This is a genomic window from Rhodococcus sp. PSBB066 (assembly GCF_017068255.1).
GTDB lineage: Bacteria > Actinomycetota > Actinomycetes > Mycobacteriales > Mycobacteriaceae > Rhodococcus > Rhodococcus aetherivorans.
This window is the reverse complement of the sequence record NZ_CP070859.1, coordinates 2,566,677-2,793,792: the sequence shown is the minus strand read 5'-3', so window position 1 is coordinate 2,793,792 and position 227,116 is coordinate 2,566,677. Positions and strand designations below refer to the sequence as shown.

The window sequence follows — 227,116 nt, the reverse complement described above, 5'->3', positions numbered from 1 at the left end:
CCACGGTGCGGGTGTCGCGCGGGTCGATGACCCCGTCGTCGTAGAGCCGGCCGGACAGGAACATCGGCAGCGACTCCGCCTCGATCTGGTTCTCGATCGCCGCACGCATCGCCTCGTCGGCGGCCTCGTCGAAGGCCTGGCCGCGCGCCTGGGCGGCGGCGCGTCCGACGATGGAGATGACACCGGCGAGCTGGGCGCCGCCCATCACCGCGGATTTGGCGCTGGGCCAGGCGAACAGGAACCGCGGGTCGAAGGCTCGGCCGCACATGCCGTAGTGGCCGGCCCCGTAGGAGGCGCCGAGCAGGATCGAGATGTGGGGCACCGTCGAGTTGGAGACGGCATTGATCATCATCGAGCCGTGCTTGATCATGCCGCGTTCCTCGTACTCGCGGCCGACCATGTAGCCGGTGGTGTTGTGCAGGAACAGCAGTGGCGTGTTCGCGCGGTTGGCGAGCTGGATGAACTGGGTGGCCTTCTGGGATTCCTCGCTGAACAGCACGCCGCGGGCGTTGGCGAGGATGCCCACCGGGTACCCGTGCAGACGGGCCCAGCCGGTGACGAGCGACGACCCGTAGAGCGGCTTGAACTCGTCGAAGTCGGAATCGTCGACGATGCGGGCGATCACCTCGCGGGGGTCGAACGGCACCTTGAGGTCGGCGGGCACGATTCCGAGCAGTTCCTCGGGGTCGTAACGCGGTTCGCGCACGTCGGGGTGGGGTTCGGGGCCCTGCTTGCGCCAGTTCAGGCGACGGACGATGCCCCGGCCGATCCGGATCGCGTCGGGCTCGTCGACCGCGTAGTAGTCGGCCAGCCCGGAGGTGCGGGCGTGCATCTCCGCGCCGCCGAGGGATTCGTCGTCGGATTCCTCGCCCGTGGCCATCTTCACCAGCGGCGGTCCGGCGAGGAACACCTTCGAGCGCTTCTCGATCATCACCACGTGATCCGACATGCCGGGAATGTAGGCGCCGCCCGCGGTGGAGTTGCCGAACACCAGCGCGATGGTGGGGATGCCGGCGGCGGACAGCTGCGTCAGGTCGCGGAACATGCGTCCGCCGGGGATGAACACCTCCTTCTGGGTGGGCAGGTCGGCGCCGCCCGACTCGACGAGGGAGATCACCGGCAGCCGGTTCTGCATCGCGATGTCGTTGGCGCGGAACCCCTTCCGCAGGGTCCACGGGTTGCTGGTGCCGCCGCGGACGGTGGGGTCGTTGGCGACGATCAGGCATTCGACGCCCTCGACGACGCCGATCCCGGTGACGGTGCTGCCGCCGACCGGGAACTCGGTGCCCCACGCCGCGAGCGGGGACAGCTCGAGGAACGGGGAATCCGGGTCGAGCAGCAGTTCGATGCGTTCGCGCGGGAGCAGCTTGCCGCGTTCGTGGTGGCGCCGGACGTACTTCTCCCCGCCGCCGGCGAGGGCCTTGGCGTGCTCGGTCTCGAGTGCGGCCAGTTCGGCGGTCATCGCCGAGGCCGCGGCGGCGTACTCTGCCGAGGCCGGGTCGAGGGTCGTCTGCAGGATGCTCACGCGGTGTACCCCAATCGTTTCGCCGCGAGCTCGGTGAGAATCTCGGTGGTGCCGCCGCCGATGCCGAGGATGCGCATGTCGCGGTACTGCCGTTCGACCTCGGACTCGGCCATGTAGCCGAGTCCGCCGAACAGCTGCACGGCCTGGTTCGCGACCCATTCGCCGGCCTCGACGGCGGTGTTCTTGGCGAAGCACACCTCGGCGACGAGGTCGCCGTCGCCGACGAGGGCTCGCTCGACGACCCGCCGGCCGTACACGCGCGCGACGTCGACGCGCCGGGCCATCTCGGCGAGGGTGCGCTGCACCGACTGCCGGGAGATCAGCGGCCGGCCGAACGTCTCGCGGTCGCGGCACCACGCCACGGTGAGGTCCAGACACCGCTGTGCGCTCGAATAGGCTTGGGCCGCAAGGGCAATCCGCTCCGAGACGAAGGCCTGGGCGATCTGCGCGAAGCCGCTGTTCTCGGTGCCGACGAGATTCTCGACGGGCACGCGCACGTCGACGAAGGACAGTTCGGCGGTGTCGGAGGCACGCCAGCCCATCTTGTCGAGCTTGCGCGAGACGGTGAATCCTTCGGCGCCCTTCTCGATCACCAGCAGCGAGATCCCGGCAGCGCCGGGACGTTCGCTGCCGCCGGTGCGCACGGCGGTCACCACGAAGTCCGCGCGGCAGCCGGAGGTGATGTAGGTCTTGGCGCCGTTGACGACGTAGTGGTCGCCGTCGCGGACGGCGGTGGTGGTCAGGTGCCCCACGTCGGAGCCGCCGCCGGGTTCGGTGATCGCGAGGGAGCCGATGAGCTCGCCCGCGAGGGTCGGCTCGACCCACTTCGCGATCTGCACCTCGTCGCCGGCGGCGACGAGGTGCGGCAGGGCGATGCCGCAGGTGAACAGGGAGGCGAAGGCGCCACCGGAGGCGCCGGCCTCGTGGAATGCCTCGCACACGGTGAGAGTGTCCGCCGCGTCGCCGCCGGACCCCCCGACGGCCTCGGGGAATCCGGCGCCGAGAAGCCCGAGGGCGGCGGCCTTCTTGTGCAGTTCGCGGGGCAGTTCGCCGTCGCGCTCCCACGCGGCGAGGTGCGGCAGGACCTCGCGCTGGACGAAGGAGTGGACGGTCGAGCGCAGGTCGCGGCGTTCGGGGGTGTCCCAGATGCTCACTCGGGGTTCTCCATCTCGGGGTTCTCCATCTCGGGGTCCTCCAGGAGGGTCTCGGGGATGTAGAGGTATCTGCTGCGCAGCCACTCGCCGAGGCCCTTGGCCTGCGGGTCGAAGCGGGCCTGTGAGGCGACGCCGCGGCCGAGGATGCCCTCGATCACAAAGTTCACCGCCCGCAGGTTCGGCAGCACATGGCGGGTCACGATGAGGTTCTTCGACTCGGGCAGAAGGGTTTTCAGCGCGTCGACGGTGAGGGTGTGCACCAGCCAGCGCCACTGGTCGTCGGTGCGCACCCACACCCCCACATTCGCGTCGCCGCCCTTGTCGCCGCTGCGGGCGCCGGCGACGAGCCCGAGCGGCGCGTGCCGGGTGGGCCCCGCGGGTAGCGGCGCGGGCAGCTCGGGCTCGGCGACGGGTTCGAGTGGGCGCGTCGGGGTGACGGGCGGGATCGGGACGCGGCTGCCGTCGGGCAGGACCGCCGTGTGCGGCACCTCGGCGGCGTCGACGTAGCCGGGCGTGAACACGGCGTACGGCTGGCCGTTGCCGGGCGGAGCGGTCAGCGAGAAGCCGGGGTAGCTGGCAAGCGCGTACTCGACGGCGACCGCGGAGAAGGCGCGGCCGACGACCTGCGGGTCGCGGTCGCGGACGGTGCAGCGCAGCAGGGCGCTGGCCGCCTCCTCCGTGTCGGCGTCCGGATGGTCGGTGCGGGCGAGGGTCCACTCGAGCTCGGCCGGACGCGCGGGCAGGCTCGCCTCCATCTGCCGGCGCACCAGCGCCGCCTTGGCCTCGATGTCGAGTCCGGTGAGGACGAACACCGCTTCGTTCCGGAATCCGGCGAGAGCGTTGAGGGAGACCTTCAGCGTCGGCGGGGGCGCCTCACCGCGGACCCCGGTGATGCGGACCCGGTCCGGTCCGTCCTGGGTGAGCCGGACGGAGTCGAGGCGCGTCGTCACGTCGGGTCCGGCGTAGCGGCCACCGGTCACCTCGTACAGCAGCTGGGCGGTCACGGTGCCGACGGTGACCGCGCCGCCGGTGCCGGGGTGCTTGGTGATGGTGGAGCTGCCGTCGGCATCGATCTCGGCGATCGGGAAGCCGGGCCGGTCGAGGTCGGCGATCTCGGTGAAGAACGCGTAGTTGCCGCCGGTGGCCTGGGTGCCGCACTCGATCACGTGTCCCGCCGCGACCGCACCGGCCAGGGCATCGAAATCGTCCCGGGCCCAGCCGAAGTGGGCGGCGGCCGGGCCGGCGATCACGGAGGCGTCGGTGACACGGCCGGTGACGACGATGTCGGCGCCGGCGGTGAGACACTCGGCGATGCCCCACGCCCCGAGGTAGGCGTTCGCGGTCAGCGGCGGCGGATCGGCGGCCAGGCCGAGTTCGGCGGCGCGGGCGATGAGGTCGTCGCCCTCGACGTACGCGACGGTGACGTCGAGTCCGAGCCGGCCGGCAAGCTCGCGCACGGCCGTCGCCAGCCCGGCGGGATTGAGTCCGCCGGCGTTGGCGACGATCCGCACGCCCTTGTCGACAGCGAGCCCGAGGCAGTCCTCGAGCTGGCGCAGGAACGTCTTGGCGTAGCCGAGCGCCGGGTCCTTCATCCGGTCCCGGCCGAGGATCAGCATGGTCAGCTCGGCGAGATAGTCACCGGTCAGGTAGTCGAGTTCCCCGCCCTCGAGCATCTCGCGCATGGCCGCGAGCCGGTCGCCGTAGAAGCCGGAGCAGTTCCCGATGCGCACCGCCCGTCCGGCCGTGGGGGCGCTCACGCGGTGGCTCCTTCCGGGGCGCGGCCGCCGCCGGGCGGTCCGGCGAACGCCTGCGCGAGGCCGAGCCACGCCTCGGCGTCGGGTCCGGTGGCGACGAGGTCGGTGTCGGCCCGGTGGATCCGCTGGGTCACCAGCCGGCAGAAGTCGAGGGCGGATCCGGTGACGGTCTGGGTGGCGGCGTCGGGCCCCCAGGTCCACTCCTGCCCGTCGGGGGCGGTGAGACGGACGCGGAACGGCTCGGCCGGCGGGGTGCGGCCGTGCACGGCGAAGGCGAAGTCGCGGGTGCGGACGCCGAGATGGGCGATGTGGCGCAGCCGGTGCGTGGGCGGGCGGGTGACGCCGAGCGCGTCGGCCACGTCGCCGCCGTGGGCCCAGGTCTCCATCAGCCGTGCCGTCGCCATGGAGGCCGCACTCATCGGCGGGCCGTACCAGACGATCTTGGTTCCGGCGGGGACGGCCGCGAGGGCGTCGGCGAGGGCGCGGCGGGCGGCACGCCAGTCGGCGAGCAACTCGGCCGGGGGGCGGCGGGCCTGTGCCCGCGCCCCGTCGTCGACGAACCCGTCCGGATCGGTGACCTCGCCGAGCCCGGCGACGAACGCCTCCGGGTCTTCGACGGCGGTGAGGGCGGCGCGATCGGTCCACAGCAGGTGTCCGATCTGGTGGGCGATGGTCCAGTCTTCGGCGGGGGTCGGGGTCGCCCACGCCTCGTCCGGGAGGTCCGCGACGAGGGCGTCGAGGGACTCGCCCTCGGCACGCAGGTCGTCGAGAAGCGGTTGTAGCTCCGTCATGCGACCAGAGTCACACCCGGGGCGCAAAAAATCAAGCACTCGTGATTGTTTTTCTGGTTGAGGTGGCGCGTGCTGCCGATCGTGCTCCCGTGCGGCAACATTCGTCGCACGCGGGACGGCGGATCCCCCAGGCCACGGAGGACGGATGAGCGGCACAGCACCGGCGCCACGGGGCGGCAGCCGGACCGTGCCCGTCGCGGCCGTGCTCGGCTCGGTGCTCTCCCTGCAGTTCGGCGCGGCCTTCGCCAGCACCCTGTTCGACGACGTCGGTGCCCTCGGCACGGTCACGCTGCGGCTGACGCTCGCCGCGGTGATCCTGTGGGCGGTGGTGCGGCCGTCGGTGCGGCACTGGCGCCCGGCGCAGTGGCGCGGCGTGGTCGCGCTCGGGGCGAGCCTGGCCGCGATGAACGGCTTCTTCTATGTGGCGATCGCCCGGCTGCCGCTCGCGGCGGCGGTCACGATCGAGTTCCTCGGACCGCTCGCCCTCGCCGCGGTCCTCTCCCGCCGCCCGCGGGACGCGCTGTGGGTGGCACTCGCCCTGGCCGGGGTGGTGCTCCTCGGGGCACGCGGCCTCGGCGGGGACGGCGGCGCCCTCGACCCGGCCGGGGTCGGTTTCGCGCTGCTCGCCGCCGCCGGCTGGGCCTGGTACATCGTCGCGGGCTCGCACGTGGCCACCACCGTCTCCGGCGCGGCGGGCCTGACCGTCGCCACCACCGTCGCCGCGGCGCTCGTGCTGCCCCTCGGCCTCGGGACCGCCGGCGCCGGCCTGGCCGATCCCGCGATCCTGGCCGCCGGAGCGGCGGTGGCCCTGCTGTCCTCCGTGGTCCCCTACAGCCTGGAGATGCGGGCGCTGCGGGAGCTGCCGAAGAACGTGTTCGCGATCCTCATCGCTCTCGAACCGGCGGCGGCGGCCCTGGCGGGCGCGCTGGTGCTCGGCCAGTGGGTCCAGCCCGTCGCGGCGGTAGGCATCGCGCTGGTGATCGTCGCCGGCGTCGGCGCCCTGCGCGGCAGCGGCGACCAACGCTAGCCGTCCGCGTCCCCGGGCGCGGCCCCCTGCCGCTCGTCCCCCGCCGGCTCGGCGCGTTCGTCCTGCGCACGGTACGACGCGAGGAGCCGTCTTTCGGCGTCGCGCTTCGGGAAGGCGAAGAACACCAGGACCGCACCGGCGGCGACGACGAGAATGGCGGCGGCATACGCCTTCGTGTCCCCGTCCAGGAACGCCGTGCGCGCGGCGGACATGATGGCGTCGGCGTACTGCGGGTACCGCTCGGCGAGGTCGGCGGCGCTCGCGAACGACTTGGTCAGCGCGGCCTGCGTCTGGTCGCTGATCTCGTCCGCCTCCGGCGACGAGGCGATCGCCGCCGAGATCGACGAAACGTATCCGGCGGTGAGCAACGCCCCGAGGATGGACTGCATCACGGCCCCGCCCAGATCGCGTTGCAGGTCGGCCGTTGCCGACGCCATCCCGGCCCGGGTCACCGGGACCGAGCCGGTCAGCGAGCGGGAGGCGGGCGTGCCGGCGAAACCGACCCCGATCCCCACGAGGCCGTACGCGAGCGCGATCTGCCAGTAACTGGAGGTCTCGTCCCACATCGTCAGCGCGACCGCGAGCCCGAGGAGGATGAACGCGTAGCCGAGCAGCAGGGTGGTGCGCGCACCCCGGCTCTCCACCATCCGGGCCGAGTACGGAGCCACCACGAGCATGCACGCGGCGGCCGGAAGGATCGTCGACCCGGCGGCGAGCGTGGAGTAGCCCAGCACGTTCTGCAGGAACTGCTGACCGACGAACATCGTCCCCATCAGGGTGCCGAACACGATGATGCCCGCCACCGCTGCCACCCAGAACGTCGGCCGCGCGGCCACCTTCAGGTCGAACAGCGGCTCGGGCACCCGCCGCTGCCGCCACACGAATACCGCGCCCGCCACGGCGGTGACGGCGGCGCAGACGAGCGCCGCCGTGCCTCGGCCGCTCTCGGGTGCGAGGTTGACCGTCAGGACGAGCGCCGCCACGAACAGCACCGACACGACACCGCCGACATGATCGACCGGCCCGGAGGTCTCGTTGACGTGCGCGGGAATCAGCACGGCCGCCGCCACGAGGGCGACGGCGGCGAGCGGCACGGTGATCAGAAAGGCCGAGCCCCAGTAGAAGTACTCCAGGAGCAGGCCGGACAGCAGCGGTCCGAGCGCAGCGACCGCACCGCCGGTCGCCGACCACAACGCGATCGCGCGGGTCCGCGAGGCTCCCGACCACAGCGCGGTGATCAGCGCCAGCGTGGTGGGATACGCCAGCCCCGCGGCGAGACCACCGGCCAGCCGGGCCGCGAACAGCACCTCGACGCTCGGTGCGAAGGCCGCCACCAGACACGCGGGTATCGACAGCGCGACGCCGAGCACGAGCAGCTGCTTGCGCCCGTAGCGGTCGCCGATCGCCCCCAGGTACAGCACCGACGCGGCCAGGCCCAGCGAATACCCGACGGCGACCAGGTTCAGTTCCGTCTGGCTCGCGTCGAAGGCCCGGCCGATCGCCGGCAGCGCGATGTTGGCAACCGAGAGATTGAGGTTCGCGACGGCGGCGACCAGGATCAACGTCGCGAGGACGGCCCCGGATCGCCGGGGGCTGCGATCGACCTCGACGGCCGTCACGGCCGCGACCCGTCGTACCGCGATGCGTCCATGTCCCACTCCCGGTGCCGGCTCGGCGCCACGCCGCGTTCGCTCGTACCCCCGGCGAGCAGCGTCCTCGACGATCATGATGACGCACCGGGCGCCGGATTCGGGCCGATTGCGACGATCGGTACGCGATCAGGCGCCGCGGACGATCATCCGCACCAGGTCCCCGGCCGGGCCGGCGAGCTTGCGGGGTGGGCGCCACACCGCGCGCAACGTGCGGGCCAGATCCAGGCCCTCGACCTCGACGGTCCGCAATTCGCCGGACGCGAGGTGATCGGCCACGGCGAGGGTGCTGAGCACGGCCGGGCCGACGCCGCCGAGGGCCGCGGTGCGCACCGCGGCGCCGCTGCCGAGCTCGAGCAGCGGCGACGGCCGCGCGAACTCCCGGAGGGCCAGATCCAGCGTGTGCCGCGTCCCGGAGCCCTCCTCGCGCACGACGAGCGGCGTCGCCGCCAGTTCGGCGACGGTGAGTGGACGCCGGCGCCGCGCCCACGGGTGCGCCGGCGTGACGACCACCACCAGCCGGTCCCGCGCCACCGGGGTGCTGTGCAGTCCCGGTGGGACGGTGGGAGCCTCGACGAACCCGACGTGGCACCGGCCCTCCGCGACCGCGTCGCAGACCTGCCGCGAGTTGTGGACCTGCAGCTGGATCTGCACGTCGTCCCGGAGCCCGCGGAAGCGGCCCAGCCAGCGCGGGATGAGGTGTTCGGCGACCGTCATGCTGGCTGCCACGGTCAGCTCGGCCTGCCGGTCGGCACTCAACGCCGCGGCGGCGTCGAGCAGGCGACGGGCGTCGGCGAGGGTCTGCCGCGCCCAGTGCGCGACCACGGTGCCCTCCGGGGTGAGCGCGGAACCGGCCCGCCCCCGGCGCACGAGCACGGTCCCCAGCTGCTTCTCGAGGCGGCGCACCGCCCGGCTGGCATTGGGCTGCGCGACGCCGGCGGCCCGGGCGGCCGCGCCGAGGCCGCCGTGGTCGTCGATGCCGACGAGCAGCTCCAGAGCGGCGAGGTCCGGCCAGCGAACCGTCGGCGAATGAGGTGACCGCGTCATGCACGAATGATATGTCCGCCCACGACCCGGCGGTGTGGGGCAGACTGCAGGCCGTGGAACTTCGAGGGGTGGACGACGCGGCGGCGGTGCTCGCGGCCCAACCGTTCAGCGTGCTGGTCGGCGCCCGGGTCGCCGCGTACGAGCCGGGCCGCGCGGTGCTCGAGATCCCGCTGCGTCCGGAGTTGCTGCAGCAGTTCGGGTTCGTGCACGGCGGCGTGCTGGCCTACGCCGCGGACAACTCCCTGACCTTCGCGGCGGGAACCGTGCTCGGATCGTCGATCGTGACCACCGGGTTCACGATCGACTACCTGCGCCCGGGCCGCGGCACGCTGCTGCGGGCCGCGGCGACGGTCGTCGACTCGAGCCGGCGACAGGCGCTGTGCCGGTGCGAGATCGTCGCCGTGACCGAGGACGGCACCGAGACACGGGTGGCCGCGGCGCAGGGCGGGGCCCGGGTGATCGACCTCGACCGCCGTTCCGGCCGTGAGCCCGGATCCGGTTCGTAGGCAACGGCGCCGGCCCGGACAGGTCGACTGACCGGGGACCGGAGAGAGGAAGACCGCGATGACGGATCACACCGCCGACGCCTGGGAGATCGCCGCGGCGTACGAGCGCTATGTAGGTCGCTGGAGCCGCCCGGTCGCCTCGAAGTTCCTGCAATGGCTGCCCCCTGCCGGGGCGGGCGCCGCGTGGTGCGATGTGGGGTGCGGGACCGGCGCTCTCGCACACGCCGTCCTTGTCGCCGAGGAACCGTCCCGGGTCGTCGGGGTCGAACCGTCCGAGGGCTTCGCCGCGGCGGCCCGCACCACGGTCGACGATCCCCGCTTCGAGGTCCGGCCGGGTACCGCTGCGGCGATACCGGCCGTGGACGGCGAGTTCGACCGCGTCGTATCCGGATTGGTCCTCAACTTTCTTCCCGATCCGATCGAGGGTCTTGTCGAGATGCGCCGCGTCACCCGAGCGGGCGGGACGATCGGCGGCTACGTGTGGGACTACGCCGAGGGCATGGGAATGATTCGCGCCTTCTGGGATGCGGCCGTCGAACTGGACGAGGCGGCGCGGGACCGGGACGAGGGTGTCCGCTTCCCGCTCTGCCGGCCCGATCCCCTCCACGACCTGCTCGCGTCTGCAGGTCTCACCGGGGTGCGGATCCAGCCGCTCGAGGTTCCCACCGTGTTCGCCGACTTCGACGATTTCTGGGCGCCGTTCCTCGGCGGTCAGGGACCCGCCCCCGGATATTGCATGTCGCTGCCGGCACGGCGCCGAGCCGAACTGCGGACGGTACTCGATGCCCGACTGCGCCGCGACCGAGCCGGTCGGATCGCGCTGACCGCCCGGGCGTGGGCCTTCCACGGCTCCGTGCCCGATTGACACGGGAGTAGATCGTCCAGCCCGGCTGGAACGGCGACGGTGCGGCGGTCACGCCTGCGACGTGACGATGAGCGTGGCGGCGGCGAGGGCCAGAACGACGACCGTGACGGTCAGGACGATGTTGCGCCACCAGTGATGCCTCGCGCGGCCCTCGATGAAGCGCCTCACGCGCGCCCGGTGCTCGCGCCCGCTCGTCACGAGCAGCACGAGCGCCGGCACCAGGCACAGCAGGCCGATCACCACCACCACGGGCGCCGGGCCGGGCGCCAGGCGCAGGAACAGCAGGACCACCGCTCCCAGCCCGGTCGCCGTGCGCAGCCACGCGAGCGTGGTGCGCTCGGGCTGCAGGCCCGGGTCGTCGTGTCTCATCGTGGGCCCGAACGCGACGGCGCGGTCATATCAGGAGGGCCGCGGCGAGGGCCACGGCCCCGACCGCCAGCATCGCCGCGAGCAGGAAGGCGATCCGCGGCGGCGGCAGGGGACGTTCGGTGCGCATCGCGGCCTCGATCTGCAGCCAGCGCCGCAGGGCGGCGATCACCAGGAGCGCGGAGAACACCAGCAGCGTGCACGACAGCGTGGTCCGCACCACCGGCCCCACGACGTCGCCGGCGAAGGTCTCGAGCGCGACGGCCGCCGCGATGACGCCGAGCGCGGTGCGGATCCACGCGAGGAACGTGCGTTCGTTCGCGAGGGTGAAGCGGGCGTCGGGTTCGGCGCCTTCACGCAACGCCCGCGGCCGCCAGTCGCGCAGAGGTCTGGTCACGCCGTCGACCCTATCCCGGTGCCGCCCGATGAGACCGTCGAGGTGGGACGGCGAACCCGGTCAGGCGAGGGTGATCTCGCCGTTCTCGACGGTGACGGCCCTGCTCTCGAGGGGACGCGCGGCGGGCCCGTTCGCGACGGTGCCGTCGAGGTTGAACCGGCTGCCGTGGCAGGGACAGTTGATCGTGCCGTCCTGCACGGCCGCGACGGTGCAGCCCTGATGGGTGCAGATCGCGCTGAACGCGAGCACCTCGCCCGCGGCCGGCTGGGTCACCACGACCTTCTGATCGGGGAAGATCCGTCCCCCGCCCACGGGAATGTCGGCGACGGCCGCGAGGGGCTGTCCCGCGGCCGCGTCGGTGCCGGCGTCCTCCGCCGCGGAGGTCTGCCCGGAGGCCGGCTCGTCGCCGTAGGTGCTGCAGGCCGCCGTGGCGGCGACGGCGGCCATCCCGGCACCCAGGAGCACCGAACGGCGGCTGACGGGAGACTGCTCGAGATCCATTTTCCGGCTCCGATCGTGGGAGGGACAGTAGGGGTGGGAAAGACAGTAGGGGTGGGCCGTCAGAACGTGAGGCCCGTCGTGCGGAAGAAGTACAGCGCCGAGGTCGACCACACGACCACGATCGCCGTGAACAGGGCGCCGCCGGCCACCGGAACCGCCCATCCCGGCAGGCCTCGCCGGCTCAGCAGCAGCATCTTGGCCACGAACGCCCCGTAGAGGAGGCATCCGGCCAGCGAGTGCCACAGCACCCGCGGCTCGCCGGTGCGAAAACCGAGCGCGTACAGGCAGTGCACCGCGACGGGGACGGTGGCCAGCACCGCGAGGCGGCCCGACCACACGTGCAGGGTCCCGATCCAGCTCGGCGCCCGCAGTCCCGGCATCCGTCCGTACATCACGGCCGCCGAGGCGAGCTGAACCAGTGCGAGCACGCCGGCGAGGGTCGCCAGCCAGGCCTTGACGGCGGTCGGACTGGAGAACCCGGCGACGTTGATCGAGAAGAAGGTCGGCTCGTGCACACTGCCGTACACACCGAGCCCGACCGCGACGAGGGCACCCACCAGGAACGCGACCACGACGGGGGCCGTTCGCGGCGGTGCGACGGGATGGACCTGCGGTGTGCTCATCCGTCCTCCTCCCGGTGTCACCGCGCGGTGGCACCGTCAGAATGTGTCACTGCCGGACACCGGGTCGGCGGTCACGACCACCCCGTCGACGACCGCCGTCCCGTCCGGCGCCAGGGCCGGGGCGGGCGCGGTGCCGCCGTCGCCGGCGCGGCGCACACCGGTGACCGTCCCGTCCTGCGTGACGATCCAGCTGGCCCGGACGTCGCCCACGTTCGCGAGGTAGAGGCCGGCCGGGGGTTCGGCCGGCGCGGCGTCGAAGGTCCAGCTCCGGTCACCGAGCCACAGGGTGCCGCGCACCGTCGTGCCGTCGAACTCGCCGTCGAGGCGGGCACCGTCTCGGCCCTCGAGCTCGAGCCTGCCGTCCTCGGCATCGCCGGACAGCCAGGACTCGACTGCACTGCCGTCGCACGCGTACGCGACGGCGTCCTCGCCCTCGACGGCGATCGCGAGCGTGAGGGTTCCGGTGGCGACGGGGATCTGCGCGACGTAGGTGGCCTGCGCGGGGAAGGCCACGGCGGTCGAGGGCGCAGCCGTCGTGGTGGGGGCCGGCGCGGACGTGGCGGCCGGGCCGGGGGCGGGCGTGGGGCCGCCGTCCTCCTTGGAGACGTTGACCGCGAGCAGGACCGCGGCGAGCACCACCACCGCCGCCAACGTGATCAACGGCCCCCTGCGCACCATCGGGTCCCCTCGCCGGTCCGCACTTCAATGATGATGTCGCGGTCGAATCTACTCCGCCGCCGCCCGCCCGCTCAGCGAATCGCCCGCATCAGTCGACGACGACGTCCGCACCGCGGGCCGCGGCCGGACGCGCCTTGAGCGGCTTGCGGGCGGGCCCCTTGCTCACGGTCCCGTCCAGACGGAACCGGCTGCCGTGACAGTCGCAGACGATCTCGTCGGCCTCGACGCCGGTGATGTTGCAGCCCGAGTGGGTGCACAGCGCGACGAACGCCCGGTAGTCCCCGGCGACGGGTTGCGTCACCACGAGACGCTTGTCGGCGAACAGGACGCCGCTGCCCACCGGGATGTCGGCCGCGGCAGCCACGACCGCGGCGTCCGGACCGGGCTCCGGCGGCGTGGTCGGTGCGGCGGAGGTGCCGTCGGCGCCACCCTGATCGGCCTCGGCACCGCACGCGGACAGGACGGCGGCGGCCGCGACCGCACCGGCACCGCCGAAGAGGGCGCGCCGGCACAGACGCGGCTGTCCGGGTGCCTCGTCCGTCGCGGCGGGGCCTCGGTGGGTGGGTTCGATGCTCATTGGGTCGTCCGTTCGGGTCGCCGTCGTGCTGCCGGAACGAGGTTAGCCGCAGACACGGAGAGGGGGCCGCGACGTACGTCACGGCCCCCTCCGGACGGCCGGCTAGTGGACGGCCACCGGCTGCAGTCCCTCCCCGGCCGGATGCTTGACGCGCGTGCGCGGCAGGAACAGCGCCGGGATCACCGCGAGGGCCATGAGGACGGTCGCGACGAGGAACGTGGTCGCGAACGCGTCCGCGAGCGAGGTGAGGATCGACTCCTGCACCGGTGCGGGCAGCTGTTCCAGAGCTGCCGGGTCCATCTGCCCGCCGCCCTCGGGCGCCCCCGCCGGGGTCGCCAGGCGGCTGCTCAGGATCACCGACATGGTCGCGGTGCCCACGGAGCCGGCGGCCTGCTGGACGATGTTCATCAGCGTCGACCCGCGGGCCACGCTCTGATGGGTCAGCGTCTGCAGCGCGGCCGTCATCGTCGGCATCATCGTGGCACCCATGCCCATGCCCATGACGAACAGCGCACCGAGCAGCAGCACGTACGACGTGTCCGTGCCCACCTGCGTGAAGACGGCCATGCCGAGCGTGACGAGGGTCAGGCCGACGAGCACGATCTTCCCGGGTCCGATCCGGTCGACGAGCCGGCCGGCGACCGGCATGGTGAGCATGGCGCCGAGGCCCTGCGGCGCGAGCAGGATGCCCGCCGCCAGGGTCGACTCGCCCCGCACCTGGAGGAAGTAGCTGGGGAACAGCAGTCCTGCGCCGAAGAACGCGATCGCGAACACCGACATGGTGAGCACCGCGAACGTCAGTTGGCGGTTGCGGAACAGGTACAGGTCGATGAGCGGGTTCCGGGCACGCAGGGCGTGGAACACGAACGCGACGATCAGCGCGGCGCCGATCGCGCCCGGCACGAGGACCCGCGTCGCGGCGACGGTGCCGACCTCCGGGATGGACGAGACGCCGAACAGGAACAGCGCCAGGCCCGGCGACAGGAGCGCCATGCCGACGAAGTCGAAGGACTCGGACCGGCTGGGGCGGTCCTTCGGCAGGATCAGCACGGAGGCGACGAGGGCCACGACGCCGATGGGCAGGTTGATCAGGAAGATCCAGTGCCAGCTGGCGGTGTCGATCAGCCAGCCGCCGAGGATCGGGCCCCCGATCGGGCCCAGCAGCATCGGGATGCCGAGCACCGCCATCACGCGGCCGACCCGGTGCGGTCCCGCGGCGTGGGTCATGATCGTCATGCCCAGCGGCATGAGCATGCCGCCGCCCAGGCCCTGCACCACGCGGAACCCGATGAGCGACGTGATGTCCCACGCCATGCTGCACAGCACGGACCCGGCGACGAACAGGACGAGGGCGGCGAGGTACAGCCGTTTGGTGCCGAACCGGTCCGCGGCCCAGCCCGTGAGCGGAATCACGCTGGCCAGCGCCAGCGTGTAGGCGGTCATCGTCCACGCGACGGTCGCGTAGCTGGAGTCGAAGTCCTCCATGAACGTCGGCACGGCGACGGAGACGACCGTCACGTCGAGGATCGACATGATGGCGCCGAGCACCACCACCGACGCGATCTTCAGAACTGCCGCGTCGAGCTTGTCGCTCGCCGGCGCGGCGGCCGGGCCCGCATGGGGGGCTGTCATGGGTCGGTCCTCTCGAGGCGCGATGGCAGGCAGACCTGCCAGGATGGGATCGAGGGGGCCGGGCACCACGTCGTACCGTGCGGCGACGACGATCTCGGCGCGAGCCGCGTGTCACCCTCGACGTGCCCGGCGACCAGCGCGCGCCCCGACAGCGCGGCGGATCGACATCCCGGCCTGCGCTCCCCCGGCGGACGTCGCCGCGGGCGGTGCCGGGCACCGCCGAAAGATACTAGTCCCGACGCAGGCGGAGCCCCAACCGATTATCGGCGCACCAGACGCAGCAGGCTTCGCCCCGGCCGCGGGCGCCCGGCCGCGGTGTCCGTGAGGCGGGCGCGGTCGGTCAGCTTGACGCGCGGCCGGCCGGCGGCGCGGCCGGCCGCCCGCTCGGCCCCGTCGATCTCGTGCCATCCGCTCAGGCCCACCCGGGTGGGCCGCCGCTGCCCGAGCAGGCGATCGAGTTCCCGCCGGCCACCGGCCGGACGCGCGAGCCGGCCGGCGTCGAAGTCGGCGAGCAGGGCCGCGACCGTCTCCTTGGCGCACGCCTTGTTGGTTCCGATCACGCCGCTCGGACCGCGCTTGATCCACCCGGTGACGTACACGCCGGGTCCGGCGGCGGTGACCCGCCCGCCCTCGTTGGGGACGATCCCCCGTCGCTCGTCGAACGGCACTCCCGGGAGGGGGACCCCGCGGTAGCCGATCGAGCGCAGCACCAGCTGCGCGTCGAGGTGCAGGGCCTGCCCGGCGGGCCGGGCGACGAGCGCACCGTCGTCGCCGGCGATCAGGTCGTTGCGTACCGCGCGCAGTCCGGTGACCCGTTCGGTGCCCTCGATCTCGGTGGGCGACACGAGATAGCGGAACACGATGCGCTTGTTCCCCGGCCGGGGCTCGCGGCGCGCGTACTCGCGCGCGAGCCGCATGCGCATCGCGACCGCCGGGTCGGCGGCGGCGAGCGCCGCGCTGGCGGGATCGAGCTCGAGCTCGGTCTCGTCGACGACGACGTCGACGCCGTTCAGATCGCCGAGGGCGAGGAACTCGGGGTTGCTGTAGGCCGCCTGGGCCGGACCCCGGCGGCCCAGCAGGACGACCTCGCGGATGTTGCTCCGGCGCAGCGCCTCGAGGGCGTGATCGGCGATGTCGGTGCGGGCCAGCTCGTCGACGTCCATGGTGAGGATGCGGGCGACGTCGAGGGCGACGTTGCCGTTGCCGACCACGACCGCGCGTTCGCCGGAGAGGTCGAAGACCCGGTCGGCGTAATCGGGGTGACCGTTGTACCAGGCGACGAACTCGGTGGCGGCGTGGCTGCCGGGAAGGTCCTCGCCGGCGATGCCGAGGTTGCGGTCGGCGGACGCCCCGGTCGCGTAGACGACGGCGTGGTGATGGGCGAGCAGCTCGGCGTGGTCGATGTCGCGGCCGACCTCGACGTCGAGGTGCAGGGCGAACGCGTCGCGGCGGAACGACCATTCGAACGACTCGGTGACGGCCTTGGTACCGGGGTGGTCGGGTGCGACACCGCTGCGGACGAGTCCCCAGGGGGTGGGGAGCCGGTCGAACATGTCCACCTCGACGTTCGAGCGCTCGAGCAGTTCCTGCGCGGCGTAACAGGCCGCCGGACCGGCACCGACGACCGCCACGCGCAGGGTGCCCTGCCCCCGCGGCGGGGCCGGGACGGGTGTCAGCGGGATCCAGTTCTCGGGCATCGGGTGCGCCGTGTAGTAGTCGGCGTTGATGTCCTTGAACCGGGCCTGAGCCTCGGTGAGCCGGTCCTCCGGGAAGATCGCCTCGACCGGGCAGGCGTCCGCGCACGCGCCGCAGTCGATGCAGGCCTGCGGGTCGATGTGCAGCATCTCGGTCTGCGCGAACTCCCGCTCCTCGGGCGTGGGATGGATGCAGTTCACCGGGCACACGGCGACGCAGCTCGCGTCGTTGCAGCACGTCTGGGTGATCACATAGGCCATGTCGTGTCCTCGAAGAGCCGGGACCGGATTTCATGTGACATCCGGTAACAGTTAACTCCACTGTAGCCTCGATGTCTCGCCCCTCGCAAGATTCGCTGCAGCCCTGCCCCGCAGCTGTCAGAATCGGCAGGGGCCGACGACGAGCAGGGGGACGAATGGGTTCGGACACGGCCGCGAAACCGGCACCGGAGAAGTCCGCGGCGGAGGACGCGCTGGCGCAGCCCCTCGGGGCCGCGCCCCCGCCCGACGACGCGTTCCGGTCCACGCGCACGGTGCGCACCGGCGACGTCGACAACCGGGAACGGCTCCGTCTCGACGGCGTGGCCCGCTACCTGCAGGACATCGGCACCGACAACCTCGACGCCGTCGACGCCACCGCCACCGACCCGCTGTGGATCGTGCGCCGCACCGTCGTCGACGTGCACCGGCCGGCCCGCTTCCGCGAACAACTCGAACTGCGCCGGTGGTGCGACGCCTTGTCCACGCGATGGGCCAACGTCCGCGTGCGGCTCGACGGCACCGGCGACGCCCTGATCGACACCTCGGCGTTCTGGATCAACATCGGGCCCACCAACGGGATGCCGGCCCGGATCAGCGACCGGCTCTGGGAGCACATGGCCCGCCATGCGGAGGACACCCGGCTGCGATGGCGCGCATGGCTGCCGCCCACGCCGTCCGACGACGCCGACGCCGGCACGGCCTTCCCGCTACGGGCCACCGACATCGACCCGTTCGACCACGTCAACAACGCCGCCTACTGGCACGGCATCGAGGAGCACCTGGCCGGCCGGCCGGAGCTGCAGACCGCGCCGTACCGTGCGGTGATCGAGCACCTTCGACCGGTCGTCGCCGGCGACGCGCTGGTCCTGCGCGCCCGTCACGAGACCGACGCGCTGACCCTGTGGTTCACGGTCGGCGACGAGGTGCGCGCGGTGGCACGCGTCGGCCGCCGGTGACCCTGACCACCTAGGGTGAACCCATGACCCGCACCCTGATCCTGTTGCGGCACGGGAAGTCCGCGTACCCGGACGGCGTCGCCGATCACGAGCGCCCCCTTGCCCCACGGGGACGACGCGAGGCCGGCCTCGCCGGACGCTGGCTGCGGGCCCACCAGCCCCCGATCGACGCCGTGCTGTGCTCGAGCGCGACGCGCGCCCGCAAGACCCTGGCGGAGGCCGCCGTCGAGGTCCCCACGGAGATCCTCGACGACCTCTACGAGGCCACGCCGGGGAAGATCGTCGACGCGATCCGCCAGGTCCCGGACGACGTGTCGACCCTGCTCGTGGTGGGCCACGAGCCCGTCCTGTCCGCGACGACGCTGCTGCTCTCGGACGACCACGACTCGGATGCCGCCCGTCAGATCATCGAGAAGTTCCCGACCTCCGCGGTGGCGGTGCTGGCGGTGCGGGGGCCGTGGCACGACCTGGGCCCGCGTGGTGCGGCCCTGGTCGACTTCCACATCCCGCGCTGACCGGGACGCCGACCGGGAATCGCCCTACTCGGCCGCGGCGGCGAGCGCCTCGAGATAGGCGTCGATGCCCCACGTCAGCGACAGCACGGTCGGCGGCGACACAGCGGCGATGAGCTCGGTGCCGTTGACCTTCGCGACCCGACCGTCGGTCACCTGCCCCATGGTCCGCGCCCACGGCTGGGCGAGCGTGCGCTCCTGGGCCGCGGCGTCGTCGGCGTAGGAGAGCAGGATGTCGCTGGTGAGCTTGCCGGCCTCCTCGAAGCTGAGGGTGAAGTAGAAGCTGGACTCGTCGGTGCTCAGCTCGGCCACGCTGGGTGCGCTCACCAGACCGAGGTCGGTGAGGAACTCCACGCGCGAGTCGGCCGGCTTGTAGACGTAGAAGGTGTCGCCGGTGCCCCAGACCGCGGCGACGGTCCTGCCCCGCAGCTGCGGATAGGCTGCCGCCTTCTCCGCGATGGTGGCCTCGGTGTCGGCGATCAGCCGGGCCGCCTCGCCGGATCTGCCGAGCGCCTGCCCGACGGTGGCGACGACGTCGCGCCACGGGGTGGCCCACGGCTCGTCCGGGTACGCGACGGTCGGCGCGATCCGGCTCAGCGTCTCGTACTGCTCCCGGGTGAGCCCGGAGTAGTTGGCGAGAATGACGTCCGGCCGCGCCGCCGCGATCTGCTCCACCGGCACGTCCGTGCCGTCGTTCGGCAGGACGGCCGGTGTCTCGGCGCCCAGCTCGGCGAGCCGGTCCCCGATCCACGGCAGCACCCCCTGCGCGTCGCCGCCGTAGGACTGGGCCGGGATGGCAACGGGCACGACGCCGAGCGCGAGCGCGGCATCGGTGCTGCCGAAGCCCCACGTGACCACCCGCTCGGGTTCGCCGTCGAGCGTCGTGCTGCCGAGGGCGTGTTCGATCGTGACCGGGAACGCGCCTCCGGCCGCGGACGACGACTCGCCGGCCTCGTCGCTCCCCGACGAGCACGCGGTCAGGACGAACGTGAGAGCGAGTCCGGCTGCGGCGAGCAGCCTCGGGATTCGGGTCGACGGCACAGGCGTTCCCTTCGGGTTGTTAGGAGTGCCTACCCAAACTAGCCGACGACCGGCGCGGCCGTGACGCCCACCCCGGAAACCAGGAAGGCCCCGCCCCCGAAGAGAAGAGGGCGGGACCTTCGTGGCCACGGCAGAGAGCCGGGCCGCAGCCGGTTTCCCGGCCGCGGCGACGGATCTACCGGTAGTCGCTGGAGTAACCGTAATCGTCGAGCGGAACCGCAGCGCCGGTGTTCTGGCCGAAGCCCTCCGGCGAGTAGTACTGATCCTCGTACGACGGGATCGCGTACGCGGCCGCGCGGGCCTCCTCGGTCGGCTGCACCTGGATGTTCCGGTACCGGTTGATGCCGGTGCCGGCCGGGATCAGCTTGCCGATGATCACGTTCTCCTTCAGACCGATCAGCTTGTCCGAGCGGCAGTTGATCGCCGCGTCGGTCAGCACGCGAGTGGTCTCCTGGAACGACGCCGCCGACAGCCACGAATCGGTGGCCAGCGACGCCTTGGTGATACCCATGAGCACGGGACGACCGGCAGCCGGCTCGCCGCCCTCGGCGACGACCCGCCGGTTGGAGGCCTCGAACTCGCTGCGCTCGACCAGCGAACCGGGCAGGAACTCCGTCGAACCCGAGTCGATGATCGTGACGCGACGCAGCATCTGGCGCACGATGACCTCGATGTGCTTGTCGTGGATCGACACACCCTGGCTGCGGTACACCTCCTGAACCTCGTTCACGAGGTGGACCTGCACCTGACGCGGACCCATGACACGCAGCACCTCGTGCGGATCGGCAGCACCCTCGAGGAGCTGCTGACCGACCTCCACGTGGTCGCCGTCGGCAAGGATGCCCTCGGTGCCGTTCGCCTTGCGGATCACGTGCAGACGCTGACGCTTCGACAGCTTGTCGTACACGACCTCCTCGCCGCCGTCGTCCGGGACGATGGTGATCTTGTAGAAGCGGTCGTCGTCCTCGAGGCGCACGCGGCCGGAGACGTCGGCGATGGGCGCCTTGCCCTTCGGGACGCGGGCCTCGAACAGCTCCTGCACTCGCGGCAGACCGCCGGTGATGTCCTCACCGACGCCACCCTGGTGGAACGTACGCATCGTCAGCTGCGTACCGGGCTCACCGATCGACTGCGCGGCGACGATACCGACGGCCTCGCCGATGTCGACGAGCTTGCCGGTCGCCATCGAGCGGCCGTAGCAGGTGGCGCACACGCCGGTGCCGGTGTCGCAGGTCAGCACGGAGCGGACCTTGACCTTCCGGATGCCGGCGGCCAGCAGGGCCTCGATCGCCGGGTCGCCGAGGTCGCTGCCCCGGGTGACGACGACGTTGCCGTCCGCGTCGACCGCATCGGTGGCCAGCGTACGGGCGTACGTGCTGGTCTCGATGTGGGCGTCGCGCACCAGGCGGCCGGTCTCGTTGCCCGCGCCGTCGCGCTCGGGCTCGGCGATGACCATCTCGATACCGCGCGGGGTGCCGCAGTCGGTCTCGCGGACGATGACGTCCTGCGACACGTCGACCAGACGACGGGTCAGGTAACCCGAGTCGGCGGTACGGAGCGCGGTGTCGGCCAGACCCTTACGGGCACCGTGGGTGTTGATGAAGTACTCGAGCACGGTCAGGCCCTCACGGAACGAGGACTTGATCGGGCGCGGGATGAACTCACCCTTCGGGTTCGTCACCAGACCCTTCATGCCCGCGAGCGAGCGGATCTGGGTCATGTTGCCCGCGGCGCCGGACTTCACGATCGTCGGGATCGGGTTGTCGTCCGGGTAGTGCGCCTCCATGGCCTGACCGACCTCTTCGGTCGCCTCCTGCCACAGCTTGACGAGCGAGTCGCGCCGCTCCTCCTTCGAGAGGGCACCACGAGCGAACTTGCGCTCGAGCTGATCCGCGGACGCCTCGTAGCGCTCGAGGATCTCCTTCTTCTCCGGCGGCACCAGCACGTCGGCCATCGACACGGTGACACCCGAGCGGGTGGCCCAGTAGAAGCCGGCGTCCTTGAGCTTGTCGACGGTCTGCGCGACGACGATCATCGGGTAGCGCTCGGCCAGATCGTTGATGATCGCGGCCTGACGCTTCTTCGGCATGACGTCGTTGACGAAGCCGTAGTTCACCGGCAGCAGCTCGTTGAACAGCACGCGACCGAGCGTGGTCTGCACGGTCCAGCCGTCACCGTAGTTCCAGCCGTCGGGGAACAGCTCGGCCTCGACGTCCTTCGGCGGGCGCTGCCGCGTCAGGCGCACCTTGATCGGGGCCTGCACCGAGAGCACGCCGCGGTCGACGGCCATGATGGCCTCGGCCGGGGACGAGTACACGCCCTGCTCCGGCTCGTCGTCGGTAGCCGGCCGGTACGCGCCCGGCGCGTCCTCGACCAGGCGGGTCAGGTGGAACAGACCGGTCACCATGTCCAGACGCGGCATGGCGAGCGGACGACCCGACGCCGGCGACAGGATGTTGTTCGACGACAGCATCAGGACGCGGGCCTCGGCCTGCGCCTCCGCGGACAGCGGCAGGTGCACGGCCATCTGGTCACCGTCGAAGTCGGCGTTGAACGCCTCACACACGAGCGGGTGCAGCTGGATGGCCTTGCCCTCGACGAGCTGCGGCTCGAACGCCTGGATACCGAGGCGGTGCAGCGTAGGAGCACGGTTGAGCAGCACGGGGTGCTCGTTGATGACCTCTTCGAGGACGTCCCACACCTGCGGGCGCTGCCGCTCGACCATGCGCTTCGCGGACTTGATGTTCTGCGCGTGGTTCAGGTCGACCAGGCGCTTCATCACGAACGGCTTGAACAGCTCGAGCGCCATCAGCTTCGGCAGACCGCACTGGTGCAGCTTGAGCTGCGGGCCGACAACGATGACCGAACGGCCGGAGTAGTCGACGCGCTTGCCGAGCAGGTTCTGACGGAACCGGCCCTGCTTGCCCTTGAGGAGGTCGGACAGCGACTTCAGCGGACGGTTGCCCGGGCCGGTGACCGGCCGGCCACGACGGCCGTTGTCGAACAACGCGTCCACGGACTCCTGCAGCATCCGCTTCTCGTTGTTGACGATGATCTCGGGGGCGCCGAGGTCGATCAGTCGCTTGAGGCGGTTGTTGCGGTTGATGACGCGGCGGTACAGGTCGTTCAGGTCGGAGGTCGCGAAGCGCCCACCGTCGAGCTGCACCATCGGACGCAGCTCCGGCGGGATCACCGGCACCGCATCGAGAACCATGCCCATGGGCGAGTTGCCGGACTGCTGGAACGCCGCGACGACCTTCAGTCGCTTCAGGGCGCGCAGCTTCTTCTGGCCCTTGCCGCTGCGGATGGTCTCGCGCAGCGACTCGGCCTCGGCGTCGATATCGAAGTTCTCGATGAGCTTCTGGATCGACTCGGCACCCATCGCGCCGGTGAAGTACTCGCCGTAGCGGTCCTGCAGCTCGCGGTAGAGCAGCTCGTCGACGATCAGGTCCTTCGGCTTGAGCTTGGTGAAGGTGTTCCAGATCTCCTCGAGCCGGTCCAGCTCACGCTGGGCGCGGTCGCGCAGCTGACGCATCTCGCGCTCGCCGCCGTCCTTGACCTTGCGGCGGACGTCGGACTTGGCACCCTCCGTCTCGAGCTCGGCCAGGTCGGCCTCGAGCTTCTGCGCGCGGGCCTCGAGGTCGGCGTCGCGCTGATCGGCGACGGACTTCTTCTCGACCTCCATCTCGGCCTCGAGGGTCGAGAGCTCGTTGTGGCGCAGCTCGTCGTCCACCGCCGTGATGACGTACGCGGCGAAGTAGATGATCTTCTCGAGATCCTTCGGCGCCAGGTCGAGCAGGTAGCCGAGGCGGCTCGGCACACCCTTGAAGTACCAGATGTGCGTGACCGGCGCGGCGAGCTCGATGTGGCCCATGCGCTCACGACGCACCTTGGCGCGAGTGACCTCGACGCCGCAGCGCTCACAGATGATGCCCTTGAAGCGGACACGCTTGTACTTGCCGCAGTAGCACTCCCAGTCCCGGGTGGGGCCGAAGATCTTCTCGCAGAAGAGGCCGTCCTTCTCGGGCTTGAGCGTGCGGTAGTTGATGGTCTCCGGCTTCTTGACCTCGCCGTACGACCAGTTGCGGATGTCCTCCGCAGTGGCCAGGCCGATGCGGAGTTCATCGAAGAAGTTGACGTCGAGCACGTAACTTCCTTTCCCCTTTACGGGTTTTGTTGCTGCTAGTTGTCGCTATCGCTGCCGGGGCCCGATGAGATACGCGCCGGCTGAGCGGGGCGTATCTCATCGGGTCGGCTCCTAGTTCGCGAGGTCGTCGACCGTGGCCGACTCGTTGCGGGAAAGGTTGATGCCCAGGTTGGCCGCCGCCCGCTCGAGGTCCTCGTCGTCGCCGTCGGCCATCGCGATGGCCGCGCCGTCGCTGGACAGCACCTCCACGTTCAGGCACAGCGACTGGAGCTCCTTGAGGAGCACCTTGAAGGACTCGGGGATGCCCGGCTCCGGGATGTTCTCGCCCTTCACGATGGCCTCGTAGACCTTCACGCGGCCCACCACGTCGTCCGACTTGATGGTGAGCAGCTCCTGCAGCGTGTACGCCGCACCGTAGGCCTGCATGGCCCAGCACTCCATCTCACCGAAGCGCTGGCCACCGAACTGCGCCTTACCACCGAGCGGCTGCTGGGTGATCATCGAGTACGGGCCGGTCGAACGCGCGTGGATCTTGTCGTCGACCAGGTGGTGCAGCTTGATGATGTACATGTAGCCGACCGACACCGGGTACGGGAACGGCTCGCCGGAGCGACCGTCGAACAGCGTCGCCTTGCCGTCGGGGCCGACCATGACCTCGCCGTCGCGGTTCGGCAGCGTGGAGCCCAGCAGGCCCGTCAGCTCGTCCTCGCGGGCACCGTCGAACACCGGGGTGGCGATGTTGGTGTTCGGCTCGGCGGCGAGCATGTCGTCGGACAGGTTCTTCGCCCACTCCGGACGCTCGCCGTCCCCGGCCACCTGGACGTTCCAGCCGGCCTTGCCGATCCAGCCGAGATGCGTCTCGAGGATCTGGCCGATGTTCATACGACGCGGAACACCGTGGGTGTTGAGGATGATGTCGACCGGGGTGCCGTCGGGCAGGAACGGCATGTCCTCCTGCGGGAGGATCTTGCCGATGACGCCCTTGTTGCCGTGCCGGCCGGCGAGCTTGTCGCCGTCCTGGATCTTGCGCTTCTGCGCCACGTACACGCGGACCAGCTCGTTGACACCCGGGGGCAGATCGTCGTCGTCCTCGCGCGAGAACACGCGGACGCCGATGACCTTGCCGGTCTCGCCGTGCGGCACCTTCAGCGACGTGTCGCGCACCTCGCGGGCCTTCTCGCCGAAGATCGCGCGCAGCAGCCGCTCCTCGGGGGTCAGCTCGGTCTCGCCCTTCGGGGTGACCTTGCCGACGAGGATGTCGCCGTCGCGCACCTCGGCACCGATGCGCACGATGCCGCGCTCGTCGAGGTCCGCGAGGACCTCGTCGGAGACGTTGGGGATGTCGCGGGTGATCTCCTCGGCACCGAGCTTGGTGTCGCGGGCGTCGATCTCGTGCTCCTCGATGTGGATCGAGGTGAGCACGTCCTCCTCCACGAGGCGCTGCGACAGGATGATCGCGTCCTCGTAGTTGTGGCCTTCCCACGGCATGATCGCCACGAGCAGGTTCTTGCCGAGCGCCATCTCACCGTTCTCGGTGCAGGGGCCGTCGGCGAGGACCTGGCCGGACTCGACGCGCTGGCCCTCGTCCACGATCGGCCGCTGGTTCGAGCAGGTGCCCTGGTTCGAGCGGTCGAACTTGCGCAGCCGGTAGGTGCGACGGGTGCCGTCGTCGGCCATCACGGTGATGAAGTCGGCCGAGACCTCCTCGATCACGCCCGACTTCTCGGTGACGACGACGTCGCCGGCATCGACGGCGGCACGCAGCTCCATGCCGGTACCGACGACCGGGGCCTCGTTGCGCACCAGCGGCACGGCCTGACGCTGCATGTTCGCACCCATGAGGGCACGGTTGGCGTCGTCGTGCTCGAGGAACGGGATCATGGCCGTGGCCACCGACACCATCTGCCGCGGCGAGACGTCCATGTAGTCGACCTCGGTCGCCGCGACGAACTCGACCTCGCCGCCCTTCTTGCGGACGAGGACGCGCTCCTCGGTGAAGCGGCCGTCGGCGTCGACCGGCGAGTTGGCCTGCGCCACGACGTGGCGGTCCTCCTCGTCGGCGGTCAGGTAGTCGACCTGGTCGGTGACGATGCCGCCCTCGACCTTGCGGTACGGGGTCTCGATGAAACCGAACGGGTTGACCCGCGCGTACACCGACAGGGAGCCGATCAGGCCGATGTTCGGGCCTTCCGGCGTCTCGATCGGGCACATGCGGCCGTAGTGCGAGTGGTGGACGTCGCGGACCTCGAGGCCGGCCCGCTCACGGGACAGACCACCGGGGCCGAGCGCCGAGAGGCGGCGCTTGTGGGTCAGGCCCGACAGCGGGTTGTTCTGGTCCATGAACTGCGACAGCTGGGAGGTTCCGAAGAACTCCTTGATCGCGGCCACGACGGGACGGATGTTGATCAGCGTCTGCGGCGTGATGGCCTCGACGTCCTGGGTGGTCATCCGCTCGCGGACGACGCGCTCCATGCGGGACAGGCCGACGCGGATCTGGTTCTGGATGAGCTCGCCGACGGTGCGCAGGCGACGGTTGCCGAAGTGGTCGATGTCGTCGACCTCGACGGGAACCTCGACGCCGCCGGGCGCCGTCATGGTGGTCTCGCTCGCGTGCAGGCGCACCAGGTACTCGATCGTGGCGACGATGTCTTCCTCGGTGAGGGTCGACGCCTCGATCGGCTGGCCGGCGTTCAGGCCCAGCTTCTTGTTGATCTTGTAACGTCCCACGCGCGCCAGGTCGTAGCGCTTGTCCTTGAAGAAGAGGTTCTCCAGCAGGGTCTGCGCGCTCTCCTTGGTGGGCGGCTCGCCCGGGCGCAGCTTGCGGTAGATGTCGAGCAGCGCCTCGTCGGTGCCGGCCGTGTTGTCCTTCTCGAGGGTGGACATCATGATCTCGGAGAAGCCGAAGCGCTCGACGATCTGCTCGTTGGTCCAGCCGAGGGCCTTGAGCAGCACGGTGACCGGCTGGCGGCGCTTGCGGTCGATCCGCACGCCGACGGTGTCGCGCTTGTCGACGTCGAACTCGAGCCACGCGCCGCGGCCCGGGATCACCTTGACGCTGTGCAGGTCCTTCTCGGTGCTCTTGTCGACCGCGCGGTCGAAGTACACGCCCGGGGAGCGCACCAGCTGCGAGACGACGACACGCTCGGTGCCGTTGATGATGAAGGTGCCCTTGTCGGTCATCATCGGGAAGTCACCCATGAAGACCGTCTGGCTCTTGATCTCGCCGGTGTTGTTGTTGATGAACTCGGCAGTGACGAACAGCGGCGCCGCGTACGTCATGTCCTTGTCCTTGCACTCCTCGACCGAGGCCTTGACCTCGTCGAAGCGCGGATCGGAGAAGGACAGGGACATCGACCCGGAGAAGTCCTCGATCGGAGAGAGCTCCGCCAGGATCTCCTCGAGGCCACCGACGACGGGGCCGTCACCGCGCTCGGCAGCGAGCGCGCGCCAGCGCTCCGAGCCGATCAGCCATTCGAAGGAATCTGTCTGTAGATCGAGGAGCCCAGGGACTTCGAGAGGTTCGCGAATCTTCGCGAACGACACCCTCTTCGGGGCTCCGGGGATTCCGGCAACTGCCTTGGTCTGGCTAGAGACTGCCAAGATGCGTCCTTCCAGCACCTCACGCGGGCCGCTCCAACCGGTGCGACCGCCGCTGTACCTGCTTCTTCATGTGGGGCGTTATCGCTGGTCGCAACCCGAACGACAACCCCACCACGAAGTCGGCGGAACGAGCCCCGAAGGGCAACGCTCCCGGCGATGCGGTCGAAGGATGGACAGGAGGCAGCCAGCGCAAAGTCCGAACTTACACCCAAAAGTCGCAGATGTCGAGCGACGGCACGAAAAGAAGCGCCCGACCCCGGGCGCCCAGGACGCGTATTCGTGCGTGCGTACCGATAGAGTGACCGCTCACGCCGCCCGCGTCAAGAGCAACCAGGCCGATTGTCCCGTCGGAACGTCCGTCACCGGTCCCGGATCTCGGAGACCAGCCACTTGCCGTCGATCCTCTCCATCCGCACCAGCAGCGGCGCCGACGCACTGCCCTGGGCGACCGCGTCGCCCGTCGCGCTGACGCTGATGAACGCCGCGACCTCGGCGCGGTCGTCGTCGAGCATCGACGCACCGATGTGGTCGATCCGCACCTCCGTCGCGGTGTGCGTCTGCACCGCGGCCTGCTTGGTGACCTCCGCGGTCAGGTCGAACTCCTCCCGCATCGGCGGGGTGAGGACCTCGCGGATCTCGGCGAAGTCCTGCTCGATCGTCTCGTGGTTGTAGCCGTGCATCGTCTCGATCGCATGGCCGGCGGCAGCGGTGACCTCCGCCGTCGCGGCGCTGTCGACCCACGCCTCGTTGCTCACCGTCGCGCCGGGACGGGCGGCAGCGACCGCGGCGAACGCACCGAGTGCGACCGCGGCACCGCCGAGGATCGCCACCGGGCGCCAGCTGCCGCGCGCGACGGTGCCGCCGGGCTGCTCCCCCGGCTCCCGCTCCGCTCCGGCGTCCTCGACCGGTGCCGGCGTGCGCAGGCCGGGAGCGCTCTTGCGGGCCGTCTCGGACCCGGAAGCCGTGGGGGCTTTCCCGGCCGGCTCCACCGGGGCCGGTGTGGGCGCCTGCGGCGCGGTGGTCGCGGACGGCTCGGACCCGGTCGTCGCGGGCCCGGTGGTCGCGGGCCCGGTCGTCGCGGACTCGGTCGTCGCGGGCTCGATCGTCGCGGGCTCGGTCGTCGCGGGCTCGGTCGTCGCGGGCTCGGGGGTCTCGGGGCGGGCGGCACCGCCCGGGGCCGGGGTCCGGCCCGTTCCCGCGATCTTGGGCCGCCGGCCCCTCGGGGGACCCATCGGATTGGGCTTGCGACGCTGCGGGGGCACTACACACTCTCCTTCATGGCTCACTCGCCTCCGGCGGATCCGGGATCGGCCGGTGCGGGCGCAGGATCGCCCGGCACGGGCGCGGGATCGGCCGGCGGCGCGGGTTGCTGCGCTCCTTCCACGGGCCCGCCGCCGAGCTGCACCGAGTCCAGCGGCTGGATCGTCTCCGCCTTCCAGATGTCGCCGTCCTTGCGCATCGCCACGTTCACGGTGACCTTGTTCTCGACGAAGTTGTCGGGCCAGGTGGTCTTCACCGCCAGGACGATCAGGGCGTTCGCCGTGTTCGCGTCCGTGTCCAGCGCCGTCAGGGAGCCGAACAGCACGTTCGCCGACATGCCCGTGCCCGTCTGTGCCACCTGCTGACGGATCTGCTGCTCCGTCGCGGCCAGGTCGCTGTTCAGGGCCTCACCGGTGATCGACGAACGCATGTTCTCGATCGACCGGTCGACGTCGGCGGCGTCGACGCTGTTGAGGTTGATCGCGGCCTGCATCGCCCCGGACAGGGCGGCGTCCCGCGCATCGGCCGTCGGGCGGTCGGCGAGCAGGGCCCGCCCCCATCCGAAGCCGAACCAGGCGGCCGCCACGAGGGCGATCACCGCCAGCACGCTCACCACTGCCAGGACGATCCTGCGTATCTTGTCGCCGCCCGCCCCCGCCGTCTGCGGGGGACGGGACGTCGTGTCTGCGGTCACTGCACCAACCTACTTACCTACTTCGGGGTGACTCCGAGCAACGGCGCGAGCTGCGTCGCGATCGGATTCAGATTGAGCTTGTCCGGATCCTGCTTCGGCGTGAAGTCCCACGGCTGGATCGTCGCCGGGTCGGCGAACACGATCCGGTTCGCGCTCCGCACGCCGGTGACGCTGCCCTGCGGGGCCTCACAGGACGCCTCCGTGTTGAACGGAAAGTCCTGTTGGGTGTCGTCGAAGTTGGGATCCCGGCGCTGCATCTCGTCGAGGATCGCCTGAGTGCCCTCGTACCCGAGGGTGCACGACGGCGGGTTGTTCGTCTCGAGCAGGATGCCCTGCCGGACCGTGCCGTCGCCGGGCGCCACCGTCCCGGCGCTGGCCGCCACGGCCGGCAGGAACGCGAGCAGCGGCTGCAACGCGACGGCCTGCGGGCCGAGCTTGTCGCCGAGCAGCGCCAGGTTCGTCAGGTTCGCCGTCAGGCCGGGGCCCGAATCCGCGACCAGCTGCGTGAGCTCCTCGCTCGCCGCCGTCCCGGTCTCGAGGAGGCGACGGACGTCCGGGTCGCTGTCGCGCAGCTGCGCGGTCACCAGGTCCAGATCCGCGCTGAACTGCCGGATCGCCGACGCCTGCACCGACTGGGTGTCGAGCACCGTTTGGCTGTCGCGGATCAGCGACACCGTCTGCGGCAGGTACTGCACTCCGGCGTCGCTGAGCTGGGCCAGGGAGTCCACGAGGGTCTGCAGCTGGCCACCGCGGCCGTCGAACGCCGCCCCCAGCTCGGTCACCACCGTGCGCAGCGAGTCCACCGGCACCGACCGGACGAGCGCGTTCGTGCTCACCAGCAGGTCCTGCACGGGCACGGGCACGTCGGTGGCTTCCTGGCCGATGACCGATCCCGCTTCGAGGTAGGGGCCCTCGTCGGTATCCGGTTGCAGATCGACGTACTGCTCGCCGATCGCCGACCGGTTCGCCACCACGGCACGGGTGGACGCGGGGATCTGCGGCCCGCCGTTGTCGAGGAGCAGCGTGACGTCGATGCCGTCCTCGGTCAGGCCGAGCTCGCCGACCCGCCCCACCGGCACGCCCCGGTAGGTGACCTCGGCGTTGGTGAAGATGCCGCCCGAATCGGCGAACCGTGCGTGGACGGTGTACTGCCCGAACCCGAGCAGGTTGTCGAGGCGGACGTACCGCGCGCCGACGAACACCACCCCGAGCAGCGCGATCACCACGAACGCGACCAGCTGTATCCGCAGCATTCGCGATCTCATCATCGCCCTCCCCCGACTCCGAGCTGGTTCAACAGGCCCTCCAGCGGATTGGCCGGCGCCGGGTCGTCGCCGGTGTCCGCCGCCGCGGCCGGCTGACCGGGCAGCGTCACCCCCGGCGGCAGTTCGAGTCCCACGGGCAGCTTCGGCGCCGGCAGCACCGGCAGCAGCGAGACCGTCGGCCAGCCCGGCCTCGGCCCGTTGCCGTTGTAGTACGGGTTCGACGGATCCACGACGGGCTTGGGCTCGCCGAACTTCGGCTGCCGGTAGACCGGCTCGCCCTGACCGACGCCGAGCGAGGCCAGCGCGTCCCCGATCTGCAGGTCCACGGCGAGGAACAGGTTGACCGAGCCACCGAGGGCGATCTTCTCGACCCCGTCGGGGAACGGCACCGTCGGGATGAACGGCAGCGCCTTCACCAGATCGTCGCCGGAAGCGGCGAGCTGCTGCAGGGTGGGGCGCAGGGCCAGCAGGTCGGCGATGAGGTCCTCCTTGGACTGGTCGAGCACGTCGGTGCCCACCGTCCCCAGGCGGTCGAGCTGACCGAGCAGTTCGGTCAGCTGGGGCCGCTGCTGTTCGAGCACCGCGGTGGCCACCGGCAGGTCGTCGAGGATCGCCGCGATGCGGTCGTTCTGTTCCGCGACCCGGACGGTGAGCACATCGAGGCCGTCGAGGGCGCGGGTGATGTCGTCGCGCTGCTGGTTGAGACCGTCGATGAGCCGATCCGCCTGTTGCAGAAGGCTCTTCGTGGTGCCTTCCCGGCCCTCGAACGCGGTGGACAGCTCCTCGACCACCGGCTGCAGCTGGCCGACGCCGCCGCCGTTGAGCAGCAGCGAGAGGGCGCCGAGCACGGGCTCGAGTTCCGTGGCGTGCCGGGTCCGGTCCAGCGGAATGACGTCGCCGTCGGCGAGCAGTTCGCGCGACGGGTCGCTCGGCGGCGGACTGAGCTGGACGAACTTCTCGCCCAGCAGACTGGTCTGTTCCACCGCGGCATACGCGTTGGCCGGCAGCTCCACTGCCGAGTCGACCACGATCCCGACGTCGGCGGTCCACCCGTCGGGACCGACGGAGACCGTCTCCACCCGGCCGACGGGCACGCCGTCCACCTTGACGGTGGACTGCGGCACGAGGTCGAGCACGTCGTCGAACTGCACGGTCACGTGGATCGGGTCGGACCCGACGTCCGCACCACCGGGCAGGGGGAGGCTCGCGGCCCCGCCGCACCCCGACACCGCCAGGGCCGTCACGCAGGCCCCGGCACCGAGAATCGCCGAGCGTCTCACTGTCCGCCCCTCTCCAGGTCCAGGCGCGGTGACTCGACACCGGGCACCGTGCCGGGAACCACCCGGCGCTGGATGTTCTCGCCGCTCAGGACGCCGAACGGCAGGATCAGATCCGGCGTCCGGACGTCGTTGGTGATCTGCTCGGCGAGGCCGGAACACTGATCGATCAGCGGCTGCATCTGCCGGCCGAGCTGCTCGAACCTCGGGTCACCCGGCACGAGCCGACCGAGGTCGATGAGCTTGCACATCACGCCCGCCGGATCCTGCAGATCGGTCACCACCAGGCGGGAGGCGAGCGACCCGGACTCCGCGTCGTAGGAGTTGACGAGGTTGCTCACCGCCAGGGGCAGCAGGGTCAGCGAGTTCACCAGTGAATCCCGGTTGGCGGCAAGGTTGTTCGTCACCGGGACCAGAGCGTCCACGTTGTCCTTCAACGCCGCCTGATTGTCGTTGACGAACTGCGCGACCACCCCGAGCGACTCCGACAGCTGGTTCAGCGCGAGCCCGAGATTCTCCCGCTCGCCGGCCAGATAGCCCGACAGGTCCGACAACTGCGCGTTGAACTCGCGCACCTGCTGATCGTTGGCCGCCAGCGCGGACACGAAGATCTGCAGGTTCTCGATGGTGCCGAACAGGTCGCCGCGCGACTCGTTGAGCGTGCGCGACGCGGCGGAGAGCTGCTCGATGGTCTGGCCGAGCGCGGCACCGTTGCCTTCGAGATTCTCGGCGCCGGTCTCCACGAAGCGCGTCAGGGCGCCGTCCTTGTTGGCACCCTCGGGACCGAGCGCCCGCGACAGCTCGTCGACGCTGGCGTACAGCTGGTCCACCTCCACCGGGGTGGCGGTCCGTTCCCGCGGGATGACGGCGCCGTCGGCCATCGTCTCGCCGCCGGTGTACACCGGGGCGAGCTGCACGTAGCGGTCCGCGACGACCGACGGGGTGATCTGCACGGCCTTGGCGTCGGCGGGGATGTCGACGCCGCGGTCGACCCGCATGTCCACCCGCACCTGGTCCCCTTCGGGGACGACCGCGGTGACCTTGCCGACCTCGACGCCGAGGACCCGGACACCGGACCCCTCGTACACCCCGACGGCCTTGTCGAAGTAGGCCGTGATCTCGGTGGTTCCCATGCGGTTGAAGACCCACCACAGCACACCGGCGATCAGTACCACGGCCGCGGTGATCGCGGCGATCAGCAGCACCATCGGGCCGCGCCGTGAGCCGCCACCGGACTCGGCATGCGACATCAGTTCTCTCCCAACGTGCGAACCGGATCGCGGTATCCGGGGATCTCCGGCAATCCGGGCGGAATGAGGTTCACGACGACCTGGTCGAACCAGCGGCCGTTGCCGACGACATTCGAGTACAGCCGGACGAACGGCTCGTACAGCTTCATCGCGCGGTCCAGATCGTCGTTGCGGTCCTGCAGGATCTGCACCACTCCCCGGAGCTGGTCGAGCGCCGGGCCGATCGTCGCCTCGTTGTCGCGGACCAGACCGGTCAGCTCGGCAGACAGCCGCTGCGTGCCCGTCAGCAGCTGCGAGATGGCCTGCTGCCGGTTGTTGAGTTCTGCGATCAGCAGGGCGCCGTCGCTGATCAGCCGGTTGAACTCCGCGTTGCGGTCGGCGAGGATCTGCGAGGTCCGGCCGGTCGCCTCGAGCAGCCGTTTGAGCTCCTGGTCCCGGCTCGCAACGGTCTGCGAGAGCCGGGTGACTCCGTCGAGCGAGGCCCGGATGTCGTCCGGTGTCTGCGAGAACGCCTCCGAGAGCGTGTCGAAGCTCGTGGCCAGCTGTTCCGAGTCGATCTCGCCCAGGGTGGTGGCCGCGGACGAGAACGCCTCGATCACGTCGTACGGGGCTACGGTGCGCGACAACGGGATCCGATCATCCGGGTCGAGCACCTCGGTGCCCCGCGGCTCGAGGGCGAGGTACTTCTGGCCGAGGATCGTCTTGATCTGGATCGAGGCCGAGGTGTCGTTGCCGAGCCAGGCGTCCTTGACCTTGAACGACACGAGCACCCGGTCCCCGTCGAGCTCGATGTCGGTGACCTGACCGACCTTGACTCCGGCGATGCGCACCTCGTTGGTGGGCTTGAGGCCGGCCGCCTCGGTGAACTCCGCGCGGTAGGTGGCGCCGGCCCCGATGATCGGCAGCGAATCCAGGAAGAACGCCGACAGGGTGGCCAGCAGGACCACGAGAATCCCGAGGGCGCCGGACACGGCCGGACTGCGACGTCTGCTCATCGTCCCTGCAACTCCTGCATCCCGTCCTGCGTGCACCGCTTGGCGGCGTTGGTGTAGATCGGCTGGTTCACCGTGGGCAGGCCGGTCGGCAGGTTCAGGTACGGAACCGAACCCGGGCCGGCGATCACGTCGATGCCGCACAGGTAGAACTGGAACCACGACCCGTAGCTCGCGACCCGGCCCAGCTTCTCGAGCTTGACCGGAAGGGTGGCGAGGACCTCGTCGACCGCGTCGCGGTTGCTGTTCAGGTTCGCCCCGAGCTGCTGCACCGCCGTGACGGAGCCGGCGATGGCCGGCCGGGTCGGCTCGAGCAGATCGGCCGTCGCGTCCGTCAGCCCGGCCAGCGACTGCACGGCCGCACCCACCGTGTCGCGGTCGGCGGCCAGCCCGCTGACCAGCGCCTGCGTGTTGACGAGCAACGAGTCGAGCTGATCGTCCCGCTCGTTGATGTTGGTGAGCACCGAGTTCAGGTTGTCGATGACCGCACCGATGACCCGGTCCTTGTCGGCGATCGTGTTGGTCAGGCTCGCCGTCGTGCGCACCAGGTCGTCGATGGTTCCGGCCTCGCCCTGGAACACCTGGACTATCTGCGACGACAGCGTGTTGACGTCCTCGGCGCTCAGGGTCTGGAACAGGGGCCGGAACCCGTTGAACAGGGTGGTCAGGTTCACGGCCGGCTTGGTGCGCTCCAGCGGGATGGTGTCGCCGCCGGTCAGCTTCATCCCCTGCATGCCCTCGCCCTGGTCGAGGGCGATGTAGCGCTGGCCGACGAGCGTCCGGTAGCGGATCGTCGCGGTCGTCGCGGCGGGCAGCCAGTCCCGGTCGGACATCGAGAACGTCACGCGCGCCTCGCGCCGGTCGACGATCTCGATCTTCTCGACCTGGCCGACGCGGACGCCGGCGATTCGGATGTCGTCGCCCTCGTTGAGCGACGTCACGTCCGTGAAGATCGCGTGGAATTTCGTGCCTCCGCCGCCGCCGAGGCTCGCGATGGTCGCCGCGAGCATTCCGGTGGCGAGGATCGTGACCACGGCGAAGACGATCAGCTTGATCAGCGGTGCTGCCAGGCCTCTCATCGGAAGCTCACCTCCGTTCCACGCAGTGCGGGCGCGCCCAGGCGCGTCGTCCAGGTCGGCACGTCCTCGGGCGCGATGCCCGTCGCCTCCGCGTACACGACGCCGAGGGCGTCCTGCTCGGCCCGCGACCCGGTGTACGAGACCTGCGTCGTCGCCGGGGTCGTCCCGATCAGCTCGCCGACGTCGTCCGGCACCCCGGACCCCTCGGGGGCCGGGAAGTACGACATGGTCTCCGGGCCCGGGTTGCGGGACGGCACCTGGTAGGAGCCGTCGTTGATCGAACCGCCGGGGTACTGCGGGAAGAACCGGCCCGGGGCCGTGACGTTGTCGTAGCAGGTGGGGCCGCGGACGTCGAGCAGGCGCGGCTCGTCCTGGTTCGGCAGGTACCGGCCCTTCGGATTGACGAACTGGACGCTCGCCCGCACGCCGGGGAACGGGTCGTCGGCCGCGAGCACCCCCGCAGCCGCGGGTGCCGCGTCGGCGAAGCCCTTCAGCATGCACGGGTACGACGGCGAGTACCGGGCCAGCAACTGCAGGGCCTGCTTGGAGTCGGCGGCGATGCTGATGATCGACCCGGCGTTCTGCTCGAGCAGCCCGGCGGTCGCCGACGACGCCCCCGTCGCCGTGACCAGCAGAGTCTCGAGCTGGTTCTCCTGTTCCACCACGGTGTTGCCGGTGGTGCGCAGGTTGTCGAGGGCGCTGATCAGATCGGGCGCGGCGTCGGAGTAGGTCTGGGAGAAGTCCGCGAGCCCGCGCAGGTCCTCCTGCACGGCCGGGAGCTCCACGTTCACCTCGCGGAACACCTGCTCGAGCCGGTCCACGGTCTGCCCGAGGGTCTCGCCGCGGCCGCTCAGGCCCTGGGCCAGGGCGCCGAGGGTGTTCGCGAGATCCTGCGGTGGGATGGCCTCGAGCAGGGGCAGCAGCCCGTCGAGCACCTCGCCGAGTTCGACGGTCTCGGCGCTCGTGTCCTGCATCAGGGTGTCCCCCGCCTGGATCGGGCGCGCCGGCCGGTCCGGGAGGATCAGCGAGACGTAACGCTCCCCGAACAACGTCTTCGGCAGCAGCTGTGCGGTCGCGTTCGCGGGGATCAGGCCGGCCTTGTCCGGTTCGAGCGCGAGATGTGCGGTCACCGTCCCGCTCTCGGCCGACGTGCCGCGGACCTCGCCGACGATCAGTCCGCGCACCTTCACGTCCGCGTTCATCGGCAGCGCGTTGCCGACCTCGTCGGTCACGAGGTCCACCTCGACGACCTTCTTGAACGTCTTGTTGTACATCGCGATGGTGACGAACAGGAACAGACCCAGCACGACGAAGAACAGCAGGCCGAGAACCCTCCGCTTGAGGGTCGAGGGAGTCGGGTTCATCCGGCCACCCTCACGGTCGTGGTGGTGCCCCAGATGGCGAGGCTGAGGAAGAAGTCGAGCACGGCGATCGTGACGATCGCGGTGCGCACTGCACGGCCGACGGCCACGCCGACGCCCGCGGGTCCCCCGCTGGCGTTGAAGCCGTAGTAGCAGTGGATGAGGATCAGGAAGAAGGCGAAGACGAGGACCTTCCCGAAGGAGTACAGCACGTCCTCGGGCGGCAGGAACAGATTGAAGTAGTGGTCGTACGAACCCGACGACTGCCCGTTGAACAGGGTGCTGATCACGCGTGTCGCGAGGTACGCGGCGAGCAGGCCGATGATGTACAGCGGGATGACGGCGACGAAACCGGCGATCATCCGGGAGGTGACGAGGAACGGCACCGACGGCACCGCCATCACCTCGAGCGCGTCGATCTCCTCGCTGATCCGCATCGCACCGAGCTGGGCGGTGAAGCCACAGCCCACCGTCGCCGACAGCGCCAGGGCCGCGACGATCGGGGCGAGTTCACGCGTGTTGACGTACGCCGACAGGAAGCCGGTGAGCACCGAGGAGCCGAGCTGCTCGAGGGCGGCGTAGCCCTGCAGACCCACGACGACGCCGGTGAAACCGGACATCATGGCGATGACACCGATGGTGCCGCCGATGACGGCGAGCGCGCCGCTGCCGAAGGTGACCTCGGCGAGCAGCCGCAGCACCTCCTTGCGGTAGTGGACGAGGGTGCGCGGGGTCCACGCGATGGCCCGCGCGTAGAACGACATCTGGTCGCCTGCCCGATCCAGCATGTCGAGAGGAGCGCGCACGATTCTGCGCCCGCGGAGCCAGATGACGTCTCCGCGGCCCTTTGCGATTGTCATCGAGTCAGGATCCCTTCGCCGGAACGATCTGCAGGTACACCATCGTCAGGATCAGGTTCGCGAAGAACAACAGAAGGAAGGTGATGACGACGGTCTGGTTGACGGCCTCGCCGACCCCCTTCGGTCCGGCACCGGGGTGCAGGCCCTTGTAGGCCGCGACGACGCCGGCGATGACACCGAAGATCGCCGCCTTGATCTCGGCCACGTAGAGGTCGGGCAACTGGGCGAGGGCCGAGAAGGACGCCAGGTAGGCGCCCGGGGTACCGCCCTGCAGGATCACGTTGAAGAAGTAGCCGCCGGCGATGCCGACGACGGAGACGAGTCCGTTGAGCAGCAGCGCGATGAGAACCATCGCGAGCACGCGCGGGACCACCAGGCGTTGCACGGGGTTGATGCCGAGCACCTCCATGGCATCGATCTCCTCGCGGATGGTGCGCGATCCGAGATCGGCGGTGACCGCGGAGCCGGCCGCGCCGGCGATCAGCAGCGCGGTCACGATGGGACTGCCCTGCTGGATCACGGCCAGCACGCTGGCGGCGCCGGTGAACGACTCCGCGCCGAGCTGCTTGATCAGCGACCCGGTCTGCAGCGAGACCACAGCGCCGAACGGGATTGCCACGAGGGCGGTGGGCAGGATCGTGACGCTCGCGATGAACCACGCCTGCTCGATGAACTCGCGGAACTGGAACGGCCGGCGGAAGGTGTTCCGCACGACGTCGACGAACAACTCGACGATGTTTCCGGCCTGGGTGAGTGCACCGTGTATCGGACGCACGAACGAGCTGGTGCCCGATCCGACCCCCATGTGTGCTCCTAGCTTCTGTGGCGGGCGGACTCGTCGTACCCGTGACCGGGGTACGCCGGGATGACCTGCGTGTCGTCGTCGCGGAAGGAATGCTCGGGGTAGGCCGGCGCGGCGTGCGTCCCGCCGGTCTCCTCGAAGGACTCGAGGATGGCCTGCTGGGCGGCCTCGGGCAGGGTGTGCAGGATGTGCCGCACGCGCTCCTGCCGGCGGGCGACGGCCTGCCGCTCGGGCATCCCCGGGGTGGCCTTCATCTGCGGCACGATGCCCTCGACGTCCTCCACCCCACCGGCGTGGTGCCCGGCGTCGACGAGGGCCTGCTCCTGCGCCATCGTCGCCTCGTCCTTCTCCTCCGACATCCCGATCGGCCCGATCATCGTGCCGTTGAGGAACTGCTTGACCACCGGCTCGTCACTGGTGAGCAGCACCTCGCGCGGACCGAACATCACCAGCTCCCGACGGAACAGCATCCCGATGTTGTCCGGCACCGTCCGCGCCAGGTTGATGTTGTGCGAGACGATCAGGATCGTCGCGTCGATCTCGGCGTTGATGTCGATCAGCGTCTGGCTGATGTAGGTGGTGCGCACCGGATCCAGCCCCGAGTCCGGCTCGTCGACCAGGATGATCTGCGGATCGAGCACCAGCGCCCGCGCCAGCCCGGCCCGCTTGCGCATGCCGCCGGAGATCTCGCCGGGCAGCTTGTCCTCGGCGCCGAGCAGACCGACGAGCTCGAGCTTCTCCATCACGATCTTGCGGATCTCGGACTCGGACTTCTTGGTGTGCTCGCGCAGCGGGAACGCCACGTTGTCGTAGAGGTTCATCGACCCGAACAGCGCACCGTCCTGGAACAGCACCCCGAACAGCTTGCGGATCTCGTAGAGCTCCTTCGAGGAGCACTGCAGGATGTCGGTGCCGTCGATGACGATCGAGCCCCGCTCCGGCCGCAGCAGACCGATCAGCGACTTGAGGAACACCGACTTGCCCGTACCCGACGGGCCCAGCAGCGCCGACACCTCACCCGCCGGCAGCGTCAACGTCACGTCCTGCCAGATCCGCTGAGACCCGAAGGACTTCGTCAACCCCTCGACAGCTACTTCGACTCCCACCATTACCTCCGCACGGCTCGATGCTGTTCCCCACTGTGGATTGCGTCACTGTAGCGCATCGAAGTGTTACCTGTGACACGGGATCCTACTAGCGAGTAAGAACACAGGTCAACTCGGGCATAACCCCCTTCGATCAGGGGTATGACCTGCGCTTATGCCGTCCCCGTGCGGCACCGACGTCAACTTAGCGCGGATGGTTTCCGCGCGCTCGGCAAACCGGTCACGAATGCGCGAAAAGGCCGCTGCCCACGGACGTGAGTCCGTGGGCAGCGGCCTTGCCGAAGCGCTCGACCGCGGTGCGGTCGGGCAGCCGGGTTCGTCTTACTTGACGGCGACCTTGGCGCCGGCCTCTTCGAGCTTCGCCTTGGCAGCCTCGGCGGCATCCTTGGCGACCTTCTCCAGGATCGGCTTCGGAGCACCCTCGACGAGGTCCTTGGCCTCCTTCAGGCCGAGACCCGAGACGATCTCACGGACGACCTTGATGACCTGGATCTTCTTGTCGCCGGCACCCTCGAGGATGACGTCGAACTCGTCCTGCTCGGACTCGGCCTCGGCGGCGGCGGCCGGGGCACCGGCAGCGGCGACGGCGACCGGAGCGGCAGCGGTGACCTCGAAGGTCTCCTCGAAGGCCTTCACGAACTCCGAGAGCTCGAGGAGGGTCAGTTCCTTGAACGCGTCGAGCAGCTCTTCGGTGGTGAGCTTCGCCATGGTGGCGGTCCTTCCTTGTGGATCCCATGTCGCTGATCCGCGACCGGATGGGATGCGCGCCGGGGCGCGCGGGGTGGGTGGGTCAGTGATTCGCGATGGTGCGGATCAGCTTGCGGCAGACTCCTGGTCCGCCATCTTCTCCTGCAGAGCGGCCGCGAGACGGGCCACCTGCGAGGCAGGAGCATTGAACAGGCCGGCGGCCTTTGCCAAGTTGCCCTTCATCGCGCCGGCGAGCTTGGCCAACAGCACCTCGCGGGACTCGAGGTCCGCGATCTGGTTGACCTGATCCACGGACAGCGCAGCGCCGTCCATGTAGCCGCCCTTGATGACGAGCGCCTTGTTGTCCTTCGCGAAGGTCTTCAGGGCCTTCGCAGCGTCGACCGGCTCGCCCTTGATGAACGCAATGGCGGTCGGTCCGACGAACAGGTCGTCAAGGCCCTCGACGCCCGCCTCTGCGGCGGCGCGCTTGACCAGGGTGTTCTTGGCGACGGAGTAGGTGGCACCCTCTCCGAGAGCGCGTCGCAGCTGCGTCAGACTGGTCACCGACAGACCACGGAACTCCGTGATCACGGCGGCCGTCGAGTCCTTGAACTGCTCGGTGATCTCCGCAACCGCAGAAACCTTCTCAGGCTTTGCCATACTTCGCCTCCTCTCAGTAACAGTCGTTTTCCCGCTCGGGAAGTTCCACTCGAAATCCGCAAAATGCAAAACGCCCCGGTGCAGGGCACACGGGGCGTACAGAGAGAAAGACGGCATCGCAACCGATGTCGTATCTCCCCTACCTCGTCCTCCTGCGTGGGCCGCCGGGCAATCCCGGACCTTCAACCGAGTCCGCGAGCGGATCCGGTGACCAACGGTCTTGGGTAGAACATGATCGGGGTGAAGATCGGCACGCGCCGAACTCCGCAGGCAAGCGTACCCGACCGGATGCGCGGACGCAAAACGGCCGGCACGGAGCAGTTCCGTGCCGGCCATTTCGTGCGCTGACCGCGAAGACTGGAGACCAGCCTCCTACTCGGCGTCCTCCAGGAGGTTGCGAGTGCGCGACGGGTCCACCGGGATGCCCGGTCCGGTGGTGGTCGCGATCGTCACCTTCTTGACGTAACGCCCCTTCGCGGTGGACGGCTTCGCGCGCAGGACCTCGTCCAGGGCGGCACCGTAGTTCTCCACCAGCTTCGCGTCGTCGAACGACGCCTTGCCGATCACGAAGTGCAGGTTCGAGTTCTTGTCGACGCGGAAGTTGATCTTGCCGCCCTTGATGTCGGCGACAGCCTTGGCGACAGCCGGGGTGACCGTACCCGTCTTCGGGTTCGGCATCAGGCCGCGCGGACCGAGGACACGCGCGATGCGGCCGACCTTGGCCATCTGGTCCGGGGTCGCGATCGCGGCGTCGAAGTCCAGCCAACCGCCCTGGATCCGCTCGATCAGGTCCTCCGCGCCGACGGCGTCCGCACCCGCGGCCTCGGCCTCGGCGGCCTTCTCGCCGACCGCGAACACGATGACGCGGGCGGTCTTACCGGTGCCGTGCGGCAGGTTGACCGTGCCGCGGACCATCTGGTCCGCCTTGCGGGGGTCCACACCGAGGCGCATGGCGACCTCGACGGTGGCGTCGTAGTTCTTCGACGAGGTCTCCTTCGCGAGCCGAGCGGCCGCGAGGGGGCTGTAGAGCGTCGAGGCGTCGATCTTCTCAGCGGCGGCGAGGTACGCCTTGCTGCGCTTTGCCATTGTTCTGTCCTAACTTGTCACCGGAAGGTGAATGGTTCGGTCGTGGTTGTCGAGCCTGGCCGGCCCTCCCACGGGTTCCTGCTCCGGGGCTTCGTCAGCCCTGCGGTGTCACAACGCGTCGCGGCGCTCAGCCCTCGACCGTGATGCCCATCGAACGCGCGGTGCCGGCGATGATCTTCGCGGCAGCCTCGACGTCGTTGGCGTTCAGGTCTTCCTGCTTGGTCTTGGCGATCTCGCGCACCTGGTCCATGGTGACCTTGGCGACCTTGGTCTTGTGCGGCTCGCCGGAGCCCTTCTGCACGCCCGCGGCCTTCAGCAGCAGCTTGGCGGCCGGCGGGGTCTTCAGCTTGAAGTCGAACGAGCGGTCCTCGTAGACCGTGATCTCGACCGGCACGACGTTGCCGCGCTGCGACTCGGTCGCGGCGTTGTACGCCTTGCAGAACTCCATGATGTTGACGCCGTGCTGACCCAGGGCGGGGCCGACCGGCGGAGCCGGGTTGGCCTGACCTGCCTGGATCTGGAGCTTGATGAGCCCGGCAATCTTCTTCTTCTTCGGGGGCATCTCTATTCCTAGTTTCTTGCTCGGTGTGGTTCTTGCGTACTGCTATCGCAAGCTTGAGTGGGTCGGACCCTCAGATCTTCGACACCTGGTTGAAGGACAGCTCCACCGGGGTCTCACGACCGAAGATCGACACCAGGACCTTGAGCTTCTGCTGCTCGGCGTTGACCTCGCTGATCGAAGCCGGCAGCGTCGCGAACGGTCCGTCCATCACGGTGACGGACTCGCCGACCTCGAAGTCCACCTCGATGGCGGGCTTGACGGCGGTCGCGGCGCCCTCGGCGGTCGTGGCGGCGGCTGCGGCGGGCTTCTTCTTCGCCTGCTGCGGCAGCAGGAACTTCACGACCTCTTTGATCGTCAGCGGCGACGGGCGCGAGGTGGCACCCACGAACCCGGTGACGCCGGGGGTGTTGCGCACCGCGCCCCACGACTCGTCGTTCAGCTCCATGCGCACCAGGATGTAGCCCGGCAGGACCTTGCGGTTGACCTGCTTGCGCTGGCCGTTCTTGATCTCGGTGACCTCTTCGGTGGGCACCTCGACCTGGAAGATGTACTCGCTCAGGTCCAGGTTCTGCACGCGGGTCTCGAGGTTGGCCTTGACCTTGTTCTCGTAGCCGGCGTAGGAGTGCACGACGTACCAGTCGCCGGGCTCGAGCCGCAGCTGCTTCTCGAGGGCCTCCGCCGGATCGACCTCCTCGGCCGGTGCCTCTTCGGCCGGTGCCTCTTCGGCCGGTGCCTCTTCGGCCTGTGCCTCCACGGGCGCTTCGGGCTCGTCGCCGGACGTCTCGTCGGTTTCGATGCCCGCCTCTGCCGACTCGTCGGCCGCGTCCGCGGTCACGGAGTCGTCAACAAAGACCTCGTCCGAAACGCGCTCTTCGGCCGAGGGCTCGTAGGAGTCGTTCTCGGGGGTGCTCACCGGGCACTTTCCTCTCGTCGATCACATTCGCCGGCACGCTGACGCGCTAACCGAACAACCAGCTGACGCCCTTCACGAACGCCAGATCCAATCCAAAGATGAGCGCGGTCATGACCGCCACGAAGACCACGACGACGGTCGTGTACGTGACCAGCTGCTTGCGATTCGGCCAGATCACCTTGCGGAGCTCGGCGAGGACCTCACGGAAGAAGCGCCGCAGGCGCTTGAAGATGTTCTCCGTGCCCTGGGCACCGGAGCGGGAGGCGGACTTGGCTGGCGCCTTCGAATCGGGCCGCCGGGTGGCAGCCACCGCGGTCGACGCGGGAGCGGCCGAACGCTGCTGGGACCTCTTGCCGGTGGGAGCAGCGGACGCGGAGGAAGCGTCGGGGGTCGCGTCGGTCGCCGATCCGGCGTCGACAGGGTTGGAAGTCCCTGCAGTACCGCCGTCGCGCTTACCGCGCTCCTCGCTCACATCGTTCCTCTCGGTCGCTGGCCGTCCGGGGGCAGGGGCGACAGGACTTGAACCTGCAACCTGCGGTTTTGGAGACCGCTGCTCTGCCAATTGAGCTACGCCCCTTTGGTCGATGCCTCCGCCGGGAACCGGCGTTTCGATCGACCCATCTGCGACCACATGACATGCGCGCCACCCCGCGGACCGTGGAGGTCCTCGAGAGCAGCGCGCTGCGCTATGCGATCCCAGAAGTCTTAGTGTACTTCATAGCCCCGGGACAAACCCAATCCGCCCGGCCGGTCAGGCCAGACGGACCGTTGCCGTGGCCCGCCCGAAGATCTTACGCCCTTCGGACTTTGCCACGATCGCGACCACTGCTGTCTTGCTGTCCGCGTCCACCGACTTGACCTTGCCGGAGAACTCCACCTCGGCGGCCCGATGGGCCTCGACGTAGACCGGACTGGTGAACCGAACGTTGTACTCGGTCACCGCTCCTGGGTCACCGAGCCAGTCGGTGACGAAGCCGGCCGCGATGCCCATGGAGAGCATGCCGTGGCCGACCACATCGCGCAAGCCGGCGAGCTTGGCGACCTCGTCGCTCCAGTGGATCGGGTTGGGATCACCCGATACACCCGCGTAGTTCACGAGGTTGCCGCGGGTGAGCGTGACCACCCGCGCGGGCAGCTCCTCCCCGACCGAGACGTCCTCGAACCTACGGAGCGACATGCATCATCACATCCTTGACTGCGTGGGCGATGTTCTCGTCCACCTCGCCACCGGTGCGGCCCACCAGGGTGGTCCACGTGGTCATCACGACGTTGTCGTGCTGATCCGTGATGATGTTCTTGGTGGTGATGATGTCGCTGCCGGCGGCCTGACGGAAGTCGTCGAGGTACACGTCGCAGAACAGTCGATCGCCCACCTGGATGGGCCGGTGGAACACCAGCCGCTGGTCCGTCTGCATGATCTGGCTGAGGTCGTATCCGGTGACGACCTCGTCGAACAGCTTGCGCTGGGCGATCATGCCGACGATGGAGACGAAGGTCAGCGGAGCGACGAGGCCGTCGTAGCCGAGGCCCTTGGCCGCTTCCTCGTCGTGGTGCGCCGGATTGTTGTCCAGCACGGCACGCGCGTACTCGCGGACCTTCTCGCGCCCGACCTCGTAGAAGTCCTCGACACGATAGTGATGGCCGACCATCGAGGCCGCATGTGCCGCTGCATCGAACTGGATCCCGGCCTGTTCGGTGCCGTCCACGACCGATTCTTCACTCACGGATATGCCCGTCATACGCAAAACTCCCGCAAATTCGCCCGGACGCCGGCCGGCGTGGGCGAGTTTGCGGAGAGCTCACGCGTCGACGTCGACCCTGTACGACTACTTCGACTCGCGGTGGGCGCGATGAGTGCCGCAGTTGGGGCAGAACTTCTTCAGCTCCAACCGGTCGGGGTCGTTGCGACGGTTCTTCTTCGTGATGTAGTTGCGGTGCTTGCACACCTCGCAGGCCAGGGTGATCTTCGGCCGAACGTCGGTTGAGGAGGCCACGGGATGCCTTCTTTCGCGTCAATCTGATCAACGACGATCAGGGTGGTTCATTCAACTTTGGTAGCGGTGACCGGACTTGAACCGGCGACGCAACGATTATGAGTCGTTTGCTCTACCAACTGAGCTACACCGCCTCGGTGTCGAGTGTCGCGAACAACGGCGGCACCACAATCCAGCGAGCCCCCTGACGGAATCGAACCGTCGACCTTTTCCTTACCATGGAAACGCTCTGCCGACTGAGCTAAGGGGGCGCGACCACCGTGAGCATCTCTGCTCGCTGCGGCCTCCAAAAGATTACACACACTCCTCTGCAGGAACAAAATCAGCAGCTCAGGGGCCATAAATCGGCTTTCCGGCGGCTTCCGCGCGCATCCGGGGAGGTGCTCCCCTGCCCCGCCCCGGCACGGGCCCTGCCCTCGAGCGCCGGCGGGACCCGGCACGGACGACGTCCCGGTACCCGAACGGCTGCAATGCAGAACGGCCCCGATCCGTTCGGATCGGGGCCGTTCTGGTGGCAGGTGTAGGATTCGAACCTACGTAGGCGTAAGCCGACGGATTTACAGTCCGCTCCCATTGGCCGCTCGGGCAACCTGCCGGGCGCGATCGGGACCGTGTCCCTGGCGCGTTTGAAACAATACAACGCACACCCCCCTGTTGTGCAAACCGGGTGGACAGCGGCACTGCGCCACCCGATAGCGTCGGGGCGGCAACCCGTACAGAACCGATCCGAAGTGGAGTGCTCGTGGCTGATTCGTCGTTCGATGTGGTGAGCAAGGTCGACCGGCAGGAGGTGGACAACGCGCTGAACCAGGCCGCCAAGGAACTCGGCACCCGCTTCGACTTCCGCAACACCGGGGCGAGCATCGAGTGGAGCGGCGAGGAGTCCGTCACCCTGACCGCCGACACGGAGGAGCGCGTCAATGCCGCCCTCGAGGTGTTCAAGGAGAAGCTGATCCGCCGCAATCTCTCCCTCAAGTCATTCGACGCCGGCGAGCCCACTCAGTCCGGCAAGGTCTACAAGATCAGCGGATCTCTGGTGCAGGGCATCAGCACCGAGAACGCCAAGAAGATCTCCAAGCTGATCCGCGACGAGGGCCCGAAGGGTGTCAAGGCGCAGATCCAGGGCGAGGAGCTGCGCGTGAGCAGCAAGAAGCGCGACGACCTGCAGGCCGTGATCGCACTGCTCAAGAACGCCGACCTCGACATCGCGCTGCAGTTCGTCAACTACCGGTAGGCCCCCGGGGCGCTACCCGCCGCGGGCCATGCGCTCGAGCCGGTCGATGCGCTCGGCCATGGGCGGGTGGGTCGAGAACAACCGGCTCACCCGCTCCCCCGCCCGGAACGGGTTGGCGATCATCATGTGCGACTGCGCGGCGATCCGGGGTTCGGGCGGCAGCGGCGCCGCCTGGGTGCCCCGCTCGAGCTTGCGCAGCGCCGACGCCAGCGCCAGCGGATCGCCGGTGAGTTCGGCGCCGGACTGATCCGCCTGATACTCGCGCGAGCGCGACACGGCGAGCCGGACGACCGTGGCCGCGATGGGCCCGAGCAGCGACACCAGCAGCAGAGCCAGCGGATTGGTGCCCTGGTCGCGGTTGCCGAACATGTTCGCGAACAGTGCGAGATTCGCCAGCCCCGAGATCACCGCCGCCATCGCCCCGGCCACCGACGAGATCAGGATGTCCCGGTTGTAGACGTGCGACAGCTCGTGCCCGAGCACGGCGCGCAGCTCCCGCTCGTTCAGGATCTGCAGGATTCCGGTGGTGCAGCACACCGCCGCGTGGCGGGGATCGCGGCCCGTCGCGAACGCGTTGGGCGCATTGGTCGGGCTGATGTACAGCCGGGGCATCGGCTGATGGGCCGTGGTCGCGAGCTCGCGCACGATCCGGTACACCACCGGCGCCTCCACCTCGGTGATCGGTTGGGCGTGCATCGCACGCAGCGCCAGCTTGTCGCTGTTGAAGTACGCGTAGGCGTTCATCCCGACGGCGAGAACGATCGAGCCGATCAGGATCGTCGGGTTCCGGAACAGGGCGCCGATGAACACGATGAGGGCGGACATCCCGATGAGGAGCCCCGCCGTCTTCAGCCGGTTCGCATACCCGTGCACGTCACGCCTCTTCCCGATTCGTCGATCTTGCTCGAATGTTCAACGAAACAGGGCGGGGAGCGGGTTCCCCACCGTCACTCCCCGCAACGGCCGTCCCGGCTTCCGGGTCTACCCCACGCGCGCAATCGTGTAGTCGACGAGCCGTCGCAGGGCCTCGTTCGCCGGTCCCGACGGCAGCGACGCCAGCTCCGCGCGGGCCTTGTCCGCGTACTCGCCCAGCGTCCGCTTCGCGGCGGCCATCCCCGGCGACCGTGCCAGCAGCATCAGGGCCTCGTCGACGGCGGCCTCGTCCTCCACCGGCCCGGCCAGCAGTTCCCGCAGCCGGTCGGCCTCGGGTCCGGACTCGCGGAAGGCGTAGAGCACCGGTAGGGTGTGGACCCCCTCACGCAGGTCCGTTCCCGGAGTCTTGCCGGACTCCACCGAGGCCGACGAGATGTCGATGATGTCGTCGGCGATCTGGAACGCGGTGCCGACGGCGTCGCCGAGCCGTTCCAGTTGTGCGATCTGTTTCGCATCCGCGCCGGAGAACGTCCCGCCGAACCGCCCGCTCGTCGCGATCAGCGAGCCGGTCTTCTCCCACACCACCTTGAGGTAGTGCTCGACCGGGTCGCGTTCCTTCCCGGTGCCGATGGTCTCTCGCATCTGCCCGGTCACGAGTTCGGCGAACGTCTCGGCGATGGTCCGCACGGCGTCGGGGCCGAGGGTCGACACCAGCCGCGACGCGTGGGCGAACAGGAAGTCCCCGGCGAGGATGGCGACGCTGTTGCTCCACCGCGCGTTGGCGCTGGGCGCCCCCCGGCGCATGGTGGCCTCGTCCATCACGTCGTCGTGGTACAGCGTGGCCAGGTGCACCAGTTCGACCGCGGTCGCCGCCGTGACGACCGCCGCATCGTCCGGCTCCGGCCCGAGCTGGGCGGTGAGGAGCGTGAACAGCGGACGGAACCGCTTGCCGCCGGCCTTGGCGAGATGCAGCGCGACCTCGGTCAGGAAGTCCTCGCCGTCGGACAGCTCCGAGATCAGCAGTTCCTCGACCCGGGCGAGGCCGTCCCGGACGGCGGCCGCCAGGACCGGATCGCCGAGGTCCACCCCGGCCACCACCGTGTCCGACGTCGCGCCGGACGGACCGGCGGACTGCGCCGCCCCTTCAGTGCTCACGATGAGATACCCATCCTGTTCTGTCGACCCGGCTGTTGCTGTCCGCTGTCGAATCGGCTCCACGGTAGTGAACCTAGCCGCTCCGCCGGGCGGCTACCTCCCCGAGGCACCGAAGCCGTGCCTGGAAAGATGGAGCCGTGGTGGCAGAACACGCTGCGTCCGAACCGCGGCACAACCTTTCCGAGATCCCCGACCGTACCGACGTGCTCGTCGTCGGCGCAGGTCCCGCAGGGTCGGCAGCCGCCGCCTGGGCGGCCCGCGCCGGGCGCGACGTGCTGCTCGTCGACGCCGCGACCTTCCCCCGGGACAAGACGTGCGGCGACGGCCTGACGCCGCGGGCGGTGGCCGAGCTCGACCGGCTCGGCCTCGGCGACTGGGTGCGCACGCGCACCGTCAACCGCGGCCTGCGGCTCGAGGGTTTCGGCCGCAGCCTCGAGCTGCCGTGGCCGTCGGGTTCCTTCCCGGCGCAGGGCAGCGCCGTGCCGCGCACCGAACTCGACGACCGGATCCGCCGGGCCGCCGTCGAGTCGGGCGCCGGTACGGCCGAGGGCGCCAAGGCCGTCGCCGTCGAGCGCGACGAGTCGCGGGTGACCGGTGTGACCTTCGCGACCGCGGGCGGTCGGCGCACCGTCGCGTGCGAGCGGCTCGTCGTGGCGGACGGGGTCCGGTCCCCGCTGGGCAAGCTGCTCGGCCGGCAGTGGCACCGCGACACGGCGTACGGGGTCGCGGCCCGCGCCTACGCCACCTCCCCCCGCAGCGACGACCCGTGGATCACGTCGCACCTGGAGTTACGCGACGACGCAGGCGCGCTGCACCCGGGCTACGGCTGGGTGTTCCCACTGGGTACCGGCGAGGTCAACATCGGCGTGGGCACCCTCGCGACCGCGAAGCGACCGGCCGCCGGATCGCTGCGGCCGCTGATCGAGCTGTACGCGTCGCGGCGCCGCGGCGAGTGGGGCCTCGGCGAGACCACCCGCGTGGCGTCGGCGCTGCTGCCGATGGGCGGTGCGGTGTCCGGGGTGGCGGGCCGGAACTGGGCCCTGATCGGTGATGCCGCGGCGTGCGTGAACCCGCTCAACGGCGAGGGCATCGATTACGGCCTCGAGGGTGGGCGGCTCGTCGCCGGCGTCCTCGGCGCGGACGACCTCACGCAGCTGTGGCCGGCTCTGCTGCGCGAACGCTACGGCCGGGCGTTCTCCGCGGCCCGGCGGCTGGCCGGCCTGCTGACGCTGCCGCGGTTCCTGCCGGCCACCGGGCCCGTCGGGATGGGCTCGACGGCGCTGATGACGGTGGCCGTCCGGGTCATGGGCAACCTGGTCACCGAGCGCGACGAGGATCTCGTCGCGCGCGCGTGGCGGGCCGGGGGCGGCGCGTCGCTGCGGTGGGACCGCCGGCCGCTCTTCGCCTGACCCCGCCGGCCGACCGGTGCGGTCAGCGCACCGCCCGGTGCAGGGCCACGATCCCGCCGGTGAGGTTGCGCCATTGCACCGACCGCCAGCCGGCGGCCTGGATGCGCTCGGCGAGCTCGGGCTGCGTGGGCCACGCGCGGATCGACTCGGCGAGGTAGACGTAGGCGTCGGGGTTGCTGCTGACGGTCCGCGCGACCCGGGGTAGTGCCCGCATCAGGTACTCGAGATAGAGCACGCGCAGCGGGGCCGAGACGGGCGTGGCGAACTCGCACACCACGAGGCGGCCTCCGGGCTTGGTCACCCGCGCGATCTCCCGCAGTCCGGCGTCGAAGTCGGAGACGTTGCGCAGGCCGAACGAGATCGTGGCGGCGTCGAACACCGCGTCGGCGAAGGGCAGGCGCATCGCGTCGCCCGCGACCATCGGCACCTGCCGGAACGCGCCCGCCTGCAGCATGCCCTTGGAGAAGTCGGTGGCCACCACCCAGGCGCCGGACCGGCCGAGCTCCACCGTCGACACCCCGGTGCCGGCGGCGAGGTCGAGGACCCGCTCCCCCGGCTGCAGGTCCAGTGCCGCCCGGGTGGCGCGCCGCCAGCTGCGGTCCTGCCCGAAGGACAGCACGGTGTTGGTGATGTCGTATCGCTGGGCGACGCCGTCGAACATCGACGCGACCTCGCGCGGATCCTTCGCGAGCGAGGCCCGCGACCCGTGAGTAGTTGCCACGGTCGAAACGTTACCGCTACGCGCTGCGCCGCAGCGTGCCCGGCCGGACCGAGCAGACCTGTTCGTAGTGCCCGAGCAGTTCGTGGCACACCGCGGGCCAGGTGCGGCCGAGGACGCTGCGCCGCGCGGCCGCGCCGAACCGGTCCCGCAGCATCGGATCGGCGAGCGCGCCCACCGCGCCCGGCAGCAGCTCGGCGAACCCGTCGACCGGCAGCCGGTACCCGTTGCGGCAGTGGGCGACGAGATCGCGCGGGCCGCCCGCGTCGGGTGCGATCACCGGGACGCCGCTGGCGAGCGCCTCCTGCACGGCCTGGCAGAACGTCTCGTGCTCGCCCGGGTGGACGAACACGTCGAGGCTCGCGTAGGCGTCGGCCAGCGCGTCGCCGCCGAGGTGACCGGTGAACACCGCCCGGGGCAGGAGCGGTTCGAGACGGGCGCGCTCGGGGCCGTCGCCGACGACGACGAGCCGGTAGCGGGGGTCGGCTGCCAGGCCCGCGAGTCGTTCGACGTGCTTCTCCGGGGCGAGCCGCCCCACGAAGCCCACCACGAGCCGGCCGTCGGGCGACCATGTCCGGCGCAGGGCGGCGCTGCGCCGGGCCGGGGTGAAACGCGCGGTGTCGACGCCCCGCGCCCAGCGGTGTACCCGCGGGACGCCGTGTGCGGCGAGGTCCGCGGCGGCCGCCGTCGAGGGTGCGAGGGTGCGGTCGCACGCGCGGTGGATTCGGCGCGTCCACTGCCAGGCGGCGCGGGCCGCGAGCCCGAGCCCGTAGCTGGACGCGAATCCGGCGACGTCGGTCTGGTAGACCGCGACGGTGGGCAGGTCGAGCCGGCGAGCGGCGCCGAGGCCGCCGGCGCCGAGCAGGAACGGCGACGCCAGGTGCACGACGTCGGGGGCGAAGCCCCGCAGGAGGCCGGTGAGCGCCGGCTGCGGCAGGCCCACGGGCAGGGAGCTGACCCTCGGGACGTGCACCGCCGGCACGCGGTGCACCGGGATCCCGTCGTGCTGGGTGGGGGCCGGGGGCTGTCCGGCGACGGTGTCGGGAGCGACGACCAGGGCCTCGTGGCCGTGGCGGTCGAGGTGCTCGAGCACGCGCAACACCGAGTTGGTGACGCCGTTGACGTTCGGGAGGAAGGATTCCGCGACGATGGCTACTCGCACCGGTCCAGCATCGCGGCGCGGCCGGTCGGTGGGAAGTGGCCGAGGTGTCCGCCGGGCGAAGTTCCGGCGAATCTTCTAGGCCGCGGCGGCGCTGCGCCGGCGGAGGTAGGTCAGCACGGGGGTCGCGATCAGCCAGGTCACCACGATCACCGAGGCCGCGGGTACGAGTGCGACGCGCACGTCACGGCCGGTGACCCGCACGAGGTCCGGGTCGGCGCGGGAGTATTCGACGGCGATCCGCTGGCCCGCGGTCAGACCCGTGGGGTACAGCACGCCGAGTTCGGGGTTGTGGGTGACGCCGTCGGGGGTGACGAAGCTGATCGCCGAGCGCAGCGAGCCCGCGGAGAGCACCTCGGCAGTGGCGGTGCCCATGTCGGAGCCGATGAGGTGATCATTGCGCCACGCGCCGAGCACCAGGATCGCGGTGAGCACCGAGATGCCGACGGCGACGGCGAGTACCGCACGACGTGCCTTGTCGATCCCGCTCATGCGTCCGTCACAGCTGGGCACGCACGGCCGCGTGCAGTTCCCGCAGGCCGGAGCGGTCGGTGATCACCTCGAGCACCCGGATGCCGCCGGTGGGCGCGGTCCGGTCGGCCAGCGCGGCCGTCAGCGCGGACAGGTCCACCCGCTCGTGCGGCACCCGGTAGGCGGCGCACAGCGCGGCGAGATCCATGCCGTGCGGAGTGCCGAACACGCGCTCGAACACGCCGGCGTACTGCGGGTCGCCCTGCTCGAGCAGCTCGAAGATGCCGCCGCCGTCGTCGTTGGCGACGACGACGGTCAGGTTCTGCGGGCGCGGTTCGGCGGTGCCGATCAGCAGGCCGGACGCGTCGTGCAGGAACGTCAGGTCGCCCATCAGGGCGACGGTGCGGCCCTGCTGGTAGGCCAGGGCGGCGCCGACGGCGGTCGACACGGTGCCGTCGATGCCGGCGACGCCGCGGTTGGAGAGCACCTTCACCCCGTCGCGGGGGTAGCTCACCAGCGCCGCGTCGCGCACCGGGTTGGAGGCGCCGAGCAGCAGCTGGTCCCCGTCGCGCAGCGCGTCGGTGACCGCCGCCGCGACGTGCAGTCCGGTCGGCTTCGGGTGGGCGTCGAGCTGGGCGCGCACCGCCTTGTCGGTGTGGGCGGACAGGTTCCGGCAGCGGTCCAGCCAGGCCGGGTCGGGACTGCCGGTGACGACGGCGCGCGTGCCGGTGGCGAGGACGTTGCCGGACACGTCGGGCCAGCGGGGGCCGGTGGTGAGCGCATACACGGCCACCGACGGGTCGGCGAGCAGCTTGGACACCGGCCGGTGCAGGGTGGGCCGGCCGGTGATGATCGCCTGCCGCGGCTTCAGCTGCGGCAGCGCCATCGGGTGCAGGGGGACACCGTGGAGCGGCGCGGTGGGTTCGGCCACGGTGGGCAGTTCCGACAGCTCGGGCCGGTAGGCGGAGCCGTGGCCGGAGATCACCACGGTGTCGGCGGTGATGTCGAGCTCCATCGGCACGTCGAGGGTGGCGTGCACGGTGGTGGTCCAGGCGCTGCCGTCGGGGCGGCCCTCGGGGACCGGGCCCTGGGGGTGGACGTCCGGGACGAGCGGCTCGCGTAGCGGGATGTCGAAGTGGACGGGCCCGGCGTTGCCGGAGCGGGTGCCGCGGGCGGCGGCGAGGACGCGGCTGACCGCGGAGCGCCACTCGCTGTTCTGCTCGATCCCTTCGGCCAGGCCGAGGCTGATGGTGGCGCGGACCTGGGTGCCGAACATGCCGAGCTGTTCGACGGTCTGGTTGGCGCCGGTGCCGAGGAGCTCGTAGGGGCGGTTGGCGCTGAGCACCACGAGCGGCACCCGAGCGTAGTTGGCTTCGAGCACGGCCGGCGCGAGGTTGGCGACGGCGGTGCCGGAGGTCATCACGACGGGCACCGGCCGGCCGGAGGCGACGGACAGCCCGATCGCGAGGAAGCCGGCGGTGCGTTCGTCGATGCGCATGTGCAGCCGCAGCCGGCCCGCATTGTCGGCGGCCTGCAGCGCGAAGGCCAGCGGCGCGTTGCGCGAGCCGGGGCACAGCACGACGTCGCGGACGCCGCCTCGGGCGAGTTCGTCGACGACGGCGGTCGCCTGGGCGGTGGACGGGTTCACGGCACCCAGAGTAGTGCCCCGGGCGGTACGCCCCCGATGCCCCGGGCGGTACGCCCCCGATGCCCCGGGCGGTACGCCCCCGATGCCCCGGGCGGTACGCCCCCGATGCCCCGGGCGGTACGCCCCCGATGCCCCGGGCGGTGCGGGACGAGGGTCACAGCAAGAATGGGGCGATGCGCACCGTCTTCGATCCCACCGAGCTGGGCACCGGCCGCTTCTACCGACTGATGACCGCCACGATCGTGCCGCGGCCGATCGCATGGGTGTCCACCGTGTCGGCGGACGGAGTGCCCAACGTCGCGCCGTACAGCTTCTTCACCGTCGCCGCGGTCACGCCGCCGGTGGTGCAGTTCACCTCGGTCGGGCGCAAGGACAGCCTCCGCAACATCGAGGAGACCGGCGAGTTCGTGATCAACGTCGCAACCGTGCCGCTGATGGAACGGGTCAACGCGACGTCGGCGGGCTTCGCGCACGACGTGGACGAGTTCGCGGCGGTGGGCTTGCGGCCCGAGCGCAGCGAACGGGTCCATCCGCCCCGGGTCGCGGAAGCGCCGGCGGCGATCGAGTGCACCCTGCACCGGGTGATCGAAGTCGGGGACTGCTTCGTGGTGATGGGCGACGTGGTGGCCGTGTCGGTTCGGACCGACGTGCTGGCCGAGGACGGGATGCCGGACTTCGCTGCTCTGGCGCCGGCGAGCCGGCTGGGTCGCAACGAATGGGGCCTCACCCCCGCGGTGCGCCACCTCGACCGCCCCGAATGATAGGTTAGCCTCCGCTAATTTCAACGGAGGTTCGTATGGCCGTGCGCACCAAGACCACCCGCATTGCCCCGGCGAGCCGCGAGATCGTCACCGGCCGGGTGCTCGCCACCGAACGAATCGGGCCGAGCTTCGTGCGGGTGACCGTGGGCGGCGCGAACGTCGGGCGGATCGCACCCATGGGGTTCGACCAGTGGTTCCGGCTGTTCTTCCCGGCCCCCGGCCAACGGTCGCTGACACTGCCGGCCACGGCGGGCCCGCAGTGGTGGCCCGAGATGCGAGCCATGCCCGAGGCCGTCCAGCCGATCCTGCGCAACTACACGATCCGTCGCTACCGGGAGGCGGGCGCGGGCCGGTACGGCGACACGGCCGAACTGGACATCGACTTCGCCACCCACGGCGACACGGGACCGGCATCGCAGTGGGCGCGCACCGCGCAGCCGGGCGCCGAACTGGCGCTGCTGGACGAGGGCATCATGTACCACCGCCCCACCGAGGCGCGCTGGCAGATCCTCGTCGCCGACGAGAGCGCGCTGCCCGCGATCGCGGGGATCCTCGCGTCGTCCGCCGGGCGGCACCACGCGGTGCCCACCGAGGTGTTCGTGGAGGTGGACGATGCCGGCGACGTCGCCGCCCAGGAGATCGTCCCCGGCCCGGGCGTCCGGCTGCACACGGTGGTGCGGCCCGGGCGGCACGCGCCGCCCGGGCCGCACGTGCTCGAGGCCGTGCGGGCCGGCGCGCTGCCCGACGGGCCGGGATACGCGTTCCTGGCGGGCGAATCGGGACTCGTGACGTCGCTGCGCCGGCACCTGGTGCGGGAGCGGGGCCTCGCGAAGTCCGCCGTGACCTTCACCGGCTACTGGAAGTTCGGCGCCGCCAGTTATTGAGGGTGCGCCGCCAGTTATCGAGGGTGGTGTCTTTCCGGACCGCGACCGGTCCGGAAAGACACCGGGTGTCTCAGCCGGCGTGCTTCTGCACCAGCGCGCCCACGCGCGGCAGGGCCTCGACGACGTGCTTCTGCGCCGACGGGCGCAGCTTCTCGTAGACCTTCTTGATCGCCGTGCGCGACGAGGCCTCGATGCGCGCGTCCGTCACACCGAGCAGCGCGTCCGCCACCGTCTCACCGCGGGCGGTGAGGTAGTCGGCGAACGCACCGTTGCCCGCGTAGTCCTGCCAGAACGGCTGGATCTTGGCGACGAACTCCGGCAGCAGCCCCTCGACGGCGCTGGGCACGATCGACGGGCCGAGCTTCGTCACCGCCGCGTAGCCGGCCTTGAGCGCGAGACCCGACGCGCCCTTCTTGTCCGACACCTCGGCGTCGATCAGCGCCTCGACATCGGCGACAACCGCCGGGACCTTGTCGGCGCCGAGCAGGGCATCATCCAGAGCTGCAACCACTTCCACTGCCTCCGTAATGTGACTCGTGAATACGAACGCCCGGAACGATATACGACGACCCGAGCCGCACCTAGTCGAGCGCGGCGCGGCAGCGCCGGACCCGGTCGAACCACCAGCGCACCCGTTCCGGGTCGGCCCGCACGGCCTCGAGGAGCGCCGGATCCGGCGTCACCTCCCCCACCGGGAGCGCCCCGCCGGCCATCGTCCGCGGCGCCGCCACGTCGACGGTGAAGAACCCGCCCGTGCCCAGTCCGCACGCGTACGGCAGCTCGGGCAGCGCGGCCGCCGCGGCCAGTCCGGCACCCATGCCCACGGCCGAGTCGAGCGCGCTCGACACCACCACCGGCACGCCGTGGCCGGCCAACTCGTCGGCCAGCGCCAGCAGCCGTCGCACCCCGCCGAGCGGGGCCACCTTGACCACCGCCACGTCGGCGCCGCCGGCCCGCACCACCCGCAGGGGATCCTCGGCGCGCCGGATGCTCTCGTCCGCCGCCACCGGCACGTCGGGCATCCGGCGGCGCACCTCGACCAGTTCCGGCACCGTCGCGCAGGGCTGCTCGGCGTACTCGAGCGGGCCGTCGGCGACGAGCGCCGTCAGCGCAGCGACGGCCTCGTCCGCGCTCCACCCGCCGTTCGCGTCGATCCGCACGTGCGGGACGAGTTCGCGCACCGCCCGCACCCGCGCGACGTCCTGCGACAGGTCCTGCCCGGGTTCGGCGACCTTGACCTTGGCGGTGCGGGCCCCCGGGAACCGGGCGACGACGGCCGGCACGTCGCCGGGGCCGACGGCCGGGACGGTGGCGTTGACGGGCACGGTGTCCCGGCGCGGCGCCGGGTGCCCGAGCCACGCGGATTCGAGGGCCGAACGCAGCCAGTGCGCCGCCTCGTCGTCGGCGTACTCGGGGAACGGCCCGAATTCTCCCCACCCGGCGGGACCGCGCACGAGCACGAGTTCACGTTCGGTGATGCCGCGGAACCGCACCCGCATGGGCAGCGACACCACGACGGCCGCGGCGAGGATCTCGTCGACGGCGGGCAGGGCCGCGGCGGTCACGGCTGGCCGGGCAGCAGCTGGATCATCAGGGCCTCGCAGTCGGCGAGCAGCGTGCCGTCGAGGTCGTGCAGCTCGGCCGAGCAGAAGAGCTTGCGCCCCTCGACCCGGTCGACCCGCCCCTCCACGACGAGCTCGGTCTCGAGCGGGGTGATCTTGCGGTAGTTCACATGCAGGTAGCCGGTGCGGGCGATGGGATGGCCGGCCGCGTGGACCACCATGCCGAACAGGTCGTCGAACAGCAGTGGCAGGGTGCCACCGTGCGCCGCGCTGTTGCCGCCGCGGTGGTAGAGCCGGAACGTGCCGCGCGAGCGGACCGACTCCGCGTCGAACTTCTCGATCATCCACGGCGGCATCAGCAGGCTGCCGCGACCGGGCAGGTCGATGTTGAAGCCGGCCGGCGACCTGCCCTCGGGCACGACGTGCGGCTCGAGCAGGTCCCCGAGGGCCTCGGCCTGCTCGATGGCCCGGTCGACGACGTCGTCGGGGATGTGGGTGGAGACGGCGAGATCCTGCAGCCGCCGCAGCGCCTCGACGAAGCGACCGTAGTTCGGTCCCGCCTTCACCGGCGTGTACACCGGAAACCCGCCGTGGTGCTCGTAGTCCGCGTCGACCGTACGGTCTGTCTGCTCGCTCATAGCTGCACGGTATCGCCCGGCGACCGTCGCGTCGGCGCAGAGGGCCGCGACCGGAGTTCTATGGTCGACGGGTGACTTTCAATCCTGAGCTGTGGCGGCCCGTACCCGGGTTCGAGAACCTCACCGACATCACCTACGACCGGCACGTCACGCAGGGCACCGTCCGCGTGGCGTTCGACCGGCCGGAGGTGCGCAACGCGTTCCGGCCGCACACCGTCGACGAGTTGTACCGCGCGCTGGACCACGCCCGCATGACGTCCGACGTCGGCGCGGTGCTCCTCACCGGCAACGGCCCCAGTCCGAAGGACGGCGGCTGGGCCTTCTGCTCGGGCGGCGACCAGCGGATCCGTGGGCGCAGCGGCTACCAGTACGCGAGCGGCGAAACCGCCGACACGGTGGACAGGGCCCGCGCGGGCCGGCTGCACATCCTCGAGGTGCAGCGGCTGATCCGGTTCATGCCGAAGGTCGTGATCGCCCTCGTCAACGGCTGGGCCGCCGGCGGCGGGCACAGCCTGCACGTCACGTGCGATCTGACCCTCGCCTCCCGCGAGCACGCCCGGTTCAAGCAGACCGACGCCGACGTGGGCAGCTTCGACGGCGGCTACGGCAGCGCCTACCTGGCGAAGATGGTGGGCCAGAAGTTCGCCCGCGAGATCTTCTTCCTCGGCGACACCTACACCGCCGAGGAGATGCACCACATGGGTGCGGTCAACCGCGTCGTCGACCACGCCGAGCTCGAGAACGTCGCGCTGGAGTGGGCCGCGAAGATCAACGGCAAGTCGCCGCAGGCCCAGCGGATGCTCAAGTACGCCTTCAACCTCGCCGACGACGGGCTCGTCGGCCAGCAGCTGTTCGCGGGCGAGGCGACGCGGCTCGCGTACATGACCGACGAGGCGGTCGAGGGCCGCGACGCGTTCCTGCAGAAGCGGAACCCGGACTGGTCGCCCTACCCCTGGTACTACTAGGGCCTTCTCGCGCCGAGGGGGAGGTTGTCGCGACATCGCGCGAGTAGCTCCCGCGACAACCTCCCCCTCGGCGCCACAACCTCCCGATTGAAACGGCCCGAATCGGGCACACTCCTGATCATGACGGATCGCGAGCAACCACTTCCCGACCACATCCGGCCCGACGGCGTGTCCGACGAGACGGTGGCGGCGGCCGGCAAACTCTCCGAAGCGCTCGAAACGGTGGAGCAGGCCCGCGGGAACCTGTACGCCTTCCACCAGCTGATGGGCCGCGCCGACCTGCTGCTCGGCGACGCTGTGGACAAGCTCGCCGAGGCCGGTCACCGCGAACTCGCCGACCGGGTGCAGACGGAGATCGTCGGACGCAACGTCCTCGAGGGACGGTGGACGTTCCAGATCGTGGAGGACTTCGACGACGGGTACTGGACGGAGTTCCGTGAGCTCGAGCGACAGGTGCGCGACGAACTGGTCCGCGGCCGCCGGCATCTGTTCGAGGCCGAGATGAAGGAGCAGCGCCGCACCCACGGGCGACGGGGGCACGAGGCGCGCCCGGCCGAGGAGGGCTGAGATGGAGATCCTCGGCAGCCGGACGATCCTGCGGCCGGGCGACTACGACGCCGCCCTGCGGTTCTACGGTGACGTCCTGGGCCTGGCGATCTACCGCGAATATCCCGGCGGGACGGTGTTCTTCGCCGGGCAGTCACTGATCGAGGTGGCCGCGCACGGCAACACCGGGCGGCCCCAGCACTTCGAGGGTGCGCTGTGGCTGCAGGTGCGCGACGTCTACGACGTCGAGGCCGAGCTGGTGACGAGGGGGGTCCCGATCGTGCGGGGCGCCCGGCAGGAGCCGTGGGGCCTGCACGAGCTGTGGATCGCCGATCCCGACGGCATCCCCATCGTGCTGGTGCAGATCCCGCCGGACCATCCGCTGCGCCGCGACACCCGCTGACCGGTGCGTCCTTCGGGCTGCTGGGACAGCCCAAAGGACGCACCGGCCGCGTCAGCGGCCCGTCAGCGCGGCCGCGATCTGCTCGGTGTGTGCCTGCGACTCGTAGAGCTGGCGCAGCAGCCACAGCCGCAGCACCCGCGCGATCGCGCCCGCCAGAAACAGCGCGGCGCCGAGGATCGCGACGATCAGCAGCGCCGTGGCGAGGATCTGGTACGACGCGATGTTGCGCAGGTCCGCCTGGGTGAGCGAGGCGAAGTAGACGACGAACGCCGCGACGGCACCGCCGATCATCAGCACGAGCCCGCCGATGCGCGCGGGACCGTCGCCCTTCGCCGCTCCGGTGTCGAGCTTCAGGTCTGCCGCGTCCTGCCGGAACTTGGCGCGCCGCTCCTCGGTGAGTGCGGTCATGGTCATCCTCCTAGGTAGCTGGTCGAAAGTTCGTGTTCGATGTCTGCGGGATCCCCGACCCGCACGACGCGGCCCTGCAGCATCAGCGCGGCCGACGTCGCGATGGGCAGCACCGCCCGCGCGAACTGCTCGGCGACGAGGATCGACAGCCCGTCGTCGACGAGCCGGCCGACGATGTCGTACATCTCGGTGACGATCCGGGGGGCGAGCCCCATGGACAGTTCGTCGAGCAAAAGCACCGTGGGGTCGGTGCCGAGGGCCCGGGACAGGGCGAGCATCTGCTGCTCGCCGCCCGACATCGAGCCCGCGAGCTGGCCCCGTCGCTTCCCGAGGATCGGGAAGCGCTCGTAGGCGACGGCCTCGAGATCCTTCAGCGACACGCCGGTTCCGGTGGCGACCCACAGGTTCTCCCGGACGGTGAGGTTGGGGAAGATGCCCCGCCCCTCCGGAATGGTGCAGACGCCGAGCCGGGCGAGCGCCGCGGCGTCGACACCGTTGACGACGCGGCCGGCAACGCGCAGCTCGCCGTGCTCGACGGGCAGCACGCCCGAGCACACCCGCAGCGTCGTGGTCTTGCCGCCGCCGTTGGGCCCGAGCAGGGCGACCACCGAGCCCGGCTGCAGCGCCAGGTTCACCCCGTGCAGCACCTCGATGGGTCCGTAGCTCGCCCGCACGTCGACCAGTTCGAGCAGCGGGGCCGGTTCGTCGCCGGGGACGTCGACGAGATCGGTGACCGGTGCGTTCATGCGACCTCCTCGGTTCCGATGTACGCGGCGATCACCGCTGGGTCGTTGCGGATCTGCTCGGGGCTGCCCGAGGCGATGAGGGCGCCGTAGTCGAGGACGTGGATGCGCGAGCACACCCGCATCACGAGCGGCAGGTCGTGCTCGACGAGGCAGATCCCGAGACCGTCGCCCGCGAGCCGGCACAGCAGGTCCGCGAAATCGTCGGTCTCCCGCTCCGTCTGCCCGGACGCGGGTTCGTCGAGCAACAGCACGCGCGGCCGGGTCATCAGCGCCCGCGCGACCTCGACGACGCGGGCGCGGCCGGTGGGGATGTCGGAGACGTCCCGGTCGGCGACGTCCGTGAGCCCGGTCAGCTCGAGCAGCCGGTCGGTCTCGGCGTCGATGTCGTGGCGGGCGCGGGTCGCGGTGCGGTGCATGTCGCCCGCGACCCGCAGGTTGTCGCGCACCGACAGCGACAGGAACAGCTCGAGCCGCTGGAAGGTGCGGGCCAGCCCGCGCCGGGCACGCTTGTAGGGCGCCGCGCGGGTGACGTCGACACCGTCGAGGAACACCTGCCCGGAGGTCGGTTTCTGCAGCCCGGTGACGGTGTTGAACAGGGTGGTCTTGCCGGCGCCGTTGGGCCCGATCAGGCCGGTCACGGCGCCTGCGGTGACGGCGATGCTCACGTCGTCGACGGCGGTGTGACCACCGAACCGGACGGTGACGCCCCGGGTCTCGAGCAGGGTGTCAGACATGCGCGCTCAGCTCCTTCGCGACGGTCGCGGGCGGTTCGGCCGCCGGATGGGTGGGCCGTGCCGCGGGCAGCCCCAGTTCGCGGTCGAGGCGGTAGCGGCCCTCGGCGGTGTACGGCTCGTCGAGGCCGACGAGTTCCGGCGGGGTGGTTCGCCGGCGGGCCAGCTCCTCGGGGTCCAGGACCGCGCCGGGCATCAGCCATTCGCCGATCACCGGGAGCAGGAACACGATCGTGATGGTCAGCGCCGCGAACCACCAGTTGCCCAGGACGCCCGTCAGCGCCAGGACGTAGAGCACCGCGATCACGGCGCCGCCGCCGTAGAGGACCGGCCGGGCGGACAGCAGACGGCGGTAGCCCTCCACCATCTGGTGCACGCTGCCCGACGGGTTGTGACCCACCCCGATGCCGATGAGCGCGGGGCTGACCGCGGCGATGTTGCCGAGCAGCAGGTACAGGCCCTCGAGCTCGGGCTGCGTCTTCGCGAGGTTGTTGAACGAGACCATGATGACCGCGAACCCGACGCCGGCCATGAGGCCGCCGAACAAGGCCCCGCTGACGTAGCCGATGCCGGCCACCACGGTGAGCATGAGCAGGGTGAGGCCCACGATGATGCTGAAGTTCTCGCCCGCGACCGCGCCGGTGGCACTGGACATGAGGACGCCGCCGAGACCGGCGATGGCGGCCGAGAGCATGAAGACGCTCAGCTTCAGGGTCACCAGGTTCTGCCCGAGCATGGCCGACGCGGCGGGGCTGTCCTTCATCGCCGCCAGGCGACGTCCGTAGCCGCCGTTGCGCAGGGCGACGACGCCGACACCGAGCAGCGCGAACAGGACCGTCGCGGTCATGAGGAACGTCGTCTCGTCCTGCAGGTCCAGCGGCCCGATCCGCAGCGGCGGGATCACGAGTGAGCCCCCGGTGAAGATCGAGAACTTCACGCCGAACAGTTCGTGCTCGGTGGTGTCGCGCAGCACCATGTTGGAAACGAAGACGCCGAACGCCATGGTGGCGAGCGCGAGGTAGAGACCGCGCAGCCGCAGGGCCGGAAGCGCGACGAGCCCGCCGACGAGCGCGGTGACGGCCACGGCCAGCAGCACCCCCCACACGGTCAGACGCTGGTCGAGACCGGTGCCGGTGATCCCGAAGTGGAACACGACGATCGTGGCGATGGCCCCGAACGACAGGGGTGCGAGGTTCATCTCGCCCGCGTATCCGGTGAGCAGGGTCAGCGACAGCGCGACGATCGCGAAGGTCATGCCCAGCGTGAACGTGGTGATCGCGGATTCCACCATGAGCAGGCGGACGAGAGAGACGACGGCGACGAGCGCAACCGCCCACACGACGGCCTTGCGCACGCTCGGCACGTGGTAGCGCTCGCGGGTACGCATCGCCGCGCCGCGCAGCCGGTCCTGGGGCAGGACGATCAGCACCACGAACAGCGCCACCATCGGCAGCGAGACCCGCAGGTTCGACGTCCAGGCCCAGGACGAGGGTGCGTAGCCGATCAGGTAGGCGCCGGCGAGGCCGAGCACGAGGGCGCCGACGAACGTGCGCGGGATCGAGCTGAGCCGGCCGAACATCGCGGCCGCGAACGCGTCGATGACGAGCAGGGTGAGCATGTTCGCCTCGAGGCTGCCGCCACTGATCGGGGTGATCAGCACCCCGGCGAGGACGGCGAGGGTGGAGCCGAGCGCCCACGAGAACGCGGCGATCCGTTCGGGGTTGTGGCCGTTGAGCCGCAGCAGGTCGGGGTCGTCGACGACGCCGCGCATGGTGGCGCCCATCCGGGTGCGCTGGAAGAGCATGCGCAGGCCGACCGCGATCCCGATGGCCGCGACCACGCACAGGATCTCGTGGACGCGGACGAACGCGCCGAGCACGCTGATCCCGGCGTCGTCGCCGAAGAACATGCCGAGCGAGCGGGGCTTCTCGGGATGCCAGAACCACTGGGACAGGAACAGCATCCCCAGCATGACCGAGACGGTCACGACGATCTTGGTGACCTCGGCGGTGTCCCGCAGGCCCCGCATGATCACGACGTACAGCGCCAGGCCCATGAGCGGCCCCGCGAGGAACAGCACCACGAGCAGGGCCAACGGGACGGGCAGTCCCCAGCCGGCCGTGAGCTGCCAGTAGAGGAACGCACCGAGCATGGCCTGGGCGCCGTGCGCGAAGTTGAAGATTCCGGAGGTGTTGTAGGTCAGAACGAGCCCGGAGGCCGCGATCGCGTACACGGACCCGAGCACGAGGCCCAGGATCGTGAACGTCACGAATGTGTCCATGGTGAAGCCCTGTCGGTAGAGAACCGGTCGTGGGGAGGCGGGGCAGTGCCGTGCGGGCACCGCCCCGCCGGTCGGTGCAGGCCGGTCAGTCCTGCGGCTTGATCACGTTCGGGTTCATGAACTTGGTGGCGATCCGGTCGGGTCCGAGTTCGGTGCCCCACGTCTCCGGGGCGGTCTTGACGAGGTACGCGTCGTTGCACTCGAACTCGGCGGCGGTCTGCGGGAACGCCTGCGTGTAGGTCTCGCCCGTCAGCGTGACCGTCAGACCGCAGCTGGCCGGCATGTTGGCACCCGGGTCGGTCACGGCGTGCAGTCCGCCGCCGTCCCACTCGTGGATCTGCGACAGCTCGTCGATCATGCACTGCCGGGTCAGGTCGGAGCCGCACTCCTTCGCCGCGGTCGCCCACAGCAGGAACGACGAGGTGGCCTGCATGCCGAGCAGCGCGGTCTTGCCGCCCTTCTCCCCGACGAGGTCGAGGTACTGCTGCACCGCCGGCACCTTGTCCGCGTTCTCGAGCATCTGGAAGGTCATGCCCGCGTGCAGGTTGTCGAGCAGACCGCCGGCGTTCGCCTCCTCGACGGTCTGGCCGTACCAGGTCGCCTCACCCATCAGGACGGGATCGATGCCCACCTGGTCGAGCGCCTTGAAGAAGTTCAGCTCGTTCGGCACGGGCGACCGGGAGGTCCACAGGCCCTCGACGCCGCACTCCTTGAACTTCTCGGCGAACGGGACGTAGCTGGCCTCGCCGTCGTAGTTGATGGTGACGCCGCAGTTCTTCAGCTCGAACCCGGCGGCCTCGGCGATCGAGCGCACCTTGGTCAGCGACGTGATGATGGTCGGCATCGTGCTGCCGACCAGGTCGAACTTGTCCTTCAGGTCCGGCCGCAGCTGCGCCATCTGGAACCATGCCGAGCCGTTGGCGTAGTCCACCGGGAACGGCACCCCCTGATAGGTCATGGGGCCGTTGGCCGCCTCCGGCGACACCGTGAAGCCGGGCACCGCGGCGAGGTTGCAGGCCACGCGGGTCTGCTCGGCGGTCTGGTCCATCGCGAAGCCGTGACCGACCATCATGAACTCGGAGCGGCACGCGTCCTGCATGACGGAGTTGGCCTGGGTCATCGCTGCGTCGTAGTCGGTGCCGACGATCGTGCGCCCATTGATGCCGCCCTGGGCGTTGCACCAGTCGATCATCGCGGAGACGGCGTCCGACATCTCCTTGTTCAGGCCCGGGCTCTTGGCGTAGCCGCGGTCGTCGCCGTAGCCGATGCGGATCTCGGTGTCGGTCACGCCCTGGTCGGTGGCGCCCGCGGCGTCCCCCTCCCCGCACGGTGAGTCCAGGGTGCCGAATTTGTCCACCGCGACGGTATCGGCCGCGGCGGCCCCGGTCCCGGTCGCGCCGGCCCCGCCCGACGGGTCGGCGCCGCGTTCGCCGGCACAGGCCGAGAGCAGCGCCGCGGACGCCGTCAGCGCCAGCACGGTCCTGGCGAGTGTGTGCTTGTTCAAGGTCGGGTGTCTCCTTCGTCGCGGGGCTCCGTCCGGCGGAAGCTCCGGGGCGGTGTACTGCGGCGAAAGCTAGCCAGGGCCGGGAAGGGCGGGACGAGAGATTCCCGTTCAGTGAGACCTGCCGTGAAGCCGGTCACACGCTCCGCGCCGAGTGAAACTCCACACAGCGGGGAACCGGCGCACGCGGGCTGCCACCACCGGAAGGAGCCGGGGTGTCCGCGTTCACCTCGCCGTCGCTGTACTTTTACCCACCGGCTACCTCACAATCGGCAGATGTGACCGCAGAGCTTGTCGTCCTCCTGGTGGTGGTAGTCACTGCCCTCGCATTCGACTTCACCAACGGCTTCCACGACACCGGGAACGCGATGGCGACATCGATCGCCACCGGTGCCCTGAAACCGAAGGTGGCGGTCGCCCTCTCCGCCTCGCTCAACCTCGTCGGCGCGTTCCTGTCCGTCGAGGTCGCCGCGACGGTCGCCAAGGGGGTGGTCAACCTGGGCAGCACCGGCGGCGAGGCACTGCTGCTCATCGTGTTCGCCGGTCTCGTCGGCGGCATCCTGTGGAACCTGGCGACGTGGCTGTTCGGCCTGCCGTCGAGCTCGTCGCACGCACTGTTCGGCGGCCTCATCGGCGCCGCCCTCGCCTCCCTCGGGATCGACGGCGTGGTGTGGGACGGAGTGATCGGCAAGGTGATCATCCCGGCGCTGCTGGCGCCGGTGGTGGCGGCACTCGTCGCCACGGTCGGCACCTGGTCGGTGCACCGCATCACCCGCACGGTGCCCGACGAGACCCGCGGTCACGGCTTCCGCATCGGCCAGATCGGTTCCGCCTCCCTGGTGTCGCTGGCGCACGGCACCAACGACGCGCAGAAGACGATGGGCGTGATCTTCCTGGCGCTCGTCGCGCACGGCAGCCTCACCGCCGACGCGGAGATGCCGTTCTGGGTGAAGCTCTCCTGCGCCGTCGCGATCGCCCTGGGCACCTACCTCGGTGGCTGGCGCATCATCCGCACCCTCGGCAAGGGACTGGTCGAGATCGCACCGCCGCAGGGCATGGCGGCGGAGTCGTCGTCGGCCGCGATCATCCTCACCTCGAGCCACTTCGGTCTGCCCCTGTCGACCACCCACGTGGCGACCGGTTCGATCCTGGGGTCCGGACTCGGCACCCGCTCCGCGAACGTGCGCTGGGGCGTCGCCGGCCGCATGGCCGTCGCCTGGCTGATCACGCTGCCGTCCGCGGCGCTCGTCGGCGCGGTGTGCTGGGGTCTGGCCCACCTGATCGGCGGCCTGCCGGGCGTGATCGTGGTGTTCGCGGTGCTGTGCGCGCTGTCGCTGCTGATGTACCTGCGGTCACGCCGGCAGCCGATCGACGCCTCCAACGTCACCGCGGAATGGGACGGCAAGCTGGCTCCGGCCCCGGCCCCGGCCCCGGCCCCGACCCCGGCGCCGGCCCCCGAGGACGTGCCGGCCGCACCGACCACTCCCACGGAGGGACGCCCGTGAACCTGTTGACGAACACCCTGAGCTCGCTGTGGCAGGTCGTCCTCGTCGGCCTCTTCTTCGGAGCGGGCCTGCCGGCCGTCTTCGCGCTCGGCATGCGATCGCTCGTCGCGGGGCGCGCCGGAGAGCAGGCCCGGCCGAACCCGCTCGGCATCGCCGGCGCCGTCGTCTGCTTCGCCGTCGTGCTGATCGCAATCGTCGCGGGGATACTGTTGCTGGCTTCGGACTTCCTGTCGAGCACCTTCGGCATCGACGTCTTCTGAGCCACCGCTGTCCCGCCGTCCGACCCACGAAAGAACCGCATTGCCCAAGTACTCGCTCCGTTCGGTCCTCGACTGGCTGCGCGCCGGTTATCCGGAAGGCATCCCGGCCAAGGATCACTTCGCGCTGCTTGCCGTGCTGCGGCGGCGCCTGACGGACGAGGAGATCGCCGAGGTGTGCGAGATGTCGATCGCCACGGCGCACGAGCACCCGGAGCGCTGTGTCGACTACGACACGCTCGAGCAGATCATCGCCGGGGTGCTGAACGAGGAACCGGCGGAGGAGGACCTCGAACGGGTCGCCGGGCGCCTCGCCGCGGGAGGCTGGCCGGTGGTCGCCGAGGACGGGACCGTGGTGACCGGCGACGACGGGACGGACTGAGGAGGTGCCCCCGTGACGCTTCCGCCGTTCCTCACCTCGATCATCGAGTGGCTGCGGGCCGGCTACCCGGAGGGCGTGCCGGAACAGGACTACGTGCCCCTGTTCGCGCTGCTCAGCCGGCGGTTGTCGGAGGACGAGGTCGACCAGGTGGCGCACACCCTCGTCGACGACGGGGACCTGCCCATCTCGAAGACGGACATCGCCGTGCTGATCACGAAGATCACCAACGAGATGCCGCTCGAACAGGACATCGATCGGGTGCGCCGGCACCTCGAGACCGGAGGGTGGCCGCTCACCGGCCCCGCCACATGAATCTCGAGGTGCTGCCCGTCCCCCCCGGCGACGCCGTGCGGGAGGTGCTGCCCGCACTACGGCGCATGCTCGACGGCGACGGACCGGCCCTGCTCCCCGTGCCGGTCGCCGACGACCGGGAAATCCGGAGACTGACCGAAGCGCTGCGCCCGGGCGAACCCGTCGACGACGGCATCGGCCTGGTCGTCGCCACCTCGGGCACCACGGGCACCCCGAAGGGCGCCCAGCTGACCGCCGGGGCGCTGCGGGCCAGCGGTGACGCCACCCACGAGCGCCTCGGCGGACCCGGCTCGTGGCTGCTGGCGCTGCCGGCCCACCACATCGCCGGGATGCAGGTGCTGCTGCGGGGCCTGCTCGCGGGAGCCGGGCCCGTCGTGATCGACGTCGCCGGCGGCTTCGATCCGGATCGGCTGCCGGTGGCGGTCGCCGCCATGCCCGGTGGGCGGCGCTACACGTCGCTGGTGCCCACGCAGCTGATCAAGGCCCTGGACCACCCGGGTGCCGTCGCGGCCCTCGCCGACCTGGACGCGGTCCTGCTGGGCGGGGCCGCCACGCCCGCCCCGATCCTGCGCCGTGCGCAGGACGCCGGGATCACCGTCGTCCGCACCTACGGGATGAGCGAGACGTGCGGCGGGTGCGTGTACGACGGGGTCCCACTGGCCGGGACCACGGTCCGGGTCGACGCGCAGTCGCGGGTGTGGCTCGGCGGGGCCACACTCGCGCGCGGCTATCGCGGTCTGCCCGATCATCCGGCGTTCGCCGAACCCGGCTGGTTCCGCACCGACGACGCGGGCGAACTCGCCGACGGCGTCCTCCGCATCCTGGGGCGCCTGGACGAGGCCATCTCCACGGGCGGCCTCACCGTCGTGCCGCAGATCGTCGAGGCCGTCCTGCTCGAGCACCCCGCGGTACGCGAATGCGCCGTGATCGGGCTGCCCGACCCCCGGCTCGGTCAACGGGTGGCGGCCGTCGTCGTCCCGGAGGGCGGCGCTTCCCCCACCCTCGACGACCTGCGAGCCTGGACCAGCGCGACGCTGGACGTCACGGCGGCGCCGCGGGCGCTGCACGTCGTGCCGGCCCTGCCGTTACGCGGCCCCGGCAAGGTGGACCGGCGGGCACTGGTCGCTCGGTTCTCGTAGGCCGACCGGGTTCGGGCGAGCGAATGTATCGCTCATCTCCTCGGGCCGACGGCATGGCACATTCGCTCGATGGCAGGATCGACGCATGGCAACCGCTGGTCAATGGCTCGAAGGCGCCCGTCCGCGCACCCTTCCCAACGCGATCGCGCCCGTCGTCGCCGGCACGGGGGCGGCGGCCGCGCTCGACGGCGTGGTGTGGGGGAAGGCTCTCCTGGCGTTGGTGGTCGCCCTGGCGCTGATCATCGGGGTCAACCTCGCCAACGACTACTCCGACGGCATCCGCGGGACCGACGACGACCGCGTCGGGCCGCTGCGGCTGGTGGGATCCGGGGCGGCGTCGCCGGCGTCGGTCAAGCGGGCCGCGTTCGCGTGTTTCGGAGTGGGCGCGGTGGCCGGGATCGCCCTGGCGATCACGAGCGCGTGGTGGCTGCTCCTGGTGGGCGCGGTGTGCATCGCCGGCGCCTGGTACTACACGGGTGGCCGCAACCCCTACGGCTACAGCGGGTTCGGCGAGATCGCCGTGTTCGTGTTCTTCGGGCTCGTCGCCGTGCTGGGCACGCAGTTCGTGCAGGCCGGCCGGGCCGACTGGGTCGGGCTGGCGTGTGCGGTGGCGGTGGGCTCGTTCTCGAGCGCGGTGCTGGTGGCGAACAACCTGCGCGACATCCCCACCGACACCGTCTCGGGCAAGCGCACGCTCGCGGTGCGGCTGGGCGACCCGCGGACCCGGACGCTGCATCTGATGCTGCTGGCCGTGCCGTTCGCGGCGTCGCTGGCACTGGTGGCGCGCACGCCGTGGGCGCTGGCGGGCCTGCTGGCGCTGCCGTTCGCGGTGCGCGCCCACGCACCCGTGCGGTCCGGCAGCCTGGGGTTGAGCCTGATCCCCGCGCTGCGGGATTCGGGCCTGGCGATGCTGGTGTGGGCCGTTGCGACCGCAGCCGCCCTGTTCCTGGCCTGAGGCGTCCCGCGCCCGGAACTTCAGTCCCGGTCGGGCACCAGCACGCCGAGCACCCAGTTGACGATCGAGATGATCAGCGCGCCCCAGAACGCGGTCCAGAAGCCCTCGACGGTCAGGCCGTAGTCGGTGAACTCGCTCAGCCACGCGGTGAGCAGGAGCATCAGGGCGTTCACGACGAGGGTGAACAGCCCCAGCGTCAGGATCAGCAGCGGCAGCGACAGCAGCTGCACGAGCGGCTTGACGAAGGCGTTGACGACGGTGAAGACGAGGGCGATCACCAGCAGGGAGATGATCTCGTTGGCGGCGCCGGTGCCGGAGCCGGTGAAGTCGATGCCGGAGACCCACTGGGCCGCCAGCCAGATGGCGACGGCGTTGAGGACCAGCCGGACCAGGAAGTTGATCATGCCGCCACTGTCGCACATTCCGGCCCCGGCGCGCGGTCGGGAACCGGTCGGTCAGGCGGCGCGACCCGGGTAGTCGCGCAGGCGGTCGCGGAGCGCCCTGCGGGACACGTGGGACTCGACGAGCGTGCAGGCGCGGTCGTCGTCGGAGCGCAGTATCCCGAGCAGGAGGTGCTCGCAGCCGATGACGCGGTCGCGGCGCGCGAGGGCTTCCCGCAGGGCGAGCTGCAGGGACTTCTTCGCGGCAGGATCGAACGGAAGGTGGCCGGCGAACGGCCCCCGCCGGTTCCGGCCGAGTCCGCGGTCGAGGACGCCCTCCCCGAAGGTCTCCTCGAGCCGGGCCCGGACGGAATCGAGGTCGATGCCGATGGCCCCGAGCGCGGCGGCGTCCTCGTCGCCGAGCACCCCGGTGTCCCGGGCGAGTTCGCTGCGCACGGTCTCGGCCGTGAGGCCGACGTCGGCGAGCAGGTGCCGCAGCGTCACGTCCGCGGTGACGAGGAGGCCGAGCAGCAGGTGGGCCGGCTCGATGCGGGGAGCGTTCAACTCCCGGGCCTCCGCCTGCGCGGTGACGACGGCGGCTCGTGCGCCGGCGGTGAATCGTTCGAACACGGCGGATCACCCACGCTTCCGGTTGTACTTCTGGTGGACGGCCTGCCTGCTCACCTCGAGCGCATCGGCGATCGCCTGCCACGACCAGCCCTGCCGGCGGGCGTTGTCGACCTGGATCGCCTCGAGTCGTTCGAGCAACCGTCGCAGGGCCCGCACGGCCCGCAACCCCTCTGCGGGGTCGGGGCTTCCGGCGGCGGCGGCGAGTGTGGTGGCCTCGGTCATACCGTCAATTTACGTTGACAAGCGGGCGGACGTCAAGAAAAGTTGACGCGTCGGGGCGGGGCGCGACCGGTTCAGTACCGCGCGACGGCGCCGTCCACCGCACGCTGCAGCTCGTCCTGCACCAGGCGCGTGACGTCGCGGACCTTGCCGTCGAGGTCGGTGACCGGCTCGGTGAGGAACACGCTCGCCGGGCGTGACGGGTCCTTGCCGGGCCCGTAGCCGATGCCGACGCACACCAGCGCGGGCCGCGCCCCCAGATCGCGCGAGCGGCGGACGATGTGCCCGATGCCGGTCCCGAGCGGCTGCAACCGGGTCGGGTCCCCCTCGTTGCAGGTGCCCTCGGGGAAGATCGCGACGCTGTCGCCGTGATGCAGCCGCGCGGCGGAGACGTCCATCATCCGGCGCCCGGCATCGGAGACCGCCCGCAGGCCGTGGTTCTTGGCCCGGAAGACCGGGATCCCGCCCATCATGTCGATCTTGCGGCGCTGCGACTCGTCGGCGAACAGCTCGTCCTTCGCCAGCACCCGCGTGCTGCCGATCACCGGGCGCAGCGGGGAACGCCACGCCGTCGCCGCGAGGACGTACTGATCGCTGTGGGTGAGGTGGTTGGCGACGACCAGGAGGGGCGTGCGAGCCCGGATGAGTTCGCGGAGGCGATCGCGGACCCCGTCGTCGCAGCACACCCGGGGGCGGTACCGGGCGGCGAGCAGGGCGTAGGCCGCCCGGGCGACGGGCCGGCTCTGCCGGTGCTCGAGGTAGAAGTCGTAGACGGCTTCGTAGTTGTCCAGGGCCACGACGGGGCGTTCCATGCCCCCACGATACTCAACCTACGACACCGTAGGCTACGGCCTCGTAGGGTCGGGTGCGGCCGAGGTGCGACGGCTCAGGCCTCCCACCTGCCGGTGTCCGCGAACTTCTCGAGCGTCGCGGTCGGGCCGGCCAGATCCATGCCCTCACCGGCCACCCAGCCGTCGTCGAAGTAGGTGCCCGCGTAGCGTTCCCCGCCGTCGCACAGGAGGGTGACGACGCTGCCGCGCCGGCCGTCGGCGATCATCTCGGCGATCAGGCCGAACGCACCCCACAGGTTGGTCCCGGTCGAGCCCCCGACGCGGCGGCCCAGGCTCTCGCTCGCGTGCCGCATGGCGGCGATCGACGCGGCATCGGGCACCCGGATCATCCGGTCCACCACCTGGCCGACGAACGACGGCTCCACCCGGGGCCTGCCGATGCCCTCGATCCGCGACGGCATGCCGGTGGTGTAGTCCACCGAGCCCGTCTCGTACCCGCCGTAGAACGCGGAGTTCTCGGGGTCGACGACGGCCAGCCGGGTGCGGTGGCGGCGGTACCGGATGTACCGCCCGACGGTCGCGCTGGTGCCGCCGGTGCCCGCGCCGACGACGATCCACTCCGGGATCGGATGCTCCTCGAGCTGCAACTGGGTGAAGATCGATTCGGCGATGTTGTTGTTGCCGCGCCAGTCGGTGGCCCGCTCGGCGTGGGTGAACTGGTCCATGAAGTGACCGCCCAGCTCGACGGCGAGCCGGCGTGCCTCGGCGTAGATCTCCGGCGGCCGGTCGATGTAGTGGCACCGCCCGCCCTGCGCCTCGATGAGCGCAACCTTGGCGGGGCTGGTGTTGCGCGGCATCACCGCGACGAAGTCGAGGCCGAGCAGCTTCGCGAAGTATGCCTCGCTGACGGCGGTCGAACCGGACGACGCCTCCACAATTGGGGTGTCCTCGCGCACCCAGCCGTTGCAAATGGCATAGAGGAACAGCGACCGCGCGAGCCGGTGCTTCAGGCTGCCGGTGATGTGCGTGGACTCGTCCTTCAGGTACAGCTGGACACCCCACCCGGGAGGCAGCGGATAGCGCAGCAGGTGCGTGTCGGCGCTGCGCTGGGCGTCGGCCTCGATCAGCTGGACGGCACGATCCACCCAGTCCCGCGACGCGCTGCGATCGACGACGCCGTCGCTCACCTACGATCCTCGCCGCGCAGGCGGGCCTGCAGGTCGGCCCGGTCGGCGCGGCGGCGCGCGTCGACGGACGCGATACTCTCGTTCACCCGGCGGCGCAGCGGCGCGAACACGACGAGCGAGAGCGGCAGCGCGATCAGCACCGCGAAGAGCGCGGCGACCAGCAGGGGGATCTCCACTCCGAACAGGCGGGGCACGTAGAGGATCACCACAGCGAGCACGAGGACGAGAGCCAGCCGGGCCAGCGAGTAGAGGGCGACGTCCCGGGCCAGGGTGCCCTTGCCGGTGCCGGTGTTGCCGGGCTGGTCAGGACGGTTCTGCGATGCTTCACTCACCCGTCCAGGGTAACCGCCGCGCGCGGGCACCCTGCTGGTCGACCGTCCGTTTTGTCTATTACTTCCGCTTTACCAACCGTAGACCGTTCGAGCAACCGGGGTATTCGGTGTCAACATGGCCACGTCGATCCGAACGAGACGAAACACCCGGAAGGACCATCGATGAGCGCACCCGCATTCAACGGCGCGAAGGAATCGCTGCTGACCCCCGGCCAGGTCGCGGCCCTGTTCCACGTGGACCCGAAGACGGTCACCCGCTGGGCCCACGCCGGCCGGCTCGGCTCGCTGCGCACCCCCGGCGGTCACCGCCGCTTCCGGGAGTCCGAGGTACTCGCGCTGCTGCGCTCCCTCACCACCGAAGCCACCCGCTGATCCGAGGAGACGGAGGCATCGTCGGGGACCCAGGCCACATCTGCACTCCCGCCACTACGAATAGACTGAAGGAGCAGGCCCGGCCGGCTGCGGAAACGCCGGCGGACTGCTCGCGGCGAGGAGGTGCGTGGTGCTCTACCTGTTGGCCATAGTCGGTGCCCTCACGATTGCGGTGCTGCTGTGGAAGGCGTTCGGTCCCGACCTTCGCTCCCGGCCGACCCGCGTGATCGGACCCGACGACGACCCGGACTTCCTGTGGAAGGTCGACCGGGAGTTCCGGCGCAGGTCCGCCGACGGCACCCCCGGACCCGATCAGGACCCCGGAGACTGATCTCCGGCCGAGTGACCTGTCCCGCCGCTGCGCTCGCCCCGGTGGCCTGTCCCGTCGCTGCGCTCGCCCCGGTGACCTGTCCCGTCGCTGCGCTCGCCCCGGTGGCCTGTCCCGTCGCTGCGCTCGCCCCGGTGGCCTTTCCCGTCGCTGCGCTCGCCCCGGTGACCGCGACGCGGGAAGTCCGCGGCGACCCCCGCCGCGAGTTCCAGCAGGGCTCGCCGGGTGCGTGGCTGCAGCCGGGCCAGGTCTACCTCCGCACCCTCCTCGAGGTGCGGATCGAACGGCAGCACGTGGACGGCGCGGCAGCGCCGCGCGAAGTGCTCGACCAGCCGCTCCACGTCCACCTTGCCGGACCGGGGCCGCACGGCGTTGACCACCGCCACCGAGCGGGCCACCAGGTTCCGGTAGCCGTGGGCGTCGAGCCAGTCCAGCGTCGCCGAGGCGCTCCGCGCGCCGTCCACCGATCCAGAGCTGACGACCACCAGCGTGTCCGCGTTCGCGAGAATCGCGCGCATCGCCGAGTGCATCAGTCCCGTGCCGCAGTCGGTGAGCACGATGTTGTGGAACCGTTCGAGGAGTGCCAGTGCCCGCTCGTAGTCCCGCGCGCTGAACGCCTCCGAGACGGCCGGGTCGCTGTCCGAGGCCAGCACCTCGAGACGATGCCGGTTCTGTGAGGTGTGGGCCCGGACGTCGCCGTAACGGTGGATGTGCGCCTCGTCGCGCAGCAGCGTGCGCACCGTGCCGGACGCTCGGTCGGCGACCTTCTGGCTCAGTGTCCCCCGGTCGGGGTTGGCGTCCACCGCAACCACCCGGTCGCCCCGCAACAACGCGAACGTCGACCCGAGCGTGACCGTGGTGGTGGTCTTGCCGACCCCGCCCTTCAGGCTCAGCAGCGCGATCCGGTAGCAGCCGTGCAGCGGTCCGCGCACCTGCTCGACCAGTTCGCGGCGCTGCCGGCCCCGCCGGCTGTCGCCGGGATCGATGCGCCCGCCGGTGCCGCGGTACACGGCCCGGCGCCACCCCCGCGCGGGCGCCGGCTGCACCCGGCTCACGAGAAGCGATGCGTCCAGATCCCGCGCCGACGGCTGCGCCGTCCCCGTCCGCTCGCCGTCCTCCGGCACCACGTCGTCCCCCGTCCCCGGTCCCCCACGGCCCGGCCGACGCGGACGATAACAGATCAGGTCAGGCCGGCGTACGAGTGCAGACCGGAGACGACCATGTTGATGATGAAGAGGTTGAACAGCATGGCGACGAAGCCGGCGACGTTGATCCAGGCCGCGCGCGTGTTGCGCCAGCCCGACGTCGCGCGGGCGTGCAGGTACGCCGCGTACATCACCCAGGTGATGAACGAGACGGTCTCCTTGGGATCCCAGCCCCAGAACCGGCCCCAGGCGGCCTCGGCCCAGATCGCGCCGAGGATGATGCCGGCACCGAACAGCGGGAACCCGATGATGGTGGTGCGGTAGGCGAGACGGTCCAGGGTCTGCGCGTCCGGCAGGCGCTCGGCGATCCGGCCGAACACGCCGCGACCCTCCTCGCCCTTCGGGAACCGGATGCGCAGCAGGAACAGCAGGCTGGCGACGCCGGAGACCAGGAAGATGCCGCTGCCGACGCTGATGATGGTCACATGGATGGGCAGCCAGAACGACTGCAGGGCGGGCACGACGGGCGCGGCGTCGGCGTACAGCACGGTCGCCGCGAGGAACATCAGGATCAGCACCGGCACGAGAAGGTAGACCCACATGATCCGGTAGGCCGGCCGGCGCAGCACCACCAGGCCGAACAGCACCGCCGCGGCGCACGCCATCGACACGAACTCGTACATGTTGCCGAGCGGGAAACGCTCGGTGGACAGCCCGCGCAGCACGATCGACGTGACCTGCAGGGCGGCCACCACGACGACGAGCGCGCGCCCCATGTTGCCGAGACGCTCGGACAGCGTCCGGCCCCGCGGCTCCTCTACCCGGCCCGGACCGTCCGGCGCCGAGGGCGGCTCGCCGGCCGCGCCGACGGCGACGAGCGTGCGCTCACGCTCGGCGACGAGATCGGCCCGGTGCGAGGCGTACTCGGCGATCAGCAACACCAGCGCGAGCACCAGCACCGCGAACGCCGATTCGAATGCCCAGTCGCTGTACTGCGCGAGGGTCTCGTTGAGGGTCATGCCTTCTTCTCCTGTGCTGCCTTCGCACGTGCGGTCGTGTCGTCGCCGAGCAATCGGCCGGTCAGACGCTCGAACTCGTCACCCCATCCGGCCTGGTCGGTCCGGGCGAGACCACCGAGTTCTACTACGGTACGTCGTTCCCCGTCGGCCACTGTACCGGCCGGGTAGGCCCGCACCCAGATCCGGCGGCGCTTGATCAGCAACGACACCAGTAGCCCCACCATCATCGTGATCGCCGAAACCAGCACCCAGGTCTGCGCCGGGTCGTGCGAGACCTGCAGGTTCACGAAATCGGTCGCGCCGTCGAAGCGGATCTGTGTCCCGTCGGGGAGCGTCACGCTCTCCCCCGCGAACAGGTTCACCCGGTCCTGCTTGACCAGCCGGCCCTGGTTGATCAGCTCACCGTTGAGGGAGAACAGCGACTGCGGGGTGCCGGTGTCGAGACCCGTGTCGCCCTTGTAGATGTCGATCGCGACGGCGGGATCGGTCAGCGCCGGGTAACCGGAGGACAACAGGTTGCCGTGGAACACCGCGGTGGGCGCGAACAGGCCCTCTATCGCGATCTGGTTGCGCCGCCGCTCGTCGGGATCCGGGTACATCCCGCCCGGCGGGTCGAACCGCATCGCGCCGCTGCTGAGGAAGGTGGTCGCGTCGTCGGGCCGCCACTGCAGCGTCTCGGTGCGGGTCTCGCCGTCGGGCCACGTCACCGTGAAGGACGGCGCGAAGCCGTGGCCCTGCAGGTAGACGCGGTCGCTACCGACCCGCAGCGGGTGGTTGACCCGCAACTGCGCGTCGCGCCAGGTGTTCGTCGCCAGGTCGGCCCCCGCCTGGTAGTCGATGTTCGAGGTGAACATCTCGGCCTGCCCGTTGTCGAGGTAGTCCGCGGAGAAGTCCTTCACGCGGATGCACATCGGAGTCAGGCCCGTGCCGTCGAGGGTGTTGCCCGCGCGGAACGAGTCGAACGCCGCCGGCGAGCTCGTGCAGAACTCCTCACCGTTGGCGACCAGGATGCGCTGGCCCTCGTAGCCGAACAGCTTGCCCACCGCGACCGCGGCGAGCAGACCCACCAGCGCGAGGTGGAACAGCAGGTTGCCGGCCTCGCGCAGGTACCCCTTCTCCGCGGCGAGCGTGAGCTCGCCGTCGCGCGCGCCGCGCCCCGCGGTCGTCTCCACGCCGCGCTCGGCGATGCGCCAGCCCCGCAACTGACCGCGCACCCGGGCGAGCACCTCCTCGGGTGAGGCGTCGACCGTGGTCTCGAGGTGGTGCGGCAGCCGCGACAGGTTGCGCGGCGCCGGCACGGGCCGGGTGCGCAGCGCGCGGTAGTACTCCGTGCAGCGCGGCAGGATGCAGCCGATCAGGGAGACGAACAGCAGCACGTAGATCGCGGTGAACCAGAAGCTGCCGAACACGTCGAACAACTCGAGCCGGTCCAGGAGCGGCCCGAGGGTCGGGCGCGCGGCGATGTACTCGTCGACCTTGCCGGAGTTGAGGCTGCGCTGCGGCAGCAGCGCGCCGGGGATCGCCGCCAGCGCGAGCAGGAACAGCAGCACCAGCGCGGTGCGCATCGACGTCAGGCCGCGCCAGGTGTTGCGGACGAACGCCGCGGTGCGACCGGCCGGGCCCTGCCGCGGCGGCGGGGTCGGCGACGTTGGGGCGGTGGGGGTGTCGGTGGCCGTCATATTGGCATCGTGACCTCGGAAATAAAGGCGTCCCGGATCCAGGAGACGAACACGTCCCAGGCGCCGGTGACGAGGGCGATTCCGACGGCCACGAGCATGAAGCCGCCGACGAGTTGGACGGTGCGGGCGTGGGCGCGCAGCCAGCCCACCCCGCGCAGGGCCCGCGCCGAGCCCAGCGCGAGAACGACGAAGGGCAGCCCGAGGCCGAGGCAGTACGCCACGATCAACGCGACGCCCCGCGCGGCGGTGGTGCCCTCGGTCCCCGCGGCCAGGGAGATCACCCCGGCGAGCGTGGGACCGAGGCACGGCGTCCACCCGAGGGCGAAGACGCCGCCGAGCAGCGGCGCGCCTGCCAGTCCGGAGATGCGCCGGGGTTCGGGGCGGGTGTCGCGCTGCAACGCCGGGATCAGCCCGACGAACACCAGGCCCATCACGATGGTGACCACCCCGCCGATCCGCATCAGCACCTCGCGGTTGACGGAGAGCACGGAGATCGCGCCGAACACCGACGCGGTGGCGAGGACGAACACGACCGTGAATCCGGCGACGAACAGCGCGGCGGCCCCGGCGACGCGCAGGCGCCCGTCGTCGCGGACGGTGGTGGTGCGCCCGCGCGCCTCGGCGGCGGTCACCGCGGGGGCCTCGGCACCCACGACACCGGCCAGATAGGACAGGTAACCGGGCACGAGCGGCACCACGCAGGGCGATGCGAAGGACACGAGTCCGGCCAGCAGGCACGCCCCGAGGGCCAGCAGCAGCGGGCCGGACGAGGCGACCGACTGGAAGGTGTCCCCGATGCCCGCGGCGAGGACGGCCTCGCTCACCAGCGGATCACTGCTCACCACTGCACCACCCATGTCACTGCACCACCCATGTCACTGCTCGGACGGACTTTCCGCGGCCACGCGCTCGACGACCGGCTGCAGATCGCTCGCGAGCAGTTCGGTCAGGAACACGGCGGCGACGCGGTGGTCACGGTCGAGGACGACCGTGGTCGGTACGACCGAGGTCGGGTAGTTCGCCCCCAGGGCGAGCAGCGAGCGCATCGACGGGTCGTAGATCGACGGGTAGCCCACCCGGTTGTCGACGACGAAATCCTGGGCCTTGTCGCGCTGGTTGTCGCGGACGTTGATGCCGAGGAACTGCACGCCCTGATCCTTGGTGGCCTCGTAGACCTGCTCGAGGTCGTCGGCCTCGCTGCGGCACGGGGCGCACCACTGGCCCCACACGTTGAGCACCACCACCTGGCCGGCGTAGTCGTCGAGCGAGAGGGTCTGCCCCTCGTTCATCAGGTCCTCACCCGACAGTGCACCGAGGGTGCCGCGGTCCGTGGGCGGGTCGTAGAAGATCCGGGTCTGGCCCCCGGGCGAGACGAAGTCGAAGGTGCCGCCGGTGGCGACGGCGTCGTCACCGGTGGCGCACGACGTGAGAGTGAGGCCACAGGCCAGCGCCGCCGCCGCCAGCGCCGCCCGTCGCGTGGCCCGGCGCCTCATGCGCCGTGGACGGTCGGGTCCGAAGCCCCGGCCGGTTCGGAGTAGACGATGTCGACGAGGGTGTCGCCCTGGTACACCAGCGAGGTCAGCGATGCGAGGCTGCACTGACGGTGCTGCGGGTTGTGCCACAGCCGCTCGCCCTCGAGGAAGCGGCGCAGCGTCCACACCGGCAGCTGGTGGCTGACGCACACCGCCTCCCGGCCGACCGCGGCGATGCGGGCGGCGTTGACGGCGGCGAGCATGCGGTGCGCGATCTGCAGGTAGGGCTCTCCCCACGACGGGGTGAAGGGGTCGCGCAGCTTCCACCAGTGCCGCGGCCGGCTCAACGCCCCGTCGCCGACGGCGACCCGCAGGCCCTCGAACTGGTTGCCCGCCTCGATGAGGTTGTCGTCCGTCGCCACCGGCAGGCCGTGCTTGTTCGCGATCGGCTGGGCGGTCTGCTGGGCCCGCTCGAGCGGGGAGGCGACGATGTGCGCGACGTCGTGGTCGGCGAGCGCCGAGGCCACCGACCGGGCCTGTGCCTCCCCGGTCACGGACAGCCGGAAGCCGGGCAGACGGCCGTAGAGGATGCCGCTGGGGTTGTGCACCTCGCCGTGCCGGAGCACGTGCACGATGGTGCGGGACTCGGACGGGGCAGGTTCGGTCACGTGGGAATTCCTCGGGTGTGCGTCGGGTGTGGTGGCGTGGGAGGGCCCGCTCAGACGGTGGCGGCCGCCGCGGCCTTCGCTGCGTGCGGCAGTGCGTCGGCGATGCGGGAGAACGCGTCGTCGTCGAGCACGGAGGAGACGAACCACGTCTCGAACGCGCTCGGCGGGGCGTAGACGCCGTGGTCGAGCAGGGCGTGGAAGAACGCCGGGAACCGCCACGTCTGCGCGGCCTTGGCCTGCGCGTAGTCGGTCACCGGATCCTCGGTGAAGAAGACGCTGAGCATCGTGCCGGCGAACTGGACCCGGTGCGCGACGCCCTCGGCCGTGAGTGCCTCGCCGATCATCCGTCCGAGGGTGGTGGCGTTCCGGTCGAGCGCGGCGTAGGCGGCGCTGTCGGCGGCGCGCAGGCTGGCCAGCCCGGCGGCGACGGCGACCGGATTACCCGACAGGGTGCCGGCCTGGTAGACGGGCCCCGCCGGCGCGAGGTGGGCCATGACGTCGGCGCGGCCGCCGAACGCGGCCGCGGGCAGGCCGCCGCTCATCACCTTGCCGAACGTCATGAGGTCGCCGGCGACACCGTCGATGCCGTACCAGCCGGCCGGTCCCGCCCGGAACCCGGTCATCACCTCGTCCATGATCAGCAGCGCGCCGTGCTCGCGGGTCAGCTCGCGCAGGCCGGCGTTGAAGCCCGGCAGCGGCGGGACGGTGCCCATGTTGCCGGCGGCGGCCTCGGTGATCACCGCGGCGATCTTCCCCGGGTTGGCGACGAACGCCGCGCGCACCGCCTCGAGGTCGTTGTACGGCACGACTATGGTGTCCTCGGCCTGCGCACCGGTCACACCCGGCGACGTCGGCAGCCCGAAGGTGGCGACGCCGGAGCCGGCGTCGGCGAGCAGGGCGTCGACGTGACCGTGATAACAGCCCGCAAACTTGACGATCTTGGTTCGGCCGGTGAATCCGCGTGCCAGCCGCACCGCGCTCATCGTCGCCTCGGTGCCCGAGTTGACGAGCCGGACCTGCTCGACGGGCTCGATGCGCCCCACGATCTCCTCGGCGAGTTCCACCTCACCGGCCGTCGGCGCGCCGAACGACAGGCCCGTCGTGGCGGCGCTGCACACCGCGTCGACGACCGCCGGGTGCGCGTGGCCGAGGATCATCGGCCCCCACGAACACACCAGGTCGACATAGGAATTGCCGTCCACGTCGGTCAGCGTGTAGCCCGAGGCGGACGCGACGAAGCGCGGGGTACCGCCGACCGATCCGAATGCGCGGACCGGAGAGTTCACACCCCCGGGAATCACCTTCGACGCCCGGTCGAACAGTGCGGTGGAAACGGAGTCGCGGGCGCGAGATGCATCGGGGGTCGCAGTCACGACCTCCAGTGTCCCAGTTTCGCGGGATTTGCCAAAAGGCGTGGACCCTGCAACGGCGGTCGTTCCGGTAGGAATGTGACCATGGTCTCGTTCGACGACGTCCGGATCGCCCTCGCGGACCGCTTCCGGGTGGTCACCGCCGCGTTGTCCGCCGACGGCCGTGAGGTACTTCTCACCGGACCGGTGGACGTCGGTGTCGACGTCGGCGGGTTCGCGGTCGTCGAACTCGACGACGGGCGCCGCCTCGCCGTGCAGGTCCGCAGCGTGCGCATCGTCGAACGCGAGGGCGCCGACGTCGACGTCACCGTCGACGAACCGGGTCTGCCGGTGCGGTCGGTGCGGGGCCGGGCGATGGTGCGGACGCTGGCGGGTTCCGCGACCGTCCTGGGGGTGTTCGGCGACGGCCGGTTCGTCGCCACGCCGGAGACGGAGCCGTTTCCCGAGCGGCATGTGCGTCCGGCCACCGAGGCCGAGACCGCGACGATCGCCGCCGCGCTCGCCGGCACCCTCGACGTGGGCACCATGCTGCACGCCCCGGCGGTGCCGGCGCGGCTGCACCCGGCGGGCTTCGCCCGGCACACCTTCATGTGCGGCCAGTCCGGCTCCGGCAAGACGTACACGACCGGCGCGGTCCTCGAACGGCTGCTCGTCGCGACGACCCTGCCGATCGTGGTGCTCGACCCCAACTCCGACCACGTGCAGCTCGGCCGGCTGCGGGATCCGGGGGACGACTCCCCCGCCGCGCGCCGGCATCGCGAGGCCGCGACCGGAGTGCGGGTGGTACGGGCCCGCGGCGCCGACTCCGACCACCTGCTGTGCCTGGATCTCAGCGACCTTCCCCTCGTCGCGCAGGCGCTGCTGCTGCGCCTGGACCCGGTGCACGACCTCGACGAGTACTCGGCGTTGCGCCGCGTCACCGCCTCCCTCGCCGTCCCCTACTCGGTCGCGGACGTGCGGTCCGCGGCGGCGGCCGACCCCGCGACCGCGCGTCTCGCGACCCGCATCGACAACCTGGGGATCGCGGCGTGGGAGCTGTGGCGCCGGGGGGACGAACGCTCGGCCGCCGAACTCGACATGACGGCGGGCCGGTGCTTCGTGATCGATCTCGGCAGCCTGAACTCCCCCGGCGAGCGGGCCGCGGTGGCGCTCGGCCTGCTGGGCCGGCTGTGGATGCTGCGGCGGCGCCGCCTGCCGATGCTCCTGGTGGTGGACGAGGCGCACAACATCCTGCCGTCGGCCACGGCGGACCCGTTGTCGTCGAGCACCGCGGATCTGGGGGTGCTCATCGCCGGCGAGGGCCGCAAGTTCGGGCTGCACCTGTTCGTCGCCACGCAGCGCCCCGGGAAGGTGCATCCGAACGTCGTGTCCCAGTGCGACAACCTGTTGCTGATGCGCATGAACGGCAGCACCGACATCGAGGAGCTCGCACACCTGTTCTCGCACGTCCCGCCGGCGATGCTGCACCGCGCCACGACGTTCGGGCTGGGCCAGGCCCTCTTCGCGGGACCGATCGCTCCGACCCCCCTGCTGGCCCGCGTCGGGACACGGGTCAGTCCGGAAGGCGGCGCGGACGTCCCGACGGACTGGGCGCATCCTGCAGCCGATACCGGCGTTCTCACATACCCACACGAGGGGCCCGAATCGTCCTAGTGTCGAGTCCATGACGACCACAGCTGAGCACATCCGCATCACCCTGGACGGCGCGTGGCGGCAGGCGCGCGAGCGGGCCCGCGCGGATCTGGACCGGCCCGAGTTCGCCCCGCACTACACGCCGGACCTGGACGTGGCCCGGGCGATCACGCTGAAGCAGATGCGGATGCTCGCCGAATCCGGCTATGCCCGGGCGGGCTTCTCCAAGGCGGTGGGCGGGGGCGGCGACGCCGGTGGTGCGGTGGCGTCGATCGAGATGCTCGCCATGTCGGACCTGTCGCTGATGGTCAAGGCCGGGGTGCAGTGGGGCCTGTTCGGCGGCGCGATCGAGAATCTCGGCACGACCCGTCACCACGAGCGCTACCTCGGCCCGCTCATCGACCTCGATCTGTTCGGCTGCTTCGCGATGACCGAGACCGGTCACGGCTCCGACGTCCAGTCGCTCGAGACGACGGCGTCGTACGACCCGGGCACCGAGGAGTTCGTGATCCACTCCCCCACCCCGTCCTCACGCAAGGACTACATCGGCGGCGCGGCGCAGCACGCGACGGTCGCCGCGGTGTTCGCGCAACTGATCACCGGGGGCAAGTCCCAGGGCGTGCACTGCTTCGTCGTGCCGATCCGCGACGAGAACGGCGACGACCTGCCCGGCGTCACCACCTCCGACTGCGGCCACAAGGGCGGCCTGCCGGGCGTGGACAACGGGCGGATCATGTTCGACCACGTGCGGATCCCGCGGGAGAACCTGCTCAACCGGTACGCCGACGTCGAGCCCGACGGGACCTACGTCTCGGCGATCGAGAACCCGAACCGCCGCTTCTTCACCATGGTGGGCACGCTCGTGCGGGGCCGGGTCACCGTCGGCGGCTCGGCGGGTGCCGCGGCCCGCGTCGCGCTGTCGATCGCGACGCGGTACGCGTTGCAGCGCCGCCAATTCAGCGCCCCGGGCGACGAGAACGAGGTGCTGCTGATGGACTACCTGGTGCATCAGCGCCGCCTGCTGCCGCTCATCGCGAGGTCGTACGCGCTGACCTTCGCGCAGAACGAGCTGGTCTCGACCATGGACCGGATCCAGACCACGCCCGTCGACGACGTCGACCCCCAGGAGCAGCGTGAGCTCGAGAGCCGCGCCGCCGGACTGAAGGTCGCCAACACCGCCCACGCGACGCGCGCCATCCAGGAGTGCCGCGAGGCCTGCGGCGGCGCCGGATACATGGCCGAGAACCGGCTGACGGCGTTGAAGGCGGACACCGACGTGTTCACCACCTTCGAGGGCGACAACCACGTGCTGACCCAGCTCGTCGCCAAGGAACTGCTCACCGCCTACGCGGACGAGGTCCGCGGGATGAGCCCGGTGGAGTGGATGAAGTTCGCCGCCGTCACGGTGTCGGACATCGTCAAGAAGCGCACCGCCGCGCAGCAGATCCTCCAGACCCTCGTCGACACCCGGAAGGACAACGAGGAGGACGGCAGCCTCTTCGACCGGGGCACGCAGATGGCGATGTTCGAGTCCCGGGAGCAGTACCTGCTCTCGACGGCGGCGCGGCGGCTGCAGGCCGCGTCGAAGCGCGAGGAGAACATGTTCGACGCGTTCAACTTCGTGCAGGACCACGTGCTGCACGCCGCGCAGGCCCACATCGACCGGGTCGTGCTCGAGGCGTTCGTCGCGGGCATCGACTCGTGTCCCGACGAGGCGGGCCGCGAGCTGCTGTCGGACCTGTGCGACCTGTACGCGCTGAGTGTCATCGACGAGGACAAGGCCTGGTACATGGAGCACCGGCAGCTGTCGGTGGAGCGGGCGAAGGCCGTGTCACGCGGCATCAACGAACGCTGCCGGACCCTGCGCCCGCACGTGACGACGCTCGTCGAGGGTCTCGGCGTGCCGGAGCACCTGCTGGGGTCGGCGATGCTCGACGGTCCGGGCACGGACGCCGGTCGCCTCGGCTGACCCGCCGGGCCGGGTGCGCGGATCAGACCAGTGCCAGCACCCGGCACGGTCCGCCGGTGCCGCCGACGTGCTTGGGCGCGCCGACGACGACGGTCGCGCCGCGCGGCGGCACGGCCGCGAGGTTCGCCATCGCCTCGATGCCGTAGCGGCCCGCGCCGAGCAGCTCCACGTGGGCGCCGAAGTCGCTGCTGCTCGCCCGGTCGAGGCTGAGGGTGTCGACGCCGAGCCCCACGACGTTCCGTTCGTGCACGAGCATCCGCACGGCGTCGCGGTCGAATCCCGGCGCGTGCGGGATGCGCAGCGCGTCGGCGTTGACGAAGCGGGCGGGGTCGGCGAGGCGGGCCTCCCAGCCCGAGTGCATCGCGACGAACGCGCCCGGCGGGATCGGGCCGTGCTGCTGTTCCCAGGCCGCCACGTCGGCGACGGTGACCACGGAGTCGTCGTCCTGCGCGGCCTTGCCGGCGATGTCGACGACGGCGAGCGGGGCCACGAAGTCGCGCACCGGCAGCGCCTCGACGGTGGCGCCGCCGCGCACGATGTGGGCCGGGGCATCGAGATGGGTGCCGGTGTGCTCCCACAGCGACATCTCGTTGACGGCGAACCGCCCGGTGTCGAGCGTTGCGACGGGACGCATCGTGAACTGCTCGTTGCCGGGCCAGACCGGGAACTGCGGGGTCAGCGTGTGGGTCAGGTCGATCACCGCGTCGGCCCGCACGGGGGTGGTGTTCCCGCCGGCCCGTGCGGCGGGCGTCGCGGCGAGGCCCGCGGCGGTCACGCCCACTGCGGCGAGGAAGGACCGGCGGCCGAATCGGCTTCGGCTGTCCTGGATCTCGCGATACACCCGGTCGAGCACCGTCGGTGAGCACATCGTCTCGCCCTCTCAGTCGGCGGCAGGTTCCACCAGCAGGACGCGGTCGCCGCTTCCGTTGTCCGTCGTGACGAGCAGTGCCCCGTCGGGCCGCGCGGTCACCGACCGCAGCCGGCCGAATCGGCCCTCGAGCGCGGTCGCGGTCTCGTCCACCGCGCGGCCGTCGGCGGTGAGTTCGAGGAACAGCAGCTTCTCCTGCTGTTGGCTCGTGATCACCAGTGCGCCGTCCCACCCGTTCCAGCCGGCACCGGCGACGAACGTGCCGCCGGGAGTCGCGAGGGTGGGGGCGCCGGAACTCCACACGGCCCCGATCGCCCCCGGAACGCGGGCCGGGTCGGTCATGGGCACCGACTCGTCGTAGACGAACGGGAAGCGGTCGGGCCGGTAGCCGTAGTTGCCACCCGGCAGCAGCAGATTCACCTCGTCGTCGCGGCCGGTGCCCTGCTCGACCGCATAGAGTTCGCCGGTGCCGGGACGCTGCGCCAGTCCCTGCACGTTGCGGTGGCCGAGAGTGAACACCGGGCTGTTCGGATCGGGGGTGCCCGCCGCGGGAGTGCCGTCGGGATCGATGTGGAGCACCTTGCCGCCCAGGCTGTTCCGGTCCTGAGGAACCTGGGGGTCGGCGGTGTCGCCCGTGCCGACGTACAGCGATCCGTCGGGGTGGGCGAGCAGCCGGCAGCCGCCGTGACGGCCGCCCTGCCCGGCCGGAATGCCGGCGAGCACGGTGGCACCACGGGTCAATTCCGTCCATCCGGCATCGACCGTCCACGACTGCACGCGGATGTCGGTGCCGTCCGGGCCGCGATGACCCTGGCAGCTGTAGAGGGTCCGGCTCGTCCCGAAATCGGGCGCCAGCGCCAGTCCCATCAGACCGGTCTCGCCCTCGGCGTACAGGTCGGACAGGTCGGCGCGCACGTCGCGGACGTCACCGTCCGGGCCACGGGCCACGAAGCGGCCCCTGCGTTCTCCGGTGAGGATCGTCCCGTCCGGCGCGGCGACGACGTCCCAGGGCTTGCTCAGCCCCTCCATCAGTGGCGTCACGGTCAGCGCCGGCAGCGCGCCCGCCTCGGGTGGCGCCGCGTGGGCGCTCGGCGCCCCTGCCGCGAGCACGCCCGCTGCGATCGCCGCCGCGCACCTCCCCGGGATTCGCACGCGCATCTCCTCCTCGCCGGATCCCGGCGATGTTACGGAAGGCGATGCGCCGGACGGCGACGACACGCGCGGCGGCGTCAGATTCGTTCGGGTTCCGCTGCGGAGGAGTCCGCCGGGACCGACCGGAGCCGGTGCGCGCGGGCCGGAACCGCGCGGCGCGCGGCGAGCACGCCGAGCACCGCCACGGCCGCGAACCCGAACAGCAGGAGCCGCGCCGAGCGCACGTCGGACGGTTGTCCCGCGTTGACGAGGACCCCGGCCAGTGCTGCGCCGAACGCGTTCGCGATCAACTGGACGGTGTTGATCGCGGCGGACGCCCTGCCGCTTTCGCGCGGGTCGGCGACGGCGTTCATCGCGCCGACCGCGAGGTGCGGCCACGCGATGCCGATGCCCGCGCCCGCGACGACCAGTCCCGTGACCCACGCCGCGACCGCAGCCGGTCCGGCCTCGTCACGCACGACGGTCGCCATGAGCGCGAGACCGAGGCCGACGAGCACCGGAGCGCTCACCACGATGCGGTGCACGGTCCGTGGCGCGGACGCCGAGGCGCTCGGGATCTCGCCGAGCGTCCACCCCACCGCGAGCGCGGCGCCGAGGAAGCCGGCGGCCAGCGGTGCGAGGCCGGCGAGGCGCTGCCCGAACAACGGGACGAACGTCTCGGCGGTCGAGGCGACCGCCAGCACTGCGATCGTCAGGTACACCCAGCGCAGCCGGGCGGTGGTGAACGTCGCCGCGGGCAGGATGCCGTGCGGGCTGCGGCGGTCGACGGCGACGAACGCGACCACGGCAGCGGACGCGACCGCGATGAGGGCGATCGTGGGCGCACTGCCGGTCACGACGGCGGCCACGCTGACCGTCAGGGCCGCGGCGGTGAGCAGGGCGAGCGAACCGAGCGGAATCCTGCCGGCATCCCGCGATCCGCGGGCGTGCGCCGGCAGGGTGAAGGGCACCGCGGCGGCGACCGCGAGCGTGCAGACCACTAGCGCGCCGAACGCCCATCGCCAGGCGTGGAACTGGGCGAACACGCCGCCGACGGCGGGTCCCGCAAAGGTCCCCACGCCCCACATCGCCGATACGAGCGCCGCGCCGCGGCTCCAGAGGCGTTCGGGCAGTGCACTGTTCAGAACGGCGTAGCCGAGCCCGGCGAGCAGGCCGCCGCCGAGTCCCTGGACCGCCCGGCCCGCCAGCAGCGTCTCCATGGACGGGGCGAGCGCACACACGAGGGTGCCGGCCGCGAAGGTCCCGAGCGCCACGAGGTAGGCGCCCCGGGGTCCGCGGGCGGCGAGGAGGCGGGCCACGGCCGTCGAGGAGATCACCGACGCGATGAGGAACACCGTCGCCGTCCACGCGTAGTAGGCGTGGCCGCCGATCTCCTCGACCGCGGTCGGCAGCAGGCTCGTGGTGAGGTACACGTTGGTGGCGTAGAGGGCAACTCCGCCGGCGAGAACCGATGCTGTACCGAGGTATTCGCGCCCGAGAAGTTCCGGCCAGGAGCCGGCGCGAGTCGTGGATCCGTGCATGCCGGTGACTGTAGAGTCTCGAGTGCACTTGAGATCAAGCGCGGGGAACGGAGTCGTGATGAGCCGCACGAGCGAAGAACTGCTGGCGATCGGTGAAGTCTCCCGGCGCACGGGCGCCGCCGTGTCTGCGATTCGCTACTACGAGTCGCTGGGACTTGTGACGGCACACCGCACCGCAGGCGGCACGCGCCGCTTCCCCCGGCACACGATCCGGCGCATCTCGATCATCCAGTTGGCGACCCGGTTCGGCATTCCGCTCGCCGAGGTGGCCGAGGTGTTCTCGGCGCTGCCGGCCGACAGGCCCCCGACCCGACGGGACTGGATGCGCATCTCGCGGGCATGGCACGAGCGCCTCGCGGAACGCAAGCAGGCGATCGACCGGATGCAGCGCGAACTGGCGGGGTGCATCGGCTGCGGCTGCCTGTCGCTGCAGGCGTGCACACTGTTCAATCCGGGCGATCGGCTGGGCGAGGACGGCGCGGGCGCGCGGCGCGTCGACCCAGGGGCACGCTAGACGGGGGCGACCTGCAGAATCTTGTCGCCGGAGCCGTTGTCGGTGGTGACGAGGAGCGAGCCGTCGGGCAGCGAGGTGAGCGACCGCAGGCGGCCGTACTCCCCCTCGAGCAGCGTCGCCGACTCGGTGACGCTGCGGCCGTCACCGGACAGGCGCAGCAGCAGGAGCTTCTCGTCCTGCTGGCTGCTGACGACGAGCGCACCGGACCACGGGCCCCACGCCGGCCCGGCCGCGAACGCCAGCCCCGGGGTGGCGATGGTGGGCGAGCCGGAACTCCACACCGCCGGGATCGCGCCGGGCACGCGCTCGGGATCGGTCATCGGCACCGATTCGTCGTACGTGCCGGGTTCGCGGTCGGGACGCCAGCCGTAGTTGCCGCCCGGCACGAGCAGGTTGACCTCGTCGTCGCGGCTGCTGCCCTGCTCCACCGAGTAGAGCCGGCCGGTGCCGGGCTGCAGCGCCAGCCCCTGCACGTTGCGGTGGCCGAGGGTGAACACGACGCTGCCCGGATCCGGGTTGCCGGGCGCCGGCGACCCGTCGGGGTTCAGGTGCAGCACCTTGCCGCCGAGGCCGGCCGGATCCTGCGGCGCCGTCGGGCGGGTGGCGTCGCCCGTGCCGATGTACAGGGTGCCGTCGGGGTGCGCGAGGATCCGGCAGCCGCCGTGGCGCCCGCCGCGGGCGACGGGCAGGCCCTCGACGACGGTGCGCTGCCGCGTCATCGTGGTCCAGCCGGGATCGACGGTCCAGGCGTAGACGCGGACGTCGTCGGGGTCGCGGTGCCCCTGGCACGCGTAGACGGTGCGGCTGGACTCGAAGTCGTGGCCGAGCGCCACGCCCATGAGCCCGGTCTCCCCCACCGCGTACAGGTCCGGCAGGTCGGCGCGCAGTTCCTCGACGCGCCCGTCGGGCCGCCGGACGACGAACCGGCCCGACCGTTCCCCGGTCAGCAGCGTCCCGTCGGGGGCCTGCACCACGTCCCACGGATGGTCGAGACCGTCGACGAGGGTGGTGACGGTGACCCGCGGCGCGGCCGGCGACTCGGGGACCGCGCTCGGCGTACCCGAGAGCACCGTCCGCGCGGGCTCCTCCGGCGCACACGCCGTCAGGACGCACGCCAGTCCCGCAGCGCACAGTCCGTGGGCGATCCGCATGCCGATCGGGCTCCTCGGGCGATCAGGGTTTGAGAACGAGGCGGGCGATCGCGTCCGAGGCCTCCTGGATCTTCGCGTCGGCCTCCGGTCCGCCCTGCCGGGCGGCGTCGACGACGCAGCCGGCCAGGTGCGCGTCCAGCAGCTTGAGCGAGACCGTCTGCAGGGCCTTGGTGACGGCGGAAACCTGGGTCAGGACGTCAATGCAGTAGCGGTCGTCCTCGATCATCCGGGCAATGCCCGCAACCTGTCCCTCGATCCGGCGCAGGCGCTTGAGCAGGTCCTCCTGGTGCGGGGTGTATCCGGCCATACCCGCATCGTACCCCTAGGGGGTATTAAAGCAAGGGTGGATCGGCGCGCTCGGCCAGCACCGTCCCGAGTTCGGACCGCAGCCGCTCGTGGTCCCTGGCCCAGGCCCGCACCAGGGCGCCGCCGCGCAACCGCAGGCCGACGGCCGTGCGACCCCGCGGCACGTTCGACAGCTCCCCCAGCGGCCGGGCCGTCTCCCAGCGCTCGGGTTCGCGGGCCCGGGGATCGGCCGGCGGCAGCACCGCGTCGATCTCCTCGAGCGGCAGCTCCTCGGTGCCGAGGCGCAGCGTCGCCGCGGTCAGCTCCACGCTCACGTGCCGCCGGGCCGCGACGACCGTCACGTACGCGAAACCGCTGAGGACGAGAGCGATCACCGGCAGGGAGACCCAGTGGACCACCGGCCCGGTCAGCAGCTCCACCGCGAGCACGACGACGCAGAGCACCGGGCCGAGCGCCACGGTGCGCCAATGCGCACCGGGCTCGTGGAATCGGGGCTCGGCCGGCTCGCTCACGTCGCGATCAGGCGCTGAGCATGCCCGGAACGACGACCAGCACCAGGGTCACCACACCCAGGACGGCGATGAGGCCGATCAGAACCAGCTCACGACGACGACCGTAGGGCCGGGGCTCCACCTGCATGAAAGTCCTCTTCGCTCGTCGGGAACGACCGCGCGGGCCGTGGGTCGTCAGACACCGTACTCCGCGCGCCCGGGGGGTCAGCTCGGGGGCAACCGAAGGAAGTACAGGTTCGGCTCGCGGCGGTGCATGAGCACGATCGCCCCGACCGAGCACACACCCTGCAGGATGCTCACGAGGCCGATCACGAGTCCGGCCCCACCGCCCAGCGCACCGACGCCGAACACCGTGGGGAGCGCCGTGAAGGTCAGGAAGACGCCGATCATCGTGAGCAGCATGCGCGCCCAGTTCCGGCCGCGGCGCATCGCGAAGACCACCAGCAGGAACAGGCCGGTGAAGGCCAGGCCCAGGACGGCGGTGATCCCGAAACCCAACGGCAGCAACGACTCCACCGATTCCCGGGGCATCTCCACCGGGGGCGTCTGCCGGGCCAGCTCGGCCGTCATCTGGTCGACGAACTCGTCCCTGCGCTCCCACATCAGCGCCACGCTCGCACCGAGGTACACCAGGCCCAGGACCGCGACCGCACACCACAGCTGGAACGCGGTCTCCACGTCCACGGGGGTGGGGCGCCGCTCCCCCGGCGCCGTCCCGGGCGGCGTGGCCGGCGGCCCGGGCCACTGCGACGGTTCGGGCGTGCTCACGTGAGCCGGCCCGCGACCTCGGCCGCCCAGTAGGTGAGCACGATGTCGGCGCCGGCGCGGCGGATACTCGTCAGCGACTCCAGAATTGCCGCGTCCCGGTCGATCCAGCCGTTCTGCGCGGCGGCGGTGATCATCGCGTACTCGCCGGAGATCTGATACGCCGCGACGGGCACGTCCGAGCGGTCCGCGACCTCGCGCAGCACGTCGAGGTACGACATCGCGGGCTTGACCATCACCAGGTCGGCGCCCTCGGCGAGATCGAGATCGACTTCGCGCAGCGCCTCCCGACGGTTCGCCGGATCCTGCTGGTAGGTGCGCCGATCGCCCTCGAGCGAGGAACCCACCGCGTCGCGGAACGGCCCGTAGAACGCCGACGCGTACTTCGCGGAGTACGCGATCTGCCCCACGTCCTGATGCCCCGCGGCGTCGAGCGCCGCCCGGATCGACGCGACCTGGCCGTCCATCATCCCGCTCGGCCCGAGCAGGTGCGCGCCCGCCTCGGCCTGCGCGACGGCCATCTCCGCGTACCGCTCGAGCGTCGCGTCGTTGTCCACCTCACCCGAAGCGCCCAGGACGCCACAGTGACCGTGGTCGGTGAACTCGTCGAGGCACGTGTCGGCCATCAGGACCGTCGCGTCGCCGAGTTCGGCGCGCAGGTCGCGCAGCGCGCGGTTGAGCACGCCCTCCGGGTCGGTGCCGCCGGATCCGCGGGCGTCCTTGTCCTCGGCCCGCGGCACGCCGAAGAGCATCAGCCCGCCGACACCGGCCTCGACCGCGGCGGTCGCCGCGGCCGGCAGCGAGTCGGGGGTGTGCTGGTACACGCCGGGCATCGAGGGAATCTCGCGCGGCGCGTCGAGCCCGTCGGCGACGAACATCGGCAGCACCAGATGCCGCGGCTCGAGGGAGGTTTCGGCGACCAGCCGGCGCATGGCCGGGGTGGTGCGCAGCCTGCGGGGACGGACATCGGGATACATCGGCGGACTCACCTTCCATGCAAGCCGTGCGCGGTTTCGGTAGCGGCAGCCACCGGAACCGCGCACGGTGGGTCAGCGGCGGGCGCGGGACTTCTTGCGGGGCGGCGGCAGCGCGCCCTCGGCCCGCAGCCGGGCGGCGTGCTCGGCGAGCGCCTCCACCAGGGGACCGATCTGGGCGGTCTCCGGCTGCACATCCACCCGCAGGCCGAACTCGATCGCGGTCTCCGCGGTCTTCGGCCCGATGCACGCGACGATGGTGCGTGCGTGCGGCTTACCGGCGATACCCACGAGGTTGCGGACCGTCGAGGACGAGGTGAAGCACACCGCGTCGAACCCACCGGTCTTGATCATCTCGCGGGTCTCGGCCGGCGGCGGCGCTGCCCGCACCGTGCGGTAGGCCGTCACGTCGTCGATCTCCCAGCCCCGCTCGCGCAGGCCCTCGGCGAGGGTCTCGGTGGCGATGTCGGCGCGCGGCAGCAGCACCCGGTTGACCGGGTCGAAAACGTCGTCGTACGGGGCGAACTCGGCCAGCAGGCCCTCGCTGGACTGCTCACCGGAGGGCACCAGCTCGGGGGTGATCCCGAACGAGCGCACCTTGTCCGCCGTCGCCTGCCCGACACACGCGATCTTCACGCCCGAGAAGGCGCGGGCGTCGAGGCCGAACGCCTCGAACTTCTCCCACACCGCGCGCACCGCGTTGGTCGAGGTGAACACCACCCACTGGTAGCGGCCGTCCACGAGACCCTTGACGGCCCTCTCCATCTGGGCCGGGCTGCGGGGCGGCTCGACGGCGATGGTCGGCACCTCGATCGGGATGGCGCCGTGCGCGACGAGCCGCTCGCTCATCTCCCCGGCCTGCTCCTTGGTGCGCGGCACCAGCACCGTCCAGCCGTACAGCGCGCGGGACTCCCACCACGAGAGCTTGCCGCGCTGCGAGACGATCTTGCCGACGGTGACGATGAGCGGCCCCACCAACTCGGAGCCGGCATCGTTGAGCGTGGCGAGGGTGGCCTCGACGGTGCGCTGTTGACGGGTCGTGCCCCGGACGGTGATCGCCGCGGGGGTCTGCGGCGCCAGCCCGTGCTCGACGAGGGCGCTGGCGGTCTCCGCGAGGTGACCGGACGTGGCGTGCAGCACCAGCGGGCCGGGCGCGGCGGCGAGCGCCGCCCAGTCCACCTCGCCGCGCACGTCGACCTCGGTGTGGCACGAGCCCAGGGCCATGCCCGCGTAGCTCGGCACGGCCGAGCCGGGGGTCAGGCCCGGCAGGACCTCGAACACCACCTGGGTGCGGGCGACGGCGTTGACCTCGGCGATCACCGAGTCGGTGGTCAGCGGATCACCGGCGACGAGGCGCACGACGTCGTGGCCGTTCTTCGCCTCCGCGACGAGGGTCTTGGCGACCTCGGTGGGCTCGCCCAGCGCGGGACGCACCTCGGCGACGGGCTCCCCGGTCTCCGGATCCCGGCCGGCGGTGGTACCGACGAGCGCGACCACCCCCTTGTCGACGTCGGGGTCGGTGAAGGCGATCGTCGCGCCCGCGAGCACGTCGCGGGCTCGCACGGTCAGCAGAGCCGGGTCGCCCGGCCCAGCTCCCACGAACAGGATCCGTCCGGGATTGTGCTTACGGACTCGGCTCATCGGTCATTCTCCAGTGCGGTCAAATCTGCGGTAAGGGGAAACCTGGGGTGCGGACGGAGGGCGTCAAACATCTGCGGTGCCCTGTTCCGGCGCGTCGTCCGCACGGCTGGTCATCAGCTCGCGCGCACCGAGATCGAGCAACTCGCGGGCCACCGCCCGGCCCAGCTCCTCCGCGCGGTCGGGATCGCCGACGGCGCTCGCGCGCAGCACGTCCGAGCCGTCCAGGGCGGCGGCGCAGCCGCGCACGGACAGTTCCTCGATCACGCGGCCGTCGTCGTCGAGGGATTCGACGACCTCGGCAACGGCCCCGACCGGGGCGGTGCAGCCGGCCTCGAGCTCGGCGAGCAGGGCCCGTTCGGCGACGACCGCGACGCGGCTGGCGCGGTCGTCGAGGCCGGCGAGGATCTCGATCAGTGCGGTGTCCCCGGCGCGGCATTCGACCGCGAGGGCCCCCTGGGAGGGCGCCGGCAGCATCTGCACCGGCTCGAGCGACTCGGTGATCCGGTCGAGGCGGCCGATGCGCGAGAGCCCCGCCCGGGCGATGACGATGGCGTCCAGTTCGCCGGACGCGACCTTCCCGAGCCGGGTGTCGATGTTCCCGCGCAGCGGCTGGATGTCGAGGCCCAGGCCCATGGCGGCGAGCTGGGCACGCCGCCGCGGCGCGGAGGTGCCCACGCGGGAGCCGGGCGGCAGTTCGCCGAGCACCAGGCCGTCGCGGGCGACGAGCGCGTCCCGCGGATCCTCACGCGGCGGCACGGCCGCGATCACCAGACGCGGATCCTGCGCGGTCGGCAGATCCTTGTACGAGTGCACGGCCAGGTCGACGTCGCCGGCGAGCAGCGCCTCGCGCAGCTCGGCGGTGAAGACGCCGACGCCGATCCGCTCGACCGGACCGGCGGTCACGTCGCCCTTGGTGGTGATGACGACCAGCTCGGCGGGATGGCCGGCGGCGATCAGCGCGTCCCGGACGGTGCCCGCCTGCGTGGTCGCCAGCAGGCTGCCGCGCGTTCCGATCCGCAGCGTGCGGCTGCCGGTCCCGGCTTCGATCCGGGTGTCCGATGCGACCTCGGCTCTCATGCCTGCCTTTCCTCTCGGGGAGCCCCCAGCGGGCCGGGAAACTGCTTCCGGGGAGCCTGCAGCTCCGTGGTGACGGCCGGATCCAGCGCGGCCGAGAGATCGGTCGCGCCGGTCACGTCGGGCAGCGCGCCGAGCTCCTTCGCCACCGGGGTGGCGACGGCCTCGGCGGCACCCGGACGCAGTTCGAACAGCTCGCGCAGCGCCTCGGCGTACTGGTCGCCGCCGGGGGTGGACGCCAGTTGCTTGACGCGCACCGTCGGCGCGTGCAGCAGCTTGTCCACGACGCGGCGCACCGTGCGGGCGACCTCCCCGCGCTGACCGTCGTCGAGCCCCGGCAACCGGGACTCGAGCCGCAGCAGCTCGCCCTCGACGACCTCGGCGGCACGCTGGCGCAGGGCGGTGACGGTGGGGGTGACCTCGGCGAGGCGCTGGGACGCGAGGTAGTCGGCGAGTTCGCCGGCGACGATCGAGCGGGCGGCCTCGGTGTCGGAGGCGGCGGCCCCGGCCGCGGGATCGCGTTGCAGCGACTCCATGTCGAAGACGGTGACGCCGGGCAGACCCGAAACGGCAGGCTCCACGTCGCGCGGCAGGCCGAGATCGCAGATCACCAGCGGGCGGGTGCTGCGCTCGGGCTGGGCGAGGGCCCGGTGCGCGTCGGCGAGGGTGACGACCGTACCGACGGCCCCCGTGCAGGTGACGGCCACATCGGCCTGCGACAACGCGGCGGCGAGCCGCTCGAACGGCATGACGTCGGCCTCGACGCCGTTGCCGCGTGCGGTCTCGGCGAGCCGCTCGGCGCGCTCGCGGGTCCGGTTGACCACCACGATGCGCCCGATTCCGGCGCGGGTGAGATGCGCGACGGCGAGCCCGCCCATCGCGCCCGCGCCGATCACGGCGGCGGTGCGGCCGGCGAGACCGTCGAGCGATGTCGCGGCCTTGTCCAGCGCCACCGACACGACGGAGGCACCCGCCGCGTCGATGCCGGTCTCGGTGTGCACCCGCTTGCCCACGCGCAGCGCCTGCTGGGCCAGCTCGTGCAGGGCCCGGCCGGCGGCCTGCTGGGCGTCGGCGCTCGCGTAGGCGGTACGGATCTGGCCGAGGATCTGCTGCTCGCCGACCACCATGGAGTCCAGCCCGCTGGCCACGGCGAACAGATGCTCGGCGGCCGCCTCGCTGTAGCGCACGTACGCGTGCTTGTGCAGATCGACGAGGGTCAGGCCCGAGTGCTCGGCCATGAGCTCGCTGACGTCGGCCAGCGCACCGTGGAACGCGTCGACCACCGCGTAGATCTCCACCCGGTTGCAGGTGGAGACGATCATCGCCTCCGAGATGTGGTCGGAGGCCATCATCTTGTCGGTCAGCTTGGGTCGATCGGTGTCGGTGACGGCGACCTTCTCGAGGACCGAGACGGGCGCGGTCCTGTGCGAGACCCCGACGAGGAGAACACTCACGGCGCAATCACCGATCCGTTTCTTGTCGCTGCCGAGGCCACTGGGCTCGGCGTTCCTGATGCGGTGTGCCCGTTCGCGCTCGGCGCGGTGAGCCCCGACGCGGCGCGCCGGGTGTCGGTCAGGCCCGCGTGACTGCCGCCCGCCACCTGGGCGAGTGCGTCGTTGCGGGCGCTGTGGAACGAGAGGACCTGCATTTCCACGGACAGGTCGACCCGCCGGACCTCGACATGGTCGGGCACCGCGAGGGGCGCCGAGGCGAAGCTCAGCACGGACCGGACACCGGAGCGCACCAGCAGGTCGCACACACCCTGGGCGGCGGCGTCCGGGGTGGCGATGACGCCGATCGTGGCACCGAGTTCGCGGGCGGCCGCTTCGAGCCCGTCGACGTGGCGGATGGTCAGGTTCCCCACCCGCGTCCCCACCCGCGCCGGGTCGGCGTCGAACAGTCCGGCCATCGTGAACCCTCGGCGGTCGAAGCCGGCGTACCCGGCCAGGGCACGGCCGAGATTGCCGACGCCGACGAGCACCACGCGGTGCCCCCGGTCGAGGCCGAGTGCGTTCTCGATGCGGGCCTGCAGGCGCAGCACGTCGTAGCCGACGCCGCGCACCCCGTTGGGCCCGAGAAAGGACAGATCCTTGCGAAGCTTCGCGGAACCGACCCCGGACGCGGTGGCGAGTTCCTCGCTCGAGACGATGAGCGTGCCCTCGTCGGCGAGCATTCCGAGGACCCGCAGATACGTCGCGAGACGCGTCACAGTAGCCTGGGGGATGTCCCGCACAGGGACACCGGGAGACGCACCCCCGCCGACTTCGGCGACGCCGCCGCGGGCAGCGTCGCCCTGCGGGGGGTGCAGCTCTGTCACGTTCGTGGCTCCTCGTCCGGCCGACGGGTACACGTCGGTCCTCACGGTGATCCGGGGGATTCGTTCACACCACGGTAACCGCTTGTGAAGCCCTGCACAAAGTTGCTCGAACGGCCCCGAATGTGCTTCTCACCTGCACGACGGTTCCGCCCAGGGGCGCTCAACCGGCGAGATCGGCCCGCAACCGCGGCTCGTCGACCTCCCAGTAGCTGTGTTCACGGCCGTCGAGCAGCACCACCGGCAGACGATCGCCGAATTCGGCGCGCAGGTCGGGATCCGTTGAGGCAGCCCGATCGACGTCGATGCACGTCAGCCCGGCTCCGAACTCGTCGCACAGTTGCTCGAGCAGAGTCAGTGCCGGCGCGCAGGCACCGCAGCCGGCTCGGACGAGGAGGGTGATCTCGTGGCGGGTGCCGGATGTGGCGGCGGGTCCGGGCAGATGTTCGCTCATGGGGTCAACTGTGCGTCATACCCCACCGAGACGAACGTCACACCCACCGGCCACATGCGGCAACGCGCGGAGGGGGCCGTGTCGCGGGCTAGGCTGGGGCGGTCTGCCACACACGACGGCCGGCCGCCGACGAACCGGCCGGCAGCACTCGACGGCGCGGCCGTCGCGCAACAGGGAGGTGCAGGTGCCGGAACGTCCAGTGCCACACGGCTGGGGATTCGGCGAGAACCTGGCCGGCCGCGTCAGCGAGACCCTGGCGGGTCTGATCCGGCCCGGCCGGCGCCGGCTGCTGAGCAAGTTCGGCCCCAGCGAGGCCGAGGTCCGCGCGAACCTCGCCGGCCAGGCGAGCGCCGACGCCGCTCTCGCGCTGCAGGAGGCCCGCACCGAGGCCGAGCCCGCCGACACCTCGACCACCGCCGTTCCGCAGGACCTGACCGCGGCCGCGTTCTTCGACGTCGACAACACGATGGTGCAGGGCGCGTCGATCATCCATTTCGCGCGCGGACTCGCCGCCCGCGACTACTTCACCAAGTCCGACCTGGCCGAATTCGCCTGGCAGCAGGTCAAGTTCCGGGTCACCGGCAAGGAGAACTCGGACGACGTCGCCAGCGGCCGCGAGAAGGCGCTGTCGTTCGTCGCCGGCCGGTCCACGGCGGAGCTGGCCCGCCTCGGCGAGGAGATCTACGACGAGATCATCGCGGACAAGATCTGGCCCGGCACCCGGGCGCTGGCGCAGATGCACCTCGACGCGGGGCAGCAGGTGTGGCTGGTGACGGCCACCCCGGTCGAACTGGCGAACGTCATCGCCGAGCGGCTCGGTCTGACCGGCGCCCTCGGCACCGTCGCCGAATCGGAGGACGGCGTGTTCACCGGCCGCCTCGTCGGGGACATCCTGCACGGCCTGGGCAAGGCCCACGCGGTGCGGGCCCTGGCGATCCGCGAGGGCCTGAACCTCAAGCGCTGCACGGCGTACTCCGACAGCCACAACGACGTGCCCATGCTCTCGCTCGTCGGCACGCCGGTCGCCGTCAACCCGGACGCCGACCTGCGGGAGCTGGCGAAGACCCGGGGCTGGGAGATCCGGGATTTCCGCACGGCCCGCAAGGCGGCGCGCATCGGGGTGCCGACGGCGTTGGCGCTCGGCGCGGCCGGCGGAGCGCTCGCCGCCGCCCTCGGCCGGCGCCGCGACCCCGCCGCGTGACGCGGGGCCGGTGCCCTAGCCGAGAAAGACGTTGCGCCGCTTGGTGAGCAACCGGTACAGCGTCTGCTGGATGGTCTCCCGCACGTGGTCGGTGACCTCGAACAGCACCATCGGATCCTCCACCGCGGCGTCGTCGTAGACGTCGGTGGCGATCGGTGTGCCGAACTCGATGTACCACTTCGAGGGCAGCGGAACGATGCCCAGCGGACCGAGAGCCGGGAAGAGCGGGGTGATCGGGAAGTACGGAAGGCCGAGGAGCCGGGCGATGGACGTGAGGTCGGCGATCTTCGGGTAGATCTCCTCCGAGCCCACGATCGAACAGGGCACGATCGGTGCCTTGGTCTGGAGCGCGGCCGAGACGAAGCCCCCGCGCCCGAACCGCTGTAGCTTGTAGCGTTCGCTGAACGGCTTGCCGAGCCCCTTGTACCCCTCGGGGAACACCGCGACGACCTGATCCTCGCGGAGGAGCCGCTCGGCGTCGGGATGGCACGCGAGGGTGTGCCCGGCCTTGCGGGTGACGCTGCCGACGACCGGCATCCCGAAGGCGAGGTCGGCCGCGAGCATCCGCAGCGGACGGTGGGCGAGGTCGTGCACCGCGACGGAGGTCATCAGCGCGTCCACCGGCAACGTGCCGGCATGGTTGGCAACGATCAGCGCGCGGCCGTCGGCCGGAATGTTCTCGATGCCCCGCACCTCGACGCGGAACCACTTCTCGAACAGCGGCCGCAGCGCGGGCAGCAGGACGTTGTCGGTGAAATGCGGATCGAACCCGAAGTCGTCCACCTCGTAGTCGCCCGTGATGCGGCGCCGGAGGAACTCGGCGGTACCGGTGATCTGCCCGACCAGCTTGTGCCGCAGATCGTCGAGGAACCCGTCGGCCGCCGTCTCCTGCACGGGCAGCTCGGGGCGCTCGGGTGGTGTCGGCGAGCCGAGGCCGTACGTCGACGGATGACCGGAACCGGCCCCCGGGCGTGCGGCCGCCCGCCGCGCCGACCCCGTCCCACCGTGGAGCGGAATCACCTTGGCAACTTCTGTCATCGCGCCTCCATCCGCTCTCCGAGCGCCGAGAGCAGGACCGACTCGGTTCGATCGACCCATTCCGTCCGGACGACCCGCCGCAGTCCGACGTTGCGGGCGAAGTCGTCGAGTGCCTGCTTGGTGGTCCACCTCGGCTCGAAGCCGAGTTCGGTGCGCATCCGCGTGGTGTCCAGGCCGCGCCCGAAGTGGAAGTAGTCGAGTTCTTCCTTGTTGAACGATTTCATCACCGGCCCCATCAGTGCCTGCCCGACGGTGCGGAACAACCCGTAGGGCATCGGCACGGTCAGTCCGCCGGCCCGCCGCACGGCCTGCGACATCATCACGATGCCGTCGCCGGCGACGTTGTAGGTCCCGGGCGGCCCCGCGACGGTGGCCCGTTCGAGCGCCGAGAGGGCGTCCTCCTCGTGCAGCAACTGCAACCGGGCGTCGCGACCGAGGATGGTGGGCACGATCGGCGAGGTGAGGTACCGCGAGACCGAGCCGGGCATATGGTTGCCCACCGTCGGGGCGAGACGCAGGATCGTCGCGGCGATGTCGGGCCGCCGGCGCGCCATTCCGCGCAGGTAGCCCTCGACCTCGATCATGTCGCGGGCGAAGGCGCCGGTCGGCCGCCGGCGCGCGCTCATCTCCTCGGTGAACTTCGCGGGGTCCTTCGCGCTCGAGCCGTACACCACCGACGACGAGCGCAGCACGACGCGCCGCACGGACGGGGTCTTCTGGCACACGGCGAACAACTGCATCGCGCCGAGGACGTTCATGTCCTTCATCGCGGCGCGGCTACCGGACTTGGGAGCTTTGGTGAGGGTCGACGCGTGGACGACGGTGTCGACGTCCATGTTCCGGATGACCTTGCCGATGAGGGGGTTGCGGATGTCGGCGAGCACGAACTCGGCGCGGCCCATGCGCCGCAGCATGTCCTTGGTGGGCGACTGGGTGTCGACCGCGATGACGCGCTCGACCGCCGGATGCTGCGCCAGCCGGGTGACCAGGTAGCCACCGAGGAATCGGCTCGCTCCGGTCACCAGGGCCACCCTCGGCGGGTCGATACCGTCGATCTCCGAACTCACCCACATACCCCCTGCCGTCACTCCGGTCTCTCACGATACGGTGACTTTCGCAACAAAGCATTACACCGGAGTAACCGATCACCGGAATGGCCCCTGTGCGGGACCTTCGGCCCCTCGGGCGCACACTCCGCATTCCGGCCGAACCGGACATTCCGCTCGCCGGCCGTCGACGAGCCGGCGGAAACGCTCGATGCCCGCCACCGCGGGGTGACGGGCATCGGGAGATCGATCTACTTGCCGAGTTTACGACGCTGCACTCGGGTGCGGCGGAGCAGCTTGCGGTGCTTCTTCTTCGACATGCGCTTGCGGCGCTTCTTGATCACAGAACCCATCTGGGTTTTCCCTCACGTTCTCTCTAGCGTTCCTGCGCGCACGCCGGTGACGTACGCCTGTTGTCGACGCTGGGCCTCGTGGTGACGAGCTCAGCGCCTCACGACACCGGGTGGCCGGTACGACGACAAGCAATCCTACCGGGGCGGGTTTCGATCGGTGAAACCGAGGTCCGCTCCGGGTTCGATTGCGGTCGTCGACCGCTCAGCCGACGTCGAAGTAGGACGTTTCCAGGTAGTCGTGCACAGCCTTGGCGTGCACCCGGAACGAACGCCCCACTCGCACGGCGGGCAGTTCCCCGCTGTGCACCAGCCTGTACACGGTCATCTTCGACACCCGCATCAGCGCCGCCACCTCGGCGACGGTGAGGAACTGGGTGCCGGAGAGAACCGACTGACCGTCCTCGGGTTGACCCTTCGACGGTTTGCTTCCAGATACCATTACACACCTCCGGCACGTCCCGCGCCGCCGGCTTCCCCTCCGGCGGAACAGACACGCACGTGCTCGATCGAGCTTAGCGTGACCAATGGTTCCCGTGCGACGATGCGCGCGACGAATTTCCTCAATCCCCGGACGAACCGAGGGCCGCGGAGCGGTCCCGGGCCGCCGCGAGCGCCTCGTAGAACGCCGTCCGGACGCCGCCGCGCTCGAGTTCCCGGATCGCCGCCGCGGTGGTTCCGCCCGGCGATGTCACCGCTGCACGCAGGTCGGCGGCGTTCTCCCCCGACCGGGCGAGCATGGCCGCCGAACCGGTCATCGTCTGCACCACCAGCTCGGTGGTGGTCGCCCGCGTCAGGCCCAGAGCGACGCCCGCATCGATCATCGCCTCGGCGACGAGGAAGAAGTACGCCGGGCCGGAACCGGACACGGCGGTGACCGCGTCGATCTGGGACTCGGGAACCACCGTCACGGTACCCACGGACTCCAGGATCTCGCGCGCCAGCGCCAGATGGTCGGGCTTGACGTGCCGGCCGGCGGCGATCACGCTCGCACCCTCCCCCACCAGCATCGGGGTGTTGGGCATGACGCGCACGACCGGCGATCCGGCGGGCAGCTTGTTCTCGTACCGCGACGTGGGCACGCCGGCCACCAGCGACATCAGCAGCTTCTCGCGGTCGCTGTCCAGGTCGGCCTTGCCCAGGTCCGCGAGCACCACGTCCACGTCGCCCGGCTTGACCGCGATCACCAGCACGTCGGCGCCTTCGGCCGCGTCGGCGATCGAGTCGGTGACGCGGATCGAGTACTCGGTGGCCAGCTCCTCGGTCCGGGCCGGGAACTTCTCGACGACCACCAGATCCTTGGTCGCGAATCCACTCTGCAGCAGCCCCGAGACCAGCGCCTCGCCGATCCTGCCGCCACCGATCACCGCAATTCTCGTCATGGGCAACAGCCTGCCACGACCGTTGTCGTGCCCCGCATCGCCCCGACGATCAGCGCGGGATCATCGCGAGCTGGCGGCTCTGCACGACGACGGCGCCGGTGGCGTCGACGACGGTGTGGTCCTCCTCGAACCAGGCGTTGCCCAGGACCGTGCTGTCGGCCATGATCCGCAGCCAGCCGGGCGCCGGCAGTCGCCGCAGGTAGGCGGTGAGCTGCACGGTCGGAGCCCAGCCGAACAGGCCGCGGTTCATCGTGACCGGGGCCGAGATGTCCCCGGCCATCAGCGCGAACAGCACGGCGGTGTCGACGTCGGCCTCGTCCCCCGGCCACGGCCGCGCCCACATCCGCACCACCGGTTCACCCTGCTCTCCCGCGAGGAAGCGGGCACTGGTCTCGTCCACGACGAGGTCGGCCCCGCCGCACAGGTTCACCACCTGCGCCATGGGATGGCCGGGACCGATGAGGGGCGCGCCGGCGGGCGGCTGCACCGGCAGCCCGGTGACCGGGTGCGGCGCGGTGTATCGCGGCTCGCCCGCGTCGGGCTGCCCGAGCGTCACCGAGGCACGGACCGCGATGCGGTCGCCCTGAGCCAGCTCCACGTCGACCAGACCGACCTGCTTGCCCAGCTTGCGGACGGTGGTGGTCAGCTGCACGTCGCCGGGGTCGGGGGCGGCGACGAACCCGACACTCACCGCGAGGGGCTGCACGGCCGGATCGGACCCGGCGGCCTGCAGCGCCGACCGGGCCGCCGCGGCGCACACGGCGAGCATGCAACCGCCGTGCACCTTGGGGCCGATCGTCCAGACGGGGGCGATGTGGGCGAGCCAGCGATCGTCGCCGGCGGCGTCGAGTGTCGTCAGGTCGCGGAACGGGTGGTTCTCGGGATCGGGCACGGCGTCGGTCACTGCTGCTCCTGGGAATCGGCGACGGGGCTGTCGGGGGAACCGGGTGGGAAGAACTCGGTGAAGCGGCGGGCGGCAAGGTGCTGGTGCGCGAGGCGGCGCATCGCGGTGAGGACGGATTCGTACAGGGCCGTGCCGAGGACCGCCGCCTCGACCGTCGCATCCCGGGACCGGGTGGGCAGCAGGTCGAGGTCGAGCTCGGCGATGCCGAGCACGTGCCGTCCGTAGACGTCGATGCGCTCGTCGCTCATCGCCAGGCCGGCGGATTCGAGGGCGGCCAGGGCTCGCTCGAGCTGCGCGACGGCCGCGAACCGCGGGTCGTAGAGCTGGCCGAGCCGCTCGAGGACGCGCCGGGCACGCGGATAGTCGCGGGGTTCGGGCGCGTCGTCGTCGGGCGGGTAGGGCGGCAGCGCGGCAATGGCCCGGCCGAGGGCGACGAACAGCGACTCGTCGGTGCCGTCGAGGAGACGGACGATCTCGCGGATGCGCGGCAGCGGCAGCCCCTGGGCGGCGAGCGCACGGATCAGGGCGAGGCGGCGGACGTGCCGCTCGTCGTACCGGGCCTGGGTGGCGCTGGTCGCCTCGCCCGGCATCAGCAGGCCCTCGCGCAGGTAGTACTTCACGGTCGCCAACGGGACGCCGGTGCGGGCCACCAGTTCCGAGATCCGCATTGCCACCTCCTCTTGACATCGGATAGTACAACTATCCAGTATTGGATATTGCAACTATCCAATTGTCTGCGAGGAGGACCTCGTGCATCCCGTACTCGTCATCGCCCTCGGCGCCACCCTGCTCACCGTCGCCGGGATCGCCTTCGGCGGCACGTTCCTGCTGCGCGTCACCGGCGGGCGGGTGCCGGCCAACGAGTTGCAGAAGGCCTTCTTCCGGGCCGGTCACGCCCACGCCGGCGTCCTCGTCACCCTGGGATTGCTCGTGGCGGTGCTCACCGACGCGGTCGGCGCCTCACCCGGATGGGCCGCGGCCGGCGCGCTCGCCGTGCTCGGCTCGGCGATCCTGATCCCGGCCGGATTCTTCCTGTCCGTGCTCGGCCCCGACCCCCGGCGGCCGGGCGCGATGATCGCCTCGGTGTGGCTCGGCGCCGCCGCCCTCGTCGCCGGGGTGACGATCTCAGGCGTCGTGGTTCTCGGCGCCGGGATCGGCGCCCTGGCCTGACGCGCGAACCTGCTCGATCGCCGTCGAACGCGGATGCTCGGGCCCGGTGGTGATCGCCAGTCGGGGGGCGCGGTGCAGATGCTCGCGCGCGAAGGCCAGCGCCTGGGCCAGCGCCCGTGCCCGCGCGGACCGGGTACGCGCCCCCTGGGTGCTGACCTCCAGGACGACGTGCCCGGAGAAGTCGCTCTCGGCGAGGAGCCGGCACACCTGCTCACACGGCTGGCCCCCCTCGCCCGGGAGCAGATGTTCGTCCGTCGAAGCACCGTGGCCGTCCGCAAGGTGCAGATGGGCCAGACCACCGCCCATGCGCTCGGCGAGCGCCACCGCGTCCATCCCCGCCGTGGCGGTGTGCGAGAGGTCCAGCGTGTAGTGCGCGAAGCCGGTGTCGGTGGGATCGATCGACGGGCTGTAGGCCGACACCGCCCGGCCCGGCCCGCCCCGCTTGCGCATGCGCTGGGCGGTCCGGTCGCGGCCGCCGAAGAACACGTCGGCGCGCATCGGGTACATGTTCTCCACCGCGACGACCACGTGACTGCGGTCCTCGAGGTCCGCCACCTGATCCGCGAAGCCGTCCGCGTAGCGGCGCTGCCACCGGAACGGCGGATGCACCACCACCGACGTGGCACCGAACGATTCCGCCGCCCGCACCGACCGCTCGAGCTTCGCGGCCGGGTCCGAGCCCCACACGCGTTGCGAGATCAGCAGGCACGGCACGTGCACCGCCAGCACCGGTACGCCGTACTTGCGCACCAGCGCCTGCACCGCCCGCACGTCCTGGCTCACCGACTCGGCCCAGATCATCAGCTCCACGCCGTCGTAGCCGAGTTCGGCCGCATAGCGGAAGGCCGCCTCGGTGTTCTCCGGATACACCGAGGCGGTCGACAACCCGACCAGGATCTCTCGCGAAAGGACGCTCATGACGACGTGCGGATCAGCCGGTGGGCAGCAGGAACAACAGCGGACCGAACGTCACGAAGGCGCCCACGGCGAGAGCGATGAGCTGGCTCGTGATGTCGTCGGTGCGGCGGAGGATGCGCACCATCGCCACCAGGCCGACAATGACCAGAAGTGCGAGCGCGAACGCCACCCACGGCAACGCGTCCCACAACTGTTCGAAGCCCTTGAACAGCAGCGCGCCCGCGATGATCGCGACGACGCCCTCGCCGATCAGCCGCACCCACTGACCGATCGCGCCGCGCGGCTCACCGGTGTCGGACGGGGCCTCGTCCGGCTCCGCCGCGGCCGGGGTCTCCGCCGGGGCGGCAGTGCCGCGGCGACGGCGTGACCGCGCGGACCGCTCCTCCGGCTTCTCCTCGTCCGGCTCGTCCGCGGCGACGGGCTCGCCGATCGTCTCGGTGTCGCCGTCGGCGGTGTCGTCACCGTTGCCCCGCAGGTCGCTCGCGGGCCCGGACAGCAGCCTCGGCTCGGGGGCGTCGGCGGGCCGCGCCGGCGCGCTCGCGGTCACCTCGGCGTGGGCCCGCGCCCGCCGCGGCAGGACGGCCGGGCGGATGATCTCGGTCGGCGACTCGACCTTCACCGGCTGCACCCGCTCGGCGGCTGCCGGCTCCTCGCGCGTCCGGGGCGGCGACGGCGGGACCTGGGTCTCCGGCTCGACCTTCGGCGCCTCGAGTGCGAGGGGCTCGACCTTCGGCGTCGCCGGCACCACGGGCCCCGCCTTCGCCGGCACGACGGGCTGCGCCTGTGCCGGCACCACGGGCCCCACCTTCGGCTTCGCCGGCACCACGGGCTCCGCCTTCGCCGGCACCACGGGCTCCGCCTTCGCCGGCACGAGGGACTCCGCCTTCGGCGCCGCAGGCGGGGCGGACACGGCCGGCTCGGCCACCGGAGCCTCGGCCTCCGGGGCCTCCGGGGCCTTCGTCTCCGGAGGCTCGGTCGGCTCGGGCTCCGGAATACTGACGGGAATCTCTCCGGTCAGTTCCGCGACCGAGATTCCCCCACTGACGCCGCGGCGGCGACGTCCGCCGGCGCGGGAATTCACCTTCTGGCCGTTCCGGGCCAGCAGCTCCGCGACGGAGATCTGCCCGGTGTCGGTGCTGTGACCGTCCGTCATTGCGAAACCACCATCAATTCGCCCCCCATCTCGGTGTCGAGTTTGCGGAGGATGAGCCCCTCTCGCAGGGCCCAGGGACAGATGTCGAGCGTCTCCACTCCCAGCGCGCGCATGGCGGCCTCCGCGACCAGCGCACCGGCGACGATCTGCTGCGACCGGTCGGAGCTCACGCCCTCAAGCTCGGCACGGTCCGCGGTCGTCATGCGGGAGATGAACGCGATGAGCTGACGCAGCCCGGCGGCGGTCAGGGTGCGCCGCACGCGCGGGCCCGCCGACGACGGGGCGGCACCGGTCAGCCGCGCCAGGGTGCGGAAGGTCTTCGAGCTTCCGACGCACAGGTCGGGAACGCCGGCCGCACGAAGCTCCTGGGCGGGCCGGACGAGCTCGGCGTCGAGCCAGTCCCGCAGCACCGCGACGCGCCGCTTGCCGGGCGGGTCCTCGCTCAGCCAGTCCCGGGTGAGGCGACCGGCGCCGAGCTGCAGCGAGAACGCGCAGTCCGGGTCCTCGTCGCCGCCGAAGGTCAGCTCGAGGGAGCCTCCGCCGATGTCGAGGCACAGGATGCGTCCCGCGCTCCAGCCGTACCAGCGCCGGACCGCCAGGAACGTCAGCCGGGCCTCGTCCACGCCGGAGAGCACCTCGAGTGCGACGCCGGTCTCGGCGCGGACGCGACGGAGAACCGCTTCGGAGTTGTTGGCGTCGCGCACCGCGGAGGTCGCGAAGGCCATCAGCTCCTCGCACCCGGAGGTGCGGGCGATGCCCGCGAAGTCGGCGACCGTCTCGACCAGCCGGTCGGCGCCCTGCGGGGTGATGTCGCCGCGGTCGTCCGTGTTCTCGGACAGGCGCAGGGTGGCCTTCGTCGAACTCATGGGGGTGGGATGGCCACCGCGATGAGCGTCCACCACGAGCAGATGGACGGTGTTGCTTCCGACGTCGAGTACCCCTAGGCGCACATACATACGGTACTGGGTCTACCGTCGGGTCCTGTGACAGCAGGTATGCCCGGCGCCGCACACAAGCAGGTCCCGGCCCCCGAAGTTCCCCTCGACTTCCCGCGCGAATGGGTCGAGTTCACCGACCCGGACAACAGCGAGCACGTCGTCGCCGCCGACCTGACGTGGCTGCTCTCCCGCTGGACCTGCGTGTTCGGCACGCCCGCGTGCCAGGGCATCATCGCCGACCGCCCGGACGACGGGTGCTGCTCCCACGGGGCGTTCCTGTCGGACGACGACGATCGCGCCAAGCTGGACGCCGCCGTGAGACATCTCACTCCCGAGGACTGGCAGTTCATGGAGAAGGGACTCGGCAAGAAGGGCTACCTCGAGGAGGACGACCTCGAGGACGAGCCGGCCCTGCGCACCCGCCGCTACAAGGGTGCCTGCATCTTCCTCAACCGGCCCGGTTTCGCCGGTGGTATCGGCTGCTCGCTGCACAAGATGGCGCTGCGGCGCGGCATCGAACCCCTCGAGGTGAAGCCGGACGTGTGCTGGCAGCTGCCGATCCGCCGGACCCAGGACTGGGTCGAGCGCCCCGACGGCACCGAGGTGCTGCGCACCGTCGTCACCGAATACGACCGGCGCGGCTGGGGCGAGGGCGGCCACGACCTGGACTGGTACTGCTCCGGATCGCCGGACGCCCACGTGGGCGCCTCGCCGGTGTGGCAGTCGTACGCGCCGGAACTGCGCGAGCTGATCGGCGATGCCGCCTACGAGGAGCTCGCGCGGCTGTGCCGCCGCCGCGAGGGGCTGGGCCTGATCGCCGTGCACCCCGCGACGACGGCCGCCGCCGAGCGGACGCCGGAGCCCGCCCCCTACCCCTCGAGCTTGTAGCCGAGGCCGCGGACGGTGACCAGGTGCTGCGGCTTGGCGGGATCGGCCTCGATCTTCGAACGCAGCCGCTTGACGTGCACGTCGAGGGTCTTGGTGTCGCCGACGTAGTCGGCACCCCAGACCCGGTCGATGAGCTGGCCGCGCGTGAGCACCCGGCCGGAGTTGCGCAGGAGGTACTCGAGCAGGTCGAACTCCTTGAGCGGCAGGGTGACCGGTTTCCCGCCCACGTGCACGACGTGCCGGTCCACGTCCATCCGCACCGGCCCGGCCTCGAGGATCCCGTCGTCCTGTGCGGACTCGGCGTCGCTCTCCCCGCCGCGGCGCAGCACCGCGCGGATCCGGGCGATGAGTTCACGCGCCGAGTACGGCTTGGTGACGTAGTCGTCCGCTCCCAGCTCGAGGCCGACGACCTTGTCGATCTCGCTGTCGCGAGCGGTCACCATGATCACCGGCACGCCGGACCGGCTGCGCAGCTGCTTGCACACGTCGGTGCCGCTCATGCCGGGCAGCATCAGGTCGAGCAGGACGATGTCCGCGCCGGCCCGGTCGAACTCCGCGAGCGCCGACGGTCCGTCGCCGACGACGGTGGTGTCGAAGCCCTCCTTGCGCAGCAGGAACGCGAGCGGATCCGCCAGCGATTCCTCGTCCTCCACGATCAGCACACGCGTCACTGCTGGTCCTCCGTACCTTCCGTTACCTGGTGCATCCGGCTCGCTTCCGTTTCTCGTCGTGGATGTCGGCGTGGTCGTCACCGCTCCGCCGTCAGCGCCGCCCCGCCCTCGCGGCGAGGGGAGGCGACCTGCGACTCGCGGGGGTCGGCCGAGTGGGCGGGGATGAGGAGCGTGAACGTCGATCCGGTTCCCGGCTGGCTCCACAACCGGATCTCCCCGTTGTGGTTGGCGGCGACGTGCTTGACGATCGCCAGGCCGAGACCGGTGCCGCCGGTGGCGCGGGAACGGGCCTTGTCGACCCGGAAGAACCGTTCGAAGACGCGCTCCTGGTCCTCCTTCTCGATCCCGATGCCGCGGTCGGTCACCGCGATCGCCACCTTGCCCGCGCGCAGGGACCGGCTGACCGAGACCGGCGAGCCCGGGGACGAGTAGGCGACCGCGTTCTCGATGAGATTGGCCAGGGCGGTGACGAGCAGCGTCTGATCGCCGAGGACCTCGTAGCCGCTGGGGGCGTCGGTGGTGACGGTGATCTGCGCGTTCTCGGCGGTCAGGCGGGTGCGGCGCAGCGCCTCCTCGACGACGTCGTCGACCTCGACCACCTCGAGGTTCGGGAGCTTCTCGGCCCCCTGCAGACGCGAGAGCGCGATCAGTTCGGTCACCATGTTGCCGAGCCGGTTGGCCTCGCTCTGCAGCCGGGTTCCGAAGTGCCGCACGGATTCCGGGTCGTCGGCGGATTCGAGCAGGGCCTCGGCGAGCAAGGCCATCGCGCCCACCGGCGTCTTGAGTTCGTGGCTGACGTTGGCGACGAAGTCCCGGCGCGTGGCCTCCATCCGGACCTGCTCGGAGTCGTCGTAGGCGTAGAGCGCGACGAAGCGTGCGTCGTCGTCGAGCAGGCGCCGCGCGACGCAGCGCACCGCGACGCGCTCGCGACCGCGCGGGCTCTTCGCGGTGAGGTCGAGCTCGGCGGGCTCACCGGTCTCGAGGACCCGGGTGGCGGCCGCCCAGGCCGAGTCCTCGACGAGCCGGTTGCGGACGAGGCCGAGTTCCTCGGCGCGCGGGTTGAACAGGATGACGTCGTGGAACCGGTCGACGACGGCGATGCCCGTGTCCGCGCCGTAGACGACGCGGTCGAGCACCTGGGCCATGGTCAGGTCGGCGTCCGTGCGGTCGGTGGCCCGCCCCCGGAGGAGCCGCATCAGCACGATCGCGAACACGGCACCGAGGACGGCGGCCCCGGCGAGCAGCACGGCCTGCACAACAGTCACGTCTCGAATCGTACGTAGGCACGGCGGGACGGTGACAGCGGGTCGGGGCATTCCGCCGCACGTCACGCCGCATGTTCGCGGCATTTGCCGCGTGTTCACCGGCCGTTTCCCGGGGGCCGCGGGACGGCTGCCCGCGGCCCCCGGAGGGACTACCGTCCGCCCTGGCCGGCGACGGCGGCGGCACCGGCCGCGGCCGCCTCGGGATCGAGGTACGTGCCGCCCGGGTTCAGCGGGCGCAGGTTCTCGTCGAGGTCGTAGCGCAGCGGGATGCCGGTGGGGATGTTCAGCCCGGCGATCTCCTCGTCGGAGATCCCGTCGAGGTGCTTGACGAGGGCGCGCAACGAGTTGCCGTGGGCCGTGATCAGAACGGTCCGGCCGGCCCGCAGGTCCTGGGAGATGGTCTCCTCCCAGTACGGGATCAGGCGCTCGACGACGTCCTTCAGGCACTCGGTGAGCGGCACCTCGTCGACGTCCGCGTACCGGACGTCGCTGTCCTGGCTGTACTTGCTGCCGGGCTCGATCGGGGGCGGCGGGGTGTCGTAGCTGCGGCGCCACAGCATGAACTGCTCCTCGCCGAACTCCGCCTTGATCTCCGCCTTGTTCTTGCCCTGCAGCGCACCGTAGTGCCGCTCGTTCAGGCGCCAGTCACGCACGACCGGGATCCAGTGCCGATCCGCGGCGTCGAGCGCGTAGTTGGCGGTGCTGATCGCGCGGCGCAGCAGCGACGTGTACAGCACGTCCGGCAGGAGACCGTGCTCCGCGAGCAGCTCGCCGGCACGCTTGCCCTCGGCGATCCCCTTGTCGGTCAGGTGCACGTCCACCCACCCCGTGAAGAGGTTCATCGCGTTCCATTCGCTCTCGCCGTGGCGGAGCAACACAAGTGTTCCGTTGGTCATGGGCCAATCCTGGCACGCCCGGGCGGCGGTGCCACGTCCGCACCGTTCGGCGAATCCGCCCCGCGGGCCGCACACATCGGATATATGTGACAACGGTTGTTTTCAGAACGACGTCCGGATCGGGGGATTCTCGTGTTCGACACCCGGCTTTCCCGCCGCACCTTCCTCACCGCCCTGGGCGCGGTCGCGGTCGCGCCCACGACCGCTCACGCCGCACCGCGCTCGCCCGCGCTGCGCTCGGGGGGCCGGCGCGTCGCCGTGCTCGGCGGCGGGATAGCGGGCCTGACGGCCGCCCACGAACTGATCGAACGCGGCTTCGAGGTCACCGTCTTCGAACCGACCGCCCTCGGCGGCAAGGCCCGCAGCATCCCGTCGCCGGGCACCGGGTCCGGTGGACGCGCCGACCTGCCCGGCGAGCACGGCTTCCGCTTCTTCCCGGGCTTCTACCGGCACATCCCCGACACGATGCGGCGGATCCCCTTCCCGGGCAACCCGAACGGCGTGTTCGACAACCTCGTCGCCGGATCCGCCTTCCGGATGGCGATCCCCGGCGGGCCCGACCTGACCGCCCCCGCGTCGATCGCGCCGCTGCGCCCCGACGTCCTCGACCCCGCCTCGCTGCAGGAGTCCCTGGCCGCCGCCTTCTCCCTCGGCGGCGCGATCCCCCCGCACGAGCTGGCCGTCTTCACCCGCAAGCTGGTGATGTTCCTGACCAGCAGCCTCGAACGCCGCCACGGCCAGTGGGAGCACCAGACGTGGTCGCAGACGCTCGAGGCCGACGGCAAGTCGCCGGCCTACCGCAACATCCTCGTCTCGGCGCTGACCCGGCAACTGGTGGCCGCCCGGCCCACCGTCGCGTCCACCCGCACCATCGGCATCATGGGCCAGGCGTTCGTGTGGAACGCGATGGGCACCGTCCCCGAGTACGGTCACCTGGACCGGCTCCTCGCCGCCCCCACGAACGAGGCCTGGATCGACCCGTGGTCCGCGCACCTGCGCGCCCTCGGCGTTCGATTCGAAATGGGCTGGGCGGCCGAGGCTCTCGACATCTCCTCGGGCTCGATCACCGGAGTACGGCTGGTGGACGGCGGCGGCACCCGCGCCGTCGCCGAGGCCGACTGGTACGTCGCGGCGATGCCCGTGGAGCGGGCCGTGCCGCTGTGGTCACCGCGGATCGTCGCCGCCGATCCGCGGCTCGGAGCCATGCGGAACCTGCAGACGGACTGGATGGTGGGCATCCAGTACTTCCTGCGCCGGCCCACCCCGATCGCCGACGGGCACGTCGCCTACCTCGGCTCGCCGTGGGCCCTGACCTCCATCAGCCAGGGCCAGTTCTGGCCCGGGGACTTCGCCGCCCGCTACGGCGACGGCAGTGCCCACGACTGCCTGTCGGTGGACATCTCCGACTGGGACACCCCCGGCATCCTCCACGGGAAGACCGCGAAGGAGTGCACCGCCGAGGAGATCGCCCGGGAGACGTGGGCGCAGATGTCGGCGTGCCTCGACGACACCGGCACCGGCGTCCTCGACGAGAACGACGTCGTCTCGTGGTTCCTCGATCCCGGCGTCCGGTGGGACGCCGCGCAGGCCCGCAACACGAACGACACTCCCCTGCTCGTCAACACCGCCGGCTCGTGGGCCGACCGTCCGGACGCGCGCACCGCGATCCCGAACCTCTTCCTCGCCGGCGACTACGTCCGCACCGACATCGATCTCGCGACCATGGAATCGGCCGGCGAATCGGCGCGGGCGGCCGTCGCCGCGCTGCTCGAGGCCGCCGACTCGCCCGCCGCACCGCCGGCGCGGTACCGCCTGCACGAGCCGCCCGAGCTCGAGCCGATGCGGCGGATCGACGCCGACCGCTACCGCGCCGGGCTGCCGCACATCCTCGACGTGTGACGTCGGGCGCGCGCTGCCCGGCGGCGAGAGGGTCCGGAGCGTGGTCCCGTCGGCACGGAAGCAGGATGCGGCGAACGGGCACGCGCCGGAGGCGGATTCGGACATACTTCCCTCGAACGCGACGAAAGGGTATGCCCGATGAGCGAGACCTCGGTCCTGGTGGTCGGCGCCGGCCCGGTCGGACTGACCGCCGCGCTGGAACTGCGCCGGCGCGGCGTCGACGTCGTGATCGTCGATCGGCTCCCGGAGCCGCCGCAGTACGCCAAGGCGGTCGGTATCCAGCCGCGCACGCTCGAGGTGTGGGACGCGATGGGCGTGCTCCGGCCGTCGCTCGACGTGTCCGCGCCGATGCACGGGCAGCTCGTGTACGTCGACGGGCAGGAGGTGATGCGCCTCGAACTCGCACTGCCCGAGGACGTGCCGTACCGATTCGTCTGCATGCCCCAGTACGCCACCGAACGGGTGCTGACGCAGGCCCTGGCCGAGCACGGTACCGTCGTGCGCCGCGGCGTCGAACTGACCGGCTTCGACCGGACCGCGGACGGCGTGGTCGCCGCCCTGCGCGACGGCGAGGACACGACGCGGCTGGCCGCCCGCTATCTGGTCGGCTGCGACGGCGCGCACAGCGCCGTGCGCAAGGGCCTCGGGGTGTCCTTCGACGGCGACGCTTTCCCCGAGGAGTACATGCTCGCCGACGTCGAACTGGACTGGTCGATGCCGGCCGGTTACGGCATCCGCGCGTCGACGCGGACCGACGGCACGACGACGGACATGATGGTGTGCATCCCGCTGCCCGGCGACGGCCGCTACCGCCTGTCGACGTTCGTCGCGCCGGACCTGGCGACGTCCGCGCCCGGCGTCGGAACCGTCGCGCACGGACTCGAGGGCGGGCGCCGGCCCACCCTCGGTCACATCCAGGCGGTGCTCGACCGGCTGGCGCCGGAACCGACGCGGGCGAGTGCCCTGCGCTGGTCGTCGGTGTTCCGGATCAGCCACCGCCTCGCCGGGAACTACGGTGGGGGCCGGGTGTTCCTGGCCGGGGACGCCGCGCACATCCATCCGCCCACCGGGGCGCAGGGCATGAATACCGGCATCCAGGACGCCTACAACCTCGGCTGGAAGCTCGCGCTGGCGGTGCAGGGCCGCGCCGCCGACGGCCTGCTCGACAGCTACGACGCCGAGCGCCGCCCCATCGGGGAGGAGGTGGTGGGCCGCACCGTGCGGCACGCCCGGCAGGGCATCGGGGCCGGCGAGACGGACGCGGCGACCGCGATCGCGCGCGAGGCCCAGTTGCTGCTCGGCTACCCCGGCAGCCCGCTCGTGGGCGGCGACGTGCCGGACGGCGGCGGTCCGGCCCCGGGTGATCGCGCCCCGGACGCGACGGGACTGCGACAGGACGCCGTCGCGTCGCCGCTCCGGCTGCACGAGCTGCTGCGCCACCCCGGTCACACGGTGCTGCTGTGGGCGCCGACGGTGCAGGCGCTGGCGTCCCAGCGGGAGCTGGCCGAGCGGGCGGCGGACCGTTTCGGCGACGCGCTGCGGGCGTACGTGCTCGTGGCGGGACCCGCCGGGACGCCGGCCGACGGCAGGGTGCTGCGCGACGACGCGGGCCGCGCCGCGCAGGCGTACGGGTTCGGCGGTGCCGCCGCGGCCGTGGTGGTGCGGCCGGACGGCTACGTCGGGTTCCGGGCGCAGGATCCGACGATCGAGGCGCTCGCGGCGCATCTCGGCCGGATCCTGCGGCCCGGACGTTAACCGGCTACGCCGTCGGCGTGCGCAGATCCTTGCGCAGGATCTTGCCCGCGGCGGACTTCGGAACGATGTCGATGAACTGCACCCGGCGCACCTTCTTGTGCGGCGAGACGCGCTCGGCGACGAACTCGATGACCTCGTCCTCGGTCAGCTCCGCGTTCGGCTGGCGCACGACGAACGCCTTCGGCACCTCCTCGCCCTCGTCGTCGAGCACGCCCACGACCGCGGCGTCGGCGATCTGCGGGTGGGTCAGCAGCAGCGCCTCGAGCTCGGCCGGCGGCACCTGGTAGCCCTTGTACTTGATCAGTTCCTTGAGCCGGTCGACGATCGTGACGTTGCCGGCCGCGTCCACCGTGGCGATGTCGCCGGTGTGCAGGAACCCGTCGGCGTCGAGGGTCTCCGCGGTGGCCTGCGGGTTGCCGAGGTAGCCGACCATCACGTTCGGGCCCTTGCACCACAGCTCACCCGGCTCGGAGACACCCTCGCCGGTCGGGTACGCGACCTCCTCGAGCGTGCCCGGGTCGACCAGCTTGCACTCCATGTTGGCGATCGTCGGGCCGACCGAGTCGAGCGGCACGTCGTCGCCGTCGAACGGGATGGCGTGGCTGACCGGGCTCATCTCCGACATGCCGTAGCCCTGGCGGATCTTGCAGCCGAGCCGCGCGGACACCGCACCGCCGAGTTCCTTGTCCAGGGGCGCGGCACCCGAGAACACGGTGTGCACGCTGGACAGGTCGAACTGGTCGACGAGGGGGTGCTTGGCGAGGGCCACCGCGACGGGCGGCGCGATGAACACGTACGTGCACTTCTGCTCGGCGACGATCCGCAGGAACTCCGGCAGGTCGAACTTCGGCATCGTCACCAGCGACGCCCGGTTGTACAGGGCCGCGTTGAGCAGCACGGTCATGCCGTAGATGTGGAAGAACGGCAGCACGGCGAGGACCTTGTCGGCGGCGCCGATGCCCATGCGCGGGTTGATCTGGCACACGTTGGCGACCAGGTTGGCGTGCGTGAGCATCACACCCTTCGGGCGGCCCGTGGTGCCCGACGAGTACGGCAGCACCGCCAGATGGGTGGCCGGATCGAACGACACCTCGGGGGCGGGCGCGTTCTCGGCGAGCAGGTCGCGCAGGGACGGGTGCCCCTCGGCGCCGTCGAGCACGACGAGGCGGTCGTCGGCGATGCCCACCTTGGCCGCGGCCTCCTTCGCGTGCGGCAGCAGCGGGGAGACGGTGAACAGGAACGTCGCCTTGGAATCCTCAAGCTGCTTGGCGATGTCCTCGGCGGTGTAGAGGGCATTGATCGTGGTGGCGGTCGCGCCCGCCCGCAGGATGCCGTGGAAGACGGACGCGAAGGCGGGCACGTTCGGCGAGAGCAGGCCGACGACGTCGCCGACCCCCACGCCGCGCGCCGCGAGGGCCCCGGCGATCGCGTCGATCTGCCCGATCAGGGCGCGGTAGTCGGTGACGGCCCCCGACGCGCCCTCGATCAGCGCCGGGCGACCGAGGTCCGCCTCCGCGATCGAACCGAACAGGAAGTCGTAGACACTCAGTGCCGGGATTTCGACGTCGGGAAACGGGCTGCGAAAGCTCATGGGTTCTCCTCGGGAGCAGGACTCTGTGGCACGCCGTGCCAGACGTGCCGGGAGTACGGTACCTGACCGCTGTGAAGGCAGTCACACGCACGCCGGACATTACCGCGTCGGGGGCCGTCGCGTGCCCGGTCGCGCGCGCCCGGACCCAGCCGATCGGGCAGTGTCGGCGCCCGCCCCGGCGCTCTAGGCTCGGCCGGATGACGGACGTCGTGCATTCGCTGGACCCGTTCTCCGGCTGCGCCCCCTCGCCGGCGACGGTCTCGACGGACTGGGACGAGATCCGGGCGTGGTCGGACCAGGTGTACATGCCCTATCGCGTGCGGCCGAGCGGGCGCCTGCTGCGCCCGCGATCGAGCATGTTCTCCGCCGCGATCGGCGACATCGTGCTCACCCGGTTCCGGTACGGGATCCCGGTGACCGTCGACCAGCTCTCGGCCGAGGCCGGCAACATCCTGGTGCTGACGACGATCCGCGGTCACGCCCGGCACCGGGTCGCAGCGGGCGAGGTGGAGATCGACTCCGGCGCCACCTTCGTGGCCGACTGCAGCCGGATCGAGCACCGCGTCGACTTCGACGACGAGCATCTCCAGCTCAACCTGACGGTGCCGCACCGGCTCGTCGCCGACCTCGCCGACCGCTGGTTCGGCGTCGTTCCCGACGACCGTCTGTGGCAGCACAAGTGCGTCGTCGGGGCCGGATCGTCGGGCTGGAACGCGCTGCTCGCGTATGCGGTCCGCGCGATCCGCGCCGATCCGGTGCGCATCGCGCAGGGCCCGCCGGGCGCTCACCTGCAGGAGCTGCTCCTCGGTCACCTCGTCACCGAATGGGCCGCCGCAGCGGGCGTCGCGCTCGACGCCGACCGGCAGCCGGCCGCGCCGGCGTACGTCCGCCGCGCGGAACAGTACATCCGCGAGCACGCCGCGGATCTGCCCACGGTCTCCGAGATCGCCGCCGCCGTGGGCGTCAGCGTGCGCGCACTGTCGGGCGGGTTCCGCCGCCACCTGGACACGACGCCGAACCGGTACCTGAGCGACGTGCGATTGCAGCACATCCGCGACGAACTCGCCGCGGCGTCGGCCGAGTGCACCGTCTCCGCGGTGGCGGCCCGCTGGGGCTACGTCAACATGGGCGTCTTCGCCGCCGCCTACCGTCGCCGATTCGGCGAGAACCCGTCGCGGACCCTCGCCCGGGCCCGCGGACGGTGAATGCCGAAATCCGACAGCGCGTGCCGATCGGAGGTGGCCCACGTCACACCCCTGTCCGTAGCGTCCGCATCCGACGCCGGTGAGCCCACCGGCGGCGGACCCGCGCACAGGAGGAACCGTGACAGACGACTTCGCGAGCACCATGGATGCAGCCCTACGGGAACTCACCCACAGCCCGGGGGGCCTGCCGGGCGTGGTGGCCATGCTCACCGACCGGGACGACGTGGTGTATTCGGGGGTGGCCGGGGAACGGGCGGCCGGGTCCGGCACGGCCATGACCGCCGATACCGTGTTCGCCGCCTTCTCCACGACGAAGGCGATCACCGGCACCGCAGCACTCCAGTGCGTCGAGGAGGGCCTGCTCGACCTCGACGTCCCCGCCGCCCGGTATGTGCCGGAGATCGGGGACCTCCAGGTTCTCGAGGGCTTCGGAACGGACGGCGAGCCCCTGCTGCGCGCGCCGAAACGGGACATCACCACCCGCATGCTGCTGCTCCACACAGCCGGCCTCGGGTACGACTTCTTCGACGAGAACTACCGGCGTCTCGCCGAGGAGCACGGTCAGCCCAGCGTCATCACGGCGTCGAAGGCCGCGCTGCGGACCCCGCTGCTGTTCGATCCGGGCGAGCGGTGGATGTACGGCTCGAACATCGACTGGTGCGGGCTGGTGGTCGAGGCCGTGCGGGGCCGGCGCCTCGGGGAGGTGATGCGCGAACGGATCTTCGAGCCCCTCGGGATGGCGGACACGGCGTTCACCCTCACCGCCGACATGCGCGACCGGCTCGCCGTCGTCCACCAGCGCGGCGAGGACGGGACCGTCGTACCGATGCCCGAGATGGTGCTCCCCCAGGATCCGGAGGTCCACATGGGGGGCCACGGTCTGTACACGACCGTCCCGGACTACCTGAGGTTCCTCCGGATGTGGCTGCGCGACGGGGACGCGCCCGGCGGCCGGGTGCTGGCCGCCGGAACGGTCGCCGACGCGGTGCGCGGCGGTTTGGACGGGCAGCAGATCACCGCCCTGCCGGGCGTGATCCCCGCGCTGTCGAACGATGCGGAGTTCTTCCCCGGGCTACCCAAGAACTGGGCATACACGTTCATGGTCAACGAGGAGCCGGCGCCGACGGGTCGGCCCGCCGGGGCGCTCGGCTGGGCCGGCCTGGCGAACCTGTACTACTGGATCGACCGCCAGAACGGCATCGCCGGTTTCTGGGCTACCCAGATCCTGCCCTTCGCCGACGCCGTCTCGTTCGGGGGATACCTCGACTTCGAGGCCGCCGCCTACCGCCGGTCGGCCGCGTCGCGGATCCGGTGAGAACCCGACGAACCCCGCGTGCGGTGCACGCGGGGTTCGTTCGGCTGCTACGGGCGTGAGCCCGGGCGGTGGGGTCAGAGGTACTGACCGCACACCGGCCACGCACCGACGCCCTGGCCGGCGAGGACGTTCTCGGCGATGGCGATCTGCTGCTCCCGGGTCGCCTGGTCGGCGGTGGGGGCGTACTGCTGGCCGCCGTAGGCGTTCCAGGTGCTCGGCGAGAACTGCAGGCCACCGTGGTAGCCGTTGCCGTTGTTGATGGCCCAGTTCCCACTGCTCTCGCACTGCGCGACGGCGTCCCAGTTGCCGGAGGCGGCGTTGGCGGTGCCGGTGCCGAGTGCGAACGGGGTGACGGCCAGGGCCGCGGTGGCGGCGACGGTGCCGAGGGCGCGCTTGAAGGTGAAGTTTGCCATGATGCGGTTGAATTCCTCTCGCGTCTGCTGGCGAGGCACTGCGGCGGCCGACGATGTCGATCCCGCTGCCCGGATTCGGAGCTGTGCCTCGTCCCTGCCCCTCGATCAGGTATCGAGTTCCGGTCCCGCGGGGCAGAGTCAGCGGCGACGGGCCGGTGTTGCTTGCCCGGTGGTATCGGGCTGATTACGACGCTAGAGACTCATCACGGATCGGTCACGCGCTGTTTTCCGGCACGCCCGTCTCACATTCCAAGATCGGGCGGCAGCGTTTTCCCAGGTGACGTCCGAGTAATCGCCGTTTCGAAACCGTGTAGTTACACGGCCGTTATGTGACCATGCTCACAGTAATATTGTGGCTCGGGTCACCGATATCGCGGCGTTACGGCTGCGCGTCCTCCACCACGAAGGGCCGGCCGTCCTCGATCAGGTGCCGGAAGGGTTCGAGATTGCGGAGCGACTCGCCCCGCGAGACCCGCCACTCCCACTCCCGCTTGATGGAGGTGAGGAATCCGAGTCCGAGAATGACGTTGAAATCGTGGTCGGCGGCCTCGAGCACCTGGCCGAGCACCGTGTCCAGTTCGTCCGGAGTGACCGAGGCCTCCGACATCCGGCCGACGAGGTAGATGTCCCCGATCTTGTCGAGGGTGTACGCGACCCCGTACAGCCGCCGATTGCGGCGGAGCAGGTACCGGTAGACGCCCTCGAAGTTCTCGTCGGGCTTGCGGCACACGAACGCCTCGATGCGCAGGCCGTGGTTGCCGGGACTGAGCAGCGTCGTCGTCTTGAGCTTGTTCTCCCCCGGCAGGTCGACGACGAAGTGCCCACCCTCCTTGCGGGAGAACTCGAGGCCGCGATCGCGCAGCGTCGCCTCGATCGTCTCGCTCAGTCGCTCGCTCACGCCCGTACCCCCGTCGTCCGCCGGATCTTCCACACTCCGCGTTGCCGGCGCAGCGGGAACTCGCCGGTCCCGAGCGAACGGTTCCGCAGCGCACCGGCCTTACGGTAACTGGCGAGCAGACCCTCCGCGGTGTGCTCCCAGGAGAAGTTCTCCGCGTGCAGGGGCGCGGCCGCCGCGAGCGCAGCCCGCCGTCCCGGGTCCGTGACCAGCGCGCGCAGCGCGGCGGCCCAGTCGTCGGTGCGATGGCCGTCGACGAGCAGCCCGGTCTCGCCGTCGCGCACCGCGACGCCGAGGCCACCGACGTTCGCGGCCAGCACGGGGGTTCCGCAGGCCTGCGCCTCGATCGCCACCAGGCCGAACGACTCGGAGTAGCTCGGCACCGCCACCACGTCCGAGGCGCGGTAGACCTGCACCAGCCGCTCGGGTGGCTGCGGGGGCAGGAACGTCACCCGGGCGGCGATTCCGAGCTCGGCGGCCAGTTCGATCAGCGAGTGCGGCCGCTCGAGTCCCGTGCCGGAGGGCCCGCCGACCACCAGCACGCGCAGGGGTACCTCCGGGTCGGCGGACATCGCCGCCGCAGCGGCCCGCAGCAGCACGTCCGGTGCCTTGAGCGGCTGGATGCGCCCGACGAAGGTCACGATCGTCTCGCGGGGGTCGAGGCCGAGGCCCGCCCGGGCGGCCGCCCGGTCCCCCGGCCGGTAACGGGACAGGTCCGCACCCGGCGCCACCACGTCCACCCGCGACGGGTCGGCGCCGTAGCTGCGTTCGAGCTGCGCCGCCTCGTCGACCGTGTTGGCGACGAGCCGGTCGGACTCGGCGACCACCTGCTGCTCGCCGATCTGCCGGGCCGCGGGCTCGGGTACGTCACCGTCGGCGAGCGAAGCGTTCTTCACGGCGGCGAGCGTGTGCGCGGTGTGCACCAGCGGGACTCCCCACCGGTCCCGGGCGAGCCAGCCCACCTGGCCGGACAGCCAGTAGTGCGAGTGCACGAGGTCGTAGTAGCCCTGCGGGTGACGGGCCTCCTCCCGCAGCACCCCGGCCGCGAACGCGCACAGCTGCGTGGGCAGGTCGTGCTTGTCGAGCCCCTCGTACGGACCGGCCGCGACGTTGCGCACGAGCACGCCGGGTGCCGCCTCCTGCACCACGGGGTCGGCCGACGACGTCGCCCGGGTGAAGATCTCCACCTCGACCCCGCGGCGCGCGAGCTGCACGGCGGTCTGCAGAACGTAGACGTTCATCCCGCCGGCGTCCCCGGTGCCGGGCTGCGCGAGCGGCGAGGTGTGGACCGACAGGACGGCCACGCGGCGGGGACGGCTGTTCGACTTCGACGTCACTTCTCCATACTGCCCTGCCGTACATCCCCGCCCGGCTCCGCCCTCCCCTGCGCTCCGGCGCGCTGCGGCTGCTCGACGCGGCACCCCGGCCGTTCAGGAATGCTCGCCGGCCTCGAAACCCGCGACGGCGCGGCGCACCGCCGCGTGGAAGGGGCTCCACAGGAACCAGGTCCCGAACTCGCGCACCAGCGCGGACGGCCCGTGCACCTGCACGCTGCCGTCGTCGATCGCCTCGGCGAGGGTCCGGGTGCCGGCGAAGACGCGCATCAGGGCCACCGGTTCCCCGGTCACGTACAGGTCGACGTCGAACCCCGGCGGCTTGCGGCACACCGACGGCTCGCCCCGGTCCAGGACGATCCACAGGCGAATCGGGGCGGGACCGGTGTAGTCGAACTCGATCACCACCCGCCGCTGCGGCACCCGGTCGCGGTCCACCCGGCGGTGCATCCACCACGTCAGCGTCACCGGGTCGACCTCGGCGGGCACCGGTTCGGCGAACAACCACTTCACCGCCCACTCCCCGATCGCGACGAGGATCGGGGCGAGTTCGCGGCCGGCCGGGGTCAGGCGGTACTCGCAGCCGCGGGCCTGCGGGACCCGCTCCAGCACGCCCTTGCGTTCGAGGTGCCGCAGCCGGGTGGCCAGCAGGGTGCGGGAGATGCCGGGGAGGCCGCGCTCGATCTCGTTGAAACGGGTACTGCCGTAGACCATTTCGCGCAGGATCAGCGGGGTCCACCGGTCGGCGAGCACTTCGCTGCCGATCGAGACCGGACAGTACTGCCCGTACTCGCGCACATCTCCAGAGTAGGTCCAGAACGTGCACTGGGCGGCATCGATCTGCGCCCCTACCGTCGAGACATGACCACCGTAGACATCACCCAGTCCCCCCGCTCCCGCCCCCGCGAGGAACTCGCCGCCCGCGCCGACGAACTGGGCCGGCGGATCGCCCCGTACGCCCGCGCCCACGACCGCGACGGCACGTTCGTCGCCGAGGCCTACGAGATCCTGCGCTCCGAGGGCCGCCTCGCGCTCGCCGTCCCGCGCGAGCTCGGCGGCGACGGCGCGACCGTGCGCGACGTCGCCACCGTGCAACGCACCCTGGCGCACCACTGCGCGGCCACCGCCCTCGCCTCGTCCATGCACCACCACGTCGTGCTCGCCGCCGCGTGGCGGTACCGGCACGGCGCGCCCGGCGCGGACCGGATGCTGCGCCGCGTCGCCGGGGAGGGACTCGTGCTCGTCTCCACCGGCGGCGCCGACCAGACCCGGCCGCGCGGGACCGCCCGGAAGGTGCCCGGTGGCTACCGCGTCGACGGCCGCAAGGTGTTCTGCAGCCAGGCCCCGGTCGGCGACGTGCTCGCCACCATGTTCCCGTACGACGACCCCGACGAGGGCCGCATCGTGCTCAACATGATGGTCCCGATGAAGGCCGACGGGGTGCGGGTCCTCGACAACTGGGACTCGCTCGGCATGCGCGGGACCGGCAGCCACGACGTCGAGCTGACCGACGTGTTCGTCCCGGACGCGGCCGTGGTCGCCCGCCGCCCGTACGGGGTGATCGACCCGCCGTTCCAGCTGGTGCTCAGCGTCGCCATGCCCGTCGTCGCGGCCGTGTACCTCGGGGTTGCCGAGGCCGCGCACGCGCACGCGACCGCGCTCGTCGCCGGGACGCCGCGGGCCGGCGACCCGAGCGTGCGACGCCAGCTCGGCGTCGCGGCCACCCGCCTGCAGGTCGCGTCGTGGGCCCTCGACGGTGCCCTCGACGTCGTCGGCGACGACCCGGTGCCGTCGATGACCACGGTCGCCGCGGTGATGACCGCCAAGGCCGAGATCGCGCGGACCGCGATCGAGGTGTGCGACCTGGCCCTCGACGTCGCCGGGGGCCGCGGCTTCTACCGGTCGAGCCCGCTCGAGCAGTGCTACCGCGACGTGCGCGGGGTCAAGTTCCACCCGCTCACGCCGGAGGAGACACTGCTGCTCGCCGGGGCGCAGGCGCTCGGGTCGGCAGCGGCTACAGCGATCCCGCGAAGCGCGTGACCTCCGCGGCGAACCGCTGCGGGTCCTCGACGAACGGGCCGTGGTCGGTGCCCTCCCAGAACGAGGTCGTCGCGTTCGGCAGCAGCGACGCCGCGTGCTCGGCGGCCGAGACGTCGACGACCGAGTCGGCCGTGCCGTGCAGGACGAGCACGGGCGTGTCGAGGCCCCGCAGCAGCTCGTCGTTGCGCACCGTCCGCGCGAACATCGCCGCCCGCACGCGGGGCGGGGTGCACAGGCTGGTGCCGAACAGCGCCTGTGCCGCGACGCCCTTGCCCTCCCCGGGCCCGGTGAGGGCCGTGCCGAAGGCGCCCAGGGCGCGGATCGCCGTCGCCGCGTCCTCGGACATCGCGTCGGGGACGGCCGCGCGCATGGCCGCCCCGACCTTGCCGCCCTTCTCGCCCCGGCCGATGCTGGTGATCGCGCCGACCAGCACGATCCCGGCGACGCGGTCGGTGCCGTGGGTCGCGAGGTAGTCGCAGATCACCAGGCCGCCGTAGGACCAGCCGAGCAGCACCGCCCCGTGGGCGCCTTCGGCGTCGAGCACGGCCTGCACGTCCGCGGCCCACAGCTTCGACTCGTCGTATCCGGTCTCCGGGGCCCCGGAGTACCCGTGTCCGCGCAGGTCGACGGCGATCACCCGGTGGGTGCGGGCCAGCTCGTCGAGCACGGCCTCGCCCCAGCACCGCGACGACTGGGCCCAGCCGTGCAGCAGGACCAGCGGGCGGTGGGCGGGATCGCCGGTGACGCGGTAGACGATGGGGGTGCCGTCGGAGCTCTCGACCTCGCGGATTGTCATGCGGGTCACCCTAGCCGGGCGAGCCGGGCCACTCCCACCGCGCACGCGCATCCGACGAGCGCGGCCACCACCGCGACCCCGATGCCCGCGCTCGGCCCGGACCGGTCGATGACCTGACCGACGACGGCGGAGCCGACCGCGACACCGACCCCGAGTCCCGTGACCGTCCAGGTGATGCCCTCGGTGAGCCGGCCCGGCGGCACGATCCGCTCGGTCAGGGAGGTCGCGACGATCATGGTGGGGGCGACGGCCACCCCGGCCGACAGGTAGAGCACCGCGAGGGCCGGCACCGTGTCGGCGAGCAGCAGCGGCCACAGCAGGACCGCGACGGCCGCCGTCGCGCCGAGCAGCTGCCGCGTCAGCGGCGCCCGCAGCCGCACCGCCCCGAAGACGAGGCCGCCGAGCGCGGACCCGGTCGCGAACATCGCCAGCACCACGGTCGCGGCGCCGGGCGCGCCCCGCTCGGCGGTGAAGGCGACCCCGACCACGTCGACGACGCCGAAGATCGTGCCCATCGCCGTCATCGCCACCACCAGCACGACGAGCACCGGGATCCGCAGCACGCTCGCGCCGGGTGCCCCCGCGACGACCGGGCGTGCCGGGGGTTCGGTGCCGCGCTGGGCGGCGAGCGCGACCGTGCCGATCACCAGCAGCACCGCCCCGAGCAACGCGCCCGCCTCCGGGAACGCGGCGACGCTCAGCCCCACCGACAGCACCGGCCCGACGATGAAGCACAGCTCGTCGATCACCGCCTCGAGCGCGAACGCGGTACGCAACCCGTCGGTGCCGCGGAGCAGCTCGGTCCACCGGGCGCGGACCATGGCGCCGATCGTGGGCATCAGTCCCGCCGGGACCGCGCACGCGAACAGCAGCGCCTCGGGCGCCTCCCACCGCACCCCCGCCAGCATCGCGGCGGTCGCGGCCGCGCTGATCGCCGCGGCGACCGGCAGGACCCGGGACTGCCCGTGCCGGTCCGCGGCCCGCGAGACCAGCGGGGTGAGCGCCGCGTACGACAGCGCGAACACCGCGGCCAGGGCGCCACCGAGGCCGTAATCACCCCGCAACTGCGAGAACATCGTCACGATGCCGATGCCGACCATCGCGATCGGCAACCGCGCGACGAACCCCGCCAGGCAGAAGGCGGCGGCGCCCGGCGCGGTGAACAGTGCACGGTAGGAGCGCATTCGTGCCAGCATGCAGTACGTGAGCGTGCTGGTGTGTTTCCATGCCCATCCCGACGACGAGGTGTTCACCACCGGCGGGGTGATGCGCCTCGCCGCGGACGCGGGGCATCGGGTGGTGCTGGTCGTGGCGACGGACGGCGCCGCGGGCGAGGTCCCCGACGGGCTGCTCGGTCCCGGCGAGTCCCTGGTGCAGCGTCGCCGCGCCGAGCTCGAGGCGTCGGCGGAGACGCTGGGAGTCGCCCGCCTGGTGCCGCTGGGCTACGCCGATTCGGGCATGGCCGGGGCGCCGCAGAACGCGGACCCGGCCGCATTCTGCAACGTCGACGTGGACTCGGCCGCGGCCCGGCTCGCGGCCGTGCTCGCGGAGGAGAGCGCCGACGTCGTCACCATCTACGACCCCAACGGCGGATACGGGCACCCCGACCACGTGCAGGTGCACCGCGTCGGCGCCCGGGCCCAGGAGCTGACCGCGCACCCGTCGGTGTACGAGGCGGCGATGAACCGGGACCACATCCGTCGCCTGCTCGCCGCCAACCCGGACGTGGGCCCGGACGCGTCGCCCCCGGACCTGGACACGTTCGGCCTGCCGGAGGCCGAGATCACCACCACGATCGACGTGTCCGCGACGATCCCCGCGAAACGGGCGGCGATGCTCGCGCACGCCTCACAGGTCGGTGACTTCGGGCCGATGCTGGCGATGACGCCGGAACAGCTCGCGAGCGCCTTCGGCCTCGAATGGTTCCGCCGGCGCGGCGCGGAGCCGACGCTGCAGGAGAACGCCCTGCCCCTGTGATCGACCCGACCGAAGAGGAGCGCGAATGGGCCACCACGTCGAGCTGAGCCGTTTCGTCGACGCACCACCCGACCGGGTGTGGCGGGTGCTGACCTCCGTCGACTCGGCCCCGCAGATCCTGAGCGGGGTGCAGGGTGTCGAACGGCTCGCGGGCGTCGGCTACGAGGTCGGCACCCGCTGGCGCGAGACCCGCACGATGTTCGGCAGGGCCGCGACCGAGGAGATGACCGTGACGGCCGTGGAGCCGGGGCGGCACACGGCCGTCGAGGCCGAATCCGGCGGTGTGCGCTACCGCACCGAGTTCGACGTGGCCCCCGAGCGGGCCGGCACGACGCTGACCGTGCGGTTCTCGGCCGACGCCGGCCGTCCGGGACGGATCCGGCGGGCGCTGACGGCGCTCGTCGCTCCCCTGGCCCTGCGGGCGACGCGTAAGGCGCTGCACCAGGACCTCGACGACATCGCGGCCGCGGCCCGGGCCGGGATCTGAGCGTCGTGTCGCTGTGCTCGAGCTACCGCGCCACCGGCGCCGACCTGCCCTTCGGTGATCCGCTGACGGCGCACGACGTCGCGATGGAGGGGTACTTCTGGCGGTTCACCCAGCCCGGGACCGGACGGGTGGTGATCGCGCTGTGCGGCGTCAACCGGGCCGCCGACGGGTCGTGGGCGACCCTCGGCCTGGCGGCGCACCCGGGCGGATTCCTGCGTACGACGGCGCATCCGGAGGGGTTCGCCGACCCGCGGCGGCTCGGCGCGTCGGCGGGCACGGCGTTCCGCGGGGAGCCCGACCGGCTGCGCGTGGACCTCGGCGACGACGCACGCCTCGATGTGCGGGTGACGGCGCCCCGGCCGTGGCCCCGCCGCCGGTTCGGCGGATCCAGCGTCTTCCACGCGGTCCCCGCGCTCAACCAGTACTGGCACCCGTGGCTGCTCGACGGGCGAGCCGAGGGCGAGGCCGTGCTCGGGGGCGAGACGTGGAACCTGGACGGCGCCCAGGTGTACGCGGAGAAGAACTGGGGCCGAGGCGGATTCCCGGAGTCGTGGTGGTGGGGCCAGGCGCACGGCTTCACCGACTCCGCCGCGTGCGTCGCCTTCGCCGGTGGGCAGGTCCACGCCGGACCGCTGCGGACCGAGGTGACGGCGGTGGTGGTCGCCCTGCCGGACGGACCCGTGATCCGGCTGGGCAACCCCGTGGTCTCCCCGGTGCGGGCCCACGTCGCCGACGAGCGGTGGTCGCTGTTCGGGCGCGGGCCGCGGTGGACCGTCGAGATCGAGGCGACCGCCCCGCTGAGCGCCGCGCACGTCCTGCCGGTTCCGCTGCCCCTCGAGCGCCGCAACGTGCCCGGCGCCCTCGAGCACCTCGCGGGCTCGCTGAGCGTGACCGTCCGCGACCGCGGCACGCTGGTCTGGGCGGACGAGTCGCCCCTCGCGGCGCTCGAGCACGGCGGTCTGGCCCGCGCGCGGGCCGAACTGGACCGGCGGGGTGCGCCGGCGGACGCGACGGACGGCCCGCCACTGCACGGCGGCTGACCGGCGGCCCCGCATCCGCGCGCCTCCCGGTCGTCCGCGCGTGAAATCGAATCGTCTGCGCGGATAGCCATTCCGTGCGCGTATCAGACCAGCGCCCGGCGCATCGCGCCCAGCGGATCGGAGTACAGCGAACTCAAGGACACCACGCTCGCGGCGTGCGCCTGCACTCGGTCGCCGAATCCGGTGACCCGGACGTCGGCGCCCGACGGCGACGCGAGCGCGCGCGCGACGTGCGGTGCGGCCTCCGGGTACGCGGTGAACGCCTGGCCGCCGAGGATCACCCGGTCCGGGTTGAACAGGTCCCGGAGCATCGCGACGGACCGCCCCAGCACCTGTGCCCGCTCCACGAGGATCTCGTGGGCCTCGTGAGAACCGTTGCGGGCCAGCGCGTACAACGCGGAGACGGACGTGGCGCCCGCGTCGAGCAGGCCGGCGGCCCGCGCCCGGGTCAGCACCGCACGGTCGGCGACGGTGGCCTCGAGGCATCCGCGGGCACCGCAGGCGCACGGCACGGACGATCCGGTGGGCAGGTGCGACACCGAGCCCGGGCCGCCGCGCGGTGTGTGCACCCGGCCGTCGAATGCGATTGCGATACCGACGGTTTCGCGAGCGTAGAAGTACAGGGTGGCGCCCTCGACATCGGCGGTGTCGCGGTCGGGGGTGAGCAGCAACTCGGAGGCGGCCATCGCCTCGACGTGCGCGGCGACGGAAACCGGCAGGCCCAGGCCCCGGCTCACCACGGCCCCGACGGGCGCATCCTCCCAGCCGAGCCGCGGGTGGTCCACGGTTCCGGTGGCCGAATCGACGCGGCCGCCGAGCGCGACGCCCGCCCACAGCGGCGTGCGCCGGTGCCAGCGCGACGCGAAGGCCCTGGCGCTGCTGGTGATCGCCCCGAGCGCCGCCTCCTGGCCGCCGCGCGGGGTGGGGATCTCCACCGCGCCGATCACACGCCCGCGCAGGTCGCTCGCGACGATGCCGGTGACGGCCGCACCGATGTGGATGCCGACGGTCAGGTAGCGCTCGTGGTCGGTCTCGAACGGCACCCGGGGCCGGCCCACGGCACCGGACGCGGTCAGATCCGGCCGCTCCCGGAGCAGGCCCGCGGCGAGCAGCGCCGAGACCTGCCGGTTCACGGTGGCGATGCTCGCGCCCGTCGCCGTCGCCGCCTGGTCGCGGCAGATCGGCCCGCGCGCCGCGGCGACCCGGAACACCGCGGCGGCGGTGCCGTCGGCGACCTTCAGCTCGGGCGGCACGATCTGCACGCGCGTCGTCGATCGCACCCGGGCGGTGGCACTACGGGAACGGACGCCCGATCCGGAGGTCGGACGAATAATATTGGTGGACAGGACATTTGACGTAGCTACTGCAGTCACTGCGGCTCTTCCTCGAGATCGGGTCCGCAGACCCGGGGCGTGGCAGGGAGGCGCCGATCCGCTCGATCGTGAGGCAGAGACCCACCGGCCGACGGCCGGGGGGAAACGAAGCGGGGCGCGAAGGGCGGTGTCAGCGACAACACAGTTCGCGCGCCAGCGGCAGCCGCGAGCCCAGCGCGGCGGTCACGTAGGTGACCCGCGGAGCACGGAGACGGCGAGCTGGCATATCCGCAACCTAGCCGCCGCGCGCCACTGTGTCCAATCCGCACGGCGTCCGATCCGCACGGCGACGCGGCGGCAACGGTCCCGATCACGGTGACGGAAACCCTTACGCCGGCCCGCCGCCGGTGATGAGGTCGACGGCACCAACGTTCGATCTACGAAAGGTCCTCCATGTCCGTGGATTTCGATACCCGCACCGCCTCCGCTCGCGACGTGTCCGTGGTCCGTCTGGGCGGGCACATCGGGGCCCGCGTCGACGGCGTGCGGCTCGGCGGCGATCTCGACGAGGCCACCGTCGAAGCGATCCGGCGCGCCCTGGCCGAGCACAAGGTGATCTTCTTCCGGGAACAGCACCACCTCGACGACGCGTCGCAGTACGCGTTCGCCGAGTTGCTCGGCACGCCGACCACCGCGCACCCGACGGTCACCTCGCGCGGGGCGCACGTGCTCCCGATCGACTCCGACTACGGCAAGGCGAACAGCTGGCACACCGACGTCTCGTTCGTCGACCGCATCCCGAAGGCGTCGATCCTGCGCGCGGTGGAACTGCCCGCCTACGGCGGTTCGACCACGTGGGCTTCCGGGGTGGCGGCCTACGAGGGCCTGCCCGCCCCGCTGAAGACCCTGGCGGAGAACCTGTGGGCCACCCACACCAACCTGTACGACTACGCCGCCGAGAGCGCGGAGCAGCTCCGCGACGGCGCCGACGAGCGGGTCGCCGAGTACCGCGCCGAGTTCCGGTCCGAGTACTTCGAGACCGAGCACCCGGTGGTGCGCGTGCACCCCGAGACCGGGGAGCGGTCGCTGCTGCTCGGCCACTTCGTCAAGGGCTTCGTCGGGCTGAGCGGCCGGCAGTCGCAGGCGCTGTTCCGGCTGCTGCAGGACCACCAGACCCGGCTGGAGTACACCACCCGCTGGAACTGGGCCGCCGGGGACGTGGCGGTGTGGGACAACCGCGCCACCCAGCACTACGCCGTCGCCGACTACGACGGCCTGCACCGTCGCCTGAATCGCATCACCCTCGCCGGGGACGTCCCGGTGAGCGTGCACGGCGAGGCGAGCCGGTCCGTCGCCGGCGACGCGAGCGCCTACTCGGTCGTCGAGGTGCCCCGCCCGCTCGCGTCGTGACGGGCGCCGCGGTCGCGCGGACCCCCGCGCGACCGTATCCGGGGCACCCTAGGATCGCCTGCATGACGATTTCTCCCGATTCCCGCGTGGCCGTCGTCACCGGTGCCTCCTCCGGCATCGGCGAGGCCACCGCCCGAACCCTCGCAGCCCAGGGCTTCCACGTCGTCGTCGGCGCTCGCCGCGTCGACCGGATCGAGAAGCTCGCGGACGAGATCGGGGGCACGGCCCTCGAGCTGGACGTCACGGACGAGGACTCGGTGACCGCCTTCACGACGGTGCTCCCCCGGGTGGACGTGCTGGTCAACAACGCGGGCGGCGCCAAGGGCATGGCCCCGGTCGCCGAGGCGGACCTCGACGACTGGCGCTGGATGTGGGAGACCAACGTCCTCGGCACCCTGCGGATGACGAAGGCCCTGCTGCCGAAGCTCGTCGACTCCGGCGACGGCCTGATCGTCACGATCACGTCGGTGGCGGCGTTCCATGCCTACGACAACGGCGCGGGCTACACCTCCGCCAAGCATGCCCAGGCGGTGCTGCACCGCACGCTGCGCGGTGAGCTGCTCGGCAAGCCGGTGCGCCTGACCGAGATCGCGCCGGGTGCGGTGGAGACCGAGTTCTCCCTCGTGCGGTTCGAGGGGGACGCCGAGCGCGCCGCCAAGGTGTACGAGGGCATCACACCGCTGGTGGCCGAGGACATCGCGGAGATCGTCGGTTTCGTCGCGTCGCGCCCGCCGCACGTGAACCTGGACCAGATCCTCGTGCAGCCGCGCGACCAGGCCGGCCCCATGCGCTTCCACCGCACCGCCGAGTAGGAACCGGTGGGCATCGAGAGGGACGCCGGGCAACGCCGCCTCTCCCCGGGGCCGTTGCTCGACGTGCGGGGCCGTCTCGCCGAGGCCGGCTGGGCCGGCACCGAGGTCCGGGCCTACGACCGGTCCCGGGTCGCGGCACCGCGGTGGCGGATCAAGGAGTGGGACTACTACTGCGTGCTCGCCGACGGCGACGACGGCCCGTTCGGTCTCGCGCTGACCGTCGCCGACAACGGCTACATGGGCCTGCTCGGCGTGAGCTGGCTCGACCTGGCCGGCCGTGCGGACACCACCGAGAACGCGATGATCCCGTTTCCGCTCGGACGGTTGCGGTTGCCCGCCTCCGCGGACGCGGGCGATGTGGTGGTCGACCGGCGTGGAATGCGCCTCGAGTTCCGGCACGAGCGCGGCGCCCGGCGGCTGATCGTCCGGCATCCCGGATTCGCGGGCGGGCGGGGCCTGTCGGGCGAGGTGGTGCTCACCCCGCCCGGTGCCGAGCGGATGGTCGTCGCGATCCCGTTCCCCGGCGACGAGCGGGCGTTCTACTACAACCAGAAGATCCCCGGCCTCACCGCCGCCGGCACCATCACGGTCGGCGGCCGCGAGCACACCTTCGACCCCGCCTCCGCGTTCGGGGTGTTCGACTGGGGCCGGGGCGTGTGGACCTACGACAACACCTGGTTCTGGGCGTCCGCATCGGGACGGCACGAGGGGCGTCCCTTCGGGTTCACCGTCGGCCACGGCTTCGGCGACACCGCCGCCGGAAGCGAGAACATGCTCCTGCTCGACGGCATGGCGCACAAGCTGGAACGGGTGCGGTTCCATCTGCCTCACGGCACCTACGACGGCGCGCCGTGGCGGTTCTCGAGCAACGACGGCCGGTTCGAGATGGGGTTCGAGCCGATCCTCGACCGCGCCGCCGACGTGAACGCCCTCGTCCTGCGCTCGACGCAGCATCAGGTCTTCGGCCGGTTCACCGGCCACGTCACGCTCGACGACGGTGCCCGGCTCGAGGTGCGCGAGCTTCTCGGATTCGCCGAGAAGGTGCGCAACCGCTGGTAGTGCGCCTTGCCTACAGCGCGGACATCGACTGCCAGGTGGGCCAGTCGATCGCCCAGTCGTACAGGTCGCCGTCCGCGGCGGACAGCTCGATCGACGTTCCGGACACCTCGACCGGGTCGCCGTACATCGCCGTCGCGAAGTACTCCTGGGCGTCCCCGAGCGAGAGGTTGATGCAGCCGTTGGTGACGTTGGTCGCCCCCTGCTGGCCGAGGGTCGCGGGGTTGGCGTGGATGAACTCGCCGTTGTTGGAGATCCGCACCGCCCAGCGTTCCCGCACGTTCTCGTAGTACGGCGGGTTGGACATCAGGAAGTCCTCGTGCTTCTCGGTGACCACGTGGACGCCGCTGCGGGTGACGTTGCGGGCTTCGTTGCCCTGCCCGTAGCTCACCGGGATGTCCATGATCGTCACCCCGTCACGCACCACCTGCATGCGGTGCGACGTGGCGTCGGCCACGACGACCTGGCTCCGGCCGACGGTGAAGTCGAGGGTGAGGTCCTCCGCCCCGTAGGCGCCGTCGCCGTAGTCGAGGCCGTAGAGCCGCGCGTCGAGGTGCACCGCCGTGCCCGGCGTCCAGTACTGCTGCGGGCGCCAGTGCGCGCGGGCACCGCCGTTGTCGTCGGGCAGCCACGCCCAGCTGCCGACGGTCGGCGGGTCGGTGCCGACCACCATGGCCTTCTCGACGGCGGCCTTGTCGGTGATCGGGCCGTCGAACTGGACGATGATCGGGGCGGCGATCCCGACCGGCTGCGCGTCGGCGATGTTCAGGTTCGCGGAGACGACCCGGTCGGGGTCGACGGTGTCGAAGCTGCCCTCGACGGCCACGGCCTCGCCGTCGGAGCCGACGGCCGTGCCGGACCAGCGGTAGGTCGCGCCGTAGCCGAGCGGTTCGGCGACGGTGTAGCTGCGGCGGTCGGCGGCGAGGGCGCCACGCACGACGGTGCTCGTTCCGACGTTCGTGAGGGCGACGTCGGTGAGCTCGCCGTCGGTGACCGAGACGCGGATCGGGGTGGTGGGGTTCACGTCGGTGGCGCCGTCGGCGGGGTCGGTGACGATCGACACGACGGGCGCGGTGCCGGTGGGAACCGCGCTCCCGCCGGGGCCCGACGAGCACGCCGCGAGCACCGCGACGAGTGCGAGCAGCCCGAACCACAACAACCGACGACTTCGTTCACCCAGGTGGAGCACTCCGACGAGGGTACGCCCGCCGCGCGGTCGCGTCGCAGCGCGGCGGCAGGTCCGGCAGACCGGCTCTCAGATGAAGCAACCCACGGTGACCGGCTCCGGCTCGAGCCGCACACCGAACGCGTCCTGCACGCCGTCGCGCACCTCCCGCGCGAGGGCCACCAGATCGGCGGTGGTCGCGGTGCCGCGGTTGGTGAGCGCGAGGGTGTGCTTGGTGGACAGCCGCACCGGCGCGCCGGGGCCGGGGAAGCCCTTGCCGAACCCGGCCCGCTCGATCAGCCATCCCGCGGAGAGCTTGGTGCCGCCACCGGCGGGGAACCGCGGGATCCGCACGTCGGGCCCGACGCGTTCCTCGACGGCCGCGAGCACGCGGGGCAGCTCGTCCTCGGCGAGCACGGGATTGGTGAAGAACGATCCGGCGCTCCAGGTGTCGGGATCGTCCGGGTCGAGCACCATGCCCTTGCCCCGGCGCAGGGCGAGCACCTGCTCTCGGACCTCCGCGGCCGGGCGTCGCTCGCCCTCCTCTGCGTGCAGGGCCGACGCCAGCTCCCGGTAGCCGATGGGGGCGCTGGCCCCGTCCGGCCGCACGGCCAGGTCGACCTCGAGGACCAGGGCGTCGTCGGAGTGCTTGAGGACACTGGTGCGGTACCCGAGCCCGAGGTCCTCGGGGCCGATCCACCGGACGTCGCCGCTGGTGCGGTCGAGCAGCCGCACGGCCCTCAGAATCGACCCGACCTCGACGCCGTAGGCGCCGACGTTCTGTACCGGGGTCGCACCCGTGGAGCCGGGGATGCCGGACAGGCATTCGAGCCCGCCGAGGCCCGCCTTCACGGTCAGGGCGACGACGTCGTCCCACCCGGCGCCGGCCTCGGCGCGCACGGTGTCCTCCCCCGGCTCGATCCCGGTGGTCGCGATGCGCACGACCACACCGTCGAACCCGCCGTCGCCGATCACCAGGTTGGAGCCGCCGGCCAGGACGAGGGTGGGGACGCGTGCCGCGTCGAGCAGGCGGACGACCTCGACGAGGGTGTCGGTGGTGGTGCACTCGGCGAGCAGCCGGGCCGGACCGCCGAGCCGCAGCGTGGTCAGCGTCGACAGCGGCACGTCCTCGGACACGACGGCGCCCGCCTCGACGAGTTGGGCCCCAATACGCGGATCAGACACCCGCAAACGGTAGCGTGCCGACCATGGGCAGCCGCATCGACCATTACTCGCACTACGCGTTCCCCGTCGCCACGGTGCACGCGGCGCTCGTCGACGAGAACTACTGGCGGAGCCGCCTGGCGGAGATCGGCGGGCCGGGCGCGACGCTCGAGGACGTGCGCACCGGTGACGGGACGATCGACCTGCACATGACCCAGTCCATCCCGGCCGAGCACCTGCCGAGCTTCGTCACCAACTTCCATCCCGGCGACCTGGTCATCCATCGGCACGAGTCGTGGCAACCGGTGACCGGGGACCGCGCGACGGGCCGCTTCTCCGCGCACGTGGACGGGCTGCCGGGAAAGGTGGACGGCACCTCCACGATGGCGCCGGACGGCGCGGGCACCATCGTCGAGATCGACGGCGAGGCCGAGGTGCGGATCCCGTTCCTCGGCGGCAAGATCGAGGGCATCATCGTCGAGCAGATCGTCGAACTGTTCGACGTGGAGCGCACCTTCACCGCGAAGTGGCTGTCCGAGCCGCACTGACGAGGCCGTTGCGGGACGGTGACGATTTCCGTCGTTCGGTAACGAACCGGTAACCTCGCGTGTCATGGCCCGGCGAATCGACTACTCCGCCCGCTATCCGTACAGCCCGGAGCAGGTGTACGAGGCGCTCTCGGACCGCGCGCACTGGGAGGCGCGCATCGTCGAGATGCGCAAGTACTCCGAGAACCACCTCGCGGAGTTCGAGGTGTCGGACGACGGCATCGACCTGGTACTGCACCACGTCCTGCCGCGCACGGAACTGCCCGAGATCGCCCAGACGGTGATGAAGAAGGACATGGTCATCACCCGTAAGGAGACGTACACCCCCTTCGGCGACACCATCACCGGCAGCTACCAGGCCTCGGTCCCCGCGGGTCCCGGCAGCCTCACCGGCACGATGGAACTGTTCGCCTCGGACGGCGGCAGCACCCTGCGCACCACCTCGGAGGCCAAGGTCTTCCTGCCGTTCATCGGCGGCAAGCTCGAGCAGCTCATGCTCGTCAACCTCGTCGACCTGTTCCGCACCGAGGCGGAGATCACCGCCGGCTGGCTCGCGCGCCGGTTCGGATAGTCCCCCGTGCGCGCCCCGCGCCCGGAAGGTGTCGTCACCCGCGGCACCACGGGCATCAACCGCCTGCGCCGCAGCGACCGCTGGCTGATGCACCACCCCGACGTCGCCCGCGTCCTGCACTCCCGGGACGACGCGCTCGTCGTCGACCTCGGCTACGGCGCGATGCCGGTGACCACCCTCGAGCTGGCCGCGCGGCTGCGCACGGTGCGTCGCCGCCTCCGGGTGGTGGGTCTCGAGATCGATCCCGACCGGGTGGTGCCGGGGCGGGACGGCGTGGAGTTCGCCCGCGGGGGCTTCGAGCTGGCCGGGCTCCGGCCGGTGCTGATCCGCGCGTTCAACGTGCTGCGCCAGTACCCGGAGGAGGCGGTGGCGCCGGCGTGGGATCGGCTGCGGTCCGGGCTCGCGCCCGGCGGGTTGCTGCTCGACGGCACGTGCGACGAACTGGGCCGGCGGTGCGCGTGGGTGCTGCTCGACGAGCACGGCCCGCGCACGCTCACGCTGGCGTGGAGCCCGTTCCACTCGGACACCCCGTCGGACCTGGCCGAGCGTCTGCCGAAGGCGCTGATCCACCGCAACGTGCCGGGGGAACGGATCCACGAGTTGCTGCAGGCGGCGGATCGGGCCTGGGCGTCGGCGGCACCGCACGCGGCGTTCGGACCGCGCGTGCGCTGGCGCGCGACGCTGGACCTGTTGCGCGCCCAGGGCGTGCCGGCGGCATCGCAACGCCGGCGGCTGCGGGACTGCGTGCTGACCGTGCCGTGGGACTTCGTCGCCCCGGCGCAGGCTCAGCCGGCCGCGAGCAGTGCCAGCTCGATGCGGTCCGCGACGGCCGCGGGCTGATCGGCGACCGCGGCGTGCAGCTGCGCCGAGGTCACCCGCCCGATGGCGATGGCGTCGCCGACGAGTTCGTCGAGGACCTCCTGGGAGACCCCACCCGCGGCGAGGTCGACGGCGGTCCGCGCGGGGGTGGTGATGCGGAAGCACCCGACCTGCTCGCAGTCCTGTGCGCGCAGCTGCCGGTGGTGCAGGGCGAGCCGGTTGCTCGGCACGGTTCGCTGGTCGGCCGTCGACAGGTGCAGGAAGCGGGGTTGCAGGTGCCCCATGCCGTGCAGGTCGGCGGCGCTCTGGTGCGAGACCACCGCCGCGCCCTCGTACCAGGCGCACCACTGCGCGAACTCGTCGAACTTCGTGTGCGGGCTGTCCCCGAGCCGGAACAGGTCCGATTCGATCCGGACCCAGTGCCCGGCCGCGATCCGGCCGACGAAGTCGATCGTGGCGATGCCGTGGGCAATGGCCTGGCGCGCGGTGAAGAAGCCCGCCTGCGCGAGCGCGGTATGTCGCAGGGCCTCGTCCGGATCCACCCGGCCGGAGGCGTCGTGTTCAGGTTCCGTCCAGCCCGTCATGCCGCCACAGTACCCGAACAACTGTGTCCCACCTCACACTTTCTGGTAGTGGGACCGCATCTTCACAGACCTTCCTCAGAGTTCTTCGGAACAATCCCGAACCATGACGAACCGGAAGCGCATCCCCTTCGCCACCATCGGCATCGCCCTCGCCGTCGCGCTGGTCGCGGTGCTCGTCGGCGCCGAGGTGTACGTCCGCAACCGTGCCACCAACTGCCTCGCGCAGTCGTTCGAGAGCGAACTCGGCACGAACGTCGACGTGGATCTCGGGTGGAAGCCGGTGCTGCTCTCGCTCGTGGACAAGCAGGTCTCGTCCGTCACGCTCGACAGCGACGACACGGCGTTCGGCCCCGCCCAGGAGATGCAGGTGCACGCCGTGGTCCGCGACGTGGATCTGCGGGAGAGCGCCGCCGGGGCCGGGACCATCGGCAGCTCGAGCGCCGACGTGGTGTGGCCGTCGTCGGGCATCCTCGCGACGGTGCAGACCCTGCCGCTCGGCTCGCTGATCACCGACGTCACCCCGGACGCGAACGCCGGCACCCTCCGCTTCACCGTGGGCGGCGCGGACCTGGTGGAGCTGACCGTGCGGCCGGAGGCCCGGAACGGGGCGATCGCCGTCGAGACGGTGGACGCGTCGCTGTTCGGCATCGGGTTGCCCACGGCACTGGTCGACGGCATCGTCCAGATCCTCACCGAGAGCCTGCAGCAGTACCCGCTGGACATGCAGGCGACGGCGGTGTCGGTCACCGACTCCGGCATCGCGGTGACGCTCGAGGGCGGCGCCTACACGATGCCGGAGGCCCCGGCCGGACAGCAGTCGCAGAACCAGCTCGACTGCTGAGGCCGCGGCCCGATACTCGCTGAGGCCGCGGCCCGGTGCTCACTCCGGCAGGTCGTCGAGCACCGCGCGGGTGCCGGACAGGCCGAGCCGGGTGGCGCCGGCCTCGATCATGGCCAGCGCCGCCTCGGCCGTGCGGATGCCGCCGCTGGCCTTGACGCCGAGCCGGCCGCCCACCGTCTCGGCCATCAGCCGCACCGCGTGCACCGACGCACCCCCGGCGGGATGGAACCCGGTGGACGTCTTGACGAAGTTCGCGCCGGCCCGCTCGGCGGACCGGCACGCCTCGACGATCGCCTCGTCCGACAGCGCCGCCGACTCGATGATCACCTTGAGCACGGGCTCGAACCCGATCGCCTCCCGGACGGTGAGGATGTCGGCGAGCACGGCGTTGAAGTCCCCGGCGACGGCCGCTCCGATGTCGATCACCATGTCGATCTCGGCGGCGCCCTGATCCACGGCGAGCCGGGCCTCGGCGCCCTTGATCAGCGAATGGTGCTTGCCCGACGGGAAGCCCGCCACGGTGGCGACGACGAGTCCGTCCGCCCGCAGCGGCAGCATCGACGGCGACACGCACACCGACCAGACGCCGAGCTCGCGGGCCTCGTCGACGAGCGCGCGCACGTCGGCCCCCGACGCCTCGGGCTTGAGCAGGGTGTGGTCGACCATCGCGGCGACCCGGGCACGGGTGAGGGTGGTCTCCGGCATACCCGTCAGCTTTCCACAGCGATATTCCGTTGCCCGGCCCGACGCCGGTGTCCACACTGCTCTCGTGTTCATCCGACGAGAACTTCCCGCCGACGTCCCCGCGATCGGCGACGTGCACCGCGCCGCATTCACGCCGCTCACCCCAACCGGCGCGGAGCCGGTCGAGCCCGGCCTGGTCGAGGCGCTGCGCGCCGGCCCGGCGTGGCTGCCCCGGCTGTCACTGGTCGCAACGGACGCCGAGGGCACGGTCGTCGGGCACGTGTGCGTCACCCGCGGCACGGTCGACGGCGAGCCGGCGCTGGCCCTCGGGCCGATCGGGGTGCTTCCGGAGTTGCAGCGCGCCGGCGTCGGGGGCGCTCTGATGCACGCGGTGCTCGGCGCGGCGGACGCCCTCGACGAACCGCTCGTGGTGCTGCTCGGGCACCTGGACTACTACCCCCGTTTCGGGTTCGTCCCGGCCGCCGAGCTCGGTGTCGAACCCGACGTGCCCGAATGGGCGTCACACCTGCAGGCCCGCGCGCTCACCGCCCATCGGCCGCAGCTGCGCGGGGTGTTCCGCTACGCGCCTCCGTTCTACGAGATCGGCTAGCCCGAGCGGGCCGTCGGGGCAGCAATCGCGGTGTCGCGATGCGCTCGATTCGGCGTTCCCCGGGGTGGGAGGACTCACGTGTTCTCCGACGCCGCGGACGGCTGTGGTGCTGTGTGCAGCCGATCGAAGAAGTGGGCGAGGGCGGGGCTGATGCTGCGGCCGTGTCGTTCCGAACCGACCCGCCGAACGAGTTCTCGCACAGCGGGTCCGGTATCGAGCACCGGCTGAACCAAACCCGACCGTGCACACTGCTCGAGGACGGGCAGTAACACCCGTTCCGCTTCCGGGAGTGAGCCGACCGTGACAAGGCACTCGGTCAGCAACAAGCGGACATAGAGGGATGCTCTGGGCCGGTCGGTGGCGCTGATCGACTCGGTGAGGATTCGGGCGCGCCGGCACGCGTGTGTCCGGTCACTGTCGGAGCCGGCGGCGAGCAGCAGCCGGATTGCCGCCTCTTCCGTGGTCTCGGCCGTGACCTGGGCGATCCCGTCAGGAACGTCGCTCGGAAGCCCGGGAGGAAAGGTGTCCGGGGAGACCTGCGATATCCCGATGCCCGTCCGGATGCGCTCGTTGGTGATGTACACCGCCAGGCGGGGCAGTTGCAGTGACAGCGCCAGCCGTTCCCCTTCAGCCAGTCGCTCGGCGGCCTGTTCGTGCTGCCCCAGGCGATGCTTCAGGCGAGCGCCGATGACGTACGTGGCGAGCATGAACTCGACGGTTCCGCCTTCGGCGCCGAGGCTGTAGCTCTCGTCGAGCAGGCCTTCGGCCTCGGCGAGGTTTCCCTGTTCGTACAGCAATTCCCCGAGGAGGGCACCGGTGAGCCGGGAGCTGTAGGAATTGTCTTCGTCGGAAGCGGTGGCCAGGTGCATGGCGTGGCGCAGGCTCGTCTCGGCGCCGTCGAGATCGAGTTGTTCCCGTGCGGCCACTGCATCGAGGCAATAGCCGTAGATGACACTGAACGGCCCGGAGGCGCGGCGGTGATGCGGGCGTGCCCATTGCTGCCAGCGCCGGGCCTCGTCGAAGTCGAACCGCTGGATCTCGCGGAACGAGGCCACATCCGCGACACCGCACAGAATCCACGGGCGGAGTCTGTCGGCGCGGGCGATACACGCCTCGAGTGCCTCGTCGAGGTGGTCGAGACGGTCGTCGAAGACGGTGATGGTGGCCCGGATGAGATCGGCCTCGGCTCGGGCGTCAGCCTCTTCGTCGCCGGGCACGGTCGGCAGCACTGCCTCTAGGCGGCTGAGGGCGTCGTTGGCCGCAGCGCGGTGGTGCAGCAGCGCGTGTGCCCAGGCCACCGCCAGCTGCAGGCGTGGCCGCATCGCGCCGGCGGTCGTCGGTAGCTTGGTCTCCAACCCGAGCAGAGTGTTCATCCGGGATTGTTCGAGCAGTGGGATTGCTTCCCGCTCGACCACGTCGATCGCCGCGTCGTCGTCGCCGGCGGCGTGGAAATGATCGACCGCCGCGCTCAACAGGTGTTGATCGGCGAACCATCGGGCCGCGGTCCGGTGCAGTTCGTGCAGGCGTTCCGGGTCGCCTCGTTCGAGCCGGCGGCGTAGATAGTCGGTGAACAGGTGGTGGTAGCGGAACCACTGTCCCTCCTCGTCGAGCCGGGTGAGGAACAGGTCCCGTTCTTCGATGTCTTCGAGCACGGCCTGGGCGTCCCGGCGGCCGGTCAGGGCGGTGGCCAGGGCTGCGCACGTGCGTTCGCTGACCGCGGTGGCCAGCAGGAAGTCGAGCAGGTCCGGTTCGAGGCTGTCGAGGACGTTCTCGGCGAGGTACTCGCCGAGAGCGCGATGCCGGCCCGACAGCTGGCGGATGACCGTCCGGGGGTCACGGTGTTCGCGTATTGCCAGCGAGGCCAGCTGCAGGGCCGCCGCCCACCCGTCGGTTGTTTCCTCGAGCTCGGCAACGTCCTTGTCCTCCATGGTCAATCCGGTGGTACCGGTGAGCAGCTGGCGGGACTCGTCGACGTCGAAGCGCAGTGCGGCGGCGTCGATCTCGATCAACTCGTTGTGCACGCGCAGGCCGCTCAGCGGCAGACCCTGCCGGGCCCGGCTGGTGACGACCAGCTGCAGGTGGTGGCACCCTTGCTCGAGCAGGAACCGGGCGATGGCCCGGCTGGCAGGGTTGGTCACCCGGTGCCAGTCGTCGAGGACCACCGCGATGTGCTGCCCGCCCGTGTGTGTCCGGTTGATGAGGGTGGTCAGCACGAACCGCTCGGCGCCCTCCCCGTGTGCCTCCAGGACACGGGTCAGCTCTCTGCCGAGCCGGGGCAGGGTCACCGTGACCGCATCGACGAGATGCGCGAGAAACCAGGCGGGGGTGTTGTCGTCTTCGTCGATCGACAACCAAGCGGTCTTGCCGCCGTCGTGCTCGAGCATCCGCACGTACTGGGTGGCCACGGTGGTCTTGCCGTATCCGGCCGGGCCGTGGATCAAGATCAGCCGTGCCCGGGTCGCGGTACTGAGCCGGTCGAGCAGCCGGGTGCGCTGCACCATCGCGTGAGCCGCGACCGGGGGGCGGTACTTGGTCGCCACGGCGGGCGGGCGAGCAGGCACGGACGCACCGGCCGAAGGGTCGAGGCGCAGATACGCCGCGGTCGCGGGGGATTCGCGACTTTCCGGCTGCGGTGGGCTCTCCTCGTCCCAGACCAACGGCAACGGCAGGTCGGCAACGGTGTAACCGAGGTCCGCCCCGGCGCTGCGCAGCGCCTCCCCCAACCCCGCCGCCGTGCCGAAGCGGTGGGCGGGCTCACGGGCCATCGCCTGCTCGATCACCGCACACACACCCTCCGGAACATCCCGCTCGCGCAGGTCCGGGATCGGTTCGGTGCTGATCCGCAGCAGCTGCGCCACCAGTTCCTCCCCGCGGCGCCGCGCGTAGGCCGGCCGGCCGGCCAGCGCGGTGAACAAGGTGGCGCCGAGTCCGTAGACGTCCGAGGCGACCGACGGAGACTGCCCGTGCAGCAGCTCCGGCGCGGTGTAGGCGGGAGAGCCCACCACCAAGCCTCGCGTGGTGTCCTGCCGATCCGACAGCCGGGCGATCCCGAAATCGGTCAGTTGCGGTTCGCCGTACTCGGAGATCAGGATGTTCGCCGGTTTGACGTCGCGGTGCAGGACACCCGCCCGGTGTGCCGTCTCGAGCGCCCCGGCCATCTTGATGCCGATGTCGAGAACTTCGGCAACCGTGCGGGCCCCGCGCCGGTTGATCCAGGCCTCGAGGGAGTCCCGGCGGTGGAACGGCATCACGATGTAGGGACGCCCGGTACGGGTGACGCCGGCCTCGAGCACGTGCACGATGTTCGGATGCCCCGACAGCCGGCCCATCGCCTGCTGCTCGCGCAGAAACCGCACCCGGTCGGTCTCGTCCGGACTGGGGCTCATCACCTTGACCGCGACCACCCGGTCGAGGGCGGGCTGACGACAGCGGTAGACGATGCCGAAACCTCCCTGCCCTGCCACCCGCGGCTCGACGAAACCGGCCGCGCTCAATTCGTCCGCGAGCTCCCTCGGAGGCGGATCAGCGGGACGTTCGGCGGCGTCACCGGACACCGTGCACCCGGTCTTCGGACCGAGTCCGGCACGGCAGTAGGTGCACCACGGCACTCCCGGGAGCCGGTTCTGCCGGCCGGTGCTCTGCGGACTTGATCATGACGCCACCTCGGATTGCTTCCGATTCTAGGCGCCACCCGCAGAAATTCACTGGCGGTGGGGAGCGCGAGGGCCTGGGCGCACTGCCCATCGGGACAGGCCGATCTGATCGTTCGGCCAGTTCGTCGGCAAGTCGGCGGACTTTACGGTGGATCCGGCAACGACCGTTGACGGTCGGGCAGGACCAGCTGTGTTCGATGAAGATGCGAGGGACCACGTGTGCGATCGGAAGGCCTACCGCGGTGCGCGTTCCTGTGGTGCAGGCTCACGCCCAGGGGTATTCGGGTCGGGGACACGTGCAGTGAGCCGACCGACGGTACGAGCCTGACGTGAGTGAGGGTTTTCGGATCGACCGCGTCTGCGTTCGACGAGCACGGCCCCCGGGGCCGTTCTTCGCCGATCCCGGAGAAACGAACGTCTGGCTGGTCGGCGACGACCGGGACGTGGTGGTCGTCGATGCGGGTGGTCGAGCCACCGACATCGCCGACGCGGTCGGTGACCGATGTGTCACCGCGGTGATCTGCACCCAGGGTGGCCGGGCCCACGTCTCGGCCGCGGTCGACGTGGGCGTGGGACTGTGTGCTCCGATCCTGCTGCATCCGGCCGACCACGCGTTGTGGCAGGCGGTGCACGGGCAGCGTCGCTATTGGCGACTCGACGACGGGCAGCGCATCGCCGTCGCCGGTGAGGAGATCCGGGTGCTGCACACTCCGGTCGCCACGCCCGGGTCGGTGTCGTTGCATCTTCCACACCTGGGCGTGGTGTTCACCGGCGACGTCCTCCGGCACGGGTGTGAAGCGCCCGGACACACCCCGCCGCCGAGCACGGCGCCCGGGCCACTGTCGGCGTTACCGGCCGACACCCGAGTTCACCCCGGCCACGGCGACAGTTTCCTTCTCGGCGAGGCGTTCTCGCCGACCGATCGATGGGTGCGACACAGCGCATGACGAACACCACGGACCGGCACGTCTTCGACGAGAACGACATCCAGATCACCGACCCCAAGTCCTACGCGGCCGGGGTGCCCGCGGTGCTGGTGTCGCTGCGTCGTGGTCTCGAGCAGATGGGCCCGCTTCGCACCGCCCGCACCCTGGCCCGGCTGAACCAGCGGCACGGCTTCGACTGCCCGGGGTGCGCCTGGCCGGAGACCCCGGGGCATCGCAAGGCCGCGGAGTTCTGCGAGAACGGCGCCAAGGCCGTCGCCGAGGAGGCCACCACCCGGAAAGTCGGCCCGGAGTTCTTCGCCGCCCATTCGATTCCGGAGTTGCTCGCGCAGACGGACTTCTGGCTCGGGCAGCAGGGCCGGCTGACGCATCCGATGATCATCCGACCGGGCAGGGCGCACTACGAGCCGATCGGCTGGGACGAAGCCTATGCGGTGATTGCCGAGCACCTGCGTGCCCTGCCGAATCCGGACGAGGCGATCTTCTACACCTCCGGCCGCACCTCCAACGAGGCGGCATTCGTCTACCAGCTGATGATCCGGTCCTTCGGCACCAACAACATGCCGGACTGTTCGAACATGTGCCACGAATCCTCCGGCACCGCCCTGACCGAGACCATCGGCATCGGCAAGGGCTCGGTGTCGGTCACCGACCTCGAAGACGCCGACCTGATCCTCATCGCCGGCCAGAATCCCGGCACCAACCATCCCCGCATGCTCTCCGTGCTCGAGAAGGCCAAGGCCAACGGCGCCACGGTGATCGCGATCAACCCCCTGCCCGAGGCCGGGTTGCTGCGGTTCAAGGACCCGCAGAAGGTGAACGGCGTGCTCGGTGACGGCGCACAGATCGCGGACGAGTTCCTGCAGATCCGCATCGGCGGGGATCAGGCCCTGTTCCAAGGGCTGGCCAAGCTGCTGCTCGAGGAGGAGGACCGTCGGCCGGGCACCGTGCTCGACCGCGAGTTCCTCGACAGCCGGTGTGCCGGGTTCGAGCAGTGGGCCGAGCACATCCGGGCCGTCGACCTCGCCACGGTGCTCGAGGCGACCGGCCTGACGCGCGAGCAGATCGAACAGACCGCCCGCGCCCTGATCGCCTCGAACGCCACCATCGTGTGCTGGGCGATGGGCCTGACCCAGCAGACCCACGGTGTGGCCACCATCCAGGACGCCGTGGCCTTGTTGCTCATGCGGGGGATGATCGGCAAACCCGGAGCGGGGGTGTGCCCGGTGCGCGGGCACTCCAACGTCCAAGGCGACCGGACGATGGGGATCTGGGAGAAGATGCCCGAGTCCTTCCTGCAGGCTCTGGACGACGAGTTCGGCATCCGCAGTCCCCGCAGGCACGGCCTCGACGCGGTCGATTCGATCCGCGCCATGCGCGACGGCGCCGCGCACGTGTTCATGGCGATGGGTGGCAACTTCCTCTCCGCGACCCCGGACACCGATGTGACCGCCGCCGCGCTGCGCAACTGCGCGCTGACGGTGCAGATCTCGACCAAACTCAACCGCAGCCACCTCGTGCACGGGCGCACCGGGATCATCCTGCCCTCGCTCGGCCGCACCGACAAGGACGTCCGCAACGGCCGCAAACAACTGGTGTCGGTGGAGGATTCGATGTCGGTGGTGCATCTGTCCCGCGGTGGCCTGACGCCGGCCGGCGAACAGTTGCGCAGCGAGGTCGCCATCGTCTGCGAGCTCGCGCAGGCGTTGTTCGGGCCGGATCACCCGGTGCCGTGGCGCGCGTTCGCCGACGACTACGACGCCATCCGCGACGCCATCGCCCGCGTCGTGCCCGGGTTCGACGACTTCAACACCCGGGTCCGCCGACCGGACGGGTTCGTCCTGCCGCACCCACCCCGCGACGAGCGCCGCTTCCACACCGCCACCGGAAAGGCGAACTTCGTCGTCAACGACCTCGACTGGGTACCGGTGCCCGAGGGCCGGCTGATCCTGCAGACCCTGCGCTCCCACGATCAGTACAACACCACCATCTACGGCCTCGACGACCGCTACCGCGGCGTCAAGGGCGGCCGGCGGGTGCTGTTCGTCAACGACCGCGACCTCGAGTCGTTCGGCTTCGCAGCGGGCGACCGGGTGGACCTGATCTCCGAATGGCCCCGCCCCGACGGCACCGTCGAAGCGCGCCGCGCCGACGACTTCCGGCTCGTCCCCTACCCCACCCCGGTCGGCAACGTCGTCGCCTACTACCCCGAAACCAACCCCCTGATCCCGCTCGACCACGTCGCCCGCAAGTCCAACACCCCCGTGTCCAAGGCCGTCACCATCCGCCTCGAAGCCCACACCCCTCGGCGCGAGGGCGCCGCGGCACCGGGCACGGCGACCGGCCGGCCTTCCCCCGGATCACCCGGGCGAGGCGAACTGGTGCACCGGAGCGTCGCATGGGACGAGTAACCACCCGCACCCGCATCACCCGCATCCACGCGAACCGACAGTCGACACGCCCGGATACCGTGGTCGTCGAAGAGCCCCTCGAACTCAGGGTGAACGGCACCGCGCTGGCGGTGACCATGCGCACCCCCGGCTCCGACATCGAACTCGCCCAAGGCTTCCTGCTCACCGAAGGCATCGTCGGCGACCGCGGCGACATCGCCGCGATCCGCTACTGCCACAGCACCGACGAGAACGGCCGCAACACCTACAACGTCCTCGACATCGACCTCGCCCCCGGCGTCGCACTGCCCGAGACCGGCATCGAGCGCAACTTCTACACCACCTCCTCCTGCGGAGTGTGCGGCAAGGCCTCCCTCGACGCGATCCGCCAACGCACCCGCCACGCCCCCGCCGACGACCCCGTCGTCGTCGACCCCACCGCCCTGTCGGGCATGCCGCACACCCTGCGCGAGGCGCAGAAGGTGTTCGACCGCACCGGCGGCCTGCACGCCGCCGGCCTGTTCACTGCCACCGGTGACCTGCTCGCCCTGCGCGAGGACGTCGGCCGGCACAACGCCGTGGACAAGATCGTCGGCTGGGCCACCGAAAACCACCGCATCCCCGCCCGGGGAACGGTCCTGCTCGTCAGCGGCCGCGCCTCCTTCGAACTCGCCCAGAAGACGGTCATGGCCGGCATCCCCGTCCTCGCCGCCGTCTCCGCACCGTCCTCACTCGCCATCGACCTGGCTGACGAATCCGGGCTGACCCTGGTCGGTTTCCTGCGCGAGGACACCATGAACATCTACACCCACCCTCATCGAATCGGGGTGTGAGCAATCCGCAGGGTGCCCGTCCCCTCCGGCGAGCACGTGAAGGCCGCCGCGCCGCGCTCGTCGCACGGGCGCGAGCGGGCTGTTGTGGTGGCGAGCGGGCGGTTCCTGAGCCCTCCCCTCGCGGTTCGCCGCGAAATCCACCGCTCGACGCGGGATGTACCCGCTCGACGTCCCGGGTGCTCGCCATTCAGCATTCGGAACTGAAACGTTCGGAACTGCAATAGGGTATCGGCTGCACTCCCGCTGGGCATCCGAGGTTCCGTCCTCGGATTCGAGAACCCGAGGACGAGGCATGACCGACGCAGTGGACGAGACGGCACGGCTCGCGAGCACCTTCGACGACGCGAGCGGCGACTTCGACCGGCTCACCCCGACGGTGTGGGGCCCGGCGGGGCAGGCGCTGGTCTTCCAGCTCGGGCCCGGTCCCGGCGCGACGGTGCTGGACGTGTGCTGCGGCGCCGGCGCCTCGGCGCTGCCCGCCGCCGCGGCGGTGGGACCGACCGGCCGGGTCCACGCGATCGACGTCGCCGACGAACTGCTCGAGCTCGGCCGGCTCGTCGCCGCCGAGCGGGCGCTGCAGAACATCGACTTCGTGTGCGCCGACGCCACCACGTGGGAACCGCCGTCCGCGGTCCCGGAGGCCGGGTACGACGCGCTCGCCATCTCCTACGGCGTGTTCCTGCTGCCCCACATGGACGCCACATTCGACCGCTTGGTCGGCCTGGTCCGGCACGGCGGCCGGATCGGCGTCACCGTGTGGCGGGCCGGGGCGATGGAGGAGATCAGCGCGACGCTGTTCGACGTCGTCGGCCGCCGCAACCCGGCGGTGGCGGGCCGGCCGTCGCTGCGCGACCGGACACCGCTGCACGCGATCGATCTGCCGCGCACCCTCGAGGCGTGGCTCGCGGCCGCCGGCACCCACTCGGTGGAGGTACGCACCCTGTCGAATCTGCTGCCCGCCACCGAGGAACTGTGCTGGACGTTGGTGACCGCGACGGGCCTGCGGGCAGCCCTGGCCGGGCTCGACGCCGACGCGGTCGCCGCGGTGCGCGCCGAGTTCCTGGCGGCCGTCACCGAGCGCGGCATCCACACGATCGACGCGACCACCCTCGTCGGGACCGCCACCGTCCGGCGGCCCCCGGCGACGGTGTGACCGGCCGGAACGACCCGGATGCACACCTGAGACACTGGACGGCATGACCTCCGCTGCCTCGTCCGACGACCGTCGGTATGTACTGTCACTGGGCTGCCCCGACGCCACCGGCATCGTCGCCCGCATCTCGACCTTCCTCGCGGACGTGGGCGGCTCGATCGTCGAAGCCGGCTACCACGCGGACCCCGACAGCGGCTGGTTCTTCACTCGTCAGGCGGTGCGCGCCTCCTCCATCCCGCTCGGCCTCGACGAACTGCGTGAGCGGTTCGCGACCGTCGCGGCGGAGCTGGGCCCGGAGACCGAGTGGACGCTGCAGGACACCGGCGAGACCAAGCGGGTGGTGCTCCTCGTCAGCAAGGAGGGCCACTGCCTGCACGACATCCTCGGCCGGGTGGCCGCCGGCGAGCTGAACGCGGAGATCTGCGCGGTCGTGGGGAACCACCCCGACCTCGAGCGGGTGACCCGCCGGCACGGCATCGACTTCCACTACGTGTCCTTCCCCAAGGACCCGGAACAGCGCGGGCCCGCGTTCGAGCAGGTGCGCAAGCTCGTCGACGTGCACGATCCGCACGCCGTCGTGTTGGCGCGGTTCATGCAGATCCTGCCGCCCGAGCTGTGCGAGCACTGGGCGGGCCGGGCGATCAACATCCACCACAGCTTCCTGCCGTCGTTCATCGGCGCACGCCCCTACCATCAGGCCTTCGCGCGCGGCGTGAAGCTGATCGGCGCGACGTGCCACTACGTGACCCCCGAGCTGGACGCCGGCCCGATCATCGAGCAGGACGTGGTGCGCGTCGGTCACGCCGACACGGTCGGCGACATGGTGCGCCTCGGCCGCGACGTCGAGAAGCTGGTGCTGGCCCGCGGTCTGCGCTGGCACCTCGAGGACCGGGTGCTGGTGCACGGCAGCAAGACCGTCGTCTTCAGCTGACGTCCCGTTCCGGGGCTCGCCCGTCACCCGACCGTGACGGTCCGGCTGTGCCAGCCGGTGGCGCCGTCGGGGACGGGCGGGCGACGCTGCTCGTCCTGCACCCGGCCCTCGCCGTCCGTCGCGCGCACCTCGAGCACGTGCGTACCGGGCGTCGCGTCCCACCGCCACGTCCACTGCCGCCACGTGTCGAGGGAGTACTCCTCGGCGAGCACGGCGTCGTTCCAGGGGCCGCCGTCGACCCGGACCTCGACGCGGTCGATGCCGCGATGCTGCGCCCACGCGGTACCGGCGACGATCACGGGCCCGGGTTCGAGCCGGCCGAACGCGGCGGGGACGTCGATGCGCGACGCCGTCCGGACGGGGGCCTTCTCCGCCCAGCCGCGCCGCGTCCAGTAGGCCTCGGCCCGGTCGAAGCGGGTCAGTTCCCAGTCGACGACCCACTTGGTGGCGGAGACGTACCCGTACAGGCCCGGCACCACCTGCCGGGCCGGGTATCCGTGTTCGAACGGCAGCGGCTCGCCGTTCATCGCGACGGCGAGCAGGGCATCGCGGCCGTCGAGGACCGCGTCGACGGGGGTGCCGCAGGTGAAGCCGTCGACGCTGGTGGACAGGAGCATGTCGGCGTCGGGGCGGACCCCGGCCCGCGCGAGCAGGTCGCTCATCCGGTATCCGATCCAGCGGGCGTTGCCGGCCAGGTCGCCGCCCACCTCGTTGGACACGCAGGTGAGCGTGAGGATCCGTTCGACGGGTTCGAACGCGGCCAGATCGTCCCAGGTCAGCGTCACCTCCCGTTCCACCATCCCGTGGATGCGCAGGCTCCAGTCGGCGGTGCGCAACCGCGGCACCCGGAGCGCGGTGTCGATGCGGTAGAACTCCGCCGGTGAGGTGAGGAAAGGGGTGGCCCCGGGGACCGTCACCTCGGTGCCGGCCGGCACGGATGCGGCGGGCCGGGCGGGCCGCGGGATCAGGAACCGGGCGCGGTCCTCGACGGCCCGCGTCAGCCGGTCGGTGAGGTATCGGCCGGTCGCGCCGGCGGCCACGGCCACGGCGGCCGCGGAGCCGACCACCGTGAGGAACCGCCGGCGCGGCCACCCCGACGCCGGGGTCTCCGGCACGCCGTCGCGGACGTCGGATCGGGCGAGCAGCCGGATGGAGTACTGCAGCAGCGCCGCGCCCGCGAGGGCGCCGACGACCGTCGGCAGCGCGGCGACGGCCGTGGCGCCCGGCCGGCTCAGCGCCGCGTACACGCCCACCGCGGCCAGGGCGAGGATCACGAGGCCACCGCGCGGGCGGCCGGGCTGCTCGAGCAGCCCCGCCCCCACGGCGAGTACGGCCAGGATCACCGACATGCCGATGAACAGCGCCGGCTTGTCGGACGTGCCGAAGGTGTCGATCGCGAACTCGCGGGCCCACGCCGGGGCCCGGTCGACCGTGGTGGCGCCGACGGCGTAGAACGGCGACGACGCGGGCCCGATCAGCACGGCCAGCAGTTCTCCGACGCCGAGGACCACTCCGAACGCGATGAGGCCGGCGAGGGCGCGGGCCGCGCGGTGGCGCGCCACTGTCATGGGTCTCCTCCCGGTGGACTACACCGAGGGTTCGGCGCCGCGCCCGCCGCGGATGGGACCCTCAGGCGCCGGCCGGCATGCGATCGCGTTCGGCCAGGTGCAGCAGTTCGTCGTCGAAGGCGTCGATCGCCTCGACCGAGCTCATGTGCCCGATCCCGTCGAGCACCACGAGCCGCTCGAGGTGCCCGCAGGTCTTCAGGGTCTCGGCGAGCTTGCGGGCGTGCACCGGCGGTGTGAGCCGGTCCGCGGTGCCGACGAGCACGGTCGTCGGCACCGTGAGGTGGTCGAGCCCGTCGCGGATGTCGAAGGCGCTCAGCGCGGTGCCCCAGTTGCCGCGGGCCCGCGGCGTGCAGCCGAGCACGATCTTCTCGCAGAAGGCGACCTCGGCGGTGCTCGAACCGGGCGCGAGCGCGACGTACTTCAGGGCCCGGGTGGTGACGGGTGAGGCGACGAGCGGAAGGGCGGCGCCGAGGAGCCGGCGCGCGACGGGCTCCTGCACCCGCCCCAGCCGGGACGGCAGCAGCGCGGCCTCGGCGAGCAGGCTGTCGGTGCCGGTGCTCGCGAGCAGCACCCCGGAGGCCTTCTCCCGCACCTGATCGGGGTGGCGGCCGGCCCACGCGATGATGCTCATGCCGCCCATGCTGTGACCGGCGAGGACTGCCTTGCGGCCGGCCGGCACCGTCGCCTCGAGGACCGCGGCGAGGTCGTCGGCGAGGACGTCGGGGCCGAAGGTCCGGGTACCGAGGTCGCTGCGGCCGTGTCCGCGCTGGTCGTAGGTGATCACCCGGTAGCGGCCGGCGAGGGCGTTGATCTGCGGGATCCAGTAGTCGGCGTTGCAGGTCCATCCGTGGCTGAGCACGATCGGGTCGGCGTCCGGGTCGCCGTAGGCTCGGACGTTGAGATGGGCACCGTCGTCGGTGGTGAGGTCGATGACGTCGGGTTCCACCGTCGGCGGCGCGAGCAGCGCGTGCGGTGGCCGGTCGGCGGCGCGCACCACGGCGCGGCGTCGGCGGGCGCGGTAGGCCACGAGGCCGGCAACGGCAGCGGCGCCGGCCACCCCGGCGATCGCCAGGGTGGTCCTGCGGGACGGCTTCTTCACCTGTGTTGTTCTCCTGGTTGCTGGAACGACGGCCGTCGCGACGTGCGGCGGCCGGGGGACGGTCGCGCGGTCACAGGACGTGGGCGCGGCGGAGCAGCAGGGTGGACGGTCCCCCGATCAGGCCGACGTCGTCGAGGAACTCGATCGTCCGTCGTGCGCCCTCGCGGAGCCGGTCGTGGTAGTGGGTGTTGGTGCGGACCGCGGCGGTGGCCTCGGCGACGTCGAGTCCCGCGGCGGCGTAGACGTCGTCGTGGACCAGGCTCGTGACGACGAAGTACGCGGAGATGCCCAGCTGCAGCCGGACGCGTGCGCGGTCGACGCGGGAGAGGTGGCGCGTGCGGCGGATGATCTCCTCACGCGCGTACCGGATGTGGCGGGACTCCTCGATCACATGGATGCGGCTGACGGTGCGGGTGACGGGCTGGACCCGCTCGTCGCGCATGAAGTCGCGCTGCATCATGTCGAGGATCTCCTCGGCGAACAGGGTGCCGCCGAAGGCGAGCGCTCCGCTCGCGGTGGCCTTGAACAGCCGGCCGCTCTCCCGGATCCAGCGCTTCGGCCGGTAGGACGGGATCCCGAAGTGCTGTGCCGCGCGCGCGAACATCGTCGAGTGCCGGCACTCGTCGGCGATCTCGGTGAGCCCGAACTGGACGTAGGGGGTGGCGGGGTCGCGGCGGTAGAGGTCGCGCACGAGCATCTGCATCAGGATCATCTCGAACCAGATGCCGGTGCCGGCGATGCTGGCGGCCTCGTGCTGGGTCAGTACGATCCGCTGCCGCTCGGTCATCGACTCCCACAGGGCGGTGCCGTAGAGGCTGCTCCACTCGGGGGTCATGCCGTACTTGTCGGCAGGGACGGGGGCGTCCCAGTCGATCTCGAGGGCCGGGTCGTAGGAGGAGCGCGCCGCGGACGCCAGCAGGCGTTCGGCGGTGTCCTGACGGTCGGCGGTGCGGAAGGTCCGGGTGAGCGCCATCGTCGATCACCTCGTCTCGGTTGTTACCCGTTACTCGAAGTGTCACCAACCTGTCGGCGCTTGTCAAGGCTCCCGGGGAGAGCTACCACCGGCGCCGTTGCACCTCGTCCACCCGCGGCCGCACGTCGACGAGGTACACGCACACGGCGATGACCGCGATGATCCCGAGCATCATGAAGGTGCCCCAGAAGACGAAGATCACCAGCAGCGAGGCGGCGAGGATGCCGAGCCACACCGGCTTGGTGAGCTTGTCGACCGCGGGGAACGCCTCGGCCGGCTGCCGCACGGCATGCAGCAGCGCGAAGCCCGCCCCGGCGAGCGCGACGATCTGCAGAGCGAAGATGATCAGGGCGGCGAGAGAATCGACGTTGGGCACGTCCCCATGGTACGAGCAACGGCCCCCACGCGGAGGTCGCGTGGGGGCCGTCGGCGGTTCTACCGACCGGTCGAGATCAGGCGCCGGTGGTCTTGCGCGGCGCGGCCTTCTTGGCGGGCGCCTTGGCCGGAGTCTTGGCCGGAGCCTTGGCCGCAGCCGGGGCGGGCGCCTTGGCCGGGGTCTTCGGCGCGGCGGCCTTCTCCGCGGCCTCCTCGACCTTGGTGGCGGCCTCGTCGAGCTCGAGCGCGGCGGTCTCGACCCGGTCGGCGGCCTCCTCGGCGGCCTCCTGGGCCTGGCCACCGAGATCGAGCACCCGCATACCGGCCTCCTCACCGGCACCGGAGATGGCCTCGCCGACATCGCCGGCGGTCTCCTCGATCCGGCCGGCGGCGCGACCGGCGAGCTTGGCGGCCTGCTCGCCCACGGCGCGGGTCTGCCGCGCCACGGTGCCGAGAGCATCCTCGGTGAGCTCGACGGCGTCACCGAACGCGGCCTCGGCGCGGCCGATGCTCTCCTCGACGACCGGCTGCTTGCGCAGCCGCTCGATGGTCTCCTCGCCGCGCTCGGCGAGCGCGGTGTAGATGTCGGAGGCCACCTTCAGGTATGCCTCGGCCACCTTGCGCAGCTCCTCGGCAGTGAACTTCTCGCGCAGCTCGGCGAGATCCTCGGGCAGCTCGGCCGGCAGGCCCGCGAGACGCTCGCGCAGGGACTCGACGTTCTCGGTCAGGTCCTCCTGGAAGTCGGCGAGACGGCCCCGGGCGCTGTCGACCCGGTCGGTGACGTCGGTCTGGGTGGTCTCGGCGCGACGGCGGGTCCGGGCCACCACGTCGGCCACGGCCTGGACCACGGCGTCGCCGGCGCCGACGGCGGCATACAGCGGGGTGGCGAAGGTCTTCGGATCGGTCATGTCAGTTCTCCTGTTGGTCGGGGTCGGTCGCGCCCTTCGGGGCGGCGGCCTCGGATGCGGACGTCTCGGATGCGGATGCCTCGGGGGCAGATGTCCCCGGTGCGGATGCCGCCCCGGACGGGCGGGAACCGTTCTCGCGGCAGAACGATTCGTAGATGTCGAGCAGGACCTGCTTCTGCCGTTCGGTGAGGACGGCGTCGGCGAGCAGCGCGTCGCGCACCGCGCTCTGCGGACGTTGCTCCAGGATCCCGGCCCGGACGTAGAGGACCTCCGCGGACATCCGGAGACCCTTGGCAATCTGACCGAGCACCTCGGCCGAGGGCTTGCGCAGCCCTCGCTCGATCTGGCTCAGGTAGGGATTGCTGACGCCGGCGAGCTGGGACAGCTGACGCAGGGACACCTGCGCCGCCTCGCGTTGCGAGCGGATGAAACTGCCGATGTCCTGGGCGGCAGTGCTGACTACCCGGGTAGCGATCTCGGTGGCGCCGGACGCGTCGTCCTTGTCACCGTCCCCCCCGTCGGCGGGTTCACCCGATTCCTTCGTGGACACAACCTCAGCGTACGCGCAAGTGCTAGCTGTAGCAAGCACTCTGCTAGCAGGTGTGGCACGTCACGCGAACAGCAGGTTCGACAGGGTGTAGATGGCCAGGCCGGCGAGCGATCCGACCACCGTGCCGTTGATGCGGATGAACTGCAGATCGCGTCCCACCTGCAGCTCGATCTTGCGGCTCGCCTCCTCGGCGTCCCAGCGCTCGACCGTCTCCCGGATCACCGCGGTGATCTCGTCGGCGTAGTTGGCGGCGATGTACCGGGCCCCATCCAGCAGCCAGCGGTCGAACTTGCCGCGTAGCTCGTGGTCCTCCATCAGCCGCACGCCGAAGTGGATGACGTTCTCGGTGACCTTCGTCCGCAGCGTGCTGTGCGGATCGTCGACCGACTCGAGGATCATCCGCTTGGCCGCCCGCCACGTCGCGGAAGCCAGCTGCGTGACCTCCTCGCGGCCCATGATCTCCGCCTTGACCTTCTCCGCCTTGGCGATGGTGACCGGGTCGTGCTGCAGGTCCCGCGCATAGTCGGCGAGGAACCGGTTCGCGGCCACGCGCACCTCGTGGTCGGGGTTGGAGCGCACCTTCCAGGTGAACTCGACGAGCTCGCGATGGATCCGCTCCCCGAGCAGCAGGTCCACGAACTTCGGCGACCACGACGGCGAGTCGCGGCTGATGATGCGGTCGATCGTCTCCTGGCTGCCGAGGGCCCATTGATGGGCCCGCTCGGCCAGCATGTCGATCAGCGGCATCTGCCGGTTCTCGGCGAGGAGCTCGGACAGCACCCGGCCGATGGGCGGCCCCCACTCCGGCTCGGCGATGCGCTTGACGATGGTGTTGTCGATGATCTGCTGGATGTCCTCCTCGCGCAGGACCGTCACGAGGCCCCGCAGCACCGTCGACGTCTCCTGCGCGATCCGCTCGGCGTGGTCGGGCTCGGCCATCCAGGTGCCCAGCCGCAGCGGGATCCGGGCGTTCTCGACCTTCTCCGACACCACCTCGGGGGCGAGGAAGTTGGCGCCGACGAACGAACTCAGGCTCGCCCCGAGCTGATCCTTCTTCCGCTTGATGATGGCCGTGTGCGGAATGGGGATCCCGAGCGGATGCCGGAACAGCGCGGTGACGGCGAACCAGTCCGCGAGCGCGCCGACCATCCCGGCCTCGGCGGCCGCCCGCACGTACCCCACCCATTCGCCGGCACCGCGCGACTCCTGCCAGCGGCAGAACAGGTAGACCGCGGTCGCCGCGAGCAGAAAGCCGGTGGCGACCGCCTTCATCCGCCGCAGATCCCTGCGCTTGGCGTCATCGTCGATGCTCATCAGCTGCACCTCCACCATTGTGCCGAACCCGCCACCCGCAGGGGCGGGACGCGGGTTCGGCACACCGTCCCCCCCCTGGGAACGGGACATCCGCACGGGGTGCGGCACACCCCCTTATAAACTGGGCGGACGATCGACAGCGAACGGATGTGCCACCCAGTGCCGAACCACCGAGTTCCCCAGCCCCTGCCCCCGACCGACACGCCGGTCCCGACAGCCGCCGCGCCGACCAAGCAGGACGGGCGCAAGCGCCGCTGGCACGAGCACAAGATCGCCCGGCGCGAGGAACTGGTCGACGGCACGATCAAGGCGATCCGGTCCCGCGGGCGCGACGTCGGGATGGACGAGATCGCCGCCGAGATCGGCGTGTCCAAGACGGTTCTCTACCGGTACTTCACCGACAAGAACGACCTGACCACGGCGACGATGCTCCGGTACGTGGAGACGATCCTCGCTCCGCGCATCTACGCGGCGGTGGCGGAGGATCTCGACGAGTACGACCTGACCCGGGTCGCGATCGCCACGTACGTCGAGACCGTCGCCTCGGATCCCGAGGTGTACCTGTACGTGATGACCAACAGCGCCGCGGCCGGGCGCGATGTCGTGGCGAACTCGGAGCGGATGATCGCCGAACTCGTCGCGACGGTGATCGGCGAGCGGCTCCGGAATCTGGAGATGGACTCGGGCGGTTCCGTGCCGTGGGCGTACGCGATCGTGGGCGCGATCCAGCTCGCCACCCACTGGTGGATCTCCAACAAGTCGATGTCGGCGGAGGACCTGACCGACTACCTCACCATGATGACCTGGGGCGGGATCTCCGGGATCGCCGCCGTCGGCGGCTCGCCGGCCCGGTTCAAGAGCCGGCCGCACCCGCTGCTCCCGGAGGCCGGCACGCCGTGACCAGATTTATGTAACTGGCGTTTACATGTAAAGTCGCGGGCATGTCCGACCCACACGACGACGAACCCGACGGCTACCGCGGCCCCGCCGAGGTCACCGTCGGCGAGCAGCACGCCACCACGGAGGTGCAGCTGGCCGGAGCGTTCGACCCCATCAGCGGGCGCTACCGCTGGCGCGGCCGGATCCGCGGCCTCGCGGCAGCCCTGCCGCCGGGCACCGACCTCTCCCCCGGCACCGACCTCCACCTGACCGTGCCCGGGCCCGGCGGCCCCGCGCCGGCGACCGTCCGGATCAGCGAGACGGACCTGTGGGGCAGCCACATGGTCGACGGCGTCTCGGCCCCGCCCTATCCCACCCGCCCCGACGACACCGAGCTCGAACCCGGCTGATCCGGTCGCCGGATGTGGCACCCTCGGCATCATGACCGTCAAGAGCACCGACCCGTGGCAGACGCCGGCCGTCGAGGTGCTGCGCGCCCACGCCGGGACCAGGGTCGCCGAGATCGACACCAACGGCACCCCGGGCTTCTCCGGCGACAAGGCCACCGGCGAACTGCTCATCGAGGAACGCGGCGCGGTGCTCTCGCGGCTACAGGAGATGCTCTTCGCCAACGGGCGCTCGGGCGACCGCCGGTCGATCCTGCTGATCCTGCAGGGCATGGACACGGCCGGCAAGGGCGGCATGGTCCGCAACGTGATCGGCCACGTGGATCCGCAGGGCGTCGACCACACCTCGTTCGGCGTGCCCACCCCCGACGAGAGGCGCCACCACTACCTGTGGCGCATCAACAAGGCACTGCCGCGGGCCGGGCAGCTCGGCGTGTTCGACCGCTCACACTACGAGGACGTCCTCATCGTACGGGTCCACAACCTCGTACCGGAGAGCGTGTGGAGCGCCCGGTACGACGAGATCAACCAGTTCGAGCGTGAGCTCGTCGACAACGGGACCACGCTGATCAAGGTCGCGATGTTCGTCTCGCTCGAGGAGCAGAAGCGGCGCCTGGCAGAACGGCTCGAGCGGCGGGACAAGCACTGGAAGTACAACCCGGGCGACGTCTCCGAACGCAAGCTGTGGCCGGCCTACCAGGAGGCGTACCAGGCGATGCTCGACAGAACGTCGACGGATCACGCCCCCTGGTACGTCGTGCCCTGCGACCGCAAGTGGTACAGCCGCATCGCCGTCATGGAACTGCTCATCGACGCGTTCGAAGGCCTCGACCTGGACTGGCCGCTCGCCGGGTTCGACGTGGAACTCGAGAAGCGGCGCCTGGCCGAGGCGTGAGGCGGCGGCGGGACCGGACCGTCAGAACAGGTGCGGCGTCTCGCGATGCAGACGGTGGTCGTGATGGACGGTCGTGCCGATCATCGCGATCGCCGACGCGACCGCGACGACGCATACTATGCCGGCGACAAGCGCCCACCCGCCGTTGCCGGAACCCGCGGCGTAGAGGAAGGCCGCAAGACTCACGATCGAGAGCAACGCGAGCATGTACCCGGTCCATGCGACGAACAGATTGAGCTTCATGACCGCTCTCCTTCCTCAGAGCGCCGTTGTCCCTGGTGGAGCCGACAGTACCCCCACAGTGACACAGGTCACAAGTGGGCTGCCGTCGTCGCCGCGGAGGTTTGACGGGCGCCGTACGGGGCATGTCACAACCGTGCAGCCCGCAGCGGTGCCGAACGAGGAGTGGAACAGGCAGGTCCGGCACGAGACCCCCGTGCAGCGGCTGGACCGGAACTGGTCGAGCCTGCTGCAGGAGCTGCGCGTAGTGCAGACCGGCGTCCAGCTCCTCACAGGCTTCCTGCTCACCCTGCCGTTCCAGAGCCGGTTCGACGCACTCACCGACTTCCAGCGCGGCGTCTACCTCGTCACCGTGCTCGCGTCGATCGCGGCCACCATCCTCCTCGTCGCTCCCGTGGGCATGCACCGCCTGCTCTTCCGGCAGCGCCGGCTCCCCGAGCTGGTGAACACCGCGCACCGCTTCGCCATGGCGGGCCTGCTCCTGCTGGGCGTCGCGATGACCGGCGTCGTCGTGCTCGTCGTCGGACTGGTGGTCAATACCGCCGCCGGCATCGCCGCGGGCGTCGTCACGGTCGTGCTGTTCCTGACCCTGTGGGTCGCCTACCCCTGGCGCTACCGGCGGCGGTGACCGGGCTCAGCCGGGCAGCGTCTCGCCACCGATCGGTGCGAGCACCTCACCGCTGTAGTACGACGACATCGTCTCGGAGGCGAAGAAGACGTACGAGGGCGCGATCTCGTCGGGCTGCGCGGCCCGGCCGAACGGGGCCTGCTGCCCGAACGTCGCGACCTTCTCCGCATCCATGGTGGCGGGGATCAGCGGCGTCCATACCGGCCCCGGCGCCACGCAGTTGATGCGGATTCCTCGATCCTGGAAGGACTGCGCCAGCGAGTACGTCAGCGCGAGCACCGCGCCCTTCGTCGCCGAATAGTCGATCAGCGACTTGTTACCCCGCAGACCGTTGATGGAGGCGGTGTTGATCACCGCGGAGCCGCGGGGCAGGTGAGCGAGCGCCGCCTTCGTCACGTGGAAGTAGCTGTCGATGTTCACCGCGAACGTCCGCCGCCACTGGGCGTCGTCGAGCTCGGCGAGGTCGTCCACCGGCTCCTGGTACGCGACGTTGTTCACCAGCAGATCCAGGCCGCCGAGCGCCGCGGCCGCGTCGGCGACCACCGCGCGACAGTGCTCCGCGGCGGCGAGATCGCCCGGGAGCAGATGGCATGCACGGCCTGCACGCCGCACCAGTTCCGCGGTGTGCTCGGCGTCGTCGTGCTCCTCCAGGTAGGCGATCGCGACGTCGGCTCCCTCCTTCGCGAAGGCCACCGCCACCGCGCGCCCGATGCCGGAGTCGCCGCCGGTGATCAGGGCCTTGCGTCCGGCGAGCAGGTCACGGCCCCGGTAGTCCCGCATCTCGTCGCGGGGCTGCTCGGCCATGTCGGCCGTCGCACCGGGATAGTCGATCGTGTGGGGCGGGCGCTCGACGTCCTCGCCCCCGGGCGCCGTGTTCTCGTTGTCGCTGTTGTCACCGTTCATGCCCGGGCGGATACCCGCGCGAACCCGTCCCACACCCGCGCGCCGCAGGGCGTTTCGCACGAATCGGGTCCGGGTATCCGCGCACATGCCTGCGAATTCGCCGACCGTCGTGATGCAGTCCTCCGCCCTTCCGCGGGCCCGGGGCCCTGTCTCCCGAGAGGTGATCGAGCGGCTCGCGCGTCCGGCCGATACCGCGATCTGGCCGATCGAGGTGGCCGGGATCGACCCCTACGGCGAAGACGCCCAGCTGGCCCTGACGGTGCTGTACGAACTGTCCTACCGCGGGTTCGACGGAGTCGACGCGGGCTGGGAATGGGCGCCGGGCCCGCTGACCGTCCGGGCCGGCCTCGAGGGGCTGTTCCTGGACCGGCTGCACGCCGACGTGCCCTCGGGCAACGATCCCCAGCGGGTGCTCGACGACCTGTGCCGCGAACCCGAGGACGCGTGGGGCGTGTCCCACCACATCTGCGAACGCGGCACCTGGGAGCAGGTGCGCGAGTTCTTCGTGCACCGGTCCGTCTACCACCTCAAGGAGGCCGACCCGCACTCGTTCGCCATCCCCCGGCTCACGGGCCGGGCGAAAGCGGCGCTCGTCGCGGTGGAGTTCGACGAGTACGGCGGCGGCCGGGCCGACCGCATGCACTCGACCCTCTACTTCGACCTGCTCGCCGCGGCCGGACTCGACCCGGGATACCTGGCGTATCTGGACCGGGTGCCGGCGGAAACGCTCGCGACGGTGAACTTCATGTCCCTGTGCGGGCTGCACCGCGCACACACCCCGAAGCTCGTGGGGTTGTTCGCCTCCGCGGAGATCACCTCCTCCCCGATGGCGCGCCGCATGGCACGCGGCCTCGAACGCCTCGGCGCGCCGAGCGCCTGCATCCACTTCTACACCGAGCACATCGAGGCGGACGCGGTGCACGAGCAGGTGCTGCGCTACGACGTGGTGGGCGATCTGGTGGAACGGGATCCGCGCTGCGCGGGCGACATCGCGTTCGGCGCGGAGGCGATGGAATACCTCGAGGGCCGGCTCGCCGCCTACGTGCTCGAGCGGTGGAACGACGACGAGTCGTCCCTGTTCGGCGCCGGAGCCGTCTGAGCGTCCCTCCGGCCGATCGCCGCCCGGCATCCGAGTTCTCGGGTGCCGGGCGGCCGCCGTTCAGTCCTGCCGGTCGGGCTCCTCCTCCTCGATCAGGTGGACGGCCGCTTCCTCGGCGGAGGCCGCGCCCCCGTCGATCCCTACGTCCGTGCCGAACAGCTCGGAATCCACGTCCTCGGCGGTGCCCTCGTCCGGCGCGACGAGGCGTCCCGCGCGCGCCCGGCCCGCCTCGGCGACGGAGCTGCGGAACTCGTTCTCCCCCTCGTCGTCCTCGCGTTCGGGCTCCTCCTCGCGGAGCCGTTCGTCCAAGGTCTCGTGGCGTTCGAGGCCGACGGGTCGTTCCATCGGCGAGAATCCCTCGTCGAGGACGTCGTCGACACCGCGGTCGATCAGGGAATCCTCCGGCTGCAACTGGTCCTCGTCGTCGACGCTGTACTCGCCGGGGACGCTGTCCCCGGGGTTCTCCGAAGTAGGCATGCACCCGACAATGCCACCGGCGCCGTCCGCGCGCCACGGATCGACGCGAAGTGCACATCCTTCCCACCACGAGTGGTTCGCGAGGTTTCGGCACATCCGATGCGGGTATCCCCTGTGCACGGCCCGGATCCGACCGGCAACGGGCACCGACAGCGAGGTGACACTCATGATCATTCTGGGTTTGATTCTGCTCGTGGTGGGTTTCCTCACCAACATCTCTATCCTGTGGACGCTCGGGATCATTCTCCTGGTGGTAGGCGCAATCCTGGCGATCCTCGGAGCGACGGGCCGGGCTGTCGGCGGCCGGAAGTACTGGTATTGACGCATGACGCGTGACGACGCGTAAACGCGTTGCGGGGCGGGCGGTTCCTCTCGGGAACCGCCCGCCCCGCGTTGTCCACCGGCGTCGTGCGCACCCGGCACGACCGGCACCCCGCCGGAACCGGCGGCTCTCAGCGTTGATCGCGCCGGGACCGGCGGTGACTGGTGTCGCACAGCGGGTACCGCTCGCTGCGCCGGCACCGGCAGATCGCGACGACGAACCGGTCCGATTCCACCTCGTCGCCGTCCTCGGTCACGATGCGCACCGGGCCCTCGACCAGGACGGGACCGCCGCGGACCAGGCGGACGACCCTGGGCTCCGCCCCCGCGGGACCCTCCACCCGCAGTCCCGGGCACAGGCCGGGCACAGCGACGCCCCCGGAAGACGTGTCCCGGGGGCTGCCGTCCGTGGCTACTTCACGGGCAGTGTGTTCGATCGGCACGGATCACCACCACTTCCTCGGTGTCGACGCCCGCGGGCAGTTCGTAACGCGCCCGCAGATACCCGGCGCGGCTGCGCATCACGGGCCCGAACGGGATCCGGCGACGCGCCACGACGGAGGCCTTGAGACCGCCGTCGCGCAACCGGACGAGCGTCTCGTCCACCCCGGAGAACTCCGAATGCACGACGAGAGCGAAACCGCCGGGAGACAACAGGTTCGGCAGGCTCCGGCACAGCGGGTCCAGCACCGCCCGCCCGTCGGCACCGGCATCCCAGCGGGCGTCACCGTCCCCGGCTGCGTGCGGTACGTAGGGCGGATTGGACAGCACCACGTCGAACGGTCCGTGCCGGTCGGCTTCGTCCAGTCCGCCGCGCAGGACCCGGATGGGAAGCTGCCGCGACCGCGCGTTGATACGCGCCGCGAGGACCGCCCGGGGAGCGATGTCCAGTGCCGTCACGGACCCGGCACCGGACATGGCCGCCGACACGGCGATGAACCCTGTGCCGGTGCAGAAGTCGAGCACCTTGGCGCCGGGGGGTGCCGCCGCACGATCGAGTGCGCCGGCGAGCAGATGCGAATCCTCCTGCGGGCGGTACACACCGGGCAGTCGCCACACCCTCCTGGGCGCCGGCACGTTACCGGACCCCGGCTGCGACGGCACGACCCCCGTGGGTGGACCGGGCGAGGGACACGTTGGACTCCGGGCGAGACGTCGTTGTCATACGTGGGAGTACCCCTCCAAGCGGCCGCCCGAAACGTGGTGCGGGCGGAAGGCGGTGACGGCGGTGCGCCGCGATGCGGGAGCCGCGGCGCCGTCCGGACGGTTGCGGAACAACGAGGGCCCGGCACGGTCGGGCTCCCGGCGCGCGCCGGCCGGCGCCGCCCCGGTCGGGGCCAGCGAACCGAGCATGAACGACAGTCCCGCCGCCACGGCGAGTCCGGCCCCGATGCCCGTGACGGCGGAAGCGGAGAGCACACCCACGCCGACGGCGGCGATCACGCAGATGCCCGCGGCGATTGCGGCGACTCCGCCTTCCACCTCGCGCAGCGCCCGCGGCACGAGGGAAGGGTTGTACACCTGCCGGATCGGTGTTCCCACTGGCGTTCCCATGACTTCTGATACCCCGTCGGCGAATCGCTCAACCCCGAAACGTGTGAATCTCCGCGTTCGGCAAGGGCACCGGGAATTCAGCTGCGCATCAGCACGTCCGAGATCGCCCCGTTCAGCCGCCGCCGAACCCTGCCGCCCACGCCGTGGTCGCGCAGGGCCGCCCGGGCCGCGTTCCACCCGCACATCCCGTGGACGCCACCGCCGGGATGGGTGGACGAGCCGGCCAGGTACACACCCTCGACCGGCGTGCGGGGACCACCGAAGCCGGGCAACGGCCGGAACACGAGCTGCTGATGGATCTGGGCGGTGCCGCCGTTGACCGCCCCCCCGACGAGGTTCGCGTTGGCGGCCTCGAGGTCGCGCGGGCGTTGCACGCTGCGGTGCACGACCGAGCTCAGCACCCCCGGCGCGTGCGCCTCGAGTTCGGCGTCGACGCGCCGGGCGAGTTCCTCCGCGGAGGCGTCGTCGGCGACACCACGCGGCAGATGCGTGTACGCCCAGGCGCTTTCCGTTCCCTCCGGCGAGCGGGCGGGATCTGTGGTGGTCATCTGGCCGAAGATGATGAAGGGATGCTCCGGGACGCGGCCGGTCGCGAGGTCGGCCGACCAGTGCACGAGACCGTCGGCGTCGGCGCCGAGGTGGACGGTCCCGGCCGTCGCGAGCGCCGGCGAGCGCCACGGAATCGGCCGGTCGAACGCGTAGTTCACCTTCACCACGGGCGTGTCCCACTCGAAGCGCCGCAGGTCGTCGCGGACCGCGGCGGGCACGGCGTCCGCGGGCAGGAGCGAACCGAACAGTGCCGGCGCGGACACGTCGGCCAGTACCGCGCGCCGTACCCGGAACCGTTCCCCCTGCTCGGTGCGGACCTCGGTCGCCACACCGCCGCCGACCTCGATGCCGGTGACCTTCCGGCCGCACAGGATCCGGGCCCCGCTGCGTTCGCCGCGCCGCGCCAGGGCCGCCGCGAGCTCCCCGGCGCCGCCCTCGGGCACCGGATAGCCGACGTCCTGGGCGAGCATGGTCAGGACGTATCCCATGATTCCGCTGCCCGCCGAGTCCACGGGGGTGTCGGCGTGCATGGCGTTGCCCAGCAGCAGCAGCCGCGCGTGCTCACCGCCGAACAGTTCCTGGGCCATCCGGCGGGCGGGCAGCGCCAGCATCCGCATGAAGCGCAGTGCGTCCGCGGTGCCGAGCCGGCGGATCAGCCCCGCCGGGCCGCGCACCGGTGGGAACGGCTCGAAAAGGGTGCTCAGGAAGGGCTCACGGATGCCCTTCCACTGCTCGGCCAGGCGGATCCAGGTGGTCCCGTCGCCGGGGTGGCGCCGTTCGAGTTCCGCCGCGGTCTCGGTGACGTCCGGGTAGACCACCGCGGCGTCCTCGTCGTCCGGCCCGGCGGCGTGCCCGTACACCCGCGGCGCCCGCCGCAGCCGCAGCCCGTGCGACGCGAGGTCGAGCGCGCGGAACGCCGGGGACGCCGCCGCGAGGGGGTAGAAGGCGCTGAACAGGTCCATACGGAAGCCCGGATGCAGTTCCGCCGTGCGGACGGCGCCGCCGATCTCGTGCTGCTCCTCGAGCACCAGGACGTCCCAGCCGGCGTCGGCGAGCACGGCCGCCGCGGTCAGGCCGTTCTGGCCGGCGCCGACGACGACGGCGTCGACGGTCTCGGTGCTCACTCTCCGACGCCCTTCGGCTCCGTGGCGTGTTCGGCCATGAGCATGAGCCGGCGCAGGCACTCGACGTTGCGCGGCAGCACCAGCCGGGCCTGGATCGCACCGGGTACGAACTGAGCCGGGCCGGCGGCGGCCTTCTCGGCCATCTCGATCCGGCACCCCCCGGGCCGCTCGTGCAGGCGCATGGTGATCTCGGCCTGCCCGGCCGGCCACGCCCGCGCACGCAGCTTCAGCTCCCTTCCGGGGATCGATTCCACCACCTCGGTATGGTCGTTCAGCAGGGCGGGCCACACCCCCACCGAGTGGTGGATGCGGCTGCCCACCGCCGGCCACGCGTCGTCCACGGCCCGGATGCGGGAGGCGCCCACCACCCAGCCCGCGTACGACCAGCCGTCGGCGAGGACATCCCACACCTGTTGCGGCGTCGCCGTGGTGTCGCGCTGCGCTGTTTCGCTCATCCCGATACCCTCTCTCGTCGCTCCGCCGCGAGTGGTCACGGCGGCACGCGGCGCCCGACGGTCCCGCGGCCGAGCAGGACGCTCATCGTCTCGAGCGGCCCGCGACTGCGCAGGACCGGGCTGTCGGTGCCGGCCTCGGCCTGCATACCCGCGATGGCCTCGCGCCACACCTGGGGGCCCGGAACGGTCGGTGCCCAGTCCAGGTCTCGGCGGGCCCGGTCACAGTCGAGCATCGGGGTGTTGTAGGCCAGGTCGATCCATCCGCCGGCGATCGGTTGCAGGTGGACCTGCCAGGTCGCCTCGACGACGGCCCGCAGCACCTGCCGCGGTACGGGGATCGCACGGGCCCCGAACGCCCCGGCGATGTCGCCCGCACGCAGCGGTTCGGGGGTCGCGAGGTTGAACGCGCCCGGCACCCGCCGCTCCAGGGCGGCATCGAGCGCGGCGGCCACGTCGTCGGCGTGCACGGCGGGGATCGAAGTTCCGGGGTCCACGGGCAGCAACGGCAGGTGACGGAGCACGACGTCGGGCACGTATCCCGGCACCGCGTAGCGGCGCAGCGCGCTGCCGCCCGCATACTGGCCGATGAAGCCCGGCCGGAAACGGGTGACGATCGGCGCCGCGGCCGCGCCCTCGATCCGCTCGTCGAGCAGCCGCTCCGCCGCGACCTTGTCGACGCTGTACGCGCACGATTCGATGCCGGTCGCGGGCCACGACTCGTCGACCGCCCGGCCGTAGGCCCCGGCCGCGTACACCGCGGCGGAGGACATGTGCACCAGGTGTCCGACGCCGGCGGCGAGGGTCGCCCCGATCACGGCGGCGGTGCCGTCCACTCCGGTCCGGCGCAGATAGTCCCGCCGGTGCGAGGGCTGGAAACCCCAGGCCAGGTGCACGACGGCGTCGGCCCCTTCGATGAGGGGGCGCAGCCCGGTCTCGGCGCCGGGTGCGGCGAGGTCGACGCTGTGCCAGGTCACGCCGTCGTAGGGGTCGGTGGGCGGTGGCACGCGCCGGGCGACGGCCACGATCTCCGGCGGCTCCGATCGCCGGGCGAGGCGCCGCAGCAGGGCGGTGCCGACGTTGCCGCTGGCGCCGGTGATCACGATGCGCTGTCTCATGATCGCAGGAGATACCCCGCCGATCTGCGTCGTACACCCGTCTGGCAGGTTTCACCCGGTCGGGGCGGGGTATGCCCGTGGGCATGACGGACTCGCAGATGGAGATCCTGTATTCCGGGACGGAGTCGGCGGCGTGGCTGGACGGTCCCGCCGAGGTGCTGCGGAAGCAGGTCGGGCGGCTGGCGGACAGCCCGATCGGGGCCGTGCTGCACGGCGCTCCCGTGGGCCACCCGCTGCACCCGGCGCTGGTGGCCGTCCCCATCGGGGCGTGGACCGCGGCCGGCGTCTTCGACGCCCTGCGACAACCCGAGACCGCGCGGCGGCTGATCGGGCTCGGTCTGCTGGCGACGCCGCCGACGGTTCTGGCCGGCTGGGTCGACTGGGTGCACACCGACACCGTGCAGCGCCGGGTGGGGTTGATCCACGCGGCCGTCAACGGCGCCGGAGCAGCCCTCATGGCCCTGTCCTACCGCCAGCGCCGCCGCAGTTCCGGTCCCGGCGCGGTGACGCGTAGCGCCGCCGGCGCGGTGACGCTGAGCGCCGCTGGCACCATACTGATCGGGCTGGGCGGCCTGCTGGGCGGGCACCTCGCGTACTCGCTCGGCGCCAATGTGCGCCCGCCCGAGGTGCCGAACGCCCCCGTCTACGATCCCGTCCTCGCCGACTCCCCCGGCGATACGGCCTGAGCGAGGCCGCACCGCAACGCGAACCGCGCGTCCGCCACCGCGGGCGCCGTCTCCTCCCCATTTCGAAGGACATGCATGAACCCCGCTCCCCGAGACGGCAACGACGACAGCGCGCCCTCCGCCTTCGTCTTCGCACCCACTCCCCTGCTCACCGTCACCATCGAGTCGTCGCCGTCGGATGTCCCGGAACTGCACGTCCACGCCGGCGGGCAGGGTTTCTGGATCGCCCGCATGGCGGTCACACTCGGCCTGAAGGTGCGGCTGTGCGGCACCTTCGGCGGCGAGACCGGCCCCGTCGTCAGCGATCTCATCGCACGGGAAGGCGTATCGGTGCGATCGGTGTTCACCGCCGGCCAGAACGGCTCGTACGTGCACGACCGCCGCGGGGGTGAGCGTGAGGAGATCGTGGAGGTTCCGCCGCCGACGCTCAACCGGCACGAGGCCGACGACCTGTTCGGCGCGGCGCTGGCCGAGGGCCTCGAGGCGGACGTGGCGCTGCTCGGTGGCCCGCATTCCGACCGGGCGGTGCCGCACGACGTCTACACCCGGCTGGCGGCCGACCTGACCGCCCTGGGTGTTCCCGTCGTCGCCGACCTGTCCGGCCCCACCATGACCGCGGCGCTCGAGGGCGGTCTCGCCGTGCTCAAGGTCAGTCACGAGGATCTCCTCGAGGACGGCAGGGCCAAGTCCGACGACGTCGACGACCTCACCGCGGCCATGAAGGAACTCGTCTCGCAGGGCGCCCGCAACGTGGTGCTGTCCCGCGCCGGCGACCCCGCCCTCGCCCTCGTCGACGGCGAGCTGTGGGAAGTCGTCGCGCCGCCGCTGAACATCGCCGACCACCGCGGCGCCGGCGACTCCATGACCGCCGGGATGGGCGCCGCGCTGGCCGCCGGAGCCACGATGGTCGAAGCCCTGCAGCTCGGTGCCGCGGCGGGCGCCGTCAACGTCACGCGGCACGGGTTGGCCACGGGACAGCGAGAACTCGTCGACAAGGTCGCCGAGAGCGTCGAGGTCCGGCCGTTCGCGAAGGGGAAGAGCGGGAGGTAGGAACGTGAGAGCGCTGATCGTCAACGACGACGGGGTGGACAGCCACGGCATCTCGGTGCTCGCCCGGGTGGCGGTGGACGCCGGTCTCGACGTGGTGGTGGCCGCCCCCCATGCCGAGCGCAGCGGCGCCAGCGCGTCGCTCAGCGCACTCGAGGAGGACGGCCGGCTCGTCGTCGCGCCGCGGGCGTTCCCGGACCTGCCGGACACGACGGTGCTCGCCGTCGAGGCGTCGCCGGCCTTGATCGCCTTCGTCTCGATGTACGGGGCGTTCGGCCCCAAACCCGACATCGTCCTGTCGGGAATCAACCACGGCCCCAACACCGGCCACGCGATCCTGCACTCCGGCACGGTCGGCGCGGCGCTCACCGGAGCCAACCACGGCAGCCTGGCCCTGGCGGTCTCGCTGTCCGGTTCGGTCCACGAGCACTGGGAGGGTGCCGAGGTCGTCGCCCGGCACGCCCTGCAGTGGGTGCTGACGCAGGGCACGCCCGGCACGGTGCTCAACGTCAACGTGCCCGACATCCCGCTGAGCGAACTGCGCGGCCTGCGCACGGCACCGCTCGCGGCGTTCGGCGCCGTGCAGGCCGACATCGGCGAAACCGACCAGGACCCGGACGACGGGGAGCGCCAGTACGTCACCGTGACCTTCAGCGACATCCGGGCCGACGAGGCCGAGGACACCGACGCGGGCCTGCTCGCCCAGGGCTGGGCGACCGCGACGGCGTTGCGCTCCCCATTCGAGGCCGCCGACGTCGACACCGCGGATCTGCCGCGTACCGCGGCCGACCTGGTGTGACGCCGGCGGCACCGGTCAGGGCTCGAGCTGGATCTTGATCGCGCCCTCCTGCTTGCGCTGGAAGATCTCGTACGCGTGCGGGGCGTCCGACAGCGGCAACCGGTGCGTGGCGAAGGTGTCCACTCCGAGCGGATCGTCGTCGGTGAGCAGCGGCATGATCTGCGGCACCCAGTGGTTGACGTTCGCCTGACCCATCCGCAGCCGGATCTGCTTGTCGAACAGGGTCATCATCGGCATCGGGTCGGTCATGCCGCCGTACACGCCGCTGAGCGAGAGGGTGCCGCCCCGGCGCACCACGTCGATCGCGGTGTAGAGGGCGTGCAGCCGGTCGACACCGACGTGGGTCATCAGCGGCGCGGACAACGCGGACGGCAGCAGCCCCGTCGCGGTCTGCAGGGCGGTGGCGACGGGTGACCCGTGCGCTTCCATGCCGACCGCGTCGATCACCGAGTCGGTGCCGCGGCCGCCGGTGCGGTCGCGGATCATCTCGCCCAGCGAGTTCCCGGCCTCCTTCAGGTCGATGGTCTCGATGCCGCGGGTGGCGGCGCGCGCGAGCCGCTCGGGCACCATATCGACACCGATCACCCGGTGGCCGCGGTGCACGGCGATCCGTCCGGCCATCTCGCCGATGGGCCCGAGGCCGAGCACCGTCACCGAACCCCCGTCGGGCACATGCGCGTACTCCACGGCCTGCCAGGCGGTGGGCAGCACGTCGGACAGGTAGACGAACCGCGAGTCCGGCGGCCCCTCCGGAACCGAAATGTGGGTCGAATCCGCATGCGGCACACGCAGATACTGCGCCTGGCCACCGGGCACGCTCCCGTACAGCTTCGAATACCCGAACAGCGCCGCGCCGGTGCCCTGCTCGGTGACCTGGGTGGTCTCGCACTGGGAGAACAGGCCGTCCCCGCACATGAAACAACTGCCGCACGAGATCTGGAACGGAATGACCACGCGGTCGCCGGGTTTGATCGAGGTGACCTCGGAACCGACCTCCTCCACGATCCCCATGGGCTCGTGGCCGAGGATGTCCCCCGGCGACATGAACGGTCCGAGCACTTCGTACAGGTGCAGATCCGAACCGCAGATGTTGGTGGTGGTGACGCGGATGATCGCATCGGTGGGCTGCTCGATCCTCGGGTCGGGGACCGTATCGACACTCACCTTCCGCTTGCCCTGCCATGTCACTGCTTTCATCGCCGATCCTCCCGCCCGGTGGTCCGGGCACCTCTCGTCGTGGACTGCGCGGCGCACTGCCGGACCGGCACCATGACGCACTGCCGGACCGGCACCATGACGCACTGCCGGCTCTGCACGGCCTACCCCGCACGACGGGGCGCAAACCTCGACCGGCCCGGCGCAGGACCGGTGACCGGCGCGGGTTTCCCGGGCGCGGCACGGGGCATCCCTCACAGGTGACCTCACTGTGGCTCTCCAGCCCCGACACCGCCCGCACCGACGACACGCCGTGGCCCGAGGGCCCGGCCCGCTTCGACACCGTGGTGGTCGGCGCCGGCCTCACCGGCATGGCCACCGCCCTCCTGCTCGCGCGCGCCGGCCACCGCGTGGCCGTCCTCGAGGCCCGCACGGTCGGCGCCGTCACCACCGGCAACACCACCGGCAAGATCAGCCTGCTGCAGGGCAGCACCCTCTCCAGCATCGCCCGAGGCCATTCCCGCGACGTCCTGCGAAACTACGTGGCCGGCAACCTCGAGGCGCAACGGTGGGTGGTGCAGCTGTGCCGGGAGCGGGGCCTGCCGATCGAATCCGCGGCCGCCTTCACCTACAGCGCCGGCGAGGAGGGCGTGGCCACGGTGCGCGCCGAGCACGAGGCCTGCCGCGCGGCCGGTCTCGACGCCCGCATGACGACGGAGACGGAACTGCCGTACCCCGTGGCCGCGGCGGTGACGCTGCCGGATCAGGCGCAGATCGATCCGATGCCGTTGCTGCACGAACTGGCCCGCGAACTGCGGGAGCGCGACGGCGCCCTGTTCACCGGCTGCCGGGTCCGGAAGGTCCGCTCGGACCGGAACGGATGCGTCGCGGTCACCGATCACGGCGAGGTGCGGGCCGGGCACATCGTGCTGGCGACGGGGACGCCGATCCTCGACCGCGGCGGGTTCTTCGCCCGGCTCGAGCCCCAGCGGTCGTACGCGGCCGCGTTCGAGGTACCGGGCGACATTCCGAGCGGGATGTATCTGTCGGTGGATTCGCCGACGCGGTCGTTGCGCACGGCCTACGGGGGGCGGTACTTCCTCGTCGGCGGCAACGGCCACACCGTCGGGCGGGCACACGACCATCGGGGCGCCGCGGACGATCTCGTGGCGTGGACGGGCCGTCACTTCCCGGGTGCGAAGACCGTGGCGCGCTGGTCGGCGCAGGACTATGCGACGCTCGATCACCTGCCGTACGTGGGCCCGCTGCTTCCCGGCAACGATCGGCTGCTCGTGGGCACCGGCTACGGCAAGTGGGGCATGACGAACGCGGTGGCGGCGGCGCGGTTGCTGTCGGCCCGCATTCTCGGCGAGACGGCTCCGGAATGGGAGTCGGCGTTCCAGGCCTGGAGTCCCACACAGCTTTTCGATCTTCCGGCAGCCACCCGGCTCAATGCCGCGGTCGCGGTGGAGATGACGCGCGGATGGGTGCGGGCCGAGTTGTCCGGCGACGGCGCGTCCCCGCCGGAGGGCCGCGGCACGGTACGCCGGGAGAAGCTCCGCCCGGTCGGGGTGTGCACCGTCGACGGCACCACGCACCGGGTGTCCGCAGTGTGTCCCCACCTCGGTGGCGTGCTGCGATGGAACGACGCGGAAGCCTCCTGGGACTGCCCGCTGCACGGCTCCCGCTTCGCCGCGGACGGGCGCCTGCTCGAAGGCCCTGCCACCCGGGATCTGGCACCGGAGTGACGTTTCCCGGTCGCCGGCCTCGGGTACGCGATCGGGGAACCTTCCCACGACGAAAGGACGACTTCGCGATGAGCGCTTCAGGGAACGGCCGGCTGGCGGGACGCACGGTCGCCGTCCTCGCCACGAACGGCGTCGAGGAGGTCGAGCTGGTGGAGCCGCGCCGGGCGGTCGAGGAGGCGGGCGGCACGGTGCGCCTGCTGTCGCTCGAACCCGGCGAGATCCAGGCCATGAAGTCCGACGTGCACGCGGCCGGCCGGCACCCGGTCGACCAGGTGGTGTCGGAAGCGTCGGTGTCGGACTTCGACGCGCTGATCCTGCCCGGCGGTACCACGAACCCCGATCATCTGCGCCAGGATCCCGCCGCCGTGGCGTTCGTGCGGGACTTCGTCGAGTCGGGCCGGCCCGTCGGGGTGATCTGTCACGGCCCCTGGACACTGGTCGAGGCCGACGTGGTCCGGGGTCGGACGCTGACGTCCTACCCCAGCGTCCGCACGGACATCCGCAACGCGGGCGGGAACGTGGTCGACGAGGAAGTGGTCGTCGACGGGAACCTGGTGTCGAGCCGCAATCCGAGGGATCTGCCCGCCTTCTGCGCCACCCTCGTCGAAGTGTTCGCGAACGCCGAGCAACACGCCGGCTAGATCACCTCACCTCACGCGATCCCGCAGCGGTAGGGCCCGTCACCGGAGGCATAATCGTTGCATGAGGGAACCGATCGTGAACGCCGGCGACACGCCGGTGGACGACGCCTTCGAACGGGTCTTCGCGAGCGGGAAGCCGCAGCGGGTCGGGAGTTTCCGCTACCTGATCGACGACGACAGGTGGGAATGGTCGGACGACGTGGCGCGGATGCACGGGTACGCCCCGGGGACCGTACGGCCGACCACCGACCTGCTGCTCAAGCACAAGCATCCCGAGGACAAGGCCCACGTCGCGGCCATGCTGGGCGCCCTGCAGCGCAACGGCGAGCCGTTCAGCAGCCGGCACCGCATCATCGACACGCACGGCACGGTCCGGCCCGTCGTCGTGATCGGCGACCGCCTGCTCGACGAGCGAGGACGGGTGATCGGCACGGCCGGTTTCTACCTGGACCTGTCCGACGCGTACGACGACGAGGTCCGGCACAGCGTCGACGAGGCGGTCTCGGCGCTCGCGCACCACCGTGCGGTCATCGAACAGGCCAAGGGCATGCTCATGGCGGTCTACGGGATTCCGGCGGACCGCGCCTTCGAGATCCTCGCCTGGCGGTCCCAGGAGTCGAACGTCAAGCTCCGCACGCTCGCCGAGCAACTCGTCCGGGACGTCACCACCGGACTCGACGCACCGGCAACGCTTCGCACCGCCTTCGACCATCTGCTCATGACCGCGCACGAGCGGATCTCGGCGCCGCGGCAGCCCGCGGGTCCGGTCACGGACTCGGCTGGGGAAGCTCGCACTCCACCTTCGGATTGACTCCGGCGTAGTTGAGGGGCCCCGCGATCACCGTCACCGCGACGGTGGCGAAGTCGGCGCAGCTCTGCTCGGCTTCCGTGAAGTACCCCCGCTGCCCGGCGGCGATCGCACCGATCACCAGCCACACCAGCACAACGAACGTCAGGATACGCATCGCTCCTCCTCCGGGGCGAAGACCCGGGAGCCGAACGGCCCCCGGGTCGTGGACGAACGACGGCGCGACCGCCTGCGCGGCCGGTCACCGATTCACTGCTGATGCGGATTCACTGCTGATGCGAGCGCTGGCGCGCCTCGTCGACCTCGGCGTCGGCGCGTGCCTTCTCCGCCTCGGCTTCCTTCTTCGCGGCCTCGCGCTGGCTGTCGGCCTTGTCCTGCTGGGCCCGTCCCTCGCGGGTGAGTTCGTCGCTGCCGACGACGGCGCCGGTCGCCTCCTTGGCCTTTCCCTTGACGTCTTCGACGACGCCCTTGACGCCTTCGCTCGGACCGCTCGTGTTCTCTGCCATGCGACTCTCCCTCAGTCGGCGTTCCTCACTTGCGAACCATGGGTACCCCGCCGGCACCCCGGCAAATCGTGCAGGACTGCGCCACCTACATCAGAATCCCCACGATCACCACGAGAAAGAGGACGACGATCAGCACGATCGCACCGATCGTCAGAATCCCCGTGGGCGGGAATCGGTTCCGCGTCCGCGGCTCGGGGGCCGACAGACCGGAGGTCGAGCCCGAGTCGGGTGGTGTCGAGCCCGGTGCCACACCCCCGCCGGGTTCGAGATCGGGGGTGCGGGCAGGCTCGGGATCGGTGCCGGGATGCGCGTGTGGGTCAGGGACGTTCCGCGGATCGGGGGTGTTCATCGCCCACTCCTTTCTCTCGGCGGCCTGCAGCCCCGGGGAACTCGCCGAGGGGCGCGGCCGGAGCATGGGGCCCACCGCCGATCGAGTTCCCGGCGTAGTCTTCGGCCAAACCGCCGCACCGCCCAGGTTGAAGCGGGCAGTACGGGGTATGCGCGGGTCATGACCGAACCACTCGAGCCCGCCCAGCGCGCCGGCCAGCCGGAGAGCACCCGCTCGATCGTCCAGCTCGGCGCACTGTCGGCAGGCACGCTCTTCCTGGTCGTCGGGATCGCCGGCTTCGTCCCCGGGGTGACGGGCAACTACGACGAACTGGCCTTCGGCCACGAGTCCGGCGCCCTGCTCCTGGGCGTGTTCGCCGTGTCCGTCCTGCACAACGTGGTGCATCTGGTCTTCGGTCTGGCGGGCGTGGTCGCGGCGCGGCGCGCCGATCTGGCGCGCTGGTACCTGATCGTCGGCGGCCTGATCTACCTCGCACTGTTCCTGTACGGGCTGATCGTCCGGCCGGAGGGCAGCGCCAACGTCCTGCCGGTCAACGATGCGGACAACTGGCTGCACCTCGGCGTGGCGGTGACCATGCTCGGCCTCGGCCTGGCGGCACCGCGGATCCGGCCGGCGACGACGGTGTGAGCCGTTTGACGTGACCGAGGGTGGGGCACCCGATCCGGAGGACAGATATCGGAGAGGAGGACCGTGATGACCACGTGCGACACCTGTGGCAACGACTACGACAAGACCTTCACCGTCACCCGCGGCGACGTCTCGGGCACGTTCGACAGTTTCGAGTGTGCCGCACAGGCAATGGCCCCGCAGTGCGCCCACTGCGGTTGCCGCATTCTCGGGCACGGGGTCGAGGCCGACGGCACCATGTATTGCTGCGCGCACTGCGCCCGGCAATCGGGTCAGGCTGCGCTCACCGACCGCGCCGACCGGGCGTAGGGAGGTGCTGTGACGCAGGATGTGGAGAAGCGATGGCGGGACCCGCGCGCCGCCCGCGCAGCGGTGCGGTACGCGGCCGTGATCGTCGCCGCCGCCCTGCTGCTGATGGCGGCGGTCGTGATCTGGGCCGCCGCGAGCGGTGACCGATGCGCCGACGAGGAATTCCTCGTGTGCACCGACCCTGCGCGGCTCGTCCTGGCCGTCGGCCCCACGGCGATCCTGCTCCTCGGGGCCGTCGGTGCATTCGTGCAGACCTACCGGGTGTGGCGCTCGGGCGGGACGTGGCCGATCTGGCACGGCACGGGCTGGGGGCTGATGGTTCTGACCCTGGTGTACGGGTCGATCTCGTCCGGCGTCCTCGTCGGGGGCTGAACCGCTCAGACGACGACCGGACGGGATTTCGAGGGCGACCCGCCCGGGGGTTTCGGGGCGACCCGCCCGGGGGTTTCGGGGCGACCCGCCCGGGGGTTTCGGGGCGACCCGCCCGGGGGTTTCGGGGCGACCCGCCCGGGGGTTTCGGGGCGACCCGCCCGGGGGTTTCGGGGCGACCCGCCCGGGGGTTTCGGGGCGACCCGCCCGGGGGTTTCGGGGCGACCCGCCCGGGCTATCCCTGCGTCCCGGGGCGCGGTGCCCCGCGCACCCCGATGGAGGAACGATGATCCGATCCAGCCCGTATCCCAGGGTGCAGCGCACCCGGATCCAGGGTTACGCCTTCGCGATCGGCATCGTGTTCCTCCTCATCGGGGTGCTCGGATTCGTGCCCGGACTGACCAGCGGGTACGGCTCGATGGCCCTCGCGGGGCAGGAGTCGAATGCGCATCTGCTGGGCCTGTTCCGGGTCTCGATCGCCCACAACGTGCTGCACCTCGCCTACGGGGCGGCGGGGATCCTCGCCGCCCGAAGGATCCGCGCGTCGCGGATCTACCTGATCGCGGGCGGCGCCGGGTACCTCGCGTTGTCGGCCTTCGGCATGGTCCTCGGCCACGACAGCCACGCCAACATGGTGCCGGTCAACGCGGCCGACAACTGGCTGCACCTGGTGCTGGGTGTGCTGCTGCTCGTCCTGGCGGTCGATCCCCGCGGCAACCGCCCGCCGAAGCTGCCGAAGCCGGTGTGATCCGCGCCCCGCCCCGACGGGGGTTCGCTTCGGGAGAGCCGGATCAGGCCGGAACTCGCAGGGCGTGGATCGCACTCTCGAGCGAGGCGTGCGCGTGGACGGGGTCGCCGAGCACCCGCAACAGCCGGTGTACCGGCCGTCCGCCCACGAGGGCCCACCGGGAACTTCGGCGCCGGGCCAAGGTGTCGAGCTCGTCGAACACGATCAGGCCCGCCGACCCGAAGAACTCCACGTCGGAAAGATCGAGCACCAGGCGCGACGACGGGTGCATCTGGTCGCCGGCGTAGCTGCGCAACGCCGGGGCGTTGCGCATGTCGAGCTCGCCCGCCACGGCGACCCGAACGAGGCCGGAACTGATTCTCTCCGTGGAGAAATCGGCACCCGCGGACGTATGGAAGGAGACCGGTGAGCGATCCGATCGGGTGACCCACAGCGATGTGACTTTGCGCTGAGAAACGACAGACATGAGCTTCCCATCGTGGAAAGAGGATGGAAGCGTCGACAGAGCGGGGACCGCACCGACACCGGTCACCGCGGATGTGCGGCGCCTCCGAGTCAGGCTGTGTGCTCAACCTCACCCATACCCTACGGCAGCCCCTGCGGCACCGCAAAGGGCGGATCGACCTGGCGCGGCGCCGCCCCGGCGGCGCGCGTTTCCGCATGATTGAGAACCCCGCGCCGCGGGTAGTCTCGCCAGGAACACCCGCTCGCCCGGGCCCCCACCTGCCGCAACGGAGAAACGACACACATGGCGAACACGGCATCGATCGATTCGGCCCTCGAACGCACCCACCCCGTAGTGGAGTTGCGGGTACGGGCGGAACCAGGCCAGCTCCCCGTCCTGCGCGCGGTCGCTGCCGCCATCGCTCTGCAGCAGGGCTTCGACCTCGACGCGGTGGCCGACGTCAAGCTCGCGATCGACGAGGCGGGCACCCGGCTGATCACCCGGGCCCCGCAGGGCGCAACGTTGTCGTGCCGGTTCCAGGCCATGCCGCCGGCACTGCGGATCAGCGCGTCCGCTCCGACGGTGGACGGCGGCCTGACGGCGGACTCGCGGACCTTCGGCTGGCATGTGCTCAACGCACTCGCCGACTCGGTCGAGGTGAACGTGGACGAGACCGACGAGGGCTCCGTCACCACGATCGACGTGTCCCTGACCGACGGCAGCGCTGTTCTGTGACGGGGACCGGCGCCCAACGGCGCAGCGGCCGAGCCGCCGACGAATACGCCGACGTCATCCCCCTCTTCGAGGAAATGGTGACGTTCGACGAGGACGATCCCGCGCGCGGAGTCTTGCGGGACAGCCTGGTCGAACGATGCCTGCCCCTCGCGGAACACATCGCCCGCCGGTTCGACGGCCGCGGCGAGGCATTCGACGACCTCCTGCAGGTCGCCCGCCTCGGCCTGGTCAACGCCGTGGACCGTTTCGACCCCGAGCGGGGCTCGGACTTCGTGTCCTTCGCGGTTCCGACCATCATGGGCGAGGTGCGCCGGCACTTCCGCGACGCCGGTTGGGCGGTGCGGGTGCCGCGCCGGATGAAGGAGATGCATCTGGCGCTGAGCAAGGCGACCGGGGAACTGTCACAGCGCCTGGGCCGCGCCCCCACGGCTGCCGAACTCGCCGCCGAGCTGGACCTCGATCCGGAGGAGGTGGCGGAGGGCCTCGTCGCCGGCAACGCGTACCAGGCGGTCTCGGTCGACCGTCCGGCCCCGGCCGGGGACGACGGCGTCACCCTGGCGGACACTCTCGGCGACTACGACGCCGCGCTCGCGCACGTGGAGAACCACGAGGCACTGCGCCCGTTGCTGGCTGCGCTGCCGGAACGTGAGCGCACGGTCGTGCTGCTGCGGTTCTTCGGGAACATGACCCAGACCCAGATCGCCGAACGTGTCGGCGTGTCCCAGATGCACGTGTCCCGGCTGCTGACGAAAACCCTCGCCCAGCTGCGCGAACAACTGGGCGAGGGCTTCTAGGACCCGCAGGCCCCGGGCGTCGTCATTCCTTCCCGGGCCAGGTGCCGGTGACGCGGCGGAAGCCCACCGCGCTCGCGCGGTTCGCCGCCGCGCTCACCGCGCCGAAGATCGCTCCCTGCACGGCGGCGGAGACCAGCACCTCCCGCCACCCGAAGCGGCTGTCCATGGCCTCCGGCGGATCGTCCTGGCCGGCGCCGAGCGCCCACACCTTCCGGAACACCATGCCGGCGGCAACGCCCGCCAGGGAACTCACCACGAGGCTCACGGGCCGGTACAACGCCTTTTTCACATTTCCTCCACGTCTCGAGATACGTGGCGGGAGTACCCGGCCGCCGCGGTCTCACACCTGCCCGCCCGGCTCAGATGGTGGCGGCGTCGATCACGAACCGATAGCGCACGTCGCTCGCGACGACGCGGTCGTACGCCTCGTTGATCCGGTCGGCCGAGACGACCTCGATCTCCGCGCCGATGCCGTGCTCGGCGCAGAAGTCGAGCATCTCCTGCGTCTGCGGGATGCCGCCGACCATGGAACCGGCGAGGCTGCGCCGGTTCTGCGCGAGCGAGAACGCCCGGACCGTGAGGGGGTGTTCGGGCAGGCCCAGCTCGACGAGGGTGCCGTTGCGGGCGAGCAGCGACAGGTAGGCATCCAGGTCGAGGTTCACCGAAACGGTGTTGACGATCAGGTCGAACGTGCCCCGCAGATCCTTGAAGGTCTGCGGATCGGTCGTGGCGCGGTAGGCGACGGCACCGAAGCGCAGCCCGTCCTCCCGCTTGGCCGGCGAGTGCCCCAGCACGGTCACGTCGGCACCCATCGCCGCGGCGATCTTCACGCCGACGTGGCCGAGCCCGCCCATCCCGATCACGGCGACCTTCCTGCCCGGTCCGGCGCCCCAGTGCCGGAGCGGGGAGAACAGGGTGATGCCCGCGCAGAGCAGCGGCGCCGCGGCGTCGAGCGCAAGACCGTCGGGGATCTTCAGGACGAAGTGCTCGGTGACGACGATGTGGGTGGAGTAGCCGCCCTGGGTCACCTCGCCGTCGCGGCCGACGGCGTTGTAGGTGCCGGTGACCCGGTTGGTGCAGTACTGCTCGTCGCCGCTGGTGCAGGCCTCACACGCGAGGCACGAGTCGACGAAGCAGCCGACGCCGACGCGATCGCCGACGGCATGCCTGGTCACCTCGGCGCCGACGGCGCTCACCACCCCGACGATCTCGTGCCCGGGAACGACGGGGTAGCGGGTGCCGCCCCACTCGTTGCGGGCGGTGTGGATGTCGGAATGGCAGATCCCGGCGTACCTGATCTCGATGAGCACGTCGAGCGGACCGAGCTCACGCCGCTCGATGGTGGTCTTGACGAGGGGGCTGTCCGCCGCGGTGGCGGCGTACGCGGCAACGGTAGTCATGCAGACATGCCTACCGGCCGGCGGCGCGACGCGCACCCGCGGGGGCTGTCCGCGGGTGCGCGTCGACGGAGGCGGCCTGCCGGCCTACTGCCCGGCCGCGCGTCGCCGCAGACGACGTGCGGCGGCGACGAGGTTGCGCAGCGACGGCTCGAGCTGCCAGTAGTGCCGGGTCTTGAGCCCGCCGTCCGGATTCGCCCACAAGCGGTCGAGTTCGACGGATTCCGCTGCGGTGCTGAGCAGTTCGTCGAGTTCGTCGATGTCGGGGATGCGCGCCGATCGGCTCTCGTAGACGCCGGGGCCGACACCGTGCGTGAGGGCCTTGTCCTTGATGGCCTCGAGCACCCAGCGGATCGAGCGGGTCGCGACGATCGCCGTGACGTCCGCGTCGAGCCGTTCGATCGCGTCGACCACCGACGCCTGACCGGAGTAGGTCAGGTGCGTGTGGATCTGCGTCTCGGGCTTGGCGCCCCCGGTCGCGAGCCGGAACGCGTCGACCGCCCAGTCCAGGTACTCGGCCCGGCCGTCCTGCCGCAACGGCAGCAGTTCCCGGATGGCAGGCTCGTCGACCTGGATGATGGCGATGCCCGCCCGCTCGAGGTCGGCGATCTCGTCGCGGATGGCGAGCGCCAACTGGTCGGCCGTCTCGTGCAGGGGCTGGTCCTGACGCACATACGACCGCGCCAGCATCGTGACCGGGCCCGTGAGCATGCCCTTGACCGGCTTGTCGGTCAGCGACTGCGCGAACGCGATCCACTCCACCGTCATCGGCTTCGGCCGCACGATGTCGCCGTAGAGGATCGGCGGGCGCGTGCACCGCGACCCGTACGCCTGCACCCAGCCGAAGTGCGTCGTGGCGAAGCCCTCGAGCAGCTCGGCGAAGTACTGGATCATGTCGTTGCGCTCGTGCTCACCGTGGACGAGCACGTCGAGGCCGATGTCCTCCTGCAGCCGGACGGTGGACTCGATCTCCTCCTGGATGCGCTTGACGTAGTCGTCCCACGACATGCGGCCCTCGCCCAGCTCGTAGCGGGCCTTGCGGATCTCGTCCGTCTGCGGGAACGACCCCAGCGTGGTCGCCGGCACCGGCGGCAGCTTCAGCCGCTCCTGCTGCGCGGCGCGCCGCTCCTCGTACGGGACGCGGCGCCGGTGCTCGGGCCGCAGGGCGTTGACGCGGGCGCGGATCGCGTGCTTCTGCTTGAAGTGCACCGACGTCGGCGGCTTGCGCCACCGCTCCTCCGCGCCGGTGGTCAGCGCCTTGGCGAGCGAGACCACCTCGCCCACCTTCTGCTTGGCGAAGGCCAGCCGGTCCGCCACGTCGCCGGGGATGTCGTACTCGGCGAGCACGTCGTAGGGCACGTGCAGCAGCGAGCACGACGTGGAGACCACCAGGTCGGGCGTCACGGCCGCGAGGCTGCTCAGGTACTCGAGCGTGCGGTGCCGGTCGGCCTTCCACACGTTGCGGCCGTCGACGACCCCCGCGTAGATGCGCTTGCGCTTGAGGCCGGGCACCGCGGCCAGCTCCTCCGCGCTCATCCGGCCGTTGACCAGGTCGAGACCGATGGCCTCGACCTTGGTGGCGGCCAGGATGGGCAACGCCTCGCCGAGGTGACCGTAGGGGCCGGTGACGAGGAGGCGCGGGCGCAGCGGCGCGTGGGAGAGCGTGTCGTAGGCGCGCGCGAAGGCCGCGAGCTCCTCCGGGGTGCGGTCCTCGGTGAAGGAGGGCTCGTCGAGCTGCACGCACCAGGCGCCGGCGCGCGCGAGCTCCGCGAACAGCTTCTCGTACTCGGGCAGCAGCCGGTCGAGCAGCTCGAGGGTGGAGAACCCGTCCTGCTCCGACGTCTGCGAGACCTTGGACAGCAGCAGCAGCGACACCGGACCGAGTACGACCGGGCGCAGGTCGATGCCGCGGGCCTTGGCGCGCTCGAACTCGTCGAGCACCGCCGCCGAGTTCAGCGCGAAGGTGGTGTTCTCGTCGAGCTCGGGCTGCCGGTAGTGGTAGTTGCTGCCGAACCAGCGGACCAGCTCGAGCGGCGGGAAGTCCTCGCGGCCCCGGCACAGCGTGAAGTAGAAGTCGAGCGGGTCGAGCTCGCCGACGAGCGGGCGGAACCGCTCGGGGATCGCACCGAACAGCAGCGCGTTGTCGAGCACGTGATCGTAGTAGGAGAACGTGTTACCGGGCACCTGGGTGAGCCCGGTGGCGGCGAGCTCGCTCCAGGTGGATTCCTGGATCTCGCGGGCCACCGCGACGAGCTCGTCGCGGGTGCCGGTGCCGTGCCAGTAGGCCTCGAGGGCACGCTTGAGTTCACGACGGGGTCCGATGCGCGGATACCCGAGGATGCTCGAGCCGTATCCGTCTGCAGTGCTGGCCATTCGGGGTCGACCTTTCCCTCGATGCACCTCGCGCCCGTGTCCCGACAGTCAGCGCGACGGCTGTGCTGTCGGCACACGGGCGCCGAGGTGCGGTGTGGTGCTACCTACCTAGCTGACTTTCTTGGCGGCACGACCGTTGTCGGCATATTCGTAGAAGCCGGCGCCCGACTTCTTGCCGACGAGGCCGGCCTCGACCATACGCAGCAGGAGCGGCGGAGCCGAGTACAGCGGCTCCTTGAACTCCCCGTACATCGAGTCGGCGATCGACTTGACCGTGTCCAGGCCCACCAGATCGGTGAGCGCGAGCGGACCCATCGGGTGGGCACACCCGAGGACCATCGCCTTGTCGATGTCCTCCTTGGTGGCAAAGCCGGACTCGACCATCCGGATAGCCGACAGCAGGTAGGGCACGAGAAGCGCGTTGGCGATGAAGCCGGCCCGGTCGGAGGACCGGACGACCTGCTTGCCGAGCACCTCGGAGGCGAAAGCCTCCGCGCGCTGGGAGACCGCGGGGCCGGTCTTGAGCGTGGTGACCAGCTCGACCAGCGGCAGCACCGGAACCGGATTGAAGAAGTGCATGCCGATGACCCGCTCGGGCCGGGTGGTGGCGATGCCCAGCTTCATGATCGGGATCGACGAGGTGTTGGACGCCAGCACCGCGTTCGGATCCGTGACGATCTTGTCGAGTTCCGCGAAGATCTCGGCCTTGACCTTCTCGTCCTCGACGACCGCCTCCACGACGAGCTGGCGATCGGCGAAGTCGCCGAGGTCGGAGGTGAAGCGCAGCCGCCAGGCGGCCTGCTCACGCTCCCGTTCGGTGATCTTGCCGCTGCTGACACCGCGGTCGAGGGACCGGAGGATGCGGGCACGCCCGGCAGCCGCGAGCTCGCGGGTCTGCTCGTACACAAGTACGTCGACATGAGCGCGTGCGCACACCTCGGCGATACCTGCGCCCATGATCCCGGCGCCGATCACGCCGACGCGCTGAATCTTTTCGCTGGTCACGTCAGCTCCTACTCGTCATGTGGGGGGTCGTGAAAGGGGTTCTGACAGGGGGTGGATACGGCGGCGGCGGGACCTGGTCGTCCGAGATCCCGCCGCGCACCTACATCCGGTTGCCGGTTCCTAGTGGAACTGGCCCTCCTCGGTGGAGCCCTTGAGGGCTGCCGTGGAGGTGTTCGGGTCGACGGTGGTGGCGATGGCGTCGAAGTAGCCGGCGCCGACCTCACGCTGGTGCTTGACGGCGGTGAAGCCACGCTCCGCGGCGGCCTTGAACTCGCGCTCCTGCAGGTCGACGAACGCGGTCATCCCCTGGCGGGCGTAGCCGTGGGCCAGGTCGAACATGCCGTAGTTGAGCGAGTGGAAGCCGGCGAGGGTGATGAACTGGAACTTGAAGCCCATCGCGCCGAGCTCCTTCTGGAACTTCGCGATGGTCGCGTCGTCCAGGTGCGCCTTCCAGTTGAAGGACGGCGAGCAGTTGTAGGCGAGCAGCTGGTCCGGGAACTCGCTGCGGACGGCCTCGGCGAACTTCTTGGCGACCTCGAGGTCCGGCACGCCGGTCTCCATCCAGATCAGATCGGAGTACGGCGCGTAGGCCTTGGCACGCGCGATGCAGGGCTCGATGCCGTTCTTGACGCCGTAGAAGCCCTCGGCGGTGCGGGTGCCGTCGAGGAACTCACGGTCACGCTCGTCGACGTCGGAGGTCAGCAGCGTCGCCGCCTCGGCGTCGGTGCGGGCGATGACGACCGTCGGGACGTCGGCGACGTCGGCCGCGAGGCGAGCCGAGGTCAGGGTGCGGATGTGCTGCTGGGTCGGGATGAGCACCTTGCCACCGAGGTGACCGCACTTCTTCTCCGACGCGAGCTGGTCCTCCCAGTGCGAGCCGGCGACACCGGCCGCGATCATGGCCTTCTGCAGCTCGTAGACGTTGAGCGCGCCACCGAAGCCGGCCTCACCGTCGGCGACGATCGGGGCGAGCCAGTTGTCGACCGAGGTGTCGCCCTCGATCTTGGCGATCTCGTCGGCGCGCAGCAGCGCGTTGTTGATGCGGCGGACGACCTGCGGCACCGAGTTCGCCGGGTACAGCGACTGGTCCGGGTAGGTGTGGCCGGACAGGTTCGCGTCACCGGCGACCTGCCAGCCGGACAGGTAGATGGCCTTGAGACCGGCGCGGACCTGCTGCACGGCCTGGTTGCCGGTGAGGGCGCCCAGCGAGTTGATGTAGTCCTCGTTGTTCACGAGGTCCCACAGAATCTCCGAGCCGCGACGGGCGAGGGTGGCTTCCTCGACGACGGTGCCCTGCAGCTTGACGACCTGCTCGGCCGTGTAGTTGCGGGTGATCCCCTTCCAGCGCGGGTTGGTGTCCCAATCCTTCTGGATTTCCTCAGCGGTCCTCGGGGTGCCGGTGGTCGACATCTAAGCTCCACTCTCTAGATCGGATCCGCGCCGAACGCTCTGCAGTACGTGCGTACTACTTCACATCCTTCGCGAACCTTTCGGATGTACCACTCGACAATGACACACCCGGAAAGTGCCGTCTACCTGTTGCTAGTGCCAATCTTCGCTAGTTTTTCCCGAGGCTTTGCAAAGGTTGTAAACCTTTGGCGCGTCCAACGAACCCGGCCCGGACCCCGATAGCTACCCGTCGGTAGCAATCACCTCGGCATTGTTCCCCGGCGGGCGCGCCGCCCGGCGGCCGACGACACTGCCCCGCACTCGCGGCCCACCAGCGACGGAGCCGCGGATCACCACGAAGATTGTGACGAGTTTCACACCCGGAGGTCCGGCAAATCGGGAAGTCGCCCCGGTCGAATCGGGGGTCGGCCAGGATCGCTCGACTACCATGTGCGCGTTGACCAGTCGGGGCCGGTCACGCCGCCCGGGCGTGCCCACTCCCCACTCGCACACGAGTCGAGGAGGGCGCCATCCTTTCCGCCACGTCGAAGCCGGTGATCGAGGCCACCCTCCCGGTCGTCGGCGCCCACATCGGCCAGATCTCCGAACTGTTCTACGAAAAGCTCTTCGCGGCCGCGCCGTCGCTGCGGACCGACCTGTTCAACCGCACCAACCAGGAGAACCGGGAGCAGCAGAAGGCGCTCGCGAGCTCGGTCGCCGCCTTCGCGACGCTGCTCGTCACCGAGGACGCCGCCGACATCGACGCGATCATGGCCCGGATCGCCGCCAAGCACGCCTCGCTCGGCGTCCAGGCCCCCCACTACGACGTGGTCCGGCACCAGCTGTTCGCCGCGATCGGCGAGGTGCTCGGCGACGCGGTCACCCCCGACGTCGCCGCGGCCTGGCGCGAGGTCTACACGCTGATGGCCAACTCGCTCATCGAGCAGGAGTCGGCACTCTACGACAAGGCCGGCGTCCGGCCCGGTCAGATCTGGCGCGTCGTCGTGGTCACCGACGTCCAGTTCGACGGCGCGGAGGTCGCGACCCTGACCCTGCGCTCCCTCGACGGCAGCCCGCTTCCGGATTTCCTTCCCGGACAGTACATCTCCGTCGCGACCACCCTGGGAGACGGCACCCGGCAGATCCGCCAGTACACCCTCGTGCGCAGCCACGTCCCGGGGGAGTGGGCCGTCACCGTCAAGCGGGTCCCGGGCGGGATCGTCTCCCAGCTCCTCGTCGGCGGCGTCGGCATCGGCACCGAACTCGTCGTCTCGCATCCGTTCGGCAGCCTCGTCGTCGAGGACGCCGACGCTCCCCTGGTGCTGATCTCCGCCGGCATCGGCGTCACCCCGACGCTCGCGGCGCTGCAGCACCTGGCGGCGCACCGCTCCGAGCGCGAGGTCCTGGTCGTGCACGTCGACCGGTCCAGCTACGACCATGCGCGGCGCGCCGAGACGCAGGCCCTGGTCGACCGTCTGCCGCGGGCCCGCATGCTGACCCGCTACTCCGAGTTCGAAGAGCTCCGCGAGGACGGCCACACCCCGCTCGACGGGGTCGAGCTGCCGAAGGATCCGCAGGTGTACGTGTGCGGTCCCGTCCCGTTCATGCGGTCGATCCGGCAGACGTTGCTCGGCGCGGGAGTATCGCCCGACGCCGTCCACTACGAGGCCTTCGCGCCGGGGTCCTGGCTGGGACTCGAGTAGAGCGCTAACGTTGCGAACCTGTCGTTGCGAAGCTGCGTAGACGCTCGTACGCTGGGCTGATGCCAAAGACGTTCGTCGGCGCCCGCCTGCGCCAGCTGCGCACCGAGCGGGGACTCAGCCAAGCGGCGCTGGCCAAGACCCTGGAGATCTCGGCCAGCTACCTCAACCAGATCGAGCACGACGTGCGGCCGCTCACCGTACCGGTCCTGCTGCGCATCAGCGAGGTCTTCGGTGTCGACACCACGTTCTTCTCGTCCCAGGACGACACCCGGCTCATCGCCGAGATGCGGGAGGTGGCCCTCGATCAGGAGATGGGCATCGACGCCGACGCCCAGGAGATCGCCGCGATGGTGTCGGCGCACCCCGGGCTGGCGCGGGCCATGGTCAACATGCACCGGCGGTTCCGCAACACCACCGCCCAGCTCGCCGCCGCCACCGAGGACCGCTACAGCGACGGCAGCGGCAGCGGCACCATCACCATGCCGCACGAAGAGGTCCGCGACTACTTCTACCAGCGGCAGAACTACCTGCACGATCTCGACACCGCCGCCGAGGAACTCGCCACCCGGATCCGCTTCCACCGCGGCGACATCTCCGGCGGCATCATCAAGCGCATGGAGACGGTGCACGACGTACAGCTCGTCCGTCGCGTCGACCTCGGCGAGAACGTCCTGCACCGGTTCGACCCCGCCACGCGCGTCCTCGAGATCTCCGCGCGGCTGTCGGGCGGCCAGCAGGTCTTCAAGCTCGCCACCGAGCTCGCCTACCTCGAGTGCGGGGAGCTGATCGAGAAGCTGGTCGCCGAGGGCGCGTTCACCAGCGAGGCCTCCCTCGCCCTGGCCCGCCACGGCCTCGCCAACTACTTCGCCGCGGCGATCATGCTGCCCTACGCGCAGTTCCACGAGATGGCCGAGGACTTCCGATACGACGTCGAGCGGCTCTCCGCCTTCTACGCCGTCAGCTACGAGACCATCGCCCACCGGATGTCGACCCTGCAGCGGCCGAAGCTGCGCGGCGTGCCGTTCTCGTTCGTCCGCGTCGACCGGGCGGGCAACATGTCCAAGCGCCAGTCCGCCACCGGCTTCCACTTCTCCACCAGCGGCGGGACCTGTCCCCTGTGGAACGTGTACGAGACCTTCGCGTACCCGGGCAAGATCATGACCCAGCTCGCGCAGATGCCCGACGGGCGTCGCTACCTGTGGGTCGCCCGCACGGTCGAGCGCCGCGCCGCCCGCTACGGCCAGCCGTCGAAGACGTTCGCGATCGGCCTCGGCTGCGAGCTGCGCCACGCGCACCGCCTCGTCTACGCCGACGGCCTCGACCTCGACGACAGCAACCCCGGTACCCCCATCGGCTCCGGCTGCCGCGTGTGCGAGCGGCTGAACTGCCCCCAGCGCGCGTTCCCGCCCCTCGGGAAGGAACTCGTCATCAACGAGCACCAGAGCTCCGTGTCCCCCTACCTCATCAAGTGACACCCGCGCGACGGCCGGACAGCCGCGCGCCCAACCCCGCTGATTGCCAGGATGGTCGTGAGACACCTCGGGGACGGCGCGGCAGTGCGTCATCGATTTTCTCCACAACCGGACGATCGCTCCCCAGATCCGGTCCGGAGCGCGGAGTTCACGCCGAAGGGCACCTCCGTCGGGGCACCGTGTTCGCCATGACCGACCACACCCCGATCATGCGGCGCGACGCTGTCCGCTCCGGGCTCATCGAGGACAAGATCCGCCGAGCACTGCGCACCGGCGCCCTCGAGCGTCTCGACGCAGGCGTCTACCTACCCAGGGAGATCGCAGCCGACCTCGACGACGCCGGCCGGCACCTGGTGCGCGTACGCGCGGCCGCCGCCAAGCTCGGCCCCGAGGCCGTGATGAGCCACACCTCCGCCGCCGTCGTGCACGGGTTCGCTCTGTGGCGTCCGGACCTCACGCTGGTCCACGTCAGTCGGAATCGACCCTCCGGCGGCCGTCGCACCTCCCAACTACACGTGCACGCAACACCTTTCGCACCAAGCGATGTGGAGATCGTGGACGGGATACGGGTGACCTCGGCGGCGCGCACGATCGTCGACACGGCACGCTGCCTGGATGCCGACCGTGCAGTGGTGCTGGGCGACTCTGCACTGAGGCTGCGGCCTGCGGCCCACGCCGCACTCCCGGCCGCCTTGACAGCAGCCGACACGCGAACCGGAATTGCGGCGGCTCGACGAATGTGCGCATTCCTGGACGGACGAAGCGAGAGCCCGGGCGAGTCGATCAGCCGCCTCCGCATTCGGGCGACAGGTCTGCCCGACCCGGTCCTGCAATTCGAGATACGGACAGCCGGTGGCGCATTCGTCGCGCGCACCGACTTCTTCCGGGAAGAGTTCGGCGTCGTCGGCGAGTTCGACGGCATGGGCAAGTACCGGTCTGCGGATCCCGGCGCAAGCGCCGAGACTGTGCGTCGCGAGAAGCTTCGTGAAGACGCGATCCGGGCACAGGGATACGAAGTGGTGCGCTGGACGTGGTCGGAACTCTTCCACTTCGACGACGTTCGTGCGCGAATCGACGCCGCCACCCGTCGTCGCTGGCGGTAGGTCGTCCGGAAACCCGCACGGCGGCAGGACAGCCGCGCGATGAAAGGAGCGCGCCGCTGTCCTGCGGAGGCGCGGATACATCCGGACCTCGGCGTGTGCGCGTTCGGAAATCGAGCCGTAACACGGGTCACGAACTCGTCACCGCAGGACATTCCCATGCAACACCGGCCGCCTACTCTTCGGTCCACGGATACAGCGCTGTATACGCAGCCCGGATACACCGGGCCCCGTCCGGCTCCCACCTTCGAAGAAGGGCACCTCCATGCCAGTTGCCACGTCCAAGTTCGCCAAGCGCGCCGTCGCCGCGCCGGCCGCGCTGGCCGCCGTCGGTCTCGTGCTCAGCGCCTGCGGCAGCAAGGCCACCGACAGTACCGACGCTGCCGGGTCCGCCTCGTGCGTCGACACCTCCGGCGACACGATCAAGGTCGGTTCGCTGAACTCGCTGTCCGGCACCATGGCAATCTCCGAGGTCACGGTGCGTGACTCGATCGCACTGGCCGTCGAGGAGATCAATGCGAACGGCGGCGTTCTCGGCAAGCAGATCCGGATCGTGGCCGAGGACGGCGCGTCGGAGCCGACGGTGTTCGCCGAGAAGGCCGAGAAGCTGATCAGCTCCGACTGTGTGGCCGCGGTGTTCGGTGGGTGGACGTCGTCGAGCCGCAAGGCGATGCTGCCGGTGTTCGAGGACAACAACGCGCTGCTGTACTACCCCGTGCAGTACGAGGGCCTCGAGTCGTCGCCGAACATCTTCTACACCGGCGCGACCACCAACCAGCAGATCGTGCCGGCGCTGGACTACCTGAAGGAGAAGGGCGTCAAGTCCCTCTACCTCGTCGGCAGCGACTACGTCTTCCCGCAGACCGCGAACCGCATCATCCGCGCGTACGCCGAGGCCAACGGCATCGAGATCAAGGGTGAGGACTACACCCCGCTCGGGTCCACCGACTTCTCCACGATCGTCAACAAGGTCCGCACCGCCGACGCGGACGCGGTGTTCAACACCCTCAACGGCGACTCGAACGTCGCCTTCTTCCGCGAGTACTCCAACGTCGGCCTCACCGCCGCCGACATGCCGGTGATCTCGGTGTCGATCGCCGAGGAGGAAGTGGTCGGAATCGGCGCGCAGAACATCACCGGCCAGCTCACCGCCTGGAACTACTACCAGACCGTGGACGGCCCCGAGAACACGGCGTTCGTCGACGCGTACAAGGCGAAGTACGGTGCGAACAAGCCCACCTCCGACCCGATGGAGGCCGCGTACGCGTCGGTGTACCTGTGGAAGAACACCGTCGAGAAGGCGGACTCGTTCGCCGTCGCCGACGTGCAGGCCGCGGCCGACGGCGTCTCGTTCGACGCACCGGAGGGCACCGTCACGATCGACGGGGACAACCACCACATCACCAAGACGGCTCGCATCGGCGAGATCCGGGGCGACGGACTGATCTACACGGTGTGGGAGTCGAACGGGGCGATCGAGCCGGACCCGTACCTCGAGAGCTACGACTGGGCCGCCGGCCTGTCCGGCAGCTGACCACCGTGACCGGGAAGCCGACGAGAAGGGAGGCGACATGGATGTCGTTGTAGGACAGTTGTTCACGGGCCTGAGCATCGGTTCGATCCTGCTGCTGGCGGCGCTGGGCCTGTCGCTGACGTTCGGGCAGATGGGCGTGATCAACATGGCCCACGGCGAGTTCATCATGGCCGGCTCCTACACCGCGTACGTGGTCCAGCAGGTGGTCTCGGCCGCCGGGGTGTCCCTGCTGGTGTCGCTGCTCGTCGGTTTCCTGGTCGGCGGCGTGATGGGGGTGCTGCTCGAGGTCACCCTCATCCGCCGCATGTACCACCGCCCGCTCGACACCCTGCTGGTGACCTTCGGCGTGGGCCTGCTGCTACAACAGGCCGCCCGCGACATCTTCGGCGCACCCGCCGTCAACGTGGTTGCGCCGCAGTGGCTCTCCGGTGGCGTGGAGATCCTCGGGGCGGTGGTGCCCAGGACCCGGCTGTTCATCCTCGCGCTGGCCGTGGTGTGTGTGGTGATCCTGATCGCGGCGATGAAGTTCACCCCGATGGGCCGGCGCATCCGGGCCGTCGTGCAGAACCGCGATCTCGCCGAGACCGTGGGCATCTCGTCGCGGCGCACCGACATCACCACCTTCTTCCTCGGCTCCGGCCTGGCCGGCCTGGCCGGAGTGGCGCTGACCCTGATCGGCTCCACGAGTCCCACCATCGGCCAGTCCTACCTGATCGACGCGTTCCTGGTGGTCGTCATCGGCGGCCTCGGACGGATCGAGGGCGCCGTCATCGCGGCCGTCGCGCTCGGCCTGCTCAACTCGTTCATCGAATACTCCACCACCGCATCGATCGCGAAGGTGATCGTCTTCGTGCTCATCGTGATCTTCCTGCAGGTCCGGCCGCAGGGCCTGTTCGCGGTCAAGACAAGGAGCCTGGTCTGATGCCTGCCCCGACACGTCTGCCGGCGCTCACCCGACCCGGACCGGCCCGCACGTGGGCCGGGTTCGCCCTCGCCGCACTCGTTCTGTTCGCCCTCGCCCCCGCCGTGCTGTCGGACTTCCGCCTGAACCTGCTCGCGAAGTTCCTGTGCTTCGCGATCGTCGCCGTCGGCATCGGTCTCGCGTGGGGCCGCGGCGGCATGCTCACCCTCGGCCAGGGCGTCTTCTTCGGCCTCGGCGCCTACCTCATGGCGATGCACCTGAAGATCGCCGACGCCGGGCTGCGCGGCGACACCGTCCCGGACTTCATGCAGATCGCCGGCATCCGCGAATTGCCCGGCTACTGGGCGCCGTTCGCCTCTCCGCTGGTGACGATCGTCGCGATCCTGGTGCTGCCCGCCCTGGTGGCGGTGCTGCTCGGGCTCGGCGTGTTCAAACGCCGCGTCAAGGGCGCCTACTTCGCGATCCTGTCCCAGGCCCTGACCGCCGCCTTCGCGATCCTGCTGATCGGCCAGCAGTCGATCGGAGGATCGAACGGGCTCAACCGCTTCCGCAGCTTCTTCGGCCTGTCCCTCGCCGACCCGGCCAACAAGCGGATGCTGTTCTTCGTCGCCGCGGGCGTCCTGCTCGCCGTCGTCGCGCTCACCCGGCAGCTGATGTTCTCCCGCTACGGGGAGCTGCTCGTGGCCGTGCGCGACCAGGAGGAGCGGGTCCGCTTCCTCGGCTACGACCCCGCCAACGTCAAGGTCGTCGCCTACGCCGCGGCGGCCTTCTTCGCCGGCATCGCCGGGGCGCTGTTCGTGCCCATCGTCGGCATCATCTCCCCCGCCGATGTCGGCATCGTCCCCTCCATCGCATTCCTCATCGGCGTCGCCATCGGCGGACGCACGACCCTGCTCGGCCCGGTCCTCGGCGCCATCGGCGTCGCGTGGGCCCAGACCGCCCTGTCGGAGAACTTCCCCTCCGCGTGGACCTACGCCCAGGGCCTGCTGTTCATCGTCGTCATCGGGTTCTTCCCCGCCGGCCTGGCCGGGCTGGCGACGTTGCGCCGGCGACGCACCCGCACCGGCCCGGCGCAGCCGATTCCCGAACCGACCACGACGATGGAGCCGGTGAGATGACCGAACCCCACTACGGCGGCAACGCCGGCATGTCCAGCGAGTACCTCGAGATCCGCGACCTGCGGGTCAGCTTCGACGGCTTCACCGCCGTCGACGGGGTGGACCTGACCCTGCTGCAGGGCGACCTGCGCTTCCTCATCGGCCCCAACGGCGCCGGCAAGACCACCCTCGTCGACGCCGTCACCGGCCTGGTGCCGGCCACCGGGTCGGTCACCAAGTCCGGCATCGAACTGCTCGGCAAGAAGGTGCACAAGATCGCCCGCCTCGGTGTGGGCCGCACCTTCCAGACCGCGTCGGTGTTCGAACAACTCACCGTGCTGCAGAACCTCGACATCGCCGCCGGCTCCGGCCGCTCCCCGTGGTCGCTGCTGCGCCGCCGCACGACGGTGCTGCCGCAGATCGAGGAAGCCCTCGAGACGATCGGCCTGACCGACCTGCGCGACGTGCCCGCCGGCATCCTCGCGCACGGGCAGAAGCAGTGGCTCGAGATCGGCATGCTGCTCGTGCAGAACTCCGACGTGCTGCTGCTCGACGAGCCGGTCGCCGGGATGAGCCACGACGAACGCGAGGAGACCGGCCAGCTGCTGCGCCGGATCGGGGCGCAGCGCACCGTCGTCGTCGTCGAACACGACATGGACTTCATGCGCGCCTTCGCCACCTCCGTCACCGTCCTGGCCCGGGGCCGGGTCATCGCCGACGGCACCGTCGAAGAGGTGCAGAACAACCCCCAGGTCCAGGAGGTCTACCTGGGCACCGCGACCGCCGCGCAGGAGGCCTGACATGCTCGAGCTCGTCGACGTGCGCACCGGCTACGGCCGCACCGAGATCATCCACGGGGCCACCCTCACCGTTCCCGCCGACGGCGTCGTCGCCGTCATGGGCCACAACGGGGCCGGCAAGACCACCCTGCTGCGCGCCGCGGTCGGCCTGCTGCCCACCACCTTCGGCCGGATCGTGTTCGACGGCGAGGACGTCACCGCGCTGCGGCCGTCCGCGCGCGTCGCCCGCGGCCTGGCCTACGTCCCCCAGGGACAGCAATCCTTCGGCCAGCTCACCTGCGCCGAGAACCTGCAGGTCGTCGCCGACGGGCGCAGACGCGGCAAGCGGCTCGTCGCCGAGATGCTCGACCTGTTCCCCGCCCTCGTGCCGCTGCTGGACCGACGCGCCGGCCTGCTCTCCGGCGGCCAGCGCCAGCAGCTGGCGATCGCCCGCGCCCTGATCACCGAGCCCCGCATGCTCATCCTCGACGAACCCACCGAGGGCATCCAACCGTCGGTCGTCGCCGAGATCGAGAACACCGTCGTCGAACTCAGCCGGCGCGGCGACCTCGGGGTGCTGCTCGTCGAGCAGCACATCGGCTTCGCCCTGCACGCCGCCCAGCGGTACTACGTCCTCGAATCCGGTCGCATCACCGCCACCGGCGACGGCGGCACGGATGCCGCCGGCACCGTCCGCGCGGCCATGGCGATCTGATGAGCACCGGTGGCACGCGGCGCGACCGGGTCTACCGGGCGCTGCGTTCGGACCTGATGACGGGCGTCCTGCCGCCGGACGCACGGCTCGGCGAGGAACGCCTCGCCGAGCAGTACGGGGTCTCCCGCACGCCGGTGCGGGAGGCGCTGGCACGGCTGGTGTCCGACGGGCTGGTCGAGCGGCGCGAGCAGGGCCTGTTCCCGTACCGGCCGCGCTTCGACGACCTCGCCGATCTGTACGAGCTGCGGACCACGTTGGAGCTGCGCGGGATCCGTCGCGCGCTGGCCGATCCGTCGATCCGGCACGATCCCCACGTGCTCGGCGCCGAGCTCGACCGGTGGTATGCGCTGCGCCGTGACCTGCCCGAGCCGGATGCGGGCTTCGTCGGGCTCGACGAACAGTTCCACCTGGCGTTGCTGGCCTCCGCCGGCAACCCGGCCCTGTGCGACGCGCTGGCCACCGTGAACGCGAAGGTGCGGCCCGTGCGCATGTTCGACTACCTGACGCACGACCGGATCACGGCGACCGTCGACGAGCACATCTGCGTGGCGGAGTCGGTGCTCGCGGGCCGTCTCGAGGACGCCCACGCCCAGCTCCTCGCCCACATCGACACGTCCCGGGCGGTGGTGGTGCAGCGCGCCGAGCAGGCCCGGACGATGGCCCGATTGGCGCGCGCCGTGCGAGACTGACCGGCATGTCACCTCGCATCCGGCCCGGACGGTTCAGGGAGCTCGGCCCTCTCAACTGGGCGGCCTGGCGCGTGCTCTCGACGGTGGCCGGCACGAAGGACGCGCAGCTGTTCAGCACCCTGGGCCGCACCGGTGGCCTGTTCCGCGGCTGGCTGTACTACTCCGGGAAGCTCATGCCGTTCGGGCGGTTGCCCCGGTTCGAATCCGAACTGGTCATCCTCCGCGTGGCGCACCTGCGCGAGTGCGGCTACGAGCTGGACCACCACACCCGGCTCGGCCGCCGCGCCGGGATCACGCCGGAGATCCTGCAGCGCATCCTCGACGGGCCCGGGGCCCCCGGCTGGAGCCCGCGGCACCGGGCGATGCTCGCGGCCGTCGACGAGCTGGTCACCACCAGGGACCTCGCCGACGGGACGTGGAAGGCGCTGGCCGCTCACCTCGACGACCGGCGGATGGTCGAATTCTGCCTGCTGGTAGCGCAATACGACGGACTTGCCACCACCATCGGCGTGCTGCGCATCGAGCGGGACTTCTGAGAGTTCTTCCTAACCGCCGCTTTACCGCGGGCAATCTCGGCGAAACACGACGTCCATAGCGTATACAGCTATGTCGACACGTACGGATACAGCCACGGCGCAACCGCTCCGGACGCGGGTGTACCGGGAACTGCGCACCGAGCTGATGAACGGCTCGATCCCGGTCGGTGAGCGGCTGACCGAGCCGAAACTGTCCGCGCGCTTCGGCATCTCCCGCACCCCGGTCCGGGAAGCCCTCGCGATGCTGTGCGCGGACGGCCTGCTGCGCCGCGAGGAGTACGGATTCTCGCCGGTGCCGCCGAGCATCCCCCGCATCCGCGACCTCTACGAGCTGCGGATCACCCTGGAACTGCAGGGCATTGCGCGGGCGATCGACAATCCCGATGTGCGGCACGACCGCGCCGCCCTCACCGCCGAACGCGAACGGTGGTTGCGCCTGTCCGCCGACCCGCCGCAGCAGGAACCGGGCTTCGTGGTGCTCGACGAGGAGTTCCACGTCGCACTGCTCGCCGCATCGGGCAACGCGGAACTGGCGGGCTCGCTCGAGTCGGTCAACTCCCGGATCCGGCACGTGCGGATGTACGACTTCATGGTCAACAGCCGGATCGAGACGTCGATCGCCGAGCACCTCGCCATCGTCGACGCCGTGCTCGGCGACGAGCTCGAGCGTGCCCACCGGTTGCTGCACCGGCACATCGGTGAATCCCTCGCGGTGGTGCTCGACCGGGTGACCCGCGCCGTCACCGCGATGTCGTTCGCGCGCTGACATCCGGTTCCGCCCCCATACCTTCCTCTTCCCCGTCACCGAAGGAGCCTGTCGTGACGTTCGCTTTCGACACCCTGCTCGTCGCCAACCGTGGCGAGATCGCCTGCCGGATCATGCGTTCGGCGCACACACTGGGGCTGAAGACCGTCGCCGTGTACTCGGATGCGGACGCGTCCGCCGCCCACGTCGAAATGGCGGACATGGCCGTGCGCCTCGGTCCCGCCCCGGCCGCGGAGTCGTACCTGCGGGCGGATCTGGTGATCGAGGCCGCCCTCGCGACCGGTGCCGGCGCGGTCCACCCCGGGTACGGGTTCCTCTCGGAGAACGCGGAATTCGCGGCCGCCTGCGAGGCGGCGGGCATCGCGTTCATCGGGCCCACGCCCGAGCAGCTGCGGGTCTTCGGCGACAAGCACACCGCTCGCGAGGCGGCGCGCGCCGTCGGCGTCCCGCTCGTCGAGGGCAGCGGCCTGCTCGCGTCCGTCGACGCCGCCGTCGCCGCGGCCGAAACCGTCGGATACCCCGTGATGCTCAAGGCCGTCGGCGGCGGGGGTGGCATCGGCATGCAGGCCTGTCACACCCCCGACGAGCTGCGGGACGCGTACGAGCGGGTGCAGCGCCTCGCGTCCGCGAACTTCTCCTCGTCGGGCGTGTTCCTCGAACGGTTCGTCGCCCACGCCCGCCACATCGAGGTGCAGGTGTTCGGCGACGGCTGCGGCCGCACGATCAGCCTCGGCACGCGCGACTGCTCGCTGCAGCGTCGCAACCAGAAGGTCGTCGAGGAGGCGCCCGCCCCGAACCTGCCCGACGCGGTCGTCGAGGAACTGCTCGCGGCGTCGCGCCGGCTCGCCTCGTCGGTGAGCTACCGCTCCGCCGGGACCGTCGAATTCGTCTACGACGTCGAACGCGGCGAGGCGTCGTTCCTCGAGATGAACACCCGCCTGCAGGTCGAGCACCCGGTCACCGAGGAGGTCACCGGTGTGGACCTGGTCGAGTGGATGCTGCGGCTGGGCCGGGGCGAGACCGAGATGCTCGACGCGCTGCCCGACGGCGGACCGCGGATCACCGGTCACGCCGTGGAGGCGCGCGTGTACGCGGAGGACCCGGGGCACGACTACCGGCCCAGCGCCGGACTGCTCACCGCCGTGGAGTTCCCGGCCCACACCCGCGTCGAGACGTGGGTGGACACCGGCACGGAGGTGAGCTCGTTCTACGATCCGATGCTCGCCAAGATCATCGTGCGCGGCGAGTCCCGGCGCACCGCGTTCGCGGCGCTCGCCGAGGCGCTCGACGACACCCACCTGTACGGCGTGCAGACGAACCTGCCGCAGCTGCGGCGCATCTGCACCGCCGAGCCGGTGCTCGAGGCCGCACACACCACCGCGACGCTGCGGGACGTGCGGGCGACGGGCCACCGCATCGACGTGCTGCGCGCGGGCACCATGACCACGGTGCAGGACTTCCCCGGCCGGATCGGCCTGTGGGAGGTCGGCATTCCGCCGTCGGGCCCGATGGACGACCTGTCGATGCGCGCGGCCAACGGCGCCGTCGGCAACCCGGAGGGGGCACCGGCGCTGGAATGCACGCTGCAGGGCCCGCGCCTGAAGTTCTCCGACCCGACGCTCGTGTGCGTCACCGGCGCCCCGGTCGTCGCCACCGTGGACGGGGTGCCCGTGCCGATGTGGGAGCCCGTGGAGGTGCCGGCCGGCGGCGTGCTCGACGTCGGCGCCCCGGCCGAGCAGGGCCTGCGCACCTACGTCGCGGTGCGGGGCGGGCTCGACGCCCCGCTCTACCACGGCAGCGCCGCGACGTTCACCCTCGGCGGCTTCGGCGGCGTCACCGGTAGAGCCGTGGCCACGGGTGATGTGCTCGGCGTGGCGGAGTCGCCCGCCCCTGCCGGCCCGGCACCCGTACCCGTGGACCGTCGCCCGGAGTTCACCCACACGTGGCATCTCGCCGTCACCGAGGGTCCGCAGCCCGCCCCGGCCTACTTCACCGAGGACGACCTGGCCCAGTTCTACGACACCACGTGGACGGTGCAGTCCCACGCGAACCGCACCGGCATCCGCCTGGACGGCCCCAAGCCCACCTGGTCGCGGACGGACGGCGGCGAGGCCGGGCTGCACCCGTCGAACCTGCACGACAACCCCTACTCGGTGGGCGCGCTCAACGTCTCCGGCGACACCCCGATCCTGCTCGGTCCGGACGGCCCGAGCCTGGGCGGGTTCGCGTGCCCGCTCACGGTCGTCTCCGGTCACCGCTGGAAGATGGGGCAGATCCGGCCCGGGGATTCGGTGCGGTTCGTTCCCGTGACCGACGAGGCGGCGGTCGAGCTGCGCGGCGCGGCGGCCCGCGCCCGCGACGTCCCGCCCGTGGCGCGGCCCGCCGCGCTCGACGGCGGCCGGCTGGCCGGTACCCCGGCGTTCCTGGACCGTCCCGAGGTGGTGTACCTGCGCGGCGGCGACGACAACATCCTCGTCGAGTACGGCGACATGGTGCTCGACCTGGGGTTGCGGATGCGGGTGCACGCCCTGTCCGAGGCGCTCGCGGCCGTGCGCCTGCCGGGGATCGTCGACGTCACGCCGGGGGTGCGGTCGCTGCACGTGCACTTCGACCCGGAGGTGCTGCCCCAGCACCGGCTGCTCGGGACCCTGCAGGACCTCGAGACGGAACTGCCGGCCACCCACGATCTGGTGGTGCCCAGCCGCACCGTCCGGCTGCCGCTCTCGTTCGACGACCCGTCGATCTCCGAGGCGATCTCCCGCTACCACAGCGGTGTGCGCGACTCGGCGCCGTGGCTGCCGTCGAACACCGAGTTCATCCGGCGCATCAACGGACTCGACTCGGTCGAGCAGGTCCGCGACACGGTGTTCGACGCCGAGTACCTCGTCCTCGGCCTCGGCGACGTGTATCTCGGTGCGCCCCTGGCCGTTCCGCTCGATCCCCGGCACCGGCTCGTGACGACGAAGTACAACCCGGCGCGCACGTGGACCCCGTCGGACGCCGTGGGCATCGGCGGGAAGTACCTGTGCGTCTACGGCATGGAGTCCCCCGGCGGCTACCAGCTGATCGGGCGGACGGTGCCGATCTGGTCGGGGTACCGGCAGGCCGGCCCGTTCGAGGACGGCAAGCCGTGGCTGTTCCGCTTCTTCGACCGGATCGTGTGGGAACCGGTGAGCCCGGAGCAGCTGCTCGAGTACCGCGCCGCGTCCCTGGCGGGCCGGTTCGACGCCGAGGTCTCCGAGGGCACGTTCGCCCTCGCCGACCACCTGCGGTTCCTGGCGGAGAATGCCGAGTCCATCGACGCGTTCCACGAGCGTCAGTCCGCGGCGTTCGAAACCGAGAAGCAGGCGTGGCACGCGGCCGGTGAGTTCGACCGCACCGAGCCGGCGCCGATCGAGGTGGTCGAGCCCGTCGACCCGCTCGCCGGGATGCCGGCGGGATCGGTCGTCGTCGAGGCCCCCATGGTCGGCAACGTGTGGCGGGTCGAGGTGGCAGAGGGCGAACGGGTCGCCGCCGACGACACCGCCGTCATCCTCGAGGCCATGAAGCTGGAAATGCCCGTGCCGGCAGCCGTCGAGGGGACCGTCCTGAAGGTCCTCGTCGGGCCGGGCGCGAAAGTCGCCCCCGGCACCCCCCTTCTCGTGATCGGAGCAGCATGAGCATCGTTGTGGAAAATGGACTTTCGGCTGCGCCGTCGTCGAGCAGGGCCCGGGCGGAGGCGGCGCTGCGCCGCCTCGGCGAGGTGGACCGGCCCGAGGTGTGGATCGCGCTGCGGCCGGCCGCGGATGTGCTCGCCGACGCCGACGCCGTGGACGCGCGCGTCGCGGCGGGCGAGGACCTGCCGCTCGCGGGCCTGCTTCTGGCGGTGAAGGACAACGTGGACGTCGCCGGACTACCCACCACGGCCGGCTGCCCCGAGTTCGCCTACACCCCCACGGACACCGCGTCGGGCGTCGCGCGCCTCGTCGCTGCCGGTGCGGTGATCCTGGGCAAGACCAACCTCGACCAGTTCGCCACCGGACTCGTCGGCACCCGCAGCCCGTACGGGGCGGTGCGCTGTTCCTGGGATCCCGAACGCGTATCGGGCGGATCGAGTTCGGGCTCGGCGACCGCGGTCGCGCTGGGCATCGCGGACATCGGGATCGGCACGGACACCGCGGGATCCGGCCGGGTCCCGGCCGCGCTGCAGGGACTGGTGGGCATCAAGGCCACGCTCGGCGTGATCCCGGCCCACGGCGTGGTGCCGGCGTGCGTGGACTACGACTGCCTCACCGTGTTCGCCACGTCGCTCGACCTGGCCGTGACGGCGGCGAAGGTGATGGCCGGGCCGGAACCGCGCGACCCGCGCTCCCGGAGGTGGCCGTCGGACGTGCCGTTCGCCGCGCCGTCCACGCCGCGTGTGGCGGTGCCGCGCGCGGAGGACCTCGTCGAGTTGTGCGACGAGTATCGAGAGGCGTTCGCGCGCACCGTCGCCGCAGGGCGTGCGGCGGGACTCGACGTGACCGAGGTCGACGTCTCGCCGCTGCTGGACGCGGCGACACTGCTCTACGACGGTGCCGTCGTCGCGCAGCGGTACGCGGCCGTCGGAGAGTTCCTGGCGACGAACCCCGCCGGGGCGGATCCGACGGTCGCGGCGATCGTCGCGGCCGCGGAGCGCCCCGCGGCGCACGAACTGGTGGCCGATCTCGACACCCTGACCCAGACCAAGGCGTTCGCGGCGGACCTCCTCGACGGATTCGCCGGGTTGCTGCTGCCCACCACCACCGAGCATCCCACGATCGCGGCGGTACAGTCCGACCCGATCGGGATCAACCGGCGGATGGGCACATTCACGAACTTCTGCAATCTGCTCGACATGGCCGCGGTCGCGGTACCGGGTGCACCGACCGCCGAGGGCCATCCCTTCGGGGTGATGGTCGTGGTGCCGGCCTTCGCCGACCAGGTCGCCGTGGATCTCGCGGCGCGGTTGACGGGTGTCGCCGCGCCGGGATTCGCCTCCGGCGGGGTCGAGCTGGCGGTGTTCGGGGCGCACCTGCGCGACCAGCCGTTGCACTTCCAGCTCGAGGAGATCGGTGCCCGGTTCGTCGAGGAGGTCCACACGTCCGACGCGTACCGCCTGACGGCGCTGAACACCACTCCCCCGAAGCCCGGTCTCGTCCGCCACGGCGCCGGCCGGGGCGCGCCGATCGCCGGCGAGGTGTTCCGGGTCTCGGAGGCCGGCCTGGGCCGGTTCCTGGCCGCGCTGCCCGCGCCGATGACGCTGACCAGCGTCGAACTCTCGGACGGGCGGTGGGTCGTCGGATTCGGTTGCACGCACGACGCCGCGGTGGACGCCGTCGACATCACCGAGTTCGGCGGCTGGGTGGCCTACCGGACTCGCTGAATTCCCGCGCTGAACCGGAATCCGCTCAGGCTGTGTCGTGGGCGGATTCCGGTTCAGCGCGTGGATCTTCGAGCGACGGCCCGGGCGAACCTCCGGGCGACGACCTCGAACCGATCCAGGTCGGCCCATGTCCACCGCACAACCTCGAAGCCGAGGTCACGCAGAGCGTCCTCGCGGTGCTTCTCGGCGACGAGGTCGCGGCGGTCCGCGTACTTCCCGGCACCGTCGAATTCGCCGACGACGCCCTGCGATTCCCAGAAGAAGTCGACGCGGTACCGGCGCCCGTCCCGAGCCACGACCTCGTGTTGCAGGGCAGGTACCGGCAGGCCGAATCGCGCCATGCGCAGGCGCGACACCGACTCCCCGACGCTCTCGCTCCGTCCGTCGAGCAGGTCCACGACGGCGGCGGCCCGGGACACCCCGGTGCGGTGACGGGCCGCGGCGAGAACTGCGGGCAACCGGTCGCGGGCGGACGCATCGGCACGCAGTCCGGAGTCCCCGGCGACGACCGCCTCCTCGAGTGGCAGCGACCGGCCGAGGTCGACGATGGTGCGCGCCACCGAGGTGACGCGGACACCGTCGAGCGTGACGACATCGCCGTCGCACCAGTCGGTTGCGTGGACGTGGAGGTACGTGACCCTGCGCCCACTCGCGGACGTCCGCGAGACGTGTACGCGGCGCAGATCCGCGTTCCACATGTCCAGGCCCAGCAGGACGGCGGCGGACACGTGGCTGAGCGCATCCCCCGGGCGGAGACCCGAGCCGACGTGCCGTGCCAGGACCCGGTGCCGGCCGGTGTCGTCGAGCGGGCCGTCGTCCGCCCGCCGCAGATACACGCCCCGTTTCAGCGCGACGAGGTCGCCTGTCCGCAGCGCGGCGCGGAGCCGGTCGTCGGTGACACCCTGCGCCAGCAGATCCCGTCTGGTCAGGGCTGTGGGATCGGTCATGGACCGAGCGTGGCGCATGTGCCGCGTCGAGCCGGCGCAGATCGGGACGCACCGGCACATCTGGGGATGAAGCGGCCGCCTGTGGACAACCTGGATCCGCTCGCGGAGCCGGAATCTGCCCATGCTGTGTCGTGGGCGGATTCCGGTTCGCCGCGTGGATTACCGGCTCAGCGCCGTGGCCACCGGCGTGCTCGGGCGTCCGATGAGTCGCTGCAGGTCGCCGCTGTCGGTGTCGAGGGCGCCGACGGCGATGCCCGCGTCGGAGTCCGCGAGGATAGCGGCCATCGGAGCGGGCACCCCGGCGCTCTCGAGGACCTTCGTGTACTCGTCCCGGGGCAGGTCCTTGTAGGCGACGGGCGCGCCGACGATCCCGGACAGGACGTCGGCGAGTTCCACGTAGGTGAGGCGCTCGTCGCCGCCGAGTTCGTAGATCCGGCCGGCCTGGTCGTCGGCGAGCAGCACGGCGGCGGCGGCCTCCGCGTAGTCCTTGCGGGCGGCACCGGCGACGCGGCCGGTGCCGGCGGCGCCGAACAGGGCGCCGGTCGCCTTCGCCGTGTCGACAGCGGCGGCATAGTTCTCCCAGTACCAGCCGTTGCGCAGCAGCACGACGTCCAGGCCGGAGGCGGCGAGCAGGTCCTCGGTGGTCTTGTGCTCGGCGGCCAGGGCCAGGGGGCTGCGCTGCGCGTCGAGGACGCTGGTGTAGGCCACGAGGCCGGCCCCTGCGGCCTTCGCGGCCTCGATGACGTTGGTGTGCTGCGCAATCCGCCGGCCGACCTCGCTTCCGGAGATCAGCAGGAGCTTGTCGACGCCGGCCAGAGCGGCGACGAGTGCGTCCCGGTCGCCATAGTCGGCGACGCGCACCTGCACGCCCCGGGCGGCGAGGTCGGCAGCCTTCGCGGCGTCGCGGACGATCGCGACGACGTCGGACGGCTCGGCACCGCGGTCGAGCAGAGCGGTGACGACGTGGTGGCCGAGGTGGCCGGTGGCACCGGTGACGGCGATGGTCATGAGATCTCCTCGAGAACGGAAGTCGGGAACACTGCCATCAAATCACTTACTAATCGTAAGTGCAACCCATCAAGTAAGTACGCCACGAAGTGTTCGCACATGTACGCTGAGGGGCGTGACGACGGATCCCGCACTCGAAGCGAACGTGTTCGCCCGCGCGTGCACGTCCCGGCAGGTCCTGCAGAACGCGACCGGCCGCTGGGGCGTGCTCGCCCTGGCCGCCCTGGGCGAGGGCCCGCACCGGTTCGGTGAACTGCGCCGCCACGTCGACGGGGTGAGCGAGCGCATGCTGTCCCAGACGCTGCAGCAGCTCGAGCGCGACGGCCTCGTCCACCGGCGGGTGGAAACGACCATTCCGCCCAAGGTCGAGTACAGCCTCACGCCGCTCGGCGCGCAGGTCGCCGAGCACCTGCGCGCCCTCATCGGGCTACTCGAGTCGAGCATGCCGGAAGTGCTTGCGGCACAAGCGGAGTACGACCGAACCCATCGGCCGTAGCAACGATCGTCAGCGCGGCGGCGGTTCGACCTCCACACCACCGTGCTCGTGCTCCGGGCCTGCTGCGGGATGGTCCGCGGGCAGTCGGCTGCGGAACCGGGCGGCCTCGCTCGTCGCCGGCTTCCGTGACGACGGATCGTCCGCGCTGCGATACGGACCGGGCTTCGGCCGCGGCTTGCCGCCGGGGAACGCGAGGCGCAGGATCGTCCGGTGCACGGTGCCCCACTGCCTGGACAGGGGCCCGGTGTTGTACGGCAGTCCGTACCGCTCGCAGATGTCCTTCACCTCGGGCGCCACCTCGGAGTACCGGGTGCTCGGCATGTCGGGGTAGAGGTGGTGTTCGACCTGGTAGCCGAGGTTCCCGCTGATCACGTGGAACAGCGGACTGCCCTCGATGTTGGCCGCACCGACCAGCTGGCGGACGTACCATCCGCCGCGGCTCTCGTTCTCGACCTCCTTCCGGCTGAAGGTGTACGTCTGGTCCGGGAAGTGGCCGCAGAAGATGATCGCGTGCGACCACACGTTGCGGATGATGTTGGCGGTGAAGTCCGCCGCCAGGGTGGCGAGGAACGTCTTCTCCACGCCCGGCAGGACCTTGTCGAGCACGTCGGCGACGAGGTCGGCCCGGCGGCCGGCCGCGCGGCCACCCCCGAGGCGGCCGAGTCCGCGCAGGCGGCGCCCGATCCGGGAGGTGGCCGGCTGCGGAATCCGTCCGCCCGACAGCAGCTGCACGGCGGCGAACGCGCCGGCGGAGACCAGAGGCCAGCCCACGTAGTCCTTGACGAATTGCCGCCGCGCCTTGCCTGCGATGCCCTTCAGTTCGCCGAGCACCTGCGCCGGGGTCTTCTCCCCCGCCCACAGCGCATCGAGATCGAGGTCGTGCAGCGCTACGCCCCACTCGAAGAACGCCATGAGCAGCACGTTGTAGAACGGCTGCGCAAGGTAGACCGGATGCCACTTCTGGTGCGGGTCGATCCGCATGATCTCGTACCCGAGATCCTTGTCCTTGCCGCGGATGTTGGTGAAGGTGTGGTGAATGTAGTTGTGCGAGTGTTTCCAGCCCGCCGCGGTCGACGCGGTGTCCCAGTCCCACACCGACGAGTGGATGTCCGGATCGTTCATCCAGTCCCACTGCCCGTGCATGACGTTGTGGCCGATCTCCATGTTCTCGAGGATCTTGGCCATGCCGAGGCATGCGGTGCCCGCGACCCACGCCGACTTGGACGCCGAGCCGAGCAGCAGGGCACGGCCGGCGACGGCGAGCTGTCGCTGCGTCGCGATCACCGTCTTGATGTAGCGGCGGTCGCGCTCCCCCAGGTCGGCGTAGACCCGGTCGTGGATGGCGTCGAACTCCTTCGCCAATGCCTCGAGCGTTTCCTGGCTCAGATGCGCGAGCGGACTTTCGATCTCCGTCGTCATCTCGCGTTCCTTTCGTTCACAGCTCGATTTCGATGTCGCCTTCGGCGGTGTGGATGCATGTGCGGACCGCGGCGCCGACGGGTTCGGCGACCTCGTCCGTGCGCAGGTCCCGCACCCTGCCCGACCGCAGGGTGCCCACGCAGGTATGGCAGATTCCGATCCGGCATCCGTACGGAAGCTGCAGGCCGGCCTTCTCGCCCGCCACCAGGATCGGCGTGCCGCCGTCGCATTCGACGTCGGCCTCGCTGTCGAGGAAGTGAACCGTGCCGCCCTCACCCGACCCCGCATTCCCGCCGATGATCGGCTGGAAACGCTCCATGTGGAGTTTTTTCGGATCCCCGTGGTCGTTCCAGTGCTCGACGAACGCATCGAGCATCTCGCCGGGTCCGGAGCAGAACGCCTCCCGCTCCCGCCAGTCGGGGCACAGCTCGTCCAGATCGGCCGGCGTCATGCGGCCCTGCTCCGCGGTGAGCCGCAGCACCAGGCGGAACCCGGGACGACGCGCATCGAGGTCACGCAGCACGGACGCGAAGATGACCTCGTCGGCGGTACGGGCCGAGTGCACCAGGACGACGTCGTCGAGGGCGTCGCGGTGGTCCAGGCTGCGCAGCATGCTCATGATCGGCGTGATACCGCTACCGGCACTGACGAACAGCATCTTCCCCGGCAGCGGGTCGGGCAGGGTGAACACACCCTCGACCTCGCCGAGCCGCACCACGTCGCCGGGCCGGATCCGGCGCACCAGGTGCGGCGAGACCACGCCGGTCTCGACGACCTTCGGGGTGACGCTGATCAGCCCGTCCTCGGGCTCGGGATCGGAGGTCAGCGAATAGGCGCGCCAGTGGTAGACGCCGTCGATGATCACCCCCAACCGCACGTACTGGCCGGGACGGTGCCCCCGCCACTCGTACGCGGGACGGATCAGCACGGACGCCGCCCGGGAACCTTCGGGCACCACCCGCTCGACCCGGCCCCGCAGCTCCCTGGTGGTCCACAGGGGATTGATCATCTCGAGGTAGTCGTCGGGACGAAGGGGGGTGAACAGGTGGCGCACGGCACGCAACATCATCCTGCGAATCGGATGTACCTCGGGTCGCGCGCCGCGTTCCGCCATGGGGGGAAGGTACCCCGCGTCACGGGTATCGAATCAGGTTTCGTCTCCGAAGACGACGACAGCCCGCGGCGACGTTTCGGTCGCCACGGGCTGAGGCCGGTACATCCGAACGGGGATCTGCCCGTGCGGAGGATCTTCGACGCGCTGGGATCAGAAGTTGATCATGTGCCCTGCGAGGCCGTGGATGGCCTCCTGCAGCGCCTCGCTCAGCGTCGGGTGGGTGTGGACGTTGCGGGCCAGTTCGTTGACCGTCAGGTCCCACTTCTGCGCGAGGGTCAGCTCGGGCAGAAGTTCGGAGACGTCGGGGCCGATCAGGTGGCCGCCGAGCAGTTCCCCGTGCTTGTTGTCGGAGATCAGCTTGACGAAGCCGTTGGGGTCGCCGAGGCCGTGGGCCTTGCCGTTCGCGGTGAAGGGGAAGGTCGCGACCTTGACGTCGTAACCCTCGTCGCGCGCCTGCTCCTCGGTCAGGCCGAAGCTGGCGACCTGCGGCTGGCAGAACGTCGCGCGCGGCATCATCCGGTAGTCGTCGAAGGTGAGGGTCTCGGCGCCGCCGATGGTCTCGGCCGCGACCACGCCCATCGCCTCGGCGACGTGCGCCAGCATGAGCTTGGCGGTGACGTCACCGATGGCGTAGATGTGCGGCACGTTCGTGCGCATCACGTCGTCGATGGCGATGGCGCCGCGGTCGGTGAGGGCGACACCGGTGTTCTCGAGGCCGAAGCCCTCCACGCGCGGGGCGAACCCGACCGACTGCATGACCTTGTCGACGACGACGGACTCGACGTTGCCGGACTTGTTGTCCTTGATCGCGACGGTCACCTTGTTGCCGTCGTCGTCGATGGACTGCACCGCGGCACCGGTCATGATCTTCACGCCGAGCTTCTTGTACGCCTTCGCGATCTCCTTGGAGATGTCGGCGTCCTCGTTGGGCAGCGCACGGTCGAGGAACTCGACGATGGTGACGTCCACGCCGTAGTTGGCCAGCACGTAGCCGAACTCCATACCGATGGCGCCGGCACCGACGATCAGGATCGAGCCCGGCAGCTCACGGGTGAGGATCTGCTCCTCGTAGGTGACCACGTTCTTGCTCAGCTCGGTGCCGGGCAGCAGCTTGGTGACCGAACCGGTCGCGATGATCGCGTTGTCGAAGGTCACCGTCTCGGTCCCGCCCTTGTTGAGCTCGACGGAGATGGTGTTGGCATCGACGAAGGAACCCGCACCGTCGTATTCGGTGATCTTGTTCTTCTTCATCAGGAAGTGCACGCCCTTGACGCGGCCGTCCGCGACCTTGCGGCTGCGGTCCACGGCGGCGCCGAAGTCGAAGGACACGTCCCCGGACATGCCGAACGTCTTGGCCTCTTTCGTGAAGAGATGCGCCAGTTCGGCATTGCGGAGAAGCGCCTTGGAGGGAATGCAGCCCACGTTCAGGCAGACACCACCCCAGTACTTCTTCTCGATGATGGCGGTACTCAGTCCCAGCTGTGCCGCGCGGATAGCAGCGACGTACCCACCGGGACCGGCTCCGAGGACAACGACGTCATAGTGTGAGGTCACGAACAAACAGGGTAGACCTGCCGCTCCGGCGTGTCTGCGGATGGTCCGGTTACTTGCCGGTAGCCCCGACATGAGGCACGAATCGGGCAGGCGCACGGCGTCGAGCGGGTGATCACCGAGGCCGAGGGGACGCTGCCGCGGGCGGGGGGGACGCTGCCGCGACGAACATCGAGAGCCACCCGCGACAACCGCCCCCTCGGGCGCAAGCACTTCCTCAGCGGCGGAAGCTCCGCATCCGCTGCACGTACCGCAGCACCTTCCGCACCGGCACCGGTCGCGGCCAGTCGACGGCACGGAACCACGCCTCGCTGCCGCCGTCGACCACCACGACGGAGCCCACGAGGAAGTCCGCGGCCGGCGAGAGCATGAACTCCACCCACTCGGCGATCCGGTCGGGATCACCGAACCCGCCGATCGGAACCGGAAAACTCCTGACCCGCTTACCTTCCGGGCTCGCGAGCTGAGTCTCGAGCAATGGCGTCGCCACCGCGCCCGGCGCGAGGACGTTCAGCCGGATCCCCGACCCCGCCCAGTCCGGGGTCACCGCATTCCGGCGTGCCCAGTGGGTGACGGCGATCTTCGACGCGGCGTAGGTGAACGGGGCGGCCGCCGGCCGGATCCGGCCCGCCCGCCGCACGCCCTTCTCCAGGTCGCCCGCGAGAAACGCCCGCACCGCCGACATCGGGACGGCCGGGGTGGTGGTCGTCGAATTCGACCCGAACACGACGACCTTGCTGTTGCCGGTCGCGGCGAGCGCCGGCCGCCACCCCTCGAGCAGCTCGATCACGCCCCGGACGTTGACCTGGGCGATGGCCTGTTCCTTGCCGGGCACCGGACCGAGGCCCGCGGCGAGGACCGCACCGTCGAGCCGGTTCCCGGCCCGCTCGAGGGTCTGCCGCACCGCGTCGGAACGTCCCGCCGGGGTCGAGAGGTCGGCGACGACGTCGCCCTCCTTCAGGTCGATCCCGATCACCGTGTGACCGGCTGCCCGCAGCCGATCCGCGGCGGCCCGGCCCATCCCCGACGCCGCACCGGTCACCGCATACACACCCATCGTCACTCCCTCGTCGATCCGGTTCCGACCGGCACGCTACAGTCGCAACCGTCCCGAACCAAGCAGTTGCTCGACAGCGCCCGGGGCGGTTCGGGCACACCTTCCCTACGCGCGCGCCACCTGCGCGACGGCGGCACGCAGCACGGTCTCGTACCGGTCCAGTTCCCCGGGCTCGAGCACCTGCGGACTGGTCGTGACCGACAGCGTGACCACGTCGCCGATCCCGTGCACGCCGTGGGTCAGTCCCATGACGGGCGACAGGCCCGGGAACCCGGCGGTGAAGCGCACGACGGCGCCACCGAGCACCAGATCGCCCGCGCCGCGGTACACGCTCGACACGACCGTAGTGCCGGTGACGGTCCGCGGCACCGCGCCGAAGTCGGCGCGGGCGAGCCCGAACCGCAGCAGCGGGGCCGGGACGTGCGCGAGCGGACGATCCCGCAGATCCATGGCCGGATGCGTGATCCGTCGCCGCCGCTGCGCCAGGTCGTCCGCGATGGCCGCGGCGCGTTCACGGAGATCGCGCACGTGCGCGAACAGCCGGACGCCGGTGCTGCGGTAGGCATTGCGCGACAACCTGTTTCCGGCGAGGGAGACGGGCACCTCCGCGCCGAGCCGGTCGGCCGGGAAGTCGCCGAGGAACTCGGCGAGCGCGGACCCGATCGCGGTCAGCGCACCGACGGTCACGGTCCCCACCGTGCGCAGGTCCGTCGCCGGGCACACGATCGTCCGCACGGCACGCCGCGGGCCGGGATCGGTGTTCACGGCGCTCGGCGGGCAGCCCGGGGCCGGCGGCGGGACGGCCGGATCGGCCAGTTCCCGTTCGGCGCGACCCGCGCGTGCCCCCGTCACCAGCAGCGAGCCCAGCTGGAGCGGCACCCGGGCCGCGGCCCGCAGCAGCATTACCGGCACCGCCGGCGCCTCCGGCCCGGCCGGGGCCCCGTCGCCGGCGGGGGCGGTGCCGGACAGCAACGCCCGGGCCAGGGCGGACGCGCGGGCCCCGTCCGCGAAGGCGTGCGAAACCTGCAGCACGACAACGGTTGCGGCCGCGGCGCAACGCGGTGCCCCCGTCACGCCGGGCAACAGGTGCAGCCGCCACGGCGAGGCCCGGATGTCGAGCCGGTCGGTGAGCAGCTCACCGAGGGCCTCCTGCACGCCCGGCCAGGACGGATCCGGCAGCCGGTGCACGACGAACCGGTCGGCGCCGACGGGCCCGGTCGCCCAGTACGGATAGTCCAGATCGCCCGGCACCGCCACGGCGTGCAGCCGCAGCTCGACGACGGCCGACGCCCGTCGCCGCAGCTCCGCCACCAGGTGGCCGGGGTCGCCGGCCGGCTCCTCGAAGCAGAACAGCAGGAACTGGTCGCTGCGGACGCGGTCGTCGAGCCAGTCCCGCTGGGCGTCGGAGGGGTGGAGCTGCATGCCGCCAGTGTGGCGGGTGCGGCGTTTGCGTCGCGCGCCGCGGTCCCCACCGGGTCGCCCGGGGCCGGATGAGTAACAATTGCGCTCAACGCCTCTCCTGCCTGAAGGCAGGAGATTCCCAGCTCAGACCGCAACCGCAGCACCGACCCGAAGGAGGTGATCCGATTGACTGACGTCGTCGACACCGGTGTGGCCACGCTCCGCCACAGCCAGAACCACTCTGGCAGCGTTCCGGTCCCGGCATGCGATATAGCCGCAGCCCTGGCACCGGAAGATCCGTTCCGCGAGTTCGAGACGCTGCTTGGTTCTCGCGAAACACCTCGAACACGTCATGGTCGTGTACGCGGGCCGCACCATCACCACCTTCCGGTCGGCCCGGCTGCCCCGCTCGATCAACTCCCGTTTCGCCGACCCGATCGCCGCGTCCGCGGCCTGACGAGCCATCGTCGACCTCGCCATAAACCGCGGCCGGAAATCCTCCACCGCAATCAACTCCTGGTTGTCGACCACACGTTTCGCCCACACCCGCGCCTCGTGCCGGTTCCGGCACGCGGCCTTCGTCACGATCTTCGCCGCGTGTGTGCGGGCGCGCCGGTAGCCCTTCGACGGCGGGTGGCCCTTCCCGCGGCGGCGCGCCGTCTTCCGTTGGGCTTTCGCCGGCTCCGCCGCGCAGCGTTTCCGATGCCCACCGTAGGACAGGTCGAATCTCTCGTCGGTGGTCGTCGCGGTCCGGGCCCCACCCCAATCCACACCGATCCCGGAACCGCTCGGGGCTCCCGGTGCCGGTTCCACCTCGCGGGTCACCACGAACGAGGCGTACCAGTGCCCCGGCGAATCGCGGGTGATGCGCACACTCGACGGCTCCGACGGCAACTCCCGCGACCACACCACCGGGATGCTGACACCCTTGGCGAGCACCAACCGCCCGTCCCGGATCCGGAAGCCGCGCCGGGTGTACTCGAGCGACGGCGACGTCGTCTTCCACGACTTGCCTCTGGGGCGGCCACGCCCTTTCACCGTGAAGGATGCCTCCAACGCTTGTGCATAGGTTCGCAGCGTCTGCTGCTGCGCCACCTGGGAACCGTCCCGCAACCACGACGAGCGTTTCCGCGCTTCGGTCAACTGCGTGGCCAGCTTCCCGAACGTCGGCCTGCCACCGGCCTTGTGTTGGTGCACCGCCTCGTTCCACAAGAATCGGCAACGATGCCACTCCTGCATCAGTGCATGTTCGGCGATACTGCCCGGCCGCAACCGGTAGTTGTAGCGCACCACCTCGACCCCCATACCGGGCACGCCAACCGGACCCACCGACAGGTTTCCCCGACACCCTCACACCCCTCGAGAGGAGGACGGCGCCTTCTCTCCCCCGTGCACGAGGGAGTATCCGCGCCGAACACCAGATGACCGACGACACGAACGACCCGTACCTCTGGCTCGAGGACGTCACCGGCGACCAGCAACTCGGGTGGGTGCGCGCGCACAACGACCGCACCGTCGACGAGTACACCCGCACCGAGGCGTTCGAGACGCTGCAGTCCCGGATCCGGGAGGTCCTCGACACCGACGCGCGCATTCCGTACGCGCGGCGTCGCGGCGAGTACCTGTACAACTACTGGCGCGACGCTCGGCACGTGCGCGGTCTGTGGCGGCGCACCACCATGGAGCAGTACCTGCGCGACGCCCCGGACTGGGACGTGCTGGTCGACCTCGATGCGGTCGCCGAGGCGGAGGGCGAGAACTGGGTGTGGTCGGGCGCGCAGGTGCTGCGGCCCGACCAGTCCCGGGCCCTGATCGGCCTGTCGCGCGGCGGCGCCGACGCCACCGTGATCCGCGAGTTCGATGTGGAATCACGGAAGTTCGTCGACGGGCCGGACAGTTTCACGGTGCCGGAGGCGAAGACCGACATCGGCTGGATCGATGCGGACACCGTGTACGTCGGCACCGATTTCGGCGACGGCTCGCTCACCGACTCCGGATATCCGCGCCTGGCCAAGCGCTGGCGCCGCGGTACCCCGCTGTCCGCGGCCGAGACGGTGTACGAGGGCGACAAGTCCGACGTCGCCGTCTCCGCCTGGTACGACCGCACCCCCGGCTTCGAGCGCAGTTTCGTCGAGCGCGCGATCGACTTCTACACGTCGCACCGTTTCGAGTTGCGGCCCGACGGGGAGCTCGTCCGGATCGAGGCCCCCGACGACGCGAAGGTCTCCGTGTACCGCGACCACCTGCTGATCAGGACCCGGTCGCCGTGGCTCGGACATCCGGCGGGCACCCTGCTGGCCGCGAACTACCCCGAGTTCCTGGCCGGGTCGCGCGAGATGACGGTGCTGTTCGCCCCGGACGCGCACACCTCGCTGGAACAGTACGCCTGGACGCGGAACCACCTGCTGGTGGTCGCGCTGCGCGACGTGCAGACCGAGGTGCGGATGCTCACCCCGGGAGCGGACGGGTGGACCGATCGGCCCCTCGAGGACGTGCCGGCCGCGACCTCCACCTCCGTGATCGACGTCGACCCGCTCGAGAGCGACGAATTCTTCCTCAACTCCAGCGGTTTCACCGTGCCCGCGACGCTGCTGTCCGGCACGGTCGGCAGCCCGCTGGAGCCGATCAAGCAGGCCCCGGCGTTCTTCGACGCCGAGAACGTGACCGTCACACAGTATTTCGCCACCTCGGACGACGGAACCCAGGTTCCGTACTTCGTGGTGGGCCGCAACACCTCGTCCCCGGCGCCGACCCTGCTGTACGGCTACGGCGGATTCGAGAACTCGATGGTGCCGGCGTACAGCGGCGGCGTGGGCCTGGCGTGGCTCGAACGCGGGTACACCTACGTGATCGCCAACATCCGCGGCGGCGGAGAGTACGGGCCGCAGTGGCACACCCAGGCGCTGAAGGAGAACCGGCCCCGGGTGTTCGAGGACTTCGCCGCGGTGGCGCGGGATCTGGTCGCGCGCGGCATCACCACCGCCGACCGGCTCGGCATCCAGGGTGGCAGCAACGGCGGTCTGCTCATGGGCGTGATGCTCACCCGCTACCCCGAACTGTTCGGGACGATCGTGTGCCAGGTGCCGCTGCTGGACATGAAGCGGTATCACCTGCTGCTCGCCGGGGCGTCGTGGATGGCCGAGTACGGCGACCCCGACGACCCCGACGAATGGGCCTTCCTGCGCGAGTACTCGCCGTACCAGAACACCGACCCGGACGCGGCGTACCCGCCGATCCTGATCACCACCTCGACCCGGGACGACCGGGTGCATCCCGGTCACGCCCGGAAGATGGTGGCCCGGCTCGAGGAACAGGGGCACGAGGTCTGGTACTACGAGAACATCGAGGGCGGGCACGGCGGTGCCGCGGACAACGCCCAGGCCGCGTTCAAGGCGGCACTGACGTTCACGTTCCTCGAGCGCATGCTGTCCCGGTAGGAGGCCGCGCTCACCGGTCCTTCAACCAGGCGGAGATGCGGTCGACGGTGTCCGCGTTGTCGCGGATCCACCCGTTGTGCCCCAGCGGCCGGGACTGGTGCCACGTCGTCACGTCCGCGGCGGGCATCTTCTCGAGCAGGTGCCGGGCGGCGGGGACGGGCGTCATGTCGTCGCCCTCGACGGTGACGGACAGGACCGGCAGGCTCAGCTCGGCCAGCCGCTGCTCGTAGTCGACGTCGGCGCCGCGGGGCTCGAAACGTCCGCTGCGGGCCAGGCGCGCCCAGTCCGAGATGAGCAGCCGGGACTGGCGGCCGAAACCGGCGACGTCGAGCCGATCGCCGGGCCAGAACCCGGCCACGCTCGCGGTGATCGACATCGCCGCGGACCCGAGGAGCAGACCCGGCCCGCGGATGCCCGCGTGGTGACGGTAGTAGGGGGTGCCCGCGGCGACGAGGATCAGCCCGCCGAGGCGTCCGGGATTGCGGGAGGCATAGAGCACCCCGAGCTGACCGCCCATCGAATGCCCCAGGAGGTACGGGGTGGAGTCGAGGAACCGTTCGTGCACCACCTCGAACATCGCCGGCAGGTCGACGGCCACCAGTTCCTGGTAGCCGTAGTCGCTGTCGGGTCCGGGACGGGGGCGGCTGTCGCCCTGCCCGGGCAGCTCGCAGAGCGCGGCGTCGAACCCGTGCCCGGTGAGCGCCTCGGCGACGGGCTCGTAGTAGCCCGCCGGGATGCCGAGGCCGGGCAGGATCACCACCACGGGCCGTGGCGCGTCGATGCGGGCCGGGTGTTCCGGACCGGGAAACAGGCGGACCGGCGTCGTCGTGCCGCCCGGCAGCTGGATCGGTACGGTCTCCACCGGCTCAGCCTAGGCGGTTCCGGTGTCCGGGTCAGCCGGTTCGGCGACCGGCGCGACGCCGAGCCCCGCGGCGTCGAGGGCGGACTCCGTGAGGCTGCGGCCGAGCGCGATCATCTCGGCCGCACGGTGGAAGTCGAGGCTGCGTCCCGACTTGCGAGGGACGCGGATGAGCACGTCCGGCGGGTACCCGGCGAGCTGATACCGGGCGAGGGCCGACTGCATCAGATCGAGCGAACGGTTCATCACCTCGAAGCGGCTGAGCTTCGGGACCGGTACCGGATCGTCGACGACCTCGGTCTCCTCGGGCGCCACGTCCTCCACGGCATCGCTGCGTGCCACCTGCCCGCTGCCGAAGCGACCGACCACCGAGCGGACGACGTCGCGCTCGAGCAGTTGCGCGGCGCTGCGGCGGAAGCGGCCGATCCACTCGTCGACCGGTCGCGGCTCCGCACTCGCGTGGGCCGGGGCGCCGCCCTCGACGTCGCGCTCCTCCGCCCCGAGACTGACACCGATGGTGACGTCGGCACCGGCGGCGAGGATCGGGGCGAGTGGCAGCGGATCGAGGATTCCGCCGTCCGCGAGCACCCGCCCGTTGAGCACGTACGGGGTGATCACGCCGGGGATCGCGATGGAGGCGCGGATCGCCACGTCGACGGGGCCGCGCTGGAACCACACGGACCGGCCGGCGGCCAGGTCCGTCGCGACCGCCGTATACGGGATCCGCAGCCCCTCGATGGGGGTGTCGCCGAGGATCTCGCGCACCTTGTCGAGGATCTTCTCGGCGTGGATGGCGCCCGGCGCGGACAGCGACACGTCGAGCAGGCGCAGCACGTCGAGCTGGGTCAACGATGTCGCCCAGCGGGTGTAGTCGTCGAGCTTGCCCGCCGCGTACAGCCCGCCGACGAGCGCGCCCATGGACGAGCCCGCCACCCCGGTGATGTCGAAGCCGCGTTCCTCGAGCACCTCGATCACGCCGATGTGGGCGTAGCCGCGGGCACCCCCGCTGCCCAGGGCGAGCGCCACACGCGTCGGTCCGGCCATGCACAGATCCTACGGAGCACACGGCGCGCGAACCCCGAGACGAAAGATCAGGGTAGGGATCGGGGCGTCACCCGATGTGGAGCCGGCCCGCCGGTCGGCACGCTGAAAGGCATGACATCCACCACGAGCAGTTCCCACTCCGTTCCCGAAAGATCCCGCCGTGGAAGGGTTTTGCTGCACACCTCCGTCACCGCGGCCGTGTGCGCGGCGGCCGCGTCGGTGCTGCTGGGCACCGGCACCGCGGCGGCGGCCCAGCCGGCTCCGAACGTGGTCGGCATGAGCGAACACAGCGCCCGGGCCGCGCTCGAGGCGCAGGGCGTGCCGTACGGCGTGGTCAACCGCGCCGGCACGGCGTCAGGCGACTGCCATGTCACCGAACAGCGCGACAGGGGCTACCGCACCGAGATCGACATGCGGTACAACCACGACAAGGACGAGTTCGAGCGCGTCGAGACGCAGGTCTGGCGGGGCGTGGGCCTGGCGGTGGTCTGCATCTGACGAGTTCTCGCGCCGCGCCGACGATCCGGCGCCTCGAGGCGGGCCGGGATTCCGGCCCGCCTCGTCGGCTTGTCGGTTCACCCTCCCGGCCGGTGGGGGCTAGTCTCCTGGCATGGTCCGTCTGCTCGCGTCCGCGGTCGTCGCACTGCTCGCCAACGCTCTGGCGCTGCTCGTCGGTGCCTGGGTCCTGCCCGGCATGACGCTCGACGGCGTCGCCTTCGTCATCGCCGTCGTCCTGTTCACTGTGGCCGCGATGCTCGTCGACCCCCTGCTGCGTCAGCTGGCGGTGACCAAGACCCCCGCGCTCCTGGGCAGCAGCGCGCTCATCTCGACGCTGGTGGCGCTGATCGTCACCTCGCTCGTCAGCGACGGCCTGCAGATCCGGGGCGCGGCGACCTGGATCCTCGCGACGGTGATCGTGTGGGCCGTCGCGCTGATCGCCCGGATGCTGCTGCCCCTGGTGATCTTCAAGAAGACGCTCGCCAAGCGCCGCTGAGGACGAACCCCGAGACGAAAGATCAGGGTAGGAATCGGGGCGTCACCCGATGTGGCCGGCAGGCCCGCGGCGGCACGCTTGTCGCATGACATTCGAGAACAGCACCCCCGGTCCCCGTCCCTTCGCCCGTTCCCGCTCGCAGCGCATGCTCGGTGGCGTGTGCGGCGGTCTCGCCGAATACTTCGGCATCGACGTCAACCTCGTCCGCGCCGGTGTGGTGGTCGCCGCGTTCGTCACCGGAGGCGGTGCGGCGCTGGTCTACCTGGCGCTGTGGATGCTGCTGCCCGAGTGAGAGGGACGAGCTCACCGCTCTCCCCCGCGGCGTGCGCCCGCGCCGCCGGCCGGAACGGGCGCACGCCGCACAACGACGGTCAGCCGTCCCGGCCGAGCCGGTCGGCGTTCGCGAGGATCACGGCACGCAGTGCCCGCTCGGGTTCGTTGAGGACCGAACGCCGCGACAGCAGCACGAACTCGACCTCCCCCGCGTCGGGCAGTCGTCCCGCGCGCACGGGAACGAGCCCCGCCGGCGGCAGCCGGGCAGCGTGGAGCACGACGCCGAGCCCGGCGAGGACGGCTGCGCGCAGGCCGTTGAGGCTGTCGGTGGTGCAGGTGATGCGCGCTCCGAGTCCGGCGCGCCGGAGCGTGTCGAGGGCGATCTCGCGGGTCAGCGCCGGCGGCGGATACGTCACCAGCGGGATCGGCCCGTCGGGCTCGACCACGAAGTCCGGTGCGGCGTGGAACACCAGCCGGTCCCGGAAGATCAGCTCCCCGTGTCGTTCCCCCGGCCGGCGCTTGCCGAAGACCAGGTCGAGGTCCCCGTCGTCGAGGCGCCGATGCAGGTCCTCGCTCAGCGCGACGGTGAGCTCGAAATCCACCCGGGGATGACTGCGCCGGAACTCCGCGAGGATGGCGGGCAGTTCGTGCAGCACCAGGTCCTCCGAGGCCCCGAAGCGCAGCCGCCCGCTGATCGGCGACTCCGAGAAGTACCGCCGGGCCGCGTCGTGCCGATCGAGGATGTCCCGGGCGAAGCCCAGCATGGCTGCGCCGTCGGCGGTGAGATCGACCGCGTGCGTGTCCCGCAGGAACATCCGGCGGCCGGCGGCCTGCTCGAGCTTGCCGACGTGCTGACTGACCGTGGACTGGCGCAGGCCGAGCCGTCGCGCGGCGAGCGTGAAGCTGCGGGCGCGTTCCACGGCCAGGAAGCTGCGCAGGTGAACGGGATCGAACACCACGGTATTCAATCACGATTCGTGATGACAGTAATCGCGGTGATCGGTTTCCTGGATGGGCGTGCGGTGACCTAGCGTCGACTCATGTTCTCCAGGATCCCCGTGCTCGGACGCCTCGACCCCTTCCTCGTCGGCATCCTCGCCACCGTCGCGATCGCGGCGCTGCTGCCGGCCGAGGGCACGGCCCTGACCGCCGTCACGTGGGCCTCGAAGATCGCCATCGGCCTGCTGTTCTTCCTCTACGGAGCTCGCCTGTCCACGCACGAGGCCCTCGAAGGCCTCAAGCACTGGCGCCTGCACCTGACGATCCTCGCCACCACGTTCGCGGTGTTCCCGCTGCTCGGTCTGGCGACGAAGGTCCTCGTGCCGGCGGTCCTGACCGAGCCGTTGTATCTCGGCGTCCTCTACCTGTGCCTGCTGCCCTCGACGGTGCAGTCGTCGATCGCGCTGGTCTCGGTGGCCCGGGGCAACATCCCGGGGGCGGTCGTCTCCGCCAGCGCGTCGAGCCTGCTCGGCATCTTCGTCACGCCGCTGCTCGTCGCGCTGACGATGACCACGCAGGGCGTGACGTTCAGCGCCTCTGCGGTGCTCGACATCGTGCTCATGCTGCTGGTTCCGTTCCTCGCGGGCCAGTTCGTGCGCCGCTGGATCGGCGGGTGGGTCAAGGCCCACGGCAGGCCGCTGAAGATCGTCGACCGCGGTTCGATCCTGCTCGTCGTGTACGTCGCGTTCAGCCGCGGCATGAACGAGGGCATCTGGTCGAGCCTGTCGCCCGCGCGGCTGCTCGCCCTCGTGGGCGTGTGCCTCGTGCTGCTCGCGCTGGTCCTGGCGATCACGTGGTTCGGCGCACCGCGCCTGGGCTTCTCCTACGAGGACCGCGCGACGATCCTGTTCTGCGGCTCGACGAAGTCGCTCGCCACGGGCCTGCCGATGGCGACGGTGCTGTTCCCGGGCCAGCCGATCGGGCTGATCGTCCTGCCGCTCATGTTGTTCCACCAGATCCAGTTGCTGGTGTGTGCCGCGATCGCGGCGCGGCTGGCGAAGCGTGCGGTCGCCGCGGCCGTGGCGGTGTGAACCGGCCGGACACCTCACGACCGCAGCCACAGCGGCAGGAGATCCTGCGGCTGCGGCTGCGATTCGACTGCGGTCTCGGGCCCGGGACTAGTCCGTGCTGCCGGAGCCGAGGTCGGCGATCAGTTCGAGGATGGGCGTGATGAGGTCGAGCAGGCTGCCGATCATGATCTTCTCCGTCCAGGTGGTGGGTGGCTGCTAGTCGTCGCCGGCGCTCAGCGAGTCCAGAACCTCCAGCAGATCGAAATTCTCGAGTACCCAACCGATGATGTCCGCGAGAGACCCCATGGCGACTCCTCCTTGATTTCGTCGGTGTCACGGATGCGCGGCCTGGAACTGCGACCGCGACGCCATTGTTACAACATGTCACGAGTCGAGAACGCAGAAATCGGAAAAATCACCCCTCGATGGGAACGGGCCGGTCACACCGGAAACCCCGGACAGCACTCGGCCGCAGCGACGACGTGCGCCGCTGCGGCCGAGTGCTGTGGATCGAGGCAGCTCGAGAAGGGAAACCCTCCGACTCCCTCTCGGGCCGACGATCAGCTCACGGCCTGCTGGGTGGTCTCACCGGCCTCCGCGCTGCCCGTGCCGAGGATGTCGGCGAAGTCACCGAAGGTCTCCAGCAGGAGGTTGAGAATGTCCTGAACGGATCCGAGCATTGTCCGACTCCTTTGTCTCGTGTTTCTCGACCGGCCGGAATTTCCGGCCCGCCGCTTCTGCACGCGACCGGATCGTTCCCGATCACAATTCCGAGTGTGGCACGGGCCCCGCGAATTGTGCGCTGCGAGCCGGCGAATTCAGGGCGTGAGACAATTCACACCCCGGAAATGCGGCCTTGTTCTCGATGCATTTCCGCGGCATTTATGCAGGTGCAGAGCGGAAAATTCCGGAACGCGAAGATTTCCGCATTGTGAGTGCGCAAAAACGGAATGTTTAACGAAAAGAATTGCGTCCCCGGCCGCCCGGGAAGCGCCGCGCGGCCGCCCCGAACTGCACTCCAGCACTCGGCGCGGCGGAACATTTCCCCGATTTCCCGGCGGCGGCAGGCATTCCTGCACCCGTCGGAACTTCGCGCACGCCGGGGCCTGCGCGCCCCGCCGCTCGGCCCGGGCCGAGCCCTCGACGCCACGAGGCCCGGCCCCACCGAAGTGGAACCGGGCCTCGAAGACGGTCGGGCGTGGATCAGAAGTCCATGCCACCCATGCCGCCGGTCGGGTCGCCGGCGGGAGCGGCGGCCTTCTCCGGCTTGTCGGCGACGACAGCCTCGGTGGTCAGGAACAGGGCCGCGATGGACGCCGCGTTCTGCAGCGCCGAGCGGGTGACCTTGACCGGGTCGTTGATGCCGGCAGCCAGCAGGTCCTCGTACTCGCCGGTGGCGGCGTTGAGGCCGTGGCCGGCGGGCAGGTTGCGGACCTTCTCGGCGACGACGCCGGGCTCGAGGCCGGCGTTGAAGGCGATCTGCTTCAGCGGGGCCTCGAGGGCAACCTTGACGATGTTGGCACCGGTGGCCTCGTCACCCTCGAGCTTCAGGTCGTCCAGAACCGGCGCGGCCTGCAGCAGCGCGACGCCACCACCGGCGACGATGCCCTCCTCGACCGCAGCCTTGGCGTTGCGGACGGCATCCTCGATGCGGTGCTTGCGCTCCTTGAGCTCGACCTCGGTGGCGGCACCGGCCTTGATGACCGCAACGCCGCCGGCCAGCTTGGCCAGACGCTCCTGCAGCTTCTCGCGGTCGTAGTCCGAGTCCGACGCCTCGATCTCGGCGCGGATCTGGTTCACGCGACCGGCGATGGCGTCGGCGTCGCCGGCACCGTCGACGATGGTGGTCTCGTCCTTGGTGACGACGACCTTGCGCGCACGGCCGAGCAGCTCGAGACCTGCGGTCTCGAGGGAGAGACCGACCTCTTCGCTGATGACCTCGCCACCGGTGAGGATGGCGATATCGGCGAGCTGGGCCTTGCGGCGGTCACCGAAGCCGGGGGCCTTGATGGCGACCGACTTGAAGGTGCCACGGATCTTGTTGACGACCAGGGTGGACAGAGCCTCACCCTCGACGTCCTCGGCGATGATCGCCAGCGGCTTGCCGGACTGGATGACCTTCTCCAGCAGCGGCAGCAGGTCCTTGACGGTCGAGATCTTGCCCGACACGAGCAGGATGTACGCGTCCTCGAGCACGGCCTCCTGACGCTCGGCGTCGGTGGCGAAGTACAGCGAGATGTAGCCCTTGTCGAAGCGCATGCCCTCGGTCAGCTCGAGCTGCAGGCCGAAGGTGTTGGACTCCTCGACGGTGATGACGCCTTCCTTGCCCACCTTGTCGATGGCCTCGGCGATCAGCTCACCGATCGCGGGGTCGCCCGCGGAGATGCCGGCGGTGGCGCCGATCTGCTCCTTGGTCTCGACCTCCTTGGCGGTGTCGAGCAGCTTGGCAGTGACGGCCTCGACGGCCTTCTCGATGCCGCGCTTGAGGCCGAGGGGGTTCGCACCGGCGGCGACGTTGCGCAGACCCTCGCGCACCAGCGCCTGGGCGAGGACGGTGGCGGTGGTGGTGCCGTCACCCGCGACGTCGTCCGTCTTCTTGGCAACTTCCTTGACCAGCTCGGCGCCGATCTTCTCGTACGGGTCCTCGAGCTCGATCTCCTTGGCGATGGACACACCATCGTTGGTGATCGTGGGGGCGCCCCACTTCTTCTCGAGCACGACGTTGCGACCCTTGGGCCCCAACGTCACCTTGACAGCGTCGGCGAGGCTGTTCAGGCCCCGCTCGAGGCCGCGACGGGCCTCTTCGTCGAACGCGATGATCTTGGCCATTGCGAAGTGATCCTCCGGATATGGGGGTGACACGCAGGGCGACCGCTCGTCGGGTCGCCCCATGTACGCCTTCGGCCGGAAGCAGTGCCCGCGACGGACGACCAGGGGTGTCGATATTCCCGGCCTCACCGTCCCGACCTGGCACTCACGTGTTGCGAGTGCCAAGAGCATTCTTAGCACTCGAGGGTGGCGAGTGCAAGGTCTGGAGCACCCGCCACCCCCGTCGCGCAAGACCGCTGCGGTGTGTTCTCAGCGACGCGTGGAACCGACGCCGACGGCGCACCACTGACCGGTGGCCGTGTTGACGGCGAACGACTGCGGGCCGACGCAGGTCACCCCGGTCGGATCGGCCGTCGCCCCCGACCCCCAGCCCGCGACCGACACCGTCGTCACCGGGCCCTGCGCCGAGGAATGGCTCAGTCCGCCGCCGAGGGCGTACGCGTAGGAGCGGCCACCGTTCTGGGCGCCGCTCAGGGCGGTCCCGAACCCCGTCGCGTGGGCCTCGGCCGCGCCGGCCGTCTGCGCCGCCGACACCGCGGTGCCGCTCTCGGAGGCGAAGGAGTGGGCCGTGCCGCCCTCGGCGGCCGTCGCGCCGCAGCTGGCGGCGTCGGAGACCAGGATCTCGTTGGCCGACGGCGGCGACACGCACGTCACCGGCGCCGCCGTCGCGGTACCCACGCCGAGCAGGGCGGCCGACGCGACGCCGAGAGCGGCGACGACACCGGCCCGGAGGAGGCGGCGGGGGACTACGACGGCACGGATGGATCGGATGGACAACAAGGTCTCCTCTGCGCTGGGCCGGGACTCGCTGGGCTCGGATGCCCGGACGGGGGCGACTCCCCCGGCGGCGAGGGTACCGGTCACACCCGCCCGGGGCGAGACGGCGTCACAGCGTGTCGAGGAGCTCCGGCAGGGCGGCGACCGAATCGATCACCCGATCGGGACGCTCGACCGCGAGGTCGAGCACCGACTGCCGAAACTTGCCGGTGCGCACCAGGATTCCCGTCATGCCGAGGCGCTGGCCGGGGATGACCTCCGCGTGGAGATCGTCGCCCACCACGGCCATCCGGTCCGGTTCGGTGCCCATCAGCTCGGCCGCGGCGAGGAAGCCCCGCATCGACGGCTTGCCGACCGCGACGACGGTCTGCCCGGTGAGTTCCTCGAGACCGGGCAGGTACACGCCGGTGTCGATGCGCAGGCCGTCCGCGGACTGCCACGTGGAGCCGCGGTGCATCGCGACCACCGGCACCCCGTCGAGCATGAGCTCGGCGACGCGGCTGAGGGCGCGGTGGCTGAACTCCGGCCCGGCCCCGCCGAGCACGACCACCTCGGGATCGTCCTCGTCGCGCACGATGCCCTCGAGGTCCGCCTCCACGTCGCCGTGGTTGAGCACCCAGCAGCGCCGGTCCGGGTAGGTCTGGCGCAGGTACTCGGCGGTGAGGGACGCGGCCGTCACGATCTCGGCGGGCTCGACCGGCATGCCCAGCCCGGTGAGGCTCTCGGCGATCTGCGCGCAGGTCCGCGACGTGGTGTTGGTCAGGAAGGCCCGATGCACCCCGCGCTCGCGGAGCCCGGCAAGCACCTCGGCGGCGCCCGGCACGGGTTCCCACGACGTCACGATCACGCCCTCGATATCGAACAACACCCCGTCCACGCCGGCCATGGTGTGAGCCTATCGGGTCGCCGCACCCCCACCACGCACGGACCGAATGTCACACCACGTCGATCGAATCGACGCGATGTGACATTCGGCCGGAAGGGGTGAGCGGTTACAGCGTGCGCGCGAGGCGATCGGCGAGCAGACGGGCGAACGCCGCCGGGTCCTCGAGTTCGCCGCCCTCGGCGAGCAGCGCGGTGCCGTACAGCAACTCGGCGGTCTCGCCGAGCGTCGGGTCGTCGGCGTGCCGGGCGTGCGCGTCGCGCAGCGCCGTGACCAACGGGTGGTCCGGGTTGAGCTCGAGGATGCGCTTGGTGTGCGGGACGGGCTGGCCCGACGCCCGGTACATCCGTTCGAGGGCGGGCGACATGGCGAACGTGTCGCCGACGAGGCACGCGGGCGACGTGGTCAGCCGCGACGACAGCCGCACCTGCTTCACGTGCTCGTCGAGCGTCTCGCCGAGCCACGACAGCAGGTCGGCGTAATCCTTCTCCCGCTCCTCACGCTCGGCCTCGGCGGCCTTCTTCTCGTCCTCGGTACCGAGATCCACCTCGCCCTTGGCGATCGACTGGAACGGCTTGCCCTCGAACTCGGGCACGGACCCCACCCACATCTCGTCGACCGGGTCGGTGAGCAGCAGCACCTCGAAGCCCTTGGCGCGGAAGGCCTCCATGTGCGGGGAGCTCTCGATCTGCTGCCGGGACTCGCCGGTCATGTAGAAGATCTCGTCCTGGCCTTCCTTCATCCGCGAGACGTACTCGGCGAGCGTCGTCGTCGAGTCCTCGCTGTGCGTGGACTCGAAGGAGGACACGGCGAGCAGGGTGTCGCGGTTGTCGAAATCCGAGAGCAGACCCTCCTTGAGGACCCGGCCGAACTGCGACCAGAAGGTCCGGTACTTCTCCTTCTCGGTGGTCGCCATGTCCTGGATCGTGGACAGCACCTTCTTGGTGAGCCGCCGGCGGATCGCGCGGATCTGCCTGTCCTGCTGCAGGATCTCGCGCGAGACGTTGAGCGACAGGTCCTGGGCGTCGACCACGCCCTTGACGAACCGCAGGTACTCCGGGATCAGCTCCTCGCAGTCGTCCATGATGAACACGCGCTTGACGTAGAGGTGGATCCCGGTCTTGCGCTCGCGCATGAACAGGTCGAACGGCGCCTGCGACGGGATGAACAGCAGCGCCTGGTATTCGAATGTGCCCTCGGCCTTCATCGGGACGACCTCGAGCGGCTCGTCCCACGCGTGGCTGACGTGCTTGTAGAACTCGCTGTACTCCTCCGCGGAGACGTCGTCCTTCGAGCGCGCCCACAGCGCCTTCATCGAGTTCAGGGTCTCCGTCTCGCGGACCACTTCGGCGACGGACCCCTCCCCCTCGGCGGGCTTGGTGCGTTCGACCTGCATCCGGATCGGCCAGGCGATGAAATCCGAGTAGCGCTTGACGATCTCCTTGATCTTCCACTCGGCCGTGTAGTCGAACAGGTGATCCTCGGTGTCCTCCGGCTTGAGGTGCAGCGTCACCGACGTGCCCTGGGGTGCGCCCTCGACCGTCTCGATCGTGTAGGTCGACTCGCCGCTCGACTCCCACCGGGTGCCGTCGTGCTCGCCGGCCTTGCGGGTCAGCAGGGTCACCTTGTCGGCCACCATGAAGGTCGAGTAGAAGCCGACCCCGAACTGGCCGATGAGTTCCTCCGGCGCGGCCGACTCCTGCGCCTCGCGCAGCTTGCGCCGCAGTTCCGCGGTGCCCGACTTCGCGAGGGTGCCGATCATGTCGACCACCTCGTCCCGGGACATGCCGATGCCGTTGTCGCGGACGGTGAGGGTGCGCTGCTCCTTGTCGACCTCGATCTCGATGTGCAGATCCGACGTGTCGACCTGCAGGTCCTTGTTGCGGAACGCCTCGAGCTTGAGCTTGTCCAGCGCGTCCGACGAGTTGGAGACGAGTTCCCGGAGGAAGGTGTCCTTGTTCGAATACACCGAATGGATCAGCAGATCCAGCAGCTGACGCGTCTCCGCCTGAAACTCGAGCTGTTCGATACCCGTGGTCATGGATGGTTCCCTTCGACAGCAGAACGTTCGACGAAATCGTACGACCGCGCCGCCCCGCTGTTCCAAGGGGCCGCCGGGCGGGCCGCGGCCGGCCGCTCGGTCTCGGATCCGACACATCCGCCCGGACCGGTTGTCGCGGGGCGGTCCGCCGCAGTGTCATGGGATGGAGTCGCGGCGCCGGCGCGCCTCGCCGGTTTCGAGAGGAGGCCCCATGGCCACCGGAACGACCCCCTCCGCCCTCCCGGGCCCGCGGCCCGTGCGCGCCCCGCGCGGTCCCGGGCTGCGGTGCCGGGGCTGGCAACAGGAGGGCGCGCTGCGCCTGCTGATGAACAACCTCGATCCCGACGTCGCCGAACGGCCGGACGACCTGGTGGTCTACGGCGGCACCGGCCGGGCGGCCCGCAACTGGGCCGCATTCGACGCGATCGTGCGGACCCTCGAGACCCTCGGCGGCGACGAGACGCTGCTCGTGCAGTCCGGCAAGCCCGTCGGGGTGCTGCGCACCCACGAGTGGGCACCGCGCGTGCTGCTGGCCAACTCGAATCTGGTCGGCGACTGGGCGAACTGGGAGGAGTTCCGCCGCCTGGAGGCGCTGGGGCTGACGATGTACGGGCAGATGACCGCCGGATCCTGGATCT

The 227,116-nt window shown here is 71.0% G+C and carries 228 protein-coding genes, 4 tRNA genes and 1 pseudogene (2 of these 233 only partly in view); 85 read left to right on the top strand and 148 right to left on the bottom strand.

The features are described from left to right. The 4 genes in view from JYA75_RS12970 to JYA75_RS12955 are tightly spaced (each overlapping or abutting the next) and all read right to left on the bottom strand, a layout consistent with a single transcriptional unit that may run on beyond the window. Nucleotides 1-1,525 carry the 5' portion of a carboxyl transferase domain-containing protein gene (locus JYA75_RS12970; protein ID WP_006931255.1) on the bottom strand. It extends 74 nt beyond the left edge of the window, so the window shows 1,525 of its 1,599 coding nt (coding positions 1-1,525); it begins with the start codon at nt 1,523-1,525; its stop codon lies off the left edge, out of view. Then, a complete protein-coding gene (locus tag JYA75_RS12965; RefSeq protein ID WP_203330082.1) occupies nt 1,522-2,679 on the bottom strand; it encodes an acyl-CoA dehydrogenase family protein in 1,158 nt (385 codons plus the stop codon). Before JYA75_RS12965 ends, JYA75_RS12970 begins: the two co-directional genes overlap by 4 nt. Then, nucleotides 2,676-4,436 (bottom strand): acyclic terpene utilization AtuA family protein, encoded by a 1,761-nt coding sequence (locus tag JYA75_RS12960; RefSeq protein WP_203330081.1) that lies wholly within the window; start codon nt 4,434-4,436, stop codon nt 2,676-2,678. The genes JYA75_RS12965 and JYA75_RS12960 overlap by 4 nt, the downstream gene beginning before the upstream one ends. Then, nucleotides 4,433-5,224 carry a TIGR03084 family metal-binding protein gene (locus JYA75_RS12955; RefSeq protein ID WP_206003431.1) on the bottom strand — a complete coding sequence of 264 codons (792 nt, stop codon included), beginning with the start codon at nt 5,222-5,224 and terminating at the stop codon, nt 4,433-4,435. Before JYA75_RS12955 ends, JYA75_RS12960 begins: the two co-directional genes overlap by 4 nt. Before the next feature lie 145 nt (nt 5,225-5,369). Between JYA75_RS12955 and JYA75_RS12950 the strand changes: the two genes are divergently transcribed. Continuing rightward, nucleotides 5,370-6,251, top strand: coding sequence for an EamA family transporter (locus JYA75_RS12950; RefSeq protein ID WP_050035590.1), 882 nt, complete (start codon nt 5,370-5,372; stop codon nt 6,249-6,251). On the opposite strand, the gene JYA75_RS12945 is transcribed toward JYA75_RS12950, so the two are convergent. Both JYA75_RS12945 and JYA75_RS12940 read right to left on the bottom strand, forming a co-directional pair. After that, nucleotides 6,248-7,870, bottom strand: coding sequence for an MFS transporter (locus JYA75_RS12945; RefSeq protein WP_161995947.1), 1,623 nt, complete (start codon nt 7,868-7,870; stop codon nt 6,248-6,250). The two genes, JYA75_RS12950 and JYA75_RS12945, sit on opposite strands and share 4 nt — an antisense overlap. 159 nt (nt 7,871-8,029) lie before the next feature. Beyond that, a complete protein-coding gene (locus tag JYA75_RS12940) occupies nt 8,030-8,947 on the bottom strand; it encodes a LysR family transcriptional regulator (protein WP_006931266.1) in 918 nt (305 codons plus the stop codon). Between the two features lie 68 nt (nt 8,948-9,015). Here JYA75_RS12940 and JYA75_RS12935 point away from each other — a divergent pair, with 68 nt between their 5' ends. Beyond that, nucleotides 9,016-9,453 carry a PaaI family thioesterase gene (locus JYA75_RS12935; protein WP_043800645.1) on the top strand — a complete coding sequence of 146 codons (438 nt, stop codon included), beginning with the start codon at nt 9,016-9,018 and terminating at the stop codon, nt 9,451-9,453. A gap of 58 nt (nt 9,454-9,511) precedes the next feature. Beyond that, complete coding sequence (locus JYA75_RS12930; RefSeq protein WP_102799315.1) at nt 9,512-10,318, top strand: class I SAM-dependent methyltransferase; 807 nt, start codon at nt 9,512-9,514, stop codon at nt 10,316-10,318. 48 nt (nt 10,319-10,366) lie between these two features. On the opposite strand, the gene JYA75_RS12925 is transcribed toward JYA75_RS12930, so the two are convergent. The 8 genes from JYA75_RS12925 to JYA75_RS12890 all read right to left on the bottom strand — a co-directional run bounded on the left by JYA75_RS12925 (nt 10,367) and on the right by JYA75_RS12890 (nt 17,047). After that, nucleotides 10,367-10,687: a DUF202 domain-containing protein gene (locus JYA75_RS12925; protein ID WP_006931270.1), complete on the bottom strand. Its 321-nt coding sequence runs from the start codon at nt 10,685-10,687 to the stop codon at nt 10,367-10,369. 25 nt (nt 10,688-10,712) lie between these two features. Beyond that, on the bottom strand, nt 10,713-11,081 hold the full coding sequence (locus JYA75_RS12920; protein ID WP_006931271.1) for a DUF202 domain-containing protein: 369 nt from the start codon (nt 11,079-11,081) through the stop codon (nt 10,713-10,715). A gap of 60 nt (nt 11,082-11,141) precedes the next feature. Then, complete coding sequence (locus tag JYA75_RS12915; protein ID WP_050035592.1) at nt 11,142-11,582, bottom strand: Rieske (2Fe-2S) protein; 441 nt, start codon at nt 11,580-11,582, stop codon at nt 11,142-11,144. 59 nt (nt 11,583-11,641) lie between these two features. After that, on the bottom strand, nt 11,642-12,205 hold the full coding sequence (locus JYA75_RS12910; protein WP_006931273.1) for a DUF6529 family protein: 564 nt from the start codon (nt 12,203-12,205) through the stop codon (nt 11,642-11,644). A 36-nt stretch (nt 12,206-12,241) separates the two neighbouring features. After that, nucleotides 12,242-12,883: a hypothetical protein gene (locus JYA75_RS12905; protein ID WP_050035593.1), complete on the bottom strand. Its 642-nt coding sequence runs from the start codon at nt 12,881-12,883 to the stop codon at nt 12,242-12,244. 88 nt (nt 12,884-12,971) lie between these two features. Next, on the bottom strand, nt 12,972-13,460 hold the full coding sequence (locus JYA75_RS12900) for a Rieske (2Fe-2S) protein (RefSeq protein WP_006931276.1): 489 nt from the start codon (nt 13,458-13,460) through the stop codon (nt 12,972-12,974). A gap of 102 nt (nt 13,461-13,562) precedes the next feature. After that, on the bottom strand, nt 13,563-15,092 hold the full coding sequence (locus tag JYA75_RS12895; RefSeq protein WP_043800593.1) for a DHA2 family efflux MFS transporter permease subunit: 1,530 nt from the start codon (nt 15,090-15,092) through the stop codon (nt 13,563-13,565). 260 nt (nt 15,093-15,352) lie between these two features. Further along, on the bottom strand, nt 15,353-17,047 hold the full coding sequence (locus JYA75_RS12890) for an FAD-dependent oxidoreductase (protein ID WP_050035595.1): 1,695 nt from the start codon (nt 17,045-17,047) through the stop codon (nt 15,353-15,355). Nucleotides 17,048-17,202: 155 nt separating this feature from the next. On the opposite strand from JYA75_RS12890, the gene JYA75_RS12885 reads away from it, so the two are divergent. Both JYA75_RS12885 and JYA75_RS12880 read left to right on the top strand, forming a co-directional pair. Next, nucleotides 17,203-18,003 (top strand): acyl-ACP thioesterase domain-containing protein, encoded by an 801-nt coding sequence (locus tag JYA75_RS12885; RefSeq protein WP_006931283.1) that lies wholly within the window; start codon nt 17,203-17,205, stop codon nt 18,001-18,003. Between the two features lie 23 nt (nt 18,004-18,026). After that, nucleotides 18,027-18,518, top strand: coding sequence for a histidine phosphatase family protein (locus tag JYA75_RS12880; RefSeq protein ID WP_006931286.1), 492 nt, complete (start codon nt 18,027-18,029; stop codon nt 18,516-18,518). Nucleotides 18,519-18,542: 24 nt separating this feature from the next. On the opposite strand, the gene JYA75_RS12875 is transcribed toward JYA75_RS12880, so the two are convergent. The 27 genes from JYA75_RS12875 to JYA75_RS12745 all read right to left on the bottom strand — a co-directional run bounded on the left by JYA75_RS12875 (nt 18,543) and on the right by JYA75_RS12745 (nt 45,746). Beyond that, nucleotides 18,543-19,556 (bottom strand): iron-siderophore ABC transporter substrate-binding protein, encoded by a 1,014-nt coding sequence (locus JYA75_RS12875; protein ID WP_235431083.1) that lies wholly within the window; start codon nt 19,554-19,556, stop codon nt 18,543-18,545. A 175-nt stretch (nt 19,557-19,731) separates the two neighbouring features. After that, a complete protein-coding gene (locus tag JYA75_RS12870) occupies nt 19,732-23,703 on the bottom strand; it encodes a DNA-directed RNA polymerase subunit beta' (protein WP_203330080.1) in 3,972 nt (1,323 codons plus the stop codon). 111 nt (nt 23,704-23,814) lie between these two features. After that, nucleotides 23,815-27,321, bottom strand: coding sequence for a DNA-directed RNA polymerase subunit beta (locus tag JYA75_RS12865; protein ID WP_029545057.1), 3,507 nt, complete (start codon nt 27,319-27,321; stop codon nt 23,815-23,817). Nucleotides 27,322-27,662: 341 nt separating this feature from the next. Then, on the bottom strand, nt 27,663-28,565 hold the full coding sequence (locus tag JYA75_RS12860) for a hypothetical protein (RefSeq protein ID WP_050035596.1): 903 nt from the start codon (nt 28,563-28,565) through the stop codon (nt 27,663-27,665). Between the two features lie 20 nt (nt 28,566-28,585). Then, on the bottom strand, nt 28,586-29,179 hold the full coding sequence (locus JYA75_RS12855) for a hypothetical protein (protein ID WP_050035597.1): 594 nt from the start codon (nt 29,177-29,179) through the stop codon (nt 28,586-28,588). Nucleotides 29,180-29,274: 95 nt separating this feature from the next. Then, complete coding sequence (locus JYA75_RS12850) at nt 29,275-30,522, bottom strand: MlaD family protein (RefSeq protein WP_050035598.1); 1,248 nt, start codon at nt 30,520-30,522, stop codon at nt 29,275-29,277. Beyond that, entirely contained in the window at nt 30,522-31,802 is a 1,281-nt protein-coding gene (locus tag JYA75_RS12845; protein ID WP_006931303.1) for an MCE family protein, read from the bottom strand. Before JYA75_RS12845 ends, JYA75_RS12850 begins: the two co-directional genes overlap by 1 nt. Next, a complete protein-coding gene (locus JYA75_RS12840; protein WP_006931305.1) occupies nt 31,799-33,049 on the bottom strand; it encodes an MCE family protein in 1,251 nt (416 codons plus the stop codon). The genes JYA75_RS12845 and JYA75_RS12840 overlap by 4 nt, the downstream gene beginning before the upstream one ends. Then, a complete protein-coding gene (locus tag JYA75_RS12835) occupies nt 33,049-34,044 on the bottom strand; it encodes an MCE family protein (RefSeq protein ID WP_003937627.1) in 996 nt (331 codons plus the stop codon). Before JYA75_RS12835 ends, JYA75_RS12840 begins: the two co-directional genes overlap by 1 nt. Next, nucleotides 34,041-35,120 (bottom strand): MlaD family protein, encoded by a 1,080-nt coding sequence (locus JYA75_RS12830; RefSeq protein WP_006931307.1) that lies wholly within the window; start codon nt 35,118-35,120, stop codon nt 34,041-34,043. The genes JYA75_RS12835 and JYA75_RS12830 overlap by 4 nt, the downstream gene beginning before the upstream one ends. Next, entirely contained in the window at nt 35,117-36,484 is a 1,368-nt protein-coding gene (locus tag JYA75_RS12825; protein WP_006931309.1) for an MCE family protein, read from the bottom strand. Before JYA75_RS12825 ends, JYA75_RS12830 begins: the two co-directional genes overlap by 4 nt. Then, nucleotides 36,481-37,341, bottom strand: a complete 861-nt coding sequence (locus JYA75_RS12820; protein ID WP_029545068.1) for an ABC transporter permease — start codon at nt 37,339-37,341, stop codon at nt 36,481-36,483. The genes JYA75_RS12825 and JYA75_RS12820 overlap by 4 nt, the downstream gene beginning before the upstream one ends. 4 nt (nt 37,342-37,345) lie before the next feature. Beyond that, entirely contained in the window at nt 37,346-38,146 is an 801-nt protein-coding gene (locus tag JYA75_RS12815) for an ABC transporter permease (protein WP_006931311.1), read from the bottom strand. A gap of 8 nt (nt 38,147-38,154) precedes the next feature. Then, the gene (locus tag JYA75_RS12810) at nt 38,155-39,252 is read right to left on the bottom strand and encodes an ABC transporter ATP-binding protein (RefSeq protein ID WP_029545069.1); all 1,098 of its coding nucleotides are present in this window, start codon (nt 39,250-39,252) and stop codon (nt 38,155-38,157) included. A 318-nt stretch (nt 39,253-39,570) separates the two neighbouring features. Continuing rightward, nucleotides 39,571-39,957 (bottom strand): 50S ribosomal protein L7/L12, encoded by a 387-nt coding sequence (rplL, locus tag JYA75_RS12805; RefSeq protein ID WP_006940888.1) that lies wholly within the window; start codon nt 39,955-39,957, stop codon nt 39,571-39,573. 105 nt (nt 39,958-40,062) lie between these two features. Continuing rightward, on the bottom strand, nt 40,063-40,596 hold the full coding sequence (gene rplJ, locus JYA75_RS12800; protein WP_006940886.1) for a 50S ribosomal protein L10: 534 nt from the start codon (nt 40,594-40,596) through the stop codon (nt 40,063-40,065). A 372-nt stretch (nt 40,597-40,968) separates the two neighbouring features. Continuing rightward, nucleotides 40,969-41,682: a 50S ribosomal protein L1 gene (rplA, locus tag JYA75_RS12795; RefSeq protein ID WP_006940876.1), complete on the bottom strand. Its 714-nt coding sequence runs from the start codon at nt 41,680-41,682 to the stop codon at nt 40,969-40,971. A gap of 127 nt (nt 41,683-41,809) precedes the next feature. Beyond that, entirely contained in the window at nt 41,810-42,244 is a 435-nt protein-coding gene (gene rplK / locus JYA75_RS12790; protein WP_003937618.1) for a 50S ribosomal protein L11, read from the bottom strand. A 70-nt stretch (nt 42,245-42,314) separates the two neighbouring features. Further along, entirely contained in the window at nt 42,315-43,157 is an 843-nt protein-coding gene (gene nusG / locus JYA75_RS12785) for a transcription termination/antitermination protein NusG (protein WP_161995952.1), read from the bottom strand. Between the two features lie 46 nt (nt 43,158-43,203). After that, complete coding sequence (gene secE, locus JYA75_RS12780; RefSeq protein WP_050035600.1) at nt 43,204-43,629, bottom strand: preprotein translocase subunit SecE; 426 nt, start codon at nt 43,627-43,629, stop codon at nt 43,204-43,206. A 32-nt stretch (nt 43,630-43,661) separates the two neighbouring features. Further along, a tRNA-Trp gene (locus JYA75_RS12775) sits at nt 43,662-43,734 on the bottom strand. Between the two features lie 174 nt (nt 43,735-43,908). Beyond that, the gene (hadB, locus tag JYA75_RS12770) at nt 43,909-44,334 is read right to left on the bottom strand and encodes a (3R)-hydroxyacyl-ACP dehydratase subunit HadB (protein WP_006940870.1); all 426 of its coding nucleotides are present in this window, start codon (nt 44,332-44,334) and stop codon (nt 43,909-43,911) included. Continuing rightward, a complete protein-coding gene (gene hadA, locus JYA75_RS12765; RefSeq protein ID WP_006940869.1) occupies nt 44,321-44,896 on the bottom strand; it encodes a (3R)-hydroxyacyl-ACP dehydratase subunit HadA in 576 nt (191 codons plus the stop codon). Before hadA ends, hadB begins: the two co-directional genes overlap by 14 nt. Before the next feature lie 87 nt (nt 44,897-44,983). After that, entirely contained in the window at nt 44,984-45,151 is a 168-nt protein-coding gene (rpmG, locus tag JYA75_RS12760; protein ID WP_003937613.1) for a 50S ribosomal protein L33, read from the bottom strand. Between the two features lie 58 nt (nt 45,152-45,209). After that, a tRNA-Met gene (locus JYA75_RS12755) sits at nt 45,210-45,285 on the bottom strand. A gap of 44 nt (nt 45,286-45,329) precedes the next feature. Next, nucleotides 45,330-45,402: transfer RNA gene (locus JYA75_RS12750), tRNA-Thr, on the bottom strand. A 258-nt stretch (nt 45,403-45,660) separates the two neighbouring features. Continuing rightward, nucleotides 45,661-45,746 (bottom strand) — tRNA-Tyr (locus JYA75_RS12745). Nucleotides 45,747-45,893: 147 nt separating this feature from the next. On the opposite strand from JYA75_RS12745, the gene JYA75_RS12740 reads away from it, so the two are divergent. Then, complete coding sequence (locus JYA75_RS12740; protein WP_006940864.1) at nt 45,894-46,385, top strand: YajQ family cyclic di-GMP-binding protein; 492 nt, start codon at nt 45,894-45,896, stop codon at nt 46,383-46,385. Nucleotides 46,386-46,397: 12 nt separating this feature from the next. Here JYA75_RS12740 and htpX read toward each other — a convergent pair whose 3' ends face one another. Both htpX and JYA75_RS12730 read right to left on the bottom strand, forming a co-directional pair. Further along, nucleotides 46,398-47,258 (bottom strand): zinc metalloprotease HtpX, encoded by an 861-nt coding sequence (htpX, locus tag JYA75_RS12735; protein WP_006940863.1) that lies wholly within the window; start codon nt 47,256-47,258, stop codon nt 46,398-46,400. Nucleotides 47,259-47,366: 108 nt separating this feature from the next. After that, entirely contained in the window at nt 47,367-48,413 is a 1,047-nt protein-coding gene (locus JYA75_RS12730; RefSeq protein ID WP_006940861.1) for a polyprenyl synthetase family protein, read from the bottom strand. Between the two features lie 137 nt (nt 48,414-48,550). On the opposite strand from JYA75_RS12730, the gene JYA75_RS12725 reads away from it, so the two are divergent. Continuing rightward, nucleotides 48,551-49,822, top strand: coding sequence for a geranylgeranyl reductase family protein (locus JYA75_RS12725; RefSeq protein ID WP_203330079.1), 1,272 nt, complete (start codon nt 48,551-48,553; stop codon nt 49,820-49,822). A gap of 22 nt (nt 49,823-49,844) precedes the next feature. Here JYA75_RS12725 and JYA75_RS12720 read toward each other — a convergent pair whose 3' ends face one another. From JYA75_RS12720 to menD, 4 genes are all read right to left on the bottom strand, one after another. Continuing rightward, nucleotides 49,845-50,543 (bottom strand): demethylmenaquinone methyltransferase, encoded by a 699-nt coding sequence (locus JYA75_RS12720; RefSeq protein ID WP_082120267.1) that lies wholly within the window; start codon nt 50,541-50,543, stop codon nt 49,845-49,847. Between the two features lie 16 nt (nt 50,544-50,559). After that, nucleotides 50,560-51,702 (bottom strand): glycosyltransferase family 1 protein, encoded by a 1,143-nt coding sequence (locus JYA75_RS12715; RefSeq protein ID WP_050035604.1) that lies wholly within the window; start codon nt 51,700-51,702, stop codon nt 50,560-50,562. Between the two features lie 75 nt (nt 51,703-51,777). Next, entirely contained in the window at nt 51,778-52,191 is a 414-nt protein-coding gene (locus JYA75_RS12710) for a DUF3592 domain-containing protein (protein ID WP_043802286.1), read from the bottom strand. Nucleotides 52,192-52,198: 7 nt separating this feature from the next. Beyond that, nucleotides 52,199-53,818, bottom strand: a complete 1,620-nt coding sequence (menD, locus tag JYA75_RS12705) for a 2-succinyl-5-enolpyruvyl-6-hydroxy-3-cyclohexene-1-carboxylic-acid synthase (RefSeq protein ID WP_203330078.1) — start codon at nt 53,816-53,818, stop codon at nt 52,199-52,201. A 173-nt stretch (nt 53,819-53,991) separates the two neighbouring features. Here menD and JYA75_RS12700 point away from each other — a divergent pair, with 173 nt between their 5' ends. Then, nucleotides 53,992-54,579 (top strand): flavin reductase family protein, encoded by a 588-nt coding sequence (locus JYA75_RS12700; RefSeq protein ID WP_029545089.1) that lies wholly within the window; start codon nt 53,992-53,994, stop codon nt 54,577-54,579. Nucleotides 54,580-54,614: 35 nt separating this feature from the next. Continuing rightward, complete coding sequence (locus JYA75_RS12695; protein ID WP_006940848.1) at nt 54,615-55,463, top strand: siderophore-interacting protein; 849 nt, start codon at nt 54,615-54,617, stop codon at nt 55,461-55,463. A 70-nt stretch (nt 55,464-55,533) separates the two neighbouring features. Here the strand turns inward: JYA75_RS12695 and JYA75_RS12690 are convergent, their stop codons facing one another. The 3 genes from JYA75_RS12690 to JYA75_RS12680 form a co-directional block, all read right to left on the bottom strand. Further along, nucleotides 55,534-55,974 (bottom strand): hypothetical protein, encoded by a 441-nt coding sequence (locus JYA75_RS12690; protein WP_006940846.1) that lies wholly within the window; start codon nt 55,972-55,974, stop codon nt 55,534-55,536. Between the two features lie 70 nt (nt 55,975-56,044). After that, nucleotides 56,045-57,028 (bottom strand): o-succinylbenzoate synthase, encoded by a 984-nt coding sequence (locus tag JYA75_RS12685; protein WP_203330077.1) that lies wholly within the window; start codon nt 57,026-57,028, stop codon nt 56,045-56,047. Next, nucleotides 57,025-57,663 carry a PaaI family thioesterase gene (locus JYA75_RS12680; RefSeq protein ID WP_050035607.1) on the bottom strand — a complete coding sequence of 213 codons (639 nt, stop codon included), beginning with the start codon at nt 57,661-57,663 and terminating at the stop codon, nt 57,025-57,027. Before JYA75_RS12680 ends, JYA75_RS12685 begins: the two co-directional genes overlap by 4 nt. A gap of 71 nt (nt 57,664-57,734) precedes the next feature. Here JYA75_RS12680 and JYA75_RS12675 point away from each other — a divergent pair, with 71 nt between their 5' ends. The 3 genes from JYA75_RS12675 to JYA75_RS12665 all read left to right on the top strand — a co-directional run bounded on the left by JYA75_RS12675 (nt 57,735) and on the right by JYA75_RS12665 (nt 59,577). Further along, complete coding sequence (locus tag JYA75_RS12675; RefSeq protein ID WP_203330076.1) at nt 57,735-58,628, top strand: 1,4-dihydroxy-2-naphthoyl-CoA synthase; 894 nt, start codon at nt 57,735-57,737, stop codon at nt 58,626-58,628. Between the two features lie 117 nt (nt 58,629-58,745). Continuing rightward, nucleotides 58,746-59,195, top strand: a complete 450-nt coding sequence (locus JYA75_RS12670; protein ID WP_102800518.1) for a hypothetical protein — start codon at nt 58,746-58,748, stop codon at nt 59,193-59,195. A gap of 1 nt (nt 59,196) precedes the next feature. Beyond that, nucleotides 59,197-59,577, top strand: coding sequence for a VOC family protein (locus JYA75_RS12665; protein WP_006935877.1), 381 nt, complete (start codon nt 59,197-59,199; stop codon nt 59,575-59,577). Between the two features lie 51 nt (nt 59,578-59,628). Here JYA75_RS12665 and JYA75_RS12660 read toward each other — a convergent pair whose 3' ends face one another. The 5 genes from JYA75_RS12660 to JYA75_RS12640 all read right to left on the bottom strand — a co-directional run bounded on the left by JYA75_RS12660 (nt 59,629) and on the right by JYA75_RS12640 (nt 65,247). Continuing rightward, nucleotides 59,629-59,985 (bottom strand): hypothetical protein, encoded by a 357-nt coding sequence (locus JYA75_RS12660; protein WP_006935878.1) that lies wholly within the window; start codon nt 59,983-59,985, stop codon nt 59,629-59,631. A 2-nt stretch (nt 59,986-59,987) separates the two neighbouring features. Next, entirely contained in the window at nt 59,988-60,731 is a 744-nt protein-coding gene (locus tag JYA75_RS12655) for an ABC transporter ATP-binding protein (protein ID WP_006935879.1), read from the bottom strand. Then, a complete protein-coding gene (locus JYA75_RS12650; protein WP_006935881.1) occupies nt 60,728-61,465 on the bottom strand; it encodes an ABC transporter ATP-binding protein in 738 nt (245 codons plus the stop codon). The genes JYA75_RS12655 and JYA75_RS12650 overlap by 4 nt, the downstream gene beginning before the upstream one ends. Further along, a complete protein-coding gene (locus JYA75_RS12645) occupies nt 61,458-63,743 on the bottom strand; it encodes an ABC transporter permease (protein ID WP_043803222.1) in 2,286 nt (761 codons plus the stop codon). The genes JYA75_RS12650 and JYA75_RS12645 overlap by 8 nt, the downstream gene beginning before the upstream one ends. 85 nt (nt 63,744-63,828) lie before the next feature. Next, a complete protein-coding gene (locus tag JYA75_RS12640) occupies nt 63,829-65,247 on the bottom strand; it encodes an ABC transporter substrate-binding protein (RefSeq protein WP_006935884.1) in 1,419 nt (472 codons plus the stop codon). Nucleotides 65,248-65,522: 275 nt separating this feature from the next. Here JYA75_RS12640 and JYA75_RS12635 point away from each other — a divergent pair, with 275 nt between their 5' ends. The 6 genes from JYA75_RS12635 (at nt 65,523) to JYA75_RS12615 (ending at nt 69,794) form a co-directional block, all read left to right on the top strand. Then, nucleotides 65,523-66,749, top strand: coding sequence for an inorganic phosphate transporter (locus tag JYA75_RS12635; RefSeq protein WP_029545108.1), 1,227 nt, complete (start codon nt 65,523-65,525; stop codon nt 66,747-66,749). Continuing rightward, a complete protein-coding gene (locus JYA75_RS12630; RefSeq protein ID WP_006935886.1) occupies nt 66,746-67,009 on the top strand; it encodes a hypothetical protein in 264 nt (87 codons plus the stop codon). Before JYA75_RS12635 ends, JYA75_RS12630 begins: the two co-directional genes overlap by 4 nt. Nucleotides 67,010-67,049: 40 nt before the next feature. Beyond that, nucleotides 67,050-67,388: a DUF3349 domain-containing protein gene (locus tag JYA75_RS28805; protein ID WP_006935887.1), complete on the top strand. Its 339-nt coding sequence runs from the start codon at nt 67,050-67,052 to the stop codon at nt 67,386-67,388. Nucleotides 67,389-67,400: 12 nt separating this feature from the next. Then, a complete protein-coding gene (locus JYA75_RS28800) occupies nt 67,401-67,700 on the top strand; it encodes a DUF3349 domain-containing protein (RefSeq protein ID WP_006935891.1) in 300 nt (99 codons plus the stop codon). Next, entirely contained in the window at nt 67,697-68,839 is a 1,143-nt protein-coding gene (menE, locus tag JYA75_RS12620; protein WP_185712911.1) for an o-succinylbenzoate--CoA ligase, read from the top strand. The genes JYA75_RS28800 and menE overlap by 4 nt, the downstream gene beginning before the upstream one ends. Before the next feature lie 85 nt (nt 68,840-68,924). Beyond that, complete coding sequence (locus JYA75_RS12615; RefSeq protein ID WP_029545112.1) at nt 68,925-69,794, top strand: 1,4-dihydroxy-2-naphthoate polyprenyltransferase; 870 nt, start codon at nt 68,925-68,927, stop codon at nt 69,792-69,794. Between the two features lie 20 nt (nt 69,795-69,814). On the opposite strand, the gene JYA75_RS12610 is transcribed toward JYA75_RS12615, so the two are convergent. The 6 genes from JYA75_RS12610 to JYA75_RS12585 form a co-directional block, all read right to left on the bottom strand. Continuing rightward, nucleotides 69,815-70,198, bottom strand: coding sequence for a phage holin family protein (locus JYA75_RS12610; RefSeq protein ID WP_006935897.1), 384 nt, complete (start codon nt 70,196-70,198; stop codon nt 69,815-69,817). Between the two features lie 51 nt (nt 70,199-70,249). Then, nucleotides 70,250-70,804 carry a Clp protease N-terminal domain-containing protein gene (locus tag JYA75_RS12605; RefSeq protein WP_161994804.1) on the bottom strand — a complete coding sequence of 185 codons (555 nt, stop codon included), beginning with the start codon at nt 70,802-70,804 and terminating at the stop codon, nt 70,250-70,252. Nucleotides 70,805-70,810: 6 nt separating this feature from the next. After that, on the bottom strand, nt 70,811-71,026 hold the full coding sequence (locus JYA75_RS12600) for a hypothetical protein (protein ID WP_003937583.1): 216 nt from the start codon (nt 71,024-71,026) through the stop codon (nt 70,811-70,813). 71 nt (nt 71,027-71,097) lie between these two features. Beyond that, nucleotides 71,098-71,835, bottom strand: coding sequence for a 1-acyl-sn-glycerol-3-phosphate acyltransferase (locus JYA75_RS12595; protein WP_185712912.1), 738 nt, complete (start codon nt 71,833-71,835; stop codon nt 71,098-71,100). 74 nt (nt 71,836-71,909) lie between these two features. After that, nucleotides 71,910-73,001 carry a PLP-dependent cysteine synthase family protein gene (locus JYA75_RS12590; protein ID WP_006935906.1) on the bottom strand — a complete coding sequence of 364 codons (1,092 nt, stop codon included), beginning with the start codon at nt 72,999-73,001 and terminating at the stop codon, nt 71,910-71,912. Next, nucleotides 72,998-73,333 carry a DUF4229 domain-containing protein gene (locus JYA75_RS12585; protein ID WP_006935907.1) on the bottom strand — a complete coding sequence of 112 codons (336 nt, stop codon included), beginning with the start codon at nt 73,331-73,333 and terminating at the stop codon, nt 72,998-73,000. The genes JYA75_RS12590 and JYA75_RS12585 overlap by 4 nt, the downstream gene beginning before the upstream one ends. Before the next feature lie 162 nt (nt 73,334-73,495). Between JYA75_RS12585 and JYA75_RS12580 the strand changes: the two genes are divergently transcribed. Then, nucleotides 73,496-73,705, top strand: coding sequence for a BldC family transcriptional regulator (locus tag JYA75_RS12580; RefSeq protein ID WP_006935908.1), 210 nt, complete (start codon nt 73,496-73,498; stop codon nt 73,703-73,705). A gap of 130 nt (nt 73,706-73,835) precedes the next feature. Next, nucleotides 73,836-74,036 (top strand): hypothetical protein, encoded by a 201-nt coding sequence (locus tag JYA75_RS12575; RefSeq protein ID WP_029545121.1) that lies wholly within the window; start codon nt 73,836-73,838, stop codon nt 74,034-74,036. On the opposite strand, the gene JYA75_RS12570 is transcribed toward JYA75_RS12575, so the two are convergent. Genes JYA75_RS12570 through hemL form a run of 7 tightly spaced genes read right to left on the bottom strand, consistent with a single transcriptional unit; the run spans nt 74,018 to nt 81,389 of the window. Beyond that, a complete protein-coding gene (locus JYA75_RS12570; RefSeq protein ID WP_312026459.1) occupies nt 74,018-75,160 on the bottom strand; it encodes an AAA family ATPase in 1,143 nt (380 codons plus the stop codon). The two genes, JYA75_RS12575 and JYA75_RS12570, sit on opposite strands and share 19 nt — an antisense overlap. 53 nt (nt 75,161-75,213) lie before the next feature. Next, nucleotides 75,214-76,197 (bottom strand): c-type cytochrome biogenesis protein CcsB, encoded by a 984-nt coding sequence (ccsB, locus tag JYA75_RS12565; RefSeq protein WP_029545125.1) that lies wholly within the window; start codon nt 76,195-76,197, stop codon nt 75,214-75,216. After that, nucleotides 76,194-77,876 carry a cytochrome c biogenesis protein ResB gene (locus JYA75_RS12560; protein ID WP_185712913.1) on the bottom strand — a complete coding sequence of 561 codons (1,683 nt, stop codon included), beginning with the start codon at nt 77,874-77,876 and terminating at the stop codon, nt 76,194-76,196. The genes ccsB and JYA75_RS12560 overlap by 4 nt, the downstream gene beginning before the upstream one ends. Beyond that, nucleotides 77,873-78,733: a cytochrome c biogenesis CcdA family protein gene (locus JYA75_RS12555; protein WP_006935923.1), complete on the bottom strand. Its 861-nt coding sequence runs from the start codon at nt 78,731-78,733 to the stop codon at nt 77,873-77,875. The genes JYA75_RS12560 and JYA75_RS12555 overlap by 4 nt, the downstream gene beginning before the upstream one ends. 18 nt (nt 78,734-78,751) lie before the next feature. Further along, nucleotides 78,752-79,369, bottom strand: coding sequence for a TlpA disulfide reductase family protein (locus JYA75_RS12550; protein WP_006935930.1), 618 nt, complete (start codon nt 79,367-79,369; stop codon nt 78,752-78,754). After that, nucleotides 79,366-80,016, bottom strand: a complete 651-nt coding sequence (locus tag JYA75_RS12545; RefSeq protein WP_050035615.1) for a histidine phosphatase family protein — start codon at nt 80,014-80,016, stop codon at nt 79,366-79,368. The genes JYA75_RS12550 and JYA75_RS12545 overlap by 4 nt, the downstream gene beginning before the upstream one ends. A gap of 50 nt (nt 80,017-80,066) precedes the next feature. Beyond that, nucleotides 80,067-81,389: a glutamate-1-semialdehyde 2,1-aminomutase gene (hemL, locus tag JYA75_RS12540; RefSeq protein WP_050035616.1), complete on the bottom strand. Its 1,323-nt coding sequence runs from the start codon at nt 81,387-81,389 to the stop codon at nt 80,067-80,069. Nucleotides 81,390-81,470: 81 nt separating this feature from the next. On the opposite strand from hemL, the gene JYA75_RS12535 reads away from it, so the two are divergent. Together JYA75_RS12535 and JYA75_RS12530 are read left to right on the top strand one after the other, a co-directional pair. Further along, a complete protein-coding gene (locus JYA75_RS12535) occupies nt 81,471-83,039 on the top strand; it encodes an ATP-binding protein (protein WP_006935933.1) in 1,569 nt (522 codons plus the stop codon). Between the two features lie 10 nt (nt 83,040-83,049). Then, the gene (locus tag JYA75_RS12530) at nt 83,050-84,987 is read left to right on the top strand and encodes an acyl-CoA dehydrogenase (protein WP_203330075.1); all 1,938 of its coding nucleotides are present in this window, start codon (nt 83,050-83,052) and stop codon (nt 84,985-84,987) included. A 22-nt stretch (nt 84,988-85,009) separates the two neighbouring features. Here JYA75_RS12530 and JYA75_RS12525 read toward each other — a convergent pair whose 3' ends face one another. From JYA75_RS12525 to JYA75_RS12515, 3 genes are all read right to left on the bottom strand, one after another. Then, the gene (locus JYA75_RS12525; RefSeq protein WP_006935936.1) at nt 85,010-85,855 is read right to left on the bottom strand and encodes a cyclase family protein; all 846 of its coding nucleotides are present in this window, start codon (nt 85,853-85,855) and stop codon (nt 85,010-85,012) included. Nucleotides 85,856-85,867: 12 nt separating this feature from the next. Beyond that, nucleotides 85,868-87,013 carry a PQQ-dependent sugar dehydrogenase gene (locus JYA75_RS12520; protein ID WP_029545131.1) on the bottom strand — a complete coding sequence of 382 codons (1,146 nt, stop codon included), beginning with the start codon at nt 87,011-87,013 and terminating at the stop codon, nt 85,868-85,870. A 71-nt stretch (nt 87,014-87,084) separates the two neighbouring features. Then, nucleotides 87,085-88,527, bottom strand: coding sequence for an MFS transporter (locus JYA75_RS12515; protein ID WP_065922300.1), 1,443 nt, complete (start codon nt 88,525-88,527; stop codon nt 87,085-87,087). Nucleotides 88,528-88,585: 58 nt separating this feature from the next. On the opposite strand from JYA75_RS12515, the gene soxR reads away from it, so the two are divergent. Further along, on the top strand, nt 88,586-89,041 hold the full coding sequence (soxR, locus tag JYA75_RS12510; protein ID WP_065922299.1) for a redox-sensitive transcriptional activator SoxR: 456 nt from the start codon (nt 88,586-88,588) through the stop codon (nt 89,039-89,041). Here soxR and JYA75_RS12505 read toward each other — a convergent pair. The 10 genes from JYA75_RS12505 to JYA75_RS12460 all read right to left on the bottom strand — a co-directional run bounded on the left by JYA75_RS12505 (nt 89,038) and on the right by JYA75_RS12460 (nt 98,232). Continuing rightward, on the bottom strand, nt 89,038-90,192 hold the full coding sequence (locus tag JYA75_RS12505) for a PQQ-dependent sugar dehydrogenase (protein ID WP_006935947.1): 1,155 nt from the start codon (nt 90,190-90,192) through the stop codon (nt 89,038-89,040). The two genes, soxR and JYA75_RS12505, sit on opposite strands and share 4 nt — an antisense overlap. A 22-nt stretch (nt 90,193-90,214) precedes the next feature. Continuing rightward, entirely contained in the window at nt 90,215-90,499 is a 285-nt protein-coding gene (locus tag JYA75_RS12500; RefSeq protein WP_003937563.1) for a metal-sensitive transcriptional regulator, read from the bottom strand. A gap of 25 nt (nt 90,500-90,524) precedes the next feature. Further along, nucleotides 90,525-91,010: a hypothetical protein gene (locus JYA75_RS12495; protein WP_006935948.1), complete on the bottom strand. Its 486-nt coding sequence runs from the start codon at nt 91,008-91,010 to the stop codon at nt 90,525-90,527. Nucleotides 91,011-91,214: 204 nt separating this feature from the next. Next, nucleotides 91,215-91,694 carry a hypothetical protein gene (locus JYA75_RS12490; RefSeq protein ID WP_006935953.1) on the bottom strand — a complete coding sequence of 160 codons (480 nt, stop codon included), beginning with the start codon at nt 91,692-91,694 and terminating at the stop codon, nt 91,215-91,217. An 80-nt stretch (nt 91,695-91,774) separates the two neighbouring features. Further along, nucleotides 91,775-92,752: a porphobilinogen synthase gene (gene hemB, locus JYA75_RS12485; protein ID WP_006935956.1), complete on the bottom strand. Its 978-nt coding sequence runs from the start codon at nt 92,750-92,752 to the stop codon at nt 91,775-91,777. Between the two features lie 72 nt (nt 92,753-92,824). Further along, on the bottom strand, nt 92,825-94,390 hold the full coding sequence (locus tag JYA75_RS12480) for a bifunctional uroporphyrinogen-III C-methyltransferase/uroporphyrinogen-III synthase (protein WP_006935959.1): 1,566 nt from the start codon (nt 94,388-94,390) through the stop codon (nt 92,825-92,827). Nucleotides 94,391-94,453: 63 nt separating this feature from the next. Further along, nucleotides 94,454-95,467, bottom strand: a complete 1,014-nt coding sequence (hemC, locus tag JYA75_RS12475; protein ID WP_043803241.1) for a hydroxymethylbilane synthase — start codon at nt 95,465-95,467, stop codon at nt 94,454-94,456. Continuing rightward, nucleotides 95,464-96,918 carry a glutamyl-tRNA reductase gene (locus JYA75_RS12470; protein ID WP_006935962.1) on the bottom strand — a complete coding sequence of 485 codons (1,455 nt, stop codon included), beginning with the start codon at nt 96,916-96,918 and terminating at the stop codon, nt 95,464-95,466. Before JYA75_RS12470 ends, hemC begins: the two co-directional genes overlap by 4 nt. After that, nucleotides 96,915-97,697, bottom strand: a complete 783-nt coding sequence (locus JYA75_RS12465) for a redox-sensing transcriptional repressor Rex (RefSeq protein ID WP_102800501.1) — start codon at nt 97,695-97,697, stop codon at nt 96,915-96,917. The genes JYA75_RS12470 and JYA75_RS12465 overlap by 4 nt, the downstream gene beginning before the upstream one ends. Before the next feature lie 244 nt (nt 97,698-97,941). Then, nucleotides 97,942-98,232: a glutaredoxin family protein gene (locus JYA75_RS12460; protein WP_006935968.1), complete on the bottom strand. Its 291-nt coding sequence runs from the start codon at nt 98,230-98,232 to the stop codon at nt 97,942-97,944. Nucleotides 98,233-98,431: 199 nt separating this feature from the next. Here JYA75_RS12460 and JYA75_RS12455 point away from each other — a divergent pair, with 199 nt between their 5' ends. Further along, nucleotides 98,432-99,433: an HAD-IB family hydrolase gene (locus JYA75_RS12455; protein WP_139311034.1), complete on the top strand. Its 1,002-nt coding sequence runs from the start codon at nt 98,432-98,434 to the stop codon at nt 99,431-99,433. A 15-nt stretch (nt 99,434-99,448) separates the two neighbouring features. Here JYA75_RS12455 and JYA75_RS12450 read toward each other — a convergent pair whose 3' ends face one another. The 7 genes from JYA75_RS12450 to JYA75_RS12420 all read right to left on the bottom strand — a co-directional run bounded on the left by JYA75_RS12450 (nt 99,449) and on the right by JYA75_RS12420 (nt 104,821). Continuing rightward, nucleotides 99,449-100,471 carry a lysophospholipid acyltransferase family protein gene (locus JYA75_RS12450; protein ID WP_006935972.1) on the bottom strand — a complete coding sequence of 341 codons (1,023 nt, stop codon included), beginning with the start codon at nt 100,469-100,471 and terminating at the stop codon, nt 99,449-99,451. After that, nucleotides 100,468-101,544 (bottom strand): NAD-dependent epimerase/dehydratase family protein, encoded by a 1,077-nt coding sequence (locus JYA75_RS12445; protein ID WP_044475927.1) that lies wholly within the window; start codon nt 101,542-101,544, stop codon nt 100,468-100,470. Before JYA75_RS12445 ends, JYA75_RS12450 begins: the two co-directional genes overlap by 4 nt. 224 nt (nt 101,545-101,768) lie before the next feature. Further along, the gene (locus tag JYA75_RS12440) at nt 101,769-101,870 is read right to left on the bottom strand and encodes an AURKAIP1/COX24 domain-containing protein (RefSeq protein ID WP_003402602.1); all 102 of its coding nucleotides are present in this window, start codon (nt 101,868-101,870) and stop codon (nt 101,769-101,771) included. Between the two features lie 202 nt (nt 101,871-102,072). Then, nucleotides 102,073-102,309 carry a helix-turn-helix domain-containing protein gene (locus JYA75_RS12435; RefSeq protein WP_003937551.1) on the bottom strand — a complete coding sequence of 79 codons (237 nt, stop codon included), beginning with the start codon at nt 102,307-102,309 and terminating at the stop codon, nt 102,073-102,075. A gap of 121 nt (nt 102,310-102,430) precedes the next feature. Continuing rightward, the gene (gene proC / locus JYA75_RS12430; protein WP_029545142.1) at nt 102,431-103,249 is read right to left on the bottom strand and encodes a pyrroline-5-carboxylate reductase; all 819 of its coding nucleotides are present in this window, start codon (nt 103,247-103,249) and stop codon (nt 102,431-102,433) included. A 49-nt stretch (nt 103,250-103,298) separates the two neighbouring features. Further along, on the bottom strand, nt 103,299-104,153 hold the full coding sequence (locus JYA75_RS12425; protein ID WP_050035621.1) for a thioesterase family protein: 855 nt from the start codon (nt 104,151-104,153) through the stop codon (nt 103,299-103,301). After that, nucleotides 104,150-104,821: a MerR family transcriptional regulator gene (locus tag JYA75_RS12420; RefSeq protein WP_203330074.1), complete on the bottom strand. Its 672-nt coding sequence runs from the start codon at nt 104,819-104,821 to the stop codon at nt 104,150-104,152. The genes JYA75_RS12425 and JYA75_RS12420 overlap by 4 nt, the downstream gene beginning before the upstream one ends. Nucleotides 104,822-104,903: 82 nt before the next feature. Between JYA75_RS12420 and JYA75_RS12415 the strand changes: the two genes are divergently transcribed. Then, nucleotides 104,904-105,323, top strand: a complete 420-nt coding sequence (locus JYA75_RS12415; protein ID WP_006935984.1) for a hypothetical protein — start codon at nt 104,904-104,906, stop codon at nt 105,321-105,323. Here the strand turns inward: JYA75_RS12415 and JYA75_RS12410 are convergent. Genes JYA75_RS12410 through JYA75_RS12400 form a run of 3 tightly spaced genes read right to left on the bottom strand, consistent with a single transcriptional unit; the run spans nt 105,279 to nt 108,344 of the window. After that, nucleotides 105,279-106,241 (bottom strand): sugar phosphate isomerase/epimerase family protein, encoded by a 963-nt coding sequence (locus tag JYA75_RS12410; protein WP_006935986.1) that lies wholly within the window; start codon nt 106,239-106,241, stop codon nt 105,279-105,281. The two genes, JYA75_RS12415 and JYA75_RS12410, sit on opposite strands and share 45 nt — an antisense overlap. Before the next feature lie 13 nt (nt 106,242-106,254). Then, a complete protein-coding gene (locus JYA75_RS12405; protein ID WP_050035622.1) occupies nt 106,255-107,394 on the bottom strand; it encodes a hypothetical protein in 1,140 nt (379 codons plus the stop codon). After that, nucleotides 107,391-108,344, bottom strand: coding sequence for a Ppx/GppA phosphatase family protein (locus JYA75_RS12400; RefSeq protein ID WP_029545150.1), 954 nt, complete (start codon nt 108,342-108,344; stop codon nt 107,391-107,393). Before JYA75_RS12400 ends, JYA75_RS12405 begins: the two co-directional genes overlap by 4 nt. 45 nt (nt 108,345-108,389) lie before the next feature. Here JYA75_RS12400 and JYA75_RS12395 point away from each other — a divergent pair, with 45 nt between their 5' ends. Beyond that, entirely contained in the window at nt 108,390-109,220 is an 831-nt protein-coding gene (locus JYA75_RS12395) for a hypothetical protein (RefSeq protein WP_006935994.1), read from the top strand. On the opposite strand, the gene JYA75_RS12390 is transcribed toward JYA75_RS12395, so the two are convergent. From JYA75_RS12390 to JYA75_RS12380, 3 genes are all read right to left on the bottom strand, one after another. Continuing rightward, complete coding sequence (locus JYA75_RS12390; protein WP_029545153.1) at nt 109,202-109,891, bottom strand: response regulator transcription factor; 690 nt, start codon at nt 109,889-109,891, stop codon at nt 109,202-109,204. The two genes, JYA75_RS12395 and JYA75_RS12390, sit on opposite strands and share 19 nt — an antisense overlap. Before the next feature lie 77 nt (nt 109,892-109,968). Beyond that, on the bottom strand, nt 109,969-111,156 hold the full coding sequence (locus tag JYA75_RS12385) for an ATP-binding protein (protein ID WP_029545155.1): 1,188 nt from the start codon (nt 111,154-111,156) through the stop codon (nt 109,969-109,971). Nucleotides 111,157-111,305: 149 nt separating this feature from the next. Beyond that, nucleotides 111,306-112,052, bottom strand: a complete 747-nt coding sequence (locus JYA75_RS12380) for a phosphoglyceromutase (protein ID WP_006936001.1) — start codon at nt 112,050-112,052, stop codon at nt 111,306-111,308. A 132-nt stretch (nt 112,053-112,184) separates the two neighbouring features. Between JYA75_RS12380 and JYA75_RS12375 the strand changes: the two genes are divergently transcribed. Both JYA75_RS12375 and JYA75_RS12370 read left to right on the top strand, forming a co-directional pair. Then, on the top strand, nt 112,185-113,951 hold the full coding sequence (locus tag JYA75_RS12375) for an FAD-dependent oxidoreductase (RefSeq protein ID WP_203330073.1): 1,767 nt from the start codon (nt 112,185-112,187) through the stop codon (nt 113,949-113,951). A 138-nt stretch (nt 113,952-114,089) separates the two neighbouring features. Further along, nucleotides 114,090-115,706, top strand: coding sequence for an FAD-dependent oxidoreductase (locus tag JYA75_RS12370; protein WP_043803252.1), 1,617 nt, complete (start codon nt 114,090-114,092; stop codon nt 115,704-115,706). Between the two features lie 4 nt (nt 115,707-115,710). On the opposite strand, the gene JYA75_RS12365 is transcribed toward JYA75_RS12370, so the two are convergent. Beyond that, complete coding sequence (locus JYA75_RS12365; RefSeq protein WP_050035624.1) at nt 115,711-117,297, bottom strand: AMP-binding protein; 1,587 nt, start codon at nt 117,295-117,297, stop codon at nt 115,711-115,713. A gap of 197 nt (nt 117,298-117,494) precedes the next feature. On the opposite strand from JYA75_RS12365, the gene JYA75_RS12360 reads away from it, so the two are divergent. Together JYA75_RS12360 and JYA75_RS12355 are read left to right on the top strand one after the other, a co-directional pair. After that, a complete protein-coding gene (locus JYA75_RS12360) occupies nt 117,495-118,502 on the top strand; it encodes an AraC family transcriptional regulator (RefSeq protein WP_044475929.1) in 1,008 nt (335 codons plus the stop codon). A gap of 142 nt (nt 118,503-118,644) precedes the next feature. Further along, complete coding sequence (locus tag JYA75_RS12355; protein WP_037201874.1) at nt 118,645-119,817, top strand: serine hydrolase domain-containing protein; 1,173 nt, start codon at nt 118,645-118,647, stop codon at nt 119,815-119,817. A 77-nt stretch (nt 119,818-119,894) separates the two neighbouring features. Here the strand turns inward: JYA75_RS12355 and JYA75_RS12350 are convergent. From JYA75_RS12350 to JYA75_RS12335, 4 genes and pseudogenes are all read right to left on the bottom strand, one after another. Next, nucleotides 119,895-120,230 (bottom strand): annotated as a pseudogene (locus JYA75_RS12350) (transglycosylase family protein); the annotation flags it as partial. Nucleotides 120,231-120,609: 379 nt separating this feature from the next. Then, nucleotides 120,610-121,128, bottom strand: a complete 519-nt coding sequence (locus tag JYA75_RS12345; RefSeq protein ID WP_006936013.1) for a YbjN domain-containing protein — start codon at nt 121,126-121,128, stop codon at nt 120,610-120,612. Continuing rightward, complete coding sequence (gene mshA, locus JYA75_RS12340) at nt 121,125-122,462, bottom strand: D-inositol-3-phosphate glycosyltransferase (RefSeq protein ID WP_006936015.1); 1,338 nt, start codon at nt 122,460-122,462, stop codon at nt 121,125-121,127. The genes JYA75_RS12345 and mshA overlap by 4 nt, the downstream gene beginning before the upstream one ends. A gap of 93 nt (nt 122,463-122,555) precedes the next feature. After that, the gene (locus JYA75_RS12335) at nt 122,556-123,257 is read right to left on the bottom strand and encodes a helix-turn-helix domain-containing protein (protein ID WP_029545165.1); all 702 of its coding nucleotides are present in this window, start codon (nt 123,255-123,257) and stop codon (nt 122,556-122,558) included. A gap of 63 nt (nt 123,258-123,320) precedes the next feature. Here JYA75_RS12335 and JYA75_RS12330 point away from each other — a divergent pair, with 63 nt between their 5' ends. Further along, nucleotides 123,321-124,499 carry an acyl-CoA dehydrogenase family protein gene (locus JYA75_RS12330; RefSeq protein WP_050035625.1) on the top strand — a complete coding sequence of 393 codons (1,179 nt, stop codon included), beginning with the start codon at nt 123,321-123,323 and terminating at the stop codon, nt 124,497-124,499. On the opposite strand, the gene JYA75_RS12325 is transcribed toward JYA75_RS12330, so the two are convergent. Both JYA75_RS12325 and JYA75_RS12320 read right to left on the bottom strand, forming a co-directional pair. Next, entirely contained in the window at nt 124,474-125,295 is an 822-nt protein-coding gene (locus tag JYA75_RS12325; protein ID WP_006942311.1) for an alpha/beta hydrolase, read from the bottom strand. The genes JYA75_RS12330 and JYA75_RS12325 overlap by 26 nt on opposite strands. A 5-nt stretch (nt 125,296-125,300) precedes the next feature. Continuing rightward, a complete protein-coding gene (locus JYA75_RS12320) occupies nt 125,301-126,491 on the bottom strand; it encodes an MFS transporter (RefSeq protein ID WP_037201057.1) in 1,191 nt (396 codons plus the stop codon). Here JYA75_RS12320 and JYA75_RS12315 point away from each other — a divergent pair. The 3 genes from JYA75_RS12315 to JYA75_RS12305 are packed head-to-tail and all read left to right on the top strand — an operon-like array spanning nt 126,490 to nt 128,799. Then, the gene (locus tag JYA75_RS12315; RefSeq protein WP_185712914.1) at nt 126,490-127,272 is read left to right on the top strand and encodes a PIG-L family deacetylase; all 783 of its coding nucleotides are present in this window, start codon (nt 126,490-126,492) and stop codon (nt 127,270-127,272) included. The genes JYA75_RS12320 and JYA75_RS12315 overlap by 2 nt on opposite strands. A 25-nt stretch (nt 127,273-127,297) precedes the next feature. Then, entirely contained in the window at nt 127,298-127,759 is a 462-nt protein-coding gene (locus JYA75_RS12310) for an SRPBCC family protein (RefSeq protein ID WP_029545173.1), read from the top strand. Between the two features lie 5 nt (nt 127,760-127,764). Next, on the top strand, nt 127,765-128,799 hold the full coding sequence (locus tag JYA75_RS12305; protein ID WP_185712915.1) for a tocopherol cyclase family protein: 1,035 nt from the start codon (nt 127,765-127,767) through the stop codon (nt 128,797-128,799). Between the two features lie 83 nt (nt 128,800-128,882). Here JYA75_RS12305 and JYA75_RS12300 read toward each other — a convergent pair whose 3' ends face one another. Continuing rightward, nucleotides 128,883-130,145, bottom strand: a complete 1,263-nt coding sequence (locus JYA75_RS12300) for an ROK family protein (protein ID WP_185713498.1) — start codon at nt 130,143-130,145, stop codon at nt 128,883-128,885. A gap of 420 nt (nt 130,146-130,565) precedes the next feature. Here JYA75_RS12300 and JYA75_RS12295 point away from each other — a divergent pair, with 420 nt between their 5' ends. From JYA75_RS12295 to JYA75_RS12285, 3 genes are all read left to right on the top strand, one after another. Then, complete coding sequence (locus tag JYA75_RS12295) at nt 130,566-131,522, top strand: TauD/TfdA family dioxygenase (protein ID WP_043803264.1); 957 nt, start codon at nt 130,566-130,568, stop codon at nt 131,520-131,522. Nucleotides 131,523-131,584: 62 nt separating this feature from the next. Then, a complete protein-coding gene (locus tag JYA75_RS12290) occupies nt 131,585-132,334 on the top strand; it encodes an SDR family oxidoreductase (protein WP_185712916.1) in 750 nt (249 codons plus the stop codon). 6 nt (nt 132,335-132,340) lie between these two features. Continuing rightward, the gene (locus JYA75_RS12285; RefSeq protein ID WP_185712917.1) at nt 132,341-133,393 is read left to right on the top strand and encodes a DUF2804 domain-containing protein; all 1,053 of its coding nucleotides are present in this window, start codon (nt 132,341-132,343) and stop codon (nt 133,391-133,393) included. Between the two features lie 10 nt (nt 133,394-133,403). On the opposite strand, the gene JYA75_RS12280 is transcribed toward JYA75_RS12285, so the two are convergent. Then, a complete protein-coding gene (locus tag JYA75_RS12280) occupies nt 133,404-134,516 on the bottom strand; it encodes an Ig-like domain-containing protein (RefSeq protein ID WP_239010597.1) in 1,113 nt (370 codons plus the stop codon). A 129-nt stretch (nt 134,517-134,645) separates the two neighbouring features. Further along, on the bottom strand, nt 134,646-135,692 hold the full coding sequence (locus JYA75_RS12275; RefSeq protein ID WP_043803272.1) for a UDP-N-acetylmuramate dehydrogenase: 1,047 nt from the start codon (nt 135,690-135,692) through the stop codon (nt 134,646-134,648). 71 nt (nt 135,693-135,763) lie between these two features. Here JYA75_RS12275 and JYA75_RS12270 point away from each other — a divergent pair, with 71 nt between their 5' ends. From JYA75_RS12270 to JYA75_RS12260, 3 genes are all read left to right on the top strand, one after another. Next, complete coding sequence (locus JYA75_RS12270) at nt 135,764-136,267, top strand: DUF2505 domain-containing protein (RefSeq protein WP_006946535.1); 504 nt, start codon at nt 135,764-135,766, stop codon at nt 136,265-136,267. 64 nt (nt 136,268-136,331) lie between these two features. Further along, complete coding sequence (locus tag JYA75_RS12265) at nt 136,332-136,838, top strand: DUF2505 domain-containing protein (protein ID WP_006946528.1); 507 nt, start codon at nt 136,332-136,334, stop codon at nt 136,836-136,838. Between the two features lie 6 nt (nt 136,839-136,844). Continuing rightward, nucleotides 136,845-137,678, top strand: a complete 834-nt coding sequence (locus JYA75_RS12260; RefSeq protein ID WP_029545190.1) for a hypothetical protein — start codon at nt 136,845-136,847, stop codon at nt 137,676-137,678. On the opposite strand, the gene JYA75_RS12255 is transcribed toward JYA75_RS12260, so the two are convergent. After that, nucleotides 137,624-138,241, bottom strand: a complete 618-nt coding sequence (locus tag JYA75_RS12255; RefSeq protein ID WP_029545192.1) for a type IV toxin-antitoxin system AbiEi family antitoxin — start codon at nt 138,239-138,241, stop codon at nt 137,624-137,626. The two genes, JYA75_RS12260 and JYA75_RS12255, sit on opposite strands and share 55 nt — an antisense overlap. Before the next feature lie 103 nt (nt 138,242-138,344). On the opposite strand from JYA75_RS12255, the gene JYA75_RS12250 reads away from it, so the two are divergent. Beyond that, on the top strand, nt 138,345-139,082 hold the full coding sequence (locus JYA75_RS12250) for a DUF2993 domain-containing protein (RefSeq protein WP_043803277.1): 738 nt from the start codon (nt 138,345-138,347) through the stop codon (nt 139,080-139,082). A gap of 39 nt (nt 139,083-139,121) precedes the next feature. Here JYA75_RS12250 and deoC read toward each other — a convergent pair whose 3' ends face one another. Further along, on the bottom strand, nt 139,122-139,787 hold the full coding sequence (gene deoC, locus JYA75_RS12245) for a deoxyribose-phosphate aldolase (RefSeq protein ID WP_006946525.1): 666 nt from the start codon (nt 139,785-139,787) through the stop codon (nt 139,122-139,124). A 64-nt stretch (nt 139,788-139,851) separates the two neighbouring features. Here deoC and JYA75_RS12240 point away from each other — a divergent pair, with 64 nt between their 5' ends. Then, nucleotides 139,852-140,376 (top strand): N-acetyltransferase, encoded by a 525-nt coding sequence (locus tag JYA75_RS12240; RefSeq protein WP_006946524.1) that lies wholly within the window; start codon nt 139,852-139,854, stop codon nt 140,374-140,376. 74 nt (nt 140,377-140,450) lie between these two features. On the opposite strand, the gene JYA75_RS12235 is transcribed toward JYA75_RS12240, so the two are convergent. Beyond that, nucleotides 140,451-143,870 carry a serine/threonine-protein kinase gene (locus JYA75_RS12235; RefSeq protein WP_050035629.1) on the bottom strand — a complete coding sequence of 1,140 codons (3,420 nt, stop codon included), beginning with the start codon at nt 143,868-143,870 and terminating at the stop codon, nt 140,451-140,453. Nucleotides 143,871-144,358: 488 nt separating this feature from the next. Here JYA75_RS12235 and JYA75_RS12230 point away from each other — a divergent pair, with 488 nt between their 5' ends. From JYA75_RS12230 to purU, 5 genes are all read left to right on the top strand, one after another. Beyond that, entirely contained in the window at nt 144,359-144,976 is a 618-nt protein-coding gene (locus JYA75_RS12230) for an MBL fold metallo-hydrolase (protein ID WP_043803279.1), read from the top strand. Next, on the top strand, nt 144,973-147,384 hold the full coding sequence (locus JYA75_RS12225) for an FdhF/YdeP family oxidoreductase (protein ID WP_239010575.1): 2,412 nt from the start codon (nt 144,973-144,975) through the stop codon (nt 147,382-147,384). The genes JYA75_RS12230 and JYA75_RS12225 overlap by 4 nt, the downstream gene beginning before the upstream one ends. Further along, on the top strand, nt 147,372-148,196 hold the full coding sequence (gene fdhD / locus JYA75_RS12220) for a formate dehydrogenase accessory sulfurtransferase FdhD (protein ID WP_006946513.1): 825 nt from the start codon (nt 147,372-147,374) through the stop codon (nt 148,194-148,196). The genes JYA75_RS12225 and fdhD overlap by 13 nt, the downstream gene beginning before the upstream one ends. A 292-nt stretch (nt 148,197-148,488) precedes the next feature. After that, on the top strand, nt 148,489-149,349 hold the full coding sequence (locus tag JYA75_RS12215; protein ID WP_006946511.1) for a class I SAM-dependent methyltransferase: 861 nt from the start codon (nt 148,489-148,491) through the stop codon (nt 149,347-149,349). 43 nt (nt 149,350-149,392) lie between these two features. Beyond that, nucleotides 149,393-150,280, top strand: a complete 888-nt coding sequence (gene purU, locus JYA75_RS12210) for a formyltetrahydrofolate deformylase (protein WP_006946510.1) — start codon at nt 149,393-149,395, stop codon at nt 150,278-150,280. Between the two features lie 23 nt (nt 150,281-150,303). Here purU and JYA75_RS12205 read toward each other — a convergent pair whose 3' ends face one another. The 7 genes from JYA75_RS12205 to JYA75_RS12175 all read right to left on the bottom strand — a co-directional run bounded on the left by JYA75_RS12205 (nt 150,304) and on the right by JYA75_RS12175 (nt 157,085). Further along, entirely contained in the window at nt 150,304-151,848 is a 1,545-nt protein-coding gene (locus tag JYA75_RS12205) for a molybdopterin-dependent oxidoreductase (RefSeq protein WP_037201062.1), read from the bottom strand. 61 nt (nt 151,849-151,909) lie between these two features. Continuing rightward, a complete protein-coding gene (locus tag JYA75_RS12200; protein WP_006946508.1) occupies nt 151,910-152,947 on the bottom strand; it encodes an alpha/beta hydrolase in 1,038 nt (345 codons plus the stop codon). A gap of 70 nt (nt 152,948-153,017) precedes the next feature. Beyond that, on the bottom strand, nt 153,018-153,920 hold the full coding sequence (locus JYA75_RS12195; RefSeq protein ID WP_006946507.1) for a diiron oxygenase: 903 nt from the start codon (nt 153,918-153,920) through the stop codon (nt 153,018-153,020). An 82-nt stretch (nt 153,921-154,002) separates the two neighbouring features. Beyond that, nucleotides 154,003-154,296 (bottom strand): DUF2516 family protein, encoded by a 294-nt coding sequence (locus JYA75_RS12190; protein WP_006946506.1) that lies wholly within the window; start codon nt 154,294-154,296, stop codon nt 154,003-154,005. 76 nt (nt 154,297-154,372) lie between these two features. After that, a complete protein-coding gene (locus JYA75_RS12185) occupies nt 154,373-155,203 on the bottom strand; it encodes a hypothetical protein (protein WP_006946505.1) in 831 nt (276 codons plus the stop codon). Between the two features lies 1 nt (nt 155,204). Then, nucleotides 155,205-155,753: a helix-turn-helix transcriptional regulator gene (locus JYA75_RS12180; RefSeq protein WP_006946504.1), complete on the bottom strand. Its 549-nt coding sequence runs from the start codon at nt 155,751-155,753 to the stop codon at nt 155,205-155,207. Between the two features lie 60 nt (nt 155,754-155,813). Further along, nucleotides 155,814-157,085, bottom strand: coding sequence for a DUF445 domain-containing protein (locus tag JYA75_RS12175; protein WP_029545205.1), 1,272 nt, complete (start codon nt 157,083-157,085; stop codon nt 155,814-155,816). Between the two features lie 168 nt (nt 157,086-157,253). On the opposite strand from JYA75_RS12175, the gene JYA75_RS12170 reads away from it, so the two are divergent. From JYA75_RS12170 to JYA75_RS12160, 3 genes are read left to right on the top strand one after another with little or no spacing between them, the layout of a single operon-like run. Further along, nucleotides 157,254-157,967, top strand: a complete 714-nt coding sequence (locus JYA75_RS12170; RefSeq protein ID WP_231772892.1) for a TetR/AcrR family transcriptional regulator — start codon at nt 157,254-157,256, stop codon at nt 157,965-157,967. Nucleotides 157,968-158,008: 41 nt separating this feature from the next. Then, nucleotides 158,009-158,356 carry a DUF4873 domain-containing protein gene (locus JYA75_RS12165; protein ID WP_029545207.1) on the top strand — a complete coding sequence of 116 codons (348 nt, stop codon included), beginning with the start codon at nt 158,009-158,011 and terminating at the stop codon, nt 158,354-158,356. 31 nt (nt 158,357-158,387) lie between these two features. Beyond that, on the top strand, nt 158,388-159,248 hold the full coding sequence (locus tag JYA75_RS12160; protein ID WP_006946498.1) for a PPK2 family polyphosphate kinase: 861 nt from the start codon (nt 158,388-158,390) through the stop codon (nt 159,246-159,248). A 21-nt stretch (nt 159,249-159,269) separates the two neighbouring features. On the opposite strand, the gene JYA75_RS12155 is transcribed toward JYA75_RS12160, so the two are convergent. Continuing rightward, nucleotides 159,270-159,491, bottom strand: coding sequence for a hypothetical protein (locus JYA75_RS12155; protein WP_006946496.1), 222 nt, complete (start codon nt 159,489-159,491; stop codon nt 159,270-159,272). Between the two features lie 133 nt (nt 159,492-159,624). Between JYA75_RS12155 and JYA75_RS12150 the strand changes: the two genes are divergently transcribed. After that, a complete protein-coding gene (locus tag JYA75_RS12150) occupies nt 159,625-160,116 on the top strand; it encodes a DUF6328 family protein (RefSeq protein WP_029545210.1) in 492 nt (163 codons plus the stop codon). Between the two features lie 6 nt (nt 160,117-160,122). Here the strand turns inward: JYA75_RS12150 and JYA75_RS12145 are convergent, their stop codons facing one another. Continuing rightward, the gene (locus tag JYA75_RS12145) at nt 160,123-161,019 is read right to left on the bottom strand and encodes an SDR family oxidoreductase (protein ID WP_050035634.1); all 897 of its coding nucleotides are present in this window, start codon (nt 161,017-161,019) and stop codon (nt 160,123-160,125) included. 85 nt (nt 161,020-161,104) lie between these two features. Between JYA75_RS12145 and JYA75_RS12140 the strand changes: the two genes are divergently transcribed. Then, the gene (locus JYA75_RS12140) at nt 161,105-162,118 is read left to right on the top strand and encodes an iron-containing redox enzyme family protein (protein WP_050035635.1); all 1,014 of its coding nucleotides are present in this window, start codon (nt 161,105-161,107) and stop codon (nt 162,116-162,118) included. Nucleotides 162,119-162,178: 60 nt separating this feature from the next. On the opposite strand, the gene JYA75_RS12135 is transcribed toward JYA75_RS12140, so the two are convergent. Next, nucleotides 162,179-162,595 carry a DUF5709 domain-containing protein gene (locus JYA75_RS12135; RefSeq protein ID WP_029545216.1) on the bottom strand — a complete coding sequence of 139 codons (417 nt, stop codon included), beginning with the start codon at nt 162,593-162,595 and terminating at the stop codon, nt 162,179-162,181. 166 nt (nt 162,596-162,761) lie between these two features. Between JYA75_RS12135 and JYA75_RS12130 the strand changes: the two genes are divergently transcribed. Next, nucleotides 162,762-162,917, top strand: a complete 156-nt coding sequence (locus JYA75_RS12130; protein ID WP_003937495.1) for a DUF6131 family protein — start codon at nt 162,762-162,764, stop codon at nt 162,915-162,917. Nucleotides 162,918-163,047: 130 nt separating this feature from the next. On the opposite strand, the gene JYA75_RS12125 is transcribed toward JYA75_RS12130, so the two are convergent. The 6 genes from JYA75_RS12125 to JYA75_RS12100 form a co-directional block, all read right to left on the bottom strand. After that, nucleotides 163,048-163,257, bottom strand: coding sequence for a CDGSH iron-sulfur domain-containing protein (locus tag JYA75_RS12125; RefSeq protein ID WP_037201884.1), 210 nt, complete (start codon nt 163,255-163,257; stop codon nt 163,048-163,050). 76 nt (nt 163,258-163,333) lie between these two features. Beyond that, nucleotides 163,334-163,975: a HemK2/MTQ2 family protein methyltransferase gene (locus JYA75_RS12120; RefSeq protein WP_072635791.1), complete on the bottom strand. Its 642-nt coding sequence runs from the start codon at nt 163,973-163,975 to the stop codon at nt 163,334-163,336. Nucleotides 163,976-164,077: 102 nt separating this feature from the next. After that, a complete protein-coding gene (locus JYA75_RS12115; protein WP_006946487.1) occupies nt 164,078-164,458 on the bottom strand; it encodes a hypothetical protein in 381 nt (126 codons plus the stop codon). An 89-nt stretch (nt 164,459-164,547) separates the two neighbouring features. Further along, the gene (locus tag JYA75_RS12110; RefSeq protein ID WP_029545221.1) at nt 164,548-166,143 is read right to left on the bottom strand and encodes an NAD(P)/FAD-dependent oxidoreductase; all 1,596 of its coding nucleotides are present in this window, start codon (nt 166,141-166,143) and stop codon (nt 164,548-164,550) included. After that, a complete protein-coding gene (locus JYA75_RS12105; protein WP_006946482.1) occupies nt 166,140-166,598 on the bottom strand; it encodes an SRPBCC family protein in 459 nt (152 codons plus the stop codon). The genes JYA75_RS12110 and JYA75_RS12105 overlap by 4 nt, the downstream gene beginning before the upstream one ends. A gap of 35 nt (nt 166,599-166,633) precedes the next feature. Next, nucleotides 166,634-167,713: an NAD-dependent epimerase/dehydratase family protein gene (locus JYA75_RS12100; RefSeq protein WP_050035637.1), complete on the bottom strand. Its 1,080-nt coding sequence runs from the start codon at nt 167,711-167,713 to the stop codon at nt 166,634-166,636. Between the two features lie 71 nt (nt 167,714-167,784). Between JYA75_RS12100 and JYA75_RS12095 the strand changes: the two genes are divergently transcribed. The 3 genes from JYA75_RS12095 (at nt 167,785) to JYA75_RS12085 (ending at nt 170,245) form a co-directional block, all read left to right on the top strand. Next, complete coding sequence (locus JYA75_RS12095; RefSeq protein ID WP_050035638.1) at nt 167,785-168,399, top strand: DUF2231 domain-containing protein; 615 nt, start codon at nt 167,785-167,787, stop codon at nt 168,397-168,399. A 75-nt stretch (nt 168,400-168,474) separates the two neighbouring features. After that, nucleotides 168,475-169,449 (top strand): PfkB family carbohydrate kinase, encoded by a 975-nt coding sequence (locus JYA75_RS12090; RefSeq protein ID WP_006946476.1) that lies wholly within the window; start codon nt 168,475-168,477, stop codon nt 169,447-169,449. A 4-nt stretch (nt 169,450-169,453) separates the two neighbouring features. Continuing rightward, nucleotides 169,454-170,245 (top strand): 5'/3'-nucleotidase SurE, encoded by a 792-nt coding sequence (locus JYA75_RS12085; protein ID WP_006946475.1) that lies wholly within the window; start codon nt 169,454-169,456, stop codon nt 170,243-170,245. A gap of 15 nt (nt 170,246-170,260) precedes the next feature. On the opposite strand, the gene JYA75_RS12080 is transcribed toward JYA75_RS12085, so the two are convergent. After that, on the bottom strand, nt 170,261-171,442 hold the full coding sequence (locus tag JYA75_RS12080; protein WP_102799235.1) for a zinc-dependent alcohol dehydrogenase: 1,182 nt from the start codon (nt 171,440-171,442) through the stop codon (nt 170,261-170,263). A gap of 218 nt (nt 171,443-171,660) precedes the next feature. On the opposite strand from JYA75_RS12080, the gene JYA75_RS12075 reads away from it, so the two are divergent. The 3 genes from JYA75_RS12075 to JYA75_RS12065 all read left to right on the top strand — a co-directional run bounded on the left by JYA75_RS12075 (nt 171,661) and on the right by JYA75_RS12065 (nt 174,600). Continuing rightward, on the top strand, nt 171,661-173,148 hold the full coding sequence (locus JYA75_RS12075) for an FAD-dependent oxidoreductase (RefSeq protein WP_185712925.1): 1,488 nt from the start codon (nt 171,661-171,663) through the stop codon (nt 173,146-173,148). Between the two features lie 68 nt (nt 173,149-173,216). Further along, nucleotides 173,217-173,789, top strand: a complete 573-nt coding sequence (locus tag JYA75_RS12070; protein WP_043803302.1) for a type 1 glutamine amidotransferase domain-containing protein — start codon at nt 173,217-173,219, stop codon at nt 173,787-173,789. A 61-nt stretch (nt 173,790-173,850) separates the two neighbouring features. Further along, nucleotides 173,851-174,600 (top strand): PAS and ANTAR domain-containing protein, encoded by a 750-nt coding sequence (locus JYA75_RS12065; protein WP_185712926.1) that lies wholly within the window; start codon nt 173,851-173,853, stop codon nt 174,598-174,600. Here JYA75_RS12065 and JYA75_RS12060 read toward each other — a convergent pair. From JYA75_RS12060 to JYA75_RS12050, 3 genes are all read right to left on the bottom strand, one after another. Beyond that, nucleotides 174,557-174,754 (bottom strand): hypothetical protein, encoded by a 198-nt coding sequence (locus JYA75_RS12060; protein ID WP_029545235.1) that lies wholly within the window; start codon nt 174,752-174,754, stop codon nt 174,557-174,559. The genes JYA75_RS12065 and JYA75_RS12060 overlap by 44 nt on opposite strands. A 109-nt stretch (nt 174,755-174,863) precedes the next feature. Beyond that, the gene (locus JYA75_RS12055; protein WP_006946464.1) at nt 174,864-175,103 is read right to left on the bottom strand and encodes a CsbD family protein; all 240 of its coding nucleotides are present in this window, start codon (nt 175,101-175,103) and stop codon (nt 174,864-174,866) included. Nucleotides 175,104-175,188: 85 nt separating this feature from the next. Further along, nucleotides 175,189-175,452, bottom strand: coding sequence for a DUF6480 family protein (locus JYA75_RS12050; protein WP_065923414.1), 264 nt, complete (start codon nt 175,450-175,452; stop codon nt 175,189-175,191). 159 nt (nt 175,453-175,611) lie between these two features. Between JYA75_RS12050 and JYA75_RS12045 the strand changes: the two genes are divergently transcribed. The 4 genes from JYA75_RS12045 (at nt 175,612) to JYA75_RS12030 (ending at nt 177,505) form a co-directional block, all read left to right on the top strand. Beyond that, complete coding sequence (locus JYA75_RS12045; RefSeq protein WP_161994999.1) at nt 175,612-176,079, top strand: DUF4383 domain-containing protein; 468 nt, start codon at nt 175,612-175,614, stop codon at nt 176,077-176,079. A 66-nt stretch (nt 176,080-176,145) separates the two neighbouring features. Beyond that, nucleotides 176,146-176,388, top strand: coding sequence for a hypothetical protein (locus tag JYA75_RS12040; RefSeq protein WP_029545239.1), 243 nt, complete (start codon nt 176,146-176,148; stop codon nt 176,386-176,388). Between the two features lie 9 nt (nt 176,389-176,397). Further along, nucleotides 176,398-176,760 carry a hypothetical protein gene (locus JYA75_RS12035; RefSeq protein ID WP_006946456.1) on the top strand — a complete coding sequence of 121 codons (363 nt, stop codon included), beginning with the start codon at nt 176,398-176,400 and terminating at the stop codon, nt 176,758-176,760. Between the two features lie 283 nt (nt 176,761-177,043). Then, nucleotides 177,044-177,505, top strand: a complete 462-nt coding sequence (locus tag JYA75_RS12030) for a DUF4383 domain-containing protein (protein WP_168579930.1) — start codon at nt 177,044-177,046, stop codon at nt 177,503-177,505. Between the two features lie 43 nt (nt 177,506-177,548). On the opposite strand, the gene JYA75_RS29110 is transcribed toward JYA75_RS12030, so the two are convergent. Then, entirely contained in the window at nt 177,549-177,971 is a 423-nt protein-coding gene (locus JYA75_RS29110; RefSeq protein WP_049904240.1) for an STAS domain-containing protein, read from the bottom strand. A 282-nt stretch (nt 177,972-178,253) separates the two neighbouring features. On the opposite strand from JYA75_RS29110, the gene JYA75_RS12020 reads away from it, so the two are divergent. Together JYA75_RS12020 and JYA75_RS12015 are read left to right on the top strand one after the other, a co-directional pair. After that, complete coding sequence (locus JYA75_RS12020) at nt 178,254-178,685, top strand: ATP-binding protein (protein WP_006946452.1); 432 nt, start codon at nt 178,254-178,256, stop codon at nt 178,683-178,685. After that, entirely contained in the window at nt 178,682-179,479 is a 798-nt protein-coding gene (locus JYA75_RS12015) for a SigB/SigF/SigG family RNA polymerase sigma factor (protein ID WP_006946451.1), read from the top strand. The genes JYA75_RS12020 and JYA75_RS12015 overlap by 4 nt, the downstream gene beginning before the upstream one ends. Nucleotides 179,480-179,501: 22 nt before the next feature. Here JYA75_RS12015 and JYA75_RS12010 read toward each other — a convergent pair whose 3' ends face one another. The 5 genes from JYA75_RS12010 to aceA all read right to left on the bottom strand — a co-directional run bounded on the left by JYA75_RS12010 (nt 179,502) and on the right by aceA (nt 185,664). Further along, nucleotides 179,502-179,768 carry a DUF4235 domain-containing protein gene (locus JYA75_RS12010; RefSeq protein WP_006946450.1) on the bottom strand — a complete coding sequence of 89 codons (267 nt, stop codon included), beginning with the start codon at nt 179,766-179,768 and terminating at the stop codon, nt 179,502-179,504. A gap of 70 nt (nt 179,769-179,838) precedes the next feature. Next, entirely contained in the window at nt 179,839-180,879 is a 1,041-nt protein-coding gene (locus JYA75_RS12005) for an NAD(P)-dependent alcohol dehydrogenase (RefSeq protein WP_168579931.1), read from the bottom strand. Between the two features lie 84 nt (nt 180,880-180,963). Next, entirely contained in the window at nt 180,964-183,249 is a 2,286-nt protein-coding gene (gene metE, locus JYA75_RS12000; protein WP_006932986.1) for a 5-methyltetrahydropteroyltriglutamate--homocysteine S-methyltransferase, read from the bottom strand. Between the two features lie 108 nt (nt 183,250-183,357). Next, nucleotides 183,358-184,254 carry a 3-hydroxybutyryl-CoA dehydrogenase gene (locus tag JYA75_RS11995; RefSeq protein ID WP_006932984.1) on the bottom strand — a complete coding sequence of 299 codons (897 nt, stop codon included), beginning with the start codon at nt 184,252-184,254 and terminating at the stop codon, nt 183,358-183,360. A gap of 120 nt (nt 184,255-184,374) precedes the next feature. Beyond that, nucleotides 184,375-185,664: an isocitrate lyase gene (gene aceA, locus JYA75_RS11990; RefSeq protein WP_006932982.1), complete on the bottom strand. Its 1,290-nt coding sequence runs from the start codon at nt 185,662-185,664 to the stop codon at nt 184,375-184,377. Between the two features lie 533 nt (nt 185,665-186,197). On the opposite strand from aceA, the gene JYA75_RS11985 reads away from it, so the two are divergent. The 13 genes from JYA75_RS11985 (at nt 186,198) to atzF (ending at nt 202,339) form a co-directional block, all read left to right on the top strand. Beyond that, nucleotides 186,198-187,346, top strand: a complete 1,149-nt coding sequence (locus JYA75_RS11985; protein WP_029545254.1) for a globin domain-containing protein — start codon at nt 186,198-186,200, stop codon at nt 187,344-187,346. 59 nt (nt 187,347-187,405) lie between these two features. Further along, on the top strand, nt 187,406-188,818 hold the full coding sequence (gene ramB, locus JYA75_RS11980; RefSeq protein ID WP_006932979.1) for an acetate metabolism transcriptional regulator RamB: 1,413 nt from the start codon (nt 187,406-187,408) through the stop codon (nt 188,816-188,818). Nucleotides 188,819-189,006: 188 nt separating this feature from the next. After that, a complete protein-coding gene (locus JYA75_RS11975; protein ID WP_168579932.1) occupies nt 189,007-189,921 on the top strand; it encodes a hypothetical protein in 915 nt (304 codons plus the stop codon). Nucleotides 189,922-190,183: 262 nt separating this feature from the next. Next, complete coding sequence (gene urtA / locus JYA75_RS11970; protein WP_006932975.1) at nt 190,184-191,452, top strand: urea ABC transporter substrate-binding protein; 1,269 nt, start codon at nt 190,184-190,186, stop codon at nt 191,450-191,452. Between the two features lie 37 nt (nt 191,453-191,489). After that, nucleotides 191,490-192,374 (top strand): urea ABC transporter permease subunit UrtB, encoded by an 885-nt coding sequence (gene urtB, locus JYA75_RS11965; RefSeq protein ID WP_006932965.1) that lies wholly within the window; start codon nt 191,490-191,492, stop codon nt 192,372-192,374. Continuing rightward, complete coding sequence (gene urtC / locus JYA75_RS11960) at nt 192,374-193,492, top strand: urea ABC transporter permease subunit UrtC (RefSeq protein WP_006932963.1); 1,119 nt, start codon at nt 192,374-192,376, stop codon at nt 193,490-193,492. The genes urtB and urtC overlap by 1 nt, the downstream gene beginning before the upstream one ends. Next, complete coding sequence (gene urtD / locus JYA75_RS11955; RefSeq protein ID WP_006932961.1) at nt 193,489-194,271, top strand: urea ABC transporter ATP-binding protein UrtD; 783 nt, start codon at nt 193,489-193,491, stop codon at nt 194,269-194,271. The genes urtC and urtD overlap by 4 nt, the downstream gene beginning before the upstream one ends. Nucleotide 194,272: 1 nt before the next feature. Continuing rightward, the gene (urtE, locus tag JYA75_RS11950) at nt 194,273-194,965 is read left to right on the top strand and encodes an urea ABC transporter ATP-binding subunit UrtE (RefSeq protein WP_029545260.1); all 693 of its coding nucleotides are present in this window, start codon (nt 194,273-194,275) and stop codon (nt 194,963-194,965) included. Beyond that, a complete protein-coding gene (locus JYA75_RS11945) occupies nt 194,965-195,654 on the top strand; it encodes a GntR family transcriptional regulator (protein WP_006932958.1) in 690 nt (229 codons plus the stop codon). The genes urtE and JYA75_RS11945 overlap by 1 nt, the downstream gene beginning before the upstream one ends. A gap of 5 nt (nt 195,655-195,659) precedes the next feature. Then, nucleotides 195,660-196,190, top strand: coding sequence for a carboxymuconolactone decarboxylase family protein (locus tag JYA75_RS11940; RefSeq protein ID WP_043803327.1), 531 nt, complete (start codon nt 195,660-195,662; stop codon nt 196,188-196,190). 70 nt (nt 196,191-196,260) lie between these two features. Continuing rightward, nucleotides 196,261-196,956, top strand: a complete 696-nt coding sequence (locus JYA75_RS11935) for a GntR family transcriptional regulator (protein ID WP_029545262.1) — start codon at nt 196,261-196,263, stop codon at nt 196,954-196,956. 53 nt (nt 196,957-197,009) lie between these two features. Further along, on the top strand, nt 197,010-200,615 hold the full coding sequence (gene uca / locus JYA75_RS11930; RefSeq protein ID WP_203330071.1) for an urea carboxylase: 3,606 nt from the start codon (nt 197,010-197,012) through the stop codon (nt 200,613-200,615). Then, nucleotides 200,612-202,339 (top strand): allophanate hydrolase, encoded by a 1,728-nt coding sequence (gene atzF / locus JYA75_RS11925; protein WP_203330070.1) that lies wholly within the window; start codon nt 200,612-200,614, stop codon nt 202,337-202,339. The genes uca and atzF overlap by 4 nt, the downstream gene beginning before the upstream one ends. Before the next feature lie 53 nt (nt 202,340-202,392). Here the strand turns inward: atzF and JYA75_RS11920 are convergent, their stop codons facing one another. Together JYA75_RS11920 and JYA75_RS11915 are read right to left on the bottom strand one after the other, a co-directional pair. Continuing rightward, the gene (locus JYA75_RS11920; protein WP_050035652.1) at nt 202,393-203,286 is read right to left on the bottom strand and encodes a hypothetical protein; all 894 of its coding nucleotides are present in this window, start codon (nt 203,284-203,286) and stop codon (nt 202,393-202,395) included. A 159-nt stretch (nt 203,287-203,445) separates the two neighbouring features. After that, nucleotides 203,446-204,294 (bottom strand): SDR family oxidoreductase, encoded by an 849-nt coding sequence (locus tag JYA75_RS11915; protein WP_050035653.1) that lies wholly within the window; start codon nt 204,292-204,294, stop codon nt 203,446-203,448. Nucleotides 204,295-204,409: 115 nt separating this feature from the next. On the opposite strand from JYA75_RS11915, the gene JYA75_RS11910 reads away from it, so the two are divergent. Continuing rightward, the gene (locus tag JYA75_RS11910) at nt 204,410-204,790 is read left to right on the top strand and encodes a helix-turn-helix domain-containing protein (RefSeq protein WP_006932945.1); all 381 of its coding nucleotides are present in this window, start codon (nt 204,410-204,412) and stop codon (nt 204,788-204,790) included. A 9-nt stretch (nt 204,791-204,799) separates the two neighbouring features. Here the strand turns inward: JYA75_RS11910 and JYA75_RS11905 are convergent, their stop codons facing one another. From JYA75_RS11905 to JYA75_RS11880, 6 genes are all read right to left on the bottom strand, one after another. Further along, the gene (locus tag JYA75_RS11905; protein ID WP_006932943.1) at nt 204,800-206,209 is read right to left on the bottom strand and encodes an acyl-CoA desaturase; all 1,410 of its coding nucleotides are present in this window, start codon (nt 206,207-206,209) and stop codon (nt 204,800-204,802) included. 16 nt (nt 206,210-206,225) lie between these two features. Continuing rightward, complete coding sequence (locus tag JYA75_RS11900) at nt 206,226-207,323, bottom strand: ferredoxin reductase (protein WP_050035655.1); 1,098 nt, start codon at nt 207,321-207,323, stop codon at nt 206,226-206,228. A gap of 150 nt (nt 207,324-207,473) precedes the next feature. Beyond that, nucleotides 207,474-208,877, bottom strand: a complete 1,404-nt coding sequence (lpdA, locus tag JYA75_RS11895) for a dihydrolipoyl dehydrogenase (protein ID WP_044475707.1) — start codon at nt 208,875-208,877, stop codon at nt 207,474-207,476. A 214-nt stretch (nt 208,878-209,091) separates the two neighbouring features. Beyond that, nucleotides 209,092-209,931 carry an SDR family oxidoreductase gene (locus tag JYA75_RS11890; protein WP_006932938.1) on the bottom strand — a complete coding sequence of 280 codons (840 nt, stop codon included), beginning with the start codon at nt 209,929-209,931 and terminating at the stop codon, nt 209,092-209,094. A gap of 105 nt (nt 209,932-210,036) precedes the next feature. Further along, entirely contained in the window at nt 210,037-211,353 is a 1,317-nt protein-coding gene (locus JYA75_RS11885) for a wax ester/triacylglycerol synthase domain-containing protein (protein WP_065922276.1), read from the bottom strand. A 123-nt stretch (nt 211,354-211,476) separates the two neighbouring features. Then, the gene (locus JYA75_RS11880; RefSeq protein WP_065922275.1) at nt 211,477-212,637 is read right to left on the bottom strand and encodes an RNA-guided endonuclease TnpB family protein; all 1,161 of its coding nucleotides are present in this window, start codon (nt 212,635-212,637) and stop codon (nt 211,477-211,479) included. On the opposite strand from JYA75_RS11880, the gene JYA75_RS11875 reads away from it, so the two are divergent. Beyond that, complete coding sequence (locus JYA75_RS11875; protein ID WP_255326775.1) at nt 212,574-214,769, top strand: prolyl oligopeptidase family serine peptidase; 2,196 nt, start codon at nt 212,574-212,576, stop codon at nt 214,767-214,769. The two genes, JYA75_RS11880 and JYA75_RS11875, sit on opposite strands and share 64 nt — an antisense overlap. Before the next feature lie 10 nt (nt 214,770-214,779). On the opposite strand, the gene JYA75_RS11870 is transcribed toward JYA75_RS11875, so the two are convergent. Beyond that, complete coding sequence (locus tag JYA75_RS11870) at nt 214,780-215,631, bottom strand: alpha/beta fold hydrolase (protein ID WP_006932928.1); 852 nt, start codon at nt 215,629-215,631, stop codon at nt 214,780-214,782. Between the two features lie 9 nt (nt 215,632-215,640). Beyond that, complete coding sequence (locus tag JYA75_RS11865) at nt 215,641-216,672, bottom strand: patatin-like phospholipase family protein (protein ID WP_029545286.1); 1,032 nt, start codon at nt 216,670-216,672, stop codon at nt 215,641-215,643. A 174-nt stretch (nt 216,673-216,846) separates the two neighbouring features. Here JYA75_RS11865 and JYA75_RS11860 point away from each other — a divergent pair, with 174 nt between their 5' ends. The 3 genes from JYA75_RS11860 to JYA75_RS11850 all read left to right on the top strand — a co-directional run bounded on the left by JYA75_RS11860 (nt 216,847) and on the right by JYA75_RS11850 (nt 217,958). After that, complete coding sequence (locus tag JYA75_RS11860) at nt 216,847-217,170, top strand: PASTA domain-containing protein (RefSeq protein WP_065923413.1); 324 nt, start codon at nt 216,847-216,849, stop codon at nt 217,168-217,170. A 112-nt stretch (nt 217,171-217,282) separates the two neighbouring features. Then, on the top strand, nt 217,283-217,666 hold the full coding sequence (locus tag JYA75_RS11855) for a phage holin family protein (RefSeq protein ID WP_029545290.1): 384 nt from the start codon (nt 217,283-217,285) through the stop codon (nt 217,664-217,666). Between the two features lie 85 nt (nt 217,667-217,751). Then, nucleotides 217,752-217,958: a PspC domain-containing protein gene (locus tag JYA75_RS11850; RefSeq protein ID WP_029545293.1), complete on the top strand. Its 207-nt coding sequence runs from the start codon at nt 217,752-217,754 to the stop codon at nt 217,956-217,958. A gap of 79 nt (nt 217,959-218,037) precedes the next feature. On the opposite strand, the gene JYA75_RS11845 is transcribed toward JYA75_RS11850, so the two are convergent. Continuing rightward, nucleotides 218,038-218,895: a LysR substrate-binding domain-containing protein gene (locus JYA75_RS11845; protein WP_203330069.1), complete on the bottom strand. Its 858-nt coding sequence runs from the start codon at nt 218,893-218,895 to the stop codon at nt 218,038-218,040. Between the two features lie 84 nt (nt 218,896-218,979). Here JYA75_RS11845 and JYA75_RS11840 point away from each other — a divergent pair, with 84 nt between their 5' ends. Next, a complete protein-coding gene (locus JYA75_RS11840) occupies nt 218,980-219,969 on the top strand; it encodes a bile acid:sodium symporter family protein (RefSeq protein ID WP_203330068.1) in 990 nt (329 codons plus the stop codon). Between the two features lie 1,182 nt (nt 219,970-221,151). On the opposite strand, the gene groL is transcribed toward JYA75_RS11840, so the two are convergent. The 4 genes from groL to htpG form a co-directional block, all read right to left on the bottom strand. After that, on the bottom strand, nt 221,152-222,777 hold the full coding sequence (gene groL, locus JYA75_RS11835; RefSeq protein WP_006932397.1) for a chaperonin GroEL: 1,626 nt from the start codon (nt 222,775-222,777) through the stop codon (nt 221,152-221,154). 249 nt (nt 222,778-223,026) lie between these two features. Further along, nucleotides 223,027-223,554: a DUF6764 family protein gene (locus JYA75_RS11830; RefSeq protein ID WP_006932398.1), complete on the bottom strand. Its 528-nt coding sequence runs from the start codon at nt 223,552-223,554 to the stop codon at nt 223,027-223,029. Nucleotides 223,555-223,663: 109 nt separating this feature from the next. Next, nucleotides 223,664-224,440, bottom strand: a complete 777-nt coding sequence (locus tag JYA75_RS11825) for an HAD-IIA family hydrolase (protein WP_006932403.1) — start codon at nt 224,438-224,440, stop codon at nt 223,664-223,666. Between the two features lie 106 nt (nt 224,441-224,546). Then, nucleotides 224,547-226,478 carry a molecular chaperone HtpG gene (htpG, locus tag JYA75_RS11820; RefSeq protein ID WP_203330067.1) on the bottom strand — a complete coding sequence of 644 codons (1,932 nt, stop codon included), beginning with the start codon at nt 226,476-226,478 and terminating at the stop codon, nt 224,547-224,549. 211 nt (nt 226,479-226,689) lie between these two features. Between htpG and hutU the strand changes: the two genes are divergently transcribed. Then, a protein-coding gene (gene hutU, locus JYA75_RS11815; RefSeq protein ID WP_161995925.1) for a urocanate hydratase crosses the window boundary here: on the top strand, nt 226,690-227,116 show its 5' portion. The gene runs 1,256 nt beyond the window's last position; only the first 427 of its 1,683 coding nucleotides appear in the window; its start codon is at nt 226,690-226,692; the stop codon falls past the right edge of the window.

Coding starts and splice junctions, on each gene's coding strand:
- JYA75_RS12660 (WP_006935878.1), bottom strand. CDS start 59,985: ATGACCGCACTCACCGAGGAGCGGCGCGCCAAGTTCCGGCAGGACGCG.
- JYA75_RS12940 (WP_006931266.1), bottom strand. CDS start 8,947: ATGACGCGGTCACCTCATTCGCCGACGGTTCGCTGGCCGGACCTCGCC.
- JYA75_RS12365 (WP_050035624.1), bottom strand. CDS start 117,297: ATGAGCTTTCGCAGCCCGTTTCCCGACGTCGAAATCCCGGCACTGAGT.
- JYA75_RS12930 (WP_102799315.1), top strand. CDS start 9,512: ATGACGGATCACACCGCCGACGCCTGGGAGATCGCCGCGGCGTACGAG.
- JYA75_RS12140 (WP_050035635.1), top strand. CDS start 161,105: ATGCCTGCGAATTCGCCGACCGTCGTGATGCAGTCCTCCGCCCTTCCG.
- JYA75_RS12555 (WP_006935923.1), bottom strand. CDS start 78,733: ATGGGTGGTGCAGTGGTGAGCAGTGATCCGCTGGTGAGCGAGGCCGTC.
- hadB (WP_006940870.1), bottom strand. CDS start 44,334: ATGTCGCTCCGTAGGTTCGAGGACGTCTCGGTCGGGGAGGAGCTGCCC.
- rplK (WP_003937618.1), bottom strand. CDS start 42,244: ATGCCCCCGAAGAAGAAGAAGATTGCCGGGCTCATCAAGCTCCAGATC.
- JYA75_RS12925 (WP_006931270.1), bottom strand. CDS start 10,687: ATGAGACACGACGACCCGGGCCTGCAGCCCGAGCGCACCACGCTCGCG.
- JYA75_RS12315 (WP_185712914.1), top strand. CDS start 126,490: ATGCAGTACGTGAGCGTGCTGGTGTGTTTCCATGCCCATCCCGACGAC.
- JYA75_RS12815 (WP_006931311.1), bottom strand. CDS start 38,146: ATGGGGGTCGGATCGGGCACCAGCTCGTTCGTGCGTCCGATACACGGT.
- JYA75_RS12080 (WP_102799235.1), bottom strand. CDS start 171,442: ATGAAAGCAGTGACATGGCAGGGCAAGCGGAAGGTGAGTGTCGATACG.
- JYA75_RS12225 (WP_239010575.1), top strand. CDS start 144,973: ATGACGAACACCACGGACCGGCACGTCTTCGACGAGAACGACATCCAG.
- urtE (WP_029545260.1), top strand. CDS start 194,273: ATGCTCGAGCTCGTCGACGTGCGCACCGGCTACGGCCGCACCGAGATC.
- JYA75_RS12700 (WP_029545089.1), top strand. CDS start 53,992: ATGCGCACCGTCTTCGATCCCACCGAGCTGGGCACCGGCCGCTTCTAC.
- JYA75_RS12160 (WP_006946498.1), top strand. CDS start 158,388: ATGACCGTCAAGAGCACCGACCCGTGGCAGACGCCGGCCGTCGAGGTG.
- JYA75_RS12810 (WP_029545069.1), bottom strand. CDS start 39,252: ATGGTGGGAGTCGAAGTAGCTGTCGAGGGGTTGACGAAGTCCTTCGGG.
- JYA75_RS11825 (WP_006932403.1), bottom strand. CDS start 224,440: ATGGCCGGCGTGGACGGGGTGTTGTTCGATATCGAGGGCGTGATCGTG.
- urtB (WP_006932965.1), top strand. CDS start 191,490: ATGGATGTCGTTGTAGGACAGTTGTTCACGGGCCTGAGCATCGGTTCG.
- rplJ (WP_006940886.1), bottom strand. CDS start 40,596: ATGGCAAAGCCTGAGAAGGTTTCTGCGGTTGCGGAGATCACCGAGCAG.
- JYA75_RS12440 (WP_003402602.1), bottom strand. CDS start 101,870: ATGGGTTCTGTGATCAAGAAGCGCCGCAAGCGCATGTCGAAGAAGAAG.
- JYA75_RS12130 (WP_003937495.1), top strand. CDS start 162,762: ATGATCATTCTGGGTTTGATTCTGCTCGTGGTGGGTTTCCTCACCAAC.
- JYA75_RS12155 (WP_006946496.1), bottom strand. CDS start 159,491: ATGAAGCTCAATCTGTTCGTCGCATGGACCGGGTACATGCTCGCGTTG.
- JYA75_RS12165 (WP_029545207.1), top strand. CDS start 158,009: ATGTCCGACCCACACGACGACGAACCCGACGGCTACCGCGGCCCCGCC.
- JYA75_RS12680 (WP_050035607.1), bottom strand. CDS start 57,663: ATGAGCGAGCAGACAGACCGTACGGTCGACGCGGACTACGAGCACCAC.
- JYA75_RS12525 (WP_006935936.1), bottom strand. CDS start 85,855: ATGTGCTCACCGACGGTGCTCGACCGGGTGTATCGCGAGATCCAGGAC.
- JYA75_RS12950 (WP_050035590.1), top strand. CDS start 5,370: ATGAGCGGCACAGCACCGGCGCCACGGGGCGGCAGCCGGACCGTGCCC.
- menE (WP_185712911.1), top strand. CDS start 67,697: ATGAATCTCGAGGTGCTGCCCGTCCCCCCCGGCGACGCCGTGCGGGAG.
- JYA75_RS12105 (WP_006946482.1), bottom strand. CDS start 166,598: ATGAGCGAAACAGCGCAGCGCGACACCACGGCGACGCCGCAACAGGTG.
- JYA75_RS12910 (WP_006931273.1), bottom strand. CDS start 12,205: ATGAGCACACCGCAGGTCCATCCCGTCGCACCGCCGCGAACGGCCCCC.
- JYA75_RS12420 (WP_203330074.1), bottom strand. CDS start 104,821: ATGCGGATCTCGGAACTGGTGGCCCGCACCGGCGTCCCGTTGGCGACC.
- JYA75_RS11905 (WP_006932943.1), bottom strand. CDS start 206,209: ATGACGACGGAGATCGAAAGTCCGCTCGCGCATCTGAGCCAGGAAACG.
- JYA75_RS11945 (WP_006932958.1), top strand. CDS start 194,965: ATGAGCACCGGTGGCACGCGGCGCGACCGGGTCTACCGGGCGCTGCGT.
- atzF (WP_203330070.1), top strand. CDS start 200,612: ATGAGCATCGTTGTGGAAAATGGACTTTCGGCTGCGCCGTCGTCGAGC.
- JYA75_RS12145 (WP_050035634.1), bottom strand. CDS start 161,019: ATGAACGGTGACAACAGCGACAACGAGAACACGGCGCCCGGGGGCGAG.
- urtC (WP_006932963.1), top strand. CDS start 192,374: ATGCCTGCCCCGACACGTCTGCCGGCGCTCACCCGACCCGGACCGGCC.
- JYA75_RS11900 (WP_050035655.1), bottom strand. CDS start 207,323: ATGGCGGAACGCGGCGCGCGACCCGAGGTACATCCGATTCGCAGGATG.
- JYA75_RS12580 (WP_006935908.1), top strand. CDS start 73,496: ATGAGCGCACCCGCATTCAACGGCGCGAAGGAATCGCTGCTGACCCCC.
- JYA75_RS12290 (WP_185712916.1), top strand. CDS start 131,585: ATGACGATTTCTCCCGATTCCCGCGTGGCCGTCGTCACCGGTGCCTCC.
- JYA75_RS11975 (WP_168579932.1), top strand. CDS start 189,007: ATGACCGACCACACCCCGATCATGCGGCGCGACGCTGTCCGCTCCGGG.
- JYA75_RS12610 (WP_006935897.1), bottom strand. CDS start 70,198: ATGATCAACTTCCTGGTCCGGCTGGTCCTCAACGCCGTCGCCATCTGG.
- JYA75_RS12330 (WP_050035625.1), top strand. CDS start 123,321: ATGACCACCGTAGACATCACCCAGTCCCCCCGCTCCCGCCCCCGCGAG.
- JYA75_RS12560 (WP_185712913.1), bottom strand. CDS start 77,876: ATGACGGCCACCGACACCCCCACCGCCCCAACGTCGCCGACCCCGCCG.
- JYA75_RS11935 (WP_029545262.1), top strand. CDS start 196,261: ATGTCGACACGTACGGATACAGCCACGGCGCAACCGCTCCGGACGCGG.
- JYA75_RS12850 (WP_050035598.1), bottom strand. CDS start 30,522: ATGAGATCGCGAATGCTGCGGATACAGCTGGTCGCGTTCGTGGTGATC.
- JYA75_RS12900 (WP_006931276.1), bottom strand. CDS start 13,460: ATGAGCATCGAACCCACCCACCGAGGCCCCGCCGCGACGGACGAGGCA.
- JYA75_RS12040 (WP_029545239.1), top strand. CDS start 176,146: ATGACCACGTGCGACACCTGTGGCAACGACTACGACAAGACCTTCACC.
- JYA75_RS12135 (WP_029545216.1), bottom strand. CDS start 162,595: ATGCCTACTTCGGAGAACCCCGGGGACAGCGTCCCCGGCGAGTACAGC.
- JYA75_RS12195 (WP_006946507.1), bottom strand. CDS start 153,920: ATGGCGCTCACCCGGACCTTCCGCACCGCCGACCGTCAGGACACCGCC.
- JYA75_RS12885 (WP_006931283.1), top strand. CDS start 17,203: ATGGGTTCGGACACGGCCGCGAAACCGGCACCGGAGAAGTCCGCGGCG.
- groL (WP_006932397.1), bottom strand. CDS start 222,777: ATGGCCAAGATCATCGCGTTCGACGAAGAGGCCCGTCGCGGCCTCGAG.
- JYA75_RS12505 (WP_006935947.1), bottom strand. CDS start 90,192: ATGCGGATCGCCCACGGACTGTGCGCTGCGGGACTGGCGTGCGTCCTG.
- JYA75_RS12405 (WP_050035622.1), bottom strand. CDS start 107,394: ATGACGGACGGTCACAGCACCGACACCGGGCAGATCTCCGTCGCGGAG.
- JYA75_RS12450 (WP_006935972.1), bottom strand. CDS start 100,471: ATGACAGAAGTTGCCAAGGTGATTCCGCTCCACGGTGGGACGGGGTCG.
- JYA75_RS12215 (WP_006946511.1), top strand. CDS start 148,489: ATGACCGACGCAGTGGACGAGACGGCACGGCTCGCGAGCACCTTCGAC.
- JYA75_RS12480 (WP_006935959.1), bottom strand. CDS start 94,390: ATGAGCCGAGTCCGTAAGCACAATCCCGGACGGATCCTGTTCGTGGGA.
- JYA75_RS12595 (WP_185712912.1), bottom strand. CDS start 71,835: ATGGAACGCCCCGTCGTGGCCCTGGACAACTACGAAGCCGTCTACGAC.
- JYA75_RS12060 (WP_029545235.1), bottom strand. CDS start 174,754: ATGCGTATCCTGACGTTCGTTGTGCTGGTGTGGCTGGTGATCGGTGCG.
- JYA75_RS12370 (WP_043803252.1), top strand. CDS start 114,090: ATGAGCGAGACCTCGGTCCTGGTGGTCGGCGCCGGCCCGGTCGGACTG.
- JYA75_RS12410 (WP_006935986.1), bottom strand. CDS start 106,241: ATGAGCGTCCTTTCGCGAGAGATCCTGGTCGGGTTGTCGACCGCCTCG.
- JYA75_RS12100 (WP_050035637.1), bottom strand. CDS start 167,713: ATGAGACAGCGCATCGTGATCACCGGCGCCAGCGGCAACGTCGGCACC.
- JYA75_RS12645 (WP_043803222.1), bottom strand. CDS start 63,743: ATGGACACATTCGTGACGTTCACGATCCTGGGCCTCGTGCTCGGGTCC.
- hemC (WP_043803241.1), bottom strand. CDS start 95,467: ATGAGAGCCGAGGTCGCATCGGACACCCGGATCGAAGCCGGGACCGGC.
- hemB (WP_006935956.1), bottom strand. CDS start 92,752: ATGTATCCCGATGTCCGTCCCCGCAGGCTGCGCACCACCCCGGCCATG.
- ramB (WP_006932979.1), top strand. CDS start 187,406: ATGCCAAAGACGTTCGTCGGCGCCCGCCTGCGCCAGCTGCGCACCGAG.
- soxR (WP_065922299.1), top strand. CDS start 88,586: ATGAGCCGCACGAGCGAAGAACTGCTGGCGATCGGTGAAGTCTCCCGG.
- rplL (WP_006940888.1), bottom strand. CDS start 39,957: ATGGCGAAGCTCACCACCGAAGAGCTGCTCGACGCGTTCAAGGAACTG.
- JYA75_RS12650 (WP_006935881.1), bottom strand. CDS start 61,465: ATGTCTGACACCCTGCTCGAGACCCGGGGCGTCACCGTCCGGTTCGGT.
- JYA75_RS12090 (WP_006946476.1), top strand. CDS start 168,475: ATGAACCCCGCTCCCCGAGACGGCAACGACGACAGCGCGCCCTCCGCC.
- fdhD (WP_006946513.1), top strand. CDS start 147,372: ATGGGACGAGTAACCACCCGCACCCGCATCACCCGCATCCACGCGAAC.
- JYA75_RS12535 (WP_006935933.1), top strand. CDS start 81,471: ATGGTCTCGTTCGACGACGTCCGGATCGCCCTCGCGGACCGCTTCCGG.
- JYA75_RS12310 (WP_029545173.1), top strand. CDS start 127,298: ATGGGCCACCACGTCGAGCTGAGCCGTTTCGTCGACGCACCACCCGAC.
- JYA75_RS12835 (WP_003937627.1), bottom strand. CDS start 34,044: ATGAGCAGACGTCGCAGTCCGGCCGTGTCCGGCGCCCTCGGGATTCTC.
- JYA75_RS12955 (WP_206003431.1), bottom strand. CDS start 5,224: ATGACGGAGCTACAACCGCTTCTCGACGACCTGCGTGCCGAGGGCGAG.
- JYA75_RS12020 (WP_006946452.1), top strand. CDS start 178,254: ATGGCGAACACGGCATCGATCGATTCGGCCCTCGAACGCACCCACCCC.
- JYA75_RS12205 (WP_037201062.1), bottom strand. CDS start 151,848: ATGACAGTGGCGCGCCACCGCGCGGCCCGCGCCCTCGCCGGCCTCATC.
- deoC (WP_006946525.1), bottom strand. CDS start 139,787: ATGCCGGAGACCACCCTCACCCGTGCCCGGGTCGCCGCGATGGTCGAC.
- JYA75_RS12890 (WP_050035595.1), bottom strand. CDS start 17,047: ATGGCCTATGTGATCACCCAGACGTGCTGCAACGACGCGAGCTGCGTC.
- JYA75_RS12615 (WP_029545112.1), top strand. CDS start 68,925: ATGGCAACCGCTGGTCAATGGCTCGAAGGCGCCCGTCCGCGCACCCTT.
- JYA75_RS12070 (WP_043803302.1), top strand. CDS start 173,217: ATGAGCGCTTCAGGGAACGGCCGGCTGGCGGGACGCACGGTCGCCGTC.
- JYA75_RS12185 (WP_006946505.1), bottom strand. CDS start 155,203: ATGACCGATCCGAAGACCTTCGCCACCCCGCTGTATGCCGCCGTCGGC.
- JYA75_RS11880 (WP_065922275.1), bottom strand. CDS start 212,637: ATGGGGGTCGAGGTGGTGCGCTACAACTACCGGTTGCGGCCGGGCAGT.
- JYA75_RS11940 (WP_043803327.1), top strand. CDS start 195,660: ATGTCACCTCGCATCCGGCCCGGACGGTTCAGGGAGCTCGGCCCTCTC.
- JYA75_RS12265 (WP_006946528.1), top strand. CDS start 136,332: ATGGCCCGGCGAATCGACTACTCCGCCCGCTATCCGTACAGCCCGGAG.
- JYA75_RS12655 (WP_006935879.1), bottom strand. CDS start 60,731: ATGAACGCACCGGTCACCGATCTCGTCGACGTCCCCGGCGACGAACCG.
- proC (WP_029545142.1), bottom strand. CDS start 103,249: ATGACGAGAATTGCGGTGATCGGTGGCGGCAGGATCGGCGAGGCGCTG.
- JYA75_RS12055 (WP_006946464.1), bottom strand. CDS start 175,103: ATGGCAGAGAACACGAGCGGTCCGAGCGAAGGCGTCAAGGGCGTCGTC.
- JYA75_RS12295 (WP_043803264.1), top strand. CDS start 130,566: ATGTCCGTGGATTTCGATACCCGCACCGCCTCCGCTCGCGACGTGTCC.
- JYA75_RS12530 (WP_203330075.1), top strand. CDS start 83,050: ATGACGACCACAGCTGAGCACATCCGCATCACCCTGGACGGCGCGTGG.
- JYA75_RS11915 (WP_050035653.1), bottom strand. CDS start 204,294: ATGACCATCGCCGTCACCGGTGCCACCGGCCACCTCGGCCACCACGTC.
- JYA75_RS12095 (WP_050035638.1), top strand. CDS start 167,785: ATGCCCGTGGGCATGACGGACTCGCAGATGGAGATCCTGTATTCCGGG.
- JYA75_RS12695 (WP_006940848.1), top strand. CDS start 54,615: ATGGCCGTGCGCACCAAGACCACCCGCATTGCCCCGGCGAGCCGCGAG.
- JYA75_RS12550 (WP_006935930.1), bottom strand. CDS start 79,369: ATGAGGCGCCGGGCCACGCGACGGGCGGCGCTGGCGGCGGCGGCGCTG.
- JYA75_RS12825 (WP_006931309.1), bottom strand. CDS start 36,484: ATGAACCCGACTCCCTCGACCCTCAAGCGGAGGGTTCTCGGCCTGCTG.
- hadA (WP_006940869.1), bottom strand. CDS start 44,896: ATGACGGGCATATCCGTGAGTGAAGAATCGGTCGTGGACGGCACCGAA.
- JYA75_RS12325 (WP_006942311.1), bottom strand. CDS start 125,295: ATGACAATCCGCGAGGTCGAGAGCTCCGACGGCACCCCCATCGTCTAC.
- JYA75_RS12255 (WP_029545192.1), bottom strand. CDS start 138,241: ATGACGGGCTGGACGGAACCTGAACACGACGCCTCCGGCCGGGTGGAT.
- purU (WP_006946510.1), top strand. CDS start 149,393: ATGACCTCCGCTGCCTCGTCCGACGACCGTCGGTATGTACTGTCACTG.
- JYA75_RS12840 (WP_006931305.1), bottom strand. CDS start 33,049: ATGTCGCATGCCGAGTCCGGTGGCGGCTCACGGCGCGGCCCGATGGTG.
- JYA75_RS12820 (WP_029545068.1), bottom strand. CDS start 37,341: ATGACAATCGCAAAGGGCCGCGGAGACGTCATCTGGCTCCGCGGGCGC.
- JYA75_RS12880 (WP_006931286.1), top strand. CDS start 18,027: ATGACCCGCACCCTGATCCTGTTGCGGCACGGGAAGTCCGCGTACCCG.
- JYA75_RS12515 (WP_065922300.1), bottom strand. CDS start 88,527: ATGCACGGATCCACGACTCGCGCCGGCTCCTGGCCGGAACTTCTCGGG.
- urtA (WP_006932975.1), top strand. CDS start 190,184: ATGCCAGTTGCCACGTCCAAGTTCGCCAAGCGCGCCGTCGCCGCGCCG.
- JYA75_RS12045 (WP_161994999.1), top strand. CDS start 175,612: ATGACCGAACCACTCGAGCCCGCCCAGCGCGCCGGCCAGCCGGAGAGC.
- JYA75_RS12380 (WP_006936001.1), bottom strand. CDS start 112,052: ATGACCAACGGAACACTTGTGTTGCTCCGCCACGGCGAGAGCGAATGG.
- JYA75_RS11840 (WP_203330068.1), top strand. CDS start 218,980: ATGTTCTCCAGGATCCCCGTGCTCGGACGCCTCGACCCCTTCCTCGTC.
- JYA75_RS12710 (WP_043802286.1), bottom strand. CDS start 52,191: ATGAGCGGGATCGACAAGGCACGTCGTGCGGTACTCGCCGTCGCCGTC.
- JYA75_RS12830 (WP_006931307.1), bottom strand. CDS start 35,120: ATGAGAGGCCTGGCAGCACCGCTGATCAAGCTGATCGTCTTCGCCGTG.
- JYA75_RS11920 (WP_050035652.1), bottom strand. CDS start 203,286: ATGACCGATCCCACAGCCCTGACCAGACGGGATCTGCTGGCGCAGGGT.
- JYA75_RS12355 (WP_037201874.1), top strand. CDS start 118,645: ATGGATGCAGCCCTACGGGAACTCACCCACAGCCCGGGGGGCCTGCCG.
- urtD (WP_006932961.1), top strand. CDS start 193,489: ATGACCGAACCCCACTACGGCGGCAACGCCGGCATGTCCAGCGAGTAC.
- metE (WP_006932986.1), bottom strand. CDS start 183,249: ATGGCCAGCACTGCAGACGGATACGGCTCGAGCATCCTCGGGTATCCG.
- aceA (WP_006932982.1), bottom strand. CDS start 185,664: ATGTCGACCACCGGCACCCCGAGGACCGCTGAGGAAATCCAGAAGGAT.
- JYA75_RS12665 (WP_006935877.1), top strand. CDS start 59,197: ATGGAGATCCTCGGCAGCCGGACGATCCTGCGGCCGGGCGACTACGAC.
- JYA75_RS12050 (WP_065923414.1), bottom strand. CDS start 175,452: ATGAACACCCCCGATCCGCGGAACGTCCCTGACCCACACGCGCATCCC.
- JYA75_RS12915 (WP_050035592.1), bottom strand. CDS start 11,582: ATGGATCTCGAGCAGTCTCCCGTCAGCCGCCGTTCGGTGCTCCTGGGT.
- JYA75_RS12030 (WP_168579930.1), top strand. CDS start 177,044: ATGATCCGATCCAGCCCGTATCCCAGGGTGCAGCGCACCCGGATCCAG.
- JYA75_RS12065 (WP_185712926.1), top strand. CDS start 173,851: ATGAGGGAACCGATCGTGAACGCCGGCGACACGCCGGTGGACGACGCC.
- JYA75_RS12435 (WP_003937551.1), bottom strand. CDS start 102,309: ATGGTATCTGGAAGCAAACCGTCGAAGGGTCAACCCGAGGACGGTCAG.
- JYA75_RS11865 (WP_029545286.1), bottom strand. CDS start 216,672: ATGGCCGGACCGACGCGTGTGGCGCTCGCCCTGGGCAGCGGGGGTGCC.
- JYA75_RS12600 (WP_003937583.1), bottom strand. CDS start 71,026: ATGACCGAGGCCACCACACTCGCCGCCGCCGCCGGAAGCCCCGACCCC.
- JYA75_RS12360 (WP_044475929.1), top strand. CDS start 117,495: ATGACGGACGTCGTGCATTCGCTGGACCCGTTCTCCGGCTGCGCCCCC.
- htpG (WP_203330067.1), bottom strand. CDS start 226,478: ATGACCACGGGTATCGAACAGCTCGAGTTTCAGGCGGAGACGCGTCAG.
- JYA75_RS12445 (WP_044475927.1), bottom strand. CDS start 101,544: ATGTGGGTGAGTTCGGAGATCGACGGTATCGACCCGCCGAGGGTGGCC.
- JYA75_RS12500 (WP_003937563.1), bottom strand. CDS start 90,499: ATGGCCGGATACACCCCGCACCAGGAGGACCTGCTCAAGCGCCTGCGC.
- rplA (WP_006940876.1), bottom strand. CDS start 41,682: ATGGCAAAGCGCAGCAAGGCGTACCTCGCCGCCGCTGAGAAGATCGAC.
- JYA75_RS11885 (WP_065922276.1), bottom strand. CDS start 211,353: ATGCAGCTCCACCCCTCCGACGCCCAGCGGGACTGGCTCGACGACCGC.
- JYA75_RS11855 (WP_029545290.1), top strand. CDS start 217,283: ATGGTCCGTCTGCTCGCGTCCGCGGTCGTCGCACTGCTCGCCAACGCT.
- JYA75_RS12520 (WP_029545131.1), bottom strand. CDS start 87,013: ATGCGCGTGCGAATCCCGGGGAGGTGCGCGGCGGCGATCGCAGCGGGC.
- JYA75_RS12270 (WP_006946535.1), top strand. CDS start 135,764: ATGGGCAGCCGCATCGACCATTACTCGCACTACGCGTTCCCCGTCGCC.
- JYA75_RS12005 (WP_168579931.1), bottom strand. CDS start 180,879: ATGACTACCGTTGCCGCGTACGCCGCCACCGCGGCGGACAGCCCCCTC.
- JYA75_RS11850 (WP_029545293.1), top strand. CDS start 217,752: ATGACATTCGAGAACAGCACCCCCGGTCCCCGTCCCTTCGCCCGTTCC.
- JYA75_RS12175 (WP_029545205.1), bottom strand. CDS start 157,085: ATGGTGGAGGTGCAGCTGATGAGCATCGACGATGACGCCAAGCGCAGG.
- JYA75_RS12320 (WP_037201057.1), bottom strand. CDS start 126,491: ATGCTGGCACGAATGCGCTCCTACCGTGCACTGTTCACCGCGCCGGGC.
- JYA75_RS29110 (WP_049904240.1), bottom strand. CDS start 177,971: ATGTCTGTCGTTTCTCAGCGCAAAGTCACATCGCTGTGGGTCACCCGA.
- JYA75_RS11890 (WP_006932938.1), bottom strand. CDS start 209,931: ATGGGTGTGTATGCGGTGACCGGTGCGGCGTCGGGGATGGGCCGGGCC.
- JYA75_RS12905 (WP_050035593.1), bottom strand. CDS start 12,883: ATGGTGCGCAGGGGGCCGTTGATCACGTTGGCGGCGGTGGTGGTGCTC.
- JYA75_RS12250 (WP_043803277.1), top strand. CDS start 138,345: ATGACGAACCGGAAGCGCATCCCCTTCGCCACCATCGGCATCGCCCTC.
- JYA75_RS12895 (WP_043800593.1), bottom strand. CDS start 15,092: ATGACAGCCCCCCATGCGGGCCCGGCCGCCGCGCCGGCGAGCGACAAG.
- JYA75_RS12395 (WP_006935994.1), top strand. CDS start 108,390: ATGCCCGGCGCCGCACACAAGCAGGTCCCGGCCCCCGAAGTTCCCCTC.
- ccsB (WP_029545125.1), bottom strand. CDS start 76,197: ATGACCCTCAACGAGACCCTCGCGCAGTACAGCGACTGGGCATTCGAA.
- JYA75_RS12460 (WP_006935968.1), bottom strand. CDS start 98,232: ATGAGCGAACATCTGCCCGGACCCGCCGCCACATCCGGCACCCGCCAC.